252 protein-coding genes, 4 tRNA genes, 3 pseudogenes and 1 riboswitch (2 of these 260 only partly in view) are annotated in these 220808 nt (G+C 61.2%); of the genes and pseudogenes, 121 read left to right on the top strand and 138 right to left on the bottom strand.

Translation table 11 applies throughout. The features are described from left to right. The 6 genes from AArcS_RS07140 to AArcS_RS07115 all read left to right on the top strand — a co-directional run. A protein-coding gene (locus tag AArcS_RS07140) for a DUF7289 family protein (protein WP_238479794.1) crosses the window boundary here: on the top strand, positions 1-442 show its 3' end. It extends 1061 nt beyond the left edge of the window; 442 of the gene's 1503 nt are visible here — the last part of the coding sequence; its start codon lies off the left edge, out of view; its stop codon occupies positions 440-442. A 41-nt stretch (positions 443-483) separates the two neighbouring features. Further along, positions 484-804, top strand: coding sequence for a DUF5785 family protein (locus AArcS_RS07135; protein WP_238479793.1), 321 nt, complete (start codon positions 484-486; stop codon positions 802-804). A gap of 51 nt (positions 805-855) precedes the next feature. Next, complete coding sequence (locus AArcS_RS07130; RefSeq protein ID WP_238479792.1) at positions 856-1617, top strand: GTP cyclohydrolase III; 762 nt, start codon at positions 856-858, stop codon at positions 1615-1617. 90 nt (positions 1618-1707) lie between these two features. Continuing rightward, positions 1708-2283 (top strand): CBS domain-containing protein, encoded by a 576-nt coding sequence (locus AArcS_RS07125; RefSeq protein WP_238479791.1) that lies wholly within the window; start codon positions 1708-1710, stop codon positions 2281-2283. 68 nt (positions 2284-2351) lie between these two features. Next, positions 2352-2425 (top strand) — tRNA-Thr (locus AArcS_RS07120). 265 nt (positions 2426-2690) lie between these two features. Then, positions 2691-3347 carry a uracil-DNA glycosylase family protein gene (locus tag AArcS_RS07115; protein WP_238479790.1) on the top strand — a complete coding sequence of 219 codons (657 nt, stop codon included), beginning with the start codon at positions 2691-2693 and terminating at the stop codon, positions 3345-3347. A 4-nt stretch (positions 3348-3351) separates the two neighbouring features. Here the strand turns inward: AArcS_RS07115 and AArcS_RS07110 are convergent, their stop codons facing one another. The 5 genes from AArcS_RS07110 to AArcS_RS07090 all read right to left on the bottom strand — a co-directional run bounded on the left by AArcS_RS07110 (position 3352) and on the right by AArcS_RS07090 (position 6493). Beyond that, a complete protein-coding gene (locus AArcS_RS07110; RefSeq protein WP_238479789.1) occupies positions 3352-3885 on the bottom strand; it encodes an HAD family hydrolase in 534 nt (177 codons plus the stop codon). 53 nt (positions 3886-3938) lie between these two features. Further along, entirely contained in the window at positions 3939-4211 is a 273-nt protein-coding gene (ddfA, locus tag AArcS_RS07105; RefSeq protein ID WP_238479788.1) for a DdfA family disk-determining factor, read from the bottom strand. Positions 4212-4312: 101 nt separating this feature from the next. Beyond that, positions 4313-4909, bottom strand: coding sequence for a YIP1 family protein (locus tag AArcS_RS07100; RefSeq protein ID WP_238479787.1), 597 nt, complete (start codon positions 4907-4909; stop codon positions 4313-4315). Then, the gene (locus tag AArcS_RS07095; protein WP_238479786.1) at positions 4909-5484 is read right to left on the bottom strand and encodes an NADPH-dependent FMN reductase; all 576 of its coding nucleotides are present in this window, start codon (positions 5482-5484) and stop codon (positions 4909-4911) included. Before AArcS_RS07095 ends, AArcS_RS07100 begins: the two co-directional genes overlap by 1 nt. 61 nt (positions 5485-5545) lie before the next feature. Continuing rightward, positions 5546-6493, bottom strand: a complete 948-nt coding sequence (locus AArcS_RS07090; protein ID WP_238479785.1) for an HhH-GPD family protein — start codon at positions 6491-6493, stop codon at positions 5546-5548. Positions 6494-6612: 119 nt separating this feature from the next. On the opposite strand from AArcS_RS07090, the gene AArcS_RS07085 reads away from it, so the two are divergent. The 6 genes from AArcS_RS07085 (at position 6613) to gatE (ending at position 12727) form a co-directional block, all read left to right on the top strand. Continuing rightward, positions 6613-6939, top strand: coding sequence for a ribbon-helix-helix protein (locus AArcS_RS07085; RefSeq protein WP_238479784.1), 327 nt, complete (start codon positions 6613-6615; stop codon positions 6937-6939). Next, positions 6939-7529, top strand: coding sequence for a GNAT family N-acetyltransferase (locus AArcS_RS07080; RefSeq protein WP_238479783.1), 591 nt, complete (start codon positions 6939-6941; stop codon positions 7527-7529). The genes AArcS_RS07085 and AArcS_RS07080 overlap by 1 nt, the downstream gene beginning before the upstream one ends. A gap of 246 nt (positions 7530-7775) precedes the next feature. Then, positions 7776-8756, top strand: coding sequence for a flap endonuclease-1 (fen, locus tag AArcS_RS07075; protein ID WP_238479782.1), 981 nt, complete (start codon positions 7776-7778; stop codon positions 8754-8756). Between the two features lie 72 nt (positions 8757-8828). After that, positions 8829-10238: a class II fumarate hydratase gene (locus tag AArcS_RS07070; RefSeq protein ID WP_238479781.1), complete on the top strand. Its 1410-nt coding sequence runs from the start codon at positions 8829-8831 to the stop codon at positions 10236-10238. Between the two features lie 212 nt (positions 10239-10450). Continuing rightward, the gene (locus AArcS_RS07065) at positions 10451-10687 is read left to right on the top strand and encodes an HVO_2901 family zinc finger protein (protein ID WP_238479780.1); all 237 of its coding nucleotides are present in this window, start codon (positions 10451-10453) and stop codon (positions 10685-10687) included. A gap of 171 nt (positions 10688-10858) precedes the next feature. After that, entirely contained in the window at positions 10859-12727 is a 1869-nt protein-coding gene (gene gatE / locus AArcS_RS07060) for a Glu-tRNA(Gln) amidotransferase subunit GatE (protein ID WP_238479779.1), read from the top strand. Between the two features lies 1 nt (position 12728). On the opposite strand, the gene AArcS_RS07055 is transcribed toward gatE, so the two are convergent. Then, entirely contained in the window at positions 12729-13208 is a 480-nt protein-coding gene (locus AArcS_RS07055; protein WP_238479778.1) for an Lrp/AsnC family transcriptional regulator, read from the bottom strand. A gap of 179 nt (positions 13209-13387) precedes the next feature. Here AArcS_RS07055 and AArcS_RS07050 point away from each other — a divergent pair, with 179 nt between their 5' ends. Further along, positions 13388-14392: a DMT family transporter gene (locus tag AArcS_RS07050; RefSeq protein WP_238479777.1), complete on the top strand. Its 1005-nt coding sequence runs from the start codon at positions 13388-13390 to the stop codon at positions 14390-14392. 121 nt (positions 14393-14513) lie between these two features. Beyond that, the gene (locus tag AArcS_RS07045) at positions 14514-14726 is read left to right on the top strand and encodes a hypothetical protein (protein ID WP_238479776.1); all 213 of its coding nucleotides are present in this window, start codon (positions 14514-14516) and stop codon (positions 14724-14726) included. Here AArcS_RS07045 and AArcS_RS07040 read toward each other — a convergent pair. Both AArcS_RS07040 and AArcS_RS07035 read right to left on the bottom strand, forming a co-directional pair. Continuing rightward, complete coding sequence (locus AArcS_RS07040) at positions 14711-15463, bottom strand: RNA methyltransferase (protein ID WP_238479775.1); 753 nt, start codon at positions 15461-15463, stop codon at positions 14711-14713. The genes AArcS_RS07045 and AArcS_RS07040 overlap by 16 nt on opposite strands. Continuing rightward, positions 15456-15977: a DUF8114 family protein gene (locus AArcS_RS07035; RefSeq protein ID WP_238479774.1), complete on the bottom strand. Its 522-nt coding sequence runs from the start codon at positions 15975-15977 to the stop codon at positions 15456-15458. Before AArcS_RS07035 ends, AArcS_RS07040 begins: the two co-directional genes overlap by 8 nt. Positions 15978-16116: 139 nt before the next feature. On the opposite strand from AArcS_RS07035, the gene folP reads away from it, so the two are divergent. Both folP and AArcS_RS07025 read left to right on the top strand, forming a co-directional pair. Continuing rightward, positions 16117-17337: a dihydropteroate synthase gene (folP, locus tag AArcS_RS07030; protein WP_238479986.1), complete on the top strand. Its 1221-nt coding sequence runs from the start codon at positions 16117-16119 to the stop codon at positions 17335-17337. A gap of 192 nt (positions 17338-17529) precedes the next feature. After that, positions 17530-18219: a 6-hydroxymethylpterin diphosphokinase MptE-like protein gene (locus tag AArcS_RS07025; protein WP_238479773.1), complete on the top strand. Its 690-nt coding sequence runs from the start codon at positions 17530-17532 to the stop codon at positions 18217-18219. On the opposite strand, the gene AArcS_RS07020 is transcribed toward AArcS_RS07025, so the two are convergent. Next, positions 18216-19148, bottom strand: a complete 933-nt coding sequence (locus AArcS_RS07020; protein ID WP_375139652.1) for a quinone oxidoreductase family protein — start codon at positions 19146-19148, stop codon at positions 18216-18218. The genes AArcS_RS07025 and AArcS_RS07020 overlap by 4 nt on opposite strands. 293 nt (positions 19149-19441) lie before the next feature. Here AArcS_RS07020 and malA point away from each other — a divergent pair, with 293 nt between their 5' ends. From malA to AArcS_RS06995, 5 genes are all read left to right on the top strand, one after another. Continuing rightward, a complete protein-coding gene (gene malA, locus AArcS_RS07015) occupies positions 19442-21382 on the top strand; it encodes an alpha-amylase MalA (RefSeq protein ID WP_238479771.1) in 1941 nt (646 codons plus the stop codon). Positions 21383-21419: 37 nt separating this feature from the next. Next, positions 21420-21489: riboswitch (Fluoride riboswitch) on the top strand. A gap of 11 nt (positions 21490-21500) precedes the next feature. Further along, on the top strand, positions 21501-21899 hold the full coding sequence (locus tag AArcS_RS07010) for a fluoride efflux transporter FluC (RefSeq protein WP_238479770.1): 399 nt from the start codon (positions 21501-21503) through the stop codon (positions 21897-21899). Continuing rightward, on the top strand, positions 21900-22247 hold the full coding sequence (locus AArcS_RS07005; RefSeq protein WP_238479769.1) for a fluoride efflux transporter FluC: 348 nt from the start codon (positions 21900-21902) through the stop codon (positions 22245-22247). A 174-nt stretch (positions 22248-22421) separates the two neighbouring features. Continuing rightward, positions 22422-24827 (top strand): glucosylglycerol hydrolase, encoded by a 2406-nt coding sequence (gene gghA, locus AArcS_RS07000; protein ID WP_238479768.1) that lies wholly within the window; start codon positions 22422-22424, stop codon positions 24825-24827. A gap of 138 nt (positions 24828-24965) precedes the next feature. Next, the gene (locus tag AArcS_RS06995; protein WP_238479767.1) at positions 24966-25322 is read left to right on the top strand and encodes a hypothetical protein; all 357 of its coding nucleotides are present in this window, start codon (positions 24966-24968) and stop codon (positions 25320-25322) included. 41 nt (positions 25323-25363) lie between these two features. On the opposite strand, the gene AArcS_RS06990 is transcribed toward AArcS_RS06995, so the two are convergent. Continuing rightward, positions 25364-25648: a DUF7550 family protein gene (locus tag AArcS_RS06990; protein ID WP_238479766.1), complete on the bottom strand. Its 285-nt coding sequence runs from the start codon at positions 25646-25648 to the stop codon at positions 25364-25366. A gap of 148 nt (positions 25649-25796) precedes the next feature. Here AArcS_RS06990 and AArcS_RS06985 point away from each other — a divergent pair, with 148 nt between their 5' ends. After that, positions 25797-27470 (top strand): glycoside hydrolase family 13 protein, encoded by a 1674-nt coding sequence (locus AArcS_RS06985; protein WP_238479765.1) that lies wholly within the window; start codon positions 25797-25799, stop codon positions 27468-27470. Between the two features lie 106 nt (positions 27471-27576). Next, entirely contained in the window at positions 27577-29247 is a 1671-nt protein-coding gene (locus AArcS_RS06980) for a glycoside hydrolase family 13 protein (RefSeq protein WP_238479764.1), read from the top strand. Positions 29248-29256: 9 nt separating this feature from the next. Here the strand turns inward: AArcS_RS06980 and AArcS_RS06975 are convergent, their stop codons facing one another. Beyond that, positions 29257-29667: a helix-turn-helix domain-containing protein gene (locus tag AArcS_RS06975; protein ID WP_238479763.1), complete on the bottom strand. Its 411-nt coding sequence runs from the start codon at positions 29665-29667 to the stop codon at positions 29257-29259. 115 nt (positions 29668-29782) lie between these two features. On the opposite strand from AArcS_RS06975, the gene AArcS_RS06970 reads away from it, so the two are divergent. Then, complete coding sequence (locus AArcS_RS06970) at positions 29783-30346, top strand: DUF8170 family protein (protein WP_238479762.1); 564 nt, start codon at positions 29783-29785, stop codon at positions 30344-30346. A 15-nt stretch (positions 30347-30361) separates the two neighbouring features. Here the strand turns inward: AArcS_RS06970 and AArcS_RS06965 are convergent, their stop codons facing one another. Then, the gene (locus AArcS_RS06965; protein WP_238479761.1) at positions 30362-30895 is read right to left on the bottom strand and encodes a GNAT family N-acetyltransferase; all 534 of its coding nucleotides are present in this window, start codon (positions 30893-30895) and stop codon (positions 30362-30364) included. Positions 30896-30997: 102 nt separating this feature from the next. Here AArcS_RS06965 and AArcS_RS06960 point away from each other — a divergent pair, with 102 nt between their 5' ends. Together AArcS_RS06960 and hisF are read left to right on the top strand one after the other, a co-directional pair. Beyond that, positions 30998-31843: a hypothetical protein gene (locus AArcS_RS06960; RefSeq protein ID WP_238479760.1), complete on the top strand. Its 846-nt coding sequence runs from the start codon at positions 30998-31000 to the stop codon at positions 31841-31843. A 74-nt stretch (positions 31844-31917) separates the two neighbouring features. Next, a complete protein-coding gene (hisF, locus tag AArcS_RS06955; protein ID WP_238479759.1) occupies positions 31918-32733 on the top strand; it encodes an imidazole glycerol phosphate synthase subunit HisF in 816 nt (271 codons plus the stop codon). A 174-nt stretch (positions 32734-32907) separates the two neighbouring features. Here the strand turns inward: hisF and AArcS_RS06950 are convergent, their stop codons facing one another. Next, entirely contained in the window at positions 32908-33174 is a 267-nt protein-coding gene (locus AArcS_RS06950) for a hypothetical protein (protein ID WP_238479758.1), read from the bottom strand. Positions 33175-33274: 100 nt separating this feature from the next. Between AArcS_RS06950 and AArcS_RS06945 the strand changes: the two genes are divergently transcribed. Continuing rightward, positions 33275-33628: a CXXC motif containing zinc binding protein gene (locus tag AArcS_RS06945; protein ID WP_238479757.1), complete on the top strand. Its 354-nt coding sequence runs from the start codon at positions 33275-33277 to the stop codon at positions 33626-33628. A 68-nt stretch (positions 33629-33696) separates the two neighbouring features. Here AArcS_RS06945 and AArcS_RS06940 read toward each other — a convergent pair whose 3' ends face one another. Beyond that, positions 33697-33981: a DNA-directed RNA polymerase subunit L gene (locus AArcS_RS06940; RefSeq protein WP_238479756.1), complete on the bottom strand. Its 285-nt coding sequence runs from the start codon at positions 33979-33981 to the stop codon at positions 33697-33699. 279 nt (positions 33982-34260) lie between these two features. Here AArcS_RS06940 and AArcS_RS06935 point away from each other — a divergent pair, with 279 nt between their 5' ends. From AArcS_RS06935 to AArcS_RS06925, 3 genes are all read left to right on the top strand, one after another. Next, entirely contained in the window at positions 34261-35682 is a 1422-nt protein-coding gene (locus AArcS_RS06935) for a cryptochrome/photolyase family protein (protein WP_238479755.1), read from the top strand. A gap of 98 nt (positions 35683-35780) precedes the next feature. After that, complete coding sequence (gene sod, locus AArcS_RS06930; RefSeq protein ID WP_238479754.1) at positions 35781-36392, top strand: superoxide dismutase [Mn]; 612 nt, start codon at positions 35781-35783, stop codon at positions 36390-36392. A 160-nt stretch (positions 36393-36552) separates the two neighbouring features. Next, positions 36553-36849 carry a PadR family transcriptional regulator gene (locus tag AArcS_RS06925; RefSeq protein WP_238479753.1) on the top strand — a complete coding sequence of 99 codons (297 nt, stop codon included), beginning with the start codon at positions 36553-36555 and terminating at the stop codon, positions 36847-36849. Positions 36850-36871: 22 nt separating this feature from the next. Here AArcS_RS06925 and tpiA read toward each other — a convergent pair whose 3' ends face one another. The 5 genes from tpiA to hisC all read right to left on the bottom strand — a co-directional run bounded on the left by tpiA (position 36872) and on the right by hisC (position 40341). After that, positions 36872-37516 carry a triose-phosphate isomerase gene (tpiA, locus tag AArcS_RS06920; protein WP_238479752.1) on the bottom strand — a complete coding sequence of 215 codons (645 nt, stop codon included), beginning with the start codon at positions 37514-37516 and terminating at the stop codon, positions 36872-36874. Positions 37517-37578: 62 nt separating this feature from the next. Continuing rightward, positions 37579-38115 carry a multiprotein bridging factor aMBF1 gene (locus tag AArcS_RS06915; RefSeq protein ID WP_238479751.1) on the bottom strand — a complete coding sequence of 179 codons (537 nt, stop codon included), beginning with the start codon at positions 38113-38115 and terminating at the stop codon, positions 37579-37581. Positions 38116-38159: 44 nt separating this feature from the next. Further along, positions 38160-38768: a CDP-alcohol phosphatidyltransferase family protein gene (locus AArcS_RS06910; protein WP_238479750.1), complete on the bottom strand. Its 609-nt coding sequence runs from the start codon at positions 38766-38768 to the stop codon at positions 38160-38162. Then, on the bottom strand, positions 38765-39271 hold the full coding sequence (locus AArcS_RS06905; RefSeq protein ID WP_238479749.1) for an adenylate kinase family protein: 507 nt from the start codon (positions 39269-39271) through the stop codon (positions 38765-38767). Before AArcS_RS06905 ends, AArcS_RS06910 begins: the two co-directional genes overlap by 4 nt. Continuing rightward, positions 39268-40341, bottom strand: a complete 1074-nt coding sequence (gene hisC / locus AArcS_RS06900) for a histidinol-phosphate transaminase (protein ID WP_238479748.1) — start codon at positions 40339-40341, stop codon at positions 39268-39270. The genes AArcS_RS06905 and hisC overlap by 4 nt, the downstream gene beginning before the upstream one ends. A 106-nt stretch (positions 40342-40447) precedes the next feature. Between hisC and AArcS_RS06895 the strand changes: the two genes are divergently transcribed. After that, positions 40448-41053 (top strand): DUF7504 family protein, encoded by a 606-nt coding sequence (locus AArcS_RS06895; RefSeq protein ID WP_238479747.1) that lies wholly within the window; start codon positions 40448-40450, stop codon positions 41051-41053. Here AArcS_RS06895 and AArcS_RS06890 read toward each other — a convergent pair. Then, positions 41050-42477 carry a hypothetical protein gene (locus tag AArcS_RS06890; RefSeq protein ID WP_238479746.1) on the bottom strand — a complete coding sequence of 476 codons (1428 nt, stop codon included), beginning with the start codon at positions 42475-42477 and terminating at the stop codon, positions 41050-41052. The genes AArcS_RS06895 and AArcS_RS06890 overlap by 4 nt on opposite strands. 120 nt (positions 42478-42597) lie before the next feature. On the opposite strand from AArcS_RS06890, the gene AArcS_RS06885 reads away from it, so the two are divergent. Next, positions 42598-43107: a macro domain-containing protein gene (locus AArcS_RS06885; protein ID WP_238479745.1), complete on the top strand. Its 510-nt coding sequence runs from the start codon at positions 42598-42600 to the stop codon at positions 43105-43107. On the opposite strand, the gene AArcS_RS06880 is transcribed toward AArcS_RS06885, so the two are convergent. The 6 genes from AArcS_RS06880 to AArcS_RS06855 form a co-directional block, all read right to left on the bottom strand. Further along, a complete protein-coding gene (locus AArcS_RS06880; RefSeq protein WP_238479744.1) occupies positions 43104-44177 on the bottom strand; it encodes an ABC transporter permease in 1074 nt (357 codons plus the stop codon). The genes AArcS_RS06885 and AArcS_RS06880 overlap by 4 nt on opposite strands. Continuing rightward, a complete protein-coding gene (locus AArcS_RS06875; RefSeq protein WP_238479743.1) occupies positions 44167-46032 on the bottom strand; it encodes a PrsW family intramembrane metalloprotease in 1866 nt (621 codons plus the stop codon). Before AArcS_RS06875 ends, AArcS_RS06880 begins: the two co-directional genes overlap by 11 nt. Further along, a complete protein-coding gene (locus AArcS_RS06870; RefSeq protein ID WP_238479742.1) occupies positions 46029-46901 on the bottom strand; it encodes an ABC transporter ATP-binding protein in 873 nt (290 codons plus the stop codon). The genes AArcS_RS06875 and AArcS_RS06870 overlap by 4 nt, the downstream gene beginning before the upstream one ends. Before the next feature lie 70 nt (positions 46902-46971). After that, positions 46972-47400 carry a DoxX family protein gene (locus AArcS_RS06865; RefSeq protein WP_375139651.1) on the bottom strand — a complete coding sequence of 143 codons (429 nt, stop codon included), beginning with the start codon at positions 47398-47400 and terminating at the stop codon, positions 46972-46974. Positions 47401-47624: 224 nt separating this feature from the next. Beyond that, a complete protein-coding gene (locus AArcS_RS06860; RefSeq protein ID WP_238479740.1) occupies positions 47625-47867 on the bottom strand; it encodes a DUF8015 family protein in 243 nt (80 codons plus the stop codon). A gap of 204 nt (positions 47868-48071) precedes the next feature. After that, positions 48072-49067, bottom strand: a complete 996-nt coding sequence (locus AArcS_RS06855; RefSeq protein WP_238479739.1) for a tyrosine--tRNA ligase — start codon at positions 49065-49067, stop codon at positions 48072-48074. A 101-nt stretch (positions 49068-49168) separates the two neighbouring features. Here AArcS_RS06855 and AArcS_RS06850 point away from each other — a divergent pair, with 101 nt between their 5' ends. Next, positions 49169-50098, top strand: coding sequence for a biotin--[acetyl-CoA-carboxylase] ligase (locus AArcS_RS06850; RefSeq protein WP_238479738.1), 930 nt, complete (start codon positions 49169-49171; stop codon positions 50096-50098). 5 nt (positions 50099-50103) lie between these two features. Here AArcS_RS06850 and AArcS_RS06845 read toward each other — a convergent pair whose 3' ends face one another. From AArcS_RS06845 to AArcS_RS06820, 6 genes are all read right to left on the bottom strand, one after another. Next, complete coding sequence (locus AArcS_RS06845) at positions 50104-50574, bottom strand: universal stress protein (protein ID WP_238479737.1); 471 nt, start codon at positions 50572-50574, stop codon at positions 50104-50106. Between the two features lie 284 nt (positions 50575-50858). Beyond that, positions 50859-52601, bottom strand: coding sequence for a right-handed parallel beta-helix repeat-containing protein (locus tag AArcS_RS06840; protein ID WP_238479736.1), 1743 nt, complete (start codon positions 52599-52601; stop codon positions 50859-50861). A gap of 163 nt (positions 52602-52764) precedes the next feature. Further along, positions 52765-53778, bottom strand: a complete 1014-nt coding sequence (locus AArcS_RS06835) for an amidohydrolase family protein (protein ID WP_238479735.1) — start codon at positions 53776-53778, stop codon at positions 52765-52767. A gap of 70 nt (positions 53779-53848) precedes the next feature. Next, positions 53849-55084, bottom strand: coding sequence for an HD domain-containing protein (locus AArcS_RS06830; RefSeq protein WP_238479734.1), 1236 nt, complete (start codon positions 55082-55084; stop codon positions 53849-53851). 45 nt (positions 55085-55129) lie between these two features. Beyond that, positions 55130-55864, bottom strand: coding sequence for an archaeal proteasome endopeptidase complex subunit beta (gene psmB / locus AArcS_RS06825; protein ID WP_238479733.1), 735 nt, complete (start codon positions 55862-55864; stop codon positions 55130-55132). A 116-nt stretch (positions 55865-55980) separates the two neighbouring features. Further along, positions 55981-56151, bottom strand: a complete 171-nt coding sequence (locus AArcS_RS06820) for a hypothetical protein (protein ID WP_238479732.1) — start codon at positions 56149-56151, stop codon at positions 55981-55983. 295 nt (positions 56152-56446) lie between these two features. Here AArcS_RS06820 and AArcS_RS06815 point away from each other — a divergent pair, with 295 nt between their 5' ends. The 6 genes from AArcS_RS06815 (at position 56447) to AArcS_RS06790 (ending at position 61324) form a co-directional block, all read left to right on the top strand. Continuing rightward, positions 56447-56824: a DUF555 domain-containing protein gene (locus AArcS_RS06815; protein WP_238479731.1), complete on the top strand. Its 378-nt coding sequence runs from the start codon at positions 56447-56449 to the stop codon at positions 56822-56824. A 37-nt stretch (positions 56825-56861) separates the two neighbouring features. Continuing rightward, positions 56862-57401, top strand: a complete 540-nt coding sequence (locus AArcS_RS06810) for a CBS domain-containing protein (protein ID WP_238479730.1) — start codon at positions 56862-56864, stop codon at positions 57399-57401. Between the two features lie 37 nt (positions 57402-57438). Next, the gene (locus AArcS_RS06805) at positions 57439-58023 is read left to right on the top strand and encodes a DUF502 domain-containing protein (protein ID WP_238479729.1); all 585 of its coding nucleotides are present in this window, start codon (positions 57439-57441) and stop codon (positions 58021-58023) included. A 1210-nt stretch (positions 58024-59233) separates the two neighbouring features. After that, positions 59234-59665, top strand: a complete 432-nt coding sequence (locus AArcS_RS06800) for a DUF5805 domain-containing protein (RefSeq protein WP_238479728.1) — start codon at positions 59234-59236, stop codon at positions 59663-59665. Next, the gene (locus AArcS_RS06795; RefSeq protein ID WP_238479727.1) at positions 59662-60708 is read left to right on the top strand and encodes a tyrosine-type recombinase/integrase; all 1047 of its coding nucleotides are present in this window, start codon (positions 59662-59664) and stop codon (positions 60706-60708) included. The genes AArcS_RS06800 and AArcS_RS06795 overlap by 4 nt, the downstream gene beginning before the upstream one ends. A gap of 298 nt (positions 60709-61006) precedes the next feature. Beyond that, a complete protein-coding gene (locus AArcS_RS06790) occupies positions 61007-61324 on the top strand; it encodes a 2-oxo acid dehydrogenase subunit E2 (RefSeq protein ID WP_259372682.1) in 318 nt (105 codons plus the stop codon). Positions 61325-61372: 48 nt separating this feature from the next. On the opposite strand, the gene AArcS_RS06785 is transcribed toward AArcS_RS06790, so the two are convergent. Both AArcS_RS06785 and AArcS_RS15930 read right to left on the bottom strand, forming a co-directional pair. Continuing rightward, positions 61373-61771 carry a universal stress protein gene (locus tag AArcS_RS06785; protein WP_238479725.1) on the bottom strand — a complete coding sequence of 133 codons (399 nt, stop codon included), beginning with the start codon at positions 61769-61771 and terminating at the stop codon, positions 61373-61375. A 104-nt stretch (positions 61772-61875) separates the two neighbouring features. Continuing rightward, positions 61876-62226: pseudogene (locus tag AArcS_RS15930) on the bottom strand (universal stress protein); the annotation flags it as partial. A gap of 228 nt (positions 62227-62454) precedes the next feature. Here AArcS_RS15930 and AArcS_RS06780 point away from each other — a divergent pair. Then, a complete protein-coding gene (locus tag AArcS_RS06780; RefSeq protein WP_238479724.1) occupies positions 62455-63933 on the top strand; it encodes an AMP phosphorylase in 1479 nt (492 codons plus the stop codon). A 21-nt stretch (positions 63934-63954) separates the two neighbouring features. Here AArcS_RS06780 and AArcS_RS06775 read toward each other — a convergent pair whose 3' ends face one another. Further along, positions 63955-64380: a universal stress protein gene (locus AArcS_RS06775; protein WP_238479723.1), complete on the bottom strand. Its 426-nt coding sequence runs from the start codon at positions 64378-64380 to the stop codon at positions 63955-63957. 209 nt (positions 64381-64589) lie between these two features. Here AArcS_RS06775 and AArcS_RS06770 point away from each other — a divergent pair, with 209 nt between their 5' ends. Next, positions 64590-65456, top strand: coding sequence for a universal stress protein (locus AArcS_RS06770; protein WP_238479722.1), 867 nt, complete (start codon positions 64590-64592; stop codon positions 65454-65456). 166 nt (positions 65457-65622) lie between these two features. On the opposite strand, the gene AArcS_RS06765 is transcribed toward AArcS_RS06770, so the two are convergent. Next, positions 65623-66840: a sugar ABC transporter substrate-binding protein gene (locus tag AArcS_RS06765; RefSeq protein ID WP_238479721.1), complete on the bottom strand. Its 1218-nt coding sequence runs from the start codon at positions 66838-66840 to the stop codon at positions 65623-65625. 168 nt (positions 66841-67008) lie between these two features. Here AArcS_RS06765 and AArcS_RS06760 point away from each other — a divergent pair, with 168 nt between their 5' ends. Further along, on the top strand, positions 67009-67227 hold the full coding sequence (locus AArcS_RS06760; RefSeq protein ID WP_238479720.1) for a helix-turn-helix domain-containing protein: 219 nt from the start codon (positions 67009-67011) through the stop codon (positions 67225-67227). Between the two features lie 16 nt (positions 67228-67243). Here the strand turns inward: AArcS_RS06760 and idsA3 are convergent, their stop codons facing one another. From idsA3 to AArcS_RS06740, 4 genes are all read right to left on the bottom strand, one after another. Next, on the bottom strand, positions 67244-68296 hold the full coding sequence (idsA3, locus tag AArcS_RS06755; RefSeq protein WP_238479719.1) for a geranylfarnesyl diphosphate synthase: 1053 nt from the start codon (positions 68294-68296) through the stop codon (positions 67244-67246). A gap of 1 nt (position 68297) precedes the next feature. Further along, on the bottom strand, positions 68298-69650 hold the full coding sequence (locus tag AArcS_RS06750) for a ribonuclease J (protein ID WP_238479718.1): 1353 nt from the start codon (positions 69648-69650) through the stop codon (positions 68298-68300). A 223-nt stretch (positions 69651-69873) separates the two neighbouring features. Then, positions 69874-70515, bottom strand: a complete 642-nt coding sequence (locus tag AArcS_RS06745; RefSeq protein WP_238479717.1) for a DUF2238 domain-containing protein — start codon at positions 70513-70515, stop codon at positions 69874-69876. After that, the gene (locus tag AArcS_RS06740) at positions 70512-71117 is read right to left on the bottom strand and encodes a hypothetical protein (RefSeq protein ID WP_238479716.1); all 606 of its coding nucleotides are present in this window, start codon (positions 71115-71117) and stop codon (positions 70512-70514) included. The genes AArcS_RS06745 and AArcS_RS06740 overlap by 4 nt, the downstream gene beginning before the upstream one ends. Positions 71118-71207: 90 nt before the next feature. Here AArcS_RS06740 and AArcS_RS06735 point away from each other — a divergent pair, with 90 nt between their 5' ends. Beyond that, positions 71208-71810 carry a metal-dependent hydrolase gene (locus tag AArcS_RS06735; RefSeq protein ID WP_238479715.1) on the top strand — a complete coding sequence of 201 codons (603 nt, stop codon included), beginning with the start codon at positions 71208-71210 and terminating at the stop codon, positions 71808-71810. Positions 71811-71872: 62 nt separating this feature from the next. Continuing rightward, positions 71873-72427, top strand: a complete 555-nt coding sequence (locus tag AArcS_RS06730) for a sugar O-acetyltransferase (RefSeq protein ID WP_238479714.1) — start codon at positions 71873-71875, stop codon at positions 72425-72427. A 17-nt stretch (positions 72428-72444) separates the two neighbouring features. Here the strand turns inward: AArcS_RS06730 and AArcS_RS06725 are convergent, their stop codons facing one another. Together AArcS_RS06725 and mvk are read right to left on the bottom strand one after the other, a co-directional pair. Continuing rightward, the gene (locus AArcS_RS06725; RefSeq protein ID WP_238479713.1) at positions 72445-73185 is read right to left on the bottom strand and encodes an isopentenyl phosphate kinase; all 741 of its coding nucleotides are present in this window, start codon (positions 73183-73185) and stop codon (positions 72445-72447) included. After that, on the bottom strand, positions 73182-74171 hold the full coding sequence (gene mvk, locus AArcS_RS06720; protein ID WP_238479712.1) for a mevalonate kinase: 990 nt from the start codon (positions 74169-74171) through the stop codon (positions 73182-73184). Before mvk ends, AArcS_RS06725 begins: the two co-directional genes overlap by 4 nt. A 104-nt stretch (positions 74172-74275) precedes the next feature. Here mvk and AArcS_RS06715 point away from each other — a divergent pair, with 104 nt between their 5' ends. Both AArcS_RS06715 and AArcS_RS06710 read left to right on the top strand, forming a co-directional pair. Beyond that, complete coding sequence (locus AArcS_RS06715; RefSeq protein WP_238479711.1) at positions 74276-74470, top strand: DUF7557 family protein; 195 nt, start codon at positions 74276-74278, stop codon at positions 74468-74470. After that, positions 74463-74756: a type II toxin-antitoxin system RelE family toxin gene (locus tag AArcS_RS06710; RefSeq protein WP_238479710.1), complete on the top strand. Its 294-nt coding sequence runs from the start codon at positions 74463-74465 to the stop codon at positions 74754-74756. Before AArcS_RS06715 ends, AArcS_RS06710 begins: the two co-directional genes overlap by 8 nt. A gap of 10 nt (positions 74757-74766) precedes the next feature. Here the strand turns inward: AArcS_RS06710 and AArcS_RS06705 are convergent, their stop codons facing one another. Further along, complete coding sequence (locus AArcS_RS06705) at positions 74767-75735, bottom strand: zinc metalloprotease (protein ID WP_238479709.1); 969 nt, start codon at positions 75733-75735, stop codon at positions 74767-74769. A 287-nt stretch (positions 75736-76022) separates the two neighbouring features. On the opposite strand from AArcS_RS06705, the gene AArcS_RS06700 reads away from it, so the two are divergent. Then, positions 76023-76625 carry a J domain-containing protein gene (locus tag AArcS_RS06700; protein WP_238479708.1) on the top strand — a complete coding sequence of 201 codons (603 nt, stop codon included), beginning with the start codon at positions 76023-76025 and terminating at the stop codon, positions 76623-76625. Between the two features lie 2 nt (positions 76626-76627). Here AArcS_RS06700 and AArcS_RS06695 read toward each other — a convergent pair whose 3' ends face one another. Then, positions 76628-77407 (bottom strand): DUF7839 domain-containing protein, encoded by a 780-nt coding sequence (locus tag AArcS_RS06695; RefSeq protein ID WP_238479707.1) that lies wholly within the window; start codon positions 77405-77407, stop codon positions 76628-76630. Between the two features lie 141 nt (positions 77408-77548). On the opposite strand from AArcS_RS06695, the gene artA reads away from it, so the two are divergent. Next, positions 77549-78490: an archaeosortase A gene (gene artA, locus AArcS_RS06690; RefSeq protein WP_238479706.1), complete on the top strand. Its 942-nt coding sequence runs from the start codon at positions 77549-77551 to the stop codon at positions 78488-78490. Further along, positions 78474-79172, top strand: coding sequence for a metallophosphoesterase (locus AArcS_RS06685; protein ID WP_238479705.1), 699 nt, complete (start codon positions 78474-78476; stop codon positions 79170-79172). The genes artA and AArcS_RS06685 overlap by 17 nt, the downstream gene beginning before the upstream one ends. 9 nt (positions 79173-79181) lie before the next feature. On the opposite strand, the gene AArcS_RS06680 is transcribed toward AArcS_RS06685, so the two are convergent. Beyond that, on the bottom strand, positions 79182-80453 hold the full coding sequence (locus AArcS_RS06680; RefSeq protein ID WP_375139639.1) for an NAD(P)/FAD-dependent oxidoreductase: 1272 nt from the start codon (positions 80451-80453) through the stop codon (positions 79182-79184). A gap of 122 nt (positions 80454-80575) precedes the next feature. Between AArcS_RS06680 and AArcS_RS06675 the strand changes: the two genes are divergently transcribed. Beyond that, on the top strand, positions 80576-81766 hold the full coding sequence (locus AArcS_RS06675) for a threonine synthase (RefSeq protein ID WP_238479704.1): 1191 nt from the start codon (positions 80576-80578) through the stop codon (positions 81764-81766). Here the strand turns inward: AArcS_RS06675 and AArcS_RS06670 are convergent. From AArcS_RS06670 to thiE, 7 genes are all read right to left on the bottom strand, one after another. Then, positions 81763-82452 carry an HD domain-containing protein gene (locus AArcS_RS06670; protein ID WP_238479703.1) on the bottom strand — a complete coding sequence of 230 codons (690 nt, stop codon included), beginning with the start codon at positions 82450-82452 and terminating at the stop codon, positions 81763-81765. The genes AArcS_RS06675 and AArcS_RS06670 overlap by 4 nt on opposite strands. A gap of 115 nt (positions 82453-82567) precedes the next feature. Further along, a complete protein-coding gene (locus AArcS_RS06665; RefSeq protein WP_238479702.1) occupies positions 82568-83356 on the bottom strand; it encodes a J domain-containing protein in 789 nt (262 codons plus the stop codon). Positions 83357-83445: 89 nt separating this feature from the next. Beyond that, entirely contained in the window at positions 83446-84225 is a 780-nt protein-coding gene (locus AArcS_RS06660) for an ABC transporter permease (protein WP_238479701.1), read from the bottom strand. An 82-nt stretch (positions 84226-84307) separates the two neighbouring features. After that, positions 84308-85357: a DNA-methyltransferase gene (locus AArcS_RS06655; protein WP_238479700.1), complete on the bottom strand. Its 1050-nt coding sequence runs from the start codon at positions 85355-85357 to the stop codon at positions 84308-84310. 69 nt (positions 85358-85426) lie between these two features. Further along, the gene (locus AArcS_RS06650; RefSeq protein WP_238479699.1) at positions 85427-86200 is read right to left on the bottom strand and encodes an SDR family oxidoreductase; all 774 of its coding nucleotides are present in this window, start codon (positions 86198-86200) and stop codon (positions 85427-85429) included. Continuing rightward, positions 86200-87027, bottom strand: a complete 828-nt coding sequence (gene thiM, locus AArcS_RS06645; protein WP_238479698.1) for a hydroxyethylthiazole kinase — start codon at positions 87025-87027, stop codon at positions 86200-86202. The genes AArcS_RS06650 and thiM overlap by 1 nt, the downstream gene beginning before the upstream one ends. Next, positions 87024-87698 (bottom strand): thiamine phosphate synthase, encoded by a 675-nt coding sequence (thiE, locus tag AArcS_RS06640; protein ID WP_238479697.1) that lies wholly within the window; start codon positions 87696-87698, stop codon positions 87024-87026. The genes thiM and thiE overlap by 4 nt, the downstream gene beginning before the upstream one ends. A gap of 212 nt (positions 87699-87910) precedes the next feature. Between thiE and AArcS_RS06635 the strand changes: the two genes are divergently transcribed. Further along, positions 87911-88495, top strand: a complete 585-nt coding sequence (locus AArcS_RS06635) for an NAD(P)/FAD-dependent oxidoreductase (RefSeq protein WP_238479696.1) — start codon at positions 87911-87913, stop codon at positions 88493-88495. A gap of 4 nt (positions 88496-88499) precedes the next feature. Here the strand turns inward: AArcS_RS06635 and AArcS_RS06630 are convergent, their stop codons facing one another. Together AArcS_RS06630 and AArcS_RS06625 are read right to left on the bottom strand one after the other, a co-directional pair. Continuing rightward, positions 88500-89843: an FAD-dependent oxidoreductase gene (locus tag AArcS_RS06630; RefSeq protein WP_238479695.1), complete on the bottom strand. Its 1344-nt coding sequence runs from the start codon at positions 89841-89843 to the stop codon at positions 88500-88502. An 82-nt stretch (positions 89844-89925) separates the two neighbouring features. Next, positions 89926-90480 (bottom strand): class I SAM-dependent methyltransferase, encoded by a 555-nt coding sequence (locus AArcS_RS06625; protein WP_238479694.1) that lies wholly within the window; start codon positions 90478-90480, stop codon positions 89926-89928. A gap of 145 nt (positions 90481-90625) precedes the next feature. On the opposite strand from AArcS_RS06625, the gene trxA reads away from it, so the two are divergent. From trxA to AArcS_RS06605, 4 genes are all read left to right on the top strand, one after another. Next, positions 90626-91057: a thioredoxin gene (gene trxA / locus AArcS_RS06620; RefSeq protein ID WP_238479693.1), complete on the top strand. Its 432-nt coding sequence runs from the start codon at positions 90626-90628 to the stop codon at positions 91055-91057. Between the two features lie 144 nt (positions 91058-91201). After that, complete coding sequence (locus AArcS_RS06615; RefSeq protein WP_238479692.1) at positions 91202-92644, top strand: MATE family efflux transporter; 1443 nt, start codon at positions 91202-91204, stop codon at positions 92642-92644. A 48-nt stretch (positions 92645-92692) separates the two neighbouring features. Beyond that, a complete protein-coding gene (locus AArcS_RS06610) occupies positions 92693-93181 on the top strand; it encodes a CBS domain-containing protein (RefSeq protein ID WP_238479691.1) in 489 nt (162 codons plus the stop codon). A gap of 70 nt (positions 93182-93251) precedes the next feature. Then, on the top strand, positions 93252-93713 hold the full coding sequence (locus tag AArcS_RS06605; protein ID WP_238479690.1) for a hypothetical protein: 462 nt from the start codon (positions 93252-93254) through the stop codon (positions 93711-93713). A gap of 5 nt (positions 93714-93718) precedes the next feature. Here AArcS_RS06605 and nucS read toward each other — a convergent pair whose 3' ends face one another. Further along, positions 93719-94465, bottom strand: a complete 747-nt coding sequence (gene nucS / locus AArcS_RS06600) for an endonuclease NucS (RefSeq protein WP_259372679.1) — start codon at positions 94463-94465, stop codon at positions 93719-93721. A gap of 120 nt (positions 94466-94585) precedes the next feature. On the opposite strand from nucS, the gene AArcS_RS06595 reads away from it, so the two are divergent. From AArcS_RS06595 to AArcS_RS06585, 3 genes are all read left to right on the top strand, one after another. Next, positions 94586-96313: a glutamate--tRNA ligase gene (locus AArcS_RS06595; RefSeq protein WP_238479689.1), complete on the top strand. Its 1728-nt coding sequence runs from the start codon at positions 94586-94588 to the stop codon at positions 96311-96313. Between the two features lie 76 nt (positions 96314-96389). After that, positions 96390-96463, top strand: a tRNA-Lys gene (locus AArcS_RS06590). Between the two features lie 142 nt (positions 96464-96605). Continuing rightward, positions 96606-96968, top strand: a complete 363-nt coding sequence (locus tag AArcS_RS06585; protein ID WP_238479688.1) for a DUF7344 domain-containing protein — start codon at positions 96606-96608, stop codon at positions 96966-96968. A gap of 9 nt (positions 96969-96977) precedes the next feature. On the opposite strand, the gene guaB is transcribed toward AArcS_RS06585, so the two are convergent. Further along, positions 96978-98468, bottom strand: a complete 1491-nt coding sequence (gene guaB / locus AArcS_RS06580) for an IMP dehydrogenase (protein WP_238479687.1) — start codon at positions 98466-98468, stop codon at positions 96978-96980. Positions 98469-98706: 238 nt separating this feature from the next. On the opposite strand from guaB, the gene AArcS_RS16045 reads away from it, so the two are divergent. The 10 genes from AArcS_RS16045 to AArcS_RS06535 all read left to right on the top strand — a co-directional run bounded on the left by AArcS_RS16045 (position 98707) and on the right by AArcS_RS06535 (position 104202). Next, a complete protein-coding gene (locus AArcS_RS16045) occupies positions 98707-98904 on the top strand; it encodes a DUF8099 family protein (RefSeq protein WP_510627375.1) in 198 nt (65 codons plus the stop codon). A gap of 3 nt (positions 98905-98907) precedes the next feature. Then, on the top strand, positions 98908-99786 hold the full coding sequence (locus tag AArcS_RS06575; protein ID WP_238479686.1) for a DUF5794 domain-containing protein: 879 nt from the start codon (positions 98908-98910) through the stop codon (positions 99784-99786). Positions 99787-99891: 105 nt separating this feature from the next. Then, positions 99892-100066: transfer RNA gene (locus AArcS_RS06570), tRNA-Trp, on the top strand. Positions 100067-100148: 82 nt separating this feature from the next. Continuing rightward, positions 100149-100424, top strand: coding sequence for a DUF7563 family protein (locus AArcS_RS06565; protein WP_238479685.1), 276 nt, complete (start codon positions 100149-100151; stop codon positions 100422-100424). Continuing rightward, complete coding sequence (locus AArcS_RS06560; RefSeq protein ID WP_238479684.1) at positions 100421-100846, top strand: hypothetical protein; 426 nt, start codon at positions 100421-100423, stop codon at positions 100844-100846. The genes AArcS_RS06565 and AArcS_RS06560 overlap by 4 nt, the downstream gene beginning before the upstream one ends. Next, positions 100836-101231 carry a hypothetical protein gene (locus AArcS_RS06555; protein ID WP_238479683.1) on the top strand — a complete coding sequence of 132 codons (396 nt, stop codon included), beginning with the start codon at positions 100836-100838 and terminating at the stop codon, positions 101229-101231. Before AArcS_RS06560 ends, AArcS_RS06555 begins: the two co-directional genes overlap by 11 nt. 368 nt (positions 101232-101599) lie before the next feature. Beyond that, on the top strand, positions 101600-101800 hold the full coding sequence (locus AArcS_RS06550) for a hypothetical protein (RefSeq protein ID WP_238479682.1): 201 nt from the start codon (positions 101600-101602) through the stop codon (positions 101798-101800). Continuing rightward, positions 101797-102300: a PD-(D/E)XK family putative nuclease gene (locus tag AArcS_RS06545; RefSeq protein ID WP_238479681.1), complete on the top strand. Its 504-nt coding sequence runs from the start codon at positions 101797-101799 to the stop codon at positions 102298-102300. The genes AArcS_RS06550 and AArcS_RS06545 overlap by 4 nt, the downstream gene beginning before the upstream one ends. After that, the gene (locus AArcS_RS06540; protein ID WP_238479680.1) at positions 102290-102583 is read left to right on the top strand and encodes a hypothetical protein; all 294 of its coding nucleotides are present in this window, start codon (positions 102290-102292) and stop codon (positions 102581-102583) included. Before AArcS_RS06545 ends, AArcS_RS06540 begins: the two co-directional genes overlap by 11 nt. Next, on the top strand, positions 102580-104202 hold the full coding sequence (locus AArcS_RS06535) for a DUF7845 domain-containing protein (RefSeq protein WP_238479679.1): 1623 nt from the start codon (positions 102580-102582) through the stop codon (positions 104200-104202). Before AArcS_RS06540 ends, AArcS_RS06535 begins: the two co-directional genes overlap by 4 nt. Positions 104203-104462: 260 nt before the next feature. Here the strand turns inward: AArcS_RS06535 and AArcS_RS06530 are convergent, their stop codons facing one another. The 17 genes from AArcS_RS06530 to AArcS_RS06450 form a co-directional block, all read right to left on the bottom strand. Next, the gene (locus AArcS_RS06530; protein WP_238479678.1) at positions 104463-104756 is read right to left on the bottom strand and encodes a hypothetical protein; all 294 of its coding nucleotides are present in this window, start codon (positions 104754-104756) and stop codon (positions 104463-104465) included. Next, positions 104753-105121 carry a hypothetical protein gene (locus AArcS_RS06525; RefSeq protein WP_238479677.1) on the bottom strand — a complete coding sequence of 123 codons (369 nt, stop codon included), beginning with the start codon at positions 105119-105121 and terminating at the stop codon, positions 104753-104755. The genes AArcS_RS06530 and AArcS_RS06525 overlap by 4 nt, the downstream gene beginning before the upstream one ends. After that, entirely contained in the window at positions 105118-107070 is a 1953-nt protein-coding gene (locus tag AArcS_RS06520; RefSeq protein ID WP_238479676.1) for a hypothetical protein, read from the bottom strand. The genes AArcS_RS06525 and AArcS_RS06520 overlap by 4 nt, the downstream gene beginning before the upstream one ends. Positions 107071-107286: 216 nt before the next feature. After that, positions 107287-108762 carry a right-handed parallel beta-helix repeat-containing protein gene (locus AArcS_RS06515; RefSeq protein ID WP_238479675.1) on the bottom strand — a complete coding sequence of 492 codons (1476 nt, stop codon included), beginning with the start codon at positions 108760-108762 and terminating at the stop codon, positions 107287-107289. Continuing rightward, positions 108759-109088 (bottom strand): hypothetical protein, encoded by a 330-nt coding sequence (locus AArcS_RS06510; RefSeq protein WP_238479674.1) that lies wholly within the window; start codon positions 109086-109088, stop codon positions 108759-108761. The genes AArcS_RS06515 and AArcS_RS06510 overlap by 4 nt, the downstream gene beginning before the upstream one ends. Before the next feature lie 48 nt (positions 109089-109136). Continuing rightward, the gene (locus AArcS_RS06505) at positions 109137-109463 is read right to left on the bottom strand and encodes a hypothetical protein (RefSeq protein ID WP_238479673.1); all 327 of its coding nucleotides are present in this window, start codon (positions 109461-109463) and stop codon (positions 109137-109139) included. Between the two features lie 5 nt (positions 109464-109468). Beyond that, the gene (locus AArcS_RS06500; RefSeq protein ID WP_238479672.1) at positions 109469-109762 is read right to left on the bottom strand and encodes a hypothetical protein; all 294 of its coding nucleotides are present in this window, start codon (positions 109760-109762) and stop codon (positions 109469-109471) included. After that, complete coding sequence (locus tag AArcS_RS06495) at positions 109759-110010, bottom strand: hypothetical protein (RefSeq protein WP_238479671.1); 252 nt, start codon at positions 110008-110010, stop codon at positions 109759-109761. Before AArcS_RS06495 ends, AArcS_RS06500 begins: the two co-directional genes overlap by 4 nt. After that, positions 110011-112494, bottom strand: a complete 2484-nt coding sequence (locus AArcS_RS06490) for a hypothetical protein (RefSeq protein ID WP_238479670.1) — start codon at positions 112492-112494, stop codon at positions 110011-110013. Continuing rightward, complete coding sequence (locus AArcS_RS06485; protein WP_238479669.1) at positions 112491-112688, bottom strand: DUF2188 domain-containing protein; 198 nt, start codon at positions 112686-112688, stop codon at positions 112491-112493. Before AArcS_RS06485 ends, AArcS_RS06490 begins: the two co-directional genes overlap by 4 nt. Next, positions 112685-113095 carry a hypothetical protein gene (locus AArcS_RS06480; protein ID WP_238479668.1) on the bottom strand — a complete coding sequence of 137 codons (411 nt, stop codon included), beginning with the start codon at positions 113093-113095 and terminating at the stop codon, positions 112685-112687. The genes AArcS_RS06485 and AArcS_RS06480 overlap by 4 nt, the downstream gene beginning before the upstream one ends. Then, on the bottom strand, positions 113096-114301 hold the full coding sequence (locus AArcS_RS06475) for a hypothetical protein (protein ID WP_238479667.1): 1206 nt from the start codon (positions 114299-114301) through the stop codon (positions 113096-113098). Positions 114302-114303: 2 nt separating this feature from the next. Next, positions 114304-114870: a hypothetical protein gene (locus AArcS_RS06470; protein WP_238479666.1), complete on the bottom strand. Its 567-nt coding sequence runs from the start codon at positions 114868-114870 to the stop codon at positions 114304-114306. Next, positions 114857-115177, bottom strand: coding sequence for a hypothetical protein (locus tag AArcS_RS06465; protein ID WP_238479665.1), 321 nt, complete (start codon positions 115175-115177; stop codon positions 114857-114859). The genes AArcS_RS06470 and AArcS_RS06465 overlap by 14 nt, the downstream gene beginning before the upstream one ends. Next, positions 115177-115680, bottom strand: coding sequence for a hypothetical protein (locus AArcS_RS06460; protein ID WP_238479664.1), 504 nt, complete (start codon positions 115678-115680; stop codon positions 115177-115179). The genes AArcS_RS06465 and AArcS_RS06460 overlap by 1 nt, the downstream gene beginning before the upstream one ends. 30 nt (positions 115681-115710) lie before the next feature. Next, positions 115711-116196, bottom strand: coding sequence for a hypothetical protein (locus AArcS_RS06455; protein ID WP_238479663.1), 486 nt, complete (start codon positions 116194-116196; stop codon positions 115711-115713). Positions 116197-116203: 7 nt separating this feature from the next. Continuing rightward, positions 116204-116644, bottom strand: a complete 441-nt coding sequence (locus AArcS_RS06450; protein ID WP_238479662.1) for a hypothetical protein — start codon at positions 116642-116644, stop codon at positions 116204-116206. A 114-nt stretch (positions 116645-116758) separates the two neighbouring features. Here AArcS_RS06450 and AArcS_RS06445 point away from each other — a divergent pair, with 114 nt between their 5' ends. The 7 genes from AArcS_RS06445 (at position 116759) to AArcS_RS06415 (ending at position 120636) form a co-directional block, all read left to right on the top strand. Next, entirely contained in the window at positions 116759-117001 is a 243-nt protein-coding gene (locus AArcS_RS06445; RefSeq protein WP_238479661.1) for a hypothetical protein, read from the top strand. Next, positions 116998-117525 carry a hypothetical protein gene (locus AArcS_RS06440; protein ID WP_238479660.1) on the top strand — a complete coding sequence of 176 codons (528 nt, stop codon included), beginning with the start codon at positions 116998-117000 and terminating at the stop codon, positions 117523-117525. Before AArcS_RS06445 ends, AArcS_RS06440 begins: the two co-directional genes overlap by 4 nt. Continuing rightward, positions 117522-118358: a hypothetical protein gene (locus AArcS_RS06435; protein WP_238479659.1), complete on the top strand. Its 837-nt coding sequence runs from the start codon at positions 117522-117524 to the stop codon at positions 118356-118358. Before AArcS_RS06440 ends, AArcS_RS06435 begins: the two co-directional genes overlap by 4 nt. Before the next feature lie 287 nt (positions 118359-118645). Further along, the gene (locus AArcS_RS06430) at positions 118646-118903 is read left to right on the top strand and encodes a hypothetical protein (RefSeq protein ID WP_238479658.1); all 258 of its coding nucleotides are present in this window, start codon (positions 118646-118648) and stop codon (positions 118901-118903) included. Continuing rightward, complete coding sequence (locus AArcS_RS06425) at positions 118900-119394, top strand: hypothetical protein (RefSeq protein ID WP_238479657.1); 495 nt, start codon at positions 118900-118902, stop codon at positions 119392-119394. Before AArcS_RS06430 ends, AArcS_RS06425 begins: the two co-directional genes overlap by 4 nt. A gap of 222 nt (positions 119395-119616) precedes the next feature. After that, complete coding sequence (locus AArcS_RS06420) at positions 119617-119904, top strand: hypothetical protein (RefSeq protein ID WP_238479656.1); 288 nt, start codon at positions 119617-119619, stop codon at positions 119902-119904. Between the two features lie 144 nt (positions 119905-120048). Then, positions 120049-120636: a tyrosine-type recombinase/integrase gene (locus AArcS_RS06415; RefSeq protein ID WP_238479655.1), complete on the top strand. Its 588-nt coding sequence runs from the start codon at positions 120049-120051 to the stop codon at positions 120634-120636. Between the two features lies 1 nt (position 120637). On the opposite strand, the gene AArcS_RS06410 is transcribed toward AArcS_RS06415, so the two are convergent. Further along, the gene (locus AArcS_RS06410) at positions 120638-121141 is read right to left on the bottom strand and encodes an AN1-type zinc finger domain-containing protein (protein ID WP_238479654.1); all 504 of its coding nucleotides are present in this window, start codon (positions 121139-121141) and stop codon (positions 120638-120640) included. 114 nt (positions 121142-121255) lie between these two features. Between AArcS_RS06410 and AArcS_RS06405 the strand changes: the two genes are divergently transcribed. Next, positions 121256-121558: a hypothetical protein gene (locus AArcS_RS06405; protein WP_238479653.1), complete on the top strand. Its 303-nt coding sequence runs from the start codon at positions 121256-121258 to the stop codon at positions 121556-121558. Positions 121559-121565: 7 nt separating this feature from the next. Here the strand turns inward: AArcS_RS06405 and AArcS_RS06400 are convergent, their stop codons facing one another. Then, positions 121566-121865: a winged helix-turn-helix domain-containing protein gene (locus AArcS_RS06400; RefSeq protein WP_510627374.1), complete on the bottom strand. Its 300-nt coding sequence runs from the start codon at positions 121863-121865 to the stop codon at positions 121566-121568. Between the two features lie 401 nt (positions 121866-122266). Between AArcS_RS06400 and AArcS_RS06395 the strand changes: the two genes are divergently transcribed. From AArcS_RS06395 to AArcS_RS06370, 6 genes and pseudogenes are all read left to right on the top strand, one after another. Continuing rightward, positions 122267-122437 carry a hypothetical protein gene (locus tag AArcS_RS06395; protein WP_238479651.1) on the top strand — a complete coding sequence of 57 codons (171 nt, stop codon included), beginning with the start codon at positions 122267-122269 and terminating at the stop codon, positions 122435-122437. Further along, positions 122430-122678, top strand: coding sequence for a DUF7389 domain-containing protein (locus AArcS_RS06390; RefSeq protein WP_238479650.1), 249 nt, complete (start codon positions 122430-122432; stop codon positions 122676-122678). The genes AArcS_RS06395 and AArcS_RS06390 overlap by 8 nt, the downstream gene beginning before the upstream one ends. Then, the gene (locus AArcS_RS06385) at positions 122675-123097 is read left to right on the top strand and encodes a hypothetical protein (RefSeq protein ID WP_238479649.1); all 423 of its coding nucleotides are present in this window, start codon (positions 122675-122677) and stop codon (positions 123095-123097) included. The genes AArcS_RS06390 and AArcS_RS06385 overlap by 4 nt, the downstream gene beginning before the upstream one ends. Next, the gene (locus AArcS_RS06380; RefSeq protein ID WP_238479648.1) at positions 123090-123392 is read left to right on the top strand and encodes a hypothetical protein; all 303 of its coding nucleotides are present in this window, start codon (positions 123090-123092) and stop codon (positions 123390-123392) included. Before AArcS_RS06385 ends, AArcS_RS06380 begins: the two co-directional genes overlap by 8 nt. Further along, positions 123389-123652 (top strand): winged helix-turn-helix domain-containing protein, encoded by a 264-nt coding sequence (locus AArcS_RS06375; RefSeq protein WP_238479647.1) that lies wholly within the window; start codon positions 123389-123391, stop codon positions 123650-123652. Before AArcS_RS06380 ends, AArcS_RS06375 begins: the two co-directional genes overlap by 4 nt. 496 nt (positions 123653-124148) lie before the next feature. After that, positions 124149-125190, top strand: a pseudogene (locus AArcS_RS06370) (tyrosine-type recombinase/integrase). A 326-nt stretch (positions 125191-125516) separates the two neighbouring features. Here the strand turns inward: AArcS_RS06370 and AArcS_RS06360 are convergent. The 4 genes from AArcS_RS06360 to AArcS_RS06345 all read right to left on the bottom strand — a co-directional run bounded on the left by AArcS_RS06360 (position 125517) and on the right by AArcS_RS06345 (position 129281). Further along, positions 125517-125933 (bottom strand): DoxX family protein, encoded by a 417-nt coding sequence (locus AArcS_RS06360; RefSeq protein ID WP_238479644.1) that lies wholly within the window; start codon positions 125931-125933, stop codon positions 125517-125519. Between the two features lie 92 nt (positions 125934-126025). Then, entirely contained in the window at positions 126026-126523 is a 498-nt protein-coding gene (locus AArcS_RS06355) for a redoxin domain-containing protein (RefSeq protein WP_238479643.1), read from the bottom strand. Positions 126524-126609: 86 nt separating this feature from the next. Continuing rightward, positions 126610-127545 (bottom strand): phosphoribosyltransferase HisG-related protein, encoded by a 936-nt coding sequence (locus AArcS_RS06350; RefSeq protein WP_238479642.1) that lies wholly within the window; start codon positions 127543-127545, stop codon positions 126610-126612. A 47-nt stretch (positions 127546-127592) separates the two neighbouring features. Beyond that, entirely contained in the window at positions 127593-129281 is a 1689-nt protein-coding gene (locus tag AArcS_RS06345) for a hypothetical protein (protein ID WP_238479641.1), read from the bottom strand. Positions 129282-129440: 159 nt separating this feature from the next. On the opposite strand from AArcS_RS06345, the pseudogene AArcS_RS15925 reads away from it, so the two are divergent. Together AArcS_RS15925 and AArcS_RS06340 are read left to right on the top strand one after the other, a co-directional pair. Next, positions 129441-129527, top strand: a pseudogene (locus tag AArcS_RS15925) (IS6 family transposase); the annotation flags it as partial. 55 nt (positions 129528-129582) lie between these two features. Beyond that, positions 129583-129810, top strand: coding sequence for a DUF7385 family protein (locus AArcS_RS06340; RefSeq protein WP_238479640.1), 228 nt, complete (start codon positions 129583-129585; stop codon positions 129808-129810). Here the strand turns inward: AArcS_RS06340 and AArcS_RS06335 are convergent, their stop codons facing one another. Further along, positions 129811-131328 carry a uracil-xanthine permease family protein gene (locus AArcS_RS06335; RefSeq protein WP_238479639.1) on the bottom strand — a complete coding sequence of 506 codons (1518 nt, stop codon included), beginning with the start codon at positions 131326-131328 and terminating at the stop codon, positions 129811-129813. A 98-nt stretch (positions 131329-131426) separates the two neighbouring features. Here AArcS_RS06335 and AArcS_RS06330 point away from each other — a divergent pair, with 98 nt between their 5' ends. Both AArcS_RS06330 and AArcS_RS06325 read left to right on the top strand, forming a co-directional pair. After that, the gene (locus AArcS_RS06330; RefSeq protein ID WP_238479638.1) at positions 131427-131804 is read left to right on the top strand and encodes a cupin domain-containing protein; all 378 of its coding nucleotides are present in this window, start codon (positions 131427-131429) and stop codon (positions 131802-131804) included. A gap of 38 nt (positions 131805-131842) precedes the next feature. Then, positions 131843-132511 (top strand): O-methyltransferase, encoded by a 669-nt coding sequence (locus AArcS_RS06325; protein WP_238479637.1) that lies wholly within the window; start codon positions 131843-131845, stop codon positions 132509-132511. Here AArcS_RS06325 and AArcS_RS06320 read toward each other — a convergent pair. From AArcS_RS06320 to AArcS_RS06310, 3 genes are all read right to left on the bottom strand, one after another. Next, a complete protein-coding gene (locus tag AArcS_RS06320; RefSeq protein WP_238479636.1) occupies positions 132496-133791 on the bottom strand; it encodes a sensor histidine kinase in 1296 nt (431 codons plus the stop codon). The two genes, AArcS_RS06325 and AArcS_RS06320, sit on opposite strands and share 16 nt — an antisense overlap. Then, positions 133788-134045, bottom strand: coding sequence for a hypothetical protein (locus AArcS_RS06315; RefSeq protein ID WP_238479635.1), 258 nt, complete (start codon positions 134043-134045; stop codon positions 133788-133790). The genes AArcS_RS06320 and AArcS_RS06315 overlap by 4 nt, the downstream gene beginning before the upstream one ends. A 304-nt stretch (positions 134046-134349) precedes the next feature. Continuing rightward, complete coding sequence (locus tag AArcS_RS06310) at positions 134350-135120, bottom strand: creatininase family protein (RefSeq protein ID WP_238479634.1); 771 nt, start codon at positions 135118-135120, stop codon at positions 134350-134352. Positions 135121-135429: 309 nt separating this feature from the next. On the opposite strand from AArcS_RS06310, the gene AArcS_RS06305 reads away from it, so the two are divergent. After that, the gene (locus AArcS_RS06305) at positions 135430-136101 is read left to right on the top strand and encodes a phosphoglycolate phosphatase (RefSeq protein WP_238479633.1); all 672 of its coding nucleotides are present in this window, start codon (positions 135430-135432) and stop codon (positions 136099-136101) included. Between the two features lie 70 nt (positions 136102-136171). Here AArcS_RS06305 and AArcS_RS06300 read toward each other — a convergent pair whose 3' ends face one another. After that, the gene (locus tag AArcS_RS06300; protein WP_238479632.1) at positions 136172-136771 is read right to left on the bottom strand and encodes a metal-dependent hydrolase; all 600 of its coding nucleotides are present in this window, start codon (positions 136769-136771) and stop codon (positions 136172-136174) included. Positions 136772-136933: 162 nt separating this feature from the next. On the opposite strand from AArcS_RS06300, the gene AArcS_RS06295 reads away from it, so the two are divergent. Beyond that, positions 136934-138046 carry an OBG GTPase family GTP-binding protein gene (locus AArcS_RS06295; RefSeq protein ID WP_238479631.1) on the top strand — a complete coding sequence of 371 codons (1113 nt, stop codon included), beginning with the start codon at positions 136934-136936 and terminating at the stop codon, positions 138044-138046. A gap of 7 nt (positions 138047-138053) precedes the next feature. Further along, positions 138054-138509 carry a TIGR04206 family protein gene (locus AArcS_RS06290; RefSeq protein ID WP_238479630.1) on the top strand — a complete coding sequence of 152 codons (456 nt, stop codon included), beginning with the start codon at positions 138054-138056 and terminating at the stop codon, positions 138507-138509. An 83-nt stretch (positions 138510-138592) separates the two neighbouring features. Here AArcS_RS06290 and AArcS_RS06285 read toward each other — a convergent pair whose 3' ends face one another. The 4 genes from AArcS_RS06285 to btuC all read right to left on the bottom strand — a co-directional run bounded on the left by AArcS_RS06285 (position 138593) and on the right by btuC (position 142870). Beyond that, complete coding sequence (locus AArcS_RS06285; protein WP_238479629.1) at positions 138593-139570, bottom strand: transcription initiation factor IIB; 978 nt, start codon at positions 139568-139570, stop codon at positions 138593-138595. Positions 139571-139744: 174 nt separating this feature from the next. Further along, positions 139745-140371, bottom strand: a complete 627-nt coding sequence (locus AArcS_RS06280; RefSeq protein ID WP_238479628.1) for a phosphoribosyltransferase — start codon at positions 140369-140371, stop codon at positions 139745-139747. 49 nt (positions 140372-140420) lie between these two features. After that, the gene (locus tag AArcS_RS06275) at positions 140421-141776 is read right to left on the bottom strand and encodes an ATP-binding cassette domain-containing protein (protein ID WP_238479627.1); all 1356 of its coding nucleotides are present in this window, start codon (positions 141774-141776) and stop codon (positions 140421-140423) included. Further along, positions 141773-142870: a vitamin B12 ABC transporter permease BtuC gene (gene btuC / locus AArcS_RS06270; protein WP_238479983.1), complete on the bottom strand. Its 1098-nt coding sequence runs from the start codon at positions 142868-142870 to the stop codon at positions 141773-141775. The genes AArcS_RS06275 and btuC overlap by 4 nt, the downstream gene beginning before the upstream one ends. A 137-nt stretch (positions 142871-143007) precedes the next feature. On the opposite strand from btuC, the gene AArcS_RS06265 reads away from it, so the two are divergent. From AArcS_RS06265 to AArcS_RS06255, 3 genes are read left to right on the top strand one after another with little or no spacing between them, the layout of a single operon-like run. Continuing rightward, positions 143008-144072: a PGF-CTERM-anchored ABC transporter substrate-binding protein gene (locus AArcS_RS06265; RefSeq protein ID WP_238479626.1), complete on the top strand. Its 1065-nt coding sequence runs from the start codon at positions 143008-143010 to the stop codon at positions 144070-144072. A gap of 50 nt (positions 144073-144122) precedes the next feature. Further along, positions 144123-144401, top strand: coding sequence for a signal recognition particle subunit SRP19 (srp19, locus tag AArcS_RS06260; RefSeq protein ID WP_238479625.1), 279 nt, complete (start codon positions 144123-144125; stop codon positions 144399-144401). Next, positions 144401-144631 carry an H/ACA ribonucleoprotein complex subunit GAR1 gene (locus tag AArcS_RS06255; protein ID WP_238479624.1) on the top strand — a complete coding sequence of 77 codons (231 nt, stop codon included), beginning with the start codon at positions 144401-144403 and terminating at the stop codon, positions 144629-144631. Before srp19 ends, AArcS_RS06255 begins: the two co-directional genes overlap by 1 nt. On the opposite strand, the gene AArcS_RS06250 is transcribed toward AArcS_RS06255, so the two are convergent. From AArcS_RS06250 to AArcS_RS06230, 5 genes are all read right to left on the bottom strand, one after another. Next, positions 144628-145062: a metal-dependent transcriptional regulator gene (locus AArcS_RS06250; RefSeq protein WP_238479623.1), complete on the bottom strand. Its 435-nt coding sequence runs from the start codon at positions 145060-145062 to the stop codon at positions 144628-144630. The genes AArcS_RS06255 and AArcS_RS06250 overlap by 4 nt on opposite strands. Then, entirely contained in the window at positions 145059-145559 is a 501-nt protein-coding gene (locus tag AArcS_RS06245; RefSeq protein WP_238479622.1) for a ferritin-like domain-containing protein, read from the bottom strand. Before AArcS_RS06245 ends, AArcS_RS06250 begins: the two co-directional genes overlap by 4 nt. A gap of 113 nt (positions 145560-145672) precedes the next feature. Next, a complete protein-coding gene (locus AArcS_RS06240; protein ID WP_238479621.1) occupies positions 145673-146509 on the bottom strand; it encodes an MBL fold metallo-hydrolase in 837 nt (278 codons plus the stop codon). Positions 146510-146608: 99 nt separating this feature from the next. Beyond that, positions 146609-147001 carry a YlbF/YmcA family competence regulator gene (locus tag AArcS_RS06235; RefSeq protein ID WP_238479620.1) on the bottom strand — a complete coding sequence of 131 codons (393 nt, stop codon included), beginning with the start codon at positions 146999-147001 and terminating at the stop codon, positions 146609-146611. Between the two features lie 47 nt (positions 147002-147048). Continuing rightward, complete coding sequence (locus tag AArcS_RS06230) at positions 147049-149109, bottom strand: hypothetical protein (RefSeq protein ID WP_238479619.1); 2061 nt, start codon at positions 149107-149109, stop codon at positions 147049-147051. A gap of 128 nt (positions 149110-149237) precedes the next feature. Here AArcS_RS06230 and glyA point away from each other — a divergent pair, with 128 nt between their 5' ends. Further along, a complete protein-coding gene (gene glyA, locus AArcS_RS06225; RefSeq protein ID WP_238479618.1) occupies positions 149238-150494 on the top strand; it encodes a serine hydroxymethyltransferase in 1257 nt (418 codons plus the stop codon). 172 nt (positions 150495-150666) lie between these two features. On the opposite strand, the gene AArcS_RS06220 is transcribed toward glyA, so the two are convergent. Continuing rightward, positions 150667-150972, bottom strand: coding sequence for a DUF7969 family protein (locus tag AArcS_RS06220; protein ID WP_238479617.1), 306 nt, complete (start codon positions 150970-150972; stop codon positions 150667-150669). Between the two features lie 117 nt (positions 150973-151089). Here AArcS_RS06220 and AArcS_RS06215 point away from each other — a divergent pair, with 117 nt between their 5' ends. Continuing rightward, positions 151090-151278, top strand: coding sequence for a hypothetical protein (locus AArcS_RS06215; protein ID WP_238479616.1), 189 nt, complete (start codon positions 151090-151092; stop codon positions 151276-151278). On the opposite strand, the gene AArcS_RS06210 is transcribed toward AArcS_RS06215, so the two are convergent. Next, positions 151279-151470 (bottom strand): hypothetical protein, encoded by a 192-nt coding sequence (locus tag AArcS_RS06210; RefSeq protein ID WP_238479615.1) that lies wholly within the window; start codon positions 151468-151470, stop codon positions 151279-151281. A gap of 75 nt (positions 151471-151545) precedes the next feature. Here AArcS_RS06210 and AArcS_RS06205 point away from each other — a divergent pair, with 75 nt between their 5' ends. Continuing rightward, complete coding sequence (locus tag AArcS_RS06205; protein ID WP_238479614.1) at positions 151546-152397, top strand: eIF2B alpha/beta/delta subunit family protein; 852 nt, start codon at positions 151546-151548, stop codon at positions 152395-152397. Between the two features lie 9 nt (positions 152398-152406). Here the strand turns inward: AArcS_RS06205 and AArcS_RS06200 are convergent, their stop codons facing one another. From AArcS_RS06200 to AArcS_RS06175, 6 genes are all read right to left on the bottom strand, one after another. After that, positions 152407-153519 carry a Gfo/Idh/MocA family protein gene (locus tag AArcS_RS06200; protein ID WP_238479613.1) on the bottom strand — a complete coding sequence of 371 codons (1113 nt, stop codon included), beginning with the start codon at positions 153517-153519 and terminating at the stop codon, positions 152407-152409. Between the two features lie 94 nt (positions 153520-153613). Continuing rightward, positions 153614-153886 carry a hypothetical protein gene (locus AArcS_RS06195; RefSeq protein WP_238479612.1) on the bottom strand — a complete coding sequence of 91 codons (273 nt, stop codon included), beginning with the start codon at positions 153884-153886 and terminating at the stop codon, positions 153614-153616. Positions 153887-154106: 220 nt separating this feature from the next. Next, positions 154107-154613 (bottom strand): hypothetical protein, encoded by a 507-nt coding sequence (locus AArcS_RS06190; protein WP_238479611.1) that lies wholly within the window; start codon positions 154611-154613, stop codon positions 154107-154109. Positions 154614-154777: 164 nt separating this feature from the next. Continuing rightward, entirely contained in the window at positions 154778-155746 is a 969-nt protein-coding gene (locus AArcS_RS06185) for a sugar phosphate isomerase/epimerase family protein (protein ID WP_238479610.1), read from the bottom strand. Between the two features lie 44 nt (positions 155747-155790). Next, positions 155791-156882 carry a Gfo/Idh/MocA family protein gene (locus AArcS_RS06180; RefSeq protein ID WP_238479609.1) on the bottom strand — a complete coding sequence of 364 codons (1092 nt, stop codon included), beginning with the start codon at positions 156880-156882 and terminating at the stop codon, positions 155791-155793. 344 nt (positions 156883-157226) lie between these two features. Further along, positions 157227-157862, bottom strand: coding sequence for an IS6 family transposase (locus AArcS_RS06175; protein WP_238479608.1), 636 nt, complete (start codon positions 157860-157862; stop codon positions 157227-157229). 100 nt (positions 157863-157962) lie between these two features. Between AArcS_RS06175 and AArcS_RS06170 the strand changes: the two genes are divergently transcribed. Continuing rightward, positions 157963-159378, top strand: coding sequence for an APC family permease (locus AArcS_RS06170; RefSeq protein ID WP_238479607.1), 1416 nt, complete (start codon positions 157963-157965; stop codon positions 159376-159378). Continuing rightward, positions 159375-160169: a universal stress protein gene (locus AArcS_RS06165; protein ID WP_238479606.1), complete on the top strand. Its 795-nt coding sequence runs from the start codon at positions 159375-159377 to the stop codon at positions 160167-160169. The genes AArcS_RS06170 and AArcS_RS06165 overlap by 4 nt, the downstream gene beginning before the upstream one ends. 55 nt (positions 160170-160224) lie before the next feature. Here AArcS_RS06165 and sufD read toward each other — a convergent pair whose 3' ends face one another. The 7 genes from sufD to AArcS_RS06130 form a co-directional block, all read right to left on the bottom strand. After that, positions 160225-161436 (bottom strand): Fe-S cluster assembly protein SufD, encoded by a 1212-nt coding sequence (gene sufD / locus AArcS_RS06160; protein ID WP_238479605.1) that lies wholly within the window; start codon positions 161434-161436, stop codon positions 160225-160227. A 1-nt stretch (position 161437) separates the two neighbouring features. Then, positions 161438-162868, bottom strand: a complete 1431-nt coding sequence (gene sufB / locus AArcS_RS06155) for a Fe-S cluster assembly protein SufB (RefSeq protein ID WP_238479604.1) — start codon at positions 162866-162868, stop codon at positions 161438-161440. A gap of 51 nt (positions 162869-162919) precedes the next feature. Beyond that, a complete protein-coding gene (locus AArcS_RS06150; protein ID WP_238479603.1) occupies positions 162920-163831 on the bottom strand; it encodes an ABC transporter ATP-binding protein in 912 nt (303 codons plus the stop codon). Between the two features lie 122 nt (positions 163832-163953). Then, positions 163954-165240, bottom strand: coding sequence for an O-acetylhomoserine aminocarboxypropyltransferase/cysteine synthase family protein (locus AArcS_RS06145; protein ID WP_238479602.1), 1287 nt, complete (start codon positions 165238-165240; stop codon positions 163954-163956). 77 nt (positions 165241-165317) lie between these two features. Next, positions 165318-165629, bottom strand: a complete 312-nt coding sequence (locus tag AArcS_RS06140; RefSeq protein ID WP_238479601.1) for a DUF7521 family protein — start codon at positions 165627-165629, stop codon at positions 165318-165320. 167 nt (positions 165630-165796) lie between these two features. Further along, positions 165797-166471, bottom strand: a complete 675-nt coding sequence (locus AArcS_RS06135) for a helix-turn-helix domain-containing protein (RefSeq protein ID WP_238479600.1) — start codon at positions 166469-166471, stop codon at positions 165797-165799. Positions 166472-166639: 168 nt separating this feature from the next. Next, positions 166640-167269, bottom strand: coding sequence for a helix-turn-helix domain-containing protein (locus tag AArcS_RS06130; RefSeq protein WP_238479599.1), 630 nt, complete (start codon positions 167267-167269; stop codon positions 166640-166642). A 205-nt stretch (positions 167270-167474) separates the two neighbouring features. On the opposite strand from AArcS_RS06130, the gene AArcS_RS06125 reads away from it, so the two are divergent. From AArcS_RS06125 to AArcS_RS06115, 3 genes are read left to right on the top strand one after another with little or no spacing between them, the layout of a single operon-like run. Further along, on the top strand, positions 167475-168428 hold the full coding sequence (locus tag AArcS_RS06125) for an extracellular solute-binding protein (protein ID WP_238479598.1): 954 nt from the start codon (positions 167475-167477) through the stop codon (positions 168426-168428). Continuing rightward, entirely contained in the window at positions 168425-169243 is an 819-nt protein-coding gene (locus AArcS_RS06120; RefSeq protein WP_238479597.1) for an ABC transporter permease, read from the top strand. Before AArcS_RS06125 ends, AArcS_RS06120 begins: the two co-directional genes overlap by 4 nt. Next, positions 169240-170430, top strand: coding sequence for an ABC transporter ATP-binding protein (locus tag AArcS_RS06115; protein ID WP_238479596.1), 1191 nt, complete (start codon positions 169240-169242; stop codon positions 170428-170430). Before AArcS_RS06120 ends, AArcS_RS06115 begins: the two co-directional genes overlap by 4 nt. Here the strand turns inward: AArcS_RS06115 and AArcS_RS06110 are convergent. Next, positions 170370-171581, bottom strand: coding sequence for a TIGR04347 family pseudo-SAM/SPASM protein (locus AArcS_RS06110; protein WP_238479595.1), 1212 nt, complete (start codon positions 171579-171581; stop codon positions 170370-170372). The two genes, AArcS_RS06115 and AArcS_RS06110, sit on opposite strands and share 61 nt — an antisense overlap. 1 nt (position 171582) lies before the next feature. Continuing rightward, positions 171583-171900 carry an Htur_1727 family rSAM-partnered candidate RiPP gene (locus AArcS_RS06105; protein ID WP_238479594.1) on the bottom strand — a complete coding sequence of 106 codons (318 nt, stop codon included), beginning with the start codon at positions 171898-171900 and terminating at the stop codon, positions 171583-171585. Positions 171901-172021: 121 nt separating this feature from the next. Between AArcS_RS06105 and AArcS_RS06100 the strand changes: the two genes are divergently transcribed. From AArcS_RS06100 to AArcS_RS06090, 3 genes are all read left to right on the top strand, one after another. Then, entirely contained in the window at positions 172022-173092 is a 1071-nt protein-coding gene (locus AArcS_RS06100; protein WP_238479593.1) for a radical SAM protein, read from the top strand. A gap of 244 nt (positions 173093-173336) precedes the next feature. Continuing rightward, positions 173337-174182: a M14 family metallopeptidase gene (locus AArcS_RS06095; protein ID WP_238479592.1), complete on the top strand. Its 846-nt coding sequence runs from the start codon at positions 173337-173339 to the stop codon at positions 174180-174182. A 27-nt stretch (positions 174183-174209) separates the two neighbouring features. Beyond that, positions 174210-174485: a hypothetical protein gene (locus tag AArcS_RS06090; RefSeq protein ID WP_238479591.1), complete on the top strand. Its 276-nt coding sequence runs from the start codon at positions 174210-174212 to the stop codon at positions 174483-174485. Here the strand turns inward: AArcS_RS06090 and AArcS_RS06085 are convergent. The 3 genes from AArcS_RS06085 to AArcS_RS06075 form a co-directional block, all read right to left on the bottom strand. Next, a complete protein-coding gene (locus tag AArcS_RS06085; RefSeq protein ID WP_238479590.1) occupies positions 174482-175447 on the bottom strand; it encodes a ring-cleaving dioxygenase in 966 nt (321 codons plus the stop codon). The two genes, AArcS_RS06090 and AArcS_RS06085, sit on opposite strands and share 4 nt — an antisense overlap. A gap of 75 nt (positions 175448-175522) precedes the next feature. Continuing rightward, positions 175523-175969 carry a UPF0179 family protein gene (locus AArcS_RS06080; protein ID WP_238479589.1) on the bottom strand — a complete coding sequence of 149 codons (447 nt, stop codon included), beginning with the start codon at positions 175967-175969 and terminating at the stop codon, positions 175523-175525. A 51-nt stretch (positions 175970-176020) separates the two neighbouring features. Next, positions 176021-176407 carry a DUF5820 family protein gene (locus AArcS_RS06075; protein ID WP_238479588.1) on the bottom strand — a complete coding sequence of 129 codons (387 nt, stop codon included), beginning with the start codon at positions 176405-176407 and terminating at the stop codon, positions 176021-176023. A gap of 216 nt (positions 176408-176623) precedes the next feature. Between AArcS_RS06075 and AArcS_RS06070 the strand changes: the two genes are divergently transcribed. Then, the gene (locus AArcS_RS06070) at positions 176624-177331 is read left to right on the top strand and encodes a mechanosensitive ion channel family protein (RefSeq protein ID WP_238479587.1); all 708 of its coding nucleotides are present in this window, start codon (positions 176624-176626) and stop codon (positions 177329-177331) included. Positions 177332-177344: 13 nt separating this feature from the next. On the opposite strand, the gene AArcS_RS06065 is transcribed toward AArcS_RS06070, so the two are convergent. Further along, positions 177345-180002, bottom strand: a complete 2658-nt coding sequence (locus AArcS_RS06065) for an AAA domain-containing protein (RefSeq protein ID WP_238479586.1) — start codon at positions 180000-180002, stop codon at positions 177345-177347. Positions 180003-180772: 770 nt separating this feature from the next. On the opposite strand from AArcS_RS06065, the gene AArcS_RS15920 reads away from it, so the two are divergent. Continuing rightward, entirely contained in the window at positions 180773-180877 is a 105-nt protein-coding gene (locus tag AArcS_RS15920) for an HNH endonuclease (protein ID WP_375139638.1), read from the top strand. Positions 180878-180970: 93 nt separating this feature from the next. Further along, positions 180971-181073 (top strand) — tRNA-Gln (locus tag AArcS_RS06060). A gap of 147 nt (positions 181074-181220) precedes the next feature. On the opposite strand, the gene AArcS_RS06055 is transcribed toward AArcS_RS06060, so the two are convergent. The 4 genes from AArcS_RS06055 to AArcS_RS06040 all read right to left on the bottom strand — a co-directional run bounded on the left by AArcS_RS06055 (position 181221) and on the right by AArcS_RS06040 (position 186224). Beyond that, positions 181221-183197 carry a heavy metal translocating P-type ATPase gene (locus AArcS_RS06055; protein WP_238479585.1) on the bottom strand — a complete coding sequence of 659 codons (1977 nt, stop codon included), beginning with the start codon at positions 183195-183197 and terminating at the stop codon, positions 181221-181223. Between the two features lie 100 nt (positions 183198-183297). Next, positions 183298-184392 carry a phosphonate ABC transporter, permease protein PhnE gene (gene phnE / locus AArcS_RS06050; RefSeq protein WP_238479584.1) on the bottom strand — a complete coding sequence of 365 codons (1095 nt, stop codon included), beginning with the start codon at positions 184390-184392 and terminating at the stop codon, positions 183298-183300. Next, complete coding sequence (locus tag AArcS_RS06045) at positions 184389-185195, bottom strand: phosphonate ABC transporter ATP-binding protein (protein ID WP_310736986.1); 807 nt, start codon at positions 185193-185195, stop codon at positions 184389-184391. The genes phnE and AArcS_RS06045 overlap by 4 nt, the downstream gene beginning before the upstream one ends. 36 nt (positions 185196-185231) lie before the next feature. After that, entirely contained in the window at positions 185232-186224 is a 993-nt protein-coding gene (locus tag AArcS_RS06040; RefSeq protein ID WP_375139650.1) for a PhnD/SsuA/transferrin family substrate-binding protein, read from the bottom strand. 396 nt (positions 186225-186620) lie between these two features. Here AArcS_RS06040 and AArcS_RS06035 point away from each other — a divergent pair, with 396 nt between their 5' ends. The 5 genes from AArcS_RS06035 to AArcS_RS06015 all read left to right on the top strand — a co-directional run bounded on the left by AArcS_RS06035 (position 186621) and on the right by AArcS_RS06015 (position 190336). After that, positions 186621-187679, top strand: a complete 1059-nt coding sequence (locus AArcS_RS06035; RefSeq protein ID WP_238479582.1) for a presenilin family intramembrane aspartyl protease PSH — start codon at positions 186621-186623, stop codon at positions 187677-187679. 181 nt (positions 187680-187860) lie between these two features. Next, positions 187861-189135: an IS4 family transposase gene (locus AArcS_RS06030; RefSeq protein ID WP_238479982.1), complete on the top strand. Its 1275-nt coding sequence runs from the start codon at positions 187861-187863 to the stop codon at positions 189133-189135. 27 nt (positions 189136-189162) lie between these two features. Then, entirely contained in the window at positions 189163-189495 is a 333-nt protein-coding gene (locus AArcS_RS06025) for a cupin domain-containing protein (protein WP_238479581.1), read from the top strand. A gap of 73 nt (positions 189496-189568) precedes the next feature. After that, positions 189569-190006, top strand: coding sequence for a pyridoxamine 5'-phosphate oxidase family protein (locus AArcS_RS06020; protein WP_238479580.1), 438 nt, complete (start codon positions 189569-189571; stop codon positions 190004-190006). 48 nt (positions 190007-190054) lie between these two features. Further along, a complete protein-coding gene (locus AArcS_RS06015) occupies positions 190055-190336 on the top strand; it encodes a DUF6360 family protein (RefSeq protein WP_238479579.1) in 282 nt (93 codons plus the stop codon). Here the strand turns inward: AArcS_RS06015 and AArcS_RS06010 are convergent, their stop codons facing one another. Together AArcS_RS06010 and AArcS_RS06005 are read right to left on the bottom strand one after the other, a co-directional pair. Beyond that, positions 190337-191203 (bottom strand): aldo/keto reductase, encoded by an 867-nt coding sequence (locus AArcS_RS06010; protein WP_238479578.1) that lies wholly within the window; start codon positions 191201-191203, stop codon positions 190337-190339. Positions 191204-191251: 48 nt separating this feature from the next. After that, positions 191252-191641: a DUF1648 domain-containing protein gene (locus tag AArcS_RS06005; RefSeq protein ID WP_238479577.1), complete on the bottom strand. Its 390-nt coding sequence runs from the start codon at positions 191639-191641 to the stop codon at positions 191252-191254. Between the two features lie 102 nt (positions 191642-191743). On the opposite strand from AArcS_RS06005, the gene AArcS_RS06000 reads away from it, so the two are divergent. Then, positions 191744-192088 carry a winged helix-turn-helix domain-containing protein gene (locus AArcS_RS06000; protein ID WP_238479576.1) on the top strand — a complete coding sequence of 115 codons (345 nt, stop codon included), beginning with the start codon at positions 191744-191746 and terminating at the stop codon, positions 192086-192088. Position 192089: 1 nt separating this feature from the next. Then, positions 192090-192368 (top strand): DUF7521 family protein, encoded by a 279-nt coding sequence (locus AArcS_RS15990; protein WP_445668773.1) that lies wholly within the window; start codon positions 192090-192092, stop codon positions 192366-192368. A gap of 45 nt (positions 192369-192413) precedes the next feature. Here AArcS_RS15990 and AArcS_RS05995 read toward each other — a convergent pair whose 3' ends face one another. Next, on the bottom strand, positions 192414-193268 hold the full coding sequence (locus AArcS_RS05995) for an aldo/keto reductase (RefSeq protein WP_238479575.1): 855 nt from the start codon (positions 193266-193268) through the stop codon (positions 192414-192416). Between the two features lie 254 nt (positions 193269-193522). Here AArcS_RS05995 and AArcS_RS05990 point away from each other — a divergent pair, with 254 nt between their 5' ends. Continuing rightward, positions 193523-196189, top strand: coding sequence for a methyl-accepting chemotaxis protein (locus AArcS_RS05990; RefSeq protein ID WP_238479574.1), 2667 nt, complete (start codon positions 193523-193525; stop codon positions 196187-196189). Positions 196190-196271: 82 nt separating this feature from the next. On the opposite strand, the gene lipP1 is transcribed toward AArcS_RS05990, so the two are convergent. Both lipP1 and AArcS_RS05980 read right to left on the bottom strand, forming a co-directional pair. Next, a complete protein-coding gene (lipP1, locus tag AArcS_RS05985) occupies positions 196272-197225 on the bottom strand; it encodes a LipP1 family hormone-sensitive lipase (protein WP_238479573.1) in 954 nt (317 codons plus the stop codon). A gap of 37 nt (positions 197226-197262) precedes the next feature. Next, positions 197263-198495, bottom strand: a complete 1233-nt coding sequence (locus tag AArcS_RS05980; RefSeq protein ID WP_238479572.1) for an MBL fold metallo-hydrolase — start codon at positions 198493-198495, stop codon at positions 197263-197265. A gap of 106 nt (positions 198496-198601) precedes the next feature. Between AArcS_RS05980 and AArcS_RS05975 the strand changes: the two genes are divergently transcribed. Beyond that, on the top strand, positions 198602-200305 hold the full coding sequence (locus tag AArcS_RS05975; RefSeq protein ID WP_238479571.1) for a glycoside hydrolase family 13 protein: 1704 nt from the start codon (positions 198602-198604) through the stop codon (positions 200303-200305). 64 nt (positions 200306-200369) lie between these two features. On the opposite strand, the gene AArcS_RS05970 is transcribed toward AArcS_RS05975, so the two are convergent. From AArcS_RS05970 to AArcS_RS05960, 3 genes are read right to left on the bottom strand one after another with little or no spacing between them, the layout of a single operon-like run. After that, a complete protein-coding gene (locus AArcS_RS05970) occupies positions 200370-201155 on the bottom strand; it encodes a cobalt-precorrin-7 (C(5))-methyltransferase (protein WP_238479570.1) in 786 nt (261 codons plus the stop codon). Continuing rightward, on the bottom strand, positions 201152-201886 hold the full coding sequence (locus tag AArcS_RS05965) for a precorrin-8X methylmutase (protein WP_238479569.1): 735 nt from the start codon (positions 201884-201886) through the stop codon (positions 201152-201154). The genes AArcS_RS05970 and AArcS_RS05965 overlap by 4 nt, the downstream gene beginning before the upstream one ends. Beyond that, positions 201876-205835 carry a cobaltochelatase subunit CobN gene (locus AArcS_RS05960; protein WP_238479568.1) on the bottom strand — a complete coding sequence of 1320 codons (3960 nt, stop codon included), beginning with the start codon at positions 205833-205835 and terminating at the stop codon, positions 201876-201878. Before AArcS_RS05960 ends, AArcS_RS05965 begins: the two co-directional genes overlap by 11 nt. 33 nt (positions 205836-205868) lie before the next feature. On the opposite strand from AArcS_RS05960, the gene AArcS_RS05955 reads away from it, so the two are divergent. Continuing rightward, a complete protein-coding gene (locus AArcS_RS05955; RefSeq protein ID WP_238479567.1) occupies positions 205869-208037 on the top strand; it encodes a VWA domain-containing protein in 2169 nt (722 codons plus the stop codon). A gap of 5 nt (positions 208038-208042) precedes the next feature. On the opposite strand, the gene AArcS_RS05950 is transcribed toward AArcS_RS05955, so the two are convergent. Genes AArcS_RS05950 through cbiT form a run of 11 tightly spaced genes read right to left on the bottom strand, consistent with a single transcriptional unit; the run spans position 208043 to position 217242 of the window. Next, complete coding sequence (locus AArcS_RS05950) at positions 208043-209344, bottom strand: outer membrane protein assembly factor BamB family protein (RefSeq protein WP_238479566.1); 1302 nt, start codon at positions 209342-209344, stop codon at positions 208043-208045. Next, positions 209337-209714, bottom strand: a complete 378-nt coding sequence (locus AArcS_RS05945; RefSeq protein WP_238479565.1) for a DUF3209 family protein — start codon at positions 209712-209714, stop codon at positions 209337-209339. The genes AArcS_RS05950 and AArcS_RS05945 overlap by 8 nt, the downstream gene beginning before the upstream one ends. 22 nt (positions 209715-209736) lie before the next feature. After that, entirely contained in the window at positions 209737-210954 is a 1218-nt protein-coding gene (locus AArcS_RS05940) for a CbiX/SirB N-terminal domain-containing protein (RefSeq protein ID WP_238479564.1), read from the bottom strand. Next, positions 210951-211673 (bottom strand): cobalamin biosynthesis protein, encoded by a 723-nt coding sequence (locus AArcS_RS05935; protein ID WP_238479563.1) that lies wholly within the window; start codon positions 211671-211673, stop codon positions 210951-210953. The genes AArcS_RS05940 and AArcS_RS05935 overlap by 4 nt, the downstream gene beginning before the upstream one ends. After that, positions 211670-211924 carry a ferredoxin gene (locus AArcS_RS05930; protein ID WP_238479562.1) on the bottom strand — a complete coding sequence of 85 codons (255 nt, stop codon included), beginning with the start codon at positions 211922-211924 and terminating at the stop codon, positions 211670-211672. Before AArcS_RS05930 ends, AArcS_RS05935 begins: the two co-directional genes overlap by 4 nt. Then, positions 211914-213017, bottom strand: a complete 1104-nt coding sequence (gene cobJ, locus AArcS_RS05925) for a precorrin-3B C(17)-methyltransferase (RefSeq protein WP_375139637.1) — start codon at positions 213015-213017, stop codon at positions 211914-211916. Before cobJ ends, AArcS_RS05930 begins: the two co-directional genes overlap by 11 nt. Positions 213018-213019: 2 nt before the next feature. Further along, positions 213020-214015, bottom strand: coding sequence for a precorrin-3B C(17)-methyltransferase (locus tag AArcS_RS05920; protein WP_238479561.1), 996 nt, complete (start codon positions 214013-214015; stop codon positions 213020-213022). After that, positions 214012-214998 (bottom strand): cobalt-precorrin 5A hydrolase, encoded by a 987-nt coding sequence (gene cbiG, locus AArcS_RS05915; RefSeq protein ID WP_238479560.1) that lies wholly within the window; start codon positions 214996-214998, stop codon positions 214012-214014. Before cbiG ends, AArcS_RS05920 begins: the two co-directional genes overlap by 4 nt. Next, positions 214998-215921 carry a cobalt-precorrin-4/precorrin-4 C(11)-methyltransferase gene (locus AArcS_RS05910; RefSeq protein WP_238479559.1) on the bottom strand — a complete coding sequence of 308 codons (924 nt, stop codon included), beginning with the start codon at positions 215919-215921 and terminating at the stop codon, positions 214998-215000. The genes cbiG and AArcS_RS05910 overlap by 1 nt, the downstream gene beginning before the upstream one ends. Continuing rightward, positions 215918-216679 carry a cobalt-factor II C(20)-methyltransferase gene (locus tag AArcS_RS05905; protein ID WP_238479558.1) on the bottom strand — a complete coding sequence of 254 codons (762 nt, stop codon included), beginning with the start codon at positions 216677-216679 and terminating at the stop codon, positions 215918-215920. Before AArcS_RS05905 ends, AArcS_RS05910 begins: the two co-directional genes overlap by 4 nt. Next, positions 216676-217242 carry a precorrin-6Y C5,15-methyltransferase (decarboxylating) subunit CbiT gene (gene cbiT / locus AArcS_RS05900; RefSeq protein ID WP_238479557.1) on the bottom strand — a complete coding sequence of 189 codons (567 nt, stop codon included), beginning with the start codon at positions 217240-217242 and terminating at the stop codon, positions 216676-216678. Before cbiT ends, AArcS_RS05905 begins: the two co-directional genes overlap by 4 nt. A gap of 221 nt (positions 217243-217463) precedes the next feature. Between cbiT and AArcS_RS05895 the strand changes: the two genes are divergently transcribed. The 3 genes from AArcS_RS05895 to AArcS_RS05885 all read left to right on the top strand — a co-directional run bounded on the left by AArcS_RS05895 (position 217464) and on the right by AArcS_RS05885 (position 218952). Next, positions 217464-217850 (top strand): 30S ribosomal protein S6e, encoded by a 387-nt coding sequence (locus tag AArcS_RS05895; protein ID WP_238479556.1) that lies wholly within the window; start codon positions 217464-217466, stop codon positions 217848-217850. 94 nt (positions 217851-217944) lie between these two features. After that, positions 217945-218382, top strand: coding sequence for a DUF7112 family protein (locus AArcS_RS05890; protein WP_238479555.1), 438 nt, complete (start codon positions 217945-217947; stop codon positions 218380-218382). A gap of 231 nt (positions 218383-218613) precedes the next feature. After that, positions 218614-218952 (top strand): hypothetical protein, encoded by a 339-nt coding sequence (locus tag AArcS_RS05885; protein WP_238479554.1) that lies wholly within the window; start codon positions 218614-218616, stop codon positions 218950-218952. Positions 218953-218964: 12 nt separating this feature from the next. Here the strand turns inward: AArcS_RS05885 and AArcS_RS05880 are convergent, their stop codons facing one another. After that, on the bottom strand, positions 218965-219948 hold the full coding sequence (locus AArcS_RS05880; RefSeq protein ID WP_375139636.1) for a formyltetrahydrofolate deformylase: 984 nt from the start codon (positions 219946-219948) through the stop codon (positions 218965-218967). 208 nt (positions 219949-220156) lie between these two features. Between AArcS_RS05880 and purS the strand changes: the two genes are divergently transcribed. Together purS and purQ are read left to right on the top strand one after the other, a co-directional pair. Further along, entirely contained in the window at positions 220157-220408 is a 252-nt protein-coding gene (gene purS / locus AArcS_RS05875; protein WP_238479552.1) for a phosphoribosylformylglycinamidine synthase subunit PurS, read from the top strand. Beyond that, a protein-coding gene (gene purQ / locus AArcS_RS05870) for a phosphoribosylformylglycinamidine synthase I (protein ID WP_238479551.1) crosses the window boundary here: on the top strand, positions 220405-220808 show its 5' portion. The gene runs 277 nt beyond the window's last position; the window shows 404 of its 681 coding nt (coding positions 1-404); it begins with the start codon at positions 220405-220407; its stop codon lies off the right edge, out of view. Before purS ends, purQ begins: the two co-directional genes overlap by 4 nt.

The raw sequence follows: 220808 nt of genomic DNA, 5'->3' as shown, positions 1-220808 counted from the left end.
AATCGTACAGGGAGAGGGGCTTAAAGTGGAAGATGAAAACAGTGGGAACAATGTAACATTCTACATCGATGGTAACTTTGATATGGGCCAAAAAGCCGATGAGAGTTCAGTCGTCGGCAACTCCGATAAACCTGAACAAACGCAGATATTCGTCGACTCCAGTGGTTACGTTATAGATGAGCACGGCGAGGGAGGAAATCCACAAGGACAAGTCTATGCACTAATCTATGCGCCAGGATCTGACGGATTACTCCGTGCAGGTGGTAACTTCGACTTCGAGGGAAGTCTGATCGTCAACAATCTCGATATCGGTAGTGGTGGACTAGAGGACTCAATTGAACACAGTGAAGCTGCGTCCGAGTTCTCCTTCGTCGAAGAAGGCGCCGGCCCCGAGTTCTACTACCTCCACGTCACCGAGCGAACCGTCACCGCGTCAGGCTAATTGATAGGAACGTTTTTGCCCGGTCCGGCCACACAACCGATATGGACTGGCCCCACGATCCCGACGGCGACGAGGGCAGCGAAGGGATGCGCAAGTACGGAATAGCTGTTATCGCCAAGAAGGTCGACGAGGAAGGGGACTTCCCGCTTTCTGCCGCGGAGTTTGTCGACGAGCATGGCGACGAGCCGATCCGGATCAACCACCAGCGCGTCGTCAGTCTGGCGGAGATCTTCGAGCACGTCGAGGCCGAGGAGTTCGACGATATCGTCGACATGCACAGTACGGTCGGCGACGCGATGCGCCGCGGAGACTTCTGGGACTACCACCCGGTCGGTGCCGATCCCGAGATCAAACACGCCTGAGCGCGGCGATTCAGGATACTTATCAGGTAGTCATCCCAAGGAGTGGCTACTGTGACGAACACGCAGGTCACCCTCGTTCAGATCGATAACTACGGCCCGTGGACCGTGACGCCGGAACCGCGCCGGGAGGTCGACCTCCAGACGCTGCAGTCGAGGCTGTATGCCGACCTCTCCCAGCTGGTCGGCGATCGGGGCGGCTACGTTTTCTTCACGCGCTTCGACAATATGATCGCGGTGACGAACGGCCTCGATATGGACGATCATGCCGTGATTCAGGAGTCGGTCGGGAACCGCTATCCCGTCAGTATCAGCCTGTCGGTGGCGACCGGACAGTCCCCCGCGGCGGCGCTGTCCGACGCCACGGAGCGATTGCAGGCGACCGGGAGCGCACAGGACAAGAGCCGTCGAGAGATCCTCGAAGGGCGGGCGATCGAGTCCGACTACCGGACCGACGAGGACGTCCACATCGCCCATTTCGACGTGATCGATGCGACCGGCGAGTACACCGACCAGCTGAATGCCTTCGATAGCTTCATCGAGATCGAACAGGGCTACGCCGCACTGATGAAGTATATGCGCCAGGAAAACGATGCGCTGTCGTTCTTCGTCGGCGGCGACAACATCATCGCGACCTGTCCGGAGCTCAGCGCCGCCGAGTACGAGGCGGCGATCGATCACGTCACGGCGGTTGCGGATGTCGACCTGCGAGTTGGCGTCGGCATCGGAACGGACGCTCACAACGCGGGGATGGATGCCAAGCACGCGCTAGAGCACGCCCGGGCCGACGACACGAAGGTCGAATTTCTCCGGTGAGTCGCCTTTTTTCGACCTTCAAACTACCGCTGGGGCGAATATAAAATTGGTGGGGGTAGCTTTTAGACATCTCCTATGCTATCAGTTCACATGCAGAGCGATCTAACCGTACGCGATATCATGTCACGTGACTTCGTCGGCGTCAGCGAATCCGACGACATCACCGATGTCGCCCGCGTACTACGTGAACAAGAGGTCTCTACGGCGGCGGTCGTGCGAGGGAGCGAGCCGGTCGGAATCATCAGGGCATTCGACTTGTTGCCACTCGTCCCCGAACAGGTCTCCGATTCGACAGCCGGGGAGTTCATGCGTGACCCTGAAGCAGAACTGTCCCCGAACGCGCCCCTCGTGGAGGCGCTCGACTGGATGTCGACACAGGGAACCGGACGGTTGCTCGTTGTCGAGGGCGAGGAACTCGTCGGCGTTGTGACTGCGGACGACCTGTTGACCGCAACTGCATCGCTGCTGGAGAACGGTGCCGATCCGCGAGAAAGTCCCGAAGCGGTCGGATCGACAAGCGCCGGGGCAGTTGCCGACAGGACCGTTTCACCGGGCGCGGACTCGGAGTACTCGACACAGAGCGTCTGTGAGAGCTGTGGAACGTTGACCCAGCAGCTCCAGAACTTCAACGGGCAGATGCTGTGTGCGGACTGCCGTGACGTGTGATACCTATCCCTCCTCTCTCGACCGTACAACGAAAACCACTCAAAGGGGTATCCCCTATCACCACCTGCGCCAGGGGAGCTTGGGCGGTTCAAGCACTCGACTTGTAATCGAGACTCCCGGGGTTCAAATCCCTGCCCTGGCTCTTTCTGTCCGAACGATAGTGAGTACGAAAGAGCCACATGCAGGATTTGAACTACGAAAATTCGAGACGTAGCGAGAATTTGCACCGAGTTCAGATCCCTGCCCTGGCTTTCGGTGCTATAACTCTCTGTGAACGTCACATAGGTGCTGCAGTGAATTGAAGTACGTAGCGCTGAGCCGTGGCGAGAATTTGCACCGAGTGTAAATCCCACCCCTCTTCGTCCGAACCGGTTCGGTTTTATTCCACTGTTACTTACCGGTCTCGCGTGGAAAACGTAACAGATCGGACGAGTAACCCGTTCGGGATGGACCCGTCGTGCGACACCGCACCCGAAGAGTCCTCGGTAGTGTACGGATACGGCGATGCGAATGCTGATTTCCATTTAATTGGCGACTGTCCGGCAGTCCACGGAGGGGTCAAGAGCGGGATACCCTTCACTGACAGCGATGCAGGCGCACGTCTGTTGTCAGTATTCGAGGAGGCGGGCTTCGTCGAGTCAGGCGATCAGTCGGACCCCCGCGTGTCAAATCTCTTCAGTAGCTATCTCCACATGTGTAGCCTTCCGAACAACCAGCAGCCCAGTAAGGAGCAGTACGACCGACTCGAACCCTTCTTCGACGCCGAGCTACGGGCGATCGCCGCGCACGTCCTCTTACCAGTCGGTGAACGGGCGACCCGTCACGTCTTCGAGAACTACACCGCCCGGCCAGCGGATGGTCCACTGGATATGGATGTGCTTCACGCCAGCGAACTCCGCGGGAGCGGCTGGCTCGTCGTCCCGATCGCCGAACCCGCCGACTGGGATAACGACCAGCAGGAGGCGTTGCTATCCCGATTGCAGGCGCTACTGGCGAGTGATTATCGTCAGATCTCCGAGCTGGGTCGGTTCATCGCAACGGACGAGCAGTACTTCGTTCGGTAGGAGCTCAGAGCAGGGAATCGACGTCCCTGTATGCGATCCCCGCACGTTCGGCGGCCGTCCTGTCCCGCGGCGAGTCGCCGATGAAGACAGGCGCCCCAACAGTTCCCGGCAGGCTCTCGACCGTGGTCAGCAATGGCTCTGGATCCGGTTTCTGCCCGGGGACGGAGTCACGCCCAATGACGGCGTCGATTTCGGTGGCCAATTCGTGGACTTCCAGTGCCAGCCGAACCGGCCCCTCGGCGTTGAGCGAACAGACGCCGACAGGAATCTCGTGGGTAGTAACGCGGTCGGCCAGCGGTAATCGTATCGAGGAACTCGCACCCTCCCTTTCGTGCTTGCTAATCGTGTCTTCGATCTCGTCGGCGAGGTCGTACGTATCAGCGGCGAGATAGAGATCCCAGAGCCCGCCGTCGACATCGTATCCGTATTTCGTGTAGACCGCACGAACGTCCCGGGTGACTGCCCCCCAGTCGACATCGAGTCGAACGAGGGTGCCGTCAAGATCGTAGACAACTGCATCGTACTGGTCGTCTAGCATGGGTGCTGGTTGGGGAGAAACAGACAAAGACGCTTCGGCAGTTCCGATGTCCACTACGATACCGCTTCGACGCAGTTCTCCGGCGTCAGATGGACTCGACCGGTGCTGGTAACTTCGACCTCGTATCCGTTCGTGGTAAATTGTACCTTCCCGTGATGCGTCCGCGAGGAGCCATCGGTGGTCGAAAAGAGAGAGTCAAGCGCGTCCGGGTCGACCGCCTCATACAGCGGATCGAGTTCCAACGGATCGACGTCGTTAGCGTTTGCGAGCGCCTCCACGACGGCAGTACTGATCCGACCATGGTCCGCGGGTTCAGTCGATGACATTGTATCACCTCTAGGGGCCTGTATGTAAAAATCTGATGCAAAATCACATAATTATTTTAAATCGGCGAGGACAGTAGTTCAGCTAGTCCGGCCTCGCGTCTTCAGATAATGTACCATCGAGCCAGCAGCGTAGTCAGCGCATCGAATGCCCGGAATCCGTAACCAAAGGCGAGTGCAGCGGGAAGGCTCCCGACGAGCAGGCTCCGCTCGAAGCTGATGTCGTGGATTTCTGATAGCCCGAGCACCAGAAGAACTGTCGCATACACACCCACGAAGACACGCAGCGCGGGAATCGGAATTCCTGCGAGAAGGCAGGGTGCAGACGAGTACGCGAGTACCTGCACGGTCTCGCTGACGCCTGCGCGATCGTTTGCGACCGGAATCAGTAACACTGTCTGTAGAGCCGCGAGCAGGTGCAATGCGGCTGGAGTCACGAACAGTACGACGATCGATAGCCAGAGAACTGCCGACAACACGGACGATCCGTCAAAAACCGGAAGTGGATCGCGTACCAGCGAGAGGCGCAGCGTTTCCGAAACCAGAACGACCCCCATCGCAAAGAGTAATCCGGGAGCCTGTTCACCCGGCAAGATACCAGTGCGGAAGAACCGTCGCGGGGTCAGAAGTACTCCAGGAACGGCTTTCAGCAGCGCCAAAGCAAGTCCGCCATCCGGTCGGGAATGTGCTGGTTTGTTCATCAGGCTCCGACGTTCTCCTCGCTCTCGAAGGTCGCGGGATCGGGGCGAATGTTGGCGTACTGAACAAGTCGGCGCCCAAGCGTCGAGACGCGCGTCTCGAGTTCGGAATCGGCGAACTCGTTACCATCGAACGCCTGAGATGCCTGTGGAACGACGGCCTGGTATGGAAGTACCCACGCGTCGAGGGAGCGACAGACGGACCGCAAGTGATCGAGGGCTGTTACTGGGAACCGCCCGCCTGCGACCGCGAGGAGCCCGACAGACGTGTTCTCGAACTCCTCGAACCCACAGTAATCGAGCGCGTTCTTCAACGGTGCCGAGTACGAGCCGTGATACATCGGTGTCCCGAGAATGACGCCATCCGCACGGGTGATCCGCCGGGTCAGTTCGTCGGCATCGCCAGCCGACGGATGGTCCGCATCGAACATCGGAAGATCGAGTTCACGGAGGTCGAGTAGATCGATCGACGCTCCGGTCGCCTCGGCTCCGGCGAGGGCGACGACCAGCGAGTGTCTGGTATAGCTCTCATCACGAAGGCTCCCACAGACCGCGACGACGTGTGGCGTCTCGTCCATAGCGAGGGAGTTGTTCTGGGGGAGCAAAAGCGGTGTGGTACCTGTGCTCCGTGCTGTATCGTCAGGACTGCAGACTAACGGTAGGTGTTGTGCTCCCCTCGTCGATTTCGACGAGGTCGTCGTCCGCGAGATCTCCGAGCAAGTCGCGTAGCCACTCCCGACCGTGCTTCCCTTCGGGCGCGTAGTCGACCCGGATCCGCGGCCCCAGTTCGTCGAGTTCGAGTTCGTCGTGTTCGCCGAGCACCCGGATTACACGACCGCGGAACTGGCGTCGGCTCCCCTCGAAACTAGGCTGGGTCGGGACGTCCGGCGCGGTGAAGTCCCCGGTTCCGTAGGCATGACACCACTCGCGCCACGGACAGCCAGCGGCATCACAGGACGGTGTCTTCTCACAGGCGACCCCGCCCAGTTCCATGATGGCGTTGTTCCAGACGCGGGACTCTCCGTCGGGCATCAGCGCCGCCGCAGCGGCCTCAAACTGGCTGTCGTCGTCCTCGACGTCGAACATCCGGTAGAGTACCCGTTTGACGTTGGTATCGACCACGGCATTACCGGTGTTGAACGCGAAACTGGCGACCGCGTTTCCGGTGTAGGGACCGACGCCCTGTAGCTCCTGTAGCTCGTCGGGGCGGGTCGGGAACTCGCCGTCATACTCATCCTCGACCTGCTGGGCAGCCTCGTGGAGGTAGCGGGCTCGGTTGTTGTAGCCGAGACTGTGGTCGCTCCAGAAGGAGACGACGGCGGAGCGGTCGGCCGTTGCGAGCGCCTCCGTGGAGGGCCACCGATCGAGGAAGGCGCCCCAGGCAGTCTCGACGCGGGAGAGCTGGGTCTGCTGACTCATGATCTCGGAGACGAGAATCTCGTAGGGGTCGGTCGTCTCCCGCCACGGGAACGAGCGGTGATCGGCCTCGTACCACTCGACGAGCGCCGATCGCACCTCGCCGACATCTTCTGGGAGCGACTGCCCGCCGGGGAACGGGCCGCGTTCGGTCGTCGCGTCGTCGGTCATTGAGGGTCGTTAGGACGGCTCCGGTTTATCGGCTCTGATCTGCACGGTCCTGCCCGGCGGACTGTCGCCGTTCCGCCGACAGCGAAAGCGGTATCCGCGTCTCGGCGCAACCCCGTGATATGAGTCTGGACGATCTGACCGTGGACGTCGAGGAGACCTACGAATCACTGGACGAGGAGATATCACTCGACCTCGACGACGACACACGCCAGGAGCTGACGATGCTGATGGCCGCGCTGGACAAAGAGGAGGGAGACATCGTCGAGCAGGCTGTCCGCCTCCTGTTCCAGAGTACCGTCGAGACTGGCAAGCTCGATTTTCACCTGCGAAGCGGCTACGATGTCACGTACGACGAGTATCTCTCCGGGATGACCTACGAGGAGATGGGTGGCGGAATTCAGTACCCCCAGCAACAGCAAAACGACGAGCGCCGCTACCAGTTCTGATGCACTTTGCCCTTCTCGGCTGGCCGAATGACGGGGTTACTCTCCGACTCGACTGGGAGCGGTTCAGCTACGCCGGGAAGTTCGTGATGTCGAACACGGGCAAGGCCGTGCTCTGTGAGGAACGACCGAAAGATGACCGCGGCGTCGATCCCGAGGACGTCCTCGCCGCCGTCGCGTTCAACGAGGACCGGACCGACGAGGGGACGCTCTGGCTGCGCTACATAACAGTACGGGCGGACAGGCGCGGAGAAGGTCTCGGCCCAGAACTCGTTGTGGAGACGGTCGATCGGGCGATCGGACGGGGATACCAGCGGGTTCGGATCGCTGTCAACAACCCATTCGCCTACGAGGCGCTCTGGAAGGCTGGCTTCGGATTCACGGGCGAGGGGGCGGGTATTGCGGAGCTGGTCCTCGCGTATCCGCGTTCTGACGCGATCGAGGAACACGCCGATGTTACTTCCCCGACCGAGTCCTACCGGAACGGCATCGAGCGCCTCGAAGCACGCGATGGCCTCACAGAAACGGAACAGCAGTTCCTCGCGGCCAGACGTGACGCCGAGCCGCCGGCCCCCACCGACCGCAGTCAATAGGCGGAGTCACAGTTCGTTGCGGCAGGACGGACACACTTCCTTCGAGCCGGTCGTCCGGGGAACGACTTCGATCCGACACCGATCGCACCAGCGGAGTTGGTCGGCGGGTCCGTCTGGGGTGTCATGTGTCATATGTGGTCGTACTACACTAACGGTCGTGAAAGCTTTGCCACGGCGACCCCTTTCCCGTGAGCATCCCCACTGCGAACCGAGAGTATTCAAAACCTCGACCACTACTTGCCTCCAATGGGAAACGCAGCACTTCGCGATCTGGCTGCCATCGAGACCGTGTCGTTCGACGACCTTGACGGTCGGATCGTGGGCGTCGACGCACACAACTGGCTGTACCGGTATCTGACGACGACCGTGAAATTCACGAATGATTCCGTCTACACGACCTCCGACGGCACCGAGGTCGCGAACCTCGTCGGGATCGTTCAGGGCCTTCCCAAGTTCTTCGAGCACGATCTCGCACCCGTGTTCGTTTTCGACGGTGGGCCGAGCGATCTCAAGGCCGACGAGATCGAGGAGCGCCGGGAGGCCCGTGAGACAGCCGAGGAAAAGCTCGAAGACGCAAGAGAGCGCGGCGATAGCGTCGCGGTCGCCCGACTGGAGTCACGCACCCAGCGACTGACCCCGACGATTCAGGAGACCTCACGCGAGCTGCTGGACCTGCTCGACATTCCCTACGTCGAAGCCCCAGCAGAAGGGGAGGCGCAGGCGGCGTATATGGCCCGACAGGGCGATGTCGACTACGTCGGAACCGAGGACTACGACGCCTTGCTCTGTGGCGCACCGAAGACCCTGCGACAGCTGACGAGCAAGGGCGACCCCGAACTCATGGAGCTACAGGCCACGCTCGAAAAGCACGAGTTGACGTGGGAACAGCTCGTCGACGTCGCGATCCTCTGTGGCACCGACTTCAACCCTGGCGTGACGGGGATCGGACCGAAGACAGCTGTCAAACTGGTCCACGAACACGGTGATCTGTGGGCCGTCCTCGACGAGCGTGGCGAGCACGTCGAACACGCCGACAGGATCCGATCGCTCTTTCTCGACCCGACGGTGACCGACGAGTACGAGTTCTCGACCGAGCCGTCGCCCGATGTCGATGCCGCCCGCGAGTACGTCACTGGTGAGTGGGAGGTCGACGCCGACGAGGTCGAGCGCGGGTTCGAGCGGATCGAGGAGGCACTGACACAGACCGGTCTCGACCGGTGGACCTGAAGGAGTACACGCGTCAGGGATACCGGATACAAAGGGTGTGGTTTTACTGTGGTGGTTGGCAAATTTCCGAGTATGGCAGACGACGACTACCGTACGGAGGAGGACAGCCTTGGCGAGATGCAGGTGCCAGCCGACGCGTACTGGGGGGCACAGACCCAGCGCGCCGTCGAGAACTTCCCGATCAGTGGGCTGACGTTCGGGCGGCGGTTCATCCGCGCGCTTGGCGTGGTCAAGAAATCCGCAGCCCGGGCGAACCGGGATCTCGGGCTTATTCCGGAAGAGAAAGCTGATGCGATCGTCGAAGCCGCTGACGAGGTCATCGCGGGCGAACACGACGACCAGTTCCCCGTCGACGTCTTCCAGACAGGGAGCGGGACGTCCTCGAACATGAACGCCAACGAGGTGATCGCCAACCGCGCAACGGAGATCGTGGGCGGCGAGATCGGAACCCGTGAGGTCCACCCGAACGACCACGTCAACTTCGGCCAGTCGAGCAACGACGTGATCCCGACCGCGATGCACGTGGCAGCGCTCGAAGCCGTCGAAAAGGACCTGCTGCCCGCCCTCGAAATTCTCGAATCCGCTCTCGCGGAGAAAGAAGCCGAATTCGATGGGATCGTCAAGACGGGTCGCACACACCTGCAGGACGCAACGCCAGTCCGCCTCGGTCAGGAGTTCGGCGGCTATCGTGCGCAGGTCGAGAAGGGGATCGTACGCGCAGAGTCGACACGCGAGCATCTCGGCGAACTCGCACTGGGCGGGACGGCAGTCGGAACCGGCCTCAACACTCACGAGGAGTTCGCCGAGCGCGCGGCCGAGTACATCAGTGAGGAGACCGGTCTGGCGTTCCGCGAAGCCGACAACCACTTCGAGGCGCAGGCGGCCCACGACGCGATGAGCGAAGCCCACGGCGCGCTTCGGGTCGTCGCCGGATCGCTGAACAAGATCGCCAACGATCTGCGCCTGCTTGCCTCCGGCCCCCGGAACGGACTCGGCGAACTCGAACAGCCCGAGAACCAGCCCGGCTCCTCGATCATGCCTGGCAAGATCAACCCTGTCGTCGCCGAGTCGGTCAATCAAGTTCACAAACAGGTTGTCGGCAACGACGCCGCCGTCTCCACCGGTACGGCCGAGGGACAGATCGACCTGAACCTCTACAAGCCCGTCCTTGCTTACAACTTCCTGCAGTCCGCGAACATGCTGTCCAACGCCAGCGAGGTGTTCGCAGAACGGTTCGTCGATCCGCTGGAGGCCAATGCCGAGCACTGCGAACGACAGGTCGAACAGTCGATGGCGCTTGCAACCGCGCTCAACCCGCATATCGGCTACGATAAGGCCTCGACTGCAGCGAAGACGGCGCTCAAAGAAGGGAAGACGGTACGCGAAGTCGTGATCGAGAACGGCTATCTCTCCGAGGACGAGGTTGACGAGGTCCTCGACCCCGCAAAGATGACTTCGCCCGGAATCCTCGGCGAGGACTGACGCCAGCCCTGACGTCTGCACAGAAGTTTGATACGTTATACCCGTCGCTTCCGTACTCGCGATTTGGTTTCTGATTGTTTTGATAATGCTTGTGTTGCCCCGTAACCGACCCGACATCTGGCGGTTCTCGCCGGCTACTACGACCGTGTTACCGGTCTTCACAGACGAGAACAATCGTATGTACTTTTGAGGCCACAATCCGAAGTTGTAGTATGCACACCTGTCGTATCTGTAATCAGACGTTTTCCACGAAGCTCCGGCTGGAGCTGCACCGCGACACCTGCGTAGAGGAAACGCTGCTCTGCCAGCAGTGCGGTGACCAGTTCAGTGAGGCCGCCGCGACGCGAGACGGCTGGCATTATCAGTGCCCGAACGACGACTGTGATGGGGAGGGACTAACGGAGGACCTGTATCGGCTGGACGCGACGGGCGTCGAGCAGGGTCAGTAGTTCGGAGAGCTTCACAGCGACGAAACCAACACTCAGTGCGACGCTGTTCGGTGCCCTTTCGGTTACTTCAAATAGTGTAGCATAACGCTTCAAATTTCGAAGCTTGTCCGGGGCCGTCGCTGCGGCCGGAACTGAACGGTTTTTTACCCCTCGCCGACCGAGTGGCCAACAATGACCGAGTACGATTACGAGGAACTCGGCCTCGTCGCCGGGCTGGAGATCCACCAGCAACTCGATACGGCGACGAAGCTGTTCTGTAACTGCCCGACAGAGCTCCGCGAGCCCGAGGAGTCGACGCGCAGATTCACCCGCTATCTCCATCCGACGAAATCCGAGCTCGGCGAAATCGACGACGCCGCGCTCGAAGAAAGTCAGGTCGAACGGGAGTTCGAGTATCTCGCCTACGACACGACCTGTCTCGTCGAGGAGGACGACGAGCCGCCGCGGGAACTGGACGAGGAGGCGCTCGCGGTCGCGCTCGAAATCGCCCAGCTACTGGATATGACGCCGGTCGATCAGGCTCACGTCATGCGGAAGATCGTCGTCGACGGCTCGAACACGACCGGCTTCCAGCGCACGACGAAGATCGCCGACGAGGGCGAAATTTCGACAACCGAGGGTCCGGTCGGAATCGAGGATCTGATGCTCGAAGAGGAGAGCGCCCAGCGCGTCACGGAAACCGAGACAGGCGTCAGATTCAGTCTCGATCGGCTGGGTATCCCGCTCGTCGAGATCGGCACGAAACCCGATATCTCGACGCCAGAGCAGGCCCGCGACGCCGCCGAGCGCATCGGGATGCTGCTTCGCTCGACGGGCGCAGTCAAGCGGGGTCTGGGGACGATCCGTCAGGATGTCAACATCTCGATCGCCGAGGGCGCGCGCGTCGAACTCAAAGGGGTGCAAAGTCTCGACGATATCGACGATATCGTTCGCAACGAGGTACAGCGACAGGCCCGTCTGCTGGAGATCCGCGACGAACTCGAAGCGCGCGATGCCGAGGTCGGGGACGTACAGGACGTCTCGGATGTCTTTGCGGACACCGACAGCGGTGTCATCCGCGGCGCGCTGGACGATGGCGGGGCTGTCACCGCCGTTCCCCTGTACGGCTTCGACGGACTCGTCGGTGCGGAGCTGCAGCCCGACCGCCGACTCGGGACCGAACTCTCGGACCACGCGAAACGCCACGGCGCGGGTGGCATCTTCCACACCGACGAGCTACCGGCCTACGGCGTCACCGAGGAGGAAGTCACTGCGCTACGAGAGGCGGTCGGAGCGGAGGAAGACGACGCCGTCGCCATCGTTGCCGCGAGCGAGGATGTCGCCAGAAACGCCATCGAGGCCGCCGCGGAGCGAGCCGAGAAAGCCATCGAGGGCGTCCCGGAGGAAACCCGCGACGCGAATCAGGACACTACCTCGAAGTACCTTCGGCCCTTGCCCGGTGCAGCGCGAATGTATCCCGAGACGGATGTCCCGCCGGTCGAACCGGACGTCACGGAGGTCGAGGAACCCGAACTCCTCACCGAGAAAGTCGAGCGCTACCAGTCCGAGTTCGGCCTCGGCGAGGGGCTGGCCGAACAGGTCGCGTACGGCCGCAAAATGCCGCTGTTCGAGCGTGCCGTCGCAGACGGTGTCGACCCGACGCTCGCGGCTGGAACCCTCGAAAGTACGGTGACTGAACTCCGGCGCGACGACGTGCCGGTCGAGGCACTCGACGACGAGCACTTCCTCGACGTCTTCGGGCTTGTCGAGGGAGGCGACCTCGCCAGGGAGGGCGTCCCCGAGCTACTGACCGCGCTCGCCGAGGAGCCGGAAGCCGACGCCGCAGCACTCGCGGAGGAGAAGGGCCTCGGCAGCGCGGCCGAAGATGAGGTGCGGGAGGCAGTTGTCGAGGTCGTCGAACGCAACGCCGAGCAGGTCAGCGAGGAGGGAATGGCCGCCTTCTCCGGACTGATGGGCGAATGCATGGGCGCGCTCCGCGGGAAGGCAGACGGTGATCTCGTCAGCGAACTCCTGCGCGAGGAGATCCAGAAGCGGGCCTGATCTAGTCGATAAGCTCTTCCAGCAGCGTGTCCAGACTGTAACTCTGCAGGGCGTCCCGTTCTTCGATGGCCGAGATGACGAACGTCGAGTCCGTTCGGTCGACACCGTCGATCTGCTCGAAGTCAGCGATCAGCCGTTCGACCGTCTCGCTACTGCTCAGCCGAGCGACCACAATAAAATCGGTCTCGCCCATGGTGAAGTAGACGTTTGTGACGCCTTCGACGGTCAGCAACCGGTCGGAGAACTCCTCGTAGGACCCCTCGTAGTCGGCGTGGATCTCCACGAGCACGGTGACGCCGAGTCCGAGTTCGTCGAGATCGATCTCGTAGCGGTCGTTTTCGATGACTCCTTCCTCCCGGAGATTCGAGAGCCGGTAGTGGATCGTCGAGACGGGGATCCCGGTCTCCTCGTGGAGTCGTTCGGGGCTCCCCGTTCCGAGCTCCGCTATCGCCTTCAACAGTCGAACGTCGCGCTCGTCCATACTGCTCATTATGCCGATCGATACAAATGTTCTTTGGCGTATGTAATTGGAGATATCTCTAACTTGATTGGTAGATATCACAGGGTCGTTGAATATAATCCATTTGTGTAAACCATCATCCAATACAACACGTCTTCTTGTAGTAGACTATAAGTTAACCCAGGAATTCCGAATTCGATATGAGAACGATCGGATCTATCCCATCTGGATTCCGTAATCTGGTGTTGTTTTCGTTGCTCGCTCTCTCCTGGGGCGGTTCGTTCGTCGCGATCGAGATCGGGCTGGAGTACGTCCCCCCGTTACTGTTCGCGGCGCTTCGATACGGTGTGGCGGGTCTGATCGTGCTGGGCTACGCCGCGGTCGTCACCGATCGGTCCAGACCAACCGGTCGGAGCGAGTGGCTCGCCGTAGTCGTGGCGGGCGTGTTCGTCATTGCGCTGTACCACGGCCTGCTGTACATCGGTGAGCTGTACGTCTCGGGGGCAGTCGCGGCAACAGTCGTCAGTACCGCGCCGATCCTCACCGTCGCCTTTGCGGGCGCGATTCTGCCGAACGAGCGTCTCAGTGCGGTCAGTATCGCCGGGTTCGTCCTCGGTCTGATCGGCGTCGGACTTGTCGTCCAGCCCTCGCGTACCGCCCTCGGCTCCGACGTGACGATCGGTGTTGCACTCGTGTTCGCGTCTGCGGCCGCGTTTGCGCTCGGGAGCGTGCTTATCCGTCCCATCGACGCCGGGTTGCCGATCGAAACCCTGCAGGCGTGGTCGATGCTGCTCGGTGCGGGCGTCCTGTTTGGCTGGGCGTTCGCAAGCGGCGAGTCACTCGGTGCGATCAAGGTGACGACGACTGCCGTACTCTCCTATGGCTACCTGACAATCATCTCCGGCGTGCTTGCCTTCCTGTTGTACTTCGAGTTGCTCGACCGGAGCGGTGCGATCCAGGTCAACCTCGTCGGGTACGCCGAGCCTGTCGTCGCGATCGGCATCAGCTGGCTCCTGCTGGGCACGGTCGTCGACGCTCTGACGGTTCTCGGGCTTGTCACGATCGCCAGCGGATTCGCCCTGATCAAACGGGAGTCGATCCGCTCGTTGCTCGCCGCGACTGGTATCCTCGGCCGGTCGACCGCAGCCGACCTCACGACCGCTCGCACTGACGGCGGTCGGACGGTCGAACAGGACGCCGACTAGCTCTCCGGCGCTTTCGGCTGTCCTCTGGTTGCGACAATACCAGCGATGTATGGTGGTAAACGCTCCTTACTCCAGTCGTATGGAGGTCATACTAAGGACCGGTGCTGTGGTACGATCTCATATGAGTGGACCAGACCAACTGACTCCCAAAGAGATCATCGACGATGAACGGGGTCCAGAGGTTCTGACTGCAAGCGAGATCATCGGCGATCAGCTCGACAGCGACGAGGCTCGTACAAACGAGGGAGAAAAGCGCCCACGAGAGGACTGGCTCTGGCTGGACAAGGAGAAGCTCGACCGGAAGGAGATCGTCGCCGCTCAATCGCGGTCCTGACTGACCGACTCCGTTTTCCGATTGATGGATTCCGTTGCCCGACGGACGATGCCAAGCAGCGTTACTGCCTCCCGGTCGGTCGGGTGGGCACGTCCGATCAGCCGCCGGAACATGCGTCCGGACTTCGCGCGTTTTTCTTCTGGATGGCCGATCCCTGCGAGCAGGTCCTCGAACTGGTCGTAGAGACGTTCGATCTCGGCCTCGCTGGCACGGTCTCGCTCGACATCCGGTAGCTGGGTATCGGATATCGCCAGATTCCGGAACTCGTAGAGCGTGATCGTCGCCGCCTGTCCGAGGTTGAGCACCGGGTACTCCTTGCTCGCCGGAATGGCACAGATCTCGTCGAGCCGCGCGAGTTCCTCGTTCGTCATACCGTTGTCCTCGCGCCCGAAGACGAGGCAGGTGGGGGCGTTCACAGTTTCGAGCTCCTCGGCCAGCTCCGCGGGCGTGGAGAACGGATATCGGACGTGGCTGGTCGCGTTCTGGTTCGTCGTGGCGGTCAGGCCAACCGTGTGATACCCGGACACGAGGTCGTCGAACGCGATCTCGGTGGCGTTCGGCAGGACGTCCTCGCGAGCCTGTCCGGCGTAGCCGTAGGCCTCGCCGTCCCGGTCGAGTTCGGGGGGATCAACGAGCAACAGCTCCGAGAACCCGAAGTTCTTCATCGCGCGGGCGATGGTGCCGACGTTGCCGGGCGTCTGTGCGTCGACGACTGCAACAGCGGGTGCCTCACTCATTCGCGCCAGGGTACTCCTGGTTCAGGTCCCGCAGGTCGGTCTTCTCGGTAACGTCCCACTCGTCTTTACGCTGGTCGTCCTCGACCGCTGGCGGATCGGGAAGCTCGTCCGGTTCGGTCGCGACGTGTTCGACGCCGTCGTACCCCTCAGGTGCGCGCCCGCCGTCGAGGAACCACTCGTGGAAGGCGTCGTCGAACTCGTCGGTTTCGGCGTACTGGCTCCCACCTGCCTCGTGGAACCAGTAGACGAGGTCGTTCTCGTGGTCGCCACAGAGCAACACTTCCGAGAGCGGTTCGCCGTAGACGACCTCGCTCGGATTGTACTCCTCTGGACTGCTCTCGCCGTGTTCGAGCCAGCAGGCGTCACACGGCGCGTCGACGATATCCTGCAGCCGCACGAGTCGCTTTTTCGCGTCCAGCGGCATCTCTTCGAGGGGCCGGAACTCGCCTTCGTCGGTGAAGACGGCCTCCTCGTCGAAGCGCCAGCCGCGGAGACCGATGCTTACCTTGCTCATACTCCGGGGTAGCCACCGCGGGAGTAAAAAGAGCGCGTCTGCGGGTCGGTCGGTCCCCGAACCTGTCCCCGGTGAGAACTACCGGGAAGCCATCAGGTGGACCGGTCCCCCTATAATGCTTCACTCCTACTCCCCGTACATGCAAAACGTCGACGCGGCGGGGCTCGGTATCGGCGACGACCATCCTCCACGTATTATGGGCGTGCTCAACGTCAGCGAGGAGTCGCCCTACGACCCGAGCGTCTACGACGACCCGGGTGAAGCGGCGGCCTACGTTGACGAAGAACTCATCGACGAAGGTGCGGATATCGTCGACGTCGGGCTCGAATCGGCCAACAAGCGTTTCGAGGTCCTGTCGGCCGAGGAGGAACTCAAACGGCTGGATACGGCCATCGAGACCATCGAGAGCGTTAGCGGGGACGCCGTCTTCTCGATCGAGACCCGGTACGCGAGCGTTGCCGAAGCCGCCCTGGACCGGGGCTTCGACATGGTCAACGACATCTGTGGCTTCGCCGACCCGAAAATGCCCGAAATCTGCCGGGAGTACGATGTCGCCGTGGCGAAGATGGCAAGCCCGGCCGATCTGGATCGTCCCGGTGCGATCGCGGACATCGACTGGGAAACACGTCGCTCGCCCGAGTGGGCCGCCGAGGCCGACTACGTCGATCGCCTGTACGAGGCTCTCAAACAGAACGGGCTGACCGACAAGACGATCGTTGATCCCGCCTTCGGCGGCTGGAGCGAGGCCAAGACGATCGAGGACGATCAGGAGACGTTCCGGCGGCTCCGGGAGTTCCGCGGCTTCGGCCAGCCACTGTTAGTCTCGATCAACCGGAAGAACTTCCTGGGCGATGTGGCCGGACGCGACACCGACGAACGGCTCCCCGTGAGCCTCGCTGCGACGTCCTTGGCCGTCGAACGTGGAGCGCACGTCATCCGCACCCACGACGTTCGCGAGACGGTTGACGCGGCCCTGATCGGCCACGAGTTCGGGCGGACAACCGCCCAGCAGTCGAGCGACGGAGTGCGCGTCGAACAGCTGGACGTCAGAACGTCGGGCGACATCGGTCGACATCTCGATCGTATCGGAGCGACCGAGGCCGATCCAGCCACACTCACCACCCGAACGATCGAGGTGAGCGGGCTCGGGACGGAGATGATAAATCGTGTCGCCACGGCAACAGAGCAAACCGGTGTACGGTTTGTTCGCGGAGACAGTAGTAGTCTACTCGTCGGGTCGGACCGCGCGCTGGAATCACTCGTCGAAACACTCTCCGAAAATACTGGTTCTCCTCCCCCAATAGAACGTAAAACGAGTATAGATGACGTTACAGGAGTACTACAGGCTATACTTGAGTAAGAGAAAGCTTATGCCAAAGGACCAGAAAGAGGGGATTGGAAGCCGGAAGGGCCCTCGGGTAGGGGTACTTAGAGGTGCCATTCCGGCCCACATCAGCGGCTTGCTGTGGACTCATATCACCCAGCGACGGCGCTGGATAGCCAGTCTTCATACAGTCCCGCCTGTCAGTGATACAGTCTCGGAGGTGCCCGTATGGAGCTAGCGGAGTGGGAGCCCGTGTACGAGGCGATCCTCCGGGAGTTCGGATTCGATCGCTCGGCCGACGAGCGGGCACGGGACGTCCTCGCGGAGTTCGCGACACCAATCTCGTTCGATCGGTTTGCCGAACTGTCGGGAGCGACGGTCGCCATCGCAGGGGGTGGCCCCTCGATGGAACACGAGACAGCCACTGCCGATAGGGCCGACTTCGTTGTCGCCGCATCCGTCGCCGCGGATTTCCTTCTGGAGGCGGGAATCGACATCGATCTGATGGTCACCGATCTCGACAAAAACGTCGAGACGGCAATCGATCTGTCACACGCGGGCGTTCCAGTGGCGGTTCACGCCCACGGCGATAACATCCCCGCGCTTGGTGAATACCTCCCCGAGTTCGAGCAAGGGCAGGTGCTCGCGACGACACAGGCCGCTCCCACTGAGTCGGTCTACAACTTCGGCGGGTTCACTGACGGCGACCGTGCTGCGTTCCTCGCCGATGAGTTCGGTGCTGACGAACTACAGTTTCCCGGATGGGATCTCGATGACGAGGACGTCGACCCGGTGAAACGCCAGAAGCTGGCCTGGGCAGAACGACTGTTGTACTGGCTCGAAACCCGGCGCGATGAGCGGTTCGCCGTTCTCGATGGTCGTCGCGGCCGTATCGACACGACCGATCTGCCGCTCTAGCGTGGGTTGAGAACGACTTTACCCGAAGACTGACGATTTTCGATGTACTCGTGAGCGGCGGACGCCTCGTCGAGGGGGAACGATTCGCCAACGATCACTTCCAGATCGCCGCTCGTGAGACCCTCGGTGAGCTCCGGGACGGCTTCGAGGACGCGTCCGGGATCTGCCGAGCGCGCCCGGCCCAGATGGTACCCGATTACGGTCTTGTTCTCGAACAGCAGGCGACCGGTATCGACCGTTGCGGTGTCGCCGCTCGCCGCGCCGTACGTGACGACTCGCCCGAACGGCGTGAGCGCGTCGAGGCTCTCGTGGAAGGTCTCGCCCCCCACACCGTCAAGTACGAGGTCGACGCCCTTGCCATCGGTAAGCGAACCGATTTCCTCGACGAAGTCGGTCTCGGTGTAGTTGATCGGGTGATCACAGCCCAGTTCGCTCGCGAGATCGAGCTTTTCGGCCGTGCTCGCGGTGCCGAACACCTCGGCACCAGCCTGTGAGGCTAGCTGGACCGCTGCGGTTCCAACACCGCCCGCAGCGGCCTGAATCAGGACACGCTCGCCCGCTTCGAGGCCCCCCCATCCGAACAGACAGCCGTGCGCAGTGAGGAACTGAACGGGAAAGCCCGCGGCCTCGTCGAAACTCATCTCCCCGGGAATCGGAAAGATCGCCTGTGGATCGGCCAGCGCGTACTCCGCGTACGCTCCGCCGGGGACGGTCGCGACGACCCGATCACCCTCGTCCAGATTGACACGCTCCCCGGTCGCGTCGATCCGTCCGGCGGCTTCCATCCCCGGCACGTATGGGGGTTCAGGACCGCCGGGATACTTTCCGCGACGCTGCATGATATCGGCGAAGTTGATCCCGGCAGCCTCGACCTCGATCCGTACCTGTTCGGGACCGGGCTCCGGTCGCTCCTGTTCTGTTACCGTCATCGTCTCCGCGCCGCCGAAGGATTCCACGAGGACTGTTTGCATCGTATTTCGTATGGGTGCCGAAGTGTATAAAACATCACAAACGCTGAGAAACCATTCGATCGTTGCCCGTTCGTTACTGAGATATATATTGACCTGTTCAATGGTATACTACTTCATCAGGTGACAAATAGAAGTCTAGTGTCTGGTATATTTCTACCGTATCTCGACAGATATGCGTATAGCTCCCGCGGTGCATACGAAAACGGGAACCGGGAAATAAAAGGTGGGGTAGAGCAAAGAACGAAGTGATTATGCATCATCCTGGTCCGCCTCGCTTCGAGGCAGTCGGCTCCGAGATCGATCTCGCACCGAGGGATCCCGATCCCTCCGCAACGTATCGCTGGTCAGTCGTTGACGCGCCCGCAGAGAGCAACGCCACGGTCGGTTCCGATCCTGTGGAAACCTTCGTCCCCGACCAGCCCGGCACGTACACGATCGGACTGGACGCCCCCGATGGCGAGCACCGACTGACGGTTCGTGCGTTCCCGGCCGAGTACAGTCCGCCGCTGCTCGACCCGGCGGGCTCCGGCCCGCGATCGGGCTCCGGGTTCCAGTCCGGCTCCGGTCTCCGTTCCGGTCTCCAGTCCGGATCGGGCTTCGCCAGCGGAAGCGGTACTGCAACCGGCGTTGAAGGAGTCGGTGACAGACCACGCATTCGCCTCGATGGTCACGTCGATGGCGACTACGTCGTCCTCACCGCCGAGGCGACGCCGCCGGTCGGTAGCGACCTCTCAGTTGATGATCTCGACGTCGAGTTCTTTGCTGACAACCGCGACCCGGCGAGGGACATCGATATCACGGTCGAGGGACATACCGCCCGCGTTCCCGTCGAAGCGATCGGCGAGTACAGCCGGTTCCACGCGGTCGCCGTCTCTCCCGGTGCGTACAGCGTTGCGGATGCGGTCGCCGTCGATACGACTGGTAACGAACTCACAGTCGAGCGGCTCAACGAACCGCCGGCGTGGGGCAAGGACGTCACCCTGTACGAGATTTACGTCCGTACCTTCTCGGATGGCGACGAACCCACGTTTCAGGCACTCTCGGATCGGCTCGGCGAACTCGCCGACTTCGGCGTCGACTGTATCTGGCTGACGCCGGTGCTCCAGAACGACGACTTCGACCACGGCTACAACATCGTCGACTTCTTCTCGATTGCCGACGACCTGGGTAGCCGCGAGGAGTTCGAGTCGTTCATCGAGGACTGTCACGAGCACGATATCAGGGTCCTCTTTGACCTCGTGATGAACCACTCCGCCCGCGAGCACGAGTTCTTCAAGCGCGCCGAGATCGGCGATCCGGAGTACCGGGACTGGTACGAGTGGGAGGACCCGGACAACGACAAGCCGGGCACCTACTTCGACTGGCCGTACATCGCGAACTTCAACTTCGAGAATCTGGAAGTTCGTCGTCACCTGCTCGATGCCGTCGACGAGTGGGCACCGCTGGTTGATGGCTTCCGCTGTGACATGGCGTGGGCCGTCCCGACGAGCTTCTGGCAGGAGCTCCGGGACCGCGTGAAAGCCGAGGACTCGGAGTTCCTCCTGCTCGACGAGACGATTCCGTATATCGCGGACTTCCACGAGCTGTGTTTCGACGTCCACTTCGATACGACGCTGTATCACAACCTCCGGCAGGTCGGCAACGGCGCGATGGACGCCTCCTCGATCACCGACGCCATCGAGAACCGCGCGCGCACTGGCTTCCCGGACCACGCCGCGTTCTTGCTCTACATGGAGAACCACGACGAGAGCCGCTACGCCGAAGAGTGTGGCAAGACCCAGGCCAAAGCCGCCGCCGGCGCGCTCTTTACGCTGCCCGGTATCCCACTGCTGTACGCCGGACAGGAGATCGGCGAGGAGACTCGCCGCGAGAAGGTCGACTGGCACGAGGCCGACGAAGACCTTCGAGAGCACTACCACGATCTGGTGACCGCCCGCGACGAACTCGCACCGCTTAGCTACGATGCGGCCTACGAAGAAGTCGAGAGTGAGGCCTCTCACGAGGGCGTTGTCGCCTACGCGCGCGAACAGGACGGAGAACGCGTCGTCGTCGTGCTGAACTTCGGTCCTGACACCGAGGCGGTCTCGGTGGACGAACCCGTCGGCTCCGAGAACCTGCTTTCCGGCGAAGACGTCGACGCGGCCGACGCTGACGTCCTTGTCGAGGACGTCGTTGTCGTTCCGGCGGAGTAAGACAAACAGATTTATTAGCCGTTCTCTCCCCGTTCTTTCCGTACTGGGCGATGGAGTCCGCCTGACCCAACCGCTGGCACCCGCCGGCTGATGACTCCTGTCTACATCCACCACAGCTATGTCAGGCACGCACCCCCTCGTCAGAGTCGAAACGCTTCTGTTGATCGCCGTCGGCGGGTTTGCCGGGTCGAACCTGCGGTATTTCATCGAGCTAATCGTTCCATCAACGCTTGGTGCGACCTTCCTCGTCAACGTGCTCGGAAGCTTCGCACTCGCCGTGATCCTTTATGAGGCGTCAACCATCGGCGCGCTCTCGGACAGGTCGAAGTTCGTGTTCGGGACCGGCTTTCTCTCCTCGTTTACGACGTTCAGTACGTTCGTATTCGACGTGATTTCTGTCGATCCAGTCGTCGGACTCGCGTATGTTCTCGCCAGTTATGCAAGCGGCTTCGCGGCGGTCCTGCTCGGCCGTGTCTTCGTGACCAGAGCAATCGTGCCGCGGGTGGAGGTGGCGTAGATGGAGGCGGCATACCTGCTTGGCACCGGCGGAGCGATCGGTGCAGTCCTCCGCTACGCGGTCAGTGAGGCCCTCCCAGCAGATCGGTTCCCGTGGGCAACGCTGGTCGTAAACGTCGTCGGCAGTTTCGTCCTCGGACTGGTCGCGTTCGGCGGCGCGGGTGAAGGTGCCATGCTGTTCGTCGGTGTTGGCGCGTGCGGGTCGTTTACAACCTTTTCCTCGTTTTCGTTTGCTGCGGTCGACCTCTGGGAACAGGGCCGACGCTGGACGGCCGCACTCCACGTCGTCGGGAATCTCGTCTGTAGCCTCGCCGCGCTTGGTCTCGCGGCGATGCTCATCCAGCTGTAGGCGGTCTGGGTGTCGGCTGACTAACCAGTCAGCGTGCAGACCGCAAAGTATTATCAACACCTGTTACAACATATGTAAGTAGTAGTCAGTCGGTGGGCTGGAGTCGGATAAGGCGCACTCATCTGTGACCGCGACTATTCGATTGCCCCTTGTGCCCCACCGACGGAGGACATCATGAGCGAGAACACAACTACCTGTACGGTACACGACACCCGGACGAAACGGCTCTGTGAATGGACCGCGGAGCAGCTGGCGGCACCCGATGACCCGTTCGATGCCGCGAAAGCGATCGTTGAACGCCTCGGCGCACATCTCGATGGAGATATCGCCGAGTTTGGCTTCTGGACACCGGAGCTGCTCGACGATGATATCGAGCCGGAGAACGTCTATCTGGAGCTGTTCACGCCAGTCGAGGAGGTTGATCCGGGGGCAGAGGAGGCAACCAGCAGGTTCCGCCACGAGCGCGTCCCGACGCAGCGTGAAGGTGAGTACACCTGGGCCGCCGTCGAGGGAGTACAGGCGGGCACCCGGGACTCGCTCGGGTCGCTGTACCGCCTCACATACGAGACCGACGGTGGCTGGGAGACGATTCAGGATCCACTTGCGTACTCGGTTCCGTTCGGCGCGTACGCGCCCGCGGAGCTGTACGATATCGATGCGCTCGACACGGAACGGGCGGACCGCGAGTACTTCGAGTCACTGGGCAACGAGGACGAGCCGATCGCGACGAGCGAGCACGACGGGCTTCCACGCGTCGACCCGGCGACCAACCTGCTCGAACTGCATCCCGGCACAGCATCGGCAAAGGGATCGCTCGCCGGGCTCACACGTCGTTACGAGGAGATTGCGCGCAAACAGCGCGAAGGCGAGGAGCTGACGCCCATGGAGCAGAACTTCGCAGGCTACGACGGCGTGCAGGTGATGCCGATCGCGCCGATAACCGAGGGCGAGTACCAGCCGGATCACTTCGAGATCGAGGGAGACCTGTCCGACGAGGTAAACGAGATCGAGATCACCACACGCTCGCCGAACATGGTCAACTGGGGGTACGACATCGTCATATCGGGCTTCTCGGCGGTCAACCCCGGGGTACTCGAAACGGGTCGTCCCGACGAACTTGTCGATTTCATCGCGACGCTCCACGGAATGCCCGAGCCCATGCGAGTCGTCTTCGATATTGCGCTCGGTCACGCCGATGACGGTGCGATCCCCCTCCTCAACGACTACTTCTTCGAGGGGCCGGGGATGTACGGACAGGAACTCGATTACCGCCACCCGACCGTGCGCGCGATCCTGCTGGAACTCCAGCGTCGCAAGATGAACTGGGGGGCGGACGGGATCCGTGTCGACGGCGCGCAGGATTTCACATACTGGGACCCAGAAACAGAAGAGGAGTATCACGACGACGAGTACCTCGCAGCGATGGACGAGGTGACGCAGGTTGTCGCTGGGACCGAGTACCGGCCGTGGATGATTTACGAGGACGGTCGTCCCTGGCCGGAGGAGGATTGGGAACTCGCCTCCACGTATCGCGAACTAATCGAAGAACATCCCCACTCGTTCCAGTGGGGGCCAGTTACGTTCGCACACAATACGCCAGCCATCCTCACCTTCTGGGCAAGCAAGTGGTGGCGCGTCGAGGAACTCGCCGACATGGGCGATCACTGGATCTCGGGCGTCGCCAATCACGATACCATGCGCCGCGGCGCACAGGTCGAGGTCGGCGAGGAGTGGGACGCCACCCAGGAGAACCCCTACCTTTCCGACACCCTCCGGGGAACGATTGAGCGAGCCTACGACAATCCCGCCTCCAATATGTTGATGTACTGTTTCCTGCCGGGCGTCCCGATGGACTTCACACATGCTAACGCCCGTGCACCGTGGTACTTCGTCCGCGACACCGACGACACCTGGAACGTCAAGGTCGTCGCCAACGGGGCGTACTTCGTCGACTGGTACGTCACGGAGGAGGCGTTCACGGATTCGGAGCAGTTCACCCGCCTCAAGGAGCTTGGTTTCGAGACCCTCGACGGACTCCGCGATTTCGGCCACACCCTCGCGGCGATGGGCGAGGCGGTCGACTACGACCTCGACGAGCTTGCGCCACTGCTTGATGCGACGAACCCACCATTGGGAGATGGACCGCTCGGGCCCGGGGACCTCGAATCGTACGCACTCGCCTGGATGCGTGACGTTGCGGAGTTCGCGAATCTCAGCCACTACGAGGAGGACCAGGACGCAGATCGAACGGCGTTTGACTTGCGCGTCCGCGAGTTCCGTCACGAGCGGCCGTGGTTGCGCGAGACGCTTGCGGACGGAGAAGTCTTCGACTACCGCCACCCGACGGACCAGTCGGTCGTCTACTACGGATGCCGAAGTGCGCCGGACGGGAGCGAAGAGCTGTTGTTCGTCGCCAACATGGAGGGACGTCCCGCAACGGTCACGCCGACCGAACTCGCCGAAGTAAGTGAGAGAGGCTGGGAGGTTGCACTGGCGACTCCCACAGTCGACGTCGATGATGCCAGTGAACAACTCACACTCGATGACAGCGAAGCGGTTGTGTTCTCACGGACCATCTGATACCACCTGAGGACAATCCCACAGAAGTTGATAAAAATATTTTCCAGTAATAAAGCGGTAGGTAGTCGATTACTACCACTCACTGTGTGTCGTGTTACTCACTCAATACTTTATATGGTGATCACGTACGGTACGCGTATGAGTGGGACCCGGTTCAACAACGGACGGCGTGTAATCGAGAAGTGGAACGACGTATTTTCGGTTCTCGACGCCGAACCACGCCGCCAGATCGTCACCTCGCTACTCGATGCGGACGGATCAGTCCCGTTACCGGAGAGCGCCGTCAATCCGAACGCATCCCCCGATCCGAAGGAGTTACGACTGGAACTGTACCACAAACACCTCCCAGTGCTGGCGGAACACGGTTTCATCGAGTGGGAAGCAGACCCATTCGTGGCCGAGCGTGGCCCTCGGTTCGGGGAAGTTGCCATCGTGTTCGAAGCACTGTATACACACGTCGAGTCGATACCGGATTCACTGGTGATCGGCTGCTAGCGACTCGAACGGGAACGTGAGATGACGACGTGACGGCGCGCTCAGAACAACAGCGGCACGCCGAACACGAGAACCAGCCCTACCGCAGTAATTAGACCGCCGATCAGCACCTGACGATTACTGTACGCGCTCTGCGGGGCAGTCGTCCGCTCGTCTACGGCAGCGTCGACTTCCCGTCCCTCATTGGATTCTGCGGTTCCGGATGTCGGCTCTGGCTCCTCGAAGTCCGCGTCGCCGGAGGCTTCACCGTATGGGACATCCGTCTTTGTCGGGTTCTTGTCGACTGCGAGTTCACCCTCCTCGGAATTTTCGTCGGCATCACTCATACCCGAACGTTTCCGACGGGCTAACTTAAGCAGTTCTGTCCAGTGTCGCTCTCAATGGACCTCGGCGCTCGATCAGGAAGTACTAGTTTACAACACCCTCAGTAGTTACCCTCCTCCTTTTTATTGGTGTGCCACGCAGTTGACGGCAATGAATTCAACCAGCCGATCGACCGATCGTGAGTGGTGGAAAGAGGCAGTAGTGTATCAGATCTACCCGCAGAGTTTCAACGACTCGAACGGCGATGGTGTCGGTGATATCCCCGGCATTATCGAGAAAGTCGACTACCTCGATGCGCTCGGCGTCGATGTGGTCTGGCTGAATCCGGTCTACGAGTCGCCGATGGCCGACAACGGCTACGACATCGCTGACTACCGGTCGATCCATCCGGAGTACGGCACGGTGAACGACTGGGAGCGCCTGCTGGAGGAACTCCACGACCGGGATATCCGACTGATCATGGACTTGGTGGTGAACCACACCTCGGACGAACACGAGTGGTTCCAGCGCTCGCGTCGGGGCGATCCCGAGTACGAGGATTACTACTACTGGCGCGAGGGCGACCCGGAGGAGCCACCGAACAACTGGGAGTCCTTTTTCGGTGGTCCGGCCTGGAGCTGGGACGACGAACGCGAGGCGTGGTATCTCCACCTCTTCGACGAGAAACAGCCCGACCTCAACTGGCGCAACCCCGACGTTCGTGATGACATCTTCGATATGATGACGTGGTGGCTGGACAAGGGGATCGACGGCTTCCGAATGGACGTCATCAACCTCATCTCCAAAACCGAAGGGCTTCCCGACGGCGAGACCGGGACCCCGACGATCGGTACCGAACACTTCGCCGACGGCCCACGTCTGGGGGAGTACCTCGACGAGATGAACGAGCGCGTCCTCTCGAACTACGACGTGATGACCGTCGGTGAGATGGCTGGCGGGATGACGGCCGAGGATGCAGAACCCTACGTCGGTGAGGACGGCCCGCTGTCGATGATCATCCACTTCGAGCACGTCCACGCCGACGTGGGCGAGGGAGGAAAGTGGGACGTCGTCGAGCTCGACCTCGACGAACTCAGATCGAGCCTCCACGACTGGCAGACCGTGATGGCCGAGGACGGCTGGAACTGCCTCTATCTTGACAACCACGACCAGCCCCGCGCAGTCTCCCGATTTGGTGACGACGGCGAGTATCGCGAGGAGTCCGCGAAGATGCTCGCCACGTTCCTCTTTACCCTGCAAGGGACGCCGTTCGTCTTCCAGGGTCAAGAGATCGGCATGACCAACACCACCTTCGAGGACCCCGAAAAAGTTCGGGACGTCGAATCCAAAAACTTCCTCAACGCGGCCAGAGATCGCGGCGAGTCCTTCGAGGACGTTCGTCCCCTGCTCGAAGCCCGGAGCCGTGACAACGCGCGGACGCCGATGCAGTGGGACGACTCAGAGTACGCCGGGTTTACCGACGGTGAGCCATGGATCCACGTCAACGACAACTACACCGAGATCAACGTCGAAGCGGCTCGCGCCGACGGGGACTCGATCTGGCAGTACTACCGGGAACTGATAGACCTGCGTGAGGAGCGGGAGGTCTTCGTGTACGGCGAGTACGAACTACTTCTTCCCGACCACGACGACGTGTACGCCTATCGGCGAACGCTCGACGAGGAGGCACTACTCGTCGTCTGTAACTTCTTCGAGGGCGAACCGACAGTCGAGCTACCGGTCGAAGACGCGAACCTGCTCCTCGGGAACTATCCTGATCTCCCGGACGAACAGAACGACGAGATCGAGCTACGCCCGTATGAGGCACGAATCTACGAGCGCTGAGCCGGAGGTTTACCAGTACTGGTGGTAAAAGAGTAAAGATCGGCCGTGGATACCGTGAAGAAATCTATCACCGTCTTTTTGCCTGTCCACCACCCAGCATCGAACAATGACAACGGCAGACCAGCCCCTCGACCGAGAGTGGTGGAAGGAAGCGGTAGTGTATCAGATCTACCCGCGCAGCTTCAACGACTCGGACGGTGACGGGATCGGTGATATCCCCGGCATTATCGAGAAAGTCGACTACCTCGATGCGCTCGGCGTCGATGTGGTCTGGCTGAATCCGGTCTACGAGTCGCCGATGGCCGACAACGGCTACGACATCGCCGACTACCAGTCGATCCACCCCGAGTTCGGGACGATGGACGACTGGGAAATCCTGCTCGAAGAGCTCAACAACCGGGATATCCGCTTGATCATGGATCTCGTGGTCAACCACACCTCCGATGAACACGAGTGGTTCCAGCGCTCCCGTCAGGGCGATCCCGAATACGAGGACTACTACTACTGGCGTGAGGGCGACCCCGAGGAGCCGCCGAACAACTGGGAGTCCTTTTTCGGTGGTCCTGCCTGGAGCTGGGACGACGAACGCGAGGCGTGGTATCTCCACCTCTTCGACGAGAAACAGCCCGACCTCAACTGGCGCAACCCGGATGTCCGAGAGGAGATTCACGACATGATGAACTGGTGGCTGGACAAGGGGATCGACGGCTTCCGAATGGACGTCATCAACCTCATCTCCAAGACCGAAGGGCTTCCCGACGGGGAGCACGGCGGCGGCGAGCACTTTATCGGCGGCCCCCAGGTACTGGACTACATCGGCGAGATGGTTGATGAGACCGTCGCGGACCGAGACGTCATGACCGTCGGTGAGATGGTCGGCGTGGACGCAGAGCGCGCTCGCGAGTACGTTGCTGAAGGGGGCTGTGGCCTCTCGATGCTGATCCACTTCGAGCACATGGGTGTCGACACCGGCCACGACAAGTGGGATCTCCAGGAACTCGACCTCCTCGAACTTAAGCGAATCATCGGTGAGTGGCAGAACACCCTCGCCGAGGACGGCTGGAACTGTATCTATCTCGGTAACCACGACCAGCCACGCGGCGTCTCCCGCTTTGGCGACGACGGGGAGTACCGTGAGGAGTCCGCGAAGATGCTCGCGACCTTCCAGTTCACCCTGCAGGGCACGCCCTTTGTCTTCCAGGGCGAGGAGATCGGCATGACCAACACGACCTTCGAGGATCCCGAGAAAATCCGGGACGTCGAAGCCCAGAACTTCGCCGAGATGTCCCTTGCCGACTGGGCCGACGACTACGTCGAGGACGTCCAGCCGATCCTCGAGGACATGAGCCGTGACAACGCGCGGACGCTGATGCAGTGGGACGACACGGAGCACGCAGGCTTTACCGACGGTGAGCCATGGATTCACGTCAACGAGAACTATCCCGAAATCAACGTCAAGGCCGCCCGCGCCGACGAGGATTCGATCTGGCAGTACTACCGCGAGTTGATGGACCTGCGCGAGGAACACGACATCTTCGTTTACGGCGACTACGAAGTGATCGACTACGACCATCCTGAAGTGTACGCGTACCTCCGGACGCTCGGCGACGAGGAACTAATCGTTGTCTGTAATTTCTTCGAGAACGAGCCGCAGATCGAGATGGCGGATTTAGACGCCGATGCTGAACTCGTCGTGAGCAACTACGACGTGGGTGATATCCCCGAGGACAGAGTCCTCGACCTGCGCCCGTACGAGGCGCGCGTCTACCAGCAGTAAGAGAGTCAGTTATCGATCCGGACGCGGTGCCGTCTCGTATTTTTCCATCTTCCCGGACTTGTCCCCAATCGACTCGTAGATCCGCTGGAGCGTTTCCTCGGCGGCGAGTAGATTGTGCTCTTCGAGGAACGTCCGGCCCTCCTCGGTCAGCCCGTAGAACTTCCAGGGGTAGCCCTGTCGGCGCTCGTCCTCGGACAGCGCGACCTCTTCGAGAATCCCGGCGTCGATCAGCTTCTGGACGTGCTTGTAGACGGTCGCCTCGCTAACGCTGGGGTTGAGCTGTTCGAGTTCGTACATCGACGGGAGGCCCTCCGGATGTTGCAGGACGTTGCCGAGGATGGCAAATCGGGTCTCCTGCGTGAGAAAGTGCAGTAGCTCCCGGTTCCCCGCACCGTCGGCAGGGCTCAGATCAGTGCTCATACGAGACGCTACGGCATCCCAGCATAAGTAGTTTACTCTGGGGTAAATCACCCGGGAGTAAACCATAATGTGGCCGGACACAACGCATATCCCGCCCCGGTGAGACCTCCCCGGTATGTCCAACGAGACGTCGCCCGATTCGGACGACTCCCCCGCCCCCGAAGACGTCCTCGCCAGCGCGAACGAGCGCCTCGACGCCGAGGAGATCACGCTCGCGGACAACGAGGAGATCCTCCACGCGATGAGCGAACTTGGTCCCGTCTACGAGACGGATCGATCGTACTTCATCCTCGGTAACTACGATCGGGAACCGATCCGGCGGCTCAACCTCGTCGTCGACCGGCTCAACCGCCGGGCGGACGCCTACGCCTTCCGGATGGTCGACGTCCGCGGCGAGTGGGACAACAGCATCCAGAAGTTCTGCCTGATCGCGGACCTCGTAACGTATCTCGTCGGCGTCGCGGAAAAGGAGCCGAGTGACTTCCTCGTCGAGCAGGGGCTGCTCGTCGGGAGCGAGGAGTACTTCGAGAAGAGCCACGTGCTGAAACGCGAGTACGAGGAGGAGCGACCCTTCGGCTGGATGCAGGACGGCGTCTTCGAGCTGTTCGACGATGAGGGGCGGCTCTACCGGTGGCGCACGGAGGAAGATCTCGTTGAGGCGGCCGAAGCGCTACCGTGATACTGGGACACCGAGCTAGCGCCGCTTGCGCCACTCCCCTTCTAGCAATCCGTACCAATGAACGTCCTGATACACCCCGTCAATGAACTCGGCATCACGATGGACGCCCTCCTCGACGAAGCCGACCGATTCGAGCAGGGCCTGCGAGGCGTCATTGAACTCGAAAACTCGCGCCTCGATCCGGTGGAGGCCGAGTTGCTGGAACCCGTATTCGATGATCCGACTGGCGGCGTCACTTCCGTAGCCCATTCGGTGGTGCTCTGGGTCGACCCAGTAACCCAATTCAGCCCTGTCGTTGCCGGTATCGATTCCGTTGAGTCCGACCGTGCCGACTGCGTCCTCGTCGGTGATCATGAGCGTGACGTTGTCTTCGGTACAGACGACATCCTCGTAGAACGATTGTTCCTGGGCCGCGTTGACTGGGCGATCACGTCCGATCGCTCGCCAGACCTGTGGATCGTTGATCTGCTCCTGAAGGTACTCCAGATCGTCCTCTTCGATCGTCCGCAGGGCGACGTGCTCACCCTCCAGAAATACGGGACCAGGCATAGAGACCGCTACAGCGGAGGCTCATAAAAAAGTTGACTCCACGTCGGCCGAATCCCCGGAGCCGAAACGACGATACCACTGCCCCCGCTACGTGGCGACAGGATGGCTATGGAGGAGGATCGGCTGGTGTTCGGCTACACGCGCCGAGCTGTTGCGCTCGATCTGTTCGTCGTCACGGCGGTCGTTCCAGCAGTTCTGATCGCCCTCCACCTGTTTCTTCCCGAGTCCGCACGGACGACGCTCGTGCTCCAGCACGGTGATCCCGATCCATTCGAGTTTCTCACGGCTGCGTACGTCCACTCTAACGTACCACATTTGCGGAACAACATCACTGGCTACCTCGCCGCGATCGTGATGGCCTATCTGCTCTGCCTCGAAGCGGGCCGCCGTCGGTGGTTTGTCGCCACGCTCGCGGTCGTGCTGGTGGTCGTCCCCGTCTTCGTCAACGTCGTGAGCTACGTAACCTTTGCAGGGGCGTTTCCCGCCGATCCGACCACGCGTGGGTTTTCGGCGGTCGTCGCTGCGACCGCGGGGTTCGTTTACGTTGCCTTGTTGGTGCTCCTCCGGACTGCGTACTCGACGGAGACCGCGACGTTCGCCGGTGCGGTGATCTTTCTCGTGTTGCTCGTGACCTTCTATGTCCTGCACGTGAGTGTCATCGAGCCGCTCTTGCTGGCCGGTGCCAGCGGGAGCGCGCTGCTCTGTCTGGCTGCACTCGTGGTGAGCGCCCGTGGGCGAATACCACGGAACCGGGCCGGATGGAAGCGACTGGGCTCCGAGTCGGTACCGGTCGCGCTCGTCACTGCCTTGCTCGTCGCGTTCGTTGTCGGTCTCTTTCCCCAGCGCGTTATCGTCGACGGCATGATTATCAACGTCTACGCACACTGGCTGGGGCTGGTCGGCGGCGTCGCGGCGGCCGTGTTGCTCGAACCGGTCGTTACTGACTGACAGTGAGAGTAAACACTATGAACCCTTGCATGGAACGGTCCCTTTGTATACCCTGCCACACAACGGTCGAGCATATGGGCCTCACCAAGCGGATCATCCCCTGTATCGACGTGGATCTGGACGAGGAGGGCAACCCCGCAGTGTACACCGGCGTCCACTTCGAGGATCTGAAATACACGGGCGACCCGGTCGAGATGGCAAAGCGGTACAACGAGGCCGGTGCCGACGAGTTCGTCTTCCTCGATATCACCGCCTCTGCGGAGGGGCGCGAGACGATGCTCGGGGTCGTCGAGGACGTCGCCGACGAAGTCTTCATCCCACTCACCGTGGGCGGCGGCATCCGGACGCGCGAGGACATCAAGGAGACGCTTCGCGCTGGCGCGGACAAGGTCTCGATCACCACCGGCGCGCTCGAACGTCCGGAACTCATCAACGAGGGCGCGGCAGCGTTCGGCAGCCAGTGCATCGTGATCAGCGTCGATGCCCAGCGACGGTACGACGAAGACGGCGAGCACTACGTCGACATCGATGGTGAATCCTGCTGGTTCGAGTGCACGAAGAAGGGCGGTCGCGAGAGCACTGGCATCGACGTCGTAGAGTGGGCACAAGAGGCCGAGCGTCGCGGCGCTGGCGAACTCTTTGTCAACTCTATCGATGCCGACGGGACGAAAGACGGCTACGATATCCCCCTGACGAAAACGGTCTGCGATACGGTTAGCACACCAGTCATCGCCTCCTCGGGCTGTGGCGGGCCCGAGGACGCTTACGAGGTTTTCACCGAAGCGGATGCCGACGCCGCGCTCGCGGCCTCGATTTTCCACTTCGACGAGTATTCGATTCAGGAAGTCAAAAAGTACCTCGACGAGCGTGACGTCCCGGTGCGGTTGTAATAGTTCTCCGAGCGAGGGGAGGAGCGAGGAGCTTTTTACCCAGAATTGTGGGGAGAGGCAGCCACGCTGAGTGTGGTGTTCGACGACCCGCGAAGATCAGTAAGACCAAAACTACAGAAGTTGACGTGTGTGACTTCAAGAAGTGATGCTTCACTCAGGCCCGCGAACCGACCATCACACTGGTGATACTGTCACTGCCCACAGGGCAAGCAGGGCTGCCCCGACCGCCGTGGCGACCACCCACAAGTCCTCCGGAACTGACTCGGCCGGCTTTCCCAGTACGAGCGTGTAGGCCGAATATAGTACCATGCCGAGGCCCCCGAGTGACATCAGCACGGATCCGGGACCGACGATCTCGCCGGTTAGATTGACGCCGCCGACGAACGCGAAGACGGCCCCGGCGAGACTCAGCGAGCCGTAGAAGATCAACGGTTTGAGCACGTGAACTGAATACGGAATGCGTGACTAAAGAGGTCCCGAAGTTCGGCGCGAGACGACCGCTTTCACTACCCTTATGTATCGGATTTCCCAAGACTGGGTGATGGTGTATCGGTGTGCGCGCTGTGGGAAGCCCCATCCACGCGATGATCCGCCCTGTACTGACTGTGGACACGACTCGTTCGAGGAGTATGACGATACGACGTCAGGAACAGTCGATACGGGCGGAAACCTGGTCTGGCAGTGTCAGGACTGTGGCCGCGAGCACGTCAAACACTCTCCGCCGTGTAGTCGGTGTGGGAGTCAGGACCTGCGGAAGGTTGAGCCGGACTACACCGAACTGGACCGTACGCTCGAACAGCGGACGGAGTGGGGTGCGATCGCCCGGCCCTACCTCCCATTGATGGGCGTCATCGCCGCGGCCGGACTCGTGTTGATTATCCTGATCGTACTGTGAGTCACGGCCTGTCGTCGGCTGTAACCGGTCGAACAGATGGTTTGAAAAAATCGTAGTTGATCGTCCGATCAGGCCGCCGTATCGAACGCCTCGCGGAAGGCACTTGCCTTCTCACGAACTCGTCCTGCACCAGCTTCCAGTGCGTCGAGCGGTTCCGTCGTGTCGTCGGTCTTGATTGCGAGGATCGGTTCGGTCTGTCCACCTGACTGCTCGGGGTTCATGTCGTACGTTGCCGTAGTGACGCCTTCGGTCTCCAGTAGCGCACCCTTCAGGACGTTCATGAACGTGTGGTCCTCCCCGCCAATCTCGATCGAGAGCTCCTCTTCGGTGTTCTCGATGACCCGTAGTTCCATATCGACTGATTTGCCCGTGGCGCGTTTGTAGCTTTCGATAGCGAGCCTTTCGCCGTGGATAGCGGCTACCTTTCGCCCAGTGTAATCGACACCGCACGACGATCAATTTGATATATCAATAAATGATTTATTTGACTTCTTCTGGACGCGCATGGGGATGTCGAAATGTCAGTACGCTATCGACAACTCCGTGAGGGAGACTAACTCCAACAGACAGGGTCACGCAGATTGCAACTGTCGGGAACGAGGGTTTATTCGCGTCCAGTCGTCAAGGTCGGTATGAACGTCCACTGGCACCGGCGCGATCTCAGGGCGGCGGACAACAGTGCACTCGCTAACGCCGCCAGTTTCGGACCGGTACTCCCCGTCTTTGTCTTCGACCGACAGATACTCCAGCACGGCTCATCCGTGCGGGTCGCCTACATGCTGGACGCGCTGTCCTCGCTGGGGAAGTGGTACCACGAACACGGGAGCACCCTCCTCGTCACCCGTGGTGATCCCCGGGAGGTATTGCCCGCACTTGCCGAGGCGATCGACGCCGAAAATGTCCTCTGGAACAAGGATTACTCCGGGCTCGCGCGAGAACGCGACGCCGATGTCCGGCAGGCTCTCGCCGAACAGGGCGTCCGGCGCGCGAGCTATCACGACGAGATCTGTCACGAGCCCGGGTCAATCACGACCAACGACGGTGACCCATACTCGGTGTTTACCTACTTCGGCCGGAAGTGGCAGGATCGAGAGAAAGAAGAGCCCCACGACGCACCGGACGCCGACAAACTTGTCGACCCGACAGGCCTTTCCGTCCCCGATCGCTGGTCGAGCACCCTTCCCACGCTCGACGATCTGGGCTTCGACGAGCCGGACGCGACACTGCAGCCTGCTAGCACGGACGCCGCCCGCGAGCGTCTCGAATCCTTCTGCGCCGAGGATATCTACCGGTACGACGACAGGCGGGACTACCCGGCAGACGGCTGTACGTCACAGCTCTCGGCGGACCTGAAGTGGGGAACGATCGGTATTCGGGAGGTCCACGCCGCAACTGTCGAGGCCGCTGAGCGCGCCGACACCGAGGACGAACGCGAGTCCGTTGAGGAGTTTCAGTCCCAACTAGCGTGGCGCGAATTCTACACGCACGTCCTCTTTTTTAACCCCGAAGTGGTCACGGAGAACTACAAGGAGTACGAGAACTCGATCGAGTGGCGCGAGGAGCCGGAGCACCTGTCGGCGTGGAAGACCGGGGAAACCGGCTATCCGATCGTCGACGCAGGGATGCGGCAGTTGTTGTCGGAGGGCTACATGCACAACCGTGTACGGATGATCGTCGCCTCGTTTCTCACCAAGGACCTCATGCTGGACTGGCGTGAGGGCTACGACTGGTTCCGGGAGCGACTTGCCGATCACGACACGGCAAACGACAACGGGGGCTGGCAGTGGGCAGCCTCGACGGGAACCGACTCACAGCCGTACTTCCGGATATTTAACCCGATGACACAGGGCGAACGCTACGATCCCGACGCGGAGTACATCAAACGCTACGTTCCCGAACTCGCAGATGTCGAACCGGAACAGATCCACTCCTGGCATGAACTCTCGGAGACGCAGCGACGGCGCCTTGCTCCCGAGTACCACGCCCCCATCGTCGATCACAGCGAGCGTCGCGAAGCGGCGATCGAGATGTTCGAGGCGGCGCGCGGAGAGTGAGATCCGGCACCAGAATTGCCCCGCGTGCGGTGTGTGAACTACTGTCTTCTAAACGTTTAACAGTCATCGAACCGATATTGGAGATGGAGGAGATACATATGCCAGAACAATCCGATCCCGAACTGCCGCCGCTCCCGTACGACTACGATGCGCTCGAACCGCACATCTCCGAGCAAGTGCTGACGTGGCACCACGACACCCACCATCAGGGCTACGTGAACGGCCTCGCCAGTGCCGAGGAGACCCTCGCCGAGAACCGCGAAAGTGGAGACTTCGGTAGCTCCGCGGGCGCGCTCGGTAACGTTACTCACAACGGCTGTGGACACTATCTCCACACGCTGTTCTGGGAGAACATGGATCCCAACGGTGGCGGCGAACCCGAGGGCGACCTGCTCGACCGTATCGAGGAGGACTTCGGTTCTTATGAAGGCTGGAAGGGCGAGTTCGAGGCCGCTGCGAGCGCCGCAGGAGGCTGGGCACTGCTCGTGTACGACCCTGTTGCCAAGCAACTGCGTAACGTCGCGGTCGACAAACACGACCAGGGCGCTCTCTGGGGCGCACACCCGATCCTCGCACTCGACGTCTGGGAGCACTCTTACTACTACGACTACGGACCGGCACGCGGTGACTTCATCAGCGCGTTCTTCGAGGTCGTCGACTGGGACAAGGCAAGCGAAGAGTACGCGAAGTGCCTCGATCACTTCGAGTAGTGTAGTCGTCGAGCGTACACGATTTTTTGTTGTCACTTGGCTAGCCTCACTACTGACGTGAAAACGAACGGCCCAGAAGCCAGTCGTATTGGCGTCGAAGTAGGTTCGGTACCCCTGTACGTTTATCTGTCTGATAGTTGGATAACTGCTTGGGGGAACAATGCACGATCTAACGGGGTTCCAGCGGGACCTACTGTACGTGATCGCCGGGCGAGACGATCCACATGGGCTCGCGATCAAGGAAGAACTCGAAGACTACTACGAGAGCGAGATACATCACGGTCGACTCTATCCCAACCTCGACGCACTCGTCGACAAAGGACTGGTAGAGAAGGGGGAGCTCGATCGGCGAACGAACTATTACGCACTCACACAACGGGGAGACCGCGAGCTAGAGGCTCGCCGAGAGTGGGAGAGTAGCTATATCGACACCGAAGAAACCGAGATCTCGTTGTAGTCGACAGCAGTGGTACTATCGATTACAGCGGATCGACCAGGTCTTCGAGCGCTGCCTGGGGGTCGTCGGCTTTCGCGACGCCGCTTGCAAGCAGTACGCCGTCCGCACCGAGTTCTTCTGCAGCGACGACGTCATCACCGGTACTGATCCCCGCACCACAGTAGACATCGACTGACTCGTCGACTGCGGCAGCGGCGTCGACTGCGTCCCGGACGATATCGGGATCCGCCTGGCTGACAGGCGTTCCGGTGCCGATCAGCTCCGGCGGTTCGACCGCGACGGCGTCCGGACCGAGTGCGGCCGCGGCAGCGACCTGATCAGGATTGTTCGCACAGACGACGGTATCGAAGTCGACACGCTCGGCTGCATCGAGCGAGCCGTCGATATCGGCGAGTTTGAGGCGGTTCTCGGAGTGATTGAGCAAAGTTCCGGTGGCACCAGCCTCGGCAGCGGCTTCGGCAAGGGTGCTACCAGTGTGGCTACCGTGCTCGTTCGGGCTGACGTGTTGTGCCCACGTCTCGACACCGGTTCCGGCGACGGTCTCGATGGCCGCGGCCTGGGGTGCGATGGCGACGTCCGCGTCCGAGGACTCGCTGACCTCGTGGGCGGCAGTTGCTACTTCGACTGGATCACACGGATACGCCTTGAGGTTGACAAGGACGAACATATCTGCAACAGCGGTCGCCGGAGACAAATAGGTTGCGAGAACTCCCACTCAGCGGGAAGCGATCAGTCCTTTCGCTTGACGACGTCGCCGAGTGTGTATTCGCCGGAGGAGGAGCCACCACTCCACTCCTCGTCGTCCGCGGCCACGCTACCGGACAGCGAGATATCGAGGAACTTCTCCAGCTTCGACTGGACATCGTCGCTCGGGAGCGTGTCACCACGCTCAAGCTTGCGGATCAGGCTCGCTTTCTCGTTGAGTTCGTTCGCGAGATCTGACTGGCTGAGATCCTTGTTTTCCCGTGCAGAGCGGATCCGTTCGTCGTAGTCGGTGACGATCTCGTCCATATCGTCGAACATGTCCGAGCGCGAGCGTGACCGTCCGGAACCACCCGAGCCACTCGTGCCGGACGATCCGGTCGACCCACCGGAGCTGCTCGAACTCGATCCTGTCGAATACTTCGTGGACGAACTGGAGGACTGCTGGGTCTTTATTTCGGTCCCGAAGTCAGCACAGTCATTGCAGACGTCGAGTTCAGCTCCCTCGATCTTGACGGTCTTTGGCGACGACACCGAGGCGCCGCACATTTCACACTGCACCATATACTTCCCTTTCGCCGCCGGCGTTGATAAAAGGTACGCCGTCGTCAATCGAGCGCGTTCCAGGCACCCCAGAAGCGCTGGAGTGCAGTAACGTGGCCGACGACCGCAAAGAGCACGAGCAACCAGCCGATCGGGCCGACCCCGGCGATGGTCGGCTGAACGAACGCGGCGATTCCAGTGACGATACCGATGATCGCCAGTCGGTCAGCCCGGCCGAGCACTCCCGCGTAGACACGATCCAGTCCGACTGCCTGTGCCTGTGTCCCGAGATATGAGGTCATCAGGACGCCCGTGACGGCTGCGAAGCCGAGCACGTAGCTCCCGATTCCGGCGGCGAGCCCTGCGATAATGACGATATCTGCGTACCTGTCCAGTACGTGATCGAGAAGATCGCCCGCCTTCGAATCGACGTTCTGTTCGCGCGCGACGGCGCCATCAAGCAGATCCAGCGCACCGTTGAGTCCGACGAGAACGGCCCCCGCGAGATACAGTATCGCCATTTCACCGGCGACGTAGTACACCCCACCCGCAGCGACCGCGGCGAGGAACGCGAGGACGCTGATCGCGTCCGGCGACACGCCGATTCGAGTCGATAGCGCAACGAACGGTTCGAGCGCACGATCCGCGACCGATCTGAATTGATCCAGTGTCATAGATAGTCGATGTACGAAACTTCGCCAGCACTCGGTTCGCGCTCTCCGTTGACGACCGCCTGAATCTCCAGGACGACGTCTTCGGGGGTGCGTTCTGTTGCTTCGATCTCGTAGACAGACTCGACGCCGTGGGCATCGACGGCTTCCGAGAGGATCACGTCGAGCGCCTCGCTTTCGGCGTTCTCGGCCGCCGACGCTTCACCCTCGCCCCGCTCGATCAGGCGCCCTTCGAGCACGTCCGGACGACAGCGCAGGACGACCACACGGTCCGCGTCGAGATGGTGAGCCAGATGTGAGTCGATCACGATATCATCTCGGTCACCGAGCCATTCGGTGACAGCATCGAGGTCAGCGACAACGCTATCGCGGTCCTCGTCGACACGCTCGTACAGGTCTTCCTCTCGAATCGCCTCGTTAAGATGAACCACGTCAAGGTCGGTCTCCAACAGATCGGTAGCGGTTGTTTTACCCGTACCGGGCGTTCCGGTGACTGCGACTCTCACTCCGCGAGCACCTCGTTGATCGCTTCAACCGCGCGTTTCGTCTCTGCTTCCGTCCCACAGGTCACCCTGATACAGTCGGCAAGGCCGAAGCTCGTACAGTCACGGACGATGACGCCACGCTCCTGTAGTCGGTCCGCCACAGTGGTCGCGTCGCCGACCTGAATCAGGACGAAGTTACCATGACTCTCCCACGTCGGCGCGTCGACGTGCTCGTAAATGTATTCTCTAGCCCATTCGACCGTCGAAACCGTCCGTTCGACGTGCTCGTCGTCGTCGAGCGCTGCCAGCCCGGCGCGACAGGAAAGCTCGCCCGCCGCGAACGGGGTGTTCACCCGCGCGTAGGCGTCGGCCCACTCGCTCGGCGTGATCGCATAGCCCAGCCGGAGTCCAGCCAGCCCATAGGCCTTCGAGAACGTCCGGATGACTGCGACGTCGTCCCGTTCCCGGACGAGTCCGACAGCCGAGTCGACGTCGGCGAACTCGCCGTAGGCCTCGTCAACGACGACCAGCGTCTCCTCGTCGGTTTCCTCGGCGATCCGTTCGACATCCTCGAGCGGGCAGACCGTCCCGGTCGGGTTGTGCGGGCTGGTCAGATAGACGATCCGCTCGCCGTCGTACGCTGAGAGTACCGTTTCCGCCCTCTGTGTGAACCCGTCACCCTGATCGAGGCTGTACTCATGTATCTCTCCGTGATGATAGCGCGCGCTCATCGCGTAGTAGGCAAAGCCCGGCTGTGGGACGAGTACTTTTTCGCCGGGACGGAGGATGGCTCGCGAGAGATAATCGAGCGATCCATCACCCCCTGCGGACAGCCATATCTGGTCCGGCTCGACGTTCCAGTCGGTCGCAAGCCGCTCCGTCAGATCCGTGTGTGATGTCTTCGGATAGCTACTCACCGACCCGGCGTGGGCCTCGATCGCATCGACGGCAGCCGGACTCGGGCCGAACGCGTTCTCGTTCGACGCGAGTTTAATCAGCTCCGTCGGCTCCATCCCGAGCTCGCGAGCGACTTCTTCGATGCCCCGGCCCGCTACGTACTCCGTGTGGGCCGACAGATCCCGTGGTTGCATACTCGCTACCAGTTTCCCGTGGTTATTAAGCGTGCTCAAGCACGCTCAGGTTTTGATCAGCCCGCGGCGCAACGTTTATTAGACATTGATTTCAAACCCGAAACGGATGCAACTCGGCCGGGGTGACGGTGTTCCGGACAGCACGACGTTCTCCCAGGAGCTCGCCGAACTCAAACAGAACGGCTGTAACCTCCTGCTCGTTGGCGACGGCTCCGTCCACAGCAGTGTGTGTCGTCATCTTCTCGGTGACGATCGGCGGCGGCTGTTCGTATTCACGGAGGGCAAGCGAGTCTGTGCATGTGATCCAGAGACTCTCGACGGGGGTGACGGGCGGACGGTCCGGGTCGACGATGAGGAGCGATCACTCACCGAGATCGGTAGCGAAGTTGTCACCGAGATTGACCTGTTAGCGAGTCGTGTCGACGGTCTCTCTCCCGGCGAGCTTCGACTCTGCTTCGACTCGCTGGGTCCGCTGTTCGTCGAGCACGACCCCGAACAGCTGTTTCGGCTCCTCCACCTTGTCAGTGCCTCGGTGCGGCGTTCAGACGGGATCGGTCACTACCACCTCCGGGTGGACCGCAAGAGCGATCACGTCAATCTGATCGAACCGCTGTTCGACGTGCTGGTCGAAGTTCGTCGGAACGATGGCATCGCAGAACAGCGCTGGCACTTGCTCGGAAAAGACGTTTCAAGCGACTGGCTACCACTCTAGCGAGTGGCAAGCTCGTCGTCACTCACCCAGTTGAACCCGCCGGAAGCGTCGTCACTGTCTCCGGCGGTGTCGGACGCACTGTCGTTGCCATCGGACGCACCATCCGAGCTCTCGGTTTCGTTCTCCTCACGGTTCGTTCCGGTATCCGTGGTAGTTTCACGGTCAGCCTCCGAAGACTCGCCGATCAGTTCGTCAACTAACGATTCGTTCGGCGTCTCGTCGTCGTCCGAGGGTACGGGGGTCGATCGGTTGCCGGATACCGATACCAACGAGCCACCGGAACCTGCTGCGGCAACGGCCGCAGACCCGTCACCCGGACCGGCCGGGGCGGCGGCGTCATCGTCGGTAAGCGCTTCGCGTTCGATCTGCTCGAACAGTTCGTCAAGACCGCTAGGCTCCGACTCCTCGCTGGTCGCTGCTGGTGTGCCGAGAGCGACCGGTTCATCGACTGAACTCCGGTCGTTCGCCTCCTGAGTAACGGGTTCGAGCGAAACCTCCGAAAGGTCGCCAAACACCTGTTTGAGGTCGCCATCGGAGGCTTCTACCTCAGCCAGCGTGTGCCCGGTATCCTCCCCGCCCGCCTGTGCGGCGAGATCGTCAGGGGAGCCGCCGAACACCGCATCGGGATCCGCGTCGGCGTCAGGGTGGGGTGTCGGGGCGACGGCAGGACCGGTCGTCCGCGCGAGCAGTTCGTCCGTCGCGTCCGGTCGCTTGCGTCGATCGACCGTACTCCGATTCCGACCTGTTCCCGCCGTCGTTTCCCCGACGTGGGGTTTGACTGCCGTTGCCTCACCGCTCTCGAAGGCATCGAGCTGGTCCTCGCGCAGGAGCGGAACACCAGCGAACTCGATACGATCGCCGTACTTCGCCCGGAGCCGATCAAGTCGGGCGTTCTCGATCATGAGGACGCGCCAGCGTCGGTCGATCGGACGCATCAACACGAACGTCAGATCAGTGTTCGAGAGCAGCTGGCGTTCGATCGCCGCGAGCAGCGCCGGGAAGTTGTCGTCTTCGAGTGGTGTCTCCGGGTACTCGAAGGTGATCCGGTGTCCCGTCCCGGAGGCATCTTCGAGAACGACCTCGAAGCTCGATTGGCCGTTTCCATGTGTCGCATCGCGGAAGGTGACCGAACAGCCGTATGGCTCGAACACCTCGTTCAGGTGGACCTCCGGCGCGTAGTTCCAGTAACTGCCGGTAACGTTCATGCCCCGTCTCGATTGGGTCAGGACGTCGACCAGTCGGCGAGCCAGCGCCCTCGGGTCGTCCCCGTCGAGACGCTCCTGTACGAACGCCAGCAGTGGTCCCTCGGCTACCGCGTCGCTCTCGCCCGCGTGTAGCGACCGAATATCGTCGTCCGGAAGTCCGATGTCACGGAGGATATCGAGGTATTCGGCGTACGGCTCCGGAGGAAGATCCACGGTCATGATGCGGGGTTTGGTCTCAGTGTTTACTACTTATTGAAGCCATATCTATGTTTTCATGGTGTGTGCTGAATTGGCACGATTACCGGTACAATGAGGGAGCCGGAAACCAGAGGTGTCAGTATGAACTTCGAGACTGTTCAGGGCGATATCGCTGCACAGTCCGCGGACGTGCTGGTCAACGCGGCAGGAACGAGCCTCCGGATGGGAAGCGGTGTTGCCGGTGCGATCAAACGTCGGGCGGGCCCGGAGATCAACGAGGAAGCGATGTCGGAGGGGCCGATCGATCTGGGTGATGTCGCGGTGACAGACGCCTACGCCCTCGACGCGGAGTACGTCATCCACGCGGCGGCAATGCCTCACTATGGCGATGGACAGGCGACAGCGGACAGCATCCGCTCTGCAACACGAAGCTCGCTGGAAACCGCGGACGAGCTCGGCTGTCGCTCTCTCGTGCTCCCGGCGCTTGGCTGTGGCGTCGCTGGCTTCGATCTCGAAACGGGGGCGGAACTCATCGGTGAAACGATCGACGCGTACGAACCGAACACGCTCTCAGAGGTGCGGTTTATCGCGTATGGCGATGAGGAGTACGCCATTATCGAAGCCGCGACCGAGCAGTTTGACGACGGCTAGTCCGAACTGACGATTCGCTCGACGTCAAGCCGTGAGACGGCGAGCTGCAGTACGAACAGGCACAGGACGCCCAGAAGGGCATAGCCTGCTACCGCGATCCACGTCGATATTGCCGGGCTGCCGATCGCCAGCTTTGCGATCGTATTGAGGGGGTGTTCGGGCAGCAGCGCCGTCACCATCGCGATGGCGAGGATGCCAAAGGAGTAGAGGAACTGTGCCTGCCGCCGATCGGTCGTCACGAGCGCGAGGCCGATCCCCATGGAAACTACCGCGAGGGCGAGGGCACCGACGATCGTGAGCAACGCCGGGACGTTCTCGATCGGCGTTCCGTTCACCCGCAATAGTACAAGCCACAATGCGGCCTGTGCAGGAGCTAGCAGCGCCGCTGTCAGTAGCTTTCCGTCGATGATCTCTCCCATCTCGATAGGGGCGACCGCGAGCAACTCGAACGTACCACGCTCCAGTTCCTCGCTGATCGTATCGACAGCGAGGCTACCGCTGATAAACACCGGAAGCAAGAGCAGCAACGGCACGAGAACGGTGTAGGTGAACCCGTAATACGGCGCTGGATCAGGGTTGTCGGGTCCCGTGAGCGGCTGGTTATCCAGATACGCACCACGCTGGTTCCGCTCGAACGCCTCGTACTGGAGTAATACGTCCTGAAGGCTCGTCACGACGACGGTCGATTCAATCCCATCGGGCGGAACGGTCGTCTCCACCTGTATCCGACCGTCTCCGCTTCCCTCCGCAACCAGGACGGCGTCGATTGCGCCAGCCTGATACGCGCTTTGTGCGCCCTCGGGATCGTCGAACGTTACCGTCTCGACGTTTTCTTGGTCGCTCGCGACGCTGGCGAGGTCGTGTCGGTGTTCCCCGGAGACGCCAACCGATACCTCACCCCCTGCGCTCGCCGGATCGTACAGCGAAACCAGCCCGACCACGAGGAACGACGAGAACGCTGCGATCACGAGCTGGATCAGCAGGGCGAGGACGATCGTCTTCTCGCTTTTGAGCGTCGAGAGTTCTCGGAGCGAGATGCGGATCCGTGGACGTCCACCCTTACTGGACATGGAAGATCACCACGTAGTTGTACAGCGTGTGGATCGAGATAGCGAGGACGAGCATCGCCATGTAGTGAACTCGGTCGCGTCGCGCACCGATCGTGGAGACGACTGCGGTGAGGACATGCAGCGCAAGCGGCAGGAAAAAGAGCCCGACCGCGAGTACTGGAGAGACGGCCTCGGTCGTCGGGAACGCGGCCGCACCCAGTTCTAGCTGTGTGATCCCGACGATCTGGGCGACGTGTGTCACTTTCTCGGCGAGGAAAAAGCCCAGCCCGCTCGCCGCACCGACGGCGACCGCGGTGCGGATTGAGCGGTCGAACCGGTTGTGTGCGTAGCCTGCGTAGATGTGCAGGCTCTTTGCAAGCTCCTCGGTACAGGAGATCCACAGGAGCAAGACGGGAAGCGCAAACGCCTCCGGCAGTGCAAACAGAATCGTCACAGCGAGTAACTGGGCGACGAATACAACGGGGATCATGAGCGCGCTGATCGCCGCGACGCTTTTCAGCCCGGCGACGTAGTTCGCCAGGGCATCCAGCACTTTCAGGTGAATTGAGCGCTGTGAGAACATGTCTTCCTCGCGGTAGACGCCAGCCCCGAGTCCGAACAGGAGCACGCTCAGGAGGTAGAACGCACCGGTAGAGAACGTGTACTGCAGCGCCGAGACGGCCTCGCCCTGTAGATCCCAGACGACCAGCGTCAACGGCGATATCAGTGCGATCGGTGTTATTTCGGTGAAGATCGCCGGGACGAACACGTACGAGGTCAGCAAGACGCTGATCGTCACCGTCACGAACGTCAACTCCTTGAAGGAACGGGCGAACATCGCGCCGACGAAGGTCGAAGCGAGGAATAACAGGGCGATCGGAACGACGGCAGCGATAGAGACTGGACCGCCCTCGATCGCGAGGGCGATGGCGACCGAGACAACGACCAGTGCGGCGAGATACGGTAACGTCTTTCCGACGATCACGTCGCCACGGCTCACCGGCGCGACGAGCAACAGTTCGCCGCGGCGGTTAATCCGCTCGTTCATGATCGAACTACCGTAGAGCTGGATGACGAAGTTCATCGGAATAATAAACAGAAATGCAAGCACCAGCGAGCCGAAAGGGAAGGGTGGAGAGATTCCAGCAGGTGTATCCACGACACCATCTCCGGCGATAGCGTCGCTGATCCAGTTTCCAGTATCCGAGCTATCGCCGGGCGCAGGATCGTCGTCGCTGTCGGCAGTGTCGTCCCCATCCCCGGCTTCGTCACCGTCGACCCTGCCGTCGTCTGTGTCACCGTTCTCCGGGTCCCGTTCTTGCCCGTCGTCTGTCCCGGTATCGCCATCACTCTCGGTTTCTTCGGCATCATCCGGAGTCGTGTCGGCCGGGTCCTCGTCGATAACCGTCCCACCGGTTCCGCCAGCCTCGTACCGGAGGTCGACGAGCACCGGGAACGCGGCAGTCTGGTTGCTCTCGGCCGACATCGTCCGGAAGTTGTAGCCGTCGATCGCCGCCTCGAACTCGCCCATCGCGGCGTCGCCTTTCTGTGTTTCCGCCTGTGATAACTCGTAGCCGCCTGGTCCGTATGGCTCCAGCATGATCTCGGCATCGCCGCGCTCTATCAGGTCGTCTTCAGGGGAGACGGGTTTGAGCGCGGAATGCTCGTCAACGGCGTCGTAGTAACTGCTGTCTTGCGGAATGCCAACCCGATAAATATCATCGTCAAAGGCGACGCTCCCGCCAAACACTGCGAGACCGCCACCGAAGACGAGTATCAGTCCGAAAATGCCGAGGATCGCCGTTCGTTTGTCGACCGATCCGACCGAACGACTCAGTTCCCAGCGGGCCACCCGGAGCGTTTTTCGCGGCTTCACGCCTCTGCCTCCCCGGCGATATCGAGGAAGATATCTTCGAGGCTCGGGGTCTCCGTCTGAATGTCGACCACCGACCCGCCTGCGGCGATCGCCCGCTCCCGAATATCTTCGACTGCTTCCATATCCTCGGCTTCACGGACGAACCGCCCGTTCTTCTGGGCACTATCGGGCACTTCGACATCTGTATACACCGTGTAGGAGGACGTTCCATGGCGCTCACGGATCCCCTCGATGGTGCCTCTGGCGATAATCTCGCCGCGGTTCATCACGACGAGTCGGTCACAGATGCTCTCGACGTGAAAGAGGTTGTGCGCGCTGAACACGACGGTACGGCCCTCCTCGCTCAGTTCGCGGGTGAACTCGATAATGTAGTTGGTCGTCAGCGGGTCGAGTCCGCTGGCCGGTTCGTCGAATATCAGGACGTCGGGATCGTTAACCAGTGCGCGGGCGATGGCGACCTTCCGCTTCATCCCCTTCGACATGTCACCGATCGACCGGTTTCGGTGTTCGAGATCGAGCCGGTCGAGCGTTTCCGTGATCCGCTCAGTTGCAACATCCTTTGGCACGTCATAAAGGTCGGCAAAAAAGTTGAGATACGATATCGCCGTCATGTCTTCATAGAGCGGCGACTCCTCGGGGAGAAAGCCGAGGTTCTGGCGCATCTCGGTCTCGCCAGCCTGGACGCCAGCGACGGTGGCGGTGCCAGCAGTTGGCTCGATCAAGCCGGCGAGCATCTTCAGCGTCGTCGTCTTTCCCGCTCCGTTCGGGCCGACGATACCGAACACCTCGCCCGAGTCGACCTCGAACGTGCTGTCCTCGACCGCGACAAATCCACTGTACTCCTTGCGGAGATTCTCGACCTCGATCACACTACTCGGGTGCAGGCACCGGGGGAATAAAAGGATTATCTGGAACGTAGATGGCAACAACCGTGCCGACTCAGAGACCGATACCGAGCGAGTAGGCCCAGTCAGCACCGCCCAACACAAGCAAGACGAGCGCACCACCGAGCAGTGCAACGTTTTTCAGGAACTGCGTCATCTCCTGTTGCTGTTGATCCTCTGGAGCCGCCCAGAAATCATGCATCATCGGCGTCGTGACGAGTAGGAACACTGCCAGCGCGCCAGCAGCGATGATCGGAAAGACGCCAAGTGCGACACCCAGTCCGCCGAACACCAACATTCCGCCACTGAAGGCGACGCTCAGCCTCGGAGCCGGTATTCCCTTCATCTCGGCGTAGCCGCTCATCGCATCGAGATCGAGAAAGTGGTTCAGGCCCGTAAAGGCCAGCACAGCACCGAAGAGGACGCGACCGATCAGAAACGCCACGTCCGCACCCGGTGTGTCAACGAGAAGCGGAAGAGTCATCGTCATCTGTCTGCCTCCACGAGACTGCTGGTAGGGGAGTGTTCATCACCGACCGCGGTCTGTAGTATCATTACGTTATCTGGTTACGATACGAACTATATTATACGTTTGGCGACAGTTCGGATACCAGGTAACCGTTGCGATATCACGTGATCGTTCGGGGCACATACACTGCTGGCGGTGTGCTCTGACAGGAGAAAACGCGCTGTATCGACGGCGTCAAACTACTGCGACATCGGCGGGTTCCAGAACACGCCGTCGATCACCGCGGCTGCGCCGATCAACGCTGCTCCGAACAGCGCCAGGTTTAGCGGGATCGACCCGAGCGATCCGAACAGGGCGGCCAGCAGGAAGACGGCAGGTATCAGAATGAGGACGACATCGTACCTCGATAGTGACCAGTCGTGGGTCGTCTGCTGGTTCCGTGCCAACTCTCCTCGGATCGGGTCTGACGTGCTCTGACTCATTTGGATCACCGATACAGTAGTATATCGTTTTTCATCCTACTAAAATCCTTTTTCAGACCTGTTACAAATTAACTGCTAAAGGACCGGATACGTCCCCTGGCGTATCCACATAAGTTATGGAGATAATATGACTCGTCCCGTAACGGCTAGAACACACAGGAGCATCGAGAAGGAGTTGATTAAGCCAGTGAGAAGAATACCGGGTTACGCGCGGAGCTCTTCGAGTCGATCACGTCCCGGTGCGATCAGCTCGTCGAGATACGACGCAAGGGTTCCTTTCGCATCAGCCGGGTGGAGTTCCCCGCTCTCCAGGTCCTCCGCGAGGTCTTCGTAGTCGTCGTACGTGATATCACCGCCGTACTGGTCCGGACGCTCGACGACTACTGTCGCAAAGCGTGGGAAGACGTGATACTGGAACAACTCCAGAACGGGATTCTCTCGCTCGGTGCCATCCTCGGCGGGTTCGGGATCTCTGGTTGGCGGACAGAACGCCGAGTTTACCTTCTCTTCAAGCTCCTCGGCCGTGTCCTCCATCGAGATGGTGACGCCCTCACTGGAGGACATCTTCCCCTCACCAGTCGTTAGGTCAGCGATGATCGGTGTGTGCAGGGCGGGCCGAACGTCGTAGTCAAGGCTCGGGAGCTCCTCCCGGGCGAGCATGTGGACTTTCCGCTGGTCCAGTCCACCGACCGCGAGGTCGACGTCGAGATACTCGATATCGAGCGCCTGCATCAGCGGGTAGACGACGTGAGATACCTTCGCCGTCTCTCCACCCTGAATCTCTGCCATCGCGCGCTGGGCGCGGTTCAGCGAGGTCTCCAGTTCTATCTGGTGGACGTCGAGGACGTATTCCTCGTCCATCTGGTACGAAGAGCCGTAGACGAACTCGGTCTGGTTCTCATCGAGTCCATATGCGAGGAACTGTTCGCGCATCTGTTCGGCCGTCTCGCGGATCTCCTCAAACGTGCCTTTCCCGTTCAGGTAGGCGTGGACATCCGCAAGCAGGACGACGATATCGAACCCAGCATCCTGCAGATCGATTAACTTGTTCGCCGTCAGCAGGTGGCCGAGGTGGAGCACGCCGGATGGCTCGTAACCGACGTATGCCCGTTTTTCATCGGGGTCGTCGGCCAGCGCCTCCACTTCCTCCTCGGTCACGACCTCCTCGGCGTTGCGAGTGATCAGGTCGTACGTATCCATACCACCACTCTGTCGGGGCAGGAATTTAGGACTTCCCAACTTGAGTAGAGGGTCGGCGACGCGACAGAACCAACTTTACCCCATGCCACAAACAGACTGATATGAACGATACACGACGCGCCGTCCTCGAAGCGATCGATGGGCAGGGTGTCTCGGGTGCTGACCTCGCAAAGCGCCTCGATGTTACCCGAGCCGCGGTCTGGAAACACGTCGAGGCGCTGCGGGAGGAAGGATTCCTCATCGAGAGTGACAACGGCTACCGGCTCGTATCAGTGCCGGAGTTCGGAGCCAGCGCCGTCGAATACGGGCTGGATGCGCCGTTCGAGATTGAATATCACGATACGATAGGCAGTACGAACGATCGCGCACGCGAGGCAGCAAGCGCGGGCGCAGAGAACCTTGTCGTCCTCGCCGACGAGCAGACCGGCAGTCGAGGACGACTCGACCGCGAGTGGAGCGCCCCGAGCGGTGGCATCTGGGTGAGTCCCGTGCTCCGACCCGATATCCCTCCGGCCCATGCTCCGCTGGTGACGCTCGCCGCCGCGGTGGCGACCACAACTGCCGCCAGAGAAGCGGGCGTTGACGCCCGAATCAAGTGGCCAAACGACGTGCTGGTGCCGACAGCGGATGGTGACAGAAAGCTCGCCGGGATTCTCACCGAGATGGAGGGCGAAGCCGATCGCATCTCGTGGGTCGTTCCCGGAATCGGGATCAACGCCAACATCGATGTGGCCGAACTACCGGCGGGCGCAACGAGTCTCCGCGACCAGGTCGGTGACGTCGACCGCCGCGTGTTCACCCAGCGGGTGCTGGAGGCACTCGACGAACTCCTCTCTGAGGAGGACGCGATCCTCGAACGATGGCGCGAGAACGCGCTGACACTGGGACAGCGCGTCCGCGTCGAGACGGCGAGCGGTATCGTCGAGGGGGAAGCCATCGATATCGAGCGGCCCGGTACCCTGCTTGTCGACACCGGGTCGGAGACGGTTCGCGTCCACGCGGGCGATTGTGAACACCTCCGACCGGCCTGAGTCCATCAGACATCGCGATCCGGTTCGCCGTCCGGATCGGCGGTCGATGCCCGCCGCACTGTCAGTACTGGCCGATCCGACGTTCTGATTACACCCTCGGTCACACTTCCCATCAACAGTCTGTCGATTCCCCCTCGTCCGTGGGTCCCCATGACGATCAGATCGCAGTCGTGGCCCTCGGCGTACTCGACGATTGCGCGCCGCGGCGAGCCGTCGATCAGTCGCGTCTCGACGGGAACCGTCGACCTGGCAGCCAGTTCTTCGACCAGTTCCAGTGCTTCCTCGCCCTCCTCACGTAGCACGTCACTGATCCCATCCCAGGACGCCTCCATTGGGAGCCCCGCAAACGTCGCGGAGTTCACGACGTAGATGGCATGCACCGTCGCGTCGTGGATCGTCGCGAGTTCGATGGCGTGCTCGACGGCCCGGCCGACGCCGGTCGAACCGTCTGTCGGGACCAGTATCCGATCGTACATCGTGTGATACGGTACCGACCCACGTCGTATAACTGTTGCCCGCTACAGGATCGGTTATTGTATCGATCTGGCTCTGTTGACACCGTCAGCAGGTGAGCGATTCCATCTACTTGCTGAATGCAGGCCATCTTTTTTCTGCTCGGATATCCTCGGTCGCTCCGCTCGCTGCGGGTACCACTCGTGGCTAACTGGGGACGTGCAAAAAGAATTCCCCTGGTTTACAGAACATCGAGGAGAAAGCCCACGACTTCAGTCGTGTGGAGGATGTCAATGTGGGTGCGGTTTCAAAGATTACTGCCCGAGATGTTTGCCTCGGCCTCGTCGATGTCGCGCAGGTTGAGACCATCTCGATCGTTATCAGCGGCGCTGCAGTTTTCTATACTAATCGATTCCCCACCGATATCGAAACCGTAGGCAGCGTGATTGTTCGAGTCACAATCCGTGATCTCAACGGTGTCACTACCGCTACTACCGGCAGTGACGATACCACTCCCGGCCGTATTCGTTTCGGCGAACACGGATTCGATCTGAATGGATTGATCACGGACGGCATCAGCTTCGATACTCAGGTTGTCCCCGTAGTTCTGTGTAAGCGAGGCATCCGAGATCGTTACGGACTCACCGTCGACGACTTCGACCCCGCGACCCCATGGACTGTAGGAACTCCCACCTTCTGCCCCAGTCACACTGATATCTTCCAGCACTACCTCTCCGTCGGCGGTGCTCTCGATACCGATACCGGGGGAGCCGCCCCCGACAACCCCGTTTACATCGACCTCTTCAACTGTGACAGTATCGCCGACGATCTCGATACCCCGAACGGTATCTTCCGTCCGAATACGCTCAAGGACGATCGAGTTCGTACCGCCCGCATCGTCGACCTGAATGGCGCTGGATAGACCGTTCGAGACGAGCTGAGCATCGGTAATCGAGACGGATCGATCCCGTCCGTCCTCTGTCTCAACGTGGATCACGTTACCGTACGCTCGTGTGATCTCGATGTCTACCATCTCTACCTCTCCGCCATCGATGACAGTAAGACCTCTCCCGGCTTTGTCGTTCGAACTGCTTGCCTCTATATCTGTCACCTCAATGTCGTTCACGGTAACGTGGCCGTCAGGTGAACTCTCGAGCAGTATCGCAGAACGATGGGTGACCCCGAGCGAGTGATCCGACACGAGGGCGTCTTCGAGCGTGATGGTGTCCCCAACAACTTCGATCCCACCGGTCCCGTCACGGATTTCGACGTGCTCGAGGCTCCGCTCACTGTCACCGCTGGCCTCTTCGATGACGATTCCGCGCTCGTTCCCAGTCGCGATTACGTCCCGAATCTCGGCAGTTTGATCGCGGGCGTCACCGCCGTGGATTCTGACGCCCCGGTCGTTCGCCGTTGCCTGCACGTCAGAGATTGTCACGCTTTCGCCGCCCTGTACGTCGACACCGTTCCCACCACAGTCTTCGACGGTCACGCTCTCGACCGTAACTGTACCACTACGGGACGCAACGAGGCTCGCTCCAGCTCCGTCGATCTCTCCGAACGCACTGTCCTGAAGCACAATCTCGTCCGCTTCGACGACAACACCTTCCACACAGTCTGCGATCTGTACGTCACTGACCGATATCGACGAAGCGGACTCGATGGTCGCGATCGCCGCGTCCGCGTAGCCGACAATCTCCACACCCGCCACTGAAACATCCGAGGCATCCACCTCGATACCGACCGCATCATCATCACTGTCTTCTGGTTCGATGTTCGCACCCTCCAGTACTACGTCCCCCGTTGCAGTGAGAGAGAGATCGGTTTCGATCCGAACGAACTCCTCGTACGTTCCCTCCGGAATCTCGATAGTATCTCCCGACTGGGCGCTGTCGACTGCCGATTGAATGGTGTCGTCGACGGTGATCGTCTCACTGTCACCGGTACCGTCGCCATCATCGTCATCACTGGATCCGTTTTCAGTAGAGGGATCCTCATCGTCTGAGCCAAGACACCCAGCAGCCACGACGCTGCCACCGATACCGACCATACCGAGAAATTGTCGTCTGTTCTGATAACTCATAACCTCTATCAAATCTGGCACGGTATTAAACTTCTCGATGCCTCTGTAGGATGGGTGAGTGATCTGTGTGTGGCCACTGTTCGGTCAGGGTCGGGTCGATCACCGAGAAACGAACCGGATACTCGCGTACTCAGAGAACGAGTCGCTTCACGTCGCCCTGGCCAGCCCGTCGCACCACTGCCCGTACGACATCCTGCGCCCCCGCGAGGTTGTCCGAGTCCCCGTCGAGCACGAGTAGTTTGGCCGGGCGGCCTTCTTCGACGACCCCACGGTCGAGTCCGGCGATCTTCGCGCCGTTCAGCGTGGCCATCCGAAGTACTTCCCGCGCGGGGAGATCGAATAGCTTCGCCGTGAACGCCATCTCTCGGAACATCGACGGGCTGTTCGTCATCACGTTGTCCGTCCCGAGTGCAAGGGAGGTCCGCGCTGCAAGCTCTTCGATCGGTGGTCGTCCCACGTCAGTGACGACATTTGACCGGGGACAGACGACGATCGGCACCTCGCTGTCGTCGATCCGTTCGAGGTGGACCGGCTCGGGATGAACCATGTGGACGACGAAGTCCGGATCAAGGTCGAGCGCGGCGTTGATGTCGCTCTCGTCAACCTCGCCAGCGTGGATACCGAAGAGCTTCCCCGCCTCGGCGGTCGCCGTTCGCTCCCGGTCGAAGTCGGCATCGTTCGCACCACTCGCACCGAACCCGTCGGCGATTTCCATCGCGTCGACGGTTTCTCGCCCGAGGATTACCGGTTCAAGGTCGACGTTCCCCGCAGCGTCCCGGAGCATCTCGACACCCTCGACTCCCCCTTCCCGAAACTCGATCGTCGTTCCTGTGCCGGTCGACTGCATGAACTGCAGGGATCGGCGCATCCCGTCGACAAGGTCGTCGCGCGACGCCGCTCCGAGAAGGCGGTGTTTCAACCCATCGGGCGGCGCAACGAGTTCTTCGAGTGAGAGACCACCGCCCGCCTCCTTTGCGATCGAATCGCCCAGATGGGTGTGGGCGTTGACAAAGGCCGGGAGCACGATGGCGTCGCTGGTCGTTTCGGTTTCCTCGATGGAGACGATCTCCCCGTCGTCGATCACTACGCGGCCCTCCACGGGCTCGAAAGAGGGCCCACGCAGTATCGTCCCCTCCAGATGCATGAATAGGTCTATTCGGCTACCACTCATTTGCCTGTCGCTCGGGGAGGACAACGTTCACGAGACACGACGTTCAGTTCGGTCCACAGTCGAACTCGTCGAGCGTCGCGTAATGCGTCCCCCGTACCTCCGATACAAGGGCCCCCTCGATATCGAGTCCGAGGACGGACGCAGCAGCGTGACCAACCTGCTCCGTCCGGCCGTTCGGCGCGTACACGCCCAGTCGCCACTGGGACTGCTGTGCCGCTCGCAGCGCCTCGACGAGCGGCGATTGTTCGTCGAGCCGTCTGACTTCGCTCCCGACGACGACCCGGGTCGTCGATTCCGTCATCGTCGGTCGGCCAGGAACGTCGATGATGACGTGGGCGGGCCGAACGTCCGCCTTCGCGGCGATTTCGTCCTCCAGTCCCCGGACCGTCTCGTGGTCTGCATCGATGATCTTATCGGGGACGTCCCGAAGCTCTGCCCAGACGGCGCGTTTGAACAGATCACGTTCGTCGAGTGCGTTGGCGTATCCCTCGGTCGCCTCGTGAGTCCGCAACGCGACGAGCAGGTCGCTGTCGTCCATCCGGCGAACCGTCGCTGCGGGGATCGATTCCTCGTCGATCAGCCGCTCGGTTCCGCGACGGAGCAACGATTTGCTGATTCTGGCGACGTGATGACTGTATACGGTAGGGTTCATCAGTGCGCGCGCGATCAGCAGGCTCTCTGCAGCCTGAACGTTACCCTCCTGTAATACGAGCTGTCCGTTCTCGAACGTCAGCTCGCGGACGAGTCGGCCGTGATCGATCGTGCCGTACGGGACGCCGGTGTGGTGGGCGTCCCGGACGAGATAATCCATCCGGTCGACGTCGAGCTCTCCCGATACCAGTTGGCCGTACTGACCATCGCCTGCGATCAGGTCGGCGATTGTCTCCGGGTCGAGATCGTGTGATCGTAGCACGTCACCCACCGGGTTCTCCTCCAGTAGATCGGCGACATCGTCGTGGTACTGACCCGTATGTCGATGGATCACCGCTTCGACGTTGTGACTGAACGGGCTATGACCGACGTCGTGTAGCAGTGCCGCGGCCCGGACCCGTTCGGCCTGCTGGCCGTGAATCCCGAGCCCATCGAGCGCCTGACAGGCGAGGTGGTAGACGCCGAGGCTGTGCTCGAATCGGGTGTGGTTCGCCGACGGGTAGACGTACGAAACCGTTCCCAGCTGTCTAATGCGTCGGAGACGCTGGACTGCAGGTGTATCGAGTAGAGCCGCTGCAACGCCCTCGATCTCTATGTGATCGTGGACGCTGTCCTTGATCGTCGCCATGCTCCCGCGTTCGGCGCCGTCCTACAAAAAGTGTCGTACGGTGGGCTAGAGCAGTTCGTCGAAGTCCTTGTGACCCTGGATCTCGACGTCTTCCTCGGTCACTTCGGCGATGAAGACACCGTTACCGCTGCCGGTGTCGCGTTCGGTGGCGCTCTGAATTGCGCGAGCGGCGACCTCCTTGGCTTCCTCGTTGCTCATACCTTCCTCGTAGTGCTGTTCAAGGGTACCGTAGGCGACCTGCATCCCGCTCCCGGTGACCGTATAATCGTCGCGGATGACGCCGCCCGCCGGGTCCAGACTGTAGACGTGGGATCCCTCGTCGTCGACGCCAGCGAGGATCGGTCGGATGGCGAAGAAGGGACCGCCACGGGCGAAGTTCCCTGCGAGCGTCGAGAGCGCCTTCATGCTCATCTTCTCGCCGCGGCGAGTCTCGTAGAGGCTGGCCTCGACGCGCAGGTACTTGATGAAGGACTGTGCGCCACCGACGGAGCCGACGAGCGTCAGGACGGCGTTCGGGTGGATCTGTTCGACCTTCTGGACGTCCTTGCTGGAAACGAATCGGCCGCCGAGACTTGCGCGCATGTCGGTCGCGACGACAACCCCTTCGTCAGTCGTCAGGCCGACAGTCGTCGTCCCGGTCTTGTTGACGTTTTCGAGTTCGGACTCGGAGATCTGTGGGTCTGGAAGCGAGCCAATTGACGGGCCGAGTGGGTCCGAACTGGCGTTGTCGAGGCGGTCCTGATTACGCGAGAACTGGGAGTTATCCATGGGAGTTCGCATTGAGTGTCCGTAGAACCCGGCCACATATAAATAACCGAGTTTGCGGTAGCTGAGGTAGACTACGCGTGTGGCCGTCACTCAGGAAATCGAAATCGTCTGATACAATGAGCCCGGTTCTATGCGGTTGCCTCGTAGGTCCGCTCGACGCGCTCGATAATACGGTGTAGCGGTGGCGCACGACCGACGGTGCGCTGGAGCGTTACCGCGACCGGCATCAGGACGATACCGAGCACGATGGTGAACTGGTACAGGGCAAACAGTGCGGCTTTGGAAACCCGTTCGATCATCTGTCTTCGATCGGTGCTCGGCGAGGGGTGTATAAAAGAATAACTAATGATTTCTTATATCATCCGGAATAATGAGGGATCGAAATGGGCCGCGTCTTGCGATTCAACCGCGCTTGCGCGGGGATACAATTTAGTAGAATACCTGACGCTCTTTCGGTACGTGCCGGCTCGCCAATCCTGTGGCCTCTCATAACTTATGCGGATTATACAAATCTCGTGCGCATCGACCAGCGGACTCTGGACCACGCAAGGACGAACCGCAAAGATGGATAACCTCCAGCCGGAACGTGCAGGTATGAGCAACTATCTCGTTGTGATGGAGGCCGCATGGTTGGTTCGTGACGTTAACTCGATCGATGACGCAATCGGCGTCGCGGTTAGCGAAGCCGGAAAGCGTCTGAATCAGCAGGATATGGACTACGTCGAGGTCGACGTCGGTGCGACGGGCTGTCCGGCCTGCGGAGAGCCGTTCGACTCGGCCTTTATTGCGGCCGATACTGCCCTGGTGGGTCTGGTACTGGAAATGGAGGTGTTCAATGCTGACAGTGAAGAACACGCCCAGCGGATCGCAAAGAGCGAGGTCGGCGGCACCCTCCGTGACGTTCCGCTATCCGTCGTCGAGACGATCGAATACGAGGATGAAGGCGAGCTGGAAGACGGATCTGAACCCTGACCCAAACTTTATTCTATAACCGGAAGTAATTATAGGTATGGATCTTCCGACGCCTGCGGATCTGCGCGAACGCCGAAACGAACTGGAGCTGACCCAGAGCGAACTCGCGGATCGGGCCGATGTTTCTCAGCCCTTGATTGCACGGATTGAGGGTGGCGACGTCGATCCGCGGCTCTCGACGCTTCGACGGATCGTTAGCGCGCTCGCCGAAGCCGAAACGGGAATCGTTCGAGCCGAAGATCTGATGCACAGCGATGTGATCAACGTCGCCCCCGACGACGAACTGAGCGACGCTGTCAGGAAGATGGAAGAGGAAGCATACTCTCAGCTTCCGGTGCTACAGGACGGTGTTCCCGTGGGGAGCATCAGCCAGGGGGATCTGGTTCACGCCGAGGAGGGAGACCGAAGCGAACCAGTGCGAGAGTTCATGAGCGAAAGCTTTCCGACAGTCTCGGAGGATACGACCCTCGACGAGGTAACCAGCCTGCTCGAACACTACAAGGCCGTTATGGTCACTGATAGCGGTGAAACGGTTGGGATCCTCACTGAAGCGGACATCGCAGGCCGATTATCGTAACGGGAACGCATATGAGGGTGTGTAGCTACGGGTACGTATGGACTGGGTAAAACGGGACCTCGGCAGCGGATTCGTGGTGCTCGTGCCCATTCTGGTGTCCCTGTACGCGTTGCGGTGGTTCTATCTCCTTATCGCCGGTCTCCCGCTGTTCAACGACATCGATCCGTCGCCGGTCGGCGTCGCACTGAGCATTCTACTCGTTGGTGTTGTCGTTTTCAGTGTCGGTTATTTCATGCGGACGGCCATCGGCGAACTCGTCTCGGACGTGCTGGACTGGGTGATGAACCGCGTTCCGGGCTTTCGGATCGTCTACAATGCCTCCCAGATGGCGGTCGAAACCGCCGTCTACGACTCGACGGAACTCAACCAGCCTGTGAAGGTGAACCTCTGGGGGGATCTACGAATGACTGCATTCAAAACTGGGAAACAAACGAGAGACGGGAAACACCTCCTCTTCGTTCCTACGTCACCCAACGTTACCAGCGGCTTCGTTATCGAACTCGACGATGAGAAGTTCGTCGAAGTCGACGAAAGCGTTGAGGACGCACTGATCCGCGTGCTCAGCGCCGGGTTCGGCGAGCAGAACGGACGAACGAGTTCACGACAGCCGTCCGACGACTAGTACGGGTTTGCGCTTCGTGGTAGTTCACTAACACACAGCCCAGTATTCATATATCAATATACCATTTACGCGTTCCAAATCGGACTGTACTCCGCGATAAAATGTTCCGCTAGTTCGCCAATCCCCTGACGAAGAGCACTGCTCTCACGGAACCAGCTCGTGTTGAGAGCTCATCGAATAACGAGAGGACCGCCACGAGCTGAGTCCGCCGGCCGGTTCGATGGAAGGCTCGATTCAGCCGTGGAGCCAAACTGTCGAGAGGACACGATACCTGTCTCTGACTGGGAGCTAACCCACCAGCACGTGTAGATCGGACGGGTTCGTCCCGTGTACAAAACGACAGCAGGACTCCAGTATGACAGTGATTTCAGAGGAGCCAGACGTTTTTCACGGCAGGTGAGACGCTGTTGCGTCGTAATCAGAACATGCCGAATGACAAAGTGGGAAGCAGGATATGAGAGATATCGTCAACAGCATGAAGCGGGCGTAGTATGTCCCATAGTACACCCGCCCAGTCAAGTCCGTCTACGACGACTGGCCGGAGATATCATACTCTTGCGATCGTCCTGAGGTAGTGTACACGAACTGAGGTATATCCGGCTAGAAGACCGCCGCTTGATTGATGGCCTGGCCACGAGATCCCCTGATGTGAGGAGTCCCACTCTTGGTGCAGCAAGGGTATCAAATCGGACTCAGTGTGACATCGAGTGCTCATCCGTCCGGAGCAGCTGTCGTCTCGATGGCGACCGATCTGTGTAACTGCTATATGTATTCCGGGAACACTCAGTCTTTTCTCGGTCAGGTTGTCAATCGCTACGGGTCCATATGGCCTATTTCGTGAACAGCCCTTCCAAGGGTTAGACTCACTCGTCGGGAACTCAGTTCGAGCACGGGGAAATACTGCACATAAAACAATAGATAGGTGTCACTTCAGGCCGGGATTAGTAGTTCTCCCGACACAAAATTCCTCCGCTGGCTATGGGCCCTATGCCCCAGGTTGAATACGGCCATCCTGTAATAACCACGATCTGTGAATTTAGTCATTTAACCGTTGCCCCCATAATTTTGAAGTGCTACATTGCCATATATGATGGCATCTACTGAGGATATGGAGTGAAAATCGTCGATAATACGGAACTATATTCGCAGATAAGGTATGTTATCCGCAAGTATAGGAACATTAATGCAGGAGGGATCCATTGGCCCGCTCATGAGCAGCGAGGACGCAGTCGACACGTCCCGAACGTCCGTCAAGACGTACGTCCCGGCGTATCAAAAAACGCAGTGGAAAGCACACGCCGACGAGCTCGGCATGAGCCAGAGCGAGTTCGTCCGCATGATGGTGCAGGCCGGTCGGCGAGGATTTGGTGCGAGTCCGGAGGAACTCCAGGAACCCCCGAACGCGGAGCCCGGAACGACCGAACAGACCGATTCAGCCGCACAGCAGCCAGCGCAGACAGGAGCGCTCGGCGATCGAGTACTGACATTGCTCGAACGCGAGGGCACGCTCTCGTGGGACGACCTGGTTGAGGCGCTCACCGACGACATCGAGGAGCGCCTGGACGACACGATGGCCGAGCTACAGGACGAGAGTAAGGTTCGGTACAGCGGTCGCCACGGCGGGTATACACTCTCAGAATGAGCCGGAGCACCACAGCCGAGAGCGTCGACGATCCGATCGCGTACTTCGTGCAAGACGTCGGGTATCACGGCAAGACAGAACGGACACAGGCGGCCTACGAGCGCGTTCTGCGGCAGTTCGAGGCGTTTCTGTCCGAGGGCACAGCACGAGACCAGACCGGCGTCAGCATCCCCGAGGCGACCCACAGAGACTGTATGGAGTGGGTCCACTCCCTGCGGGCGGACCACGCAGGCAGCACCGTTGCGACGTACGCGTCCTATCTCCACCGATTTTACGGGTACATGACACAGGTCGGCGTTCTCGATGCCAACCCGATGACCCTCGTCGTCGACCAGATCGAGGAGTCGATCGACACGGATCCGGCACGACGGGAGATCTCGCTCGAAGAGATGCAGGAGTTCGTCCAGGGGATCACACATCCACTGGATCGGGCAATCGTCGTGACGCTTTTGAAGACCGGGCTTCGTGTCGGCGAGCTCTGCAATCTCGACGTCCGGGACGTGAATATTGCGACCGATGGGCTTGACGCCGAAATGGATGTCAGGCCACAGCTCTCTGGGCAGCTGAACACACTATACGTCTCCCCGGATCCCTCACGCGGTGAACGAACCAACGGCGAGGAGCGCACAGCCTCGAACAAGCGAAAGCGCCAGACAGTGGTCCCAGTGGACGAGGAACTGGAGTCCGTGCTCGTCGAATGGCTGGCGATTCGGCCGGACCCGGTCTCGGATGCCGATCCGCTGTTCGTGAGCACAGGCGATTCGTGGGGGCATCGCCTGACGACGGATATGGCCCACACGATCGTCACCGAGCACGCCGAAGCGCGGGGCTGGTATCGATCAGGAGGTGGTGCCGCCGAGAACGTCACCCCTCACTACTTCCGTCACTTCTTCACGACGCATCTCCGGAGCGAGACGGGTGATCGGGGGATCGTTAAGTATCTCCGTGGGGACGTTGCGGAGGACGTGATCGACACGTACACCCACAACTGGGGCGACCGGGTACGAGAGACATACGAGGAAAGCATCTATCAGCTGTTGTGAGCGATGGGGTGGCCTGTCTATTGAGGAGTCCTCAAGAGACTGACTGGTCACTATTTTCAGTCTACTACCGATCTATGCGTCGCTTGGGAGCCAAGTAAAGTGTATATTGCTATATGGAAATAGAAACGCCATAACCCGTGAGTATCGATATCCTCACTCCTACCGACGGGAACTGGTCGAGATTACCAGTATCGAGGACGGCAGAGTTCACATTCAGAGACACCAATGGCTGGATTGACCCGGAGTGATCACCGATGAAGGATGCTCCCGATAGACCTGCACCCGGTACCGTCGCCGGCTGACCGAGCGCGTCCAGCGTGGTGACTGCGACATGAGCGACCTCCGTGGCGGCACGGTCACGGTTACGAATCTCGGCGTGCTCGGCGTCGACTCCTTCACCCCGGTTATCAACCCGCCCGAAGTGGCGATACTTGGCGTCGGGCGCATCCGAGAACGCGCCCGACCTGCAGAGGACGGAGTCGAGTTTCGCCGACAGCTCACGCTCGATTTGAGCTTCGATCACCGGGTCGTCGATGGGGCGGACGCAGCACGCTTCCTGGAGAGCCTCGCCGAATACGTCGAAAACGCGACCCAGCACGCCGCGGACGGTGAGTGACCAACTGCAGGTATGATCTCCGACGACCATGCTGACCGTCGGTATTGACTAGTTGACGGTCAGGACAGGAATGGACGACCGCCGGACGATGCGGGCCGTCGTACTGCCGAGCAAACGACCGGAGCCGACTGACCGACCGCGCGTGCCCATCGCCAGGAGGTCCGAGTCGACCATCGAGGCGTACGAGAACAGCTCCTCGGCGGGCACGCCACGGCGAACCGTCGTCGCGACATCGAGTCCCCCCTCGCGAGCCATCGTTGCGACCTCCTCGACGGCAGCGTTTCCGCCCGTTTTGAGCAGGCCGACGATACTGCGAGGAGCATCCCCCAGATCGTACGCTGTAGGATCGACGACGTAGACGACGCGGATGTCAGCGCCGTACCTCTCGGCGACATCGAGTGCAGTCCTTGCGGCGCGTTCTGCAGCATCACTGCCGTCGGCCGGCACGACGATCCGTTCGTACGAATCGTCCCCAACGGATCGGCTATCTGTGGAACCGACAGGACCGGAATGTCCGCGCGCATGAGCACTCGTTCGGTGGTGCTACCCATCCGGACCCTGTCGGCACCGGTTCGTCCGTGAGTCCCCATCACGACGATGTCGATATCGTGTTCGTCGACATACGCGAGGATCGTCGCATCGGGAACGCCTTCCCGTACTGCCCGGGCAGCTTCCAGTCCTGCTTCTTCGACGTCTTCTGCGATGCGAATGGTTGCTTCACGTCCACGCTGTTCTGACGCTTCGTGAAGTGTTGCGTACTCCTCGTCCTCGAGTCCAGATGGATCCTCCCCCGTCTCGACGACGTAGAGCGCGTGGACGTCTGCTCCGAACGCACCAGCCAGATCCGTCGCGTGTCCGACCGCCGTTGCGGCAGCGTCGCTCCCGTCGGTCGGTACGAGCATCTGATTGAACATGTATCACGATTCGAAAGCCACGATTATCAAGGGCTACCGTCAACTGCTCCGGGGTCAGGTGGTTCGAGACACGGAGTGTTGCGTCATCATGGAAATCATAGATTTCCGTCCGACCCCGAAGCCTGTCAGCATCGACATAGCCTGACACTCACGTTATCAAAGCCGCCTGAAGCCACGCCCCAGTCGGTTAAGATCACATCAAGAGTGGTATAAAATATGCAACTCAAGGCTACCACGATCGACATCGGAACGAGTCGCCCGATCGTGTTGCTGAACGTAGACGACGCGGACGAACTCGGTGCGCACCCACTCGATCGCGTCCGAATCGACCACGCCCAGGAGACGACGACAGGAATTGTCAAGCGAACGGAACGGCTAGTCGAACAGGGGACGATCGGCCTCACCGAACCGCTCCACCGGATTCGGGGAACGGTCACAGTGACGGTCGCGGGACGCCCCCACTCGGTGGAGTACGTACGAAAGAAGCTGGACGATATCGAACTCGCCGCGAACGAACTCGAGACGATCGTTCACGATATTCACGAAAAACGTCTTTCGGACATCGAACTCGGCGCGTTCGTTTCTGCTGTCTATGCGAATGGACTTTCGATTGAAGAAACCGAGAACCTGACTCAGTCGATGAGCAACGTCGGCGAGACGCTTCGGTGGGAACCGCCGGTCGTCCCGGACAAACACTCAATTGGCGGAGTGGCCGGGAACTGTGTCACGCCGATTATCGTCGCGATCATCGCCGAAGCCGGGCTGACGATACCCAAGACTTCTTCACGTGCGGTGACCTCCCCAGCAGGGACGGCAGACGTCATGGAAGTCTTCTGTGAGGTGGAGTTCACGACTGACGAGATCAAATCAATCGTCACTGAGACCAACGGCTGTCTGGTCTGGGGCGGCGGTGTGGCACTCTCGCCCGTCGACGATGAGATTATCCGTGCGGAAAACCCGCTGTCGATCGACCCGGCTGGCCTGCTCATCGCGTCCGTTCTCTCGAAGAAGCGTAGTGTCGGCTCGACTCACGTGGTGATCGATATTCCCTACGGTGAGGGAGCGAAAGTACAGAGTCTCGTCGGAGCACGAGAGCTCGCGGACAATATCAAACGCGTCGGCTCGCACCTCGACATGGACGTCACCTGTGCAATTACTCACGGATCTGATCCGATCGGTCGTGGCATCGGTCCGGTGCTTGAAGCCAGAGACGTGCTTGCCGTGCTCGAAGGTAACGGCCCGGAATCGCTCCGACTGAAGTCCATTCGGCTCGCTGAAATGCTGCTCGATCACTGTGGTGTCGACGCATCGCCGACCGATATTCTCGACTCCGGTGGCGCACTGAATCGGTTCCGACGCATACTCGTCGCTCAGAACGGGGATCCGGAGATTAGTGCCGACGATCTGGTGCCTGGGGATGAGTCGATGACTCGGCGGTCGGACCGAGATGGGATTGTGACGGGGGTCGACAACCGACAGCTCTGTGAGCTAGCACGCCGGGCAGGAGCCCCGCTCGACAGTCGCGCTGGACTGGTGGTCCATCAGTCGGCCGGCGACAGGGTGGTGGAGGGGGACTCACTGTACACACTCTACGCTGAACAACCGGCCAAGCTCGTGGAGGCGGAATCGCTGGGGGAGCGTCTCGAACCGGTTCGTGTGCGGGGCAAGGCGGATGCTCTCGTCGAGCGCAGATAAATAGATCAGCCCCGGGCTGGGCTATCGAACAACCACTACGGGGACTGACGACCGATGGACGACTGTCTCGGCGACGCTACCGAGCAGTATACGGGAGAATCCTTCTCGACCGTGGCTTCCGATCACGACCGTCTCAATATCCTCGCGTTCCGCCCGGTCGACGATGACATCTTCGGGCTGGCCCCTTGCGATCTCCGTTTCGACATCACTGCCGTGCTCGGACGCCGTCTCGGCGGCTTCGGAGACCAGTTCGGCTCCACGTTGTCGAGCCTTTTCATATCCTGGTGGGTCACTATCGTCGTCTTTGAACGCCATCCAGTACCCTTCTGGTTCGGGCACGACGTAGAGCACATGTAGCTCGGATTCCGGAAACGTTTCGAGGGTATACTGGAGGGCGTCCTTCGCTGGGTCGGAGCCATCGTACGGTAGCAGTATCCGGTCGTTCATAGCTGGTATTTCATGCGGAACCCCAATAATAATATAGGGTGGTCTGGGAGGTCGGCGAATCCGTGGCGGAATTCCTCGTCGAGAGAGCTCATCTGACAGAGTATGGCCGGAACACCACCACCAGTTATTATGTATCAACAGACCAGCACGTATGACTTTGAGTTGCTGGGTAGTAGTAGTACAGTGGAAGACCTAACGAGTTCATAGAGATGATCGAACATGTGCTTACCCCGATCGACGGTTCGGACGAGGCGTTTGCTGCACTGTCGTATAGCTGCAGCATGTTCCCCGACGCAAACCACGTGACGTTTCACGTAATAAACCCCACGATGAAACGGTACGAGGGCCACGGATACGACGCGGGCTGGCTCACAACGGCAAAGCGCGAAGCCGAGGAGTACCACGAGACCGCACGAGAGATAGCCCAGCAGAACGACGTGACGGTAACGGACTCGGTAACGGAACAGGGCGACCCTGCCCGAGAAATCGTCAACTACAGCGCAGAACAGGGGATCGAGCATATCGTGATGGGGAGTGTTGGACGTTCGAGCCTCGGGAACCTGGTCGTTGGTAGCGTTGCGAAGACGGTGACTCGACGCACACCCACGCCCGTCACTGTCGTGCGGAATATCGAAACTTCAGAAGTAGACCCCCCTCACGATACCCTCGTCGCTATCGATGGTTCAGAGCAGGCCTATCAGGCGCTCGAGTACACCCTGAAAGAGCTTCCCTCCGCAACGGTCTCTGTCCTGTACGTCGTTGAGCCATCACTGCAGCTACCGATTTCTGATACCGAAGCGGGAGCATCCGGGGGAACCGCTGAGCGCGGGGAAAACGATGCGGACGTAATCCTCGAAACGGCACAGCGACGGGCCGACGAACACGACAGGACCATCGAGACCGCATCCAGACGTGGAAAGCCGTCACGGATGATTCTCGAACACGTTGCGGAACACGATTTCGATCACCTCGTTGTCGGCCATTCCGGGCAATCGGGATGGCACAATATACTTCTGGGGAGTGTCGCCGAAACACTGGTTTTCCGATCCCCTGTCCCGGTAACCGTCGTCCGGTAGTGTCCAACGTCTCGGAGTAGTGCCCCGACGGCGTTCGAAAGTCAACGATTTCGTGGTGAAATGTGGGTGCCCGTCTCGCGAAATCTCACGAAACCGACACAGGCAACGGCTCGTCTCGTCCAAATATACTGTATGTTGTTATATAGAAACTGTTGGCGGCTACCGACTACTCCCAGTCTTCTCGAATCACCTCTGCTGCCGCCGTGAGACGCTCGGCAATACCGTCGCCGTTCTCGAGGATATCGACGATGGCGTCGTCAAGCGGCCCCCAGACCGCGTCCATCTCCCGGTGTGCTGGCTGCAGGGTCGCCTGCGTGAACGTCTGGTAGAACCCCTCGATGTCATCGGTCAGTGCCTCGGTATCGACATCGGTAACGACAGGCACACGCGAGTGTTCCGTGGCCATCCTGTCTGCGATTTCGTCGCTTGTACAGTACCACTCCGCGAAGTCGAGCGCGGTATCGCGGCGATCGTCCCCTTCGTCGTCGGTCATTGCGGTCGTGAAATACCAGATGGAGATGCCCGCGTACGGTGAGAGTTCGCCACCGTCGATCTCCGGCAGTGATGTGACACCGAGCTCAACCGCTGCGTCGTGCAGGCCATCCACTGCCCACGGTCCGTTGATGTGAAACAGCGCATCACCGCTGGCAAAGGCATCCGTCTGGGTGTCATAATCCAGTCCTGGCGGCTGTAACTCGGAGAGCTCTTCCCGGTACAGTTCCATTCCCTCGTGAAACTCGTCGTCCTCGATCCCGAGCTCCGGGATGCCGTCCTCGTCGAGGCGAGAGACGAATCCGCCAAAGGCAAGTAAATACGCACTGATGAAGTACGCTCGTCCCGGACAGGTGAAGCCGTACTGCTCGTCGTCAGGTGCGTGAAACTCCTCTGCCTGAGCCACCAGTTCGTCGAGCGTCTCGGGCGGGCTGTCGAGATACTCTCGGTTGTACAGCAGCGTCGGTACCTCGGCCGATCGCGGCAGGCCAATCGTCTCCTCGCCATCAGGAGTCCGAACCGCCTGTGCAGCGAGTTCGGTAAACGTTTCCTCGACATCCAGGTCGAGATACCCGGTTGCGTCGAACAGAAACCCCCGATCGTGGTGGTTGCCGACGCGGTCGTGCGTCCACGTGTACAGCTCGGGAGGACTCCCGCCGTCGACCGCCGTCGAAAGCTGGCTCTCCAGAGCGGAGAACTCCTGAACGCTAATCTGGGACCCCGTCTCGGCTTCGTACGCATCGACGCCTGTCTCCAGCGCGGCTGCAAGGGGATCGGGGAGTTCGTGCCAGATGCTTGCGTCACCGGGGGCATCCCCACCGTTCAGACACCCCGACAGCGAGCTTGCGGCGACGATTCCGCCCGCACTCTTGAGCACCGTTCGTCGATCCATTACCTGCGTTTGAGCGAGAACGGACATAGGGGCTGCGGTACGTATTCTCCCGTTTCGACTGAGACCGATACAGTAGTACCTGACGTACGACACTTATAAGTATACACTATATTTCAGCAGTCCTGGTACCCCTTGTCTAACAAAGCGGATCGGCGGTGTTCGTAACCTATGTCACAGGTCGGTCACCACGCGCCCCTGCCGGAAGGGATCACGTCACCCCGCGCGAAACTGGTCTATCTTCATATCGCTGTCTCCGGCGGCGCGTCAGTTCAGGAGCTCGAACAGACCCTCCGTATGTCGAAGCTTGCACTGTTCGGCGTACTCGATTCCCTGGAGAGTGCCGGATTCATCTCGCAGGTCGACCACCGATACACCTGCAAAACGTGAGCCGCCCAGAGCGCGATCAGTACCCGCGTTCGATCAGGTAGTCCGCGAGCTCCTCTAGCAGATCACGTGACTCGTTATCGGGGAGAACTTCGAGTCGCTCTTTCCCCGAATCGACGAATTCGGCAGCCATATCACGCGCGTAGTCGATACTGCCAGCCGCTTCGAGCGCCGCAACTGCCTCGTCGATCTCTTCTTCGGTAACCGCATCTACCGAGTCTGTCTCGATCAGAGATTCGATATCGACACCGTGCTCTCTGGCGTGCAGCGTAAGGAGCGTCTGTTTGTTCTCGACGAGATCGCTTCCGCGCTGCTTGCCAAGTGTCTCGCTCGGGACAGTCAGATCGAGGACGTCATCCTGAATCTGGAATCCTCGTCCGATATCGAGCCCGTATCCATACAGTGCCTCGACAGTCTCCTCGTCCGATCCCATCAGGATTGCCGGAAGGCACGCGGCGGCTCCGTACAGTACCGCTGTCTTCTGCTCGACCATGTCGAGGTACTCCTCGGGCAGGACGTCGTTGCGGGTCTCAAAGGCCACATCATGTGCCTGACCCTCACAGATGTGAGTGCACGTCGAGGCGAGAACATCGAGTGCCTCGACCATCTGATCGGACGGCGCATTCGTCTCAATCATAATCTCGAAGGCCTTCGAGTAGAGGGTATCGCCCGCGAGAATCGCAGTCTCTAGATCGTACTCGCGGTGGACTGCCGGGACGCCACGCCGCAGGTCGTCGTCATCCATAATGTCGTCATGGATCAGGGTAAACGACTGAATCACCTCAACGCTAATCGCCGCCGATAGCATGTCGATCTCATCGTCGTGTTCGAGTGTCGGAAAGGATCGGTACTCGATATCGGAGGAGTCGGTGTCCGCAAGCGACTCTGCGACAAGTAACGATACCGTCGGTCGAAGCCGCTTTCCGCCAGCGTCGAGGAGATACCGCGAGGCCTCGTAGAGCCGTTCTGGCTCGACGATGGGGAGTTCTTCCGGAATCGCGTCGTTGACAAGTTCGCGGCGCTGGCGAACTGCCTCCAACACGCGATCGTTTCGGGCCTCGGTCCCTGTCATGTTAGTCGACGATCTGGATGCGGTTGCCGTTCCGGGTCACGTGGAGGTCGCGGCCCATCGTGTAGCCCTGGTTGGACGCGAGATCGACGTAGCCCGAGAACCCTTTCATGTTCTGATGAGCCGGGATGACGTGCTGGGGCTGGAGTGCGTCCAGCATCTCGTAGTGGCCTTCCTGACAGAGGTGACCGGAGACGTGGATGTCGTCGTAGATCCGGGCACCCTGCATGCCGAGCAGTTTCTCGGCCTGGTAGCGCTGGCCCTCGTTGGTCGGCTCCGGAATCACACGGGCCGAGAAGACGACCTTGTCGCCGTCCTGGATATCGTAGGGCGTCTCACCGCGGGCCATCCGGGTAAGCATCGCGCGGGGCTCGCCCTGGTGGCCGGTGACGACTGGCAGGAAGTTCTCCTTGCCCTCGTTCATAATCCGCTTGAACGTGCGGTCGACCGATTTTCGGTGGCCGAACATCCCCAGATCGTCAGGGAAGTCGACGAAGTCGAGCCGTTCCGCAGTACCGGAGTACTTCTCCATCGATCGACCGAGGAGGACGGGCTGGCGGCCAATATCCTTGGCGAACTCGACGAGGCTCGTGACGCGGGAGATGTGACTGGAGAACGTCGTCGCGACGATACCGCCGTCGTAGTCCTCCATGCTATAGAGCGCGTCTTTGAGGTGACGTCGGGCGACGGACTCGCTGGGCGTGCGACCCTTCTTGTTCGCGTTCGTACAGTCCTCGATGTAACAGAGGACTCCGTTCCCTTCGCGACCGATTTCACGGAACCTCTTCATGTCGATCGGATCGCCGATGACCGGGTCGTGGTCCATACGCTTGTCCAGTCCGTAGACGACCGATCCCTCCGGGGTGTGAAGCACCGGATTGATCGCGTCGATGATCGAGTGGGTGACGTTGACGAACTCCAGATCGACCTTACCGCTGTCGCCGATCCGCATCGTCTCGCCCGCTTCCATCTTTACCAGATCGTTGTCGACGCCGAATTTCTGTTCGCCCTCGATTTGCTGTTTGACGAGCTCGATCGTAAACGGCGACGCGACGATCGGTGCGTCGTACCGGTGAGCGAGCTTGCTGATCGCACCGATGTGGTCGAGGTGACCGTGGGTCGGGACGATTGCCTGTACGTCGCCCTCGAGCTGGCTCATGATCCGATCGTCCGGAATCGCTCCCATGTCGATCAGATCGAGACTGTGCATCCGTTCTGTTTCGACGTTGTCGTGGATCAGAACCTGCGAGAGGTTCAGTCCCATGTCGAAGATAACGATATCGTCACCTGCACGGACAGCAGTCATCTGCCGTCCGACTTCCTCGTAGCCGCCGATTGTTGCAATTTCGATTTCCATAGTTGGTCCGAGCATTCAAAGCCACATGCGTGGCGCGTCCGCTCACTGAAACGTCCGCGGAGAACGGGAACGAGACCCCGGCGTCTTACAGCACGTCGGCCGCGCACCCGCCTGCAGGATCCGGCTGGACCCCACTACCCGCGGGTCGTGATAGTCGGTCCTACGAGTCCCTATACTAAAAAGGCGCGGCTTGCCGGTCACTGAAATAGGGGGGTCTTTGCGGCTACTGCTCGACCGCTTCCTGAAGCCGTTCTTTGAGCTGCTCTGCTACTCCCAGAAGATGGGCCTGTCCCCAGAGCGCAACGATGAGTGCCCCAGCGGTATTGAACATCAGGTCGACGACAGTATCGTCGAGTCCGTGCTGGGAGAGCGGCATCGTGATGCCCGTCTGCGCGGCGAAGACGTCCAGGCCGAACTCGAATAGCTCCCAGAGGACGCCAAAGGCGATCACGAAGATGAGAATATAGAAGAAGTAGAACCGTTTCGGGAGCTCGATCTGATCGCTGTGCAGGTCGAGCGCGCGAACCGTGACGTAGCCGATACCAGCCACGAGCGACGCCGAGAGGGCGTGAGTCAGGTGATCCCACCAGTGGAAGTGGCCGTACAGCCCGGCCGATCCGAGCGTGTGGAAGAACACGGCAGCGGTAACCCACAGCGCCAGCCACGGATCGAGCGGCAGTTTGTAGTTCCGTTCGAGCACCGCAGGCAAGAAGGTAATTGCAAGCGCAAGGCCGCCGTTAACGATCGCTTTCGGGTTGCCGTCGACGAGGCCAAAGAGGACGATTCCGACCAGAATCAGCTGCATCGCCCGCGAGAATCGTCGTTGCTGACGTGGCGGGACGGCACGCCGGACGCGGTCGATCATCGACGCATCACCCGACCAAATCGTTGTCGCAGTCGGCGTGAACGTGGCCGGAAGTACAGGTTGAACAGGACGCCTGCGGCGACTCCAGCCAGCGTGACCCAGATCCATTCGATCATGAGTGCCTCGTTAGTCGTGAGAAACTCGGTACCGAGATAGACGTCCATGTTGTACCGCAGGATCGTCCACAGCCCGGCCGCGGCAAGCGTCGACATGACGGTGAGGACGACCGCGAACCAGTCAGTGATTCGCATCCACGTGAGCAGGTGGAGTTCGACGGTGACGATCAGCGCAAGGGCCGCGATCGAGAGGTACGTTGCGAAGGTGTTCGAGAGCGCGGAGAGTTCGAGTGCCCGCACCACGATCGGGAGCGTCGCGAGCAGGAGCAGTTCCCAGGGGAGCATAATCTGGGGCGAACGATGAACCACCGGCGGGACGAGCACGATACCCGCCGTTGCAGCCGTAAAGACGATCCACTGCAGGTCGAAATCCACCACGCTTTCGAGCAAGACGATAGCCAGAACCCCGACGAACAGCCAGCCGATCGTCGCGTTCAGGCGGTTGTTGTTAAACAGACTTTCGAGGATATCTTGCTGCTGATCCATTGGAAGCGTCTGAAGAGCCATTCATCATAAACACTGTGGCTCCAGTATCTACAGAATACTTATACTTCTGAGGATCGTTCAGTGAGAACAATGATGCTGACAACCCACGTACTGGCTGGCCTCGCGCTTGCGCTTCCGGTCGTGGTATTCGTCCCGGAACTCGCTCCCGCAGCAGTCGTTGCTGGCGGAGTCGGTGGCGCATTCCCGGATTTCGATATGTATTTCGGTCATCGCAGAACGTTCCACTTCCCGGTGTACTACACAGCGCTGGCCGTACCAGCTGTCGGTGTCGCGGTCACGGTTCCACAGCTACTGACGATCACGGTCGCGGTCGGTCTCGCTGCTGCGGCGCTGCACTGCCTGATGGACATCTTCGGAGGCGGCCTCGAACTCCGTCCGTGGGAAGGACGCTCGGAGCGGGCAGTGTACGACCACTACCACGGCCGCTGGATCGCCCCTCGTCGGCTGATCCGGTACGACGGTTCCCCCGAAGACCTCCTGCTCGCTGGCGGATTTGCAGTGCCGACCGTCCTGCTCCTCGACGGCCCAGTCGTTGTACTCGTCGCGGTGCTTCTTGGGATCTCGTTCGTCTACGTCGTTCTTCGACGGTGGCTCGCAGACCTCGCACCGACGGTGTTCTCGAAGGTCCCCGAGCCGATCGAGGAGTACGTCCCCGATCGGTATCTGGAATGAACAGATGACGGCCCCAGTGCAAGACGGGAACACCTATTCCGCTGGCAACGCGAACCTCAGCCATGCCGAGCGAACGCGAAAAGATGGTGTCGGGCGAGATGTATGATCCCGAGGATGCCGATCTCAGAGACGCACATAGACGTGCCCGACGACTCGCAGATGAGTACAACCGGGCGATCATCGACGACGAGGATCGGGCCCTGGAGCTACTGACCGAGCTATTCGGTTCGACCGGCGAGAATCCCTATATCGAGCCCGATCTCCGATGCGATTACGGTTTCAACATCCACGTCGGCGACGAGTTCTTTGCGAACGCCAACTGCGTCTTTCTGGACGTCTGTCCGATCGAGTTCGGAGACGACTGTATGCTCGGCCCGGCAGTCCAGGTCTACACGGCCACGCATCCGGTCGACGCCGAGGAGCGCACAGCTGGGCTCGAATACGGCAAGCCCGTGACGGTCGGCGACAGGGCATGGATCGGCGGCAACGCCGTGCTCAATCCCGGCGTGACGATCGGCGACGGCGTGGTAATCGGCTCCGGTGCTGTCGTGACCGAGGACGTGCCCGATGACGTGATGGTGGCAGGAAATCCGGCAGAGATCGTCAAAGAGCTCTGAGCAGTCGACAGCTCAGATCAGTCGATCGTCGTTCCGACCGGTTCACCAGCGAGGAACGGGCCGACAGAACCCAGATCGAAGATCGAGGCCTCGACGTCGAGATCGAGCAGCGCCCGCACTTTGCCAGCCATTCCGCCGGTCACGTCCGTCGCGTCGCTCGCACCGAGCACGTTTGCGACGTCCTCGTACGCATCGATCCGCGGAATGACGTCATCGTTTTCATCCAGCACACCTGGGACGGCAGAACAGAGTCCAACCCGGTCGGCATCGACACCCTGTGCCAGTTCGACCACCAGTTCGTCGCCGCTGACGACGGTAACGCCCTCGCCAGCGTGCGCGATCACGTCGCCGTGGAGTACGGGCACGAACCCCTCGCCGAGCAGCGTTCGGACCTGCTGGACGGGCAAGGTCAACTCACCGCCCGTATCGCGGCTCGCGGCCGAAAGCGGATGGACGGGGACTGCGGGGACGTCGTGCTCACGAAGCCGTCGCAGGACGAACGTGTTGAGTGTCTTCATCGCGCCGTGGATTGCCAGTACGCCCTCGGTGTCGTGAGTTCCCTCAGTGGTCGAGACGCCGTACGCCGCGGCGTTCGGGTGGCCGAAGCTTCCGCCGCCGTGGACGACAACCAGCCCATCGACATCGTTGACGGCATCGCCGATCGCCGCTGCTGCAGCGTCCAGTGACTCGCCGTCGACCGTCTCTTTGCGGTCCTTTTCGGTGACGACGCTTCCGCCGAGCTTCAGAACGACCGTCATTGTTCCTCCAGACGGACGCCCTCACGATCGAGCCCGGCCCGGAACGTCTCCTCACAGCCCGGCGTGAACCGTAGTGCCGTCTCGGTCTCCTCGCTGTCGTCGAGTGCGACGATACAGCCCCCGCCGCCCGCACCGGTGAGTTTCGCGCCGTAGGCCCCCGCATCGCGGGCGGCCCACACCATGTTGTCGAGTGATCTGGAGGAGACGCCGAGTGCTTCGAGCAGCCCGTGGTTGAAATCCATCAGTTCGCCGAGGCGCTCGACGTCTTCGTCGGCCAGCGAGCGCTCGCCCTCGCGTACGATATCGCCGATCGCCGCGACCGTATCCGCGGCGAAGCCGTAGGTCTCCCGGAGTTCGCGGACGCCCGCGACGAGCTCGCCGGTGTCGCCCGCGCCGCCGTCGAAGCCGACGACGATCGGCAGGTCCGGCGCATCAATGGCTCGGCAGTCCTCGCCCTCGACGCGGACCGCACCGCCCACCGCGGAGCAGAACGTGTCCGCACGTGAGGCCTGCCCCTCCTGTACCTCGTACTCGGCCTGAAAGGCCCGGTCGGCGACCTCGGCCGGCTCCAGGGGGACGCCGAGTTCGCGCGTCGCCGCGTCGATCCCGGCGACCGTTACTGCGGCAGACGAGCCGAGTCCGGCACCCAGCGGGATGTCGCTCTCGATGGTGATATCGAAGCCAGCGTCCGGAGCGTCCGCGGCGTCTCTGGCCTGTCGCACGGCCGCGTCGACGTAGCCCATCGCCGCCTGAATCAGCGACTCGGAGACGTCGATATCTGGCGCCGTATCAGTCGCACCGCTGTACTCGACGGTAAAGCCGTCCAGGCTCAGATCGTCGGCGTGGACGCGGAGATGGCTGTCCTCGCGCTGTTCGACCGTCACCCGCGCTCGGCGCTCGATCGCACACGGTACTGCGGGTTCGCCGTACACAACGGCGTGTTCCCCGAACAGGTAGATCTTCCCGGGGGCGCTCGAAGTCGTCATGGCTCTCCCTGCGTGTGCCGGTATTACAATGGTTGCGGAACAACCTGTGGCCAACGGATGGTCGTCAGTGTTAATACTGTAAGGATGTTACGTCCTAACAGCCAATGTCCGCCGACAAACGTATTCCGGTCACCGAGGAAACCCGGAAAGAACTACACGAGCTGAAAGAACCGGGGCAGACGTACGATGACCTGCTCCAGGAACTCGCGCAGGCACGCCGTCGTGAAGACCTTGAGCGTCGGTTCCGGGAACTCGAAGGGCAAGACGGCGACGAACTAACCGCGCTCGAAGATGTCTGAGTACGACGTGTTACTCGGCGAGGATGCGAGCGAGTTCCTCTCGGTAGCTGATGACAAGACCACCAGAGTCTGCAAAGAGAAGCTCGGCTATCTCGCCGACAATCCCTACCCTGGGCGAGGTCGCGGAGACAAAGAGAAGCTTCCGATCGACGGTCGCCGTGATCGGTTTCGAATGCACATTTCGCGGACGTACACGGCGATTTACACTGTAATCGAGGACGATGGTGAAGTCCGCGTTCTCGAAATCCTACCGATCGACGACGCGCACAAACGGTACGGGTTCTGAAAGTCCCTGTTCACTGCAGTCCAAGCGCTTCGGCGAGAGTATACCCGACCTCGACATCGTACTCCCGTGCCGCTTCGACTGCCTCTCTGGCCTCGTTCTGATACTGTTCGGCCTCGATGTGATCACCATCAGCTCGTGCTCTGGCTTCCTGTGCGAACAGTTTCCCTGCCTCTCCGTAGTACCGAGTGAAGTTTTCGGCCTCGGTGAGTAGCTCGACCGCCCCGTCCGCTTCGATCGCCTCGGCGTCGTCGCGCATCTCGGAGAGTTCTGTGTGTGCCCAGTCGTAGTGTTCAGTTGCCTTTTCGAACTGTTCCTGGGCCGCTTCCCACTCCCGATCTGTGCCATATTCTATCCCCTCATTAAATCGACTCGTCCCCTCGTTGATCCGCCCCACCGTCTCACGATACCGCTCGTGGATGTTGACGCGCGTCTCGTAGTCGGGGATACGGTCGGCGGGATCCGAGGACATGATCTCCTGTGGCTCGTCGTCGTGGCCCAGCCCGAGCGTGTGGCCGAACTCGTGTTTGATCGTGACGAGCGTGAGGTCGTCAGAGAACCCGTCCTTGATCTCGACCGTCGCCGTATCGGGGGCACTGTCGGTGATAACTGGCGCACACCCGACTGCCTCCTGATCGTGCCCCTCGACGGAGCACGTCTGGACGTCCTCTACCAGTTCGACCACGATATCGGCGTCCTCGTGATCGTCGAGGTCCGGATCGAATGTGTACTTGATCTCGTAGCCCGCGTACTCCTCGCTGTGATCCTCCCAGTAGGCCATCCCCTGCCGGAGCAGCTCCTCGAACCCCTCCCGGCCGTCCTCGGTCTGATCGTCGAGGGTAACGGTTACCGGTAGGTTGGCCCAGGGGCGATCGGGACCCGTCGCCGCGGAGATGCGCTCGCCAGCCTCTTCCAGTTCAGTGCAGCCAGCGGCCCCGGCACAGACAGCGCCGACGGAGAGTAGTAGTGTTCGGCGGTTCACGGTGGCTACTAGAACTTGGCGAGAGAACAATTGAGTGTTGCGGCCGGAGTGCTCGGTCGAATATCGATGCCGGTACTTTACTATTGAATTCGAAGCAACACACTACGAGTTTCGAAGCTGTTCACTACAATATTCGAAGTTATCCACTTCGTATCCCGAAGTGCAATAATTAGACCGCTGAGGTGTACGAGCTGTCGAATGTATTCGGAGTGCGGTTCAGGGCATCTCAGATCTGGTATCGTTGCCGCGCCCGAGACGTTCATTAGTATCCAACGCTTATTCCGGCCGTGGCCTGGCAGACACTCACCACATTCCCCGACTGGCTCGTCGTTGGCGTCGCCCTTGCGGGGGTGTTTTCGGTAATCGTAGCCGGGATCTTCCTCGCCGGACAGCGCCTGATACCGTCATCTCCAGATCGGCAAAAGCGCCGGACCGACGGGAGCGGCGACGGGATGGCACGCCGCCGCGCCGAGATCAGACATTACTTCGATGCGATCGGAGAGCGCTACGAGGAAGGACGCACGATCGACGATCAACACGTCGATTTTTATCTGCCGACACGGGGGGTTGCGGTGACGTTCGACGCGCACGTGTACTTCCAGCTCCGGTCCAATGACGTCGAAGCGGTGCTGGTCGAGCACGAACTGCCGGGCATTGCGCTCGGGAGCAGGCTCCCCTTCGAGACGCCAACCGTGACGATTGATCGATCCGGGGGTGTCCCAACCGGAGCCTTCACGGAACTGGGGCTATCGACAGACGCGGAGATCAAGGAGATCGAACGGGCGTATCGGGACCGTGTGATCGATGTCCATCCAGACCACGGCGGCGACCGCGAGGAGTTCAGACGATTACAGGAGGCATACGACGCCGCGAAAGAACACGCGCGTTGATATCACAATTCCGACACTTCGTACGCGACTTCCGCATCCCGTAGCGCGTCCGTTACGCGCCCGACGTTGTCGATGGTCGATGCCACGAGAACGTCCAGCCCGCGGCTTGCGGCATCGACCGCAACCTCGCCAGCGGCGAACCGCGTGTCGATATCGACGTCTGCACCGCGCAGTGCGACGACCGCCTCGACGCCCGCAGCGGCAACGATATCGGCGCTCGACGAACGCTCGGCAAGAGCAGGGAAATCGACGGCACGGCTCCCCCCGGACCGGACCGGCGGGATCTGGAGGACGGTTACGTCGCCGGGATCGAGATCGATGATCCCCTCGAAGCCGGTGACACCAACGTCCTCGCCCGCGTCCGCGTCCGTCGTCGCGACGCCGGTGGCTGGCCCCGACTCCCCCGGTGTCGCACGCAATAGTCCGTCTTCGACAGTTAACGTGACGCTTTCACCCTCCTCGATCACAGCCGCGGCAATCGCGGCGTCTTCCTGTACGTTACCGAGGATGTCTTCGGTGACGTGATCAGCAAAGCGGCGCACGTCAGCCGCCTCGGACAGGAGCCAGTCGACGCCCTCCTTCGTGATCCGGTAGCGTGACCTGCCCTCCTTCTCCACGAGGTCGTCATCAACGAGTTCACGAATGTACTCGCTGACCGCCTGACTCGTAACGCCGACGGCGTCGGCGATCTCACCCTGACTTACCGCGGGTTGTCGGTCCGCTATTTCGACGAGGATGCGAAATCGTGTCGCGGACCGTTTGTTTTCGAGGACGTCGGACATATCCACACGGTTACCACGCAGCAGTAAAAAAACACCACGGTGTCGGCGTCTCACCCGACCGTTCGGTCGTCATCGACGGTCGAGTGTCGGCCGGATCCGGTCCCGATAGGCCTATGTTTAAGCGGAGACTACCACGGACCAGTGACAGTAGCTTCGAGTACCCCGCTCGTGGTCGACGCGTTCACGTCGTTCGATCCGACGGCCCACTTCGTCTGGGTCGCCATCGGTGCGTTCCTCCTGACGGCCGCACTCGACCTCGCGGGCAACAGGAAACACGCCCGGTACGCCGGCAGTGTTGCGTGGGCGCTGTTCGGCGTCTTCTGGCTGACGATGATGCCGTACTTCTACTACGACGCACAGAGCCCCCTGCAGACGATTCTTAGCCTCGCCGGACTGCCGCTGTGTGTCTACACCGGGTATCTACTCTATGGCGGGCGCGATTCGCTGTTGACCCTGACTCGCGCGGTCGGGCTGATGGGGATCATCTATCTGCCCTTCACGACGATCGAGCCGCTGAAGATGTGGCTCATCGAGACCGTAACGATCCAGTCTCACATGGGGATGCAACTGCTCGGCTACTCGCCGGGGATCGAGGAGGGGATGAACGGCTACCAGAGCCGCTTTGCGTTCGAGGGCTACTCGACGTACATCGTGCTGGCGTGTACCGGGATCGGGAGCATCTCGATCTTCGGCGGGCTGATCGCCGCAGTCCGCGCGCCGCTTCGCCGAAAGCTCGCCGCGTTCGCGGTCGCTGTCGGCGTGATCTGGATCCTCAACCTCGCCCGGAACGTCTTCGTCGGTCTCGCCGCCCCGCTGGGCTGGTTCGACTACGGCGTCTTCAACACGATCACGGCGACGCTCGCGGGTGAAGGGATGCGAACCTCCTTTTTCGTCTCCCATCACCTGATCTCCCAGACGCTCTCGATCGTCGCGCTCGTCGGCATCACCCTGCTCGTCGTCCGCATCGTCCCCGAGCTGTTCGACGTGCTCGATGATCTACTCTATATCCTGACCGGCGACGAGTACGACCTCCGCGCCGACCTCGGGATGGAGCCCGTTATGACGGATGGCGGGGACGACTGACCCGCGGATCGGTCGGCGCTCCATCTACGTTCCCGACGCCGACGCCCTCGTTCTCGCCGACCTGCACGTCGGGCGAGACGCCGCCTCGAATGTCGAGTTGCCGCTGGGCGAGCGTGGGGACTTGCTCGACAGAGTGAGGCAGTTGCTCGACCGCTTCGAGCCTGGAACCGTCGTCTTCGCCGGCGATATCCTGCACGCGTTCGATACGGTGCCCCTGCAGGCCAGCCGAACGCTAACGGCGATCGTCGAACTCGTCGAGGACGCCGCGGCGTCGCCGGTAGCTGTGATCGGAAACCACGACCGGCTACTCGACGACGTGTGGGACGGCGATACAGTCGAGGAGTACAGGCTCGACGACGAGCGGACCGTCGTCCTGCACGGCCACGAACCGCCGACCGCCGACGCCGACCGGTACGTGATCGGTCACGATCATCCGGCGATCGAAATAGAGGGACAGCGTCGGCCGTGCTATCTCGTCGGTGAGGGGGTGTACGAGGGGAGCGACGTACTCGTGCTACCTGCGTTCAACAGGCTTGCCCCGGGGATCCTTCTCAACCGGACACACCAGTTGGGCTCCCCACTCATCGACGATCTCGACGAGTTTCGGCCGATCGTCCGGGACGTCGACACAGGGGAGACGTACAGATTCCCGCCGCTCGGTGAGTTTCGGCAGCTCTTGTGAAAACGAACGCTACAGCTCGCTCAGCACCGCCTGCGCAGCATCTTTGCCGCTTTCCATCGCTCCATTGATCGAGGACCAGCGGGTGTACTCGCCCGCGAGATAGCAGCGTCCCTCGGGTGCGTCGACGCTTGGCAGTTCCGACAGCGACTCGGGGGGTTGCTCGAACTGTGCGAACGGCACGCGCTCGGTCCGGAGTAACTGGAAGTCGGGGAAGTTCTGTTCGGGGTACCATGACGCGAGCGCCCGGCGCGTCATGTCGTCGAGGCGCGCGTCGGCTTCCCCGCGGTCACCGAGAAATGTCGCACTGACCAGCTGTCGGTCGTCGGGCGCGTGTTCTGGGGCGACCTCCGAGTTGACGAGCACCTGATTCGGCGCGTCGCTCTCGGCGTTGAGGATGAGCCGTTTGCCCGCGCCGAGATCCTTGCCCGCGGGCATCGAGTAGTACTGTGTGACACAGCCACGCCCCGCAGTCGGGATGGACTCGACACCGGTTAGCTCCCCCGCGGTCGGCGGATCCGTCGCGACGATGACGGCGTCGGCTGACCGGCTCTCGCCATCGACAGTGACGGTCGCACCGTCGTCGTCCGCTTCTATGGCCTCGACGGTGGCACCGAGCGTGATCGTTGCGCCCGCTTCGCGCGCGTTGTCGGCGAGCTGCTCCGGAATCGCGCCCATTCCCGCCGCGGGAACCGCGATCAGCCCCGCAGTTAGCATCTTGAACGTGTACTCGAACACGCGCGCGGAGTTCGAGAGCGACCGATCGAGCGTAATGCCACCGTAAAACGGTGCGGCAAAGTTCTCGATGAACCCCTCGGAGAAGCCCCGATCGTCGAGATACTCACGGATCGACCGATCGGAACCGCTGAAGATGGCAGTATGGGACTTGTTGGCGAGTGCACGGCGGAGTTTGAGGACGCGGAGCTTGTCCCGCGTGGTTACCTCGCGGTTGAACAGCGAGTCGGTGAACGCGCCCGGATCACGGAACGGATCCGAGAGGATCGAGCGCTGTCCCTCGCGGGCGATACAGGCCCCCGGCGTGAAGTGACGCAGATCGAGCGCGTCGAGGTCGAGTTCGCGCTTCACCGCCGGATACGCCGTAAAGAGCACCTGAAACCCCCGGTCGAACGTATAGCCGTCCTCGTGGACCGTCCGGACGCGCCCGCCGACCTCGTCGCGTCGTTCCAGCAGTTCGACGTCGACGCCGGTCTCGGCGAGATGGCGCGCCGCGACGAGTCCCGCGAGCCCACCCCCGGCGACGAGCACGCGCTTCATACCTGACATACATCCCCGTTGGGACCCCCGGGTCAAAATTCCACACGTATCGGTCCGACAGGACAGAGCGATACTACCCTTCGTGTGCCGGGATGGACAGGGATTAAGCCGTGCCGTCGCAAGTCGTGGGTATGGAAACCAGCCACGCGTTCGACGGTCTGCGATGTCTCGACTGTGGTGAGACGGTCTCTGCCGACCAGGATGTCGGGCGATGTCCCGATTGTGGCGGCGTCCTCGACCCACAGTACGAGTACGACGAGATCGACCTCGATCGGGAAACGCTCGACGACCGCACTGATCGCTCCCAGTGGCGCTACTGTGAGCTGCTGCCGTTCACGCGAGAGAGCGCGGTCAGCCTCGATGAGGGCGGGACGCCACTGGTCGAGTGTCCGCGACTCGCCGACGAGCTCGATGTCGGGCGCGTGCTCGTCAAGGACGACGGGCGGCTTCCAACGGGATCGACCGCGGATCGGGGACAATCGCTGGCGTTGACCGCCGCGACGGAAGCCGACGAGACTGCCGTTGCGCTCCCCTCACCGGGGGCGAGCGCACAGTCTGCGGCGGCGTACGCAGCGCGAGCGGGCCTTGACTCACACGCGTTCGTCCCCTCGCGGACGCCCTTTACCAACAAGGCGATGATCAACGTCCACGGCGGCGACATGAACGTGATCGGCGGCCGCTTTGGCGACGCGGTCGAGGCGTTCGAAGACGCCATTGCCGAGGAGTCCTGGCACTCGCTTTCGGCCTTTGACACACCATACCGCCACGAGGGGCGAAAGACGGTGCTGTTCGAGATCGTCGAACAGCTCGACTGGACACTGCCGGATGCGATCGTTGCGCCGACTGGGACGGGCCTCTCGATCGCCGGGCTGTACAAGGGGGCGAGAGAGCTACGCGAGCTGGGGTTCGTCGACGACCTGCCCGCGCTGTACGTCGCGCAGGCCGCGGGCTGTGCACCCTTCGTCGAGGCGTGGGGCGCGGAACGGTCGGAGGCCGCCCCAGTCGAGCTGCCGGATACGATCTGTGGAGAGCTCGAAATTCCCGATCCGAACGGCTCGGCACACGTTCTCGATGCGCTGGCCGCGACCGATGGCGGTGCCGTCTCCGTCGAAGATCCAGAGATACTCGAGAGCGCCGTCACGGCGGCGTCAAGCGAAGGCCTCGAAGTCGGGACGAGTACGGGTGCGGCGCTCGGCGGGACGTGGCGACTCGCCGAGCGGGATACACTTGGTGAGGACGACTGTATTGTCGTCCTCAATACCGGGGCCGGGAGCAAAGATAACGACGTGCTCCGGAGCCACCTGATGGGCCAGGGAATCTAGGGGTCGATCTCGTCGAGATCGATCGCGGCGACCTCGTCGTCGAGCCATTCGCTGAACCAGCGGACCCGTTTGAGTCGCCGGTGAGCGATATCCTGGGCCGTCTCGCTTTCGACCCGGTCGGCGGCGTTCTGGCCACGTTCGAGCACTCGTTCGACCATCTCGGCGGCATCCATGTGCGTGCGAGCCTCGTAACCCATCCGCAACAGCATCAGTGCCGTTCCGTTCGCGCCGATCTTGTCGAGCAGGTCAGCCTCGATCAGGCTCTGGGTCTCCAGGGACAGGTCATTCAGCGATCCCTGATAGGAATGGTCCCGAACGGCTCGGCAGACGCTCTCGACGAAGGATTCGGGATAGTCCCCGTGTGCTTCCAGATACTTGCGTGCAACTCTCGCGCCCTCCTCGGCGTGGACATCCTGCTCGGCGTCGAGCTTCGCGATGTCGTGAAAGAGCGCCGCGACCCGGGCGATGTCGACGTCTGCACCCTCTTTGCGCGCGATTTCCGTCGATAGCTCCACGACGTTCAGGATGTGGTTGTGGCGATACTCCGCGCTGTGCCACGGATACCACCGCATCCGTCCACCTTCGTCCTCGTTTTGCACGCTCGCCGAGAGATACTCGAAGACGAAATCGGCCATGTCCGCGAACTCCTCTTCGGAGACGCGGGACTCCTTGATTTCAACCCCCACAGAACCACCTCGAAAGAGTACGACTGATGTTCATGTTAGTAGCACAAAGGTTCGTTCGACTCTTTAGCGTTACGTATACCAGAGAGATGGATGCGCGTACTGTTCAAGGGGAGGCTCAGAACGGTCGTTCGGCGAGCTGTGACCGTGCTGTCGAGTCAATATCGAACACGAACTGCTCACTCTCGGTGCGCCCGGCACTCGACATGTGTGTGCCAAGAGGTTGTTCGTACGTGATCCGATCAATCTCGGCGTCATCCGGAATCTCCTCGCCTACCACGACTGCTCTGACCGCCTGACCGGGAGTGAGGTCGACCGTCGATCCTCTCCAGTCTGCCGGAAGCACGGTATCCGATGCCCGATACGCTCCGGCTGGGCCGTATCGCTCGCCGTCCGTGCCGACGAACTCCGTTCGCTGACTGCCTCGCCAGCGCAGCGTTTGGTCACTCGTGTTCTCGACGGTGAACCAGGCGAGTGGTCGGTCGGGATCGCTGTCGTCCATAGTCCAGGTGATTCCAGTGAGCTCTGTCTCCCTCACCATCGAGACGAGGGTGAGTGTGAGATGCGTACCGTCGATTTCGAGTCCGACACCTGCACAGCATGGCGTCGACTCTGCGCGGGACCGCTCCTGCTCTGTCCCGTCGTTCGCGAGTCGCCAGTTGACGTTCTGCGTCCGCGTCGTCGCACCACCGTCGGTCGTTGCAGTCTTCGAGGATGCCGGCTGTGTTGTAGTTGCTCGTTCCTGCTGGCTCTGGATCGCCTCGTAGGCACGCTTGACGCGCAGAAACGCGTCCATCGAACCACCCTGATCCGGATGATGCTCCTTTAGTAGCGACCGGTACGCCGATCTGACGGTCTCCTGATCGGCGTCGGGCTCCAGATCGAGGACAGTGTACGGACGATCCATCTCGTTTGTTTATTGAATAAGGTTACAAAAATATCTTTTGAATATGTTGGTAAATGTTGTAGATAGTCTACATATTCCGGGATGATACATCAGACAAAGCCGAACACGAACGCTAGCCCCATCGCGACCAGCACGATTGCCGTAATCGTCGGCAGGTACGGCGTGTAGCGCTCGACCGTTTCCCGGTAGTGTTCGTAGCCCGCGATGAGCAGTAAGGTCGGGGCGAGAATCGCCACGATTACGGCCAGCGAGTAGATGAGCATCAGTTCGAGACAGAACGTCGTCCCCGCACAGATGGCGAGGATCTGGATCGGCTCCTCGTGGGCGAAGCCGAGCAGTAGCGCCGTCGAGCCGAGCGTGAACAGCCCCTGTTCGGCATGTGTCTCGTCGAGATGCTGGTGACCACCGCCACCGGGGAGGTACGAGCGGAGCCGTCCGAGAATCCCGGCAGCCTCTTCATGGTCGTGGTGAGCCGGGTGATGGTGGTCGTGATCACCATCGTGATGGTGCTCCTCGTGGTGGCTTTCGTGTTCCTCGTGATCATGGTCGCCGTCGTGAATGTGGCCATCGCCGTGTCCACCGTTGACGTACTCGTTGACGCCGAGCAGTATCAGCAGGCATCCGGCGACGACGCCCATCCATGGTCCCTCAGCGAATTCGGCGAATCTACTCACCCAGAAGTACGCGAGCACGAGCGCAACGCTGCTGACGAGATGACCGGTCCCGAGGATCAGCCCGGCAGCGACGCCGTGGAGCCACTTCCGTCGCTTGTCGAGCGCGTACGTCGCTGCGATCGGCCAGCCGTGGTCCGGTAGCACCCCGTGGACGATGCCCAGGCCGATCACACCGGCCACCAGTCCGAGTTCCATACTGGACTGTCAATTCTCCCCGTTTAAGCAGGTTGTTACTACCGGATCGGGCGTTCCGTAATACGATTTGCAGAGTATCGTCTCAGGCTCGGTCGTCGAGTGGGTGATGCGCCGCACGGTACGTACCGTCGGATTCCGCCACGTCCGTTACCCGGTAGAGACGGAGCTTCTGTTCCTGTTTCGTCATCACCGGGAACTCGTACTGGTCGGACTCGTACTCGAAGCTCCCACCCTCGTCCCGTCGATCGACGACGAACTGGCGGTGAGCATCCAGACGCTCGCGGCCGATCGATTCCGAGAGTTCCGGCACTCGCCCGATCTGCTCATCGAACAGACGGATGAACTCGCGATCGAGTTCGTACCCGACCGAGTTTCGACCGGCGACCATTGCGGCGAGGCTCGTCGTCCCTGTCCCCCAGAACGGATCCAGTACGGTGTCGCCGTAGACGCTGTACATCGAGATCAGCCGGTACGGGATCTCGAAGGGATACGCCGCCGAGCGGTCCCGGAGTTCGTCGTCGTCGAGCGCCTGCCCGCGCCCGGCGACATCAGTCCAGACGTCCGAAAACCACTGATTGCGCTCCTCCCAGAAGTACGCCGCCTCGTACCGCCGATCAGCGCCGGGCTCGAACGACCGACTCTCGACGCCGTTCCGAAAGACGAGTACGTACTCGTGTTCGAGCGTGACGTAGGCGTTCGGCGGTACCATTCCACTGCCCATGAACTTCGTCCCCGAATTGACGGGCTTGCGCCAGAGCAGTTCGGGGAGGGGCTCGAAGCCCAGCGCCTCGAAGGCGCTGACGATCCGCGAATGGTTCGGATAGACGCGAAAGCTGTCGTCGACCTTGCGCGTCGCGTCGCCGACGTTGATACAGGCAATCCCGCCCTCGACGAGCACCCGCTGGAGCTCCGTCCAGACATCATCGAGCACGTCGTGCATCGCCTCGAATGCACCCTGTCCGTCACCCGCGTCGAGGCGCTCGCCAATGCCCGGCCGCAGCTCGGCGAACAGATCGTCCCACATCTCCACCATCGGATACGGCGGCGACGTGACGACGAGCTCGACCGAATCGTCGTCGAGTTCGGAGAGCTCCCGGGAGTCCCCCACGACGATGCGATGGCGTGTCTCCATTACCCGCTACTGGTCGCCCGCTCGTAATCAGGCTTTGGCAACCGGTTGCCCGGGAAGCGGTCACCGCGATCAGAACCGCTCATAGATGTCGCGCCGGAAGAGATCGAGTTCGGTGACTGCAGCCGGAGCGTCCTGTCTAGCAGCCGTGACGATGGCGTCCGCGACGTCCTCGGCAGTAATCTCTTCGTCGGGATCCAGCCGCTCGGCGTTGGTCCGCTCGCGGCGCTCGCGTGCGAATTCGGTCGGGACGCCCGATGGGTTGACCAGCGTGACTGCGACCCCGTCCGGACCAACGCGTCCCGCGAGGCTGTGAGCGAATCCGCGGAGCCACCACTTCGAGGCGGCGTAGACCGGCGTCGACGTGCTGGGATATTTCGCTTTGAAACTGCCGACGAACACGAGTGTTCCCGCTGACTCACGGAGCGGGTCGAGCGCCGCGCGCGCCGTATAGAAGGTACCGTCGACGTTGGTCGACCGGACCGCACGGTACTCCTCCAGTGGAATCTCGTCGATCGGCCGGTTCCGCCGCTCGCCTGTCCCAGCATTGACGACAGCGACGTCGAGGCGGTCGAACCGTTCGAGGGTGACGTCAACAAGCGACTGGACGGCGTCTGGATCGGTTACGTCGGTCGGCACGACTCGCGTTTCGACCCCGGAGTCGTCACTGACCCGCTCTGCCACCTCCCGAAGATCGCTTTCGGTTCTGGCGGCGAGCACGAGATCGTAGCCCTCCTCAGCGAGACGGGACGCCGTTGCCGCTCCGATCCCGCGGCTGGCTCCGGTGACGAGTGCGACCGGATCGGTATCAGCATCCGTCATCGGGCCGTCGGTATCCGTTCCCATCAGGTATCTGCAGACAGCACCTGCTTTACGCGTTCGGCCGCCGGTTCGTACTCGGCGTCCCGTAGCCCGGCGACGGCATCTTTGAATGCGACGTTATAACTTCCGGGGCCGTGGACATCGCCGAACGCGCCGCTCGCCGCGGCCTCGCCGGCCAGCCCGAACGCCACGGTTGCGGCCAGCGTCGCCTCCTCGGCGTCCTCGATCGCGCCCGCAAAGGTCGCCACGGACGCGCCGAGCATACAGCCGGTGCCGACGACAGTGCCCATATCCGGATGGCCCGCAGTGATCTCGTAGGCCCCCTGGTCGGTGGCGACGACGTCAGTCTCCCCTGAGGCGACGACGACGGTATCGTACTGCTGGGCACAGGCAATCGCAGTCGTCGCGATATCGCTGTACTCGCCGACGGATTCGACGCCGCGAACGTCGGCGTCCTCGCCTGTGAGGGCCGTGATCTCACCGTAGTTGCCTTTGATGGCGGCGACGTCCAGCTCGCTCGCGAGTCGTTCGGCGACCCGGTCACGGGTCGGAGTCGCGCCGACACCGACGGGGTCGAGAACGACCGGAACGCCGTTCTCGTTCGCGGACTCGCCCGCCTCGATCATCGTCGCTTCCCCTTCCTCGCTGACGGTACCCATGTTGAGCAGACAGCCCTGTGCGGCGGCGACCATGTCGCCGACCTCGCGTTCGTCGTCGGACATCACCGGCAGCCCGCCCCAGTGGAGGATTATCTGGGCGACATCGTTGACGGTGACGTTGTTCGTGACGGCGTTGACGAGCGGCGACCCGTCTTCGACTGCTGCGAGCGCGTCGTCGAGGTCAACTGTCATGCCGATCCCTCCACGGCTGTGTCCCCAGTACGCTGACGTTTGCCGTTCCGTACGGCCTCCGCGAGCGCCCTCGTTGCGTCCTCCGGATCGTCGGCCGCGGTGATCGCCGAGATAACAGCGACGCCGTCGGCCCCTGCCTCGACCACATCTGCTGCGCGATCGGGCGTGATGCCGCCGATTCCGACGATCGGGATATCGACTGCCTCGGCGATCTCCGTGAGTGTGTCGAGGCCGATCGCCTGCTCGTCCGCGTCGACGTCCTTGGAACTCGTCGCGTAGATTGCGCCGACCCCGAGGTAGTCCGCGCCGTTCTCTTCGGCTGTTACGGCGGCGGCGACGGTTGAGACGGATCGACCGATAATCGCGTCCTCGCCTAGCTGATCACGGGCTGCGGCCACGGGAAGGTCGTTATCGCCGAGGTGGACGCCATCCGCCGCCGCGGCGACCGCCACGTCGACACGGTCGTTGACGACGAGCGCCACGCCTGCGTCGGCGGTCGGCTTCCGAAGCTCTCGGGCGATCGCGAGCTGCTCGGCCGCGCTCCGGTGTTTCTCTCGGACCTGTACGATATCGATGCCGCCAGCGATTGCAGCATCGACGATCTCGGTCGTACTTCGGCCCGCCGAGAGATCTTCCTGTGTCACGAGATAGGTGTCGAGGGTGACGGTCATTGTACGCCACGTCGTAGGTACCACGCGGTTTTACTACTGGCGATTCGCCGCTTGTTGGATCTCATCGTGGGTGCCGGACCCCTTCTTCCGTGGTTTCCGGCTGGAACGATCGTTAAAACGTGTTTTACCGCTGTACACTCGTGGTGATCGCAACACACCGGTACGGTGAGTGTTACTGCCACGTTAAAGTAGGTATCTACCATAAAGACGGTATGACGAACGTAGTAATCGTCGGCGGTGGACCAGCGGGACTCAGCGCAGCCCTTTTCGTACGAAAAAACGGACTGGACGCCGTCGTCTTCGATACTGACGAGACGTGGATGCACAAGGCACATCTGTTCAACTACCTCGGTATCGGCTCGGTCGGCGGCAGCGAGTTCATGGCGACGGCCCGACAGCAGGTCGACGACTTCGGTGTCGACCGCCGACAGGGTGAAGAAGTAACAACAATCTCCGAGAACGGGGACGGGTTCACGGTAACGACCGTGGAGGACGAGATACAGGCGGACTACGTCGTACTTGCGACCGGAGCCAACCGCGACCTCGCAGAGGACCTCGGTTGCGAATTCGACGACGACGGTACAGTTGCAGTCGACATTACGATGGAAACCAGCGTCGAGGACGCCTATGCGACCGGCGCGATGCCCCGCGCCGAGGAGTGGCAAGCGGCGATCTCTGTCGGTGATGGCGCAGCAGCGGCGCTCAATATTCTCTCGAAGGAGAAAGGAGAGCACTACCACGACTTCGACGTACCGGCGGATGCAGAGGCAGTGTTCGGCGGCATGAGCGACGAATAGCAGCCTACAGTTTTCCGGCAAGCACTTTCGCGGCCGTGAGCACTGGGTCCCAGACCGGACTGAACGGCGGCGCGTAGGCGAGATCGAGGTTTTGCAGTTCCGTGACGGTGAGCCCGGAGCCGAGGGCGGTTGCGACGGTGTCGATCCGCTTGACGCCGTCCCCGCCGACCATGCTGGCCCCTAATACCTGACTTGTCCCCCGATCGGCGACGAGCGTCACCGTGAGTTCCGAGCCGCCCGGATAGTAGTGTGGGCGCGTCGGTGCATCGATCGTCACCGCGACGGGGTCGAAGCCGGCCTCACGGGCCTGTTCCTCGTTGAGTACCCCTGTCCGAGCCGCGCCGAGATCGAACGCCTTGACGATCGCCGTCCCGGCCGTCCCGCCGGTCTCGGTTGGGTCGCCCGCGACCGTGGTCCCGATCGCCCGCCCGGCACGGTTGGCGGTGAGTGCCAGTGGGACGTGATCGGGATCGCCGGTGACAACGTTAGTCGCTTCGGCGCAATCCCCGGCAGCGTACACATCCGCGTAGTTCGTCCGACCGTACTCGTCGGTCGCGATTGCGCCGGTCGGGCCGAGTTCGATCCCGGCCTGCTCGGCAAGCTCGACGTTCGGAGCGACGCCCACACCGACGATGACGAGGTCGGTGTCGTCGACGCCGCCATCGTGCTCGATCCCCGCGACCGTCTCCTCACCGATGAACCCTTCTACGGCCGTGTCGAGGTGAAGATCGACACCGTGCTCCCGGAGGTGATCTTCGACGGTCCGGGCCGTCTCCTCGCCGAACGGCTGGAGAGTGCGCGGGAGCATCTCGTAGATCGAGACATCGAGTCCCCGCTCGGTGAGGGCCTCGGCCATCTCGACGCCGACGTAACCCCCGCCGACGATCGCTGCACTGGCTGGCTTCGCGTCCGAGACGTAGCGCTGGATCGCCGCAGCCTCGTCCATGCTCCGGAGCGTGAACACGCCGTCCAGATCGAGGCCGTCGAACGGCGGCTCGATCGCTCGCGCGCCCGTCCCGATCAAAAGCGAGTGGTAGGGCTGGACGAACGTCTCCTCGTCCGTACTGACGGTGACGGTCTGTGCCGTCGGATCGATGCCGACGACCTCGTGGCCCGTTCTGAGGTCGACGTCACGCTTGTCCCGAAACGTCTCGGGCTCGACCGCGACGAGATCGTCGAGCTCGTCGACCTCGCCTTTCACGTAGTACGGCATCCCACACGCGGCGTAGGAAACCCACTCACCCTGTTCGAACACGACCACATCGAGATCCGGGGCCTCACGTTTGGCCTTACTTGCAGCACTCATCCCCGCGGCATCGCCACCGATGATTACAAACGGATCGTCCATACCAGAGGATACGGTGACCAGTGTGTAAAGTATTTCGTAAAATACACAATACTACGTAACCGCGTGCATACCGACAGGGAGCTCAGCGCCGGGCGACGACGGCAAGTGTCTCGGGGCGGTCGTGGACACGGTCGATTTTGAACCCGGCCGTCTCGAACTGCTCACGGACGTCCTCCGGTCCGAATCGTTCCTCGATTGGCGGTCCGTTCTCACCCGTTCCGGTTGTCGACCAGTCAACAGTCACCATTCGCCCGCCGGGACGGATCACGCGGGCCAGTTCGGCGATCGTCTCGTCGTCCGCGTACTCGTGATGGGTCATCGTCGAGAACGCGGCGTCGAGTTCACTATCATCGAACGGAAGCGTGCTGACGTTTGCAGCAACCAGCTCGACGTTAGCGGCGACCCCGTTCTCGCGGTAGTGTTCGTGCATCTCTGACTGGAGATCGACGCCGTACACGGTTTCGACGAACGGCGCAATCTCCTCGGTGTAGAACCCCGTTCCGGATCCAAGGTCCGCGACGACGGCGTCGGCTGCCGGAGCGAGCATCTCGATCAGCTCTTCGCGGGAACAGAAACGATAGCGCGTCGGATCCTCGAGCGCATCCGCGTGGTCGACGGGGAACGTATGAAATCCCATGGTATGGACTTGTGTGGTGGACGCAAAAGTGTGTCCGTTCACTGTGTCTGTATGCAACATGTACGCTTGAAGTGAGTACCACTAACGGCCAGTATTGTTCTAATCATGCACAAGTATTATGCCCAGGCTCACCGTACCATCGATCATGAGCAGTGACGACGAACGAGAGCGGATCCGCGAACGCAAAAAAGAACAGCTGAAGAAACAACTCGGTGAAGCTGACCCCGCTGAGGAGGGCAATACTACTAGCGAAGGGACCCCAAGTACACCGATTCACATCGACGGCTCGGGGGAATTCGAGGAGGTAGTCGAGTCCAATCGGGTCGTGCTGGTCGACTGTTACGCGGACTGGTGTGGTCCGTGTCAGATGATGGAGCCGACGATCGACGCGCTGGCTGCGGAGACTGACGCCGCGGTAGCGAAAGTGGACGTCGACGCCAACCAGCGACTCGCGGGACAGCTGGGTGCCCAGAGTATTCCCACCCTCCTGTTGTACGTCGATGGGGAGCCTGTCGAACGACTGGTCGGCGCGAAAGACAGAGGAACACTCGAATCGCTGATCGCACAGTATCGCTGACGGCTCTCTCAGAGACCCAAACTGAGTCAGGGACTCACTACCCATCTACCTGTGTAGTTCGTTCGACTTTTTTCCCGCTCTGTGAGGGTCGCACCCATCGAAGAACAAAGCCGTTTTTACGACTGACTGATTAGTCAGTCACCAGTGTATCGTCCCCCCAACCCGATCCGGCTCCTCATTCTCTGGATCGGGCTCGGACTTGCCCGTGCCGGGTTGATCGACCGGGAGCGTGCCATCCAGACGACAGAACTCGCGTGGCCCCGGATCGTTACGGGTATCGCGCGGATGTCGAAAGGTGCAGTCGACGTGGCACTGGTCGGCGTCGCGGTCGGTACCTCGGCAGTCGCGGGCGTCGGCTTTGCCGGACCGTTCTGGGGTCTCGCGTTCGCGCTCGGAGGCGGGGTCGCCGGCGGTACCATTGCACTCGTCTCCCAGCGATACGGTGCGGAAGCCCACGACGAGCTCGGGCTCGCGGTCCGATCGAGCACCCTGCTCACAGTCGTGATCACGATTCCAGTGACCATCGTTTTCTGGCTTATCCCACACGAACTCATCTCGATCATCTCCAGCAATCAGGCAGCGATCGATTACGGTGCCCTATATCTCCAGTACGTCGGGCTTGGCGTACCGTTCGCGGCACTCAACCTTGTCGGGAGTCGCACCCTCGTCGGAGCCGACGATGCCTATACTGCGATGCTGGTCCGGGCAGGTGGAGCGATTGCGAACATCATTCTCAGTGTTATCCTGATCTTCTGGCTGGATATGGGCGTTATCGGCGCGGCGTGGGGTACTGTCCTCGCAAACATCGCCGTCACCGCTACCTTCGCAATGGGGCTCGTCTGGGGGCGTTTCCCGACGATGGGTGAGTTCCCAGTGCAGATCGACCCCACTGGGACCTACGTCGATCCTGGAACGCTCCACGACCTGGTCGAGATCGGTCTGCCGGTCGGTGCGCGAAATCTCGTCTGGACCGTCGCAGAGTTCCCGATGCTCGGTATCCTCGACATCTTCGGTGAGAACACCGTCGCGGCGTTCGTCATCGCCCGTCGGATCTGGGGCATCATGAACGCGCCAGGGTGGGGCTTCGGACTCGCATCGTCAAGTCTCGTCGGGCAAGCACTCGGCAAAAACGACGAAGGAACTGCGACCGCCTACGGCTACGACATCATCATTTTCTCTGTCGTGACGTACGCACTCTCGGCGGTCATTATCGCCATTTTCGCCGAGGATCTGGTCGTCCTGTTCTCGGACGATCCGGCGGGCGGCGAGATACCGATCGCGATCAACCTCGTTTACGCGGCCTGTGTTGCAGTCGTCTTCGCGGGGGTCTCCAGCGCCGCTGCAGGGCCCCTCGATGCCAGCGGCGACACGCGTGTGCCCTTCGTCAGCCAGTTCATCGGGATGTTCGGCGTCGCCATCCCACTGGCCTATCTCGGCGCGACAACCCCGCTCGGCTACTGGGGGCTGTATCTGGCCTTCGTCGCGGAGACCACGGTCCCCGCGGCGATCAACTACTGGCGGTTCCAGACTGGCAAGTGGAAGGGAATTAGCGAGGCCTACCGGCCGGACGTCACGGCGGACGACTGACTCTCGTCCCACCACAACACCTACACGACACCGCTGTGAAACTCCGCTATGGTGCGAACAGCCTCCTTCATGACGGAGCCGGTCGAGACCGTTCACCGCGACAGCCGGGTAGACGACGTACTCGAACGGCTCGCACAGGCCGATTTCGAGGGGTTTCCGGTCGTCGATGACGACGAACGGGTCGTCGGCATCGTTACACAGACCGATCTCGTCCGCCTGTTTCGCAAGAAAGACCGCATCGTCTGGATCCCGATCGGTGTTCCGCCCTTCAGCGAGACACTGACGTATGGTTTCGACCTTTCCCTCGACGAACTCGACATCGGGATCGACGCGGCGAAAGCAGCCCGCAAGCCGATCCACGAAATCATGACCACGGACGTCGTCACGGTTACCCCCGACACTGCTCTCGAGGAGGTCATCGTTCTACTCACCGACGAAGAACGAGATATCAACCGCCTTCCGGTCGTCGAAGACCATCGGATTGTCGGCATTGTCACGCGGGAGGACGCCCTGCGAGCGGTTCGGGATAACAGCTAGGATCGCATTATCGATCCTGCAGTACGATAGGCGACTACTAACTATCCGTCGCTCCGGCCAGCCTCTACGTATGGCCGAGGATCGAGCGGCGGCACCGACCGATGAGCCGCGGACGCCTACAGCGGCGGATACCAGCGGGTACGGTATCACGATGACGTTTCTCGGTGGACTCCTGCTCGCACTTGCGTACTACGGCGTCGTTGCGATACAGGGCGGACAGCCCATCGGCGAAGCGCTCCCGCAGCCGTTTTACATACTCGCCATTGCGTTCCTGTTCGTCATCGAGTTGCTGAACAGTCGTCACCTTGGCTCACTGGGATTCCTCCGTGCCGTCGCGTTCGCGGTGATCTATGGTGGGCTGTTCGTCTTCGCTGTCGAAGGCGGGCAGTACATCTGGGAAGACCCCTCCGTCGCGCTCGATGGCTACGCGGGGGTCACTGTCTTCGCCGTTGCCATCGTCGTCGCCGCGCTGATCTACGTCGGCTATCTGGCGGTCGTCGAGACACGCCGAGCGCGCAGTGAGGGCAGGTAGTGGACTCACTTGCGCGGGGTGAGTGAGACGAACTCCAGTCCGTTTCGCTCCAGTAAGTCCGCGGCCCGATCCGTAACCGATGGCGAGACGAGGATTCCCCGTATGTCGGCGTCGTCGTGCAGATCACGTCGGAGCGCATCGACGTACCGATCGAGCTGGCCGACAGCGTCCGGACCGACCCGTTTTCGCTTGAGTTCGACGGCGACCGTCCGGCCGTCCGCATCTTCGCCGAAGATATCTATCGCACCCGCCGCTGTCTCGCGCTCCGTCGCCAGCGGCGTAAAGCCCTGTTCGACGAGTTCGGGATCGTCGAGGATCCGGTTTCGGAGATCCTCTTCAGTTCCATCAAGCGACAGTTCAGTGGCATCATCCACGGCGAACGTCGAGACCTGTCCAACCCGTTCGAACTCCACGACAAGTCGCTCCGCGGGTGTCGAACGCTCGCTTTCCAGGACGACCCTATCGCCCTCTGTGCTAACTTCGTGGGTACAGCCCGGTGGCTGCCAGTTGACCGGCTGTTGGCCTTCGTCCGTATGGACAAGGATCGAGCCGTCCGGCTTGCACATGACGTGGCGGTCGCCTAGCCCGAGCGTCGACGACGCACGGCCATCGTAGTCGACTGTGCATCGGCCAAAGGCCGTGACGAGGCGATCGCCCCTGAACCCGTCGTCAATGATCTCGGCGGCCTCGCGAAGTGACGGGTCAACGTTCGTGCGTATCCGGGGGCCCGTATCGTCGGTTCCTGCTGTCACTGGTTCTGATTGCATGCTGGGGCACAAAAACGGCGCGTTCGACGTGCGGTGCCTGTCACGGGAGTCTCGACGCGGAACAATCCACGGCAGTTTTGACGCCCCGCCGAGTATCGATCGGTAATGAACGACGAACTCCGCGAGCGGGTCGAACAGGAGGTCGAAAAACACGCTCTCATCAACGCCGTCAAACACGATAGCGACGCGGACGTCGGCGCGATCATGGGGCCGCTGATGGGCGAGAATCCCGAGTTCCGAGAGCATGGCGACGAGATCCCCGGAATCGCGGGCGGCGTCATCGCCGAGATCAACGGGCTTTCTGCGGACGAACGGCGGGAGCGACTTGCCGAGGTTGCCCCCGACGAACTCGACGAACTGGAAAGTGAGGACGAGGAAGACGAGCAGGTCCTGCCCGACCTCCCTACTGCTGACGAATTTGACGAGGTCCGGATGCGCGTCGCCCCGAACCCGAACGGTCCGTGGCATATGGGCCACGCCCGGATGCCCGCCGTGATCGGGACGTACAAGGAGCTGTACGACGGCTGGTTCTGCGTCCGCTTCGACGATACCGACCCGGAGACCAAGCGACCCGACCTCGACGCCTACGAGGAGATCCTCGACGCGATTGAGTATCTCGGCTTCGAGCCCGATGCCGTCTATCGCGCCAGCGATCGTGTCGAGACCTACTACGAGCACGCCCGCGAACTCATCGAGCAGGGCGGCGCGTACACCTGCTCCTGTTCTGGCGAGGAGTTCAGCGAACTGAAAAACAACGGGAACCCCTGCCCGCACCGCGACAAGGACGTCGGGACGGTTCGTGAGGAGTTCGCCGACATGGTTGCAGGCGAGTACGAAAGCGGCGAGATGGTACTTCGTGTCAAGACTGACATCGAGCACAAGAACCCCGCACTCCGGGATTTCGTTGCGTTCCGGATGATCGACACGCCGCATCCGCGCGAGGAGGCCAGCGAGTATCGGTGCTGGCCGATGCTCGACTTCCAGAGCGGGATCGACGACCACCTGCTCGGGATCACCCACATCATCCGCGGAATCGACCTGCAGGACTCCGCGAAACGCCAGCGCTTCGTCTACGATTACTTCGACTGGGAGTACCCCGAAGTCGTCCACTGGGGCCACGTCCAGATCGACGCCTACGACGTTCCGATGTCGACGTCCTCGATCAAGGAGCTGATCGACGAGGGCGACCTCGACGGCTGGGGGGACCCGCGCGCACCGACGATCGCCAGCGTCCGCCGCCGCGGCATCCGCGGTGAGGCGATCACCGACGCGATGGTCGAACTCGGCACGTCGACGAGCAACGTCGATCTGGCGATGTCCAGCATCTATTCCAACAACCGCGACCTGATCGGCGACGAGTCGGATCGGGCCTTCTTCGTCCGGGACGGCGTCGAGGTCCCGCTCACCGGCTCGGGCCCGGAGGAGGCGACGCCGCCGATCCACCCCGACCACGAGGACCGCGGCACTCGTGAGATCCCGGTAGGACAGGCCGTCCTGATCGAACCCGAGGACCGACCGAACCACGAGGAACGCGTCTGGCTGAAGGGACTGGGCTGCGTGAAATACACCCGCGATACGTTCCAGTTTACCGGCGACGACATCGACGCGGTCCGCGAGGAGGGTGTCGACGTGATCCACTGGGTCCCCGCCGAGGAGTCGGTCCCGATCCGGATGCGTACGATGGACGGCGACGTCACCGGTCGCGCTGAGCCCGGATTCGAGGAGTACGACGCCGACGACGTAGTCCAGTTCGAGCGTATCGGCTTCGTCCGGGTCGACGAAGTCGATCCGGCAGATGAGACCGACGCAGTCGTCTACTACGCCCACCCCTGAAACCACTGCTCGGCGGCCGAAACCGATCGACAAACGTAACGTATTTCACTATACCCCGGCAACGTCGTGATACGTTGGGCCGGTAGCTCAGTCCGGCAGAGCGTCTGACTCTTAATCAGACGGTCGCGCGTTCAAATCGCGTCCGGCCCGCTCTTGCCACGAACAATCGTGAGTGGCAAAACGGCAACAAGTCATTTGAACTGGAACATACACTCCAATTGACATCCCCCATATAGGGAAGTAGTTAATATACAATCATTATATACTTGGATGCTGTTATCGACTGTTGCCCATGGATACACCTCGCCAACAGGTCCCGAAGAGTAGTAACTCGCCGGAATCATGGTCGGGTGAGCGCGTGGACGAAATCATGCGCCTGCTCGCACCGAAGCGACGACAAAGAATCGTCGCGATGCTCGAGGAGCGACCGAGGACGATCGACCGCCACGTCCTCGCCCGCGCGCTCGCAGCGACAGAAAGCGGCATGGATATTCCCGGGGACAACGCCGTCCAACGTGTCGAGATCGATCTACACCATAACCACCTCCCGGCGCTCGATGAGGCAGATGTGCTCCAGTACGACCCCGATCGAGGGACAGTCCGACTCGGCGATGACAGACGAGTGAGACGACTGCTCGCAACTATCAAACAGTGACTGTGATCCTTACTCTTCGGGGCTGTAGTTCGGCGCTTCGTCGGTAATGACGACGTCGTGTGCGTGGCTCTCTGCCTGCCCGGCGCTGGACACACGGACGAACTCGGCGCGCTCTTTGAACTCGGGGATGGCCTCCGCACCCACGTATCCCATCCCGCTTTGCATCCCACCGGTCAGCTGGTGGAGTTCGCTGGCGAGGCTTCCCTTGTACGGTTTGGCCGCCTCGACACCCTCAGGGACGTACTCCTCCTCGTCAGGTTCTTCTTTGAGATACCGGTTGTCTTCGGTGTCGCCGCCTTTCATCGCGCCGACGCTGCCCATCCCGCGGTACTGCTTGTACTTTTTGCCGTTCATCGTGATGACGCGGCCCGGTGCCTCGTCGGTACCCGCAAAGTACGAGCCGAGCATGACGGCGTCCGCACCCGCGGCGATGGCCTTGATCGCGTCGCCGGAGTACCGGATGCCACCGTCGGCGATGACTGGCACGTCGTGCTGACTGGCGACGTCCGCAACCTGTGAAACGGCAGTGATCTGGGGCATTCCCGCACCGCTCACGACGCGCGTCGTACAGATACTACCGGGACCGATCCCGACCTTGAGACCGTCAGCGAAGCCGACGAGATCCTCCGCAGCTTCACGAGTACCGATGTTCCCCACGACGACATCTGCATCGACGCTCTCTTTGATTTCTTTTGCCCCCTCGACGACGTTCCTGTTGTGTGCGTGAGCACAGTCGATAAAGAGTACGTTCGCTCCAGCCTCGTCGGCCCTGATCGCTCGCTCCGTGCTGAACGGACCGACCGCGACGCCACAGAGCAGCCGCCCTTCATCGTCGCGTGCTGCGTTGTTGTATTCGCGGCGCTGAAGAATGCCCTGCATCGTGACGAGCCCGGTCAGGCGGTTCTGCTCGTCGACGACCGGGACGCGCTCGATCTTGTGCTCGTACATCAGTTCGAGGGCTTCTCGGGCGGTGACGTCTTCCGGCGCGGTGATGACCTCGTCGGTCATCGCCTCCTGAACCTCGTCGCGCTCCCCGACTTCGAGATACGGGCGAATGTCGGTTCCACTGATGATTCCAAGCACCTCGTCGTCGTCGTTGACGACCGGCGCGCCGCTGACCCCTTCGGCTTCCATCAGCGCGTCGACGTCCCGGACGGTCTGTTCCGGTTCTGCGGTGACGACATCCCGGATGATCAGTTCATCGGCCCGCTTCACTTGCGTGATCTCGTGGACCATCCGGTCGTCGTCCATGTTCCGGTGGATGACGCCGAGGCCGCCCTGTCGCGCCATCTCGATCGCCAGTTCGCTCGTCGTCACCGTATCCATCGCTGCTGAGAGGATCGGCACGTTCAGATCTACGTTTTGCGAGACTCGCGTCGAGAGGTCGGCTTCGTCCGGTTCGACGGTACTTTCTTTCGGTCGGAGCAATACGTCGTCGAACGTCAACGCCTCTGGAACATCCAACTTCGAAGAGAAGTGTCCATTCGTGTCGTTCGCCATGTTGATGGTCCGTTTCGGCCGCCCAAAAACGTTGCGAGATGCTACTCCTCTGGGTGAGCATATCACTCGATTGGCGACGAGCAGCTATCGAGCATAGCAGAGACGATGTGACCGATCGTCTACCATACACACGGACTGATATCCAACTCAATAACCTGTGTCGAATATACTGCTGAATTCGACATATGTGTACGGTCCTCACGCAACGTTTATCACTCGATCTGAACAATGATGATATATGCAGTCCACCAGTCCCACTGTCCAGAGCAACGCCGGTCAGTCGACCCTCGTTTCCGGCAACCGCTTTACATGCTCCTGGATGGGGACAAAACTGGTGGACAATTCCACCGCGATCGAATGGCTGTCCCACGGCGGCGACGGCGTACATCGCGGGATACACCACCCATCGGCCACGGGGTACGGCCGTCCTGGTTGAGCGATGAGTACCTCCCAACATCCGATCGCACTGGAGCTAGAGCGTCGCGTCGGCGGCGCGACCAAGCTCCTTGCGACGGTGATGTTCCTCCCGCTACTCGATGGTATCTTCCCGGCGCTCGTTCTCGCAGGTGCATTAGATACGACTGCGGGCATCCTGCAGGTCGGGTTGCTGGTCTTTGGCGGCAGTGCAACCGTCGCCGTAATTCTCGCCGAAATGGACGGTACGCCGCGCAGTCAGGCAAAGACCGTCCTGCTCGTCGGGATCCCATTGATAATCGTCGCCGGGATTGAGGCCGCACTAGCACCCTCGATCGCCGAACTCGTCGATCTGGTGATCTTCGAGCGGTTCGCCGCGCTGGTGATCCTCGCAATCGCTGCCAAGACGGCGAGTGCGACCATCGGCGAGTACATGCCCCGCCCGGCGGTTATCGTCGGACTCGGTCTGTTCGCCAGCCTCGATCCCTCGGGTGCCGAGCTCGTGTTCGTCTCCGATCCCGAACTGGTCGCCCGCGGTGTCGCCGCGGCTGGCGTCGGTGTCGGCTTCGCGCTCCTGGTCGCCCTGTTCGGGCCGATGCTCCGGTCGATGGTCGACCTCGACCGGTTCCGATTCGGCAGTGCTGTCGCGCTCGGTCTACTCCCGCTCTCGCTGCTCGACCTGCCGCTTGGCGATCTGGCTCCACTGGCCGTGCTCGTCCTGACGGCCGTGTTCGCCCTCGACCCGAACGCCTCGAACACGCTCGGAGACGCACCGACAACGAAATCCGATTCGGGCGCAACGGGACAGGCACACGTGACCGACGGAGGTCCAGAGCCTGTCTGGGACGCCGACGAGGAGAGCGAAGACGGGTCGGCAAGCGAACGACGCGAACCCTGGCTGTGACAGACGGTTGCTCGGCCGATGATGCAAACCCGCCCCAGGAATAGATGACCGATATAGTTCCGAATCGAAACCACTTTAGGGCGGTACGGGCTACGCTGTAGTGACGGGGCTGTGGCCAAGCCAGGCATGGCGACTGACTCCAGAGATTGACACCCGGTGACGAACTCCAGACTGATATACTGAGCGCGCGACTGATCATCGCTCGCGTTGACGACTCTCTGGAGAACCGAGGTGAATCGGAGATATCAGTCGATCGGGGGTTCAAATCCCTCCGGCCCCATAGCGGTTCTAAGTCTATCTAAACAGTTCCTAGACGTTTCTACAAAATTCAAAACCGTCAGTCGTGACCGGAGGTGGTTGGCGTGAGTCCCACTCGTCTCGCGACTCAACAGTACGACGAGTGCCGATGCTGCGGATCGAAGACCACTCAGAACGACCGGCGGCTCTACGGCGACAACAACGACATCCTGCATCGGTGCCGGAAGTGCGATACCTCCGAGCGTCTCCGTCGTGGATCCGGCGCTGGCGTCAACGTCGACCTGTTGGACGATCCACTCGAGGAGCCCCAGCGCTACCGCCATTCGAACAATCTCCCGCCAATGGTTGTCTCCGTGGATAACGGAGGTGAGACCGCGTGAGGCTCATCGTCGACAAGGGATCCAGACAGCGGGTCTGGGATAACGTCGAGCGTATCACCGTCGATCGCGAGTCCCACAACGACAAACTCTGCTGGGAGCTCAGCGAGCCGGAAGAGATCGGCTGCGACAACGTCGTCGATAGCTGGTCTGAGATGTGTGTCGGCGTCGAAGCGTTCATCATCGAGCCCGAGCCCGGCGAGGACGTCGAACCCCGTCGGATCGAACGCTCCTTCGGCAGGATCGACAAGGACGCCCCCGACGTAATCGTTGCTGAGCAACACGAGGTCGTTGCGGATGGTGGTCGGGACACTCCCCACGTCGAGATCTCTGGGTTTGATGATGTCGAGGAAGCGCAGAATGCAGCCGATCTAATCGCCGAGCTGACGCCGATCAGAGAGGAGGTGATCGACGTTGCCGAGTGAGCAGTCCGGTAAGTCCACAAACGGGACTTACCGAATCGAAAACGCTCGTCTCGTCGGGCGAGAGTACAACCTTCGGCTCTCGTATACAGTCGAGTTTGACCTGAACCTCTTAGCTGGTCCCGAGGACTGGCAAGCCCTCGACGAGGCCGAGCAGCGGTCGCCAGTGCTCCACTCGGAGCCGACAGACTGGGATCTCGTCCACCACGAAGTTGATGCAGTTCGTGAGATCTACGAGGACGATCCCGAAGCTGGCGAGATCGTCGACTGGATCGACGAACCCAGTGCGCCGAGCGAGAGCACTTTTTGGGACGACTCGAAGCACTTCAACGACCGTTACAGCGATCCGGGAACCGAGCAGCCCGAGCGAGGTGATCGGGATGTCTGAGAGCGTTATCGATCGAACAAATACAGACTCAATCCGGGCACAGAGTCTCAATTACAGTCTCCTTCGCCGGTCGTATATTCGAAGGCACAACGAGATATACCACGACTACCCGTCTGGTGTGCCACCACTCCATATCCCGCCCGACTTGGAGGGGGTGGTACCGTGACAGACGATACCGAACACTGTCCTAAGTGCGGGAAGGAGTACGCACGACGGGACGTCTTAACCTCGGATAGTCCCGCAAATAAGCGCGAAGACGGTAAGACCGTTGTTGCGTTCCACCACTCGGAACACTCCATCCACGTGGTTCTTTTCGAGGATTTGGAGTGCACACTACAAACGGGGACTGACCAACCGGAGGTCGAGCGATGACCCGGTACCTCGATATCGCGCTCGCATGTGCGATCGCTCCCGTCGACGAGATCGAGGACGGATCACTCTCCGCCCGCCAGCAGCTGGACGAGGTCGTCGTGCAGCGTGATCGTGGCGGGTTCGACATGCAGGTTGCTTGCTTCGATGTTGACGATCTGTATCCACTGCTTCCGGAATCGCTACGGAGGTCAGCATGAGCTCTCCGGCCAGGTCTCTGAGCTCGAAACGGGCAGGCGATCGAGCGGAGAGCAACGTCATCCACGAGGTTGTCGAACTCGAGTACGTCCCCGATTCTGAGATTGAGCACGCGGACGCCGAGGTTACGACCACGATATCTCCCGGTCCGTCGCTTCCGACAGTCGCGCTACCTGTCGTCGAACGCGGTACTCTGGTTGAAATCAAAAGCGCGATGGTGCGTCTCGACAGCGGCGGAACCGGTCGGTTCTATCTCCGTCGCGAACAGCACAACGCGATTGTCGAAGACGGCGGTGTATACCTGTTCGCAGTCTGTGAGCCCACTCCCGACCGGACGGTTCTCGCTCTGAAGTTCGTACCCGCAACTTCACTCGACGACGTGGTGAGTTCCTGGCGGTCTGCAGGTCCGGATCGGCCGGAGTACACACAGCTTCGATGGGGACGGATCTTCGATAGGGACGAGATCGGGGACCGGTCAGGAGGTGAATCGCATGTCAACTGAGGTTGACGGCGATCGTGACCTCGAGGCCGAGGCAGCCGAGGCCGAAGCCGGAGAAGTCGGCATCCCTTTCGACGCGATCTGCACCGGTTGCGGTCAGACGCGAGTGAAGCGGGCCGACGAAGATCCCGAGAATCCGTCCTCATTCAAGCATGTCTGTCACCAGTGTGGAGGCGTTACCTGGTGGAATCCGCTTAGTACGCTGACCGGGTTGATGCGCTCGAACGGCCATCCAGCGCTGGATGACGAGGACACCGACGCGTCTCGAGCGAGGTGGTCGGGATGATCGACATCGATCACATTCAGCCTCACATCCACGAGGCCGACGTCTTCCTCTGGTTCGCGGATCACGGCCTCTCGCCGTACTGGGCGATCCGGAACGTGCTGATCCACGAGCTCGATGGCTACGTGAAGCGGACTGTGGACATCGGTGAGGATCCTTGGACGATCTCGCTCGGTTACTCTGACAGCGGTATCGCACCGCGCGACTCCGACGCAGTCGAGCGGGATGTTCTGCGGGATTTCGAGCTCCACATGGAAGGCCCGAACCAGGCGAAGGTCCACTATCAGATTCGTGCCCGTTTTGACGAGATGTGCGGTCCGGACGGCGATGAGAAGAACATCCCGTGGCGGGGCGGTGAGGGGCTCGACGTCCATAGTCAGCCGTCGAACATCCCGCTGGACCAGATACCTGCCTTACTCAGGCGAGGTCTCGATGAGGTGTTCGATGCCGTCGAGGATTCGATGAACCCATCGTACTTCCGTCGACCACTCCCCGAGAGCACTATCAGCACGCTTGAGTTCTACGTCCGGCTGCGACGTCAGTATGCTGAGAAGCTGATTCGTACTGACGGTGCTTTCTATAGGCTGATGCACCTACTCGCCGACGAGGAGGGAACAGAGTGGGTCTACTCTGCGAACAATAAGGAAATCGTCGGTCACCGTCACGCGATGGATCTGTGTCCGCAGTCCGCTGCTGAACTTGGTCCAGATCACAGCGCGGGCATCCGAATGAAGTGCTACCATCCGAAGCACGCACGAGACTCTGAGAGTGACGACGATCCGCTCTCTTCACCGAAGTTCGGCGTCGCATTCCACAAGTCGATTGACGGAAGTGGTCGGAAGTGGCGCAATCGTGAAGACATCTCTCGCGAGCTCGAAGAGACGCTGGTGAACGTTCTGCGCTGGGCAGATATCCCGGCCGAGCCGGATCCAACTTGCTACGTGGAAGACAACCATTTTGAAGTTCAGGCGTCCGATCGAGACATCGCGGACGTCGCGGACCCGACGCCGCGCCTCGAGGCCGAGCAAGAGTCTCTTTTGCTCTCGGTGCTGGGTGAGTTGACTCCCACCGCTCGCGAGGCGACGAAGGTACTCGCTACCGACGGTGGCGGTGGTGTCCATTACAACGATCTCGCGGAGATGACCGGCTCCTCGACGTCAACGATCTACCGTGTCCTGGACCAACTGGGCGACGCCGTCAAAAGCGACAACGGCATGGTGAAGTTCTCTTCAGAGAAGATTCGCCAAGAAGTGGTCGGTATGGTTGATCGCCTCGACGACATCGTCGACGACACTGCTGCTCGGCTGGCCGAGCTCGCCAACGTCGATCTCCGTTCTCGTGCTGGCTCAGCGCTGGAGAAGTGGATGGCGAAATACGGTGCAGAGTTCGTCGATCGTGATGGCGGTACGATTCGCTTCGATACCGTTCTCTCGACGTTCAAGAGAAGCTCCCAGCCTACCATCGAGGACGTCCTCGAGGAGGGTCTTGAGGCCTGGACTCGGTGCGGTCGTGATGGTCAGACGTTCCTCGAGCTCCGCTTCGAGATTAAAGACGTCGTCGGCTCTGGATACCGTGGCGGCTCGCGAGATCGCGGCCGTGTTGCGTCGATCATCGGCCGGTAGCGCTGTACTGGTGAGAGGCATCACTATCCTGCGGGTCCGTCTTTTATAAGTAAGTGGCAAGTACCCCGCTTTCAACTGCAACCACCGATTATATTTTTCCAGCCATCGAGCACTGTAACGGCTGATCGGCCGGAGATCCGTTCCCGGCGATCGGGCAGATCCCCTTAGGGAGTGTCCCTAAAAGGGACATTAAGAAAAAAAGACCCCCGCTACCGCACCGCTCCACCTGATCCACGAGAAAGGTAGGTACTCGCCGCGTCTCACCGGCCTGGCGACTGTCGCTGGATCCAGAGCCACGAGCCTGCGAGCGTCACGCCCAGGAAGATGATCAGCAGGCCGATGCGAGCAACCTGCGGCGGAGCGAACTCGATCATCAGTCCTCCGGCCAGCATCAACGTCACACTTGGCAGAGCGACGCTGTCGGAGTTTATGTAGATCGCGGCGATGACTGTGATCAACATCACACCAGCGAAGAGCTCGCCCATCGTCGAGGCGAACGGCTCGTGGAGTGCCTCGATGATCTCTCCGTCCAGGAAGGAATCGAAGGCAGTCATGATATCTGCATCCCCCTGAGCACGCTGATCAGGTCAAACGCCGCTGCGATGTACAGTGGAGCGAACGCGAAGATCACGATGAACTCCGGCACCCCCATGTTAAGAACCAGTGTCGGCGCTGCGAAGATGATGCTGAAGAAGCCAGTGAGCGCGTCCACGGCCGCGAGAGTCGCTCCGCCGATCGCATCGATCAGACCGAGCGGCCCTGATCCGATTGCTTCAGCGGCATCCTGTCCACGTGAGACCTCGCGGTCGATCCCTGTCTCGGGGCCCATTCCCCAGACCTGTGCCACTCCGGCACTGTACAGGAAATTAGCTGCCGCGTTGCTCATCACCAGTATGATCGTGAGAGATCTGATCATCATTGTGTTATACCACCTCCTGCCGCCATGCGGGCCATCACGCCCACAGCCAGCGCTCCGAGGATCCACGGTAACGGCAGTGGTAACCAGCCCACTGCCCACAGACCCAGCGCGACCGCGGGCACGATCACGGCCCCGATCCTTGCAGTGCCGACGCTGAAGAAGCCAGCAACGAACACGAGCAAGCCGCCTGCAAACATCGACACCCAGTCGTCGCCCATCGGCAGTCCGACCGGATACCGGCCCTGGCCGACGATCGTCGACGCGCCGACCTCTTCATCATCGCGGTCGGCTGTCCACGTCACGGACCAGGTAGTGTTGGTCTGCTCGTCCGTCAGTGGCTCCGTGATAGTGAGGTTCCCATACGGTCCCCGATGGGTCTGATCATAGATCGTGTTCTCCTCGTCACCGTGCTCGTGGATGACCACGTTCACGTCTTCAGTGTCTTCAGCGAGATCCGTCAACTGGAAACGGATATACTCCTTCTCCTCCTCATCGTCGATATACTTTGCTTCCCAGGTAAGCCGCTCTTCCTCGCCGATTGAGTCGCCGATATCCCACGTGAGGGTACCGACACTGAGCGGCACCGTCTGCGTTTCCTCAGCTGTATGATGACCCAGAACCCGTTCGTCACCATCGGCGTTTCGGATCGTCAGTCGATACCGATCGCCTTGCTCGAGTGTAGTCTGATACCCGCTCACTCCGAACTGATCGGCTGCGACGATCCGGTACCTCGAATCACCATCTCGCTCGATCGGCTTCTCGATAATCAACTCAGTCTCATCCGAGTCGAAGTTCCCGGTCTCGTCGTCGAGCGTGAACAGGATATCAACGGAGTCCGCCGTCTCCGGGAGCAGGTACATCTCCTGCTGTTGAGCGAGACTATCGAGGATCATCTGCCGGTTATGGAACTCCTCTGATTCTGCGACCACAATCAGACGCTGGTTCACCGGCAGGCCGGTCAGGTCGATCTCCCCATCCGTTGTAGTCCGAGTTGCAACCTCACCGTCATCAGCGAAGAACGTCACCGTCACCTCATCGGTGATCAGCGAGTCCGGATCAGACTCGTCACGCAGCTCCAGCGTGTCTGGTACACCGAACTCGTAGGTCGTGCTGGTGGTCTGACCGGTGGTGTCCGTCGCGGTGACGGTCCACTCGTTTTCTCCAGGCGGGATATCTTCGACTTCGGCTTCGACTCGTCCAGACCCGTCGATCGTTTCGGTGTGGATCTGGTCGCCGTTGTGGCTGATCTCGACCTCGGTCGTCGTGCCGTCCGGATCCTCGACATCTGCAGATAGTGTCGTGGTCCTATCCGCGATCTCCGAACCATCGTCTGGATCAGGATTCGACACTCGCGGTGGACCTTCGGAACTCTGCAGCGTCACGCTGTGCTCGGAGTGCGGTAGAGTCACTGATAGCGATCCATCGTCATCAGTGGTCTCCCACGTTAGCAGCTCGCCCGTTTCCTGGTCCACGAGCAGGATTGTCCTGTCCGATGGCAGGTCCTCGATCGTCATCTCCGTAGAGCCATCGTCAGGTCCAGCATAGACAAAATCGGTCGTGTCCGAATCCGGATCCATATCGCGGAACTCGAGCTCGGTGATGTCACCGGAGACAGACACGGACTGCTTGTCACCCGGATCGATCGTCATCTGGTTGCCGTTCGTGTCGATCTGACTGAGATGCGTCCAATCACCATCGATTTGATCCACGCGTGCGTACGTCGGGCCCGTCGATGAGATCGTGCCGTGAGGGCTCAGGTCGACGGTGTTCGCGTCGGGGAACGGCTGCTGAACATTCGTCTCGATATCGTGTCCCAGTTCGATTTCGGGCCCGTCCGTAGCATCATAGTGCGCTTCTTCGGTGACAGTATAGAAATCAGTGACAGCACCGACGACGAACGGAGCGGAGAATGCTAAAAGAACACCCACCACTACGAGTACAATTTTCATGCGATGACTCAGTCCATCTGTGTCGCACTCGTCTGTCATCTTTCAAGGATGGTACCGTTAATACTCACTGGTGACATTGCTGGTTGATATAAAAAGAAGATCCTCAGCTCAGATAGAAATATGCTACAATGTGAACGACAATACAGATTCGAGTGTGAACTACTAACTGTTAATTTCGGCGAGTTGTGAGCGGATTAGCTGTTATACCGTTCTTCACTATAGAGCAGTTGTGTCGACAGTAACCCACTCGGTCCCATCGTAGTAGGCCCATCCCTCCGATCCCGTTGTCCCATCGTTGTAGGCCCAATTACCCTCAATCTCATCTAACTGCGTTACATCAACCGGGATTTCTGGCGAGTTGTCACGGATAACATTACATGATGATTCGTCTTGTACTAAAAACTCATCTGCAACATTATCCGTCAGGACGCTACCAACTCCTGCATCGTCAAAGACGAGAATTCGGCTATTAGAAGCAGTGTTGCCTCTGATCTCTGCGCTTGCACCATCTTCGACTCCGATTGCTTCGTCAAATTCCTGGTCTCTAATCCGATTCCAGGCAACCCGTGCATCTAAGTCTCCGTTTAGACGGATGCCGATACGATAGCCATCCGATGCGCTAATGAGGTCATTATGGGCGATTTCGTAACCAGTTCCCCCTTCGACCCGGATAGCATCGCCCTGCATATCCTCTAAGCTGTTGTGTGAGAATGTTACGTTCTCGTTCTCGTTTATCCAGCCCAAACGGGTTGCATGGTCACAATCCCTAAATGTATTCCAGTATATTTCACAATTCTTTAAGTATTCACGGCCCCTGATACCCACCCCGGTCGCTTCTTCAGATCCGATATTTTCCACTGTGTTTGCAAACACTTTGATATGCTCCAGCCATAGAATCTGCCCGTCATGCTCATCCCCAGTCAACGCTATCCCTGCCTCTGTCCCCCCTGAGATATAATTCCCAAAGACTAACACATTTTGGGTTTGCTCACCGGGATAGCGGCTTTTAACCTCGATCCCTGTTTGGCGTTCATAACAGTGATTAAATGCCACCACCCCGTTTTTCGACCCTTCCTCTATTTCGATACCATGTGATCCAAAGTCTTCATCGTCGAATTCCCCTTTAGTTGTGCAGAAGTAAATTCCAAAACCGTCCGTATTACGATGCATCACAAGTGGATCGTCCCGAACGTTCGTCCCAGTAATATGATGAATTTCGACGTTTTTGCAGTTGAACGGCTCGATGCAGTAATTGGCATTTAGGTCGGTCGTCCCGTCGATGGTCATGTGCGAAAACTCGATGTTTTCCAAATCTTCTGCATAGATAACCGACCGGCCAAAATCAGCCCCATCAACGGCGTCTAATCCATCGGTAGGCCGGAAGACAGTCCCCGCCTCAGACTCCCCTCTGAAATAGACGTTATCAGACATAATGATCGGATCTTCGGGGTCGTATTCACCGTTAACGGCGACAACCGTACCACCGCCAGCGTCTGAAACCTCTTCGATTATGGCGGAGATCTCCGCCGCAGACATTGACGGGTTGACATACCGGACGGTGTTTACCTCGTCTGTATGTAACGAATCCAGAACTGTTTCTCCAAGTTCGATTGGAATGGTCTCTCCAGTCTCGGGATTCTTTCCGACGATCTTTCCATCTTCGTTGACGAGTTGAATATTGTTTTCTGTCATGATTTCACGAGGTTATTTAGTTGTAGTGCTGATGCGTTTTCGAAGACGAGCTCGCCGCTCGTCTCGATCGTGACTGCATCGTAGCTCTCATGCGTCTCTTCTGAGATAGTGTGAGATTCGCCAGATTTGATGAGCAGTACCTCATCTGGTTCGCGCAGTTCCTGTTCGGGTTCCTCTGACTCTCCATTCCCGTTCGTCGAAGCCTCTCCGTTGTCGTCTGACGGCGGTTCACCATCATCGTCGTTACTACTACAACCGGCGAGGGCTGCTGTACCGCCCGCAGCTGAGAGGATGAGAACATCCCGTCTGAATATTTTTGATTCCATTCGAGATGTTCACCTTTTGTCATAGAGTTATTATAAAACATATTCATATCACTCCGAGGTAGTATCCTCAAGAACAATTGATCCGGTACTAATATGATCTGTGTTCTGATACAGGTCATTGACGTAAATCGCGTCGACCGGACTATCTTGAGTTCCAATGGTTCCACTGCCCTCTTCAGCAACTGCCCGCCCGACTGCTCCGTACGTCGAAAGTCCTCCGACTGCTGCTCCGGTACCCAACATGGCGACGCCCTCGAGGATCTCCCGACGGCTGTATCCGTTTGGCTGCTTCGCACTGCTCGTCGCTCGATCGAGCTCTTCACGCACGATCTGTCGGATCTGTTCTTCTGAGTCTGGATGGTTTGCTCTGCTCATGATGATTACCTCCGTCGGCCTCCTGCCCCGAGGAATCGCTCGCGGAAGACCGCGAACAGGATGATTAGCACGATGAAACCGCCGCCCAGTATCGTCGGGGCCTGCTGCAGGACGACGGTGTGATAGCGATCAACTGTGCCACTGTACCCCTGCTCTTCGACGGCGTCGATGTCCGTCGACATGTCCACCAGCGCGTCGATGATCGGCGGTGCGACGATCGTGAAGATCCACAGCGCGACCAGCACGGTCACGAAGAAGATCATCACGCCGATCAGGTCCGCCTGAGCGCGATCCCTCATCGCGCACCACCTCGCACCCACAGTGCCTCCCGGATCAGGAACGCCGCCGCCGCGATCGTCGCGAACACCGGAGCCAGTCGCCACATCTCACTGACCCGTGAGTAGTTCGTCTGTGCCGGAGCGCTCTCGGCGTGATCAGCCGCCATCGGATCGATGACGTCGATGATCACCGGGTCGAGACTGATGTAGATGAAACTGAAGACAGCCAGCGCAACGACCGTGATCACGATGCGCCAGCTGACTGCCACTCAGAACCACCTCCACGACTGCCCCTCTTCGGGCGGCTCGGGCTCGTTGTCGAGCTGATTGGCACGACCAAGCCGCTCGATCGGGTTTACCCAGCCAGCATCTCGGCCAGGATCGACCTCGGTCTGAGGCTGACCGTCAGCCTCATCTGGAAGATCGAACCGTGGCCGCCGTGGACGTGATCGCTGTCGTGTGCGCAATTGCTGGCGTTGCCCCTGAGTCTGTGTCTGGGTCTGTGCCTGCGTCTGTGTGCTATCAACCAGACTATCGGACCTGGCTCCCGTCATCGAACCGAACAGCGAATCAGTATCTAAACGTGCATCGAGCGCTGCGTCAGCGGCTGTGTCGACTTGCGACTGCTGGTCCTGAACCTGCAACAGATCCATTTGCGCATCGGGCTGAGCCGATTCAGTCAGTTGCTCGCCCGGTACCGCCAGCGCAGTAGCAGCAGTTTGACGCTGATCGAAGCGGCTTCCCATCCCCTCTACTCCTCGCGTTCTGCCTCCCTGCGGGACTGCTGAATCGGCCGTTGCTTCCCGCGTGGTAGTACGCGAACCGACGTCCTGCGATCCCATACGGTCTCGGACCGCATCCAGCTCGCGCTGGAATGCTGCATCGCTGGGGAACTCCTCGCGCGGTGGTAGCTGGTCTTCCGGCGAGCGGTGTTGCCGTCCTCGCTGCTGCGGCTCGACGACGATCGCCTCATCGAGTCCTCGATCCGGACGCGTCATCGTACCCTCGCCGCCCCAGCGTTCGGTTATCTGATCGACACGCTCAGCAACGGTCGGGTCGCTCGGGTCTGCCTCCGGGCTATCCCGTGAGATAGTTCGCTCCTCTGCCTGACGGCCCTCGCTCGATCGCCGCTGTCGCTGATCGAGTTGTGCCGTCTGGTCGCGACGGAACTCGTCGAGTCGCAAGTCGAAGTCTGGTGACCGATCCCGTGCCGCACGCCCGACTCGTGGCGCGCCGATCGGCGCGAGTGTTGCGACCGCTGCACCGGCTGCTGACCCGCTTGCTTCGACCGGATCATCCCGAAATGCATCAACCGCGCCTTCACCCATACGCCGGGCTGCGTCGGCGTCATCTTCGTCGACATCAAGCCGGATCCCGGTACCTCCGATACCCGGCTGGACCGAATCCGATAGGAACTCACCAGCTTCTTCCGCGAATAGGACGCCGCCAGCCGGTGACGCAAACGCGATTCCGGTTTCTGTGCCTGAGCCAGCAAACTGTCGTGTCGTGCTGTCCTCACCACGGACGAGATCTCCGACGTCCTCGCCGAACTCGACGAAGCGCTCGTCCTCGGCGACGAGGAAATCACGGTCTGTCTGCTCGCCGCGAATGATCGCACCGACGCCGCTGATGCCTGATTCGCGCTGGATGTCGACCTCGACGCCGTCCTCGGTCCGCTCTACTTGGACGCGCTCCGGGTCGGCTCCTCCAGATCCGAGGAAACCGTCTTCGATGTCATCGAGCACTTCTTGTCGAACCTCCTCTTCGACAACCTCGTCACGGACGTCGGCTTCGAGCTGACCGCTGCTCACGTCAAATCCAACCGTGATCTCGTCCTCGTCGAAGCGAGTGTCTTCAGCCACCTGTTGGCGGAGCTCGTCACGCGGCGCTGTTTCCTCGGCACCACGAGCGCGCTCTGGCCGGGAATCGGGGACCTCATCGCCAACTCCCGGGAGTCTTTCGGCAGGGTCGCCGACGGATCTACGAGCCGTCTCGAATTCGAAGGCCGCGCCTGCAGCCATCGGCGCGAATGCCTCCCCTGCACTGTCGAGAGTGTCGCTGGCCCCCTCAGCAACTGATCCGAACGCATCGCGTGCATCGCTCCCGGAGACGCCGCTTTCCAGACGCTGGGCTGACTCCCCAGTTACTTGAATGTCGAACTGGCTGCCGTCCTGCTGCAGCTCGACGTCGTCTGCTTCGACTCGTTGGTCTTCGCCTGCGAGTTGCTCCCTCAACAGGTCTTGCTGGACGTTCTCCTCACTGACGTCCGCGCCGAAGTCAATGCTCCCCGCATCGACTGAAGGTCCCGTCTCGATCTCCGATGCCCTGTCTCGGATCTCTTCCGGCGCGTCTCGGACTGTATCTGCCGCGTCCTCGACGGCACCCCGCGGGTCCTCCGCGATCTCGCGTCCTCGGTCGACCACGTCCTCGGCACGGTCGCGGATTCCGCGGTCTTCGCTTTCTGACTGGTCACTGCTTTCAGAGTCCTCGGACTCGCTTTCGCTCTCCGATGCTGGCTCAGGTTCTTCGTCTGCAGCCTCTCGGCTCGTCTCCCGCACCTTCGTGTCGCTGTCCGTGCTCTCTTCACTCTCATCGTCATCATCCGATCCGATTGTATCGGACACACGATCCCGAGCACTGTCGACCGTGTCACCGATTCTCGACCGTAACGACGAGCTACTCTCTTCCTCTTCTGAATCAGCCTCTTCAGATGCACCGCCACCGCCACCACCGCGCACTGGTGCGTCTCTCATCGTCCACCTCGTGGGTTGATCCGGTTCTGGACGGTGCCGTTCCGTCGACGGACCTCGAGCGTGGCTCCGACGCGCAGAGCTTGCTTTCGTCCTTCATCCACTGCTCTACGCTTCTTTCGATGATTGCTCTTCGTGACTCCGTTGACCTTCACTGTCCACTGGCTTCCGGACGGCGCGACGACGACTCGGCTCATTCGTCGACCACCTCGATGAAGATCCGATCCTCGAGAGCGACTGACAGCGCCGAAAGTGCCAAGAGCGCAAAGACAATCAGGACAGCGGCCTCGACGATCGCTGGCAGTCCCAGAACCGAGACCAGCAGTGGCGTCCAGATCACTCCGACCACCGCAGCGAAGACCGGCAACAGTGAGACGTACGCCTCTGCGTGTCCGATGTCCCTCTCTGTTCGCTCGGGATCGTCTTGATATAGCAGCCGCGGACCGTCGTCGGTCCGGACTGCTGCGATATCATCATCGTCCGACACCCAGTCGATGAGACGGAACAGCTGCCAGACCAGCGACAGCGCTTGTGGTTTCAGCGGAGCCGCAAGTGCGTCCAAGAATCGTACGTACGTGCTCGCGAGATGGCTACTGGCCGCCATCTACATCACCCCCATCATCACGTCCATCATCGGCGTGATATCCATCTGAACGGGAGTCGGGACAGCGCTACCAGCCTCACCGCCGTTGCCGCCGGACTGTGATCCCATCCACCAGCCCATGATCAGTGCGAGGAACATCCCCGAGTAGCGCATGATCTTGTCGGCGAGCTCGCCGCCGGGCATGTTCTGCGAGGCTTTGACTCGCTCCTTGGCGGTCTGGATCTTGTCGGTCGTTTCCTCGTTGCCTCCGAGGAGCTTGGCGTCCTCAGGCAGCACGAACGCACGCTCTTCGACCCAGATATCGTTGTGCCGTGCGTCGACCTCCGTCGGGTTCGCCGCTGCCTGTACCTCACCGCCATCAGGAACCACGACTTCGCCGTTCTGGTTGTAGTAGCCTCCACCGTACGTTGTTCCGCCGTCTGCGAGTTTTTCTTCGTGCATGTTTCGTCCGAGTCGCGGCGTCACTGCCGCCATCATCCGCGGGTACTTTGACAGGCTGTACCCCACTGGCGTGCCGAGCAGGTCTTTCGGCTTGCCGCCGATCCCCTCCGCCGAATACGGTTGTCCAGTATCTCGCGACTCGTACCAGCCGATATCCACGTCGTAGTCCACTCGTTCGAGTCCCCACCTGCCGTCCGAGTCACGAACCAGATTTAGCGCGTCTGCGGAGGCTCCCGAGCCGACTATTTTCGTTCCCAATATCAGCGCGAGGCCCTTCCGGATCTGCAGCTGGGCTCGCTCGTCGCTATCGGTTAGCCACTCGGGCATCCTGCTACCGATCACGTCCGGGAGGTAGCTACCGATCCGTTCACCGAGAGTCGGATCGGTCTGGTCGACGTTCGGGTCTTCGTCGTCGGACTCGAGGATATGCACCTCTCGGGCGATCTCGGTGTTCGGGACCTCTCTGAGAGAGCCGAAGTCGCGATAGCCCACGGTGATCGGCGTCCCGAACAGTGTGCCAGGATTCGCGCCCACGCCGTCTGCAGGGTAGCGCTTGGTGCCGTCGCGTGGGACGTAGAACTCCTCTTCGTCGTCTGTCTCGTGGTCCGCACGCACGAGCTCCCAGCCATCCGGCGAGACGACGTGTCCGACCACGTCTGCGTCCCCGAGGTAGTTGCTGTAGCCGCGTGTCGCGAGCCTGAGGCCGATCGAGCGTTTCGTTGGTATTCCGGGGATCTTCTCCGCGGCGGTTCCGAGCAGCCCCATCGTTACGACCTCCCCAGCAGGCTGCCGAAGACGCTGGAGTCATCGGACTGTTTCGAGTTCTGTTTGCTCTCGACGACATGGCTCAGCAGCAGTTCCATGAACTTCCCGCCGTTCGCCCGCGTTTCCCGGTCGTACTTCTGCTCGAACATCGATCGGATCTTTCGCTTCTGGTCCGGATCGAGCGGTTCTTTCTCGTCACCACGGATCCGCTGTCTGACTTTCTCGACGCGCTCGTTGGGAGTTCGCGACTCCCACGACGGGTAGCTCATCAGGATCTCGTCGGCGACGTTCGGGTTCAGCCACTTGCGCTCCCAGAGGTCGCGATCGTCGCGGATCGCGAGCACCTGGTCCATGTTGAGATGCTCCTCGGTCAGCTCCGGAAGCCAGCTTTTGTCCGACTGGGCACCGGTCGGCAGATCAGCTGTCGAGAGCAGCTCGATCACCTCCGGGTTCTGCATCATCTCCCGCATCATCTCCTGCTGAGGACCCATCCCAGCGCTGATGTTGCGGTCATCGCGCTGTGCTTCTCGTTCTTCTCGACGCAGTTCTTGTTGATCAGTTGCTGACATTGTTCATGATATCCTCCGAATCTGGCAGCCAGACCATCGTCGCAGCGACAGCGATGATAAGCGAGATCAACGCCATACCGTATGCGTACCACCCGGCCGCTGGCTGTGACTGTGTGACTGTGCCGCTATCCGTGACGACCTGGACGTTCGTCGACGCGATCGCGACGATCGCGAACAGAATCAGTGAGACGAACGCAGCGATGACGACCATCATCTCGTGGACTCGAGCCGAGAACCCGAGTCCGATCGAGATCGTCAGCGCTGCGTGTGCGAGCGCGAACAGAAACAACCACGTGAACTCCAGCATTATCGACGCCCTCCGTATGTTCCGCCACCGACTGATCTCGACAGGAGACCCAGCCCGGACAGGACAGCGGCGACTGCCAGTACCAGCGGAAGGATGCCCGCGATCTCGAATATCGTGGCGAGCGGGCCGATCATAATTGTGGCCTCCTCGGCTCGCTGGTCGTAGGAGTAATCTATCGAGGCATCTGCACCGTCCTCGGTGTTCGGTGTATCGAGGATGCGTACTGCTCCAGCGTCATTATCCCATTCGTAATCGTTACCCTCATTCAATTCGTCACCGTCCTGGTTCCGAACTGTTTCGTTATCATAGAATCCCGTAACGCCAGTATCGTCAGCTCTGTCTACGCTCACCCACTCTCCGACATCCTGGATGAAATGCTCGTCTTCGACGGTCTCGACGTCGGTCGGCGTGTCTTGATACGCCTCCGACACGGCGAGGACGCCTGTCGCTATGAGTGCCGTGACGATTGCGAACAAAACGACCGCTTGTGTGACTCTGCTCATGTCTTGATCTAAATATGTGTGAGATGCCGGTTATCGTCGGTTTTCGCCAGATCCGAATCCTCTCAAGAAGAAGAGGATCGATCCGGCGATGATGACGATCGGCAGCACGGAACCGAGATCGAACGCGCTGGAAAGCGGTCCGATAATGGACTGTGCCATTTCATCAGGAGCTTCGTACTCGTAGTCGACGTAAGCAGGATCTCCGTCAGTTACGTCTGCGGAGTCTAAGAACTGTATCTCTCCCTCGTCTGAGTCCCACTCGTAGTCGGTCCCTTCCTCGAGCGGAGTACCGTCATCAAGTTCCACATCGATGGTTTCTGAGAAGCTGAAAGCGTCTTCTCCCGGATCCAACGCGACAGGCTCCTCGATGTCCATGATTACCTCTTCGTCAGTGACCGATGCCGTATCAGTTGGCACAGTCGCGTACACCGAACCGATAACCAGCATCCCGATGATCAGCATCGCTCCTACTGCGACGATCGTGTTGATCGCGGAGCTGCCGATATCTCGGGCCATGGTTTACCTATCGTCGCCCCATGCCGTTTCCGCCGCCGAATCCTCGCAGGAAGAACAGGATCGCTCCCGCGATGATGACGATCGGCAGGACCGACGCCAGATCGAACGAGCTGGCAATCGTGTCGGTCACGGAATCCTGCGACTGGGACAGGTCCTCGTTGTCCGGCGATGGCGTCGCGGACTCGATCTGAGCGTACACGACGATCCCAACGATCAACGTCGCACCGACCACGACGAGCATGTTGACCGCACCCTGAGCGTTCGCCCGCTGGTTCGCTACCAGACGGTTGTCGGTCCCTTCCACCCACTCGCTGAGCGGAGAGAGTGCTTCGGCGCTGAGCGTGATCGACTGCTCGAACGCCATCTGGACGAGGAACAGGAACTGCGCCCAGACTTCTTTAGCTGACTGAACTTTCTCGCTGAATCGCTGTCGCTGTTTTACCAGCATAACTCGGAGTGCAGCCCCTCTACGCAAAACTATTGACAACAATGTGAACATAAATCTGTATTCAAATGGGCACAGACTGGTAACTTTAATACAGACTGGCTGCCCGACATGTTGATGGCAGGTACTCCAACAGAGGTACACGACGTCCACAAACGCTTAGTCGAGGATCGTGGTCTGATTCCAGCGGGAACTCACTCGGTTCAAAAGCACGGCAATTCGTCCTACGGAGTCTTGCCGTCGAAGTTCTGTGAGTACGACGAGATCGGCCAGGGTGACGAGATCGAGACGTTCGTCGATTACGAGATCGGCGCAGTGATCCACATTCCGACGGCGAACCTGGAGGGGATGGATCGATGAGCGACGACCTGGTCGATAGTGTAAAGAAGAGCTCGGAAAGCTCGATCGTCGATGCGAAGCAGTCGCTCGATGACGCAGTCAGTCAGTACACGACGCTTCTGCAGCTCGGCTCGACCGTCGAGATCGAGCAGGCTCGAAGCAGGCTCCACACCGCAGTGATCACGCTGTTCTGGCGAATGCGGGGCCATCTCGTCCGTTCCGACTCCTGGGACGATGTCTCCGAGTTCGACGACTGGGACGGCGATGTCATCTGGTCCGGAGAGCACCCGCAGACCGGCGAGCTCGTGGTACTGACTGGGCTCTCCGACCTCGATGACTGGGTCGAGTCCACCGCGACCGTCGAGCAGACGATCTCAGGGCCGAAGTTCTCCGGGAAGAGCGAGCAGAGGACGATCACCCAGCGACTGCCCTCGGATGCCGCGCTCTCGTGTGCGCAACTGCTGAGCCAGATGTACACCCACTACGGCTGGGACGCCGAGACGGACGGCAAACTGCCTCGTGACAAACTGGGGGGTCAGGCATGAGTGCTGCCGATATCCCGGAGAAGTCGTGGGACATCCCGTTCAGCGAGGGGACGCCGATGTACGAGCAGTTCGAGGAGATCATCTCCGAGAACCGCGACATCATCATTATTCTCGACGACTACTGGGCCCGCCGTGGCACTGGGAAGACCGTCAGCAGTCTGCAGCTGGCCGACGGGATGGACCAGACCGATGAAGGCGTGACCTGGTCGAAGGTCAGCCTCGAGCCCGAGGAGATCCGGAACGCCTACGCCTCCGAAGAGAGGCGGTCAGGGCTCGTCCTCGACGAGGGAGAGGTCGGGGCCAGCAATCGGCAGGCCATGTCGAAGACGAACCAGGCGATTCGCGAGATTATGTCGATGGGTCGCGTCGAGCAGAAGTACGTCGTCGTCAACGCTCCGACGAAGGGGTTCATCGACAAGGACATCCTCAAACTCGCTGACGTGTGGATCTCGATGGTCCGGAAGGGCCTCGGTCTCGTCCACATGCTGGAGTGGGAGCCCTACAGCGAGCAGTTGTTGACTCCGGCGAAGCAGTGGCTGGAGTTCGACGACATCGAACGGGGGACCGACCTTCGCGAGGTGTACAACAAGCTCACCGCAGCGAAGCAACAGCGCATCGACGGTGATGGCGGAGAGGAGTTCATCCCGCGAGCCGAGCATCTCGAGAAGCTGGAGAAGGCGAAGAAGCAGGCACGACAGGACACTCGGGACGGTATCATTCGCGGCCTGTTGAACCATCCAGAGATACAGCAGTTCCCGGTCAGTCAGCGCATGATCGGCGAGGCTGCTGGCGTGAGCCAGAGTACGGTGAGTAATATTTCCGACAATGATTAGAGCAATTAACCGATTCATTACCACCGACACACACCCACTATCCTATACACGCAAAGGGACTTTCGCGAGAATAATGTTCAGGTCACACCGGGTCGTCCCCGGCGGGGGCCGCCCGATCGGCGCTGAGTCGAGTCCGGAGAACGCTGACCGAGCTGACGCTGCTGGTCGTGAGGTGAGACGATGATCTATTACGTTACTGCCACGCTGGTGTGGGTAGTCGTGGTCCTCACCGCGAGCTCGCTGCTGACTGGCTGGCCCCTGCCCGCACAGATGGGTTGGTCCCGTCCATGACCCTACTACACGAGCAGTACGAGAGTGACGGCTCCCCGGTCCTCTTCCGCTGTCGGGAGTGTGGGTTCACCTCCCTGAGCCTCGGGACGCTGCACGCTCACTGCGAGTCCCATCGCGGGTACACGCGTTTCAATATTCAACTCCCGCTGACGTCGACGGCGATCGCGAACGTCGACGCGCTGCTGGAGATGACCGAGATCCTCCGTGTCGAGAAGAGTCGGGAGATCGGCCTCGAGGAGTTGGACGGGCTGTGATCGTGCTTCCACTCTTCCGATTCACTCCGCGCCTACTGCTCGCGAAGTTCTATTATATTTTCCTCATCGGGATTACGCTCGGGGCCAGCACTGGCTTCGAGGCGAGCAGCGTCGACGAAACCCACTTCGAGTACGACGGTCAGTATCTCTACGCACCAGGAGAGGAGCCAGTCGATACGACGATCGACTGGGAAGAGCGGGCAAGCACACCGCCGGAGTACGTCGAAGTACTCGATCAGTATCTTCCGAACGTCGCTGAAGCGACGGGCAGAGAGGAGCAGATGCAGGCAGTCATTCAGACCTTCGTCGAGCAACTACTCTGGCTCTCGTACACGATCGCCGCCAACAGTGCCGACGTCGTTGCGACGTTCGTGTACCACAACCAGTGGTGGCTCCCGCAGATCGCGGTCTCGGGAGCGCTGCACCTTGCGGCATTCGTGCCACTGCTCTACGTGGTCTACCTGCTGAAGTCCGGAGGTGTCACGAGTTGATCGTCGCCGTCGGCGCCGTGATCAGCCTGCACGTCGGGACGTTGCTGATGATGTGCTGGCTGCTCAACGATGGTCGGAGACTGCGATCCAGAGAGGTGAGCGAGTGATGAACGAGACAGAGCCACCTATTGTTCCAGGCGGATTGGCGATCGCCCTACTACTTCTATTTTGGATAGCAGCACAGTTCAGACGTATATATAAACGATTCCGAGGTGTCATTTGATGCTCAAAAACATCGCACTGTCGATTCTACGAATCCCAATCCTAATCATAACAATACCAGTGGTATCACTCGTCGGTATATCAGTCATTTCCGCAGTAGATTCAGGCATCACGGAGTTGGAGCTCAGAGATGCTCGATCGAACCATGCACGATTCGAAGGGACATGGACACCAGACGAATTGCGACTTGAAAAGGCCAGAAGAGAGCTGCATCAATTCGAACTGGCAGAACAGAACCATGCTGCCGCCGAGGGAGCAGAAGCGCCACCGATGATGCATGCTGCCTAACGTCCGAGAATTGAGAAGAAGACATAACGATGACCGAGAACTCGTCCAAAGTCGGACAGAATCCAACCGGATCCCGCCGTGATCACGCCGAGATCGACGCCGATTGTACCGAATTATGACCGCAATGCGAACAACCCGGACACCATGAACCTCAGACAACACGAGAAACGAGACGATATGAAGGTCTGGCTCAGCCAGTCCGAAGTTGAACAGTTGATCGACCACGCCAACGGAACCCAGCAGCGCATCGCGCTCGCACTCGGGGCTCGCTGCGGGCTCCGGAGCCACGAGGTTCTCGACGTCGCTCCCGAGGACGTCGTCGACACCGACGCCGGTACGATGCTGCGCGTCTGGCACGGGAAAGGCGACCAATTCCGAGAGACGCCCGTCCCGAGAGATCTCGCTACCACCATCCGAACCGTCCAGGACGTGCGCGACGAGAGCGCCAGCTCGTCACTCGTCGAGATCACGTCAACGCGCTCGCTGCGGCGGTGGGTGCGATCGGCGGCTGAGGAGCTGCACGAGGAGACCGGCGACTCCGGCTGGGAGCATCTCGGCTTCCACGATCTCCGGCGGACCTGGGCGACCGCGCTCGCCAGCGAGGACGTCGACGCGCTCTTAGTTTGTGACTGGGGGGGTTGGAATGACATTGAGACCTTCCTCTCACATTACAGAGGAACGTACTCGCCGGAGGCGCAGCAGCGAGAACGTGGGAAAGTCGAGTGGCTTTGATCTACAACAGGACGAACGCACCGATCACCGCACCGATAACGATTACCAGAACAACCAACGCGATCGCGACGCGCGTGTTGATTCCATTTTCCTCGTGGCGTTCGATATTCCGGCTTCTGTTCACCAACGAATCTGGTTCCGGCGAGTCGTCCATTACTACGTCCGGTCCATCAGCCTGATCGAGATCGGCGAGCTCCAGGCGACACTGTGGACAGTAGGTCCGGCTGGCGTCGATCGTCTCTCCGCATCCTTCGCAATCGGTTGTGTCCCTCTCTTCGCGCCGATCGACACTTTCGGACGCTGTTTCTGATTCAGATCGACGGTGAGCGCTGACCTCTTTCGCTCCCTCGAAGTCCCTGAACTCCGGTCCGAGCGTCTTCGCACCACCGAGATACACGCAGTTGTGACGCTCCGGCAGCTGGTGTTTGTTGCAGAACGTCCCATCACAGTATCGGCAGGAATAATCGAAGGTCGATGTTTTGCCGCAGATGTCGCACGCAGCCATTACTGTTCGAAATTGCGATATATTATTAAATAACTTCCCCAAGATACGTTTACTTTCACTTTCACTCCGGCCTTGAAAACCGCTTATTACAGACGCTATCCTCGGTCCCTGTTGATGTCAGTAGGAAGACGATTGAGAGCCGATGGCAGTAGCCCCCTCGACGCTCACGAGACCGTCCGGATCGACCGGAGCGACAGCGTCGAGCGGTATCGCTTCGTGTGTCCCAACGGTCACACGGACTGGGACAAAACGAATAACCATATCTGGTGTCGCTCGTGTCGCCAGCAGGCCGAGAATGGTGACGACGTCCACCCGGAACACTGGGAGATCGTGGACAAGAAGACCGATGAGGAGATCCCTTGGAGTGCCGTCGAGATCAGTGCCGATCGAGGCGCGTGGAGTGCGCAGAGTCCCTAAGAAAACGCTATTCTAATTCGTCAGCATCGATATCTCCTGCCAAATAGTCTTCTCCAAGCTGAGTCATTCGGTAGTAGCTGCCTCGTGAATCTTCCATTTTCTCAAGCAGATCATTATCTGCTAATTTTTTCATTCGCCGAGAGATTGTAGTTTCACTTTTTTGGATTACCTTCATCTGTTCAACGAGATTCTCATGAACGAATCTGGGAGGAGCTACGACACGCTCGCCGTCGACATCCCCGAGTTTATCGAAAAACTCCAAGATGGCGATGTCTGTTTCGCTCATCCAACTAACACGGGGACGCATACCCCAATTTGTCGTTTAACGCGAGTTAATAACACCGAATATTGGTTCATACTCATGATATTCAGCGGATGAGTGTTATATCCATCGGGTGTGAAGGATATCGTGCAAAACTATAAGTTGATGTACTATAAACACGACTCTCACGGGAGAAAGGCGAGCCTACTCGAACGGTTCTCGTCGAAAAACGCGGACTCGGTGTTTGGAGCACCAGCCCGCAACTCCCGTATCCAGACTACGGGATTATGTACACAAACGACCGCTTGGGGCTTAAACCCCAGCAACGACGGCGACATTCGGGCCGCGAGGGAGTGAGCCGTTTCACTTTCACTCCGGCCTTGAAAAACGCCTTTTGTACCGTATCGCATCAGTCCGAGTGTAAATCGCACGAGGAGGACGCCACAATGCCAACGAGAGACATCTACGCCAATCACGAACGAGTCGAACCGTACTACTGCGACGGCTGCTCGCGAGAGTTCGAGACGCTCGAAGAACTCTGCGAACACGCCTGCGATCCGATCATGGAGATCCGCGCCGACGGCGGCCAGCTGTCGGCGGAGGTGGCCTATGTCTGAAGAAGAAGACGACGCGATCGAGATCACGGTCCAGATGACGCGCGGAACGTCGACCGATGACCGGGACAAAATCAAGGCCAAAGTCGGCGCAAGCGATGTCGACGAACTCGATCGGCGGATGCGGCAGGTCAAAGACCGACTTGAGGACTGGGCCGACGATATCAGGGAGATCCAGCCCCGCGAACGTCGCGGCCTCGACGAGGATCAATCAACGCTGGTAGAACAGGAGGGGTCGGCATGATCGGCACCTGCGACGACTGCGAAGCCGACGGGATCTCGCTTCGATTCAAGCCGGACGTTCCCGCCGATACACAGTCCCGGCCCTCGATCTGTGACCACTGCCGAAGCAGACGCGAATCGCTCATGCGTGAGCGTCGACGTGAGCGTGATCGCGACGTTCCCCCTCACGTCTCGGAGTCCGGGATCTGGCAACGCGACGGCGGCAACGGCCTGCCGGTTCCGATGGACGATGGCCGCGGGAAGGTCTGGCTGTTCACCTGTCGCGCGTGCGGGAAGCGCTGGGCGAACCCACCGGCTCCAGTCGCTGGCTGTGGGTGTGGCTCCGAGGACATCACCTGCCACCGATTCGGTCAGGCGGAGTACCTGAACATCAAGCGCTTCGGCGATCCTGCGGGAGAGGACGGTGATCGCGATGACTGAGCGGTACGACGTCAACGAGACCCGGCCCGCAGTGAGTTACGGTCCCGTGCCCGGCTCGGATCGCTGGGCCCTGTCGCTGACGACCGAGGACGGCGAGCGTGTCGATCTCGGGCTCGGCGAGCGCGCGATGTACGACCTCTGGATCGAGGTCCGCGGCGTGCCGTCGCCAAGGAGCGACGACGACCGAGGTCGGTCGATCCGCCAGCTCGTCCACTACGCGAACAGTGCCAAGCAGGAGCGCATCGAGGAGGCCATCGACGTGCTGGTCGGCGGACCACCGGGTGATCGGCCATGAGCCCCCTCTGTGATCAGATCCGCCAGGCCGCTCGTCAGTCGGAGATCCTGCAGACCCTCGAGGACGTCGACGCCACGATGACCGCGACCGAGATCGCCGATCGAGTCGATGGATCCACCAGCACGGTCCGGGACGATCTCCGACGTCTCGACTCGGCTGGACTGGTGACGCGAAAGGATCCACGCCAGCCCTACCGTTGGACCACGAGCCCGCGTGCGCCCGAAGAGATCAGCCCCGAGGCGGTGATCCAGCATGTCTGATCGCGTGTTTAGATTCCGCCGCTGGATAGCGTACAAGATCTTGCCAGGGACATCGGAGTTCGATGTCGCAGTTGCGCGGAAGCGCGCGATGCATGAAATCTCCCTAACCCATCGGAAAGCAGAGACTCAGCCTGAGGCACAAGCCTACGAAGAGGCCTATAATCTCCTGAAAACACGGATTCCAGTATGCGATAGATGGGATAGCGAGTACGCTATCGAAGATAGCTCATCGCAGCCCCGGACTGATGCTTCACTGGAGGTCGATCGCGATGTGTGAGAGCGGGACTGAACCCCGAGACGCCTGGAAGGACATCAACCAGTGCGAGCGATGCGGGGAGCCCGACACCACGCTCCGCGCGATCAAGATGAAGCGAGGGCGTCGGCGTATGCTCTGCTACGGTTGTTTCATCCACAAAAACGAGGCCGGCGACATCGACCCATCCGACCCGCGTGTAGAATGTTCAGTAGATCCGGGCACTGACCGAGGTGGGTCCGAGTGAACAGACCGCCGAAAGAGCCGACCGACCTCTCACCGCGTCAGGCTCGCGACCGGTTTCTCGATAAGCGATCGCTCGAGAACTCCGAGAAGACGATCCGGAGCTACCAGAACCGCCTCACTCAGTTCGTCGTCTGGTGCGAGGAGAACGGAGTCGACCGCGTCGGCGATCTCTCCGGCTGGCTCCTCGACGAGTACGAGCGCCACCTGCGTGCATCGGACAACGCCCCGAGCACCCAGAAGGGAAAGATGACCGCCGTCAGCCAGCTCGTCCAGTACCTGGAGGAGATCGAGGCCGTCGAGGACGGCCTGAGCGAGAAGGTCCACGTCCCGGAGGTCTCGCGACAGGAGGAATCCTCGGACAAGATGCTGGATACCGAGGACGCGAAGGCGTTGCTGCAGTACTATCGAGGATCACGCGGGTCCTTCGGAACACCTGATCACGTTATCTTGGAGATCCTCTGGAACACCGGCTGCCGTCTCGCTGCGGCCCGTGGTCTGGATCTTGGTGATTACAGTTCGGATCATCAGTATCTCGATTTTAGACATCGGCCGGATTCGGGCACTCCACTGAAGAACGATGATCAGGGAGAGCGGGTCGTCCAGATCTCCGATCCCGTCTGTGAGGCGATCGATACCTACATTCGACACGAGCGCTCCGGCAAGCGGGACGATTCCCGGCCGTGAGCCGTTGTTCTCCGGTCGGCAGGGGCGTCCGTCGGAGGCCACGATCAGGGCGTGGACGTACCAGGCGACTCAGCCCTGCGTCCATCGCAACTGTCCTCACGATAAGAAGCGAGCTACCTGCGACTGGACGCATCGGAACCACGCCAGTAAGTGTCCCTCGAGCAGGTCGCCCCACCAGATCCGCACCGGATCGATCACCTGGCACTGCGACCGCGGCCTGCCGATCGAGGTGATCAGCGAGCGCGTCAACGCCTCGCCGGACGTGATCAAGCGATTCTACGACAAGGCTGACCAGCTGCGGAAGATGGAAGAGCGCCGAAAAGAATTCACCGCGGATTTCGACATCGATTCATGACAATGACACCGATTCAAAATACCCCAGTTAAGAGTACTGACACACAGCTAATTCGCAGTCAGCGGACTCCCTCCGGCCCCATTTACTGCTGCGAACGACACCGTGAGCAGCAGTAACTACACGCGGAGGATTTGAGCCCAGAGGACGAGCGTAGCGAAGTCCTCGTGGTTCACGATCCCTCCGGCCCCATATGAAATACAAGGGACGAAGCCCGATTTTCTTCGTTCCGTACACTTCCTGACACCCGACAGAGCGGGGTGGTCGGCGAGATTGCCTTCTCCACGCTCAGAGATCACGTACATACCGTTCCCGAGATGCTGTACGAACTATTTGCTATTCGATATCGCTGGCGGCCGGGTATACCAGAAAGCCCAGAGGATCAACACGCCCTGCAGCGGGAGTCGTCCCCAGCGAACGATGCTGGACGGGTCGCCACCGCCCGGCAACCCGTCGATGACGACCCCGTGCGTCGCCATATAGATGTTTGCCGGAAAGATCGCGATGAGTAACGCAATCGTCGCCCACGCGGCGTACTGTCGGGTTCGGTCAAGGAGTAGCCCGATCCCGACGGCGATCTCGGCGAGCCCGGAGAGATAGACGAGTAACAGTGCCGCCGGAAATATCGGAGGGACGATCTGGACGTACAGCTCCGACACGACGAAATGTAGCACGCCTGCGACGATGTACCCTGTGCTCATCACGTAGAGTAACGGGCGTTTGAGTCGGGTCAGAACATCATTCATCGATACGAAATACTTCCCGGGACCTGAAACAATTTCGCTCCGCAGTATCGTCTATCGGACTGTTCCGCCCTCGAACCGTCAGGGGGAACCAGCTATCCGTTAGCCGTCTCCTCCACTGCCGTCGCGACCTCGTCGACGACCGCTCCGAAGTCGATCGTCCCCTCGCCTGCGACCCAGCGATACGTGACCTGCCCCGTTTCGTCGAGAACGAAGATACTCCGCCGTGCGGCCTCGAACTGGCCATACATCTCGGGGAGCACGACGCCGTAGTCGTGGATCACGTCGTGGTTCCAGTCCGAAAGCATCGGGAAGTTCAGGGTCTCCTCTCGAATCCAGACGTTCTGGGCCGGTGGCAGGTCCACGCTGATACCGTACACGGCGGCGTCGAGGTCCTCGAACCGATCCATCGAATCCCTGAACGTACACATTTCAGCGGTACACCCGCTGGTGAACGCCGCGGGGAAGAACGCGAGTACGATCGGTCCCCCACCGAGTGCTGTAGAAAGCTCGAACGGTTCGATGTCGTTGTGCGCCTCGCCGCCCGCTTTCGGGAGCGTAAACTCGGGTGCGTGATCGCCGATATCGATCATACCGACAACTAACGGGCGAGGTACCTAAACAGTCCGCACTCCGGGTTCCCGATCCGCCGTGTGGACCGTATTCGGCGCTGGAATCGTTATACTGCCAGCGCCGACTCCTGGGACTCGCCGACGAGCAACTCCTCGACAAAAGAGATGGCGTCTGACTCCCCGTCGACGTTTTCCATCAGAACGGTCTCGCTCGGGAAGAGCCGTTCGCCGAGTTCGAGCCCGTGCTCTCTGGCGGTCGATCCGGTCATCGTCAGATAGACACCGAGGCCCACGTCCGCAATTGAGGCCTCCTCCTCGCGTCCGCCGTCGGGATACTGGAACGTCACACCATCGGTTGCTGCAGTCCCGAGCACTGCCTGAACGAGTCGTTCGTATCGTGGAGATATACAGAGCGGGCCTTCGTACGCTTCGACGAACTTCCGATCGAACGTATCAACATCGGTCCGCTGGCACGTCTCCGGCGTCCCCATCAGCGTGTGATAGACCGTATCACCGAGTCCGCCGACCACCCTGACGTCGGTATCGCGCGGGTCGATCCGCGCGTTGATGTCGCTGATCCGTTCGATCGGCTCCTCGCGGAGCCCGACGACTTCTTCGAGAACGAGGTCTGCGCTGTCGAAGCCAAGATTAAAATCATGCGTGCGAAGCGCCCGGAACGGCTCTTCGCGCCCGATCAACTGGAGATCGGTGTCGCCGAGCGGGATCGTGACACTGTCGAAGACGATCCGTCGAGGACGACCGTCCCGATCGTCGCGCAAGAGTGTATACTCGGGTCTGGTCGGATGGTCGAGACTGCTGTAGGCTGCAAGCCGTTCGTAGACGTCTTCCGCGACCTCCTGTCGCCCCTTCGTGATCGCTTTTTCGTATCGCAGTGTCGAACTGATCGAGTCCGCCAGCGCAGTGACATCTGTCGAAGAGTCGGTCGGTATTCGGCTACTCTCGTCAACGCGCCGGGCCACCCGATCGAGAACGGCTTCGAGAGGCCGCCCTTTTCGTGGCACGGCAACCGAGACGGTCGTCATTGGCGGAAAAAACGGCACGCCCCGTCAAACAGGTTGCGCTTTTGCGCTTAGCTGAACATCTCGCCGAGCTGGTTGCGCCACTCCTGGATCTCTTCGACCTCGCCCTCGACGTGGTCGACGGTTCCAGCCACGTGTTCGAGGTGTTCGTCGATGTCGTCGAGCGTCTCGAACAGTTCATCAAGGTCGTCGGCGGTATCGTCGGCCGTTCCTTCAACCGAATCGAGCCGTTCGGCAAACTCATTCAGCTCAGTGCGGATCGACTCGACATCGCTGCCGACCGAATCGAGGTCGTCCGTGACGCTATCGATTCGTTCTTCGGAGCCCGCAACAGCCGCCTCGATCTCGTCGATCCGCTCTTCGAGACGCTGTTCGATCTCTGTCGTGCGTTCATCCAGCCGGTCGTCGAACTGGTCGATCGATTCGGCGTTGGCGGTTACTGCGCGGTCAACGTCGTCGAGGTCGCTTCTGAAGGACTCGATCTCGGCTTCGAACTCCTCGATCAACTCCTCACCTCGGCCGTTTTCGTCCAGGAAGGTTTCGAGCGCGCCGGTGTACGCAGCGACTTCCTCGAGCCGTGACTGGAGATGATCGACCCGTGCGACGACACGGCTATCGGTTTCGGGCTCCTCAGTCGTCAGATCGAGCTCCTCACGCAGGAGCTGCTTGTCCGCTTCGTCGACGTTGCCTGCCCGGAGTTCCGATGCAAGCGCGCTTGCGACGCCTCCTGCCTCGACTTGCGCTGCGGGCTCGGCGTCGATATCGTCTTCGGGTGCTTCATCGGGGTCCTTCTGGGCATCCGACTCTTCGTCGACATCCTCCTCTTCGGGTTCGGCTTCCGGTTCCTCGTCGACGTCCTCGTCAGGATCGACCTCCTCTTCGGCTTCGGCTTCCGGTTCCTCGTCGACATCCTCGTCAGGATCGACCTCCTCTTCGGCTTCGGCTTCCGGTTCCTCGTCGACATCCTCGTCAGGATCGACCTCCTCTTCGGGTTCGACTTCCGAGTCTTCGCCAATACCGAGATCGATCTCTTCATCGTCGGGTTCCTGTCCTGCTTCGTCCGGTTCGGGCACGCCTTCTTCGATACCGAGATCGATGTCGGGGACATCTTCCTCTTCAGGTTCTTCGTCGGCCGAATTATCGGGCTCCAGATCGACGTCTTCGAGACCAAGATCCAGCCCGTCCTCGGCGGCTTCCATGGCATCCTCAGTCGCCTCCACGGAATCGGCTTCCTCCTCGTCTTCGAGTCCAGGAACGGTTTCCGAGTCACCGGAAATCATGTCCTTGACGGCCTGACTGCTCTCCTCGGACGCGATATCGTCGATTGATGCGTCGTCGACAGCGTCTTCTGGGTCAACTTCCTCACCTACCTTGGTGGAATCAACCGTCGTAAGCTCCGGTTCGGTCATGAACTGGTCCGCCTCTTCGGGGCTATCGATCCGAACCCCATAGACGGTAACGAGTTCAGCCCCGGCCTCGAGTTCCCGCTCGAATTCGACGGTGTGGTCCTCGAAGGCCGTCCAGTTCTCGCTCTCATACTCGGGATGAAATCCGACGCCGTCCATCGAGAAGTCGTCCGGGATGCTCTCGGAGAGCCGAACCGTCACCGGATCCTCTCGGTCCGACCTGAGTGTGAACTTGACCGTCGGCACCGCGAACTCGTCCGTCTTGAACGCCTTTTCGACGGTGATGCCGTCCGCGGAAACTACGATGTCGTCCTGATACGCCTCTTCGCTCATAGCCACTTCTATCCACACCACAACCTTAAAACAAACGGGCACCAGTAAGGTGGTGTTTAGATACGGATTGAAAAGTGAGGCGGTGCGTTTTCCAAGTGTTCATGCCCGAAAACGCCCGCCTCAACGGTAATATTGGTCAGATTAACGTAGAGTTTGTTGAACGTGTCTTTTTGTAGTCACGCCGAACCAGAAACTGCTGACAACTGGCTCAGATCGTTCGTCTTCGCATGGAATCAGCTTATCTGAACACGACCGCCGTCTGTGGCCATACTTTTAACAGTAGCCAACCAAAGGTCGCAGTATGGAACAGTTCGACAAATTCGTCTCGTCAACGACGTTACGCGAGGAAAACGACTCGATTAAGCTCTACCAGAACACCGTGGCGCTGGCCTGTCCAGCCTGTGAGGAGCCGTTCGACGATATGGTCGTCTGCAAAAACGAGTTCACCAGCCTCAACCAGACGATGCCGCTGGACCTCTGTGCGACGGTCCACGACGGCACGCCGGTGCTGTTCACGCACAAGCCCTGATTACCTGGTGAAGCGTTCCCAGAACGGCTCGAACTCCTCGTCGTCTTCAGTCAGTCGCTGCCACTCCGCCAGCCCTCGCTCCTCGCGAGTTCCGGGAATAGTGTTGTCCAGCACGAGCGCGGCGAGACCGCCGACCGCCATGCCGGTCGAGCCGATCACGAAGACCGTGTCGGCGATCACGCGCTCGCTCAGCACTGGCCCGAGCACGGCGACGCCCTCCAGCATCGTACCGAACTGGTCTGCGTTCTCGAAGTTCCCCATATACTCGGGGATCGTCAGGCCGACGAACATTGCGAAACCGATCACGAAAACGTTCCGCGAGGAGTCCAGATCGACGTGTTTCAGATTCGAGAGGCCGACCGCGACGATCTGGGCGAACATCGCGACGAACAGGCCGCCGACGATCGGGTCGGGGATCGTCGCGATGAGCTGGCCGAAGTAGCCGATAAAGCCGACAAACAGCATGATCACCGCGCCGACCTGCACGACGTATCGTGAAGCGACACCGGTCAGGCCGATCGCGCCGATGTTCTCGGAGTACGAGGTCGAACCGCTGGTGCCCATGATCCCCGAGAAGACGTTCATCAGTCCTTCCATCCCGATCCCGTGGTTGATCCGCTGCTCGCTCGGCGCGGCGGAGCCGGTGATGTTTGCGACGGCGTAGTAATCACCGAGGCTCTCGACGATCGAGGCGAGCACGCCCGCGAACATGCCGATGACGAACGCGGCCGTCACTTCCGGCATTCCCCACTGGAAGGGATAGATCGGCAGGATGAACGTCGTGTCCGTGACCTGACCGAGCGGGACGTAGCCGGGATGGCCGTCGCCGAAGGTTCCCTGTACGGAGAGTCCTGCAGCGACGATCCACGAGATGGCTAGTGCCAGGATGACGGGGTACAGTTTGAACGCCCGGTGTTTGATGTCCAGATACTGTGAGAAGGCGAGGATTAGACCGACAGTCAGACCGAGGAGCAACCAGCTCTGTTCGGAGGCGGTGATCTGTGGTGCATCGAAGAGGGCAAGCCCAATTAGCATGATCGTCGGCGCGATAACGACCGGCGAGAGGAACCGTTTGAGCTTGCCGACGAGCCCGAAGTATCCCATCAAGACCTGTACCAGGGCGGCGACGATGATCGCACCCTGTAGCTGGACGATCGCGTCCTGCCAGTTATTGGTTGGTATTTGTGTGATGACTACCACGATGGCGATCGCAGGCGCGAGCATCGAGAAGGGCGCGCCCTGCACGATCGGATAGCGGTTCCCGAACGTCGTTTGGGCGAGCGTCGCGATACCCGAGACGACGAAGAACGTGCCGACGAACTGCGCGGTGATGTCCGGTGGCATCCCCATGTAATCGGCCAGAATCAGCGGCACAGCGATGTTGGCCCCGACCATCGTAAGGTAGTGTTGCACGCCGAGCACGGCAGATTCGCCTGCTGGCGGTTTCTCGTCGATCCCGTATTCGATCGCATCACTGGGATCGAGTCCCTCGGTTCCGGTAGACGATTCATCCGACATTCTGTTGTCGTCGGTCTAATTTCGGAGGCCGGTAAAAGGGGTGTTGATCCGTCGATCCCGGAGGTATCGTTAAACCCCTGGCCCGCCGATACTCTTTCATGTACACGAAGGTCAACTACGAGGAGGTCGACCCGGTCGGGGAGGCGATGCATCTGCTTCGTGAACCGCTTGACACCGAACAGGTCGGCGTGACCGTCGCACGATGTCCGCCGGGCTGGAAGTCAGTACCCCACGAACACACCGACAACGACCACGAGGAGGTCTACGTGCTGATCGAGGGGGCGGCCGACGTGATCGTCGACGACGAGCGGGTGCCGATGTCCGAAGGCGATGCGATCCATATCCCGCCGGAATCGACGAGACAGATCGAAAATGGCGACGCCGAGAGCGCGTTCGTACTGGTGAGCGGTCCGGAAGGGCTAGAGGGAGAGGGTGGGGTCGAACACGAGTGGATCATCGACGGCTTCAGCGGCTGACCGGGAGTTCTTTTTGACCGCCCGTTCGACATCCGAGTATGACACAGCTCCTGCCCGACGAGACCGCACGGTTTGTCAGTGCCGCTGGACCCCAGCCCGACGACGTGCTGGCGGAGATGGACGAGTACGCCCACGAGCACGGCTTCCCCCACGTTGGCCCGGAGGTCGGTGGCTGGCTCCAGTTGCTCGCGCGGATGGTCGAGGCCGAGTGCGTCTTCGAGTTCGGCTCTGGCTACGGCTACTCCGCGTACTGGTTCGCCCGTGCGCTACCCAGTGATGGCGAAATCGTGCTGACCGAGTTCGACGCCGACGAGCTAGAACTGGCTCGTGAGTATCTGAGTCGTGGCGGGTTCGACGATATGGCCTCCTACGAGCACGGCGACGCCATCGAAACGGTCGAGCGCTACGACGGCCCTTTCGACGTGGTGCTCGTTGATATCCGAAAGGATCAGTATCCCGACGCGTTCGCGGCGGTTCGCGAGAAGGTTGCGCCGGGCGGTGTCGTCATCGCCGACAACGCGATGACGGCGGGGACGCTCGATTTCGAGGGACTTCTGGCGGTACAGGAGGGAGCTGACCCCTCGGATCTCGACGACCAGACGCGGGGGATCGCCGAGTATCTGCAGGCGACACGTGACGCCCCGGAGTTCACAACTGCGGTGATGCCCGTCGGAGAAGGAATTGCCGTGAGCTATCGGTCGGAGTGACTCGCCGTATCAATAACCACACAGATCCCATCGGTGTACTCTGGATCGATTCGCGTCGTCCAGCCGTGAACGCGAGCGAGCGCACGGACGTTCGGTAACGCGACACCCGCTTCCGATGTCGGGACCGCAGAGCCGTACTCGAAGTACTCTTCGAGGTCCGCCGGTATCGGTGACGTCCCGTTGCCGCTCATCCGGATTTCGTCATCCGACACCTGGATTTCGACTGCGTCCGCACCGTTCCGGTCGAAGAACTCGTCGGCGCTTTTGAAAAGGGCTCGAACCCGAGCGCTGTCGGCGTCGACATCGAGATCCCCGTCGACGGTCACCGAGAGGTCGCCCGCATCGACCTGCGTTCTGGCGGTTCGAGCAGCGTCAGCGACGTCGACGTGCTCCGTTTCCTGTGCTGTCTGTCCATGCTTTGCGAGAATCGAGAGGTCGTTGACGATGCCGGTCATGCGGGATGCCGAACCGGAAACGGCCTGCAACGAGTCGTTCGCCGTTCCGATCTGATTGTTCGTTATCGCATCGCCCGCGAGCGAGACGTGTCCCTCGATGATGGTGAGGGTGTTCCGGAGCTCGTGTGTCAGCGCCTCGGCGAAGTCGTGGAGCTGGTCGTTCTGTCGCTCGAGCTCGCGACGCCGTTTTTCGGTTTCAGTCACGTCAGTAAGCATCAGTAGCTTGCCGATCCGTGTCGCTCCGAGCTCGAAGGATGTGGTCGACGCGAGATAGTAGTTCGTCGTGCCGTCCCGTTCGCGTTCGAGGATCCGCTGTTCGATACTCTCTTCCTGGCCGACCTCTGGCAGCACTGACTCTACCGGCTGGCCGATCGAGCCTTCCAGCTCTGGGACCAGTGTGGCTGCACGCCGGTTGAAATCACGGATCCGCTCGTCGTCGTCGAGGAACACGGTTGCCTCGTCGACCTTGTCGGTTAGCTGGACCGCCATGAATCGGTCCTGGTGAACGAACAGCACGCCGATCGCAAAGATTGCGACCCCGAGCGGGGAGTAGATCATCCCGAGTAGCAGGTCGCTCTGGTATCCGACAATGTCGAACACGACGGGGAGCCCGGTGAGCACTGCAAGCACACTGAGCGGCGTGGTATCGTACTCCGATTCGGCGAACATCTCGAGCAGCATGAACAGGCCGATCCCGGCGAGCATATACGAGAAGGCCGTGGTCACCCAGTGGAACGGCTCGTGAACCACGTTTAGATGGGCAAACGGAACAGTTGCCGCCTCCATGGTGTAGTACTGACCGTGAAACGGGTTGGTCAGTTTCACTGCCACGATCGCTCCGTAGACACCGACTGCCAGCCTGCGAAGCTGGCGGTTCCGGTGATAGTCCGGCCGGTGTATGCCGACGCGAAGTACAGCCAGCAGCCGACCGTCGCAAAGCCGATAGTGAGTCCGACGAGATAGATCGCGTTCGTGAGCGACTCCGTCGGCGCGACCAGATAGCCGACATACGACAGCGACCATCCTTCTGTAGTTGCGAGCAGCGTGACGAGCCCGATCCTGGTCTCCCGATCAGTCACTTTCCGGGCACGAAGCAAGGAAAGAAAACAGAGAACGGTGGCAATCCCGAACCCTAACAAGTGTATCCAGAATAACATGGATGCCGTAATGTACGGTTTAGCTAGGTGTTTCTCGCCATATAAACTTCCCTTTCGAGGAGGTGTAGATGGCCCTAGCAATCGAAACACGGAATCGTCTCAAAGAAGACGATGATCTACGGGCGTTGATGAACTGTCCATTCGCGTATAAGAAGGCGAGTACGTTGATTTATTGGTCCCGACCGGTGCGGGCAATGCGGCGTCGATATCAGTCGAACTCCCACGGTCAAACGTGCGGTCTCGCCGTGAGGTCTTCGTAGCGCTGCTCATCGAGCCAGTCGAGAAGCGCCGTCAGCTGATCGACTGCCGCCTCGAACAGCTGTTCTCCCTTTGCGGCGGTCGCATCGCGCTGGTCACCGAAGACACCGTTGTCGGAGTTTTCGATAGCGTCGTAAAACGTCCGTGCGCCGTGACGGCGAAGCTGTAATTCTTCCATCCGGGCGACGCCGTTCTCCGCGGCCGCGTCGAGTCGGTCCTCCCGGACGAGCTCCGGCGCGATGTGCAGGATCATCGCCGTCTCCTTTGGCCCGCCGTGCGGGCCGGTATGCTCGAACAGGTCGTCGACGAGGTCGGGGATGCTCTCGTTCCACATCCACTCGATAGCGTAGGCGGTATCGTCCTCGTAGAGCCGCCGGCCGACCTCACGGAGGTGTTCGACGTTCCCACCGTGGGCGTTCACATAGACGATCCGATCGATGCCGTGTCCGGTGAGGCTCCGCGAGAGGCTCTCGACGTAGTCCCGGAAGGTGGCCGGGTCGACCGACAGTGTCCCGTGGAACTGCCGGTGGTGCGAGGAGACCCCAACCATGACTGGAGGAGTGCAGAGGAAGCCGGTGCGTTCGGCCGCTTCGCGAGCCAGCGCGTCGGCGATGAGGTGATCAGTTCCTTCGGGCAGATGTGGGCCGTGCTGTTCGGTCGATCCCAGCGGGACGATGGCGAGCGAATCGCTGTTGCAGTACGTCTGGATATCAGGCCACGGTCGGTCAGCGAGTTGCATACTGGATGGAGTGTCGGAGAAACCAAAGAAACACCGTTTCCCCTGTCGCCTGAATCTGTCGAGAACGATCGGACCTATCGATCCCGATCACGGATTCAGCGACGACAGAGCGAAAGTGCCCTGAAAGACCATATTATGGCCTCTCAGCCAACACTACAGAAATTAAAGTAATTCACTATAATTTTTGAATCTCTATACTACAACCTTCGAGGTAAAGGAGCGCAGTCCGATCTATGGACTCGACCCGACGATCCCAGCTCGTCACTGCGCTCTCACAACCCATTAGGGCGTCTGTGCTGTAGTGTCTGTATGACTCCTCCGCTGGTGCTGGATATCGACGGAACGCTGACACGAGCTGATGGCGAGCATGGGATTGACCCTCGCGTGTTCGAGCCGATTCGTGCGTGGCCCGAACCAGTCGTGATCGCTACCGGAAAGGCGTTCCCGTTTCCGGTTGCCCTCTGTCAGTTTCTCGGTATTGAAGAACGCGTTATCGCGGAAAACGGCGGGATCGTCTACGTCGAGGAAGAGCTCGCAGTAAACGGCGACCGGGAGGCCGCAAACGCAGTCGTCGAGGTATTCCGCGAGCGCGGACACGACCTCGGCTGGGACGGTCCCGATCTTGTCAACCGATGGCGAGAGACCGAGATCGCCGCGCGGCTGACGGTCCCCGAAGACGCGCTGCGAGAGGTTGCGGCGGAGGTGGGACTGGAGGTCGTCGACACGGGCTACGCGTTCCACGTCAAGGACGCCTCGATCACCAAAGGCGAGGGCATACAAACGATGGCGGAGTTGCTGGGTCGACGGCCGGACGAGTTCGTCGCAATCGGCGACTCGGAGAACGACGTCTCGACGTTCGAGGTGGTGGGCGAGAGCTATGCCGTCGCGAACGCCGACGCCGCGGCTCGCGAGGCGGCCGACCACGTCACTGATGGTGTCCACGCCGCCGGAACGATGGAGGTACTCGACGCACTTCGGTGACTGTGGTACTATCCGTTGATTCACATCCCTGAAGTGTGGGATTCTCTCGCTGCCAGAAGATAGCTCCCCATCATCGCGATAGCGCCCCGACGGCCTCGCCGAGTGCTCCCCGTGTGGTAACGAGGCACTCCCGTAGAACCGGCGCGCCGTCATACAGCCAGAGCAGTCCCGTAAACACGACCATCCCGGTCTGGACGACCAGATAGGTCGGTGGATCCCCCGATGTCAACGCTGCCCAGTAGTCGATAAAGTACATCCACGTAAAGTCGGCGACGCCGTCGGTCCCCGTGGTCCCGGGTGCCTCTCTGAGCGGCCACAACACGCGGTCGAACCGTTCGCTGCCACGCAGGTAGTGCGGGACGAAATCGCCCGGCAAGTGGAGCAGGTACCCAACTGCGAAGGCCAGTCCTGCCCGCGGCCTATCTAGCTGTCGTGCACCGATTCCAACGAGGATTGCGAGTGGGATCGCGAAGAATATCGAGTGGCCAAGCGCATAGCCGGTGTCGAAGACGCCAAACTGGTAGGCCAGCGGCTTGTCGATCAGGTCCGGCAGGACCGACCCGAAGAGGACGGCGAAGGCGTCGAGTCCACCCGGGGATTCCCGGTAGTACGTATGACAGAACAGTGAGTACGCGAGATACCCCACGGCGGCGTGTTCCCAGGGCCACATCGACTCTGTCTTTGGATCGGATACGATTAGTTAGGCGGCGACTTTGCACCCGCCCCAACGGTAAGCCCATCTTTCGGAACGTGACGTGCTACCAAACGGTAAACTATGCTCACGCGACGCGAAGGGAAGGGTTTTCGGCACGCAGTCTCCAAGCCGAGTGTAATGGGGCTAGAAGAGGAGATCGAAGAACTCCAGGAGGAGATTGCGAGCACGCCCTACAACAAGTCGACAGAGGCACATATCGGTCGGCTCAAGTCGAAGCTTGCGGAGAAAAAGGAGGAGCTGGAAGTCCGCCAGCAGTCCTCGGGTGGGGGTGGCGGTTATCACGTCGAGAAACACGGCGACGCCACGGTTGCACTGGTTGGGTTCCCGAGCGTCGGCAAATCGACGCTTCTGAACGCACTGACCAACGCCGACAGTGAGGTCGGCTCCTACGAATTCACGACGCTCGACGTCAACCCCGGAATGCTGGAACTCAACGGCGCGAACATCCAGATGCTCGACGTGCCGGGACTGATCGAGGGGGCGGCGAGCGGGCGCGGGGGCGGACAGGAGGTCCTCTCGGTCGTTCGCGCGGCAGATCTGATCGTGTTCGTCCTTTCGGCGTTCGAGATAGAGCAGTACGAGCGCCTCTGTGAAGAGTTGTACGAAAACAAGATCCGGATCGACAGGGAGCCGCCACGGATTTCCATCCGACGCAAGGGGAAAGACGGACTCAGGGTCACCTCCAGCGTGGATCAGGACCTCGACGATCGGACGATCAAGGAGGTCCTCAGAAATCATGAGTATATCAACGCAGACATCACGCTGAACGAGACAGTCGATATCGACCGCCTGATCGACGGTATTCAGGACAACCGCGTCTACCTCCCCTCGATAGTTACGGTCAACAAGACCGATCTGATCGACCCCAGCTACGTCGACACGGTGAAAGAGAATCTCCGCGAACACGACCTGGACCCCGAGGAGGTTACCTTCATCAGCGCCGAGAAGGAGAAGGGTCTAGATGCGTTCAAAGAGCGGATCTGGCAGGAGCTCGGTCTGATGCGGATCTACATGGACAAACCGGGTCGCGGCGTCGACTACGAGGAGCCGCTCGTGATCGAACAGGGGAGTACGGTCGAGGACGCCACGAAGAAACTCGGCGGGGAGTTCGAAAAACGGTTCCGCTTCGCTCGCGTCACCGGGGAGAGCGCCGCACATGATGGCCAGCAAGTCGGGCTGGACCACGAACTTGCCGACGAAGACGTCCTCCGGCTGATCACGCGGAAGTAAGCGCCGAATGACGACCGAAGCCGCAAGACGACGGCTGATCGCGATCGTCCTGCTGGGGCTTGTGCCCTGGGTCGTCGTCCTCTTTCCTGGCCAGTTCGATCTCGTGTTCGCGTGGGGCTGGATCAACAGCGAGAACTGGAACGTCGTGACGATGTGGGACTATCTGTTCGAATACACCAGAGGATTCCGTGCGCTACCGCGTCACTTGCAGGCGTGGCCGATCGCGACGCTGCTGTACTGCTGTGCACTCGGCAGCGCTGCGAGCGGTGCGGCGATCGGTCGGGAAGACCGGCGCGTCACGGCAGGGTTGCTGGTACTCGCCGCGCTGTCGATGCTTCGGTATACGATCGGATTCAGCCACCCAACAGCGACTGTACTCCCCGTGTTCGTTCCTGCCGTGCTGGTCGTTTGCTGGTGGTTCTACGCCGACGCGTTGACACCCGAGCGGATCGTCGAGGGCTGATCAGGGAGCTATGGTCGAGCCAGTCGCTCAACCGGTGACGGAAAGAGAAAAGACCGCACCGCAACCACGGAGACTACCAGTCCTCAGGCGAACTGCGCCTGACCGTCGGCTTCGAGTAGCTCCTTGTAGCGGTTGCGGATCGTCACTTCCGAGATGTCGGTGACATCACTGACCTCCGACTGGGTGACGGATTCGTTACAGAGCAGCGGCGCGGCGTAGACTGCAGCCGCGGCGAGTCCGACGGGGCTCTTGCCGCTGTGGATGCTCTGTTCTTTGGCGTTCTGCAGCAGTTCGCGGGCTCGGTGCTCGGCCTCGTCCGAGATGCCGAGTTCGCTGGCGAACCGGCCGACGTACTGTTCGGGGTCGGCGGGCTGGATCTCCAGGTTGAGTTCGCGCACGATGTAGCGGTAGGTGCGTTTGAACTCCATCTCGTCGATCCGGCTCACTGTGGCGACCTCGTCGATACTCCGCGGGGTACCGGTCTGGCGCGCCGCGGCGTACAGCGCGGCCGTCGCGACGCCCTCGATCGAGCGTCCCGGAAGCAGATCTTCGTTGAGCGCGCGGCGGTAGATGACGCTCGCGGTCTCCCGGACGTCCTCGGGAAGCCCGAGTGCGCTGGCCATCCGGTCGATCTCGCCGAGCGCCTGCTTGAGGTTGCGCTCCTTGCTGTCGCGGGTACGGAAGCGTTCGTTCCAGGTGCGAAGACGCTGCATCTTCTCGCGCTGGCTCGACGACAGCTGGTTACCGTACGCGTCCTTGTTCTGCCAGCCGATGTTCGTCGAGAGTCCATCGTCGTGCATCATCTTCGTCGTCGGTGCGCCGACACGGGATTTCTGATCCTTTTCCGCCGAGTCGAACGCGCGCCACTCCGGCCCGCGATCGATGCTGTCCTCCTCGATGACGAGGCCACACTCCTCACAGACCGTCTCGCCGTGCTCCTCGTCGGCGAGGATGTCTCCGCCACACTCCGGGCAGTGTTCCTCTTCCTGTTCTGTCGCTCGTTCCGTCTCCTCGGTCCGCACGTTCGTTTCTTCCTGGTATTGTACTCGTGTATCAGTCATGGTTGTCTCCGTGGATTGCGGTTGGACGGCCGGTGCTGCCGGTCGGGATATCCCTAAGAAATACCGGGAAACCGCGCTCCTAATACTACGTAGGATGGAAAGGCTTATAAATGTTACGGAGTTCAGGTTAGTGGACTATATATAATTATCCCTCACGATGAGTGGAGACTCATCTCATGGTCGGTGGAGAAACGATTTTGCTTCGGCATCGCTAACCTGTTCGAAGTTCTGATAGAACTCTCCAACAGCACCAAAGCGGTCGGGCGTCTCGACCACAACCAGCGTGTCGACCTGCTCACTGAGATCGTCTGCGGTCGATGGCGAGGCTACCGGGACAGCGAGAACGATAGCGGCTGCACCAGTGCCACGAAGCTGTGTTAGACAGGCTCGAACTGTTGCACCTGTCGCGATACCGTCATCGACGAGTATGACTCGCCGATCGGTCGTCTCGGCCAGATCGTCTGTTCCCCGATAGTTCTGGAGCTTCTCCGCTGCCACTGTCGCCGCACGGCGACGTTCACGTTCGAGATACGAGTCGTCGACATCGAGTTGTGTGATCAACCGATCGTTGTACCACGCTTCGCCGGTGCTGGTGACAGCACCGAGTGCGAGTTCATCGTTTCCGGGAGCCCCCATCTTCTTTGCCGCAATCACGTCCAGCGGTGCATCGAGCGCCGCTGCAACCGGTGCGGCCACCGGAAGACCGCCGCGGGGGATTCCCAGCACTATCTCCGCCTCGATCCCTTCTCGCTCTATCAGTCGCGCTAGCTGCTCTCCGGCATCAGCTCTGTTCTGAAACATTCCGAATATGTTGTTCTACAACGTGTCTTCGTAAGGATTCGAGGGGTGCCTACCGATCACCGGACCCACTGAGACCAGGGTCAGTCCGATGGCCGGGGTGGTTTCCGGGGGGACTCCGATCAGTAGTCTCGTCATCGGTGACCCTCCGGTCAGTAGTCGCATCATCGCTGGGCCGCCCATCACCGGTACCATCCTCCCGTTTCTCGTCCGCAGACGCGGCCGAGACGGAGTCTACGACGGCATCGGTGGATGCTACCCAGGCGTCGACCGAACCCTCACTGACGGGCGTCTCCACCGACCCGTTTTCGATAACGACGAGTCGAGTAGCGCCGTCGAGTACCGACCGACCCACATCCGGATCGGCGGTTCCACCGATGAAGACCGACACGCCAGCCGTTCGAGCCTTCTCTCGGGCAGTCGATAGCTGCTCATCAGTCGGTCCGGACAACGGTGTCGATGTCACAGTGTCCGCTCCCAGGCTGTGAGCCGTCGACGCCGCAATATCACCGTTCGGAATCGGGCCGATCGACAGGTCAAAGCCCGCACGATCCAGTTTTGCGAGCGTCTGTGCGGCGATATTACCAGTTCCCAGGACGTGTACGCGCAGGCCACGCGGGGGATCGCTGTCTTCGAGCGCCCGTACTGACTCGGTTCCCGTGACGGGATCGGGTGTAACTGCCGCTCGCACGTCGAACGTCGAGGAGACCGTTGACTCGGTGAGCACCGATTCAGGTGGTCCCGCTGCGACGACAGCCCCATCGGACAGCATCACCAGCGAATCACAGTACCGTGCCGCGAGGTCGAGGTCGTGGATGGCGGCGATCGCCGCGGTGCCGTTATGAACCAGCGATCGAACCAACTGTAGCGTCTCGATTCCGTGGTTCACGTCGAGGCTCGCTGTCGGTTCATCGAGTAACAGGGCGGGCGTCGCCTGTGCGATCGCACGCGCGAGAAGAACGCGCTGGCGTTCCCCACCGCTGATGGCGTCGATCGATCGATCGGCGAACTGCGTGATCTCGGTTCGCTCCATTGCGTTTTCGATCGCTTCCCGGTCCTCAACTGTCATCGATTCGAACCGGCCACGGTGGGCGGTCCGCCCCATTCCAACGATCCGTCTAACATCGAAGGAAAACGAGATCGAGGTGTCCTGTGGGACGACCGCGACGCGCTGGCTTGCAACACGTGACGACAGCGTGTGTATGTCGTCACCGTCAACGGTAACTCGTCCGCGATCAGGTGTGAGTGCCCCACTGATCGTACGGAGTAGTGTCGTCTTCCCCGAGCCGTTCGGACCGACGAGCCCGACGAACTCCCCGGAGTCCGCAGCTACTGAGACGTTGTCGAGAACGGACACGTCGTCGAACGACACGGAGACGTCCTCCACGGTGATCATCGGCCCGCTCACAGCCCATGCACCTCCCGCCGAAGTAACAGGAACAGGAAAAAGGGTGCGCCGATCGCGGCGGTCACGATTCCGACAGGGAGTTCGGCGGCACCGGAGCGTGCAAGGGTGTCCGCGGCGACGAGAAAGGCCGCGCCAGCGACCGCGCTGGTGGGAAGGAGAATCCGATGATCGGGCCCGACGAGCAGCCGCATGATGTGTGGGACGACCAGGCCGACGAAGCCGATCACGCCCGAAACCGCTACGGCGGCGGCCGTAATGAGACTGGATACCGCAAGCAACACGCGTTTCGTTCGCTCGACCTCGATACCGAGGTGCTGGGCGTCCTCCTCACCGAGCAACAGTACGTTCAGATCTCGCGTGTACGCAGCAAGCACGACAAACCCGAGAAATGCGACCGGGAACGCGAAGAGGACGTGCTCCCACGTACTGTAGTGGAGATGACCCATCAGCCAGTAGACGGCCTCTTCCAGACTGTCACCGGCCTGTAACAACAGGTACGAGATCACTGCCCCAAGGAACGTCTGGACCGCGACTCCCGCGAGCAGGAGCGTTGCAACGGGCGTTCGACCGCCTTCGGTCGCCATGGCGTACACCGCAAAGGCGGTGATCAGCGCCCCGACGAACGCGGCGAGACGGAGATCGACGACCGCGAGTCCGGGGATCGTGATGGTTGCGACGGCCCCGACCGCCGCCCCCGATGAGACGCCGATAATCGACGGGTCGGCCAGTGGGTTCCTGAAAAAGCCCTGCATAACTGTGCCCGCACTGGCAAGTGCAAACCCCACGATCGCCCCAAGCAGGATCCGTGGGAGCCGAATGTTCACCACGATCGTCCGGGTTGTCTCGGCTACCGCGAAGTCGAACAGTGGTCGGTGCTCAAGTGATGGTGATGGATACGGGAGGGTCACACCCTGACCGATCGTGATGTGCCCGGCATCGACAGCAACGCCGACAGGGAAAGAGAGCTCGTTTAGCACTGTCCGAAGGACATCGATCGCAGCGATTTCGACCGGTCCGACGGTTGCACTGACGACGATTGTTATGACCAGTACGACAACGAGACCAGCAGTCCAGGCGACCGTTCTCGTCAGCAGTGATGAACCCGTCGCTGTCTGCGCAACATCCGCGGAGGCGTCGGTATTCGCTGCCGAGTCGGTGGCTGTCCCCACGATGTTTGCAATCTCGCTTTCATTAGACAAATATTTATTGATTACTCTGCATCGTTCATGTGATGACACGAACACTACTACGAGTTGCCGTCGCGCTGCTGGTCGTCATGGCGGGCGCAGTGGGTGCAGTCGCGCCCGGCGCGGCGACGGGGGATGCGAGCGGTCAGGAACTCCAGTGTGAGTTCCCGGCAACCTTCGAGGACGCCGGCGGTGAGGACGTACAGATCGACGAGCAACCGGACGAGATCGTGACGCTGAATCCGTCGGCCGCCCAGACGATGTGGGAGATCGGGGCTGAAGATCGGGTGACAGGCGTGTCCCAGTACGCGATGTACCTCGACGGCGCAGAGGAGCGCACGGACATCACAGACGAGGAAGGAGGTACCTCGGTCGAGCAGGTGATCGACCTCGAACCCGACCTCGTGCTTGCACCGAACACGATCCCCGAAGATACGGTCGACCAGCTTCGAACCGAGGGAGACCTGACTGTCTATCACTTCGAGTCCGCCACGTCAATCGACGACGTGCGTGAGAAGACCGAGCTAATCGGCCAGCTCGTCGGCGAGTGTGAGGGTGCCGAAGATACTGTCGCGTGGATGGACGACGAACTCGAGGAAGTTGCGGACCGAATCGAGGGCGAGGAACCGACCATCTACTTCGAGTTCTTCGAGACGACGGCCGGGCAGGACACGTTCCAGGACGACGTGCTGTCGACTGCTGGCGGTGAGAACGTCGCGGCAGCAGCCGGGATTGAGGGGTGGGGACAGATGAGCCAAGAACAGCTTGCCGAGCAGAATCCGGACTGGCTACTCATCATCGAGGGGCACGAGCTCCCGAGCGGGGAGGGTGTCGAGCAAAGTACCGCACTACAGGAAGATAACGTCGTGGAAGTAACCGAAGAGCACATGCAACAGCCCGCCCCACGCGTGGTGTATGCTGTGAGCGAGATCAACGAGCAGCTGTACGCTGAGAGCGACGAAAACGGCGTTGCCGACGAAGAGGTGGACGACGAAACGACAGGGGACGATACTGCTGCCGACGATGAAGAGCCGGATGCCATCCCCGGCTTCGGTATCGCTGCTGCGCTCGCTGCGCTACTATCGGTCGTTGCGCTCCGACGCCGATAACGTCAGTCGAGAAAACGACCTTTTTAGGTGCCGACCACCCACTGACCAGTATGGTCGAGAACGTCATCTGGCCCGCCTATCTCGATGCGGAGCTCTCCCGCTCGAAGGGGCGGCGCGTCCCACAGGACCTCGCAGTCGAAGAGCCGACGGTCGATGAGATCGCACAGGCCGTCCAGCAGGTCGGCTACGACGCCAAGATAGAACGCGACGTGGCGTATCCGCGGAACCACTACACACCGCGCGGTCGCGTGCTTGTAAAGGATAGCGAGGATTCCAAAAACGACGTCGTGCAGGCCGTCGCGGCGTACGTCTCGACGATGCGAGACTGATGCAACGACTTGGCACCGTCGATCGAACGGCACAGGGACTCGCAATCGCGCGGGTTTCAGGCGAGTACGAGCCCGCGATCGGCAACATGGTGATCGACGAATCGCTCGACACGATCGGACGTGTCGTCGACGTCTTCGGTCCCGTCGACCGTCCGTACGTGGCCATTACGACGGATAATGACGTGAACCTCGCGACGTTGCTCGGCGAAAAACTCTACGTCAAGGACTAGTCAGCCTGGCCTTCCAGTTCGACGACCAGACACTCACACTGGTCCGCTTCCGGATCGAAACAGTCGGGACACTCTACCGGGCGGTCGATGATCGTATCCAGTCGCTCTGCAACCGTATCGTCGATCACGCTCTCCAGCGCCCGTGCCTCCTCGCGATAGTTCTTCACTTCGAGGACGTTCGCGAGGAACCGCTCGATGATACAGTACGTCTGGATGGCGTCTCGCGCCCGACCGATCCCCTCGTCGGTGAGCCGGACGCCCTTGTACTTCTCGTGGTCAGCCAGCCCCCGATCCTCTAGCTTGCCGATCATCTCGTTGACGCTCGCGGGGCTGACGTCGAGCATCTCCGCGAGCTGACCGGTCGAGGCCGGGCCGTCCTCGATCGTCTGTGCGAGGTAGATCGTCTTGAGGTACTGATCGGCGGTGTTCATTCGCGTTCCTCCATAACGCGTGTCACGTCTTCGACACCCGCTTCCTCCTCGGAACGTATCTCGCGAAGCGTCGATAGAACCCGCTCGCGATCGATACTGTAGGTGGCATCGCTCGCCTCGATCGCCTCGATCAGGTCGTCGTAAAACTTGTACGCGGTCTCCTCATTACAGAGTTGGTCGTACAGCAGTCCGTCGAAGTCTTCGGGCTGATTCTGGGCGTAATGCTCCCGAACGAGCACCTCGATTTCGTCGTATGAGACCGTCTCAGCGTCCATCTCGTCGACGAGTGCCTCTAGACGTTTTCGGTGGTCTTCCGACTCTTCGACCGCGTGTTCGAGCAGGTCCTCGATCGAATCATCGAGCTCCGCTCGCTCGTCGGGCGAGAGTGATTCCAGATGAGAGTGTGCTCGTGCCTCGACGACCTCCTCCAGCACGACTCCGATCTGGAGGAGCCGAGCGAGCTGGTGATCCGACGAGACCCGCTGGCCGAGACTCATACACGGGAATCAGTGTCCAGTCCACTTAACTCTCCTTTTCTTTCCTGCTCACACCGCCCCGAGTCACCGTAGCGCTTCCAGCGGAATTGAGTTAGAAACAGGTGGAGGACCCTCTACAGGTCGACGCGATCCCCGATTTCGACGAGCTCGAGCGCCTCTGGATACTCGAACCCTCGTGCATGATGATGCAGTACCGTCGGATCGGCGGTCAGTCCTTTCCACATGTCCCAGTGGCTGGGGAGGAACCGATCGAACTGCAGATCACTCGCAGCCTCGATCGCCTGATTCTCGTCGTTGTACCAGCGCGTCCGGACCGGTTCGCCGGTCTCCTTATCAGGGACGGTTCCGACGGTTCCGAACGCGAGTATGCCGAGGTCGATCTCGTACTCCTCGCCGATACGGGTGAACTCGTCGCTGGGTTTGGTGTCGCCGCCGTGGAACACCGTCTGTCCCTCGTGTTCGATGACGTAGGAGACCGGATGAGTGGCGTCCGCGTCGCAGGCGTCCTCGACGTGGATAGTGAAGCCACCGACTTCGAGGGTGTCCCCTTCGCTCACTTCGACGAACTGGTCGTCATCGATATCGTGATCGGCCTGCCAGTCCTCCTCGTCGCGGGCGACTGCGAGACTGTCGTCCGGCGCGTACAGGTCCGCACCCGTCGATTCGAGGATCGGTGCCTGCGAGGGGCCGTGGACGTGGTCCGTATGCTCATGGGTGGCAAGAACAGCATCGGCCTCCTCGATGTCCTCGGGATTGAACGGGACCGGAATCATCCGCGTGGTTCGTGGCGGATCACCAAGTCCGACGTATGGATCGACAAACAGCGTCGTCCCATCGCTGGCTTTCATAGCGAAACCGTTGCAGCCGAGATACCAGACGGCGATGCGTTCGGGAGTAGCGTCCGCGATCGCGTTCGGGAGCCAGTCGCCCCAGTCACTTTCGATTGCCATACGGAAAACCACCGGGCAGGTCGTGCGTAAGTGTTGCGCTCTCCGCTCACAGAGAGTCCACTCCGATCAGCTCTCACACAGCGTAAGTGGAGAGCCGATTCAATCCTGACAGCAACCGCCAGCCTGTTCGCCGAAGTCGACGTCGAGCGGTTCCGAGATGGCCTTGTTGACCGCTTCAAGCCGCGCGTCGAGTCGTTGCTGGGCTTCGAGATATTCGGACATGGTCGGCTGTGAGTGAAGCTCGCTCTGGGCCTGCTGGAGCTCCTGCAGGTCGTCCTGACTTGCGTCGCCAGTCTGTCGAGCGAGCATGAACTCCTGGCGGAGCGACTCGAACTGCTGGATCTGTTCTTGGAGTTCGTCATCGGATTCGACAGCAGACTTCGCCGATTCGAACGCCTCATATTCCGGGAGGTTGCGGATCGCTTCGCCAAGCTCACGTCCGAGCGTCTCGATGTCGCTATCGGGGACGGTTACCTCAGTGTCAATGCTCATACCTCGCGTTACGACTGCGTGTGTATCAACCTGCTGGTCTCCCCGATCTACTCCGCAAGAGTCGTCGCCAGATCAGCCGACCAGTGGATGTCCCCATCGTACACGACGGGCAGTTCCGCGCGATCGAGATATGAAATGATTTCGTCCCGGCCCATGGTGAACTCCGATTCGTTGCCACACAGGTACGAGTACTCGTTACCGTCGAGATAGGGGTGATAGAAGCTCCCGGTGTGCTGTGAGGAGAACTGATCGTATACCAGCAGGAACCGATTCCCGTCCTCGATTGGTTCGACCGTTGCGGTTGCAGGGATACGGTTCTCGCTTTGCGTGAGCGAATGGGTTCCGTCGCCGACGACGGCGTAATCTTTCCCCATCATGATCCGACAGCGCGCCAGCTGAAGCGCCCGTTCGATGCCGAAGCCATGAGCGAGTAGTTTTGCGAAGGTAGAGCCGACCTTCACTGCATGATCATTGAGTACCTGTGAGAACGTCACTGCACCGGCGACGGCTCCCTGTTCGATCAGCTCACGGCCCTCGTAGTAAGAGCCACACGCGTTCAGGAAGAACGTCTGGACACGACAGCGATCCAGCGTCGATGCTGCCATGTAGCCGTCAGGACAGCGAAGTCCCTCCGTTTCACAGTGGCCGATGTAATGGACGAAATCGTACTCGGATTCGAAGGTTCTGGCGAGTCGGGGGCTCGTCAGGCCGTTCTCGACCGTCACCTCGATCGGGAGCTGGTCACCACGCTGACGGTAGATCTCGGCGACGTCTTCGTGTTCGTCGGCCATATCGTCATCGTTGAGTACCACGACGATACCGATCTCATCGCGGTCGTCCGTCAGGAACTCAAGTCGGTTCAGATATGCTGTCGGCGACGATCGGAACACGTCGATCGGTGTTCCCTCGGCGAGCCAGCCGTGAATACGGCCCCCCCGAAGTTCGGGTTTGAGTATATCGACCGAGCTGATCTCTCCGGGCCCCCGTTGACCACGATAGAAGTCATCGAGCGAGCGCTCGACCAGCTCGCTGCCCGAGAGCTCGGACGTTCGGGGTCTGAACACGAGGCTCATCCGATCGAGCAAGAATGGGATCGTCGGGAGGTGTTCGACGGTCGGATCAACGTATGTCGAAAGATGCCAGTCGGGGATTCGGTGCTGGATCGCGTCGTTGGCCACGGACAGATAGGTTGCGAGCCGTTCGGCAGGCGTCGCGTCGTACAATACGTCGACGTCGAGACCGAGCGTGTCGAGTATGCTGGCTTCCGAGAGTTCGGTCCCGTACGGCCCCGCATTACGGACCAGACAGTCGAGGAAGAATACCTGTCTGAGCAGTCGCTCGGTCTCCCGTTCGAGCTCCCGTCCCTCCGGAAGCTCCCACTCCAGATCGAGCTCCGGCACGCGAAGAACGGGCCGTGACCGGTCGCGAACGCCAACGGAAGCCTGCAGATAGTATGCAAGCGGGGCGAGGACAAACAGCGGCTCGAAGTCGGGCGGAGAGACGATCTCGATACCGCTGTTGGGGGTCGCTGCAACCACCTGGTCCGGCACCTCGACCTCGTCTCCGGTCTGCAGGAGCGGTGGATGTCCCCGAAGCGTCGGATAGCTACGGTCGGTTCCGGTCGTCTTGTGGGATGCATGAAGGTGTGAGAGCGCCGTTGCCAGCCCGCCAGGTGTTGGCGGTACTGTCAGTTTGTGGCTCGGCAGTTCGGCCCTGCTTCGAAGTCCGATCGTCGTGGTTGTACGTTCGGGGAACTCGATTTCCACCGCGTCGTAGGTCGGCGTACGGTCGATCGAAAGCGCACTCTCGACCCGCAGATACGTCTTGATCTCGCCGTCAATGTCGATCAGGTAGTCGTCTTCGGGGAGCGAAAGGGAGTCCTGATCAGCTGTCAGTTCGTACGTGTTGCCGCCAGAGAGCGGGGTCACGTAGACGACGGCAGTTGGTACCGAGACCTTCGACATCGAACAGGTAACCGTCGCGTCAGTCGGCCGTGGAAGTTCGGCACTCGACCGAACGAGGTCAAGTTCCGGGCTGTCGATAACGAACTCGGCGTTCCCGCCATCGAGTGCTCTGAGCCCGGAATCCGTCGTCTCCCACTCGATCATTCGACTCGTAGCAAAACACTACTGGTCAATATTAGTATCGGTAACGCGAGGTGTCGTGACATACCAGTCCTCGTCGAGCGAGCGGAAGAAAGGTACAATTATACGCCATCGGCCCTCGACGTAGACGTATGAACTACGACGCCGTTCGGGAGTCAGATCCCGCGGTCGCCGACGCCCTCGTCGGCGAGGTAGAACGACAGCGCAACAGCTTGCAGATGATCGCGAGCGAGAATCACGTCAGCGAGGCGGTGCTCGAAGCCCAGTCGAGTGTGCTGACGAACAACTACGCCGAGGGGTATCCCGGTGCTCGCTACTACGCGGGCTGTGAGTACGCCGACGACATCGAGGAGCTCGCAATCGAGCGTGCCCACGAACTCTGGGGCGGCGATCACATTAACGTTCAGCCCCACTCCGGGACGCAGGCCAACCAGGCAGTCTATCTGGCCATGCTCGAACCGGGTGACAAGATCCTCTCGCTGGACCTGACCCACGGCGGCCACCTCTCCCATGGCCACCCGGCCAACTTCACCGGCCAGCTCTACGAGGTCGAGCAGTACGAGGTCGACGCCGAATCCGGCTACATCGACTACGACGCCGTCCGCGAGCACGCCGAGGAGTTCGATCCCGATATCGTCGTCTCGGGCTACTCCGCATACCCACGAACCGTCGAATGGGAGAAGATACAGGAAGCCGCCGACGCCGCCGGCGCACTCCATCTCGCCGACATGGCCCACATCACGGGGCTCGTCGCCGCGGGCGTCCACCCGTCGCCGGTCGGCGTCGCCGACTTCGTCACCGGCTCGACCCACAAGACGATCCGCTCGGGCCGGGGCGGAATCGTCATCTGCGACGAGGAGTACGCCGACGACATCGACAAGGCAGTCTTCCCCGGCGGACAGGGCGGCCCCCTCATGCACAACATCGCTGGCAAGGCTGTCGGCTTCGGCGAGGCCAACTCCGAAGAATTCGAGGAATACGCCGCACAGACGATCGAGAACGCACAGGCGCTCGGCGACCGGCTACAGGAGCACGGCTTCACGCTGGTTTCGGGCGGCACCGACAACCACCTCGTGCTCGTTGACTTGCGCGACTCACATCCCGATGTTACCGGCGGAGACGCCGAGGAGGCACTGGAAGAGGCAGGTATCGTCCTCAACGCCAACACCGTCCCCGGCGAGACGCGAAGCCCGTTCAACCCGAGCGGCATCCGTGCTGGCTCCCCCGCACTGACCACCCGCGGCTTCGACACCGACGCGATGGAGACCGTCGGCGACTGCATCGCCCAGATCGTCGATGCCGTCGCCGAAGACGAAGTGGACGCCGCAGTCGAGGACGTCGCCACGACTGTCGACGACCTCTGTGCCGAGCACCCCCTGTACGAGTAGCTCCACCGGTCTTTTTGCTGTCCGGTAAGAGCCGGGGTGACGACGCGGTGGTGGACTCACCTGACTTCGAATACTATAGTTTTATACTTCGAATACTGTATCTTCATACTTCAAAATCTATAGCCTGGTTGTCCGTCAGGGTATAGCACACGGGGACCGTCCCGGCGGCCGTCTACGGTTGGAAGTCAAACCGTGGTGTATCCTCCAGAGAGGGCCCGTCATCTCGCTCCCGCCCGTCCTCGAATCTGACGTAATTGAGATAGAACGTGCGGCCACAGCCCTCGTCGCCGGACTCCGTTTCCGGTCGGCCGATACAGACGAATTCGATGCCGTCAGCGTCTTCGTACGCCCCCGTGGTGGACGAATACTCGTAGCCAGCGAGGGGCTCTCTTGTAACCGACTTGTCGGCCAGATACGCATCCCGATCGATCTCCACGACGGTATCACAGTAGGGGCACGTGTACGTTACGGAAACCACATTCGCTCTAGGGCACCGACGGGTATCAGGATTGTCCCAGTGCCAACACTCGCCTCGCGACAGCACAGGTATCCCGGCCATGGGGATTTATTCATAGGTACGTTCAACTGGGTCTCGATGGCCGAACTGGGCGTCCTCGATCTGATCGTGAAGCTACTCGCTGGGCTCGGCGTGCTCGTGTTACTCCTTGGCCTCCTCGTTGACGCTGGACTGGTATTGCTTGCCGGGTTCCTGTTCGTCGTGGCGGGCGTATTTTATATCGGGATACGGATCCTCCGACAGCGCGTCGAGACGACCAGTGTGTGACTACGGCTGTTTGTCCGAAAACAGCCCGAAATCGAGGCCGACAAGAAGGGTCCCGACCGCCAACAGCAGTGTTGCAAGAACGAGTCCGAGCAAGGGGAGATCCATACCTGTCGTCGAAGCGATCAGTGTGACGCTGCCGAGCATCATCAATGCCACACCGATTACGAGTTCGGGATCGTCGGTCAGTCCCATACGTGATCTGTGATCGGCGCGGGACTTCAATCGACCCCCGCAAGTGCTATGGCTCCGTGCAATGAATAATCCGACATGATCGACGAGACAGTCGAAGAGATCGCAGACATGCAGACACACAGCGCCTCGAACGTCGCTATCAAAGCCGCCCGGGCGCTTCTGACGGTCGCCGACAGGGAAGTGACGACCGTAGAGGAGTACGAGCGTGATCTGGAACGTAACGCAAGCGTCCTTCGCCGGGCGAATCCATCACACGCAATCCTCCAGAACGCGATGGCCGATATCGTGGACGCAGTCAGCACTGCTGACCTCACGGATGTCGAGGATGCCAAAGCCGTTACGCGGTCGACAGTCGATACAGTGATCGAAAACGTTCGGCGCGAGAAACAGGACGCCGCAGCGAATGCGGTACCGCTGTTCGAGGACGGCTCGACGATACTGACACACGATTACTCCTCGACCGTACTCGCAGGGCTGGAACGGGCCGTCGAGGACGGGCGTGAGCTCGAAGTTTACGTGACGGAGGCACGGCCACGCTATCTTGGTCGCCGGACAGCGCGTCGACTGGCCGGACTCGACGGCATCGAAACGCATCTGATCGTCGATAGCGCTGCTGGCCACCACCTACCCGAGTGTGACCGGGTCATCACGGGAATCACGTCGATCGTGGACGACAACATGTACAACCGGATCGGGACGTTCCCGCTTGCAGCAACTGCCAACGAAGTCGGGACACCGATGGTGGCCGTCGGTGCCAGCTCGAAGATCGTTGGCAAGCGGTTCGTCTTCGAGAACGAGTATCGACCCGTTAGCGAGGTGATGCGGGAGCCAGCGGAAGGGTTCGACATCGAGAACCCCGGCTACGACGCGACGCCGTTATCGCTTGTGGATACGATCATCACAGACGACGGGGAGCTAGAGTCATAGGAGCGCTGGCTACTCCACGGTGACCCACTCTCCCGTGGCGTCGCTTCGCTCGATCGCATCCAGCACTTGCTGAGCGGCAAGCCCGTCCTCGAAGCTGGGCTCGAACTCGCCGCCGTCGGCGACCGCAGAGAGGAACTCGTAGTTCTCGTGAACGAAGGTGTGCTCCCAGCCGATAACGTGGCCCGGCGGCCACCAGTGCTCGATATAGGGATCGGTCTCGTCCGTAACGAGGATTGTCTCGTAGCCCCGCGAGTCCTCCCGTAATACCTCTAGCTCGTTGAGCCGTTCGAGCGAGAACTTCAGACTCCCCTTCGAACCCTGAATCTCGATCGTGTGGTCGTTCTTGTGACCGTTGGCAAAGCGTGAAGCCTCGAAGGTTCCCATCGCTCCACTCTCGAACTCGACCTGTGCTGAGTAAGCGTCGTCGACCGTAACCGACCGCGTCTCGTCGCCCCCCTCGACCGGCCGCTCGTCGACGAACGTCTGTAGGTGACCCGAGATCCGTTCGATCTCGCCTGCCTGCTCGCCGACGAGGAAGCGTGCGAGGTCGATCGTGTGGCTCCCGAGGTCGCCCAGCGCGCCGCTGCCCGCTAGCTCTGCGTCGTTCCGCCAGGACCACGGCGCGTCGGGATCGACGAGCCAGTCCTGGAGATACCGACCACGAACGTGGTGGATTTCCCCCAGCTTGCCGTCCTCGATCAATCCCTTCGCGTAGCGAATTGCGGGGACGAAGCGGTAGTTGAACGCGCTCCCGGCGGGCACATCAGCATCGCGTGCCACTTGCGCCATCTCCGCTGCGACATCAAGCGTTGGTGCCAGCGGCTTCTCACAGAAGACGGGAGTCCCCGATTCCAGCGCGGCAATTGAGGGTTCGGCGTGGACGTGATTCGGACCGAGGTTGTAGAACACATCGACCTCGTCGATCTCGGCTTCCCAGTCGGTCGATGTTCTATCAAAACCTAACTGGTCGGCGGCGCTATCCAGTGCTGCCTCGTCGCGCCCGATCAGGACGTCGCGCTCGACGTCCGGTGCGTCCTCGAAAAACATCGGTAGCCGCGCCAGCGCGTTCGCGTGAGCCTGTCCCATGAACCGATAGCCGAGTACGCCGACCTGCAGTGTCATAGGTCCAAGTTCGGTGTGTCCGGTAATTAGTAGTTTGGTACGTCGTGGAGACCCACGCATCCGCCAGGATCGGTCGGTGGCGTTTCCGCGTTGATCACGCCGTAATTCGATATTCGATTGCTCCGATACCGGGAATGTGAATGGTTCGTGTCCGACGTCGATCCGCCTCTGACCGGTTCGCGAGGTGGTACCGAATACCCAGTACGGAACCGAGGACTGTGACGATCGCCATGGCGCTTGCGACCGGATAGCTCATTACGGCGAAAACACCGATGATGAGCCCAAGGAGCGCAACCATGCCCTCGAGCGTTGGTGGTTCGGTCGGTCGCGACGGCAGTCCCTGCTTTGGCTGTGGTGGGATTGTCATATCAACTCCTATGGTCCGCGGGGATAAAAACCTTTCAGATTACAGATAATTATAGAGAAGCGCTAGCATGGATCAGGCTGGTATCGGTGCTATTAGGTCCTCTAGAACAGTGTAATAGTTACCATGTCAACGGTAGACAACTAGTCGGTATTCTATCAGAAGGGGCGAGACGATCCAATCCTCAGGGAAGCCACGCCTGTGGCTAAGTAGGGTGGGTAGTTCACCTGACGAGGCTCGTGATCAATGCTGCCAGTACTGCCGTCACCGCCGTCCCGATGCTGATACCGGCGAGTGCCCCGACTGATAGCGTTGCACCGATTCCGCCGATGTCGACGAGGAGTGCGAGCAGATACACGACAAGACTCGTAACGACGGACCCGAACGCTGCGCCGAGACCCGCTGCCAGCAACACGGCTTCTCGCTCTGCGTTGAACGTCAGTCCAGTCAGCGTTCCGGTCCCAAGTGCAACGAGGGGCAGTAACAGGACGGCGAACCCGAGCGCAGTTTGTGCCGCGAACGAATTGATACCGGCCACACCGGAAAGTGCTCCGACCAGCAGACCGCTTACGCCGAAGCCGATACCTGCCACCAAAAATAGTCCTGCCGACCGTCCGATATGCTGTTGCGTGCGCGGCCGCTTAAGGATCTCTTCGAGCCGACGTATACGTTGCTCTATCTTTTTTCCCACTCCTGATCCGTCCTCGATATCCGCACTATCTACTGCCATACCGGGAGAATCTCATTAGTCCACCATTATAAGCCCGGCGTTATATCAGAGTGATGGAAAGTAAATGAACGGGGTCGGCTACTACCTGCAAGTGATTGAAACTATCGGGTACTAACGTTGCGTTACTGGTAACAACGGGATAGAATGGAAAGATTACTGTCGACTCACGCCCAGAAAGCGTCACCGGGTTGGGAGTCGAAGACAGCTCGGTCGAGCATCTCGACTGCCTTCTCTAGACCCTCTATCGAGGAGGTCAGCGAGTCCTCGTGCTCGATCGAGAGCGCACCGTCGTAGCCGACCATCCGGAGCGTCGAGACGACATCCTTCCAGTGCAGTTCCCCGTGACCGTAGCCGATCGAGCGGAACAGCCACGACCGCTCGGCTTCCTCAGTGTACGGCGTCGTGTCGAGGACTCCCTTCTCGCGGGCCTGCTCCTCGTAGACCCGAGTATCCTTGGCGTGGAAGTGATGAATTGCATCCTCTTCGCCCAGCAATCGGATCGCATCCGTGATCTCGATTCCCTGCCAGTACAGATGTGATGGGTCGAAGTTCGCGCCGATCCGCTCGTTAGTTGCTTCGCGCAGGCGTAGCAGGCCGTGTGGCTCGTAGACGAGCATGTTGGGATGCATTTCGATGGCGACATCAACACTGTGGGTAGCCGCATGCTCGGCGATCTCCGACCAGTAAGGAATTGCTACTTCCTCCCACTGGTACTCATGAGCTTCCGCGTGCTCGCCCGGCCAGGGAGCAGTAACCCAGTTCGGGGTCTCGTCGTTCGGACTACCAGCAGGTAGTCCCGAGAAGCACGTCACCGTGTTCACATCGAGCTGTCCAGCGAGTTCGATCGCCTCACGGAGTTCCGTATCCGCCTCTGCAGCGCGCTCGTCGTCCGGGTGGATCGGATTATTATGGGTTGCAAGCGCGCTGATCCGCATGTCGTGCTCGTCGAGCAGCTCGGCGAGTTCGGACTGGGCGTCCTCGTCATCGAGGTGTGCTCTCCGGTCGAGATGGTCGTCACCCGGCCACCCGCCGACGCCGGGTTCGACGGCGTCGACACCAATGTCATCGAGATACGCGAGCGCTTCACCGAAGGATCTGTCGTAAAGCGGTGGGGTATGGACACCAATCTCCATAGGTGAACCATCAGCAGTCACGGAGAAAAAACTTCGGAGAGGCGCTAGTCTGCCAGTAGCTCTGTCCCGACTTCGTCATCGATTTCGACCGCGCGACCGGTCTCGCTAGAGCGATAGATCGCGTCGATGATCCGCTGGACGGTGAGGGCTTCCTCGACGGTGTTCAGCTCGGGGGGCTGACCGGTAGCGACAGCGTCCAGAAATGCCGCCTGCTCTTCAGTGTGTGCGTTGTGCTCCTGTACCTCGACGTCCGTCGTTTTCAGATTTTGCGCGCCGCGCTGGTCGGCGTCGTACAGGGTCAGGTCGCCGGTGGCCTTGTCAAAACGCGCGCCTCCATCCGTACCGCGAACGTAGAACTCCTGGCTCGGCGGTCGGTTCGTCGCCCACGCGGCTTCCAGCGATATCGTCTGGCCGTCCGCACACCGGATCAGCGCAGTCACGGAGTCATCGACGTCGAACTCGTCTGCACCGCGATCCTCGCCCCACATCGTCACGTAGGAGTACTCCTCGTCCGTACCGAACTCGGCACGCGTCTGGCCGCTGACTTCGACGACTTCCGGATAATCGAGACAGTGTAGTGCGAGATCGAGCGCGTGAACGCCGATATCGATCAGGGCACCGCCACCGGACACCGATTTGTTGGTAAACCACGACCCGCGTCCTGGGATCCCGCGACGACGAATGTAGTTCGCCTCGACGTGAGAGACATCACCGAACGTTCCCGACTCCGCTTCCTCCTTAATAATCCGTGCCTGATGGTGGAATCGGCTGTGAAAACCGACCATACAGAACCCCTCGGCATCACGCGCTGCCGCCGCGATCCGCTCGGCGCTTTCGAGGGAGTGTGCCAATGGCTTTTCGAGGAGGACGTCGAGCCCCGCTTCGAGCGCGTCGACCGCATACTCCTCGTGGAACCGGTTCGGCGTAGTGACGATGACGGCGTCGATCTGCTCGAAAAGTTCCGTGTGGTCCTCGTAGGTAGGCACGTTATACTCCTCGGAGAATCCCGCTCTGGCCTCTTCACTGATGTCGACGCCACCGACTATCGTCGCGCCCGCGTCCACGAGTTTGTTCGCGTGGTGTCGCGCGATATTTCCGAGCCCGACGATTCCGACTTCTACGTCGTTTCTATCCATATTTTTACTCAGCCGGTGAACGGTATAACTCTTTCAGGTGTGAACTACCCCTTCCTACTCGCCGCCGTTGGCCGCTCCCTGAGGCATGGTTTACCGAAAATCCAGGTGCTAATGCCCCGTCCTCAAGGAGTCGTTCGAGAATCGAAGATTCTCGTGATCACGAGAGACTGCGTCTCTCGGACGACAACGCAGGGAGCAATGCGACCGAGTAGCGCAGTAGGGCGGGGATACAGCGTCCCCAGAAATCAGAGATTTCTGGTGTGCGAACGAATCGCCCCGCGATTCGTCCACGCCGTCATCGTCTCACAGATACTCTGCAACGACCGGCCCTCAGGCGGGGGTGTTCAGATAAGCTGATTCCATGCGAAGGCGAACGATCTGAGCCAGTTGTCAGCAGTTTCTGGTTCGGCGTGGCTAAAGCTATTACTAAACGAAGAAGTTCGTCGTTTTACCTCCCGAAAGATACGTTCAACACTATTCCGATTTCCTCGTTTTTCGTAACTGAAATCGAGGCCGTGTCGTGAGCAGGCTGTTTGGAGCGAGCTTGCGCCATTGACGAGAAACACCGCGTCTTCGACATCGTGTTTCTCCCGTACTGTGGCAAGAAACGACTGAGCAAGGACGGTCGTAGTAGTTGATTCAAGCTCTGTATGGAGTAATTCGTTTGTTTCCGGATCAACAGCCGCATACAGCCAGTACTGCTGTCCATTGAGTCGGATCACGGTTTCATCAACCGCAACGTGATCCGGACTTTGACCAGCTTCGGGCTGTAGATCTGCCTTGTGAACCCTGTTGTGTACGGTTGACCGAGCCCGTTTGACACCGAATACTTCGAGAATGGAAACGATATTCGAAAGTGATAGTCCAGTAAGATGGAGCTGAATACCAAGTTTCATGAGCAGTTCCGGTGTCGCTTCGCGTTCAACAAACTCTACGTCAATCTGGTCAATACTACCGATGAGGCGGGCGTTTTCGGGCATAGAACACTTTGAAAACGCACCGCCTCATCTTTCAATCCGTATCTGAACACCGCCGCCAGCCCTCCCCGTGTTTTATAACCCTCACGCAATCTCTTCCTGTATGGACAGACCTCTCGACGAGGGAAGAGCAGGCGAAGGAGACCCTCCAGCAGTGGACGATGTCGAGATGACCGAGGAGGCGACTGTTCACGATGACACCGAGCTTGAACGAACGATCGGCCTCGTCGGTGGCCTCGCGATCGGTGTCGGGACGATGATCGGTGCGGGTATCTTCGTCTTTCCCGGGCTTGCAGCGGGTGAGGCAGGCCCGGCTGCTGCTGTGTCCTTCGCGATCGGCGGCGTCGTTGCACTCCTGGTCGCCTTACCCGCGTCAGAACTGGCGACGGCGATGCCCAGAAGCGGCGGCGGCTACTACTTCATCTCCCGCGGGCTTGGATCAGTGTACGGCGCAATCGTCGGGATCAGTCTCTGGCTGGGGCTCGTGTTCGCGTCAGCCTTTTATCTCGTTGGCTTTGGCGAGTACGCCGGGGCGGCGCTAGCTGAAGTCGGCATCTCTTTGCCCGGGTCAGCGAGCATCGCTCTTGGGGTTGCATTCGGCGTTATTCTCACCGTGCTCAGCGCAACCGGGACGGAAAACGCCGCGAAGCTTCAGAACCTCATTGTCGGGTTTCTCCTCCTGATACTGTCGGTCTTTTTGACCTATGGCTCGCTTGACGCGCTGGGCGTATTCGGTGCCGAATCGGTTCCAGAGGCGTTCGCACCTCAGGGGTACTTCCCGGTCCTGACGACCGCAGCGCTTGTCTTTACGTCCTATCTCGGTTTCGCTCAGATCGCAACCGTCGCGGGGGAGATCAAATCCCCATCCCGCAATCTCCCGCTCGCGATGGTCGGCTCGGTGCTGATCGTAACCGTCTTTTACGTCGTCACTATCTTCGTCGCGACGAGCGCGGTCGGAAGTGAAGCGCTAGAAGGATTCGGTGAGACAGCGATGGTCGAGGTCGGCCGCGAGTTCTTCGGCACGGGTGGCGCGGTCGCGATCCTGCTCGCTGGGTTGCTTGCGACGTTTTCCAGCGCAAACGCATCGATCCTCAGTTCCTCGCGGGCGATCTACGCCCTGAGCAAGGACGCGTTGCTTCCCGCCAAGGCTAGCGAAATCAACCTCCGCTATGGGACACCACACATCGCGCTCGCGCTTGCGGGCGGGCCGATCGTCGTCCTGACTGCCACCGGACAGGTCGAACTGCTCGCGGAGGTCGCCTCCTTCCTCCATCTCGTCATGTATGGGCTGATCTGTATCGCGTTGATCGTACTCCGGCGGAATCCCCCGGACTGGTACGATCCCGATTACCGGATGCCCGGCTACCCGCTGTTGCCGGCAGTCGGTGCCGTCTCGAGCTTCGGTCTGATCGCGTTCATGGGCCGGGTCTCCATTGCGGTCGGCGGCATCATCATGGTGATGGCGGTCGTCTGGCACCGCTACTACGCACGCGAAGTTCGACTCAAAGGTGTACTATGAAACCCACAATCATCGTTCCGGTGCGCGTACTCGAAGGCGAAGGTATCGAACAGGGCGTCGTCGAGCTGCTGGCTAACGCTCGCGTCGTGCTGGTCGGGTATCACGTCCTGCCCGAACAGACGGCTCCCGGGCAGGCCAGAGAACAGTTCGAAGAACGAGCACAGAACCGACTCACTGATATAGCCGAGCAGTTCGAAGGGGTTGGGGCCACGGTCGAAAAGCGGATGGTCTTCACACAGGATTCCGACCAGTCGATCGACCGGGTCGCAGAGGAAGTCGACGCCGACGCGACGATGGTGCTGAACCCGGCCACCGAGATGAAAGACGTCTTGGTTGCCGTCCGTGGCGACGTCATCCTCGATCGAATCGTCGACGTTGTCGGTGGTCTCCTGCACAGGACGGACATTTCGGTTACACTCTTGCACGTCGCAACGCCGGACAGCGATATCGATGGAACCGCGCTGCTCGACGAAACCAGTGCTGTCCTGCAGGAGGCGGGCGTCTCCGACGACCGGGTCGAGTCACGGATCGAAACCTCAGGCACCCCCCTTGATCGGATCGCGGAGATCGCCAACAACTACGACGCGATCGTTCTCGGTGAGTCCAACCCGTCCGTGACGACGTTCCTGTTCGGAGAGACGAGTCAGAAGGTCGCAGAACGGTTCATGCTACCTGTCGTCAGGATTCGGCAACCGCGTGACATCGAAGACGCTGACGCTGAAATCGCCGAAGCAGCCGAGGAGGCGACAGATGACGGTGAAGACGAGATAGATGGCGAGGAGTCCGAATGAGAGCAGTCGCTATCTGCGTGGTCGAATAAAATAATCCAAAAGTTCTCTTTTCGCGTCAGTCCCGCAGCCGCTGTTTGACGTTCGCTTTGAGGTCCTCGCGGAGTTCGTCGACAGCAACCTCTTCGAGAACGGGGACGAAGAAGCCTTCCACGAGCATGTCTGTAGCCTGCTGCTCGTCGATGCCCCGGGAGGTCATGTACAGGAGCTCTTCGGCGTCGACCTGTCCGACCGTCGCGGAGTGGCTCGCTTCGGTGTCGTGGTTGTTGATGATCAGCTTCGGGGAGGCGTCGGCCTCGCTCTCGTCGCTGAGCATCAGCGTGTTCTCGCGCTGGTAGGAGCTGGTGTCCCACGCGTCGCGGCCCACGTCCTGGACGCCCTCGTAGACCGTCCGGGCGACATCGTCGATGACGCCGCGGGTCACGAGGTCGGCGGTCGTGTGCTCGCCACGGTGCCAGACCTTGACGTCGAGATCGAAGTGCTGGTCGTTGTGCCCGAAGAAGGCACCGACGATCTGGGACTCAGAGGAGTCGCCGTTGAGTTCGGTCGAGACCTCGGTCTTCGTCAGGCGTGAGCCGATATTGCCCTCGATCCAGTTGATCTTGCTGTACGTGCCAGCGTCGCCGCGCTTGAGCGTGAAGTTGTACGTCTCCTCCGAGAGGTTCTGGAGGGAGCCGTACTGAACCTGTGCGTTCTCGGCAGCGTCGATCTCGACGATCCCGCTGTAGTAGCGCTCTCCCTCAACGTGCTCGCCAGTGGATTGTCGCTCCAGAATCGTCACCGAGGAGGATTCCTCGGCGACGACCAGCGTGTAGTTGAACAGCGAACGGCTGTTCATCTCGGTCCGGATTTTCACGTCCTCTGCGTCGACGCCCTCGGGCACGTAGACGACTGTTCCGGTGCTGAAGAGAGCAGTCGAGAGCGCGGTGAGGTAGTTCTCCTGCGGGTCGACGATCGAGCCAAAGCGCTCTTCGAGGAGTTCCTCGTGTTCGGCAAGCGCCTCGCTCCACGAGAGAACGTCGACCTCGTCGGGGCCGACCTGATCTTTCGTTTCGGCGGCGTTCAGCGGATCGACGAGACTCTCGTAGTCGAGGTCCTCGAGGTTCGTCCACTTGCGGCCGGGCGTCTGGATGACCGACGGCATCGGGAGGTCATCGAGCGCCGCAAGGGCGTCGAGACGCGTCTCGAGGAGCCAGTCGGGCTCGTCGAGTTCGTCGGAGATCTGGCGAACGGTGCTTTCGTCGATTGTGGCGTGTACCTGCGTGGACATATTATCCGAGCGAACCCTCCATCTCGAGCTCGATGAGTCGGTTGAGCTCGACTGCATACTCGATCGGCAGTTCCTCCGTGATCGGCTCGATGAAGCCCGAGACGATCATCTGTTTGGCGTCGTCGTCGTCGAGACCGCGCGACTGGAGATAGAAGATATCCTCGTCACCGATCTTTCCGACGGTTGCCTCGTGGGCGACGTTGACCTTCGACTCCTCGATCTCCATGTACGGCATCGTGTCGCTGGTCGACTCGTTGTCGAACATCAGCGCGTCACACTCGACGGCAGTCGAGGAGTTCTCGGCGCCGTCGGCGATCTGGACGAGTCCGCGGTAGTTGGTGCGGCCGCCGTCTTTCGCGATGGACTTCGACTCGATGGTCGATTTCGTGTTCGGCGCGTTGTGGTAGACCTTCGCGCCAGTGTCGATGTCCTGACCCTCGCCCGCGAAGGCGATAGTGATGTGGTTATCGGTCGCGCCACGGCCCTTGAGGATCGAAGACGGATACAGCATCGTGGCCTTCGAGCCCATCGATCCGGAGATCCACTCCATGGTCCCGTTCTTCTCGACGATGGCGCGCTTGGTGTTGAGGTTGTACGTGCTTCGCGACCAGTTCTGGACCGTCGAGTACTGAACGTGAGCGTCCTCCTTGACGAACACTTCGACGCCGCCGGAGTGGAGGTTGAAGTGGGAGTACTTCGGTGCCGAACAGCCCTCGATGTAGTGGACCTCGCTGCCGGGTTCGGCCACGATGAGCGTGTGCTCGAACTGGCCCATCCCTTCGCTGTTCATGCGGAAGTACGCCTGCACCGGCATCTCGACCTGCACGTCCTCGGGGACGTAGACGAACGAACCGCCGGACCAGACTGCGCCGTGCAGCGCGGCGAACTTGTTGTCGCTCGGGGGGACACAGGAGGTCATGAAGTATTCCTTGACGATTTCGGGGTGCTCCTGGACCGCGCGGTCCATGTTCATGAAGATGACACCCTTTTCCTCCCACTGTTCTTTCATATTCTGGTAGACGACCTCGGACTCGTACTGTGCGCCGACGCCCGAGAGCGCCTCTTTTTCGGCTTCCGGGATGCCGAGTTTGTCGAAGGTGTCTTTGATTTCGTCCGGTAGGTTCTCCCAGTCGTCGGTTCCTTCACGGAGTTCGACGTCGGGACGGATGTAGGGGACGATCTTGTTGATGTCGACCTCCGAGAGGTCGGGCATCGCGGGCCAGTCAGTTGGCATCGGCATCTCCTGGAATACCTCGAGCGCGCGAAGGCGCCGCTCAAGCATCCAGTCGGGTTCGTCCTTGTCCTCGGACATCAGCCTGATCGTCTCTTCGTTCAGGCCTTTCTCCGCGGTGACTGCTGCTTTGTGTTCGTTCTTGAACGCAAAGCGGTCTTCAGTGTTGGTTTCTTTGAGGTGGTCTTGATCTGAGCTCATTGGTTTGAATTACGTCTGGTTGTTTATAGGCCTGCTTCTAGCTGGATTCGGTTACGCGGTCTCGTAGACCTGCTCACGTACCCAGTCGTACCCTTCGTCCTCGAGCTTCTCGGCCAACTCGGCGTCGCCGCTCTGGGCGATCTGACCGTCCAGCATAACGTGTACGTGGTCGGGCTCGACGTAGTCGAGGATCCGCTGGTAGTGGGTGATCTGGAGGATACCGGTTCCCTGTTCGTCGCGCAGGGCGTTGATCCCGTTCGCGACATCCTGCAGGCGATCGATATCAAGTCCGGAGTCGATCTCGTCGAGGACGGCGATCGAGGGTTCGAGGATCGCAGCCTGAAGGACCTCGTTTTGCTTCTTTTCGCCGCCGGAGAAGCCAGCATTGAGGTATCGGTGGGCGAATTTCTCGTCCATCTCTAGCTGTTCCATCTTCTCGCGGAGGATCTCCTGGAACTCAGAGACGCCAATGTCACCGTCGTCGGCAGGGCCCTCCATCGGTGAGGTTTCGTAGCCCTCGTCCTCGCTTTCGGCCTCTTCTTCGTCGTCTTCCTCGAAGAGCTCCTCGCGCTCCTCGATCTTGGCATTGAGCGCCGTTCGGAGGAAGTTCGTCATCGTGACGCCCTCGATCTCGGCCGGATACTGGAAGCCGAGGAAGATACCGAGCGCGGCGCGCTCGTTTGGTTCGAGTTCGAGGAGGTTCCACGTCCGGTCGTCCTCGTCGATCTCGATCTCGTCACCGAACTCGCCCTCCTCGAGGTGGAGCAGCACTTCGCCCTCCGTTACCTCGTAGGCGGGGTGTCCAGCGATTACCTTCGCCGTAGTGGACTTCCCGCTACCGTTGGGGCCCATCAGGGCGTGGATCTCTCCGGATTTGACTTCGAGGTCGACGCCGTCGAGGATCTTCTCGCCGTCTTCTTCCGCCACTTTCGCGTGCAGATTGTTGAGTTGAAGCGTAGCCATTGATATGTACCTCTGTCATCCGTAGGGTGGGTAGCGCCACCCATAATGGTTTCGGATTTCACGCAATCAATTATCGTTCGAGAAAAATACTTTTGCAAAATCGAAATGATTGCTCGCAAACGTTACGAGGTCGCCTGCTCGATCGCCTGATCCAGGTCGGCGATAATATCTTCGACGTCTTCCAGTCCGACCGAGATCCGTACTAGATCAGGGGTCGTGCCGCTGGCTAGCTGTTCTTCCTCGGTCAACTGCTGGTGCGTTGTACTTGCGGGGTGGATGATGAGTGTCTTGGCATCGCCGACATTCGCAAGCAAACTGGCAAGTTCCGTGGATTCGACGAGCGTCCGCCCTGCCTCTTTTCCGTCTTCCAGTCCGAAGGTGATCATCCCGCCGTACCCGCCGTCGAGGTACTCCGTCGCCTCCTCGTGGGTCTCGTGGTGTTCGAGGCCCGGATAGTTCACCCACGCGACCGCATCGTGGCCGTCGAGATACTCCGCGACGGCCATCGCGTTGTCACAGTGACGCTGGACTCGGAGTGGGAGCGTCTCCAGTTTCTGCAGGGTAACCCATGCGTCGAAGGGGGCCTGCTGGTTACCGAGGTCCCGGAGCGCTCGTGCGCGGGCGGTGTATGCGAATGCGGCGTCGCCGAACGTCTCCTTGAAGTTCATCCCGTGGTAGGCCGGGTTCTCCGCAGCGATCTCGGGGTAGCTCTCCGCGTCCCAGTCGAACGTTCCGGCGTCGATCAGTATCCCGCCGATCGTTGAACCAGAACCGTGGATCCACTTGGTCGTCGACTCCCAGATCAGGTCTGCACCGTGTTCGATCGGATTGCAGAGATACGGCGTTGCGAAGGTGTTGTCGACGAACAACGGCGCACCATTGTCATGAGCTATCTCCGCGATCCGCTCGATGTCCGGCGTTACGAGCGCGGGGTTGCCGATCGTCTCCAGATGGACGTAGGCGGTGTCCTCGTCGATCGCCTCCTCGTAGGCGTCGTAATCCAGCGTATCCACGAACCGTGCTTCGACGTTTCGGCGCGGCGCGGTGTGGGTAAAGTAAGTGTAGGTCCCGCCGTACAACGAGGAGGAGGTCACGATATTGTCTCCCGCCGATGCGAGCGTGAACGTCGCCAGATCGAGCGCTGCCATTCCACTGGAAGTCGCGATCGCAGCAATTCCACCTTCTAGCGCGGCGAGCCGGCCTTCCAGCATCCCGTTGGTCGGGTTCATGATCCGGCTGTAGATGTTGCCGGGCTCTTCGAGCGCGAACAGCGATGCGGCGTGTTCGGCATCGTCGAAGACGTAGGATGTCGTCTGGTAGATCGGCGGCGCTCTCGCACCTGTCGACTTGTCGGGGGCCTGTCCCGCGTGTACGCTGTCAGTAAAGAAGCCGTAGTCGTTATCGGACATACGTCGATCCGTTGTTTCCCACGGGATATAAAAGCACGCGGCCGCCCTCGACGCCACGGACTGACACTGTGTGCGTCTCACCTGGTGGAGTGACCAGTCGGAGAAGTCGCTGAATAGCCCGTCTGTAACGAGTACGCCAGCAGTACGAATCCGGCAGCGATAGCGAGACTCTGTAGCGCAACGGCCTCCAGCAGCGCCAGCAGTCCAAGCTGGTGTCCGCCAAGACTGACCAGTGTCCCGACGGTACACACACCGAACGCAACCGCCAGCGCTTTGAGCTGTTTCGATCTCGTTCTGGTGTAGGCCCGATAGGCAAAGACGGTAATTGCGCCTCCGAAGACGGAGATGACTGTATGTGCACCGACGATGATAGCCGAGATCCTATCCATTGGCGGTCACCCCGGCAGTCGTGGGTGTCGTGCCCTTACACTGGTCGGAAAGTAGTGACCGACCCGCTGTGTCTGTTGTGTCCATCATGTTGCACCTATGTGAAGAAGAACAAGAATCCAACATTATTAATCAACAGTTATGTTCTCAGCGAGTGAGAATGAGCCCGTCAAGAGTCTTGGGCCGTACGACCTGAAGGCTCCGCTGTGGGCTGGTCGTCCAGCTCCGAGACGAACTCTTTGATAATCTTCCCCTCTGCACGGTGTAGCGTCTCGCTGCACGTCGATTTTGCGATACCGACCCCCTCGGCGAGCTCCGTCATCGAACACTCGCGGGGCGTGTCGTAGTAGCCCCGTGACGTTGCCTCCTGTATCAGCTCCTGTTGCCGGCTGGTGAGCAACTGTTCCCTGTCGACGCGTGGCTTGACGGATTCGACCTCGAACTCCAGTCCAAACGCGTCGAGTTGGTTGCTGAGTATGGAAAGACGGTCCGGTGAGGCTGTCACCTCGATGGTCGCGACACCGTCCTTGATATCGATCGGCAGCTCTATCGGTACGCCCGATTCCTGAGCCGAAAACAGGAGCAACGGTCTCGTTGTCTCGAACTGAACGAGCACCTGGCTTTCCGAGCCTTGCAACAGTTCGACCGAGGTCAGTGCATCGTGGTTACTCATCCGTTCGAGCACCTCTCCGAGACCCCCACCGGAGACGCGAACGAGACCGAACCCCTTCCGGTCGCCGGGCATCGCTGCGAGAACACGAAAGCGGGCATCGGGGACGGCCGAGGAGATATCCTTGATCCACGTCCCGTCCGGTAGCGTGACCGTTAGTTTTGTCTGTGTCATAGTGGTGGCTCCAGAAGGGATCCAGGTAGCGGTCGGTTCACGTCTCTTGTACGGATGCGAGAGAGGGCTGGACCGGACTGCTTCATCATATCCGGTCATTGTGGCCCAGTGACGGTAGGTGCTATGCTGTATCAGTAGAGTATTTTAAGTACCGAACTGGTTCGGGAGTCACTCCGAGAATAGATCCTCGACGAGCTTCGACTGGGCGACACGGAGCCGCTGTGACAGCGCGGATTTCGAGATATCCAACTCGTCAGCCATCGTCGCGAGATCGACGCTCCGATCCGTGTCGTAATATCCGCGCGAAACGGCGAGTTCGAGTGCTTCCCGTTGCTTGCTCGTTAGCTTCGAGAGGTCGAATGTGACGGTGTCACGTCCGTCCTCACCAGCAACCGTCAAGCGGTGTAACGAGACGCTGTCCGCGATCTCACCGAGCGATCTGATGAGTTCGCTTACTGTCTCTCGCCCGTCGACGTACGTGCGAGCGACTACAAGGTCGTCATCGATACTACAGATCTGCGGGACACAGCTGTGACGCTGAAAGGTGCTACAAAAGCAGTCGGATTCGATCGTCCCCGACGCCTGAACGATCGCCGTACAGCCCTGCTCGTCGGTCACTCGGATGTCGCAGTGACAACACCCGTCGATGGCGTTGATTCGCATGTCTTCGATCGTCCCTTCGATGTCGTTGATCGGACAGAGCAAGGAACCATCTCGATGTACGGAAAGCTCCACCTGTAACACCCGCCCGGAAGCGGCGTCAGTAAACTCCTGTCGGGTGGAGCCAGGTCGTGACATTGCCCGACGGTACGGTCCGGAGAGGAAAGTATTTTGAGATTGTCAGAGCCTCCATTCGTAATCGTAACGGGTGTCGGTTCAGGGTGCTCTTGATGAGCCCCAAAACAGTGGCGTTGCTGGCATTGACGCAACCTATAATAATTTCATTTTACAAATTTGGGAATGGAGAACAGTTATATATTCGTGTCCGGGCTACATCAGTTCGATGCAGTCTACAGACCCACGCGCGCCGCGACGAACGAGCCGTCGCGACGTCCTCGCCACGACTGGCGCACTCTTTACCTCGGCGTCGGTGGCAGGCTGTCTGGGCGGCGGTTCAAGCCACGTTAGGGTGCTCTCCGCGGGGAGCCTCGCCCGGACGTTCGAGGATCACATCGGACCGGCGTTCGCCGACCAGACGGGCATTGACGTTCACGGCGAGTACTACGGGGCAAACGCAGTAATGCGGATGGTCGAAGATCGGACGAAACATCCGGATGTAATCGTAAGCGCTGACGCAACACTGTTACGCGATCGGCTCTACGACGAGGTCACGGACTGGGACGTCGAGTTCGCATCCAACAGCGTCGGGATCGGGTACAACGAACAGACCGCCTTCGGGACCCGACTCGAAGACGGTGTGCCGTGGTACGAGGCGGCCCTCGATACCGAGCCAGGGGACCTTTCGATCGGCGATCCGAATCTCGATCCGCTGGGATACCGGGCCGTACAGGCGTTCGAGCTGGCGGGGCGCAGGTACGATCTGGAGGAGTTTCGGGATCGAATGCTGGAACTGACCTATCGGGAGCCGGAGGAGCCCCAGATGATGGCTGGGGTCGAAAGCGGGTCGCGCGCCGGATCAGTCGTGTATCGGAATATGGCGGTCGATCACGACATGCCGTTTCACGAGTTCCCGGAGGAGTACAACTTCGCAGATCCCGAGCTTGCAGACCACTACGCAACAGTCGAGTTCACGACCGACGAGGAGGGATACACGGCTGAAGGGCGTCCGATCCTCTACAATGTGACGGTCCACGATGAGGCTGATGCCCCCGAAGCCGGACACGAGCTCGTCGAATTCCTCGCCGATACCCCCGACCTGCTGGAGCATGCCGGGCTAACTGTCGGCGATGCGCTCCCACGACCGGCTGGAGCAATCCCGGAGGTGCTGGAGCTGTGACGCTTGCGAACACCACCGGTTCCCGCTGGAGCGACCATTTCTCTGGACTGCTCGTTCCCGGTCTGCTCGGCGGACTCCTCGTCGTCTACTTCGCAGTCCCGTTTCTCGCCTTTCTCGTTCGTACCGGGTCAGTCGACGTCCTCGCCGGACTCTCGACTCCGGAGGCTCGGACGGCGATCCGAAACTCGCTGCTCACCGCGCCTGTTGCCACGCTGATCGCGACTGTGTTTGGCGTCCCGCTCGCGTACGTCCTCGCGCGACGATCGTTCCCCGGAAAACGTCTGGTCGAGGCGCTCGTGATACTCCCGCTGATCGTTCCACCAGTTGTCGGTGGAGCAATGCTCCTGACAGCTGTTGGACGGTTCACGCCGATCGGTGCCGCCGCAACGGCGGCCGGTGTCCCCCTGACTGATAGCCTCATCGGGGTCGTGCTGGCACAGACGTTCGTCGCCGCTCCCTTCGTCGTTATCACCGCCCGCTCGGGCTTTGCCGCAGTCGACGAACGCCTCGAACAGTCCTCTCGGTCGCTCGGCCACGGTCCGCTTGCGACGTTCTGGAACGTCTCCTTGCCGCTCGCTCGGGGCGCAATCGTCGCCGGTATCGTCCTGACCTTCGCACGTGCAATCGGCGAGTTCGGCGCGACGATGATGGTGGCGTACAACCCACGGACGATGCCGACACGGATCTGGGTCGAGTTCATCGCCGGCGGGATCGATGCAATTCTTCCGGTTGCCCTTGCGCTCTTTGGGATCACGCTTGCCGTCCTCGCCGCGGTACAGTACGTGGGCCGCGTCCCCACGGTGATCGACCGATGACACTGGTTGTCGACGAGCTATCGAAGCGCTACGGGAACGAGCTCGCACTCGACGACGTTTCGCTCTCCGTCGATTCCAGTGAGCTAGTCGGGGTGCTCGGCCCGAGTGGCTGTGGCAAGACCACCCTCGTCCAGACGATCGCCGGTCACCTCTCCCCGAGCGCAGGAACTGTCACCCTGCGCGGCGAGGCCGTCACCGAGCGCCCCCCAGAGCACCGACAGGTGGGCGTCGTCTTTCAGCAGTCCACACTGTTTCCTCACATGACTGTGGCGGAAAACGTTGCGTATGGGCTCGAAGCGACCGGGATGGGGACCGACCGGCGTGACGAGCGTGTCAGAGAATACCTCGATCTGGTCGGTCTCGATGGTCGGGACGGAGCGTACCCCGACGAGTTGAGCGGTGGTCAGCAACGGCGGGTCGAACTCGCCCGCGCGCTTGCCCCCCAACCGGACGTCCTGCTGCTCGACGAGCCGCTGTCCGCGCTGGATCGCTCCCTTCGAACGCGGCTCCGCGACGAGATCGGACGCATTCAGCGCCAGACCGGCGTGACGACGATCTTCGTCACGCACGATCAGGAAGAAGCGATGGCGCTCGCCGACCGACTGGTTGTCATGCATGACGGGCAAGTTGCGGGGATCGGTCAGCCTCGGCAGCTATACGAATCGCCACCGAACACTTTTGTCGCCGGGTTCCTCGGCCGGACGAACACCCTCACCGGATCGATCGATGGCGAGGGTCCGGCTACCCTTTCCACTGCCGGTGCGTCACTGAACATCGATCGAGTGACCACATCCGACGCCACACGCGCTGTCACCGTCAACGTTCGCCCTCGGCACCTCTCATTCCGCCCCAGAGAGAACGGCGAGGACACGGATGCGTGTTCGGCGGGAGGGACAGCAGTGTTTACCGTAACGGTCAGTGGAGTCATCGATCGTGGAACGAAATACGATATCGTCTGTCGGACTGATGGAACCGACGAGTTGATCGTCGAGTGCCGGTCGGAGCCCCCGGCTGTCGGCACGTCGTGGGGGCTCTCGATTCCCGCGGAGGATCTGCTCGTGTTCGACGCGGAGACTGGTGAACGGATACCGATAGCTGTAAGTGGTCCAGATCGACCCGCTGACGGTCAATCCGAGGGCGCTGGAGGGGCCGCCGAGGAGGACGCTCTCTCCTCCGACGTCAGATAACACTGGGGATCGGGCGCGAATGGGTCGTCGTGGATCGCCAGTGCGCGCAGTCTGGACCCACCACGACAGATCTCCTGATACTGACAGTTCGAACAACGGCCCTTCAGGTGGTCAGTGCGCTCGCGCAGTCGGGCGAGGAGGGGATTTGACTCGTCCTCCCAGATCGCGCCGAACGGCCGGTCGCGGACGTTACCGAGACTGTAGCCCTGCCAGAACTGCGTGAGGTGAACGTTCCCCTGATAGTCGACATCGGCGATGCGCTCGCCAGCCGGATCACCGCCGTTGCGCCGCAGGTATCGGTAGATGCGGTCGGCCTGAGCCTCTCCCAGTTCCTCGCGGGCGTACTCGACGAGAAATCCAGCATCGGCGTAGTTGCCGACGAGCAGCGTTTCGATCTCCTCGCCCCGATCGTGATACTCGCGAGTCATGTCACAGAGCCGTCGAACTGCCTCACGTCGCTTCTCGGGCGTGAGATCGACGTCACTGATCTCCGCACCGCGTCCACCGTAATCGAGGTGATAGAAACAGAACCGGTCGACGCCCTCGTCGCTGAGCAGGTCGACGACACCTTCGAGATCCGGCGCGTTCATCTCGGTGATCGTGTAGCGTAATCCGGTCTTCAGGCCGACGTCCTGACAGGCATGGATTCCGTTGAGCGCTGCCTCGAACGCGCCTTCCTGCCCGCGGAACCGGTCGTTGCGTTCCGGGAGTCCATCGACGGAAATCCCGGCGTACTTCAACCCGGCGTCGCGCAACTCGCGTGCTCGCTCCCGATTGAGTAGCGTTCCGTTCGTCGAGAGGACCGGACGGATCCCCTGATCGTCCGCATAGGAGACGAGTTCGGTCAGATCCTCACGTACCATCGGCTCCCCGCCGGAAAACAGAACTACCGGTGCGCCGTACTCCGCGAGATCGTCGAGCAGATCCTTTCCCTCCTCGGTCGTCAACTCGCCGGCGGCGGCGGCCGACTCCGCACCAGCATAACAGTGCGAGCAGTACAGATTGCACTGTTTGGTCGTGTTCCAGACGACGACCGGACGTCGCTGTTTCTCTTCGGTAATCTGGGGTTTGTCGGACTCCTCGGCAGCGTCGTACCGCAGCCCGTCGCCCTCGGCATCGAGATCACAGAGGAGTTTGCTGATCGAGATCATCTCAGAACTCGTGGGTTCGCGGTTCGGTTCCGTCTTCGGGCGTGGCGTCCTCACCTTTCGGCCCGAGCGAGTGCGTCGAGAACCGGTGCATCTCCTCGGCTGGACAGATCCAGACATCGCTCGCAAACCACCCGAACAGTTTGCTGGCGTGCTCGTGAGCTGCCTCCGCCGTCGCGGCACTGACGCTCCCGACGTGAGTCATTTTGGCGTCCTCATCGTTCCGGAGGAATAGCTCCCACTCCGCCAGATCGTCGCCACGGGACTCGTCATCGATCCGCGCCCGTGACGCTTTCTCTACCTGTGTGGATCCCTCGCTCATACCGTTCGGTCTGTTACTGGGATATAAATCCAACGTGCCAGTTTTCAGATGCTGGGAATCGACATCCAGTACATGACTGGTTCGGGAGTACAGTCGCTAACTTCGGGGCGGACTATCGACCATGCATATCAATACCGATACACGACCGCTCGTGCTGATCTGGGAGCTGACACAGGCCTGTGACCTGGCCTGTGATCATTGTCGTGCCGACGCAGTCCCGGATCGCCATCCAGAGGAACTGACGACCGCAGAGGCGAAATCGTTGCTCGATGACGCGCGCGAATTCGGTGAGGGACAGCTCGTCGTCTTTTCGGGTGGCGACCCGCTCAAGCGTGACGATCTGATCGAACTCGTTGAGTACGGGACCGAGATCGGTCTGAACGTCACGCTGACGCCGAGCGGGACGGCTTCACTGACGAGGGACCGGATCGACAGGCTCGCCGATGCTGGCTTGCGTCGGATGGCGTTGAGTATCGATGGCCCATCCCCGGATGCACACGACTCGTTCCGCGGTGAAGCTGGAAGTTACACGGACACGATCGCTGCCGCCCGAATGGCCACCGATGCCGGAATCCCGTTGCAGGTCAACTCCACCGTCTGTCAGCGGACGGTTGGAGGGCTCCCGGGACTTCGCGATGTCGTCCGTGATCTCGGTGCAGTGCTCTGGAGCGTCTTCTTTCTTGTTCCCATCGGGAGAGGTACGGCACTCTCGCCGATCAGCCCGGAGCGTTCTGAGTCCGTGATGGAGTGGCTGCAGACGGTCGCTGACGAGGAGCCCTTTGGGGTCAAAACGACCGAAGCACCACACTACCGACGCGTCGGTATCCAGCGGCGAGAGGACGAGGGGACTGACGCGACAGGCAGCCGGAGTCGCTCAATGGGTATCACCGCGGGCGATGGGTTCGCGTTCGTCAGTCACACTGGCGAGCTGTTCCCCTCGGGCTTTCTCCCGAAGTCCGCAGGAAACGTCCGCGAACACTCCGTTGTCGACCTCTACCGGACTGCTGATCTCTTTGAACGACTTCGCGATCCGGATGCTCTGACCGGAAAGTGTGGGGCGTGTCCATACCGGACGGTCTGCGGCGGAAGTCGTTCGCGAGCCTTTGCAACGACTGGCGACCCTCTGGGCAGCGATCCGTTGTGTCCGTACGTACCGGAGGGGTACGACGGCCCGCTGCCGGCGGACGGGTAGCAAAGCTATCGGGAATCGGAAAGAGAGGTGGCCGCTCCGGAGAGCCCAGCCCCGGACCGGCGTGGAAGGGAGAACGAACGTGGCGGATCGACAGTCGAGCACTCGTCGTATTGCATGCTGGCTGTCTGCCAGCGGGTCAAGGTTGTCGTTGTAATCACCTAATCCATACACCGACAAACGGCGGCCCTATAGTACCCCTCCCGGAATCGAACCCGATAAACGTCCACGGCCGAACTCCTCTCTCATGCGCGTCGAGCAACTCGGAGAGGGAACCCCCACTGTCGCCGTCGTCGCGGGAATCCACGGCGACGAGCCGGGTGGTGTCTCCGCAGTCGAGCGGCTCATCGAAGCGTCGCCGCCGGTCGAGCGGCCCGTCATGCTGGTCGTCGTCAACGAGCGAGCCCTAGAGGCGAACGTTAGATACGTCGATACGGACCTCAATCGGGCGTTCCCCGGCGACCGAACGCAGGATGCCTACGAATCGAAACTTGCCGTCGACCTCGCGGAACGGCTGGAGGGCTGTACCGTCCTCTCGCTGCACTCCACCCGATCACACCCCGAACCGTTCATGGTCGTCGATCAGGTCGATCCGCTGGTCGAACGGCTCGCTGCCCAGCTGCCGGTCGAGTCAGTCGTAGACACCAGCGACTTCATTCAGGGGCGGCTGTTCGCCGCCGTCCGAACCATCGAAGTCGAGTGTGGGTTGCAGGGTAGCGATGCAGCAGCAGATACCGCACTCCGTCTCACGCTCGCCTACCTGCGGGCGATGGATGTCCTTGCTCCGGATGTCGCCGTGGAGCTCGCCGAGGAGTTCGGTGTTGGACCGCTCGATGAACCCGCACGTACCGGGACACCGGTGTATCGCCTCGCAGAACAAATTCCAAAAATTCCGGACGAGAACTACGAGGTACTCGTCGACAACTTCGAGCACGTCGAAAAAGGAGAGCGGTTCGCTACAGGGCCCGCGGGCGATATGATCGCCGACGAATCGTTTTATCCCGTGTTGCTCTCCGCTGACGGCTACAAGTCGATGCTCGGCTACGCGGGTCGTCGACAGCGGATCATCGACGCACCGCCACAACAGCAGTGATCAATACCGTATAACTACAATACGGATATGAAACCCGACCGATTCGTCACCCTGTGTTTCCTGTACGCCGGGACGGTGCTGTTCGCACAGGCGACACTCGCCTACGGGGCCGCCAACCGTGTAGCAGCCGTGTTCCAGTTGCTCACTGCCCTGGCCGTGCTGGCTGCTGGTATCATTCGAATTCGCAGGCCCAAAGAGGAGACGGACAATCCGGCAGAGTACGGGATGCTAGCCTACGGGATGGCTGCGTTGTGTATAGCCCTCACAGTGATCTCCGTCGGGCAACTGCTGTTGATAGCCTAGTCCGCCCGCGGGACGGTTACATCGGCCAGCGCGCTCTCGATGCCCTCCCGCCGATCCTCGAATTGTCCCGGAAGCACCAGTCGCTCGCCCAGCGCGTCGAGCGGTTCGTCACTGTCGTAGCCCGGACCGCTGGTGGCGAGCTCGAAGAGGACGCCGTTGGATTCGCGGAAGTACACCGAGCGAAACCAGTGGCGATCGATCTGCTGTGTCGGGCGGAGTCCTTCCGACTGGACTGCTTTGCGCATCGCCATCTGATCCTCGTCGGTCGGCGTCTGGAACGCGACGTGATGGACGGTACCGTGACCCTGTCGACCGGCCTCGATCGTCGGTAGGACGTCAACGTACTTGCCGACCGGACCGCTCGCCTCGAAGCGGGTTCGCTCGTCACCCGGTGCATCGCCCTGCGCCTGTTCGACCCCGACCTCTTCGAGCCCCATCGTCCGGAGCAGTGACTCTGTCGTCATCGGGTCGGCCAGCCACAGCGTCACCGAGTGAAAGCCCCGGATTGCGGCGTTTTCGGGGACGAACTCGGTCCATGGGACCGTTGGATCGTCGTCAGGGATCGGGACTTCGACGAGTTCGACGGGGAGTCCGTCCGGGTCACGGAACGGCAAGACGGTCTCGCCGAACCGCTCGATCCGCTCGTCGTAGTCGACATCGTACTCGTCAAACCGGTCTTCCCAGTAGTCGAGGCTCCCTTCGGGGACACGAAACGCAGTTCGGGAGACCTGTCCGGAGCCGACACGGCCCTGCGAGAGATTCTCCCACGGGAAAAACGTCATACTCGTTCCGGGCGTCCCCTCCGCGTCGGCGAAAAAGAAGTGATACGTCTCGGGGTCGTCCTGATTGATCGAGCGCTTTACCAGCCGCAGACCAAGTGTCTCGGCCCAGAAATCAAGGTTCCGCTGGGGGTCGCCAGCGACGCAGGTGACGTGATGGATGCCGGGTGTTGGAGTCGTCATCGTCGACTCCTACGGGGTGGGAGAACTTGAGTTCCCGCGGACGTGAGTGTTACCAGGGCGGGTCCAGACAGCTCGTTACTCCTCGGCCGCGAACTCGACGAGTGTCAGGTCTCGATCGAGTGCGCAGTGGTCGTGAGGTGGCTCGCCGATAACCGTCTCGATTCGCCGTTCCGCCCCGAATTCCACGCCGTCCGGCTCACAGTAGATGTGGCTCGGACACTCGGTGTGTGGACAGGGGCCTTCGAGTGATACTTTCGAACCCGCGTAGGCGTTGCGCGAGGAGACGTTTGCAGGGACGGATGTCGTCTCGACTTCCACGGCCTGCACACCCGCGTCGTGGACGGCGCAATCGAGGACCTGTGCGTTGTCTCGAACGTCAGTGACCCGGTACTTGACGCCGGGGGAGAGACCGAGACACTGGCTTCGGTACGGACAGCCAGCACACCCGCTCGCCTCCCCCTCGAAGACGAACTCCTGTCCCTCGGTAGCGAGGCGCGTCCCGATCAGCGTGACCTTGCTCATGTCCTACAGTAGCGTGGGAAGGTGGTTAAGCATCCCGCACTGAGACGGTCCTTACGCTTCAGTTAGCTCGTCCAGTTTCTCGAAGTATTCCGTTCGGGGGACCTGATAGAGGTCTCGATAGTCGACGTCTCCTGTGGCAAATTCCTCTGCCAGTTCGATCGCATACTCCACTGCTGCGTCCCGGTCGTCGAACTGCTCCGCTCCAGCGTCGACGTCCGGCTCCAGATAGAGGACGACTGTCCACTGCTCACCCGACTCGATTGGATCGTGTCCAGCGGGCCGTCGCGATGGACGCCCACGGGTAAGATAGATGGTGGGGAGACACTCGGCCGGAAATCGGTCGGCGTCGAAGACGTCCGGGCGATACGCGAGGACGCTCCGGCCCTCTGGCTCGTCGCTCCAGACGACCCAGCTCTCATGTAACTGTTCGTAGCTCATGATCCGGGCTACGGTATCGGCTGTCAAAAGCCGTCCTACTTGCGGAAAGGGGACTGGCCACTGAGACAGTTTCGCCAGCTAGTACTGTTGAAAGTATGGTTAATACATAAGAATTTAAATAAGTTGCCTGCACACTGACGACTGCATACCAGAACCCAGCCACGTAGCAGAACTGAATACACAGCACAGCCTGGACAGCGGTGGTCAATACTGTACGTGGAACCACAGCTACTCACGACCGAGGGAGGGTTCTTCAGCCAGCTCAGCGAGGCACTTCAGGGCGCGATTCTCGAAGCAGTCGGTATCCTTTCTGAAGTATTTGTTGCGCTCGTCATTCTGGCAATTGGCCGGTTCGTTGCCGGGAAAGTCGGTGATGTCGTTGAGCGAGTGTCGCTCCGCGCGAACTTCGACTCGACAGTCTCGGAGACGCCACTTGGCGTCCTCTTTGGCGACCGCAACGGAGCGGCGGCTGCCGCCCTCGGCACCATCGTAACGTACTATATGTTCCTGATCGCGGTGTTCGCCGCGCTGGATCACATTGGCTTTACCGTTCTCACCCAGTGGATCGAGGGGGCAGTCTCCTACGTTCCGGCATTCCTTGGTGGCCTGCTCGTCCTCACCGTCGGGTTCTACATTGCCGACTTCGCGGTCGATTCGGTCCGCGAGTCGACCACGGCACAGAAAAGCGGCTTCCCCGACATCTTCGCTGACGTGACGAAGACGCTGCTGTACTTCGTCGTGATCGTTATCGGCCTCGATATGATGGGCGTCAGCGTCGGCATTCTCTACACCTTCGGCGAACCGTTCGTGCTCGCACTCGGTCTGGCGTTCGCACTTGCAGTCGGTATCGCCTTCGGCTGGGGTGGCAAGGAGCACATCGCCCAGAACGTCGGCGACTGGCACGAGGACAAAAGCGAGAACTGAGCCCGCTACGAATCTACTTTTCCGCCCACTCGACCATCCGAGCGTAGCGCTCGTCGGTCCGCAACGCCGCTGCGTCGCCGATCAGGACGAGTGACCGCTTTGCGCGTGTCAGCGCGACGTTGATCCGCCGGTAGTCCTCGAAGATCGGACCATCGAGGCTCCCGCTCGCGACGAAGGAGACGAGCACGACGTCCTTGCTCGATCCCTGGAACCGATCGACAGTGTCCACTGCAACGTCGTCGGGAGTTCGGCGCTCGATTTCCGCGACCTGTGCCCGGAAGGGTGCAATTACGGCGATCCGGCCGGGATCGACACCCGCCGCGAGGAACTCTTTGACAACTCCTCCAACGCGCTCGGCCTCGTCCGCGTCCGTGTGGTGTCCATCGTCGCCGGGAACGTCGAACAGCGTTACCCGCTTCCGGAGCGGTTCCGAGAGCAGGTCGACGTCGACGCCGTCGAGATCACTGATCGTTCGTCCGGCGATCTCGGCGGTGGCGGGCCGCAACTGACCGTCGTAGAATTCGCGGGAGGCGAAGGCCTGGATCCGCTGGGCCATCCGGTACTGGCGCGTGAGCAGCACTGACGCCTCGGGGTGTTCGTCGTGCATCCGCTCGAACAGCGACGTCGAGAGCCCGTTTTCGCTCCGTACAACCGGCGGTAGCTGATGATGATCCCCTACAAGTACAAACCGATCAGCCCGGTTGATCGCTGCGAGCGTGTTGGGCTCGGTTAGCTGGGACGCCTCGTCGACCAGTGCGACGTCGAACTCCTGCTCGCGGAGTTCCCGGGAGCCACAGGTCGCCGTGGTCGCGGCCACGACCTGAGCCTCTTCAAGCTCCGCGGCGCGCTCTTCTGGATCCCCTCGGGATTCCAGACGCAGGTCCTGCATGTCTTCCCGGACGCCGCTTTTCGTGCCGACCCGCACTGCGTCCTCGTAGCCCTGCTCCCGCAGCGCTTCGAGGGCGTTGTCGACCGCGCGATTGGTGAACGCTGACAGCAGCACGCGCTCGCCGCGGTCCACCATTGCCCGGATCGCCCGCGCGATGGTGTAGGTCTTGCCGGTCCCCGGCGGGCCGTGGATCAGCGACAGATCCTCCGCAGTGACCGCCTTCTCGACAGCCTCGTTCTGGGCTGCGTTGTTGTCAATGAACGTCTCGTCGGTCGTCCCGAACGCTGGGTCCGTACGCCCGAACAGGACGTCCTTCCGCCGCTGGCTGCCTTTGAGCACCGTGTCGTGAAGTGCTGTCAGCATGCGGTCGACACCCAGTTCCGACGGGTAGACGTCGAGGCGAGTGAACGAGACCGGTTCGTCGGCCGTCACGACGACCCGGTCCGGGTCGAGCCGTTCGATCCGGGCGAGTTCGGAGTGGCCCTCGATCGGATCGCCGTCGCTCGCCAGCACGACATCGCCTTCCCGGAGCTTCGAGACAGCTGTCCCAGTACGATCAGCGTGAAGTTCCCAGCGACCGCCCGGTAGTTCGCGCCGCTCGGTCGGTTCGAGTCCGATCAACGCCCGGTCGTCGTCGGATCGCTCTTCGGGCGCCTGCTCCCAGAGTTTGGCGTACTCCCGGTGTGTCTCACGTCGTTCCTCCTCGAGCCACTCGTAGAACCGCTCGAAGTACTCGCGTTCTTCCTCCGGCACCGCGCGGCCGATCTGTCCGGCCTTCGACTCCTGGTTCAGGCGTCCAGAGACGACCATACAGGTATCCTGCTCGAAACAGGACTCGCAGTTCGCGTCGGCCTCGTAGCCAGTCGGGACGCTCATCCCGTGTTCCATCGCCGCGAGCCGGTTGCGCTCGCGGACGACGTAATCACACAGCCCCTTCCCGATCGAGAACTCCTTGGCGGGGGAGAGGTCGCCGGTCGCCTCACTACGGTCGAGCGTCGTGTTCTTCGTGTACAGCAGGGTTCCGGTATCCGCCGGGACGCCCTTCTCGCGGAGCAACAGGGCATAGGCGGCCGCCTGTATCTTGTCCTGAAACCGCGGATCGCGTCGCGTGTTCTTGCCGGTCTTCAGCTCGACCGGCATCCCACGGCGGATCGCGTCGGCCCGCCCCTTGATACCGAACCGCCGGCTGATCAGCAACTGCTCGCTGCGCCACTGATCCTCGTCGGTGAGTGTTCCCTGGCTGAGCCAGCCATCGATCGCCGCCGCATTCCCGCGCACGTCCTCCCGGACACCCTCGGCGTCACGCCCCAGCAGACCGAGTTCGAGTCCGACCTCTTCGATCCGATCCTCGATCGCGTCGTCGAGATCACGCCCGCGCAGCAGGTCCCCGAACACCTCGTGGACGATGGTCCCTTTCACCACGGGGTAGTTCAGCGGGATCGCCGATATCTTGTTCAGATAGTACATCCGCGGGCACTGTACCCACGAGCGGATGTCAGTCACGTTCACGAGGAAGGATGGTTCGACGATCACGTACGAATCGCCAGTCGTCGCATAGCCTTCCTCGCCATCGTAGTCGTTCCGCTTTGCGTCCGTTACGACGATGTCCATCCCCGCTTCGACGTACTCGCCGGTCTCGGCCCACTTGCCCCACAGCGTGACGGTCACTGGATCACTGTCCTCTTCCCTCCGGACCGACAGCTCCGCAAGCTCGCTCTCGCCGTGTTGTGTCGTGATCGTTCGTGGCTCCTCGACGTCGACGATCACGCCATCCAGATTCACGCTATGCAGTCCGGCGTCATCGGTCAAAAGGGCTCGGGTATTCGTGAGTTGTGATAGCTGCCCAGACCTTATATTGTATTCTGGATAAAGAAATAAAAAATAACAGGTCAAATCGGGATGTATGGAATGCCCATCCTGTGAAAAAGAATTATCCACTGAACACGGAATGCGGCAGCATCATACGAAAGTTCACGGAAAGCCGCTCGCTAACCGAGAGTGTAATGGATGTGGATCCAAATTTTATGATTCTAAATCGCGAAAGGATTACTGTGTAAATTGCAATCCCAATGCAGGCCCACATAATGGAAACTGGAAAGGTGGAATGACCGAAACTAATTGTATCGAATGCGGTTCAGATTTTTTATTTTATCCCTCAAATAAACAAGGATTATACTGTTCTAGTTGTATTGAATCGGCAGAAGGTTTACTTCCCGACGATTGCCTTCCCTCTGCGAATAAAATAAGCACCTATTGCCGTTGGTGTGGTGCATTACTCAAACGTCACCCGTCAGATCTTAAAGATACTACACGGGGGCCTTTCTGCAATCTTGAATGTTATGGAAATTGGCTCTCAGACAATATAATTGGAAAGAACCATCATCAATGGCGTGGCGGAGAAATTTACTATGGCCAGTCTTGGTGGGAAATGAGACGTATTGCACTTGAACGCGACAATCATGAGTGTAGCAATTGCGGAAAAAGCCCGGATGACCTTGGACAGAATCCAGATGTCCATCATCTAAAGCCGGTACGGGAGTTCGAGGATCCGGGTGAGGCTCACTCACTCACTCGAAAACCTAATTACTCTCTGCCGTAGCTGTCACCGCCTCGTCGAAGAGGGTTCAATCACGGTATCCGTAAAATCGGAAAAGTAAGACTATTATGCCAACGACGGCAAGACATTCTTGCCAACATAGCACTACAATCCGGTTGTAGAAGCTGTGAGAAAAGTAACACAAACGCACCTCAGTCCCGTGGTGTAGTGGCCAATCATATGGGCCTTTGGACGTGTTCGGTTACGGCCGTCACGGAAGACAGCCTATGACGGCGGTTCGAATCCGCCCGGGACTATTCTGCCGCGAGCAAACCCGCGAGCGGCGAGTACCCTCGCGGATTCGAACCCAGGGGACGAGGGGATCCGAATCCTCGTGGGTCGATATCCGCTCCGGGACTACTACTGAGACGGTTATAAATTAGATCCGACAGATTCCGACCCGATCACCCGTCGAACCCGAGCAAGCGCAGGCCGATCAGGCTGACAAGCACAGTCGACCCCTCGTGGCCCACGACCGCGACGGGAAGGGGAATCCCCGCGGTAAGGATGGCGATAATCATGATTGCGATCGCGCCAAAGGCGATCGAGAAATTGATGTACAGCGTCTTTCTGGTCTCGCGGCTGAGCGCGAACGCGTAGGGAAGCCGACCGAGTTTGTCCGACATGAGCACGATGTCGGCAGTCTCGAGGGCGACGTCGGTACCCGCTCCACCCATCCCGATGCTGATGTCCGCCGTCGCGAGCGCCGGGGCGTCGTTGACGCCGTCGCCGACCATCGCGACGGCCTCGTACTCGGCCTGTAAGGCCTCGATATGGTCGACTTTCTCCTCGGGCAACAGCTCGGAATACACCTCGTCGATTCCGAGTTCCCCGGCGATATACTCGGCGACGCGCTCGTTGTCGCCGGTGAGCATGACGATCTGCTCGACGCCGCGCTCGCGCAGACGTTCGATCGTCTCGGCGGCGTCTTCTCTGATCGTATCGGTGAAGGCGAGCCAGCCGAGCACCCGTCGCTCCTCGTCGCTCTCGCTCACGACAAGCACGCTGGTTTTGCCGCGGGATTCCTGTTCTCGCACTGCATCAAGTCCGGCGTCGATCCCCTCGATCGGGCCGTCGACGACGGTATCGAAGTATCGTGGGTTGCCGATATGGATCGTCCGTTCATCGACCCGCGCGTGGACACCCTTCCCGACGACTGCCTGAAACTCGGTCGCGGTGGGGATGTCGAGCGAACGCTCGTCTGCGGCCTCCACCGTTGCCTCCGCAAGATGGTGTTCCGATCGAGACTGAACGGCGGCCGCGACCGACAGGAGTTCGTCGTCGGTCAGCGCGTCGGAACTACCGCTCGTGTGGCCGAGCGTTGAGACGTCTGTCAGCCGGGTGTTCCCCTCGGTGAGCGTCCCGGTCTTGTCGAAGGCAACCGCGTCAACGTTGCCCGCCGTCTCGATGTGTTCGCCCCCTTTGAACAGGACGCCCTGTCGCCCGCCAGCCGAGATCGCTGACAGTACCGCAGCGGGCGTCGAAATAATGACCGCACAGGGCGAAGCGGCGACCATTAGCGTCATCGCGCGGTAGAACGTCGGCTCGAAGGTGTGACCGAGAACCAGCAGAGGAAGCGCAATTGCGACCGCAGTCATCGCAAAGACACTCAACACGTAGGGCTGTTCGTAGCGGTCGATAAGCTGCTGGGTCGGAGCCTGTTTTTCCTGGGCCTCTTCGACCATGTGAATAAGTCGAGAGATGGCGGACTCCTGGGCTTTGCGTGTGACCCGCACTTCGAGACTGCCCGTTTCATTGATTGTCCCGCCGAAGACCTCGTCGCCCGGCTCCTTTGAGACTGGCACGGATTCACCAGTCAGAGAGGATTGATCAACCGTACTCTCGCCGGATTCGACAACGCCGTCGAGTGGGAGCCGATCGCCTGGCCGGACGACGAACACGTCCCCAACCTCGACGTCGTCGATGGACACAGTGACCTCCTCGCCGTCACTGAGTACCTGTGCCGATTCGGGACGCATCTCGATCAGTGACCTGATCGCCGTCCGAGACCGGCCAATCGCGTACTCCTCTAGAACGCCAGATAGCGAGAACAGGAACAGCAGCATCGCTCCCTCGAAGGGCGCACCGATGATCAGTGCACCGACAGCCGCGAGGATCATCAGCAGGTCGATTTCGACTGCCGGTTTCCGGAGGCTCTTGATGCTCTCTTTGAGCCCGTACCAGCCGCCAAAGACGTATGCGACTGCATAGTTCCCCCAGACAAACCACGGCGGCGCGTCGAACCAGCTCCCGAACAGCCCAGCGACCATACCGACAAATGTCAGGACGACAAACAGAGCCTGTCGACGAAGTACCGGTCGCTCCAGCAGCGCCTCCGCTCGATCCCGGGTGATCGATACGGAGCCTGATCCCGTCTCCATATCTCTCATCGTGGATCGAGTTTGATAAGCATATCTGCGATTCTCGGGCGATGCGAGCTTCGAAAGTACGGGAGGACTCGGGAAAACCGGGGAGAGATACTTACCGGATGATCGAGTCGGCCATTCGCTGCGGGAAGCCGACGATCAGCTGGTAGATACTCTTTTTCTCCTGGTTCGACCGCAGGCGGGCGCGAAGACGCTGGCTGAACAGCTCGACGAGGAAGATGAGCACGAAGATGACAAAGAGCGTCGCCATCATGTTCTCGAAGACGAGCCGTGCCTCCTGGGTCGCGACGACCGCACCCAGTCCGCCCGCACCGATGACGCCGACGGTGACTGCCGACCGGACGTTGATCTCGAAGATGTACAGCGTCCACGCGATGAAGGAGGTCTTAACCTGACTCAACATACCGAAGAAGACGACCTGTGGCTTGTTCGCGCCGGTCGTCCGCATCGCCTCGATTGGCCCGTCTTCGAGCTCTTCGAGCTCCTCGACGAACAGCCGACCGAGATTACCGATGGTGTTCAGGGCGATGGCAAGCGTCGCGGCAGCAGCACCGAGACCGACGAGGGCGACGAAGATCAGCGCCCAGATGATCGCCGGAATCGCGCGAATGAAGGACATGATCCCGCGGAAGATGAAATTGATCGGGAACGGCGTGACCCGCTCGGAGCCGAGCACGCTAAACAGGAGCGCAAGCGGGAAGCCAAGGATCGTCCCCACGAGTCCCATCGCAAGTGTGATTCCGGCCTCGCCGAAGATGGCGAACACGCCCATCTCCTGAAAGAAGAAGGCGTATAGATCGCCCGCGTTCGGTGGGAACTGGAACAGCAGGCCACCGATCTCGGCATCGTAGATCAGGTCGTTCGCGCTAATGAACTCCCAGTAGGTCCAGATGTCGAGAAACGGGATACCAGCAACGTCAGTCCGCGGGAAGTAATCACCCATACGCCCGGCGAAGTGGCTCCAGGTGAAGTTCGTCCGTTCGTCGAAAAACTCGGTTGCAGCGAGCCCCTGCAAGGTGATAAATCCGAGTGCAACGACGAACCCCACCCAGCCGACAGCGCGACGCCGGCGCGTTCGACGGATGTTCTCGAACTGTTCATTTACTTTTGCGCTCGCAGATTCGAGGCGGCGAGTCGGTTCGACGCCGCCATCAGACGCGGTTTCCGCCGAGTCGGTGCTCTCGGTCACGGCTTTGCCTCCGTATGTTTACTTGCGCCATCGGCCAGTTCATCGGACGGTGTGTCGGCCTCGTCGGTGACGAACATCCCATCGGTGTCGATCTCCCCGTAGATCTTGTCGACAGCGTCGATCGTGAGGTCCTCACGATAGCCGTCGAACACCTTCTTCCCATCGTGGAGGCCGATAAATCGCTGGCCGTACTTCCGGGCGATATTGACCTGATGCAGACTGATAAACGTCGTCAGCGCACGCTCCTCGGAGGCATGTTGCATGTACCGCATCACGTCCTGTGCGCTCCCGGGATCGAGACTCGCGACTGGCTCGTCGGCGAGCAGGACCTCCGGCAACTGAGTGAGCGCGCGGGCGATACCCACACGCTGTTGCTGGCCGCCGCTCATCCGCCGTCCCTTCTTTTCGGCCTCGTCCAGCAGGCCGACGGTATCGAGCGCTTCGAGGGCGCGCTGTTTCTCCTCGTCATCGTGTAGCTGAAAGATGCTTTCGAGAAGTCCCGTTCGGTTGATCCCACCCGACAGCGCGTTCGAGTATGCACTCATGTCCCCGACGATGTTGTGCTGCTGGAAAATCATCGCGACTTCGGGGCGTGTGGTCGTCATCGGTTCACCGTCAATCAGCACCTGTCCTTCTGTCGGCTCAGTGAGCGCAGACATACATCGAAGAAGAGTCGATTTCCCCGAACCGGAGACGCCGAGGATAATGACGAACTCTCCCGCCGGGACCTCGAACGAGACGTCATCGAGAGCGACGGTGTCTCCGTAGGTCTTCCGGAGGTTATCGACGACTATTTTGGACATTTGATATCCTGATTTTGAAGCGGCTTCGTTTATCACTTACTCTATCTCGTCGAAGCCGATTCCGAGGTCTTCCGCGAAGTCGTTGACCGGGTCGTAGTCCTCATGGGTTGCCTCGACGATACCGCTGAACCACAGTTCGTGGTCGTTGAAGTCCTCCCAGTCGTCTTCCTGATCCTCACTCAGGTCGTAATCGTCCGTGTCGAGTTCGCCGTCGGCGTAGTCTTCGAGCAGTCCCTCCGGCAGGCTGAGATCGAGTTCGTCGGCCAGAGTGAACGGATCGTGCTGAAAGTCCTCGGCCGACAGATCACGCATGAACTCCTCGATATCGAACCGGATATCTTCTTCCCATGCCGTGTTGATGACGATCGGTGCTCGGGGGATCGCGGGTGAGACGTCCAGCAACTTAAGCTCCGGATCGCGAGAGCCTGCGATGTCGACCTCGGGTGAGGTCTCGTAGAGGTCCTCATACTCGCCTTCGATCTGGTCGACCGGAACGTGCGGAATCGAAGCGAACTCACCGGCGCCTGCCGCTACCACCGTATCGTCCTCGATGAGCTCTTCGACAGCGAGGTCGTGTGCGACGCCGCTTCGCAGGTCGAAGTCCTCCGCGCTTCCCCCCTCGGGTGCGTTTCCGATATCCAGCCCTTTGTCCTGGAGCATCCACATCGGGGCCATCCCTCCGGACACCGACCCGACGTCGGCCATCGCAACGGTTTCCCCTTCCAGATCCGACACCTCGTTGATCCCACTGTCGGGAGTCGTAACGAGCGTGCCGAAGTATAGCTCCGCGCCGAACGCTTCGCGCATTCCGACGACATCGATCTCCTCGGGTCCAAGATCCGGTACCGCACCAGGCGAGGTGTCCGCAATAATCCGATCTCCGTCACCGGCACGGTTCAGTTCCTCCGAGGTCCCCGAGTAACTCTGGGTAGGAAGTCCCTCGATCTCTACGTCGAATTCGTCCTCGATCAGCTCGAACAGCGGCTGATACTGGACTTCGATGTCAATGGTATCCTCTGCTGGGTTCATGACCCACGTGATAGCTCCATCGTCGTCGTCACCGAGACAACCAGCCAACGCGACAGCGCCAACAGCACCGGTTTTGGTCAGAAAACTACGCCGTGTGTCAGCCGATGGACGGCTTCTGTCAGACATTCGTGTTGGCGTTAATAGAGTAGTATCAAATAACTTTCGGAGAGCAAATCGTCGATAGAGACTCTCAAAGCGGTGAAAAACGTACTAATACGTATCTATATTGTACCGCATATATTTACTATTCACTCATGCATTTTGTTTTAGAACAATAATTTAAAATATTTATGTTTGACCGGGGTAGCTCCCCACTCCAAACGCGACTATCCGTCCGGGATATCGAGGACTGTCCGACAACACAACGCCGATTATCCCCCATCAGTAAGGAGAGGTATGAACGATCGAACGCGGCTCGGCGCGGCTGTCGTGGGGACGGTCGCCCTGTTCGTGCTCGTCCAGTTGGGCGCACTCGCGCTCGTCGAGCCCTTCCAGCAGGCGGAGTATCAGGCGGTCGAAGACCCCTCGGATCCGGCGAACAGCGCGCTCTTCTTTGCGGTACTACTCGTGGCAACCGGCGTCATGCTCGCGGTGATCAAGTACGAGGCCGAGTGGCTGATCCGGGCGAGCGTCATCGGCGTCAGTGGGATGCTCACGTGGTACGTCCTGAACGCCGTCGTTCCCGGCGGTGCCGTCGCCGGCGTACCGCTCGCCCTCCTTCCGATCCTGGCCGCCCTTGGCGTTATCGTCGGACTGATCTATCATCCCGAGTGGTACGTCATCGACACCGCTGGAGTCCTGATGGGCGCGGGGGCCGCAGGGATGTTCGGCATCAGTTTCGGCCTCCTGCCAGCGATCGCTTTCCTCGTCGTACTCGCGGTGTACGACGCCATCAGCGTCTACAAGACGAAACACATGCTTACCCTCGCTGACGGCGTGATGGGACAGAAGATTCCCGTGCTGCTCGTCATCCCGACCTCACTCTCGTACTCGTTCCGGGAGGCGGGCGCTGGTGAGGAAATGACTGACGACCCGACGGCCGACGGGAGGGAGGTTGACCGGGACACTTCCGGGACCGAACCGGACGCCGACGCACCGGAGAATGAGACGGTAACGGACGGAGCCAGCGGGGCAGATAACGGCGTCCGAGATGCCCTCTTTATCGGGCTCGGAGACGCCGTCATGCCGACGATTCTGGTCGCCAGTGCCGCTTTCTTCATCCCGGCCGAGGTCGCACCGGGGTTCGATCTCCCGGTCGTCGCGATGAACCTCCCCGCACTCGGTGCGATGGTCGGGACGATCGTCGGCCTCGTGATTCTCCTGCGGATGGTGCTTGAAGGCCGTGCACACGCCGGGCTCCCGCTGCTCAACGGGGGAGCCATCGCAGGATATCTGCTCGGAGCGCTCGCGAGCGGACTCACGCTCATGCAGGCGATCGGAATTCATTCGTTCTGAGAACAGTAGTCATACCGAAGATGATCGGGAAATCGGTTTTTTGTGCCAGAGTTGCAACCTCAGGGGCATTCGTCTTTAGCTAAGCGAAGAACCGCGTGACAGCAATGGCTTATCGAGGCTACTTTTTGAGAGGAATGAGGAGGCGGCAAGTGTGCACCAAGACGCCTCCTCATCAAGAATCATGCGTCGGCTTACTACACTGTTTCCCTCTGAGTTCCTCGAAGAGCACGCCGAGGAACTCGGCGTGGTCGAGCGTGAGGGCAAACTTCAGATCCCCGTCCTCGTGTGGGCGCTCGTGTTCGGCTTCGCCGCAGGCGAGAGCCGAACACTCGCTGGGTTCAGGCGTAGCTACAACTCCACAGCCGATGAGACCATCTCTCCTGGTGGCTTCTATCACCGGTTGACGCCGTCACTTGCAGAGTATCTCCGCGACCTCGTCGAGCGTGGTCTCGACGAGGTCGCTGTTCCCAACGCTGTTGACGCTGATATCGACCGATTCAGGGACGTGATGATCGCTGATGGAACGGTGTTGCGGTTGCACGAGTTCCTTTCCGACGAGTTCCAAGCTCGCCACGAGGAGCAGGCTGGAGCGAAGCTCCACCTGCTCCACAATGCCACCGATCAGACGATTGAACGGATTGACGTGACCGATGAAAAAGCGCACGACAGCACGTTGTTCAAGGCGGGATCGTGGCTGCATGGACGACTGGTTTTGTTCGACCTAGCGTACTTCAAGTACCGCCGCTTTGCGCTGATCGACGAGAACGACGGCTACTTCGTGAGCCGGTTGAAGCAGAACGCGAATCCGGTGATAACAGAGGAGTTACGGGAATGGCGCGGGCGCGCCATTCCCTTAGAAGGGGAGAAGATCCACGACGTGGTCGGTGATCTCTCGCGGGAGTACATTGACGTAGAGGTCGAAGCGGAGTTCAAGCGGGGTCAGTACGAGGGAACACGGTCGCTAGACACGAAGCGGTTCCGCGTCGTCGGCGTCCGGGACGAGGACGCCGACGACTACCATCTGTACATCACAAATCTACCGAGAGAAGAGTTTCTCCCGGCAGATCTAGGGACGCTGTATCGGTGTCGATGGGAGGTAGAAACGCTGTTTCGTGAGTTGAAGACGCAATACGAACTAGATGAGTTCGACACGAGCAACCCTGTTGTGGTGGAGATTTTGCTGTATGCGGCGTTGCTGTCGCTGCTAGTGAGCCGTGAGTTGTTGGATCTGGTCTCTGAGCAGGCTGCCGACGAGATCGTGTTTCCACCGGAACGCTGGGCGGCGACCTTCCGGTCGCACGCCCAGCTCATTCTTCACGAACTTGGCGAATACCTCGGCTACTCGCCACCGCCGTTGCTGGAACGGCTGATCGAAGAGGCACAGAAGATTCATCAGCAACGACCGATCTTACAAGAGACGCTCGCTACCGCTACGCAACCAAGGTGTGAGGCTTAGCTAAAGACGAATGACCTCAGGGGTACTATGGATGATAATCAACTCGACGACCTGACCGGTGACGTTTTTGATCTCACTGATCTACTGGAGTATCAATCCGGTGCGATCGTGAGCCGGACGCTGATCGATGAGGAGTCAGCGACAGTCACGCTCTTTGCCGTGGCCGAGGGACAGACGATCAGCGAACACACTGCACCTCACGATGCGATTATGCAGGTCCTCGACGGTACGGCGACGGCGACCATTGACGACGATGAGTACGAGGTGAACGGCGGTGAGTCGCTGGTGTTCCCGGCAAACGAACCACACGCTCTGGAGGGCAAGGAGTCGTTCAAGATGCTGTTGACGATGGTGCGGTGAGTCCACTGAACCCAGTCTGTACGACTCGTATGCGCCCCTCGAATTGAAGTGTTTATATTACTAACAATAGTGCATGACCGAACAGGCGGCCACGACAATGGACTCCATCGAGATCAGGGAGTTTCTACAGGATCAGGGAACTGGGGTACTTGCACTTGCGAAAGCGTCGGACGCATACGCAGTACCGGTATCGTTCTTCTACGACGGAGAGCAACAGTGCGTCTACCTCCGGCTGGGGTACGCCTCAGGGAGCCAGAAGCGACGGTACGCCAAGGCAACCGATCACGCATCGCTTGTCGTCTACGACGACACCGATGAGGGGTGGAAAAGCGTCGTGATAGAAGGCCACCTCGAAGAGATATCGGACAATACACTCGACTCGGCACTCGAAGAGCACGGTGAACAACTCGACATCCCGTATGTGCGGATTTTCGATCGACCGACTGATGAAATCGAGTTTCGCACCGTCCGGATCAATATCACGAGTATGAAAGGAATTGTCGAGTCGTAGCGATACAAGGACCGCGGAGCTAAGTGGTTCCACAGCCATCTCACAGATATGCCGGATCGGTTGATGAAAGTCAACGCCTACACCACGTTTGACCTGATCGATGCCACGGTAACGGGCCACGAGTTCGAGGAGGAGTCCTTTGCCGTCCTGAACGCGACATCGCCACGAAAGAACCCCGACGAGGTGAAACTTCAGCTGGAGATCGACAACATGAGCGAGGAGCATCTCCCTGCCCATATGGAAGAGCTACACCTGACGCCGGAGCAGGCCAGAACGCTGGCGAGTGATCTAGAGACACACGCCGACAAAGTAGAAGCAGCGGACGAGTAGTTATTTGTCGTCGAGCCGTGCCAGCTCCTCATCGCTGAGCTCGATCGTCGAGGCCGCGATATTGGCTTCGAGATGCTCCAGCGAGGACGTGCCAGGAATTGGCAGGAGGTTCTCCGATCGTTCGAGCAGCCATGCGAGCGCTATCTGATATCGGGTGGCGTCGTGTGTCCCGGCAATGTCGTCGAGCAGATCTGCGTACTCGCCTAGCTCACCCGACGCAATCGGCGAGTACGGCATGAAGCCGATACCATAGTTCTCGCAGGCCTGCAAGACGTCCTCGTGTTCGCGGTTGGCGACGTTGTACTGGTTCTGTACTGTCGCCACGTCGACGATCTCACGAGCCGCCTCGAGCTGGTCGACGCTCACGTTGCTCAGCCCGATGTGACCGATTACACCCTCGTCTTTGAGTTCGGCGAGCGCGTGAAGCTGGTCGGCCATCGGATACTCGGGGTCCACGCGATGGAGCTGGTAGAGATCGATTTGGTCGACGCGCAGCCGGTCGCGGCTGGTGTAGGCTGCGTGCTGGAGATAGCCGGGATGACCGTGGCGTGCCCACTCGAAGCCTTCGTCGACCTGTCTGATCAGGCCGCCCTTGGTGGCGACGACGACCTCGTCGCGGTACTCGGGATCTGTCATGAGCGTCTCGCCGATCAGTCGTTCGCTCACCGAGGGACCGTACGAATCCGCGGTGTCGATGAAATCGACGCCGAGATCGATCGCCCGACGGAGTACGTCGCGCGCGTTCTCTACATCGTCTGGCTCGCCCGTGACGTGCTCGCCGGTGAGACGCATCGCGCCGAAGCCGAGTCGGTGGACAGTCAGGTCGCCGCCGATCTCGAAGGTGTCGCTCTGGTTGGCACTTGCCATGGTCGGGGTTTACCCGCTTGCGGGTAGTGGTTTGCGATCTTGCGCTGATCAAAGCAGGTTGAGACCCAGCACAAGCACGTGGGCGAGGGCAACGATAGTGACCGTCGCGGCGGCAAGGACGGAGCAGACCACCCCGACAAGTTCGTCCCGGGAGCCAAGCCACCTGCCTATTGCTTCGAGGGCCGTCCACGTCGTCGCGGCGATGACGGGCATGATCGTGACGCCGATCGTACGCCCCACCGTCCGGGTGGAAAGCGAGCCATCGATACCGATCTGCCAGTGAACCGTGACTGTGCTGGGAAGTGTGGCGTACGCGAGAGCGGATGCGACCACCATCGCCGCCAACAGGCCGAGCGAAACCAGCGTCGACGATCGGTCGAGTAGTCGGAGTCGGTCCGGATCGATCTCGGTCGAATCCGCGCGGTCGTATGCTGACATAGCTAGCAATGCAGGGACTGGGAGTATAGCACCCCGAGCAGGACTTCACTGACTGAAGTCGCCGAAACCGATTTATGAGTACTGACAGACAGTGTTCGTATCGTGAGTGAGGAGCCCGATCTGGAAGCGGTTGCCGCCCTGATCGAAGACGAGACGGCGAGACGGATCCTCACCGAAATCAGCAGCCAACCCATGTCCGCATCAGATCTTTCCGAGCGCTGTGATGCGTCGAAACCGACCGTGTATCGTCGACTCGACGATCTCCGGCAGTGTGACCTCCTTGAGGAGACGACGAAGCCGGATCCGTCCGGCGGGCACCACCACACGCTGTATGCGATGAATCTGGATCGGATCGTCGTCGAGGTTGGTGACGGATCGCTCCGACTGGAGATCGACCGACGCGAAACGATGGCAGATCGCTTTACCAGACTCGTGGAGGGGATGTAAAATGCGTCCGCTCCCACTACAGGTAATCGACGAGCCGCAACTACCCGAGTGGTTACTCGCGTTCGGACAGGTCGCAAGTCTGCTAAGCGGGCTAATCGGCGTGTTGATCGCGTATGTCGCGTATCGTGGATACCGACGAAACGACAGCCGACCGATGCTGTATGTGGCTGCGGGATTCGGACTCGCCCTCGGCATCCCCTTCGCACTCTATCCGTTCGTACGTTGCTTCCCGAGGGCGTCGCACAGGGACTGTTCGTCGTCCAGATGTCCAGTCAGCTAACGGGTCTGCTGTTGATTCTGTACGCGCTTCGGATGCAGCCCTGACCTACTCGGCAAGTCGCCCGTACTGATCGTCGGTCAGATCGATCGCCGAGGCAGCGACGTTTGCCTCCAGATGCTCCAGCGAGGAGGTCCCCGGAATCGGCAGCGTTACGTCGGAGTGTTCGAGCAGCCACGCGAGGGCGATCTGATACCGAGACGCCTCATGTTCGGCAGCTACTGACTCGATAACATCCGCCTTCTCGCCGAGGTCACCAGCAGCCAGCGGATACCACGGAATGAATCCGATATCGTAGTTCTCGCAGGCCTGCAGAACGTCCTCATCGCTGCGGTTGACGACGTTGTACTCGTTCTGGACCGTCGCGACGTCGACAATCTCGCGAGCCTGATCCAGCTGCTCGACGGTCACGTTGCTGACGCCGACGTGTTTGATGTAGCCGTCGTCCTGTAACTCGGCGAGCGTGTTGATCGAGTCCACGAAGGGCGTGTCCGGATCGGGGCGGTGGTACTGATAGAGATCGATCTGCTCGACGCCGAGGCGGTCGAGCGAGCACAGCAGTGCGTTGCGGAGGTACTCGGGATCACCGCGCGGGAGCCACTCGGTGGTCGGTTGTCGCAGCAGTCCGCCTTTCGTGGCGATGAGCACCCTGTCTCGGTACTCGGGATCGGAGAGTAGCGCCTCGCGGATCAGGCGCTCACTGGTTCCAGGGCCGTACGAGTCGGCAGTATCGATGAAGTCGACACCGAGGTCTACAGCAGTCCGAAGCACGTTGTGGGCGTTCCCGACGTTCTCGGGGTCGCCGATGATCCCCTCGCCGGTGATCCGCATCGCGCCGTACCCCAGCCGATGGACTGTATCTTCGCCGCCGATATCGAACGTGTCGCTTCGATTCTCGACCATGCCAGACGGTTCGGACTTCACTCACCTATGAGTACCGGCGACGAAGGCGTCGAGACAGCAGTGCCGATAGCAACTGCCTAAGATCTTTTGTTATCAACATCAGTTGTACTCAGCATGCCGAAAGAGTTAATAACATCCATTGTTATTAAATTACTGTTATTTTAGAATCGAAGTACGTAGTCAGTATACAGCCGAAAGTTTAGTCAAAATAATCATTCATTACATTTATTTACTTACCATATAGTCCCATCCATATGTTTGATCGATTGCGGATGATCGTCCCTGATAGAATCAGACGAAGCTACGCTGCGAAGTTCGGCATCATCGTCATACTCCTTGCGCTTTCGGTCGCTGTGATCGGCGGTGTGGCAACTGCGCTTATGTCGGACCAGGTCGAGCAAAGCACGGAGGCCGACTTCGAGGCAACGACGACCGCCGACGCCCAGGCGGTCGATAACTGGCTCAAGACGAGCGCCGTGGAAGTGCGAACGGTTGCGGGTGACAAACGGGTCGAAGAGACCACCGACGGCAGTTCGGACAGTATAAGCGAAGAGGAAGCGGACGAACTCCAGAGCTACCTGTCTTCGTTCACGAGCGATCGTGAGGGGCCGTCCACACTCCAGAAGATCCACCTCGTTGACACGGAAACGAACGAGGTGGTCGTCTCCTCGCGGAACGCCGACACGGGAGAGGTCTTCGAGGAGGATGCGGTCGGCTGGCTGCAGGAGCCACAGTTCGATCGGCGCAATGTCGACGTGTCGCAACCCTACGAAGCCGAGGGTGCAAGCGGTGGAACGACCGGTGACGGCTATTATGCGATTGCGTTCTCGCAGGACATCTCCGAGGAGCTCCGTATCGTCGCCGTGCACGACCTCGAGGCGATTGGGGGGGTCATCCTGTCCGGCAGCGAGAACGAAGAGCTCGACGATTCCTACACCATGGTCGTCGACGAGGAAGATCGGATCACCATGTACGACACCGACCTTGGCTCGGCGGTCGGGGAGACGTATCCGTCCGACAGTCCGGCCCTTGCCGAGGCGCGAGAGCTGCCAGCCCGAACCACCAGTGAATCGATGCTCGTCGACGCCGAACACGTTCCGTCGATGGGAGAGGGTGCCGGTGAGGAGCATCTGGTCGGGTACGCACCGATCAACGAGCGGGACGATCCCGATTCCGACGGCGAGTGGACTGTTATGGTCCACGCCCCGTCCAGTCAGGCGTTTGGCTTCGCCGATACGTTGACGACGTACGGTGCCTTCGCCACTGCAGGTGGCGTGCTCCTCATCGGCATCATCGGGCTCGCACTCGGCCGGAACACCGCTGTGGCGATCGATCGGCTAACCGGCAAGACCGAACGTATGGAAGCGGGTGATCTCGACGTCGATTTCGAGACGCAACGGATCGACAACATCGGTCGGCTGTACGGCGGCTTCGCGAGCATGCGCGACGCGCTCAGAGCGCAGATCCGAGAAGCTCAGGAAGCACGCGATGACGCCGAGACAGAGCGCGAACGGATCGAGCGGATCAATCAGGACCTGCAGGCGTCCGCCGAGGAGTACTGTAGCGTGATGGCAAAAGCGGCCGACGGTGATCTCTCCGTCCGTGCGACTGTCGAGACCGACAACGAGCAGATGCAGGGGATCGGCGAGGATTTCAACGCGATGCTCAGTGAGATCGAGGTTACCGTCGCGGAGCTCAAACAGTTCGCCACGGACGTCGCCACGGCGAGCGAGGAGGTGACCGCCTCCAGCGAGGAGGTCCACAGCGCAAGCCAGCAGGTCACTGAATCGATTCAGGAGATCTCCGAGGGAGCGGAGCGACAGAACGAATCCCTGCAGACGGTCAGCGGGGAGATGAGCGGCCTGTCCGCAACGACCGAGGAGATCGCGTCGTCGTCGAACGATGTCGCGGATATAGCCGAGCGCACCGCACAGACGGGTCGTGAGGGGCGCGAGGCCGCCCAGCAAGCCATCGACGGGATGGCGACGATCGAGGCCGAAAGCGAGGACGCAGTCGAGGAGATCGAGGCGCTCCAGCAGGAGGTCGCCCAGATCGACGAACTGCTCGAGTTCATCACCGAGGTCGCAGAGCAGACCAACATGCTCGCGCTGAACGCCAACATCGAGGCGTCCCGCTCTGGCGAGTCCGGCGAAGGCTTCGCCGTCGTCGCCGAGGAAGTCAAAGAACTCTCGGCCGAAACCAAAGAGGCCGCCGAGAATATCGAGGACCGACTCGAACGCATCAAGGCCCAGACCGACGATACGGTCGAGGAAGTCCGGACGACCAGCGAGGAGATTACCACGCACACCGACTCCGTGCGTGCAGCTGCGGACGCCCTCGACGAGATCGCCGAATACGCACAGGAGACCAACACTGGCGTACAGGAGATCTCCGCGGCGACCGAAGAACAGGCAGCATCGACCGAAGAGGTCGTCACGATGGTCGAGGAGGCCGCGACGATCTCCGAGGAAACTACCGCGGAGTCCGAAAACGTTGCCGCCGCAGCCGAACAACAGACGACCGCGCTCACCGAAGTGTCGCGATCGGCCTCGGAGCTGACCTCACAGGCGAGCCAGCTTTCGGAAGCACTCGACCGCTTCGAGACGGACTCTACGGGAGACGGATCCATGACCCCCGACGGGGCGGCGCTCCCGGCAGCCGACGACGCCGACCCGGACAATGAGAGAGAGGTTGGCGCCGAGCCAGCCGACGGGATCGAATCGGACGCCGAGCCAGCCGATGATACCGAACTGGCCGACAGCACTGCCGCAGTTACCGGGGCGGACGCCGACCCTGTGACGGACAGCGGGCAGGACGAGGCCGGTGAGACCGAGGACGAAGACGACAGGGACTCCACGGCGGACGACGGAGCGAACGACGAGTCGATGTTCTCGTTCGTCGAGGAGAATCAAGAGGATTGAGTGACGGATCGATTCGGCTGAAATCGTCCGGGAGTTACATTGTATACAATGTTACAATGTAACATCTCGGTAGGCGTCGGGGTCAGCTGGTGCCGTCGAACATATCATCCAGATCGTCCGCAATCTCTCTGATCGCGTCGTGTGCTACGTCGACCGACTCTGAACCCGAAAGCATCGTAATAAAGCCGTGAACCATCGACTCGTAGTTGCGATACCGCACCGAGACGCCGTCGTCGATCAGTTGCTCGACGTAGCCCGTCGCGCCATCGCGCAGGGGATCGAACCCGGCGGTAATCACTGTCGCCGGTGGAACACCCGAGACGTCACAGGCCATGGTCGGGTTCGCGTAGGGGTTCCGGAAGTGGACGTCGCTACCGAAATAACAGTCGTGGAACCACTCCAGATCCGCCTCGTCGAGAACGATTCCGGCGTGTTCCTGGACCGAGTCCTGTTCCCTGCGGACGTTGATACCGGGATAGATCAGCACCTGATAGTCGATCTCCGGGCCATCGCGGTCGGCAGCCATCAGCGAGGTAACGGCTGCAAGCGCGCCGCCCGCGCTGTCGCCGATCACGGCAAGCTCGCCGGTTGAGTGGAGCTGTTCTTCGTGTTCGGCGACCCACTCGGTCGCACGGTATGCGTCCTCGACGTTCGCCGGGAACGGATGTTCCGGTGCGAGGCGGTACTCGACTGCGACGACGACACAGTCAGTCTCCCGGGTCAGATGTCGACAGAGCAGGTCGTGGCTCTCCAGATCCCCGAGGACGTGGCCGCCACCGTGGAAGAACACGAGTGTCGGATGGGGCCCTTCGGCCTCGGGCTCGTATACACGGAGCGGCAGGTCGCCGCCCGGACCGTCGATCGTCAGGTCGGTCGTTGCCCCGACCGCGGGCGGGTTTCGGTTTTGTACCCAGTTCAGACCGCGCATGACGAGGCGTATCCAGCGCACAGAGCGGACGGGCATGAGGATGGGCTCGACGCGCTCGCGGCGGGCGAGGATCCGCTGGACGTTCGGGTCGATCTCGTCGGCTTCCATACCGGTCGTGGGAGCGGTCGGGGTAAAAGCCCGACGCTCAGAGTTCGATCGTCTCGCCGAGCGTCGGCGCGCTCGCCTCGATTCCCTCGTCCTGAAGCTCCGCGGCGAAGACCTCACAGCGATCGCCGTGGTTGATCAGTACCGGGACGTCTCGGTAGGACTGCAGAAACTCCCGGAGCCCGCCCTGATCCGCGTGCGCCGAGAAGTCGTACTGCTCGACCTGCGCACTGACCGGCATGATCCGGCCGTCGAGCTCGGCGCTGCCGGTCTCGATCAGCTCCCGGCCCGGCGTCCCCTCGACCTGATAGCCGGTCATGGTGATCTTGTTCGTGGGGTTCGACCTGATCTCGGGGATGTACGTCATCGCGGGGCCGCCGCTGAGCATCCCGCTGGTCGTGATGATCACGGCCTTCTGGTCGGTAATCCGCGTTCGTTGGCCGTCTCGTCCGGTAACGAAGCGGGCGTGGGACTTCGCACGCCTGAGCGCCTCGGCGTCACGGACGAACTCGGGGTGGCGCAGGAGCATGCGCGTAACCTCTTTCCCCATCCCGTCGACGTAACACGGGATATCGTGGGCCGCACAGATCAGCAGCATCTCCTGGGTTCGGCCGATGGCGAAGGCGGGGACGACGACCGTGCCGCCCTGCCAGAGCGTCGTCTCGACGCTCTCGACGAACCGCTCTTCGAGAATGTCCCTCTCATCGTGGTCGACGTCCGAGTACGTGCTCTCACAGAGCACGACGTCAGCGTCGGGCCGGGCCGTCGTTCCGGAGACGAGCCGCTGATCGTCCGTGTGGAAATCTCCCGTGTACAGCAGTCGGGTATCCCCGTCGTCGACGAGCACGTGTGCCGAGCCCGGAATGTGCCCTGCACTGTAGAACGTGATCTCGTAGCCCGCCGTCTCGAAGGGCTCGCAGTAGCCGTGGGTCTCCGAGACCTGTGTCATCCGTCCGACGTCCGTCTCGGTGAATGGACACTGCAGCGTCCCACCATGCAATTTCAGCGTATCCCGCGCGAGCGTCCCCGCGAGTTCCGCGGTCGGCGGCGTCCAGTGAATCGCTGGTCGGTCCCTTCCCGATAGCAGCGCCGGGAGCGTCCCAACGTGATCGAGATGGCCGTGGGAGACGACGACGGCGTCGGGAGAGGGCGTCTCGATCGGAAACTGTGGCGGGGTGGCGGTCAGCATGCCGAAATCGAGCAGCAGGGAGTCGTCGACGAGGATCGCGCTCCGGCCGACTTCGCGCGCGCCGCCGAGAAACCGAATATCCATTATCGGCGATTGGGCCGCACCCGGTATTGGTTCGTCGGTTCGCTGCGGTGACTGCTCAGGAGACGGGGGCCGAAACGCTTGCAAGCGTCCGCGGAGAGTGGTGGGTATGGACAACACAGCGGTCGACCGCGAGTGGTGGAAGGAGGCGGTCGTCTACCAGATCTATCCGCGCAGTTTCAACGACTCGGACGGCGACGGGATCGGCGACCTGCAGGGGATCACCGAGCGCGTCGAGTATCTTGACGACCTCGGCGTCGACGTCGTCTGGCTCTGTCCGGTCTACGGGTCGCCGATGGCCGACAACGGCTACGACATCAGCGACTACCGGTCGATCCATCCCGAGTTCGGCTCGATCGAGGACTGGGAGGAGTTGCTTGCCGAGCTCCACGCTCACGACATTCGGCTGGTGATGGATCTCGTGGTCAACCACACCTCGGACGAACACGAGTGGTTCCAGCAGTCCCGCCGTCGAGAGGCAGGCTACGAGAACTACTACTACTGGCGCGACGGCGATGTGAACGAAAACGGTGATCCCGTCCCGCCGAACAACTGGGGCTCGTTCATGGGCGGGTCGGCCTGGAGCTACGACGAGGTACGCGAGCAGTGGTATCTGCACATCTTCGACGAGAAACAGCCCGATCTGAACTGGCGCACCCCCGAGGTGCGCGAGGCGGTCGCCGACCTCGTGAACTGGTGGCTCGACAAGGGGATCGACGGCTTCCGGATCGACGCGATCCACTTCATCTCCAAGCCGGAGGGGCTTCCCGACGCCACCGGGGACCGCGAACCGACCGGCGTCGAACTGTACGGCCACGGCCCACGCATCCACGAGTACCTGCGCGAACTCCACGAGCGGACCTTCGCGAACTACGATGCGATGACCGTCGCGGAGATGGCCGATACCACCGTCGAGATGGCCGACGACTACCTCGGCGAGAGCGGCGACGGGCTCGACATGATCTTTCACTTCGAGCATATGTACATGGACAACGGCCCGCGCGGACGCTGGGATCCGGAGAGGTGGGGCGACTGGGAGCTCACCGAGCTCAAAGAGATCATGCGCCGCTGGCAGGCCGATCTCACCGACGACGGCTGGAACGCCCAGTACCTCGGCAACCACGATCAGCCCCGCATCGTCTCGCGCTTTGGCGACGACGACGAGTTCCACAGGGAGAGCGCAACACTGCTCGCTACCTTCCTGCTGACGAGTCGTGGGACACCCTTTATTTATCAGGGCGAGGAGATCGGCATGACCAACGCCGAGTGGCCCACGATCGACGACCTCGACGACCCCATGACGATCGGCGCGATTGAGGATCTGATCGAGGCCGGCGAGATCGAGGGCTACGACGAGGTCCGCGAGTTCGTCGAGTACATGACCCGGGACAACGCCCGGACGCCGATGCAGTGGGACGACTCCGAGAACGCCGGGTTCACAGACGGCGAGCCGTGGCTCCCGCTCAACGGGAACTATCCGGCGATCAACGTCGAAAAAGCGCGAGCGCAGCAGGGATCGATCCGGCAGTACTATCGCCGGCTGATCGACCTGCGGGCTGCCGAGGACGCGCTCGTCTACGGCGACTTCGAGCTCTTGGCCCCCGATCACGACCAGCTCTTTGCCTACACCCGAACCGGCACGGAGGGGACGTTCCTGATCGTGCTCAACTGGTCGGCCGAGCCGGCCGTTTTCGAGGGGGCGAGTGTCGACACCACGCCGGAATCGATCGTCACGAGCAACTACGAGGAGTCGCCGCGCGATCCGGCTGGCGCGACACTGCGACCGTACGAGGCGGTCGTCTACCGGCTCTGAATGGGTCGCTCTGTGTGAGCGCCACGGCGGGGCCCTTCGCTACCGCCACGGCGTGACCCCTCCGCTACCGCCGCACCGCGAGCACTGAGAGATCGGAGAACGGGGTTTCTTCCGGCCCGCTGCCGCCCGCGTGCTCCGCCAGCGCCCCGAGCGTCGTCCGCGTGATCGACTGATCGTCGTGTGTGAGCCGTTCGAGGACGAGCGCGGTATCGTCGACCTGCCCGCCGTGCTTGAGCAGGTTGGCCGCGATGTCGCCGGGCATCCAGTCGAACGGACGCGGGAGGACGAGGAGGTGGCGCTCGCCGACGTCTTGCCGGAGGCGGGCGAGGTCCGCGGCGAGGTCGCCGCTCTTGTGCAGCGTGACGAAGGTCGTGTCTTCCATCGGCGTCCGGCCGTAGCTCGCGGCAACCTGCAACGAGGAGATTCCGGGGACGACCCGGAGATCGACTCCGCCGTCGGTCGCCTCGTCGACCGCCCGCTCTACTTTCCCGACGAACTGGTAGCCCGAGTGGTTCGGATCGCCCATCAGCACGGCGGTCCCGCGCTCGCCCGCGGTGACACGGTCGGCGAACTCGGTCAGTGCGGCCGCCTCGTCCCGATAGCCGCAGGTCAGCAGGTCGGCATCCGTCAGATCGCCGACGAACTCGACGACGGTCTCGAAGCCGACCACGACGTCGGCCTCGCGGATCGCACGCTCGCCGCGGGGGACGAGGTACTCCGAGTTACCGGGACCGATTCCGACCGCGTGAACCGGATCGGTGCCATCCTCTTGCTCCGGCGGTTCCGGCGATGTGGCCGCGTATTCGGCCGGGTCGGGACCGGAATCGAGGTCGTACTCGTCGTCGCTCACAGCTCTCCCGCCTCGAGCGCGTCTAGCGTCGTCTCGCCGCTCCGAACGTCGCTAGCGACGTGGACGAACTCGTTTGTCAACCCGGCTGCGAGCCCGGAGCCGCCCCGTCGGCCGACGTTGGTGACCGCCGGGACATCGTACTCCCCCACGACGTCCCGCAACCGCTGTCGGCTCTCTGCGGCCTTGACGAAGCCGACCGGCGTCGCGACCACTACTGCGGGACGAGTTCCCTGCTCGATGCAGTCGGCCAGCGCGAGCGCCGCCGTCGGCGCGTTCCCCACGACTGCGATGGCATCCTCGTAGACGCCTTCTCTGTCGAGTTCAAGGACGCTCGCCGCTGTTCGGGTCATCCCAGTCTCGGCAGCGAGTTCGGCACCGTTGCCGATCGCTTTGCGCACCTCGCAGTCGTGGCCGCGGCCGGTGATCCCCGATTTCACCATCGTGATGTCGGTGACGATCGGCCGCTCGTCGAGGACGGCCCGCGCACCCGCGGGCACCGGATCGTTCGCGAAGCGCATCAGGTACTGGAACTCGGAATCGCCGGTGGCGTGGACCGACTTGGCCCGCAATCGATCGTTCGGCCGCTCCTGCGGGACGAGCTCGTGAACCCGGTCCATGCTCGTCTCCGCGATCGCCATGGCGTCCGCGGTTGTCGCGCCCAGATCGGCGTACTCCTCGAACTCCTCGCCGCCGTCCGTGGCGATCCGTCGTCCGTTTCGATCAGTCGTCATCGCCGATCACCTCCGCTGGGTCGCGTGCGGCACGCGCCTCCAGATCGCCGTCGACGTCGAGATTCAGATCGCGTAACTCGGCGACGGTCTCCTCGTCGGCGTCCCAGAGCCCCCGATCGACGGCTTCCAGTAGCGTGTCCGTAATCGACTCCAGCGCCCACGGATTCACCTCACGCATCCACTCGGCCCGATCCTCGTCGAGAGCGTACTTTTCGGCGACCTCGTTCCAGAGGTGGTCCGAGACGACGCCGGTCGTCGCGTCCCAGCCGAGCGTGACGTCGACCGTCTTCGAGAGGTCGCCAGCGCCCTTGTAGCCGTGTTCTTCCATCGAGTCGAGCCAGTTCGGGTTGAGCACGCGCGAGCGCATCGACTTGCGAACTTTCTCCTCGTTGGTGTAGACGGTCACGTTGTCCGGGTCCGAGGAGTCGCCGACGTAAGATGCCGGCTCCGAGTCCGAGACCTCGGTGACGGCAGTGATGAAGCCGCCGTGGAAGGCATACCAGTCCGAGGAGTCGAACTCGTCTTGTTCCATCGTGTCCTCGATCTTGACCGTTGCCTCGACCGTTCCGAGGCGGCGCTCGAAGGCGTCGTGGGCCTCCGTGGTTTTCCCCCGCGAGCCGAGCGCGTAGCCGCCCCACTGGACGTAGACGTCGGCGAGATCGGAGCGATCCTCCCAGTTCCCCTCGTCGACGGCCTTGTTCGTCCCGGCACCGTACCCGCCGGGCCGGGTCGTGAACACCCGGTGTTTCGCGGCCGATTCGGGATCGTCGTGGCCCTCCTCGGCCAGTTCCTCGGCCTCCGCCTCGACGTGTTTTTTGACGTAATTCCTCTCGTGGGGTTCGTCAAGGTCGACGACGGCGTCGACCGCGTCGTGGATGACGCTTGCCGCCTGCGGGAACGCGTCACGGAACAGTCCCGAGACGCGGGTCGTCACGTCGACCCGCGGGCGACCGAGGTCGTCGAGCGGGATCGGCTCCACGTCGTCGATCCGTCCCGCGTCGGTCCAGATCGGCTCGACGCCCATCATCGCGAGCACCTGCGCGACGGTCTCGCCGCGGGTCCGGACGGTCGGCGTCCCCCACGCGACGACGCCGACCTCCTCGGGATACTCGCCGTTCTCGTCGTGGTGTCGGGAGAGCGTGTCCGCGGCGATCTCGCGGCCGACCTCCCAGGCGGGCTTAGCGGGGATCTTCCGCGGATCGAGGGTGTAGAAGTTCCGGCCCGTGGGAAGCAGATCGACGCCGCCGCGGGTCGGTGCGCCCGAGCCTCCCGGCGGCACGTACTTGCCGGCGAGGGCGTCGGCCGTCCGCGGGATCTCCCTTTCGGCACCCGCCACCCGAGGCGCGGCCTCCTCGCAGATGAACGCCAGCGCCTCTCTGAGGTCGTCGTGGGCGCCGCCCTCGACCCGGGCGTCCCCGAGCGGGTCGATATCGACGACCATGAGGTTCATCGTCGTCTCATCGCCCGGTTTCGCGTCCGATTCCGCCTCGGGCACGTCGAAGTCGTGTGCGGCGAGCGTGCGGACCAGCTCCTTGCTCCGCTCGTAGACCTCGTCGGCGGCCTCGCCGTAGGTCATGCCCAGCCGCTCGTCGTACTCGCCGGGCGCATCGAGCATCCGATCGTAGTCGACGCCGAGGACGCCGGCGACCGACTCGCGAAGGCTCGGCCCGCCGGGGTTCTCCAGGCGGGTGAGCGCGACGAGATACTCAACCAGTCGGTCCTCGGCCGGCGGCTCGCCCATCGTGTGTAGCCCGAGCCGGATCTGGGTGTTCTTCACGTCGGTCAGATAGGAGTGGATCCGCTCGACGAGGTCGTCGGTGTCGATCTCGTCCGGTCCGTCGGCGTCGCCGACGAGTTCGTCGCCGTCGACTGCCCCCTCCGCGAGCGTCGTGCCCGCCTCGTCGGGGCCGCGAACCTCGACCCGCTCGTCGATCTCACCGGCGATACCGAGCTCGACGGCGAGATCGAGCTCCTCGACTTTCTCGCGAAGGAGCTGCTCCAGTCGCGCACCCTCGTCGTTGCGGACCTCCGTGCCGCCGGCCTCGCGGTACTGGCGGGCCAGATCCTCCAGTTCGGCGAGTTCGTCGTAGCTCCCCGCACGGCCCATCACTGGCGTCAGGTAGTCAACGACGGCAGCGTACGAACGGCGCTTCGCCTGGGTCCCCTCGCCCGGGTTGTTGACGATGTACGGATAGACGTTCGGGAGGTCATCGACCAGACCGTCGGGCGCGGAGCCGGCGTGCAGCCCGACCGTCTTGCCCGGCAGCCACTCCAGCGAGCCGTGCGTGCCCAGGTGGACGACGGCGTCGGCCGCGAACTCGTGCCGGAGCCACGCGTAGAAGGCGACGTAGTCGTGTGGCGGCCAGAGATCGGAGTCGTGATACACCTTTTCGGGATCCATGCCGAAGCCCCGCGGCGGCTGGACGGTGACGAGCACGTTCCCGAACTCGATGCCGGGGATCGCGAAGGGTCGCTCCGGCGGCTCGCCCCACTCGTCGAGGACGCCCTCGCGGAACCCCTCGGCGGCGTCGTCGAACCACTCGTCGTACTGTGTCGGTGAGACCACGTCGACGCTCCGCTCCCGGACGTCATCGGGAGCGACCCACCGGTCGTCGAGGGTGAGCTGTGCGGTGAGCGCGTCGATGAGCTCCATCCCGTCGTCGACCGGTCCGCTCCCATGCGCGGACGAGGCACCGTCGCCGAGATCGTAGCCGCGCGCGCCCAACTCGTCTAGCAGGTTCACCGTGGACTCGGGCGAGTCGAGGCCGAAGGCGGTGCCGATCCCGTCGTCGCTCGGCGGGTAGTTGTGGAGGACGACGGCGACCTGTTTCTCGTCGTTGGGCGTGTGTCGAAGCTTTGCCCAGTTGACCGCCAGTCGCGCCGCGTGGTCGACCCGGTCCTCGATCGGGAAATGCTGTTTCGGCGCTGAGCCGACGCCTGCCGTGCCGTCCATCCGTTCTTTCCCCGAGATCGGATGAGTGATGACGTTGCCGTCGAACTCCGGGAGGGCGACCGACAGGGCAAGCTCAAAGCCCATCACGCCGGTCTCGCTGGCCTCGTACCGCGACCGGGAGCGCATCGTCGTCACCGTCTGGATGACCGGGACGCCGAGTTCGTCGAGGAACACGTCCTCCGCGGCGGAGCCCTCGTCATCGGCGTCCCGACCGCGCTCGCTCATCGACAGCGAGAACATAAACGAGGAGAGGACGGCGTCGACGACCGGCTCGCCCACGTCGTCGGTGAAGTAGTTCTCGACCGTCCACTCGGCGTCTTCCTGGCCCTCCTCGTCGGTAACCGGGTTACAGAACACCGGCAGCGCGTTCGCGCCGAGGGCCTCCAGTCGCCGCACCTGCGCGTCGACGTAGCGGGTGTTCTCGTGCGTCCAGTGCGATTCGTAAAACCAGATGCCAACGGTGGGCGCGCTCTCCTCGAACGTCGCGACGAGTTCCTCGTAGCCCGTGCCCGGGTGATCGGGATGATAGACGCCCTCGGTCGGTAACTCGACCGGCTCGCCGACCTCGCCGGTCCAGGCGTCGTCCGCGCTCGCTCCGGAACCGTACTCCCGTACGAGATACCGGGTGGCGTTCGCGATATTGATTGTCCCTCCCCGTTCGAGATACTCGTAGACGGCGTCGCGGTCGGACGCCGGTACGCTGGTGTCTTCGATCGCGAAGGCATCGCCCGTCGCCTTCACGACGAGTGGGACGCCCGCGTCGTGCAGTTCCTCGACCGCCAACTCGTAGCCGGGCATGCTGTCCTCGGCACCGTGGAGCCAGAAGACGGTCGCTGTCACGTCGCGAAGCTCGTCGACGAACGACGCGATCGCTTCCTCGTCGTCCAGATCGCTTTCGGATCTGACGACCAGGTCGATCCCGTCGAGTCGCTCCGCAGCGGCCTGTACTGCCCCGAGTTCGTTCTCCGTCGCCGTGTAGAGGCCGATCTTCGTCACAAGTTATTAAACCTCCTCTGCGGTAACACAAGTATGGTTGATCTGGGGCCGGGCAAAAAGGTTTCTACGCCGTTCCCGGCGATCGTCGGACAGGAGTCGCTCAAGCGAGTCTTGCTTGCCCTCGCCGTGGAGGACGGACTCGCCGGGGCGCTCGTCCGTGGCGAGAAAGGGACCGCCAAATCGACGGCGGTCAGGGCGATGGCCGACCTGCTGCCCGACCAGCGCGTCGTTGCGGACTGTCCCTACGGCTGTCCTCCGGATTCGGTGGTTGACGACGTGCCCGCGACACAGTGTGTGGACTGTCGTGATCGGACGGACCCACCCGTCGAGACGCGACCGACCCCGATCGTTACCCTCCCGCTGGGCGCGACCCGCGACCGCGTGGTCGGGACGCTCTCCGTTGCTGATGCCCTCGACGGGGACGCCGAGTTCGAGCCGGGGTTGCTCGCCCGCGCGAACCGGGGAGTGCTCTACGTCGACGAGGTGAATCTGCTCGATGACCATCTCGTCGACGTGTTGCTCGATGCGGCCGCGATGGGGACCAATCGGGTCGAACGCGACGGCGTCAGCGTCACCCACCCTGCCGATTTCACGTTGGTCGGGACGATGAATCCAGAGGAAGGCGAGCTGCGACCCCAGCTCCGGGATCGCTTCGACCTCTGTGTCGAGGTGACCGGCAGCGACGACCCCGACGAGCGCGTCGAGATTCTCGAACGGGTCCTCGACGACGGCGACGGCAGGGAGCTACACGCTCAGTTCGCCGACAAAACCGACTCTCTCCGCGAGCGCGTTCACGACGCTCGCGACCGTCGCCCCGACCTTCCGGCGGAGTTCAAACGCGCGATCGTCGAGCTCTGTCGCGACGCAGGCGTCGAAGGACATAGGGCTGACTTCGCGACCGCCCGCGCCGCACGGGCGTTCGCCGCGCTCGATGGTCGTCCGAAGGTGCTCGAATCCGACATCGCCGAAGCCGCCGAGTACGCGCTCGCCCACCGGATGCGGAGCCGACCGTTCGAGGACGCTCCGGATCCCGAGGAGGTGATCGACGACCGGTTCGACGAGGCAGACGACGGCGAGGGCGAGCGGGCGGACGGCGAGGACGACTCTGCCGAGGACGGCGAGGAAAGCACCGAAGGGGGTGGCGAAGACGATCGACGGAACGACGACTCCGGTGGGGATGGTGAAGATGGCGAGAGCGAGAACTCCGCTGCGGCTGGCGAGAGCGAGGGAAACTCCGGCACGGCCGACGAGAACGACGGTGTGGGCGATGAGGAACACACTGAGGGGAGCGACGACGACGGATCGACAGAACCGGATCGTCGACCCGGATCGGTACCGGACGATCCACAGGAGGGCACTGGCGACGAACCCGGTGGCGATTCCACCGAGGACGATGCCGACGACGACTCCGCGACCCCGCTCGTCCCCGGCGGTGCTCGTGCGGGCGTCGGCGAGGCGACGGCACCCGACCTGGAGACGCCGACGGCGTCGGGAAGCGCTGCAGGAAACGAAACCGGTCGCGGCGACGCGACACCCTCTGTCGACGGCCGCGGCGCGACGGTGCGGACCGAACCGGCCGACGACCGCGGCACGGTCGACACCGCCGCCAGCGTTCGGACGGCCGCACGGAACGGCCGTTCGACGCCGACCGATTGGGATCTCCAGCAGGCCGTCCGGACGGGCGATGCTCGCACCCTCACGGTGTTTCTCACCGACGCCAGCGCCTCGATGGCACCGGCGATGCGTGCCGCGAAGGGCGTGGCGCTGGAGCTGTTGAAAGACGCCTACACCGAGCGCGACGAGGTGGCGCTGATCGCCTTCGGCGGCGAGGACGCCGAGGTGCTTTTGCCCCCGACGACCAGCGTCACCCTCGCCGCCCGTCATCTCAAGGATCTGCCGACGGCGGATCGGACACCGCTGCCCGCCGGGCTCGACGCCGCGACCGAGCTCATCGAGCGCGAGGACCCCGACAGCGCTCTCGTCGTGCTCGTCTCGGACGGGCGCGCGAACGTAGCCGACGGGAGTCCGACGGCAGCGACTCGTGCCGCAGCACGTCGATTGGGCGGGACCGACGCCTCGATGCTGGCCGTGGATGCCGGAGAATCACGGGCTGGGCTTCTCGATGTGGTCTGTGAGGCGACCGACGCGGAGCGGGTTCCCCTGTCCGCGCTGTCGCCCGAGACTGTCGTCGATGGCCACTGAACTAGCTACGGCTTCGAGATGACGCGCAGCCGATGCGCACCGCGATGATCGTCCTCGTCGTGATATGCGATCGGTTCTTCGAGCACGGCGACCAGATCGTCGTTGACGGCGACCGCGACAGCGATACCGTCCGTTCCGAACCGTCGGTTCTCGCCTGAGTCCGGCCCGACGAACCGCAATCCGTGCGTCTCCGGATCTCGGTCCCGGAAGTGTTGCCCGACGGCGAGAGCTATCTCATCACCCATCCAATCTTGACCGCCGAGCCAGCCATCGACCGCCAGGGTTCGGCGGCGATCACCGGTCTCGCGGTCGACGACGGCCATGGAGTGCTCGTCCGGGTGTCGTTCGTCCGTGTCCCGTCCGTCCTCGGGGAACGTGTTGCCGGTCACGAACAGCGCGTGATCGTCGTCGACCGTGACGTGGTTCGGATACGTGTACACGGTATCATCGTCCTCTAACGGCCGACCCAGGTCGACCTGCCAGCGTTCCCCGCCGGTTCGATCCAGCGCGTAGCCCCGATAATCGCCGTGGCTCGCGAGAACGACGCCCTCGTCGTCCAGTGCGACGTCGCCAACCCTGCGCCCGCCGTCGGTGCCGGGATCCCAGGTGTGATCGAGGTCGCCGTCCGCGGCGTCGAGGACGACGAGCCCACACTGGTGGTCACCGTGACAGCGGTTGTACGCGACCGCGACCCGATCGTCCCGCCGATCGAGCGCGATCGGCGAGGCGTCGGCGTCGTAGGTCCACGCGACGGTGCCGTCCGGATCGAACGCGTACACGCGGCTCTCGAAGTCCCGGTCGTCGCCGTCCCGTTCGTACCGACGTGCCGCGGCGTACAGCCGATCTCCCGCGGTCCCGTTTGCCGTTGCGTCGCTCGCCAGATCGACCGTCATCGGATAGTAAAACAGCGTCTCCTTCGTCGCGCTCCCGAGGTCGGCTTCGAGGTCGTGGCTCCAGCGAACCCTCCCCTCGATCGCGTCGAGCAGGGCGAGCACGGCCGTCTCGCCGCGCGTCCCGACGAGGACGACCGGCTCGTCGTCCACGAGCGTCGGTTCGAGCGCGACCGCCATCCCGCCGAGGTCGACCGACCACAGTTCGGTGCCCCCGTCGTCTACCGCGCGAACGACGCCGTGGCCGGTGCCGACGAGGAACGCCGGGGGGTCTTCGATATCCGCATCGTCGAACGACGCGAGCGCCGAGCGGGTCCACTGCTGGCGCGTACTTCGGGGCGTCAGCTCGGGGAGCTCGACCGTCGTTTCGGGATCGAGCGGCCGGGACGTGAGTCGTCCTTCGGCGTCCTCACTCATCCGTCGGAAAGACCTCGTGAAGCGTGTGATGGGAGTCGCCAAGATCCGACAACAGCGTCTCGCCGGAGTCGGCGATCCGCGCCAGCGAACGCTCGGCGTCACGGACCGCAACGAGTCGACCGCGCAGATAGTCGATCTCCGGGTCCGACGGATCGGCCGCGGCGACCTCCGCTTCCAGGTCGACGAGCGCGGCGTCGAGATGTCGTTGCAGTGCAGCGACCGACTCGGCGTTCGCCAGCGCGGCGATCGGACCGTCGCCGTTGAGCGCGTCGCCGAGTTCCTGTTCTGCGTGCTGGCGGACGGCGTCGTCCTCCGTCCCGAGCACGTTCATCAGTCCGAGGCGTAGCGCTTCGATTTCGTCACAGCTCATGGTATTCGGTTTCTCTGTTTTGTCATAGCGTCTGGTGTACCAGTTCGCTCACGATTCGGTCCCGCTCGGCCGCCGAGACGATCCGCTCTGCATCCTCGCCCTCGCAGCCGCCGTACCAGACACCGTCGGGGTACTGGGCGACGATCGGCCCGTCGCCACACTGGTCGAAACACGACGAGCGCGTAACGTGAACGTCCGCGTCGGCGTCCCGTGCCGCCTGGCGGAGCTTCTCCAGTACCGCGGGTGCGCCGTCGGCCGCACAGGTCTGGTTCGTACAGACGGCGATGTGCGTTCCGGGGGCGTCGTGGGCGTGTGGCTCGTCGTCGACGTTCTCGCGGTCCTCGTGGGCCTGCTGGTGAGTCATCGCCCGCAACATCGCGCGGGCACCGCCGGTATCCTCCTCGTAGCCGTCCAGTTCGACCTTGTACTTGCAGGTGTCACAGGACATATCGACCGAGTCCGTTCGGGCCTCCTGCCAGCGATCCGAGAGCACGTCCAGTAATCGGGAGTCGGTGCCGAGCGGATCGCCCGCGGCGGCGTCGACGTAGGGGTACTCCTCGTCGAACTCGTCCGCACCGTCGCGGATCCGCCCCGTCAGGACGCCGTCGCCGAGCATGTACGGGAGGACGACGACTGCGTCGGGTCGGGCCTTGGCGAGGTCGTGCAACACCTCGTCGAGCAGCGGCTCCGTCACGCCGATAAAGCCCGCCTCGACGCGGGAGAACTCCCGCCCCTCGTACAGCAGGCGGGCGAGCTTGTGAACGTCGGCGTTCGAGTCCGGATCCGAGGAGCCACGGGCACAGATCACGACCGCCACGTCGTCGTCCTCGCGGTCGATGCCCAGTTCCGCCTCGACGGTTGCGGCGCGGTCGTCGAGCAAGTCCAGAATCGCCGGATGGATCCCGAGGTGGCCGCCGGCGTGGAACCTGACGCCCGGATGCTCCGCCCGGGCGCGGTCGACGGCCAGCGGCAGGTCGTTTTTGACGTGACTGGCCGCAAAGAGCGAGAGCGGCACGAGCGTTAGCCGGGACGTGCTATGAGCCAACCCATCGATAGCCTCGGGAATCGACGGTTCGGCGAGTTCGAGAAACGCCGCGTCGACTGGCACCCCGAGCCGGCCTTCGAGCCCCGCGGCCAGTTCGCGGACCTGCTCGTTCGATTTCTCGCGACGGGAGCCGTGGCCAACGAGCAGGGCGACTTCGTCCTCGCGGATCTCCACTGTGTCGGCCGTCCGGCTCATGCCTTTGGCTCCTCCGTGTCGTCCGTTTCCGCGGGCTCGATCAGCGTCCCGACCGCCAGCCCCTCGGCGCGCTCGACGCTTCGCAGCGCCTTCTGGCGACGGTCTGTCGCGAACAGCCCCGATTCGCCGGAGCCCTCGTAGACCCACCCCGCAAACGGGGCAGTGTCGCCGTCGGCCACGCCGAACCAGTAGCCGCCGGAGGACGACTCCTGTAGTTCCTCCGCGTCGTACCCCTCGGCGTCGAGCAGACGCCGGACGGTTTCGAGGAGCCGCTCGTCGTCGTGGACAAAGGAGATACCGACGGCGTTTGCCGATTCGCGAAAGCAAACGACGCCACAGCCCTCCAGCAGTCCCCGAAGGAGGGCTTTGCGGTACTCGCTGAGGGTGTCGAACCGGTAGCCGCCGGGGTCGCCCCCCACCGGGAGGCCGAGCGATCCGCCAGCGTTCGCGGCCAGCGACGGATCGTCGATCCGGACGGTGTAGGCTTCCTCCTGTCGGGTGACGGCCGTGTCGTGTGCGAAGTCGCGCTCGGCGATCCGGTGATCGACCGTTCCGCCGCCGGCGATGGCCGAGAGTCGCCGCGCGGCGTCCTCGTCGCTCGTTTCGATCTCGATGCCGTCCTCGGTCACGTGCCCGCCGGCGGCGACGTGCCCCCAGAAGTACGCCGTCTCGGGGTGGGCGGCGAGCAGGGTGTCGGGCGTTGTCTCGGTAGGTGTCATAGCTCTCCGTTCTCGACAGTGATCGCATCCAGCGGACAGGCCGCGGCGGCCTGCCGTGCATCCTCGATTCGGTCGTCGGTGAACGTCGCGGCCACCGTGTCGTCGGTCCGCTCGACGGACTCGGCCGCCTCGGGATCGAACGTCGCGAGCCCCTCTTCGGACTCGACGAACCGGTCGTCCCGGACGAGACAGGCGAAGACGCCGTCGCAGGCGTTCAGATCGATGGCGACGCGGTACCGCTCAGTAGTCATACTTGCTCTCGTAGCCACGCGGTGTCACCATCCGGCCGTCCCAGACGTACGTCTCCTCGTTGCCGACCAGAATCGTCGTCGTCATGTCGACCAGATCGGTTTCGCCGAGCTCCTCGAGCGCTCCCAGCTCGACGATCCGGACCTGTTCGTCGTCGCGGCCAGCGCCGTGGACGACGCCGACTGCGGTGTCCTCGGACCGGTGTTCCAGCAGTATCTCGCAGGCCGTCTGGAAGTTCTCTCGTCGTTTCCGGCTCCATGGGTTGTAGATGGCGATCGTAAAGCCCTCTTTGGCGGCGGCGTGCAGCCGCGACTCGATCGTCGACATCGGCGTGAGGTGATCCGACAGCGAGATGGAGACGGTGTCGTTGACCAGCGGCGCGCCGACGCGGGCGGCACAGGACTGGGCGGCGGGAACGCCGGGCACGACCTCGAAATCGAGCATCGACGCCGTTGCGCCCTTCGACTCGATGATCTCCAGGGCGAGCCCCCCCAGCGCGTAGACGTTCGGATCGCCCGACCCGATGATCGCGACGTCGTTGCCGGCAAGCGCCCGGTCGACTGCCTCCTCAGTCCGGGATACCTCGCCACACATCGGCGTGTCGTACAGCTCGTCGGCGGCCTCGACCACGTCGTCGGGCAGCAACTCGATGTAGGTCGTGTAGCCGACGATGTGTTCGGCCTCCATGAGCGTCGCACGTGCTCGCTGGGTCATGCCCTCCGCCTGACCGGGGCCGAGGCCGACTGCGAAGAGCCGACCCGGCTCGGCGTCGAAGTCCTCGACCGTCGAGGTGACCTTCTCGTCGGTCTTGGATCCGTTCGGCGCGCCACAGGACGACTCGTTCGAGCTCGATGAACTGCTGGCGCCACAGTTCGAGGAGTCGGACGAGCCCTCCGTAGCATTCGCGCCACACTTCGATGACGAGCTTTCGGCAGCGTCAGCGCTCGAACTCTCAGCGGCCTCCGCCGCCGAACCCGACGCCTCGGTCGCACCGCCGTCAGTCGCCGCTTCGTTGGTCGCCGCTTCGGCCGCAGTGTCGCTACCGCCACAGTTGGACGTCGATTCATCGGTCGAACCGCATGTCTTGTCACTCATGATTAGAAGTCGTCGACGTCTCGCCCGCCACGCGGGGTGACGAGGAACTCTCCGTAATCGTTTCGCCAGACCTCGGTCTCGTGGTTACCGACGATGAGCGAGGTCCCCATGCCGCCGACCTCCTCGTCGTGTTCGGTCGCCTCGCCGAGCGTCGTCAGCGTGTACGTCTCGTCCTCGAGGTTCCGGCCGGCCTCGCCGCGTGCCGCGTCGTTGACGATGGCGACCGGCGCGTCGTCGGTCCGGTGTTCCCGCAGCACGTCGATCGCACGCTCGTAGTCCCGCCAGCAGTTGTAGAGCACGACGACGAACCCGGAGACGGCGGCCGCCCGGAGCTTCTCTGCGATCTCGTCCCAGCCGCGCCACTTGTCCGACAGCGAGACGGTACAGAAGTCGTTCGACAGCGGCGCACCGACCATCGCCGCGCCGCCGAGTGCGGCCGTCACGCCGGGGACGATTTCGAGGGGCACGTCGTCGGCGTCTTCCTCCTCGGCCATCAGATACACCAGATCGGATTTGCCGTACACGTTCGGATCGCCGCCGGAGACGTGGGCGACGTCCTGTCCGGCGCGGACGCGCTCGAACGCCTCGCGGGCGAGTTCGATCTGCTGGCCCATCGACGAGCGGACGATCTCGACGGTCTCGCCATCGGAATGGGTCGCCGCCTTTCCGGGCGACCAGCCGTTCGCTGCGGCGGTCTCGGCGACCGCCGCGACGCCGCCGGCGGTCGCTGTCTCCCGGTCCGCGTCGTCGCCGTCAGCGGCCGACGAATCGTCGAGCTCCACGTCTTCGGTCCGCGATTTCGGTGGGATCGTCCCGTCCTCGCGGAGGAACTCCTGATAGAGGTTCGAGGCGATGACACAGTCCGCGTTCCGGATCACCGCCCGCGCTCGCTGGGTCATCTGATGTGGCAGGCCGGGGCCGATACCGACGACGTACAGCGTCCCCATCCCCTCGGGGGCTTCTGTCGCCCCGCCGGGTGCGGCGTCCGCCCCGGTCATCTGCCGACCGCCACCGTCACTTCCTCCTCGTGACTCTGTTTCTCCAGTGCGAGTTCGTGCTCTGCGCCGCCGGCGATGGCGCTCGCCTCGGCGACGCCCGGCCAGCCGATCAGCTCCTTGGCCTTCGAGGGGGTCGGTCCCTCGTGGTCGAGCAGCGTCTCCCTGTCGAAGGCGACGACGCCGACGTCACGCTCGGCCGCCGCAGCGAGCAGGCCTTCTTCGTCTTCCTTCCGTGTCGCGGTGGCGACGAACTCGACGTCTTCCCAGTCGCGATCGACCGATTCCAGCGCGTGGTCCCACGCCTCCAGAAACCGCTCTTTGTCCGCCCCCGAGACGGAGCCGGTGCCGAGCACGACCCCGTCCTCGATGTTGCGCTTGAGCACCGTCACGTCGTCGTCGACGAGCACGGCGCTTGGGCCGTCGAGCCGTTCGACCGGGCCGAGTTCGTCCTCGAGCACGGCGAGGTTCGTCGCGACCGTCGAATCGCCGTTGACGACGTGGGCCGAGAGCGCTTTCGCCTGTTTCTCGACGCCTTGCTTGCCGGCCGCCTCCGAGGCCGTCGTCATCGCCGGCACCGCACCCAGCGATGCGAGGTCATCGGCGACCTGGTTCGCGCCGTGGTGCCCGCCCGTGATCGGGATCGCCCACGTGAGCTCCTCGTCGACGACGACGATCGCGGGATCGTCCCACTTGTCGTCGAGCAAGGGCGCGGTCTTTCGCATCGCGATCCCGGATGCCATCAGCCCGACGAAGCAGTCGTACTCGCCCCAGTGCTCGGCGAACACGTCGCCGTGGTACTCGATGATGTCGATCGTCTCGTAGCGGTCGCCGATCCCCTCGACGATCTCTTCTGCGGTGTCGAGTTTGCGCCCGAAGCTGATGATCGCGATCTCCTCGGCGACCTCCCCGTCCGAATCGGGTGTCGAACAGTGGCCGCCCGAGTCGTCCGTACTACTTTCCTCCGTGGTGTCGTCAGTGCTCATTAGTCGTCAACCTCCGGTTCTGCCGTTTTGCCGTCGTCCGGGTACTCCGCCGCATCCCCCTCACCGTCACCGCCCCGGTTCGCCCAGTCGCCGTACAGGTAGGATCGCTCGTAGCCCGATCCGGTGGCAGCCTCGCCGATGATCACCATCGCGGAGGCCCGGTAGCCGGCCGCCTCGACCTGCTCGCCGATGTCGGCGACCGTCCCGACCATCACGTCCTCGTCGGGCCAGGAGGCGTGATAGACGACGGCGACCGGCGTCTCGGGGTCGACGCCCTCGTGTTCGAGCAGCCGATCCATCGTCTCGGGGATCGCGTGGGTGCCCAGATAGATACAGGTCGTCACGTCGCCCATGCCGACGAAGTCGGCGATGTGATCGTCTTCCGGATCGAGCGTCTTCCCCTGTGGCCGGGTGAAGGCGACGTGATTGGCGACCTCGTTGAGCGTCAGCTGGGTGCGCATCGTCGCTGCCGAAGCGAACGCGGACGTGACCCCCGGAACGATGTACGCCGGGACGCCTTCCCGTTCGAGCGCGTCGATCTGTTCGAGCGCCGCGCCGTAGATGGCGGGGTCGCCGCTGTGCAGACGAACGACGTTCTCGCCGTCCTCGTAGGCATCCCGCATCAGCGGGATCAGCTCTTCTAGGTCCTTGCCAACGGAGTTGACGAGTTCGGCGTGCGAGCAGTGTTCCTCCAGCAGTTCGCTGGAGACGAGCGAGCCGGCGTGGACGACGAGGTCGGCCTCGTCGACCAGCTCCTTGCCGGTCAGGGTCAACAGCCCGGGGTCGCCGGGGCCCGCGCCGATGAAGGGGATCCCCTCCTGTTTCTGGCCTGCCGTGTACTCGGCGACGCGCGGGTCGAGCGCGTCCGCCTTGGACTCGCCGGCCGAGTCGATGGCGTCCTGTGGGTCGGATTCTTCAGTCATTGTTGTCCTCCGTCAGTTGCCGCCTCTCCCCCGCGTTCGTCCGTCGTCGTCTCGGATTCGTCCATCGTCGTCTCGACCTCGAACTCGTCGGTCGCCGAGCTCGTGTCGAGATCACGGCGCTCGGCGTACGCCAGCGTGTAGTAGTCACGCTCGTCGATCTCCGCGGGATCCTCGGTGATCACCGTCTCGCCCGCGTCCATGAACAGCCGTCGGCCGAACCGGACATCGTAGCCCGCCTCGTCGAGCTTTCTGGCCGTTTCGGGCGCGTCGGTCACCTTGAACAGGATCAGTCGATCGGGACCGGTCGGCGCGGCTCCCCCGTCTGCCTCCCGGAGCGAGAGCCCCGCTCCCGCCTCGATTTCGACGTCGAGCGCGGTCGCAAAGGCCGTCATCGCGCTGATCCCCGGGACGACCTCGACGTCGACGTCAGAGTGAAAGGCATCCAGCGTCCGCCGGAGGTGGCCGAACGTCGAGTAGACGTTCGGATCCCCGAGCGTAACGAAGGCGGCGTCGCCCTCGCGTGCCTTCGGTGCGATCTCGGCGGCCGCCTCCTTCCACGCCGATCGAAGCTTCTCCTCGTCGCGCGTCATCGGGAAATCGAGATCGCCGATCCGCTCTTCGGGGACGTGTTCGGTCGCGACCGCACGGGAGAGCCGACCGGGCGAGTACACGACGTCGACCGTTTCGAGCACCTCCTTGCCCCGGACCGAGATCAGATCGGCCTCGCCGGGACCGAGGCCGATACCGTAGAGGGTCACTGTTCGTCCCCCCTGTACTCCCCACCGGGTTCGGCCACGAGCATGTACACCGGGTTGTTCGCGTCGAAACTCGTCGCGCCCGCCAGATCGTAGCCGTTCGCGACCTGGAGACTGAGCACCTCGTCGAGGACGCCCCGTTCGCGAAACGCGCGGGCCGCCTCCCCGGCAACCTCCAGTCGCGAGACGTTCATCACGATCCGGTCGTAGCCAGCTTCCAGCGCGGCGTCGAGGTTCGACTCGTAGTTGCGCGAGCCGCCCAGAAAGAGCACGTCACCGTCCTCGGGGATCCCCTCGGGCGCCTCGGCATGTATCAGCTCGACAGCCGCGTCGTACTCGTTCGCGTCGAGGTTGGCCCGCGTCGTCTCCAGACGTTCCGGTTTGCGTTCGAGCGCCGTTACCCGCCCTGCCCGCCGGGCGGCTTCGATCGTCACGGCACCGGTACAGGAACCGACCTCGACGAAGTGGTCCTCGGGCCCGAGCGCGAGTTTGCGTTCCAGTACGGCCCTGACCGCCGGCTTCGTCGGGCCGGCTTTCGCGTCGTTCGGCAGTCGTGTGGCCTGCATCGTTGACTACCAAACACGGCACCATGTAAAACAATTTTGCTTGTCCTAAGGAAATTTCTCTTGTCTGCGTGTGTGGCGGTTCCGACCCTCAGTCCACGAGCGTCGGCTCCGTCCAGCCTCACCCAGCGGAGATGACAACTGTCCTGTCGGTCGGTCCTGCGGCCGACCCCTGGGAACGCCGTTTCAATACGCTTTTGAGTCACCACCGATTGATTCCGGGTATGGCAAACTTTCAGGTCGTCGTCGCCGACCCCGAGACGGGCGCGACGTATCAGCGTGACGTAGACGGACAGGACGCCAACCGGTTCCTCGGTAAATCGCTTGGCGAGACGGTCGACGGCGGTGCGGTCGGTCTCGACGGCTTCGAGCTCGAGCTCACCGGCGGCTCCGACGACGCCGGACGACCGATGCGCGAAGATGTTTCCGGACCGAACCTCCGTGAAGTGCTTCTGACTGGCGGCGTCGGCTACGAGCCGTCCCGTGACGGCGAACGCAAGCGTGTCACCGTCCGCGGCGCAGAAGTCAGCGACGCGGTCGCTCAGATCAACGCCAAGATCAGCGCATACGGTGACGGCGACGTCGACGAGCTGTTCACCGACGAGGAGTAAGGCGGTCTTTCCTCTCGATCCACACTCCTGCAGAGCAGCTGCACCTGCCATATCGACACGGTGTTTATATACGAAGCCGGCGGAATACCGGACAATGGCAGACCGGCTCCCCTCCGATCACGATTCGATTACGACCGACCGGGCCACGCTGGTTCGTCGAGGCGGGACCTCCCGCCCGGCCGTCGAACTGCCCGACGACTCGTCGGTCGAGTACCCTGCGAACGAGGTCGTTCGTGTCGTCATCGACGGCGACGAGCGACACGCCAGGATCACCGACTCCACGAGCGGACCCCGGATTCCGGGCGTCTACGACGACCCATCCTTCGCACGAGAACCCGGCTCCGCCCCGAACCGACTCGTCGAATGGGTCGAGGCGGCAGGGCTAGAGCTGGGCGGTTCGGTACTGGTCGACGAGATCGAGCCGGGATTCAAATACGGGCTCCGAGCGCCCGGCGAGCGCGTGGTCTACGAGGCGACCGAATCACCCGATGACACTCTGGCGTCAATCGCGAAGAGGCTCGAAGAGCAGTAACTCGTACACCAGTGGCCCAGTGGAACGATCTTCAACGAGTGGGCGTGACAGCGGACATCACTGTACTCTGGTACGATCCCCGCGGAACTGATAATTCGACTCCTGTCGGCCGATCACCAGCAGGAGTCATGAACCGTTACCACTGACGGCTTTCGGGCGTCAGTCCGCTGACGAGACGGCAGGGATTGGTTGAGGGAAACAGCTATAATAACAGCTATCGTACATTCAAGTATGTCTCAGGCCCTCCCCTTGCTTCGGCCGATCCTGTTCGGTCGGCTGACTGCAGGCGTTTTCTTTATATTGTGGCCGATCGCTATCGGTGGATTTGCGTGGCTCGCCTCGGGCCTCTGGATACCACATGAATTGGCTGCAGTCTTCGATCTCGTGTTCATAAAGCTACTCACGCTCCCGGGGATTATCCTGTTCTCGGCAGTGCTGCCCGAAGCCCTGTTTAACTCCGTAATCGGACTCGTCCTGGCCATCTCGCTCGGATATTTCCTCGTGGCAATTACGGTATCGGCGTCGTATCAGGCAATACGGAGACAAAACGCCCGGCGTCGATCTGCGTAGGAACTCGTTCAGCTAATCGTCCGCGGATTCGCTTTTTGCGTCCACACCTGATTTCCCGGCGACAGCCTCGCCCAGTCCATCGACGGGACGATCGGGGTTGGCCTTCCGGGCTTCCTCAGTGAGGCCGAGCTGGTATCCCTCGGCCTTTTCACGCAGGCTCGTCCGCCCACGATGGACCGACACGTCGTTGTTCAGGTGCAGACGCACGGCTTCAAGGAGGGCATCGGCTTCCAGTGGCTGACCGCGCTCTTTGAGATCCTCGCGTGTCGCATCGTCGGGGACGTCGAAGGCGCGCTGGGTGATGATCGGCCCCTGATCGAGGTCGGTCGTGACGTAGTGGCCAGTCACCCCGGCGATCCGAACCCCCTCCTGAATGGCCTGTTCGTAGGCACGAGCGCCCGGGAACGCGGGGAGCAGGCTCGGATGAATATTGATAATGCGGTCCTCGTAGCGGAAGACCACGTTCGGGCTGAGGATGCGCATATATCGCGCCAGCACGATCAGGTCGGCGTCGTACTCGGCGAGCAGATCCAGGAGCTCTTCCTCGTCGGGGGTACCCTTCTCGTCGCCAATATCGAAGAAGGGCACGCCGTACTGCTCGGCCAGCGGCTGGAGGTCATCGTGGTTGCCGATGACGACCGAGATATCCGCGCCGAGCGTGTCGTTTGCCCACGCCTCGAAGAGGGCTTCGAGACAGTGAGATTCTTTCGTGACGAGCACCGCGATCTGCTGGGTCTCCCGATCGGCGGGGAACCGGGCCTGCACGTCGACATCGAGTTCGTCCGCGAGTTCCTGTAAGTCGTGTCGGAGCTTTTCTTCCGTACAGACCATCTCCTCGGTGTCGACGGTCATCGTCATGCGGAAGAGTCCGTCTCGGACCGCCTGATCGAGGTCCTCGATGTTGATCCCGCGCTCGAACATCAGCGTCGTGAACTGCGCGATGAGTCCGGTGGCGTCGTCTCCGATCACCGTAATCTCGGTCAAGTCGTTCGTCATCGCCACCACCTCCGGGCAGGATCAGCTACGTCCATCATATCGATCCTGAGCGGCGGCAGTAAAAAGGCTTGTTTTCGGCGGTCTTCCACCGGTGAGGCCTGCTCGCGCGTCGGCCCCTTTCGTCTGAGAGGGGCGTTCAGTATCCACGTACGTGGATACGCGGGGCAAGTCACAAGTGTTTTTGCTCACGGACGGCCACGTTTACGCGATGACTGCCTACACCGCCACGGTCACGGTGCGGCTCAAGCAGGGCGTGCTCGATCCCGAAGCGGAAACGACCAAGCAGGCGCTCGAACGCCTCGGCTTCGAGCTTTCCGAACTCCGCTCGGCGGACCGGTTCGAGATCGATCTCGACGCCGACTCGGCCGAGGACGCCCAGGCGCAAGCCGACGAGATGGCCGAGCGACTGCTCGCCAACCCGACGATCCACGACTACGAGGTCGACGTCGACGAACGATGACGGTCTCAGTAATTCGATTCGGCGGCTCGAACTGCGACCGCGACGCCATCCGCGCGCTAGATCATCTGGGCATCGACGCCGAAATCGTCTGGCACGAGGACGGCCTGCCCGAAGAGACCGAGGGCATCATGCTCCCCGGCGGCTTCTCGTATGGGGACTACCTTCGGGCAGGGGCGATGGCCGCGCGCTCGCCGATCATGGACGACGTCCGGGCGGCAGCCGAGTCGGGAACGCCCGTACTGGGCGTGTGCAACGGCGCACAGATCGGTTCCGAATCGAGACTCACCGCGGGCGCGTTCACGACCAACGAGAGCGCCCGGTTCCAGTGCGAACACGTCTACCTGCGCGTCGAGAACGCCGACACGCCCTGGACCGCAGCCTACGAGGAGGGCGACGTGAT

Origin of the sequence: Natranaeroarchaeum sulfidigenes, from assembly GCF_017094485.1 — an archaeon.
GTDB classification, from domain to species: domain Archaea; phylum Halobacteriota; class Halobacteria; order Halobacteriales; family Natronoarchaeaceae; genus Natranaeroarchaeum; species Natranaeroarchaeum sulfidigenes.
The sequence above is the reverse complement of the archived record's forward strand: the minus strand, read 5'-3'. Positions and strand labels throughout refer to the sequence as shown.

Coding starts and splice junctions, on each gene's coding strand:
- AArcS_RS06430 (WP_238479658.1), top strand. CDS start 118,646: ATGACCCTACTACACGAGCAGTACGAGAGTGACGGCTCCCCGGTCCTC.
- AArcS_RS06125 (WP_238479598.1), top strand. CDS start 167,475: ATGCAGTCTACAGACCCACGCGCGCCGCGACGAACGAGCCGTCGCGAC.
- AArcS_RS07080 (WP_238479783.1), top strand. CDS start 6,939: ATGCACTTTGCCCTTCTCGGCTGGCCGAATGACGGGGTTACTCTCCGA.
- AArcS_RS06885 (WP_238479745.1), top strand. CDS start 42,598: ATGAACTTCGAGACTGTTCAGGGCGATATCGCTGCACAGTCCGCGGAC.
- tpiA (WP_238479752.1), bottom strand. CDS start 37,516: ATGTTCGTCCTTGTCAACCTCAAGGCGTATCCGTGTGATCCAGTCGAA.
- AArcS_RS06440 (WP_238479660.1), top strand. CDS start 116,998: ATGAGCGACGACCTGGTCGATAGTGTAAAGAAGAGCTCGGAAAGCTCG.
- AArcS_RS06490 (WP_238479670.1), bottom strand. CDS start 112,494: ATGAGAGACGCACCAGTGCGCGGTGGTGGCGGTGGCGGTGCATCTGAA.
- AArcS_RS06750 (WP_238479718.1), bottom strand. CDS start 69,650: ATGGAAATCGAAATTGCAACAATCGGCGGCTACGAGGAAGTCGGACGG.
- AArcS_RS05950 (WP_238479566.1), bottom strand. CDS start 209,344: ATGAGTGAGGACGCCGAAGGACGACTCACGTCCCGGCCGCTCGATCCC.
- psmB (WP_238479733.1), bottom strand. CDS start 55,864: ATGCGAACTCCCATGGATAACTCCCAGTTCTCGCGTAATCAGGACCGC.
- gatE (WP_238479779.1), top strand. CDS start 10,859: ATGACCGAGTACGATTACGAGGAACTCGGCCTCGTCGCCGGGCTGGAG.
- AArcS_RS06280 (WP_238479628.1), bottom strand. CDS start 140,371: ATGTTTCAGAACAGAGCTGATGCCGGAGAGCAGCTAGCGCGACTGATA.
- AArcS_RS06215 (WP_238479616.1), top strand. CDS start 151,090: ATGGCCGAACTGGGCGTCCTCGATCTGATCGTGAAGCTACTCGCTGGG.
- AArcS_RS06195 (WP_238479612.1), bottom strand. CDS start 153,886: ATGACAATCCCACCACAGCCAAAGCAGGGACTGCCGTCGCGACCGACC.
- AArcS_RS05975 (WP_238479571.1), top strand. CDS start 198,602: ATGGACAACACAGCGGTCGACCGCGAGTGGTGGAAGGAGGCGGTCGTC.
- AArcS_RS06395 (WP_238479651.1), top strand. CDS start 122,267: ATGCCAACGAGAGACATCTACGCCAATCACGAACGAGTCGAACCGTAC.
- malA (WP_238479771.1), top strand. CDS start 19,442: ATGCATCATCCTGGTCCGCCTCGCTTCGAGGCAGTCGGCTCCGAGATC.
- AArcS_RS07020 (WP_375139652.1), bottom strand. CDS start 19,148: ATGACGGTAACAGAACAGGAGCGACCGGAGCCCGGTCCCGAACAGGTA.
- glyA (WP_238479618.1), top strand. CDS start 149,238: ATGAACTACGACGCCGTTCGGGAGTCAGATCCCGCGGTCGCCGACGCC.
- AArcS_RS06725 (WP_238479713.1), bottom strand. CDS start 73,185: ATGACGGTCGTTCTGAAGCTCGGCGGAAGCGTCGTCACCGAAAAGGAC.
- AArcS_RS06310 (WP_238479634.1), bottom strand. CDS start 135,120: ATGCAACTCGCTGACCGACCGTGGCCTGATATCCAGACGTACTGCAAC.
- AArcS_RS06410 (WP_238479654.1), bottom strand. CDS start 121,141: ATGGCTGCGTGCGACATCTGCGGCAAAACATCGACCTTCGATTATTCC.
- AArcS_RS06380 (WP_238479648.1), top strand. CDS start 123,090: ATGACTGAGCGGTACGACGTCAACGAGACCCGGCCCGCAGTGAGTTAC.
- AArcS_RS07065 (WP_238479780.1), top strand. CDS start 10,451: ATGCACACCTGTCGTATCTGTAATCAGACGTTTTCCACGAAGCTCCGG.
- AArcS_RS06115 (WP_238479596.1), top strand. CDS start 169,240: ATGACACTGGTTGTCGACGAGCTATCGAAGCGCTACGGGAACGAGCTC.
- AArcS_RS05990 (WP_238479574.1), top strand. CDS start 193,523: ATGTTTGATCGATTGCGGATGATCGTCCCTGATAGAATCAGACGAAGC.
- AArcS_RS06265 (WP_238479626.1), top strand. CDS start 143,008: ATGACACGAACACTACTACGAGTTGCCGTCGCGCTGCTGGTCGTCATG.
- AArcS_RS07045 (WP_238479776.1), top strand. CDS start 14,514: ATGAGTGGACCAGACCAACTGACTCCCAAAGAGATCATCGACGATGAA.
- AArcS_RS06045 (WP_310736986.1), bottom strand. CDS start 185,195: ATGTCCAAAATAGTCGTCGATAACCTCCGGAAGACCTACGGAGACACC.
- AArcS_RS06585 (WP_238479688.1), top strand. CDS start 96,606: ATGGATACACCTCGCCAACAGGTCCCGAAGAGTAGTAACTCGCCGGAA.
- AArcS_RS06180 (WP_238479609.1), bottom strand. CDS start 156,882: ATGGATAGAAACGACGTAGAAGTCGGAATCGTCGGGCTCGGAAATATC.
- AArcS_RS06815 (WP_238479731.1), top strand. CDS start 56,447: ATGAGCAACTATCTCGTTGTGATGGAGGCCGCATGGTTGGTTCGTGAC.
- AArcS_RS15990 (WP_445668773.1), top strand. CDS start 192,090: ATGCGTCCGCTCCCACTACAGGTAATCGACGAGCCGCAACTACCCGAG.
- AArcS_RS06335 (WP_238479639.1), bottom strand. CDS start 131,328: ATGTCGGATGAATCGTCTACCGGAACCGAGGGACTCGATCCCAGTGAT.
- AArcS_RS07005 (WP_238479769.1), top strand. CDS start 21,900: ATGGAGGCGGCATACCTGCTTGGCACCGGCGGAGCGATCGGTGCAGTC.
- AArcS_RS06660 (WP_238479701.1), bottom strand. CDS start 84,225: ATGGAACTCGGACTGGTGGCCGGTGTGATCGGCCTGGGCATCGTCCAC.
- AArcS_RS06985 (WP_238479765.1), top strand. CDS start 25,797: ATGAATTCAACCAGCCGATCGACCGATCGTGAGTGGTGGAAAGAGGCA.
- AArcS_RS06515 (WP_238479675.1), bottom strand. CDS start 108,762: ATGACAGAAAACAATATTCAACTCGTCAACGAAGATGGAAAGATCGTC.
- AArcS_RS06190 (WP_238479611.1), bottom strand. CDS start 154,613: ATGGCAGTAGATAGTGCGGATATCGAGGACGGATCAGGAGTGGGAAAA.
- AArcS_RS06845 (WP_238479737.1), bottom strand. CDS start 50,574: ATGTACGATCGGATACTGGTCCCGACAGACGGTTCGACCGGCGTCGGC.
- AArcS_RS05980 (WP_238479572.1), bottom strand. CDS start 198,495: ATGGATATTCGGTTTCTCGGCGGCGCGCGCGAAGTCGGCCGGAGCGCG.
- AArcS_RS05930 (WP_238479562.1), bottom strand. CDS start 211,924: ATGACTACTGAGCGGTACCGCGTCGCCATCGATCTGAACGCCTGCGAC.
- AArcS_RS07035 (WP_238479774.1), bottom strand. CDS start 15,977: ATGAGCAAGGTAAGCATCGGTCTCCGCGGCTGGCGCTTCGACGAGGAG.
- AArcS_RS07040 (WP_238479775.1), bottom strand. CDS start 15,463: ATGAGTGAGGCACCCGCTGTTGCAGTCGTCGACGCACAGACGCCCGGC.
- AArcS_RS06960 (WP_238479760.1), top strand. CDS start 30,998: ATGGCTATGGAGGAGGATCGGCTGGTGTTCGGCTACACGCGCCGAGCT.
- AArcS_RS06455 (WP_238479663.1), bottom strand. CDS start 116,196: ATGGCCCGAGATATCGGCAGCTCCGCGATCAACACGATCGTCGCAGTA.
- AArcS_RS06475 (WP_238479667.1), bottom strand. CDS start 114,301: ATGGGGCTGCTCGGAACCGCCGCGGAGAAGATCCCCGGAATACCAACG.
- AArcS_RS06255 (WP_238479624.1), top strand. CDS start 144,401: ATGCAACGACTTGGCACCGTCGATCGAACGGCACAGGGACTCGCAATC.
- AArcS_RS06110 (WP_238479595.1), bottom strand. CDS start 171,581: ATGATCTCGATCAGCAAACTCCTCTGTGATCTCGATGCCGAGGGCGAC.
- AArcS_RS06550 (WP_238479682.1), top strand. CDS start 101,600: ATGACCCGGTACCTCGATATCGCGCTCGCATGTGCGATCGCTCCCGTC.
- AArcS_RS06940 (WP_238479756.1), bottom strand. CDS start 33,981: ATGGAACTACGGGTCATCGAGAACACCGAAGAGGAGCTCTCGATCGAG.
- AArcS_RS05910 (WP_238479559.1), bottom strand. CDS start 215,921: ATGACTGAAGAATCCGACCCACAGGACGCCATCGACTCGGCCGGCGAG.
- AArcS_RS06545 (WP_238479681.1), top strand. CDS start 101,797: ATGAGCTCTCCGGCCAGGTCTCTGAGCTCGAAACGGGCAGGCGATCGA.
- AArcS_RS06080 (WP_238479589.1), bottom strand. CDS start 175,969: ATGAGCAAGGTCACGCTGATCGGGACGCGCCTCGCTACCGAGGGACAG.
- AArcS_RS06285 (WP_238479629.1), bottom strand. CDS start 139,570: ATGACTGATACACGAGTACAATACCAGGAAGAAACGAACGTGCGGACC.
- guaB (WP_238479687.1), bottom strand. CDS start 98,468: ATGGCGAACGACACGAATGGACACTTCTCTTCGAAGTTGGATGTTCCA.
- AArcS_RS06745 (WP_238479717.1), bottom strand. CDS start 70,515: ATGATCGACCGCGTCCGGCGTGCCGTCCCGCCACGTCAGCAACGACGA.
- AArcS_RS06235 (WP_238479620.1), bottom strand. CDS start 147,001: ATGAGCATTGACACTGAGGTAACCGTCCCCGATAGCGACATCGAGACG.
- AArcS_RS06375 (WP_238479647.1), top strand. CDS start 123,389: ATGAGCCCCCTCTGTGATCAGATCCGCCAGGCCGCTCGTCAGTCGGAG.
- thiE (WP_238479697.1), bottom strand. CDS start 87,698: ATGACCGTCACCCTCGACACCTATCTCGTGACACAGGAAGATCTCTCG.
- AArcS_RS05935 (WP_238479563.1), bottom strand. CDS start 211,673: ATGACACCTACCGAGACAACGCCCGACACCCTGCTCGCCGCCCACCCC.
- trxA (WP_238479693.1), top strand. CDS start 90,626: ATGAGCAGTGACGACGAACGAGAGCGGATCCGCGAACGCAAAAAAGAA.
- thiM (WP_238479698.1), bottom strand. CDS start 87,027: ATGACAGTTGACCTCGACGACGCGCTCGCAGCAGTCGAAGACGGGTCG.
- AArcS_RS06925 (WP_238479753.1), top strand. CDS start 36,553: ATGCACGATCTAACGGGGTTCCAGCGGGACCTACTGTACGTGATCGCC.
- sufD (WP_238479605.1), bottom strand. CDS start 161,436: ATGTCCACGCAGGTACACGCCACAATCGACGAAAGCACCGTTCGCCAG.
- mvk (WP_238479712.1), bottom strand. CDS start 74,171: ATGACGACTTCGAGCGCCCCCGGGAAGATCTACCTGTTCGGGGAACAC.
- fen (WP_238479782.1), top strand. CDS start 7,776: ATGGGAAACGCAGCACTTCGCGATCTGGCTGCCATCGAGACCGTGTCG.
- AArcS_RS16045 (WP_510627375.1), top strand. CDS start 98,707: ATGCAGTCCACCAGTCCCACTGTCCAGAGCAACGCCGGTCAGTCGACC.
- AArcS_RS06450 (WP_238479662.1), bottom strand. CDS start 116,644: ATGCTGGTAAAACAGCGACAGCGATTCAGCGAGAAAGTTCAGTCAGCT.
- AArcS_RS06055 (WP_238479585.1), bottom strand. CDS start 183,197: ATGGAGACGGGATCAGGCTCCGTATCGATCACCCGGGATCGAGCGGAG.
- AArcS_RS07125 (WP_238479791.1), top strand. CDS start 1,708: ATGCAGAGCGATCTAACCGTACGCGATATCATGTCACGTGACTTCGTC.
- AArcS_RS06385 (WP_238479649.1), top strand. CDS start 122,675: ATGATCGGCACCTGCGACGACTGCGAAGCCGACGGGATCTCGCTTCGA.
- AArcS_RS06675 (WP_238479704.1), top strand. CDS start 80,576: ATGGAAACCAGCCACGCGTTCGACGGTCTGCGATGTCTCGACTGTGGT.
- AArcS_RS06020 (WP_238479580.1), top strand. CDS start 189,569: ATGACCGAACAGGCGGCCACGACAATGGACTCCATCGAGATCAGGGAG.
- AArcS_RS07085 (WP_238479784.1), top strand. CDS start 6,613: ATGAGTCTGGACGATCTGACCGTGGACGTCGAGGAGACCTACGAATCA.
- AArcS_RS06010 (WP_238479578.1), bottom strand. CDS start 191,203: ATGGCAAGTGCCAACCAGAGCGACACCTTCGAGATCGGCGGCGACCTG.
- cobJ (WP_375139637.1), bottom strand. CDS start 213,017: ATGAGTGACAAGACATGCGGTTCGACCGATGAATCGACGTCCAACTGT.
- AArcS_RS06090 (WP_238479591.1), top strand. CDS start 174,210: ATGAAACCCGACCGATTCGTCACCCTGTGTTTCCTGTACGCCGGGACG.
- AArcS_RS07050 (WP_238479777.1), top strand. CDS start 13,388: ATGAGAACGATCGGATCTATCCCATCTGGATTCCGTAATCTGGTGTTG.
- AArcS_RS06990 (WP_238479766.1), bottom strand. CDS start 25,648: ATGAGTGATGCCGACGAAAATTCCGAGGAGGGTGAACTCGCAGTCGAC.
- AArcS_RS06405 (WP_238479653.1), top strand. CDS start 121,256: ATGTCAGTAGGAAGACGATTGAGAGCCGATGGCAGTAGCCCCCTCGAC.
- AArcS_RS06765 (WP_238479721.1), bottom strand. CDS start 66,840: ATGGATCGACGAACGGTGCTCAAGAGTGCGGGCGGAATCGTCGCCGCA.
- AArcS_RS07090 (WP_238479785.1), bottom strand. CDS start 6,493: ATGACCGACGACGCGACGACCGAACGCGGCCCGTTCCCCGGCGGGCAG.
- AArcS_RS06695 (WP_238479707.1), bottom strand. CDS start 77,407: ATGTCCGACGTCCTCGAAAACAAACGGTCCGCGACACGATTTCGCATC.
- AArcS_RS06175 (WP_238479608.1), bottom strand. CDS start 157,862: ATGCCCGAAAACGCCCGCCTCATCGGTAGTATTGACCAGATTGACGTA.
- AArcS_RS06350 (WP_238479642.1), bottom strand. CDS start 127,545: ATGACGACCGTCTCGGTTGCCGTGCCACGAAAAGGGCGGCCTCTCGAA.
- AArcS_RS06995 (WP_238479767.1), top strand. CDS start 24,966: ATGAGTGGGACCCGGTTCAACAACGGACGGCGTGTAATCGAGAAGTGG.
- AArcS_RS06205 (WP_238479614.1), top strand. CDS start 151,546: ATGATCGACGAGACAGTCGAAGAGATCGCAGACATGCAGACACACAGC.
- AArcS_RS06740 (WP_238479716.1), bottom strand. CDS start 71,117: ATGGATCAGCAGCAAGATATCCTCGAAAGTCTGTTTAACAACAACCGC.
- AArcS_RS06295 (WP_238479631.1), top strand. CDS start 136,934: ATGGGGCTAGAAGAGGAGATCGAAGAACTCCAGGAGGAGATTGCGAGC.
- AArcS_RS06680 (WP_375139639.1), bottom strand. CDS start 80,453: ATGTCAGGTATGAAGCGCGTGCTCGTCGCCGGGGGTGGGCTCGCGGGA.
- AArcS_RS06170 (WP_238479607.1), top strand. CDS start 157,963: ATGGACAGACCTCTCGACGAGGGAAGAGCAGGCGAAGGAGACCCTCCA.
- AArcS_RS06865 (WP_375139651.1), bottom strand. CDS start 47,400: ATGACTCTTCCGCTTCTCGTTGACACACCGGGTGCGGACGTGGCGTTT.
- AArcS_RS06685 (WP_238479705.1), top strand. CDS start 78,474: ATGGCGGGGACGACTGACCCGCGGATCGGTCGGCGCTCCATCTACGTT.
- AArcS_RS06035 (WP_238479582.1), top strand. CDS start 186,621: ATGAACGATCGAACGCGGCTCGGCGCGGCTGTCGTGGGGACGGTCGCC.
- AArcS_RS06330 (WP_238479638.1), top strand. CDS start 131,427: ATGTACACGAAGGTCAACTACGAGGAGGTCGACCCGGTCGGGGAGGCG.
- AArcS_RS06910 (WP_238479750.1), bottom strand. CDS start 38,768: ATGACACTGGATCAATTCAGATCGGTCGCGGATCGTGCGCTCGAACCG.
- idsA3 (WP_238479719.1), bottom strand. CDS start 68,296: ATGACAGGGACCGAGGCCCGAAACGATCGCGTGTTGGAGGCAGTTCGC.
- AArcS_RS06505 (WP_238479673.1), bottom strand. CDS start 109,463: ATGAGCAGAGCAAACCATCCAGACTCAGAAGAACAGATCCGACAGATC.
- AArcS_RS07025 (WP_238479773.1), top strand. CDS start 17,530: ATGGAGCTAGCGGAGTGGGAGCCCGTGTACGAGGCGATCCTCCGGGAG.
- AArcS_RS06290 (WP_238479630.1), top strand. CDS start 138,054: ATGACGACCGAAGCCGCAAGACGACGGCTGATCGCGATCGTCCTGCTG.
- AArcS_RS06595 (WP_238479689.1), top strand. CDS start 94,586: ATGAACGACGAACTCCGCGAGCGGGTCGAACAGGAGGTCGAAAAACAC.
- AArcS_RS06540 (WP_238479680.1), top strand. CDS start 102,290: ATGTCAACTGAGGTTGACGGCGATCGTGACCTCGAGGCCGAGGCAGCC.
- AArcS_RS06390 (WP_238479650.1), top strand. CDS start 122,430: ATGTCTGAAGAAGAAGACGACGCGATCGAGATCACGGTCCAGATGACG.
- AArcS_RS06510 (WP_238479674.1), bottom strand. CDS start 109,088: ATGGAATCAAAAATATTCAGACGGGATGTTCTCATCCTCTCAGCTGCG.
- AArcS_RS06530 (WP_238479678.1), bottom strand. CDS start 104,756: ATGACTGCCTTCGATTCCTTCCTGGACGGAGAGATCATCGAGGCACTC.
- AArcS_RS06305 (WP_238479633.1), top strand. CDS start 135,430: ATGACTCCTCCGCTGGTGCTGGATATCGACGGAACGCTGACACGAGCT.
- ddfA (WP_238479788.1), bottom strand. CDS start 4,211: ATGTCATCGACTGAACCCGCGGACCATGGTCGGATCAGTACTGCCGTC.
- AArcS_RS06095 (WP_238479592.1), top strand. CDS start 173,337: ATGCGCGTCGAGCAACTCGGAGAGGGAACCCCCACTGTCGCCGTCGTC.
- srp19 (WP_238479625.1), top strand. CDS start 144,123: ATGGTCGAGAACGTCATCTGGCCCGCCTATCTCGATGCGGAGCTCTCC.
- AArcS_RS06610 (WP_238479691.1), top strand. CDS start 92,693: ATGGTGCGAACAGCCTCCTTCATGACGGAGCCGGTCGAGACCGTTCAC.
- AArcS_RS06040 (WP_375139650.1), bottom strand. CDS start 186,224: ATGAACCCAGCAGAGGATACCATTGACATCGAAGTCCAGTATCAGCCG.
- AArcS_RS06355 (WP_238479643.1), bottom strand. CDS start 126,523: ATGATCGATATCGGCGATCACGCACCCGAGTTTACGCTCCCGAAAGCG.
- AArcS_RS06805 (WP_238479729.1), top strand. CDS start 57,439: ATGGACTGGGTAAAACGGGACCTCGGCAGCGGATTCGTGGTGCTCGTG.
- AArcS_RS06800 (WP_238479728.1), top strand. CDS start 59,234: ATGAGCAGCGAGGACGCAGTCGACACGTCCCGAACGTCCGTCAAGACG.
- AArcS_RS06965 (WP_238479761.1), bottom strand. CDS start 30,895: ATGCCTGGTCCCGTATTTCTGGAGGGTGAGCACGTCGCCCTGCGGACG.
- AArcS_RS06710 (WP_238479710.1), top strand. CDS start 74,463: ATGTCTGAGTACGACGTGTTACTCGGCGAGGATGCGAGCGAGTTCCTC.
- AArcS_RS06100 (WP_238479593.1), top strand. CDS start 172,022: ATGCATATCAATACCGATACACGACCGCTCGTGCTGATCTGGGAGCTG.
- AArcS_RS06840 (WP_238479736.1), bottom strand. CDS start 52,601: ATGGTCGGTATCGGTGGCAGCGTCGTGGCTGCTGGGTGTCTTGGCTCA.
- AArcS_RS06715 (WP_238479711.1), top strand. CDS start 74,276: ATGTCCGCCGACAAACGTATTCCGGTCACCGAGGAAACCCGGAAAGAA.
- AArcS_RS07070 (WP_238479781.1), top strand. CDS start 8,829: ATGGCAGACGACGACTACCGTACGGAGGAGGACAGCCTTGGCGAGATG.
- AArcS_RS05965 (WP_238479569.1), bottom strand. CDS start 201,886: ATGACGACTGATCGAAACGGACGACGGATCGCCACGGACGGCGGCGAG.
- AArcS_RS06520 (WP_238479676.1), bottom strand. CDS start 107,070: ATGAAAATTGTACTCGTAGTGGTGGGTGTTCTTTTAGCATTCTCCGCT.
- AArcS_RS06210 (WP_238479615.1), bottom strand. CDS start 151,470: ATGGGACTGACCGACGATCCCGAACTCGTAATCGGTGTGGCATTGATG.
- AArcS_RS06850 (WP_238479738.1), top strand. CDS start 49,169: ATGAACGATACACGACGCGCCGTCCTCGAAGCGATCGATGGGCAGGGT.
- AArcS_RS05995 (WP_238479575.1), bottom strand. CDS start 193,268: ATGGTCGAGAATCGAAGCGACACGTTCGATATCGGCGGCGAAGATACA.
- AArcS_RS06415 (WP_238479655.1), top strand. CDS start 120,049: ATGAACCTCAGACAACACGAGAAACGAGACGATATGAAGGTCTGGCTC.
- AArcS_RS06625 (WP_238479694.1), bottom strand. CDS start 90,480: ATGGGATTTCATACGTTCCCCGTCGACCACGCGGATGCGCTCGAGGAT.
- hisF (WP_238479759.1), top strand. CDS start 31,918: ATGGGCCTCACCAAGCGGATCATCCCCTGTATCGACGTGGATCTGGAC.
- sufB (WP_238479604.1), bottom strand. CDS start 162,868: ATGAGCTCAGATCAAGACCACCTCAAAGAAACCAACACTGAAGACCGC.
- AArcS_RS06135 (WP_238479600.1), bottom strand. CDS start 166,471: ATGACACAGACAAAACTAACGGTCACGCTACCGGACGGGACGTGGATC.
- AArcS_RS06480 (WP_238479668.1), bottom strand. CDS start 113,095: ATGGCGGCCAGTAGCCATCTCGCGAGCACGTACGTACGATTCTTGGAC.
- AArcS_RS06665 (WP_238479702.1), bottom strand. CDS start 83,356: ATGGATCGTCCGTACACTGTCCTCGATCTGGAGCCCGACGCCGATCAG.
- AArcS_RS06655 (WP_238479700.1), bottom strand. CDS start 85,357: ATGGAGACACGCCATCGCATCGTCGTGGGGGACTCCCGGGAGCTCTCC.
- AArcS_RS07110 (WP_238479789.1), bottom strand. CDS start 3,885: ATGCTAGACGACCAGTACGATGCAGTTGTCTACGATCTTGACGGCACC.
- AArcS_RS06895 (WP_238479747.1), top strand. CDS start 40,448: ATGCAACTCGGCCGGGGTGACGGTGTTCCGGACAGCACGACGTTCTCC.
- AArcS_RS06150 (WP_238479603.1), bottom strand. CDS start 163,831: ATGGCTACGCTTCAACTCAACAATCTGCACGCGAAAGTGGCGGAAGAA.
- AArcS_RS06470 (WP_238479666.1), bottom strand. CDS start 114,870: ATGTCAGCAACTGATCAACAAGAACTGCGTCGAGAAGAACGAGAAGCA.
- cbiG (WP_238479560.1), bottom strand. CDS start 214,998: ATGAGCACTGACGACACCACGGAGGAAAGTAGTACGGACGACTCGGGC.
- AArcS_RS06325 (WP_238479637.1), top strand. CDS start 131,843: ATGACACAGCTCCTGCCCGACGAGACCGCACGGTTTGTCAGTGCCGCT.
- AArcS_RS06240 (WP_238479621.1), bottom strand. CDS start 146,509: ATGGCAATCGAAAGTGACTGGGGCGACTGGCTCCCGAACGCGATCGCG.
- AArcS_RS06130 (WP_238479599.1), bottom strand. CDS start 167,269: ATGTCACGACCTGGCTCCACCCGACAGGAGTTTACTGACGCCGCTTCC.
- AArcS_RS06185 (WP_238479610.1), bottom strand. CDS start 155,746: ATGGAGATTGGTGTCCATACCCCACCGCTTTACGACAGATCCTTCGGT.
- AArcS_RS06025 (WP_238479581.1), top strand. CDS start 189,163: ATGGATGATAATCAACTCGACGACCTGACCGGTGACGTTTTTGATCTC.
- AArcS_RS06770 (WP_238479722.1), top strand. CDS start 64,590: ATGATCGAACATGTGCTTACCCCGATCGACGGTTCGGACGAGGCGTTT.
- AArcS_RS06575 (WP_238479686.1), top strand. CDS start 98,908: ATGAGTACCTCCCAACATCCGATCGCACTGGAGCTAGAGCGTCGCGTC.
- AArcS_RS06140 (WP_238479601.1), bottom strand. CDS start 165,629: ATGGATAGGATCTCGGCTATCATCGTCGGTGCACATACAGTCATCTCC.
- AArcS_RS06250 (WP_238479623.1), bottom strand. CDS start 145,062: ATGAACACCGCCGATCAGTACCTCAAGACGATCTACCTCGCACAGACG.
- sod (WP_238479754.1), top strand. CDS start 35,781: ATGCCAGAACAATCCGATCCCGAACTGCCGCCGCTCCCGTACGACTAC.
- AArcS_RS06735 (WP_238479715.1), top strand. CDS start 71,208: ATGATGCTGACAACCCACGTACTGGCTGGCCTCGCGCTTGCGCTTCCG.
- AArcS_RS06535 (WP_238479679.1), top strand. CDS start 102,580: ATGATCGACATCGATCACATTCAGCCTCACATCCACGAGGCCGACGTC.
- AArcS_RS06880 (WP_238479744.1), bottom strand. CDS start 44,177: ATGTCCAGTAAGGGTGGACGTCCACGGATCCGCATCTCGCTCCGAGAA.
- AArcS_RS06730 (WP_238479714.1), top strand. CDS start 71,873: ATGCCGAGCGAACGCGAAAAGATGGTGTCGGGCGAGATGTATGATCCC.
- AArcS_RS06245 (WP_238479622.1), bottom strand. CDS start 145,559: ATGAGTCTCGGCCAGCGGGTCTCGTCGGATCACCAGCTCGCTCGGCTC.
- AArcS_RS05945 (WP_238479565.1), bottom strand. CDS start 209,714: ATGAGCTGTGACGAAATCGAAGCGCTACGCCTCGGACTGATGAACGTG.
- AArcS_RS06835 (WP_238479735.1), bottom strand. CDS start 53,778: ATGCATCTGGAGGGGACGATACTGCGTGGGCCCTCTTTCGAGCCCGTG.
- AArcS_RS05940 (WP_238479564.1), bottom strand. CDS start 210,954: ATGAGCCGGACGGCCGACACAGTGGAGATCCGCGAGGACGAAGTCGCC.
- hisC (WP_238479748.1), bottom strand. CDS start 40,341: ATGCAACCACGGGATCTGTCGGCCCACACGGAGTACGTAGCGGGCCGG.
- AArcS_RS06795 (WP_238479727.1), top strand. CDS start 59,662: ATGAGCCGGAGCACCACAGCCGAGAGCGTCGACGATCCGATCGCGTAC.
- purS (WP_238479552.1), top strand. CDS start 220,157: ATGACTGCCTACACCGCCACGGTCACGGTGCGGCTCAAGCAGGGCGTG.
- AArcS_RS06775 (WP_238479723.1), bottom strand. CDS start 64,380: ATGAACGACCGGATACTGCTACCGTACGATGGCTCCGACCCAGCGAAG.
- AArcS_RS06975 (WP_238479763.1), bottom strand. CDS start 29,667: ATGAGCACTGATCTGAGCCCTGCCGACGGTGCGGGGAACCGGGAGCTA.
- AArcS_RS07055 (WP_238479778.1), bottom strand. CDS start 13,208: ATGGACGAGCGCGACGTTCGACTGTTGAAGGCGATAGCGGAGCTCGGA.
- AArcS_RS06345 (WP_238479641.1), bottom strand. CDS start 129,281: ATGAGCGAAGAGGCGTATCAGGACGACATCGTAGTTTCCGCGGACGGC.
- lipP1 (WP_238479573.1), bottom strand. CDS start 197,225: ATGGAAGCCGACGAGATCGACCCGAACGTCCAGCGGATCCTCGCCCGC.
- AArcS_RS06145 (WP_238479602.1), bottom strand. CDS start 165,240: ATGTCCGATAACGACTACGGCTTCTTTACTGACAGCGTACACGCGGGA.
- AArcS_RS06460 (WP_238479664.1), bottom strand. CDS start 115,680: ATGAGCAGAGTCACACAAGCGGTCGTTTTGTTCGCAATCGTCACGGCA.
- AArcS_RS05885 (WP_238479554.1), top strand. CDS start 218,614: ATGTCTCAGGCCCTCCCCTTGCTTCGGCCGATCCTGTTCGGTCGGCTG.
- AArcS_RS06420 (WP_238479656.1), top strand. CDS start 119,617: ATGCTCAAAAACATCGCACTGTCGATTCTACGAATCCCAATCCTAATC.
- AArcS_RS06400 (WP_510627374.1), bottom strand. CDS start 121,865: ATGCGTCCCCGTGTTAGTTGGATGAGCGAAACAGACATCGCCATCTTG.
- AArcS_RS06360 (WP_238479644.1), bottom strand. CDS start 125,933: ATGAATGATGTTCTGACCCGACTCAAACGCCCGTTACTCTACGTGATG.
- AArcS_RS06860 (WP_238479740.1), bottom strand. CDS start 47,867: ATGAGTCAGAGCACGTCAGACCCGATCCGAGGAGAGTTGGCACGGAAC.
- AArcS_RS06230 (WP_238479619.1), bottom strand. CDS start 149,109: ATGATCGAGTGGGAGACGACGGATTCCGGGCTCAGAGCACTCGATGGC.
- AArcS_RS06005 (WP_238479577.1), bottom strand. CDS start 191,641: ATGTCAGCATACGACCGCGCGGATTCGACCGAGATCGATCCGGACCGA.
- AArcS_RS06085 (WP_238479590.1), bottom strand. CDS start 175,447: ATGACGACTCCAACACCCGGCATCCATCACGTCACCTGCGTCGCTGGC.
- AArcS_RS06165 (WP_238479606.1), top strand. CDS start 159,375: ATGAAACCCACAATCATCGTTCCGGTGCGCGTACTCGAAGGCGAAGGT.
- AArcS_RS06780 (WP_238479724.1), top strand. CDS start 62,455: ATGCAACTCAAGGCTACCACGATCGACATCGGAACGAGTCGCCCGATC.
- AArcS_RS06525 (WP_238479677.1), bottom strand. CDS start 105,121: ATGATGATCAGATCTCTCACGATCATACTGGTGATGAGCAACGCGGCA.
- AArcS_RS06605 (WP_238479690.1), top strand. CDS start 93,252: ATGGCCGAGGATCGAGCGGCGGCACCGACCGATGAGCCGCGGACGCCT.
- AArcS_RS06945 (WP_238479757.1), top strand. CDS start 33,275: ATGGTGTATCGGTGTGCGCGCTGTGGGAAGCCCCATCCACGCGATGAT.
- AArcS_RS06760 (WP_238479720.1), top strand. CDS start 67,009: ATGTCACAGGTCGGTCACCACGCGCCCCTGCCGGAAGGGATCACGTCA.
- AArcS_RS06650 (WP_238479699.1), bottom strand. CDS start 86,200: ATGGGAACGGATACCGACGGCCCGATGACGGATGCTGATACCGATCCG.
- AArcS_RS06855 (WP_238479739.1), bottom strand. CDS start 49,067: ATGGATACGTACGACCTGATCACTCGCAACGCCGAGGAGGTCGTGACC.
- AArcS_RS05890 (WP_238479555.1), top strand. CDS start 217,945: ATGGCAGACCGGCTCCCCTCCGATCACGATTCGATTACGACCGACCGG.
- AArcS_RS06435 (WP_238479659.1), top strand. CDS start 117,522: ATGAGTGCTGCCGATATCCCGGAGAAGTCGTGGGACATCCCGTTCAGC.
- AArcS_RS06635 (WP_238479696.1), top strand. CDS start 87,911: ATGACGAACGTAGTAATCGTCGGCGGTGGACCAGCGGGACTCAGCGCA.
- AArcS_RS06970 (WP_238479762.1), top strand. CDS start 29,783: ATGTCCAACGAGACGTCGCCCGATTCGGACGACTCCCCCGCCCCCGAA.
- AArcS_RS06465 (WP_238479665.1), bottom strand. CDS start 115,177: ATGCTGGAGTTCACGTGGTTGTTTCTGTTCGCGCTCGCACACGCAGCG.
- folP (WP_238479986.1), top strand. CDS start 16,117: ATGCAAAACGTCGACGCGGCGGGGCTCGGTATCGGCGACGACCATCCT.
- AArcS_RS06915 (WP_238479751.1), bottom strand. CDS start 38,115: ATGGTGCAGTGTGAAATGTGCGGCGCCTCGGTGTCGTCGCCAAAGACC.
- AArcS_RS06820 (WP_238479732.1), bottom strand. CDS start 56,151: ATGATCGAACGGGTTTCCAAAGCCGCACTGTTTGCCCTGTACCAGTTC.
- AArcS_RS06830 (WP_238479734.1), bottom strand. CDS start 55,084: ATGGCGACGATCAAGGACAGCGTCCACGATCACATAGAGATCGAGGGC.
- AArcS_RS06340 (WP_238479640.1), top strand. CDS start 129,583: ATGGAACAGTTCGACAAATTCGTCTCGTCAACGACGTTACGCGAGGAA.
- AArcS_RS06630 (WP_238479695.1), bottom strand. CDS start 89,843: ATGGACGATCCGTTTGTAATCATCGGTGGCGATGCCGCGGGGATGAGT.
- AArcS_RS06890 (WP_238479746.1), bottom strand. CDS start 42,477: ATGACCGTGGATCTTCCTCCGGAGCCGTACGCCGAATACCTCGATATC.
- AArcS_RS06980 (WP_238479764.1), top strand. CDS start 27,577: ATGACAACGGCAGACCAGCCCCTCGACCGAGAGTGGTGGAAGGAAGCG.
- AArcS_RS06810 (WP_238479730.1), top strand. CDS start 56,862: ATGGATCTTCCGACGCCTGCGGATCTGCGCGAACGCCGAAACGAACTG.
- AArcS_RS06075 (WP_238479588.1), bottom strand. CDS start 176,407: ATGAGCTACGAACAGTTACATGAGAGCTGGGTCGTCTGGAGCGACGAG.
- AArcS_RS06200 (WP_238479613.1), bottom strand. CDS start 153,519: ATGACACTGCAGGTCGGCGTACTCGGCTATCGGTTCATGGGACAGGCT.
- AArcS_RS07135 (WP_238479793.1), top strand. CDS start 484: ATGGACTGGCCCCACGATCCCGACGGCGACGAGGGCAGCGAAGGGATG.
- AArcS_RS06300 (WP_238479632.1), bottom strand. CDS start 136,771: ATGTGGCCCTGGGAACACGCCGCCGTGGGGTATCTCGCGTACTCACTG.
- AArcS_RS06105 (WP_238479594.1), bottom strand. CDS start 171,900: ATGAGCGAGGGATCCACACAGGTAGAGAAAGCGTCACGGGCGCGGATC.
- AArcS_RS07010 (WP_238479770.1), top strand. CDS start 21,501: ATGTCAGGCACGCACCCCCTCGTCAGAGTCGAAACGCTTCTGTTGATC.
- AArcS_RS06030 (WP_238479982.1), top strand. CDS start 187,861: ATGCGTCGGCTTACTACACTGTTTCCCTCTGAGTTCCTCGAAGAGCAC.
- cbiT (WP_238479557.1), bottom strand. CDS start 217,242: ATGCAGGCCACACGACTGCCGAACGACGCGAAAGCCGGCCCGACGAAG.
- AArcS_RS05880 (WP_375139636.1), bottom strand. CDS start 219,948: ATGACGAACGACTTGACCGAGATTACGGTGATCGGAGACGACGCCACC.
- AArcS_RS05955 (WP_238479567.1), top strand. CDS start 205,869: ATGGTTGATCTGGGGCCGGGCAAAAAGGTTTCTACGCCGTTCCCGGCG.
- AArcS_RS05895 (WP_238479556.1), top strand. CDS start 217,464: ATGGCAAACTTTCAGGTCGTCGTCGCCGACCCCGAGACGGGCGCGACG.
- AArcS_RS07095 (WP_238479786.1), bottom strand. CDS start 5,484: ATGGACGAGACGCCACACGTCGTCGCGGTCTGTGGGAGCCTTCGTGAT.
- AArcS_RS06500 (WP_238479672.1), bottom strand. CDS start 109,762: ATGAGGGATCGCGCTCAGGCGGACCTGATCGGCGTGATGATCTTCTTC.
- AArcS_RS06015 (WP_238479579.1), top strand. CDS start 190,055: ATGCCGGATCGGTTGATGAAAGTCAACGCCTACACCACGTTTGACCTG.
- gghA (WP_238479768.1), top strand. CDS start 22,422: ATGAGCGAGAACACAACTACCTGTACGGTACACGACACCCGGACGAAA.
- AArcS_RS07100 (WP_238479787.1), bottom strand. CDS start 4,909: ATGAACAAACCAGCACATTCCCGACCGGATGGCGGACTTGCTTTGGCG.
- AArcS_RS06445 (WP_238479661.1), top strand. CDS start 116,759: ATGGCAGGTACTCCAACAGAGGTACACGACGTCCACAAACGCTTAGTC.
- AArcS_RS06935 (WP_238479755.1), top strand. CDS start 34,261: ATGAACGTCCACTGGCACCGGCGCGATCTCAGGGCGGCGGACAACAGT.
- AArcS_RS05920 (WP_238479561.1), bottom strand. CDS start 214,015: ATGACCGGGGCGGACGCCGCACCCGGCGGGGCGACAGAAGCCCCCGAG.
- AArcS_RS06485 (WP_238479669.1), bottom strand. CDS start 112,688: ATGAGCCGAGTCGTCGTCGCGCCGTCCGGAAGCCAGTGGACAGTGAAG.